This is a genomic window from Frankia alni ACN14a, from assembly GCF_000058485.1.
In the GTDB taxonomy this organism is placed as follows: domain Bacteria; phylum Actinomycetota; class Actinomycetes; order Frankiales; family Frankiaceae; genus Frankia; species Frankia alni.
Map to the genome: position 1 here is coordinate 459,708 of NC_008278.1, position 230,686 is coordinate 690,393.

A 230,686-nucleotide genomic window follows, 5' to 3' on the forward strand; every position below is an offset into this window, starting at 1 on the left:
GGGGGCGACTGGGTGACCTCCACGGCCGGCGCCGGATGTTCCTGGTGGGGCTCGCGCTGTTCACCCTCACATCGGCGGCCTGCGGCCTCGCCCCGAACGCCGAGGTGCTCGTGGTCGCCCGGTTCCTGCAGGGCGCGTCCGGCGCGCTGCTCACCCCGCAGGTGCTGGCCATCCTCGGCATCCTCTACGTCGGGCGGCGCCGGGGGCCGGCGTTCGCGGCCTACGGGTTCGCGATGGGGATCGCCGGGGTCCTCGGCCAGCTCATCGGCGGCGCGCTCATCGAGGCGGACCTCGCCGGCTCGGGCTGGCGGGCCGTGTTCCTCATCAACGTGCCGGTCGGTCTGCTCGCCATGCCCGCGGCCCGGCGCGTCCTGCCGGAGTCGCGCGGACCGCGGGCGCGGCTGGACCTGGCCGGCGCCGCGCTCGTGACCGCGGCCGCGACCCTGCTCATCCTGCCGCTGGTGGAGGGGCGGGAACGCGGCTGGCCGGGGTGGGTGTGGTGCTGCCTGGCCGCCGCGCCGGCCGTGGCCGCCGGGTTCGTCGTCCGCCAGCGCCGGCTCGCCGCCCGCGGCGGGGCGCCGCTGATCGACCTCGGCCTGTTCCGGCATCGCGCCTTCGCGGTCGGCACGTGCGTCGCGCTGGGGTTCGCCCTGATCCCGAGCTCGTTCTTCTTCGTCCTCGCGCTCGACCTCCAGCAGGGACGCGGCTACGGCGCACTGTTCTCCGGGATCGTCTTCGCCGCAGTCGGCGCCGGCTACATGCTGGCGATGTTCCTGGCCGGCCCGCTCGGCGACCGGCTTGGTCACCGGGTCCTCGCGGTGGGCGCCCTCGGTGTCGCCGCGGGCGGCGCGCTGCTCGTGGCCACCGCGTCGGCGGCGAGCGCCCTCGCCCTGGTCCCCGGGCTCGCGGTGACCGGGCTCGGCATCGGCCTGGTGCTCGTCCCGCTGTCCTCGACGGTGCTGGCGGGGGTCGACCCGCGCCACGCGGGCGCCGCGGCGGGGGTGCTGGCCATGGCGCAGCAGATCGGCGGCGCGCTGGGGGTCGCCGTGATCGGCGTGGTGTTCTTCGGTGCCGGGACGGCCGAGGGTGCGTTCACGGCGAGCCTGTGGGTGCTGGTCGTCGTGGCCGTCGCCGTGGCCGGTCTGACCCGGCTGCTGCGTCCACGCGCAACAGCCGGGTGGAGTGGCCGAGTGAGGGCGGCGGGGGCCGAGCCAGGCCCTGGCTCGGCCCCGACGCCGACCGGACGGGTGACAGGTGCGGGATCAGCCGCCGAACAGGCTGGCCGAGTCCACGGTCCGGTAGTCGGTCGCCCTGGTGCCCTTGACCGTGGCGACGACCGAGCCCGTTGAGCACAGCGCCTTCAGGTTCGGGATGGCGGTGCCGTCGCAGGTGAACGTCAGCCCGTCGCCGGCCGGCAGCACGACGTCCTTGGCGGCCTTCAGCGTGCTGGCCACGGAGGCGGGGGTGACGTCTCCGGTGAGGCCCTTGAGCGCGCGGACGAGACCCAGCAGGTTCTGGTAGCCGGTCACTGCGTAGCCGTCGAGGGCCGTCTTCGGCGCGTACTTGCCCATCACCGTCCGGTAGAGCCGAGACTCGGCGTTGTCGCCTTCGGTGTCGCCCGGGGTGAACAGCGTCGCGCCGTCCAGCGCGCCGGGGGCGGCGTCCTCGACGGTCTTCGACAGGCACGGCTGGATGACGAACTTCGGCTGGGTGGCGTTGACCGCGACCAGGCTCTTGAGCACCGTGCTGCAGAAGGTCCCCTCACCGACGAGGATCACCGCGCCGGGCTTCTTGCCGATCGCCGCGGTGACCTGGGAGGTGGCATCCGGCGTGCCGACCGGGATCGGGACGATGTCGAGGCCGACGCCGGCCTTGGCGAAGACCGGCTTGCCCAGGGCGTTCGCGCCGGCGGTCACCGCGGGAGCGTCCGTGACGAACAGGGAGACGCTCTTGTAGCCCTTGTCCTTGGCGGTCTGCGCCATGACGCCGAGGGTCGCCGGGAAGCCGCCGGTCCAGGAGAAGGCGCCGTCGGTGACGAACTCGGCGCCGCTGGCGGCCACGCCCGTCGTGTAGGGGATCCTGGCGCCGGTGATGACCGGGACCATCGAGTCGGCGAAGGCCGTGGTGCCGATGTTCACGGCGGTGACCTTCTGCTCGACCATCTCGTTGGCGCAGGTGCGGGCGGAGGCCGCGTCCTCCTGCGACTTGCAGACGACGAGCTGGACGGGTCGCCCGCCGATGCCGCCGAGGTAGTCGTTGGCGTAGGCGGCGGCGGCCTGGGCGCCCTCGCGGACCTCGGGCAGGGAGATCGCGCTGCCGCCCTCCGCGGTGATGAAGCCGACCTTCACCGGCGCGCCGGCCGCCTTCGTGCCCGGCGGCAGCGTCGCGGTCGAGCCGGCCGGCGAGGCTGTGCCCGCGCTGCCCCCGCCCGCGCCTGCACTGCCTCCGTCACTGCCGCACGCGGCCGGTAACAGGCCCAGGCCGACGGCCAGGAGCGCCGCTCCCACCCGCGCTCGGCGCGGACTCCTCCCCCACACACCCGTGCTGCCCACAGCCCCTCCATCTCGTCCCACGCGGCCCGTCGGAAGGGCTCGGCGGCGAGAACCGGGTATGTTACCCAGCTCACATGGTGAGCTATGTTATCCAGGTAATAAATCCGGTCAAGGGGAAGCGGGGGCAGGCACCGAAGGCTCACCCGGCGGGGTCGCCGTCCTCCAGGTAGACGGGCAGGTGCGGGGCGGCCAGGCAGGCGGCGATCCGGCGGGCCAGCCGAGCCGCGGCCCGCTCGGCGACCTCGGCGGCTGTGCAGTACCGGGCCGAGCGGATCTCCTCGGCCTGTAGCGCGAGCGCGTCCACCGGGATCGGCGGACCGTCCACAGCGAACAGGAACCGCAGCGCGTCCGCCCGGCGCGGGGTGGCGGCGAGATGATCGACGCAGATCAGCCGCCCGACCGGCAGGTCGAGCCCGAGCTCCTCGCCCAGCTCGCGCTGCGCGGTCTGGCGCGGGGACTCGCCGGGCTCGGCGATCCCGCCGGGGACCTCCCAGTTCGGCTTGTACGTCGGCTCCACCAGCAGCACGCGCCCGGCGGCGTCGCGCAGCAGGCAGCCGGCCGCCACCGCCTTCCTCGACCGGGCCACGACGTCGTCGAGCAGCGCTGTCATGGCCGCACGTTACCGGTGATGGTCAGGCCATCCGGCCCGAACAGGGACTCGCTGGCCGGCCGGGCCAGCCGGCCGCGGTCGAGGACGACGAGGTGGTCGGCGCGGGCCGCCAGCCGCAGGTCGTGGGTGATCACCAGGACGGTCCGGTCGGCGGCGAGCCGGCGCAGGGTGCGCAGCAGCGGCTCGGCCGCGGTGTCGTCGAGCCCCGCCGTCGGCTCGTCGAGGACCAGGACGGGGGAGTCGCGCAGCAGCCCCCGCGCGAGCGTGACCCGCCGTCGCTGGCCGCCGGACAGCCGCCGGCCGCTCTGCCCGAGCGGCGTGTCGTAACCGTCGGGCAGCCGGGCGGCGAACCCGTCCACCCCGGCGGCCCGCGCGGCGGCGGCCACACGCGCGGGGTCGGCGTCCGGCTCGCCCCAGGCGATGTTCTCCCACAGCGTCCCGTCGACGAGCGGGCTGTCCTGGGCCACCACGGTCACGGCGCGGCGCAGCGAGGCCAGGGTCACGCGGCGCAGGTCGTGCCCGTCAAGCAGGATCCGTCCGGCCGACGGGTCGTGCAGGCGAGTCAGCAGCCTGGTCACCGTCGACTTCCCGGCGCCGCTGCCGCCGGTAAGCACCGTCAGCTCGCTGGGGCGCAGGGCGAACGAGACGCCGTCCAGCGCCGGCCCGAGCGCGTCCGGATAGGTCAGGTGCACGTGCTCGAACCGGAGATGGCCACGGACGCGCCCCAGCGGTCGGGCGTCCGGAGCGTCGGCCACCTCGGCGGGGTGGTCGAGCACCTCGGCGATCCGCTCCCCGGCGGCCACCGCCGAGCCGACCGCCACGACGAGCTCACCGAGCTCCTGCAGCGGGCCGTACAGGTAGCCGAGAAAGCCGGCGAAGGACAGCAGGCCGCCGACGGTCAGCCGCCCAGTGGCGATCTCCCAGCTGCCCACGCCGAGGACGGCCAGCACGAAGACGGTCTCCAGCAGGCTGGCCAGCACGGCGTTCGCCGCAGCGAGCCGGTGGGCGGCGAACCGGGCGTCGCGCCAGGCGGCACCGTGGTGGCGCAGCCGGCGCAGCTCGTGGGCCGCCATCCCGTGGGTCTGAACCAGGGCGCTGGCCGCGATGTTCTCCTCGGCGACGGCGGCGATGCGGCCCTCGGCGGCCCGCTCGGCGTGCGACACCGCCCGCACCCGGCCCGCTAGCCGGCGGGTGAGCAGCCAGTGCAGCGGCGCCGCCGCGCAGGCCAGCAGCGCGAGCTCCCAGCACAGGACGAAGGCGGCCGTGGTGAAGCACACCACGCCGCAGCCGGTGGTGACGGCCTGGACCAGACCGGTGCCGACGAGCTCGTCGACGGCGTCCACGTCCGAGCCGAACCGGGTCAGCAGGTCGCCGGCCGGCCGCTGGGCGAAGAAGGTCGGCGAGAGCACGTGCAGGCGGGCGAGCATCGCCTCGCGCAGCCGTCCCAGCAACCGTCCTGACGCCCTCGCCTCCAGGAGATGGCCCGCGTAGCCGCACATGCCGCCGGCGATGGCGACGGCCAGCCACACCGCCGCCGGGGCACAGAACTCCCGGGGGGAACCCTGGACGAGCGCCCGGTCGGTGAGCCGGCCGAAGAGCCACACCGTGACCGTCTCCGCGGCCGTGCCGGCGAGCAGCAGCGCCGCCGCGCCGAGCAGCACACCGCGCTCGGGACGGACCAGGGGACGCAGCCGGCGCACCACCCGGCGGGTCGCGGCGGACCCGCCGCCTGCCACGGTCGACCCGCCGCCTGCCACGGTCGACCCGTCGCGTGCGGCGTGTCGCGCCGGCATTCCCACCGCCTTTCCCGGGTCGGCCCGGGGTGCGGTGTCATCACCGCACCCCGGGCAGGAATTCGAATCGCTGTTACCTGTGTGATGGCTTCCTGGGGAGCGGATGGGGCTGCTGCCGGCGCGGCCTCTTCGGCTTGGGAGGCAGCGGAAGAATCTTCTTGATCGGCATTGTTGAAATCCTTTCCTCCGGGCCGGCGGTATCGCCGACGAATGGACACGCTAGTGGGCTCGCGGGAGATCTGGCTGTGGATTTCCTGGGCATTCCTGTGTGTTGCTGTGATGCGGGCATCACATTGGGTGCCCCCGGCTGTCGCCGCCCGGACCGCCCGACGACCCCGACCGCCCGACGACCCCGACCGCCCGACGATCCTGACCGCCCGACGACCCGGGCGGTCGGCGGCCCGGGCGGTCGGCGACCGGCGTTCCGGCGGGTGCTTCAGCGTCGCGGGCGGCGGCGGTCGAATGCTGGTAGGCCTGTCTGAGTGCATCCCGCACCGGCGGGACCACGTGGATCCGAGGCGTCTGACCGCGGTACGGATGACCGTCGGACGTCTGGCCGCGACGCTCTGTGAACGGAGACGCTGATGAGCCCGGAGTTCCGGACCCTGAAGTTCGAGCGTGACGGCGGGGTGGCCCGGATCACCCTGAACCGCCCCGACGCCGCGAACGGCCTCAACCAGGAGATGTCCGCGGAACTGGCCCGGGCGGCAGCCGCCTGCGACGGCGACCCGTCGGTCCGGGCCGTGCTGCTGACGGCGACCGGGCGTTTCTTCACCGCCGGCGGTGACGTGAAGGAGATGGCGGACCACGGCGACCGCATCGGTGTGGAAATCAAAAAGCTCGCCGACGACCTGCACCGGGCCGTGTCGATCTTCGCGCGGATGAACGCACCGCTGATCATCGCCGTCAACGGGGTCGCCGCGGGTGCGGGGGTCAGCATCGTCGCCGCCGGCGACCTGGTTCTCGCGGCGGATTCCGCCACCTTCACCATGGCCTACACCAATGTGGGGCTCAGCCCGGACGGCAGTTCCTCCTACACGCTGCCCCGTTTGATGGGGCTGCGCCGCACGCAGGAGTTCATGTTCCTCAACCGTCGGCTCTCCGCTGCCGAGGCGCTCGAATGGGGGCTGGTCACCAGGGTGGTGCCGGCCGAGGAGCTCGCCGGTGAGGCGACGGCGCTGGCGCAGCGGATCGCGGCGGGGCCGGCCGACTCGCACGGGGCCATCAAGCGCCTGCTGGTGCAGACGTTCGCCAACGGCCTGGAGACGCAGATGGAGCTGGAGGCGCGCGAGATCGCGCGTAGCGCGGTCGGCGACGGCCGGGAGGGCATCACGGCCTTCGTCGAGAAGCGCGCCCCGAAGTTCACCTGACCGCCGCACCGCCGCGCCGCACCGCCGCACCGCCCACCGCCGCGCCGCGCCCCACCGCCGCACCGCCCACCGCCGCGCCGCGCCGCACCGCCCACCGCCGCGCCGCCGCGGCCGTCCGGTTCGTCCATGTCTCCGTCTGTCCTGATATGACTTCTCCCATCCGAAATCACCGCCGGTGGGCGGGCGGACGCGAGGAGCGCACGTTGACGAACCTGCCGCGGTCCGCCGATGAGCAGGTCGAAGCGCGTGGTCGCACCCGTGGGCAGCGACGGTGCCGGTGGCGGCGGGTCGCGGCCGCTGCCGGGATGGCCGGGCTCGCCCTCGGCGCCTGCTCCGACGGAGCCGGCGCCGGCGCCGGCGAGGCTCCCGACGCGACCGGAGCCGCTGCCGGTACCGGTACCGGCAGCGGGGCGGCGGACGGGTCGTGGCGCGGTGCCGCGCACGTCGCCGGGCGGTGGCAGAGCGGCATGCGCGCGGTGGAGTCGCCCCTCGCCGCCGACGACTCCGTCGTCTTCCACGCGCTGACGGCGGCGGGTGTGTTCGAGATGGTGAGCCTCGATCCGGTCTCGGGTCGGCCGCGGTGGACGGCCCCGGCAAGCCCGTCGCGGGCGGCGCCGGGGGCGGGGCTGCAGACCATGACGCTGTCCGGCGGCAGGGTCGTCGTCTGGATGGAGCCCGGCCAGCCGGTCTCGCCCGGCGGGGTGACGGCGGGCGGGGTGTCCGTGGTCGCCGCGGACGCGAGGTCCGGCCGGCGGCTGTGGTCCTACGGCGACGGGCGCCTCGAGCTGCCGTCCGTCCCGGACATCTGCGGGGACGGCGACGTCTGCGTGCCAGCCGGCAACGGCTCGGGCCCGATCATCCTGGACGGCCGCACCGGTACGCCACGCAACTCCGCGGCGCAACCCGCGAGCCTCGCCGGCCCCGGCCAGATCCAGCGACCGCTGCACCATCCCGTTCCGGCGACGCCGACCACGCCCTCGATCGTCACGCCCCCAATCGTCACGCCCCCGATCGTCATGCCCTCGATCGTCACGGTGTCGACCGTCGAGGTGGACACCGCGCCGAGCCCGGGTTACTCCCGCTCCATCGGCGCCGGACTGTACGACGACGGGCGGGACCTGATCGCCTACACCGACGCCGGGGCCGAGCGCTGGCGGCGGCCCTACGCGACGCTGTTCCGAGGCCTGGACGTGAGCCCCGACTACGGCTGGAAGGTCGGCCTGAGCAACGACCTCTACGTCGTGTCGCTGGGCTACGTCCCGACGCCCGAGCAGCTCGCCGCGTCGCGCGCCGGCATCCCGCTGACCCGTGACGCCGCCAGGCTGTGGGCAACCGCCGCCTTCGACGCGCAGACCGGCGAGACGCTGTGGGTCTCGCCGGCGGCCACGACGTACTGCGGTGGCCTGGACACCGACATCCGCAATCCGGTCCGGTGCACGTACGCGGGCACCGTCCGGTACGGCGCACAGGACACCTCGGCGCAGGACGTGCAGGTCACGGTGGAGGGCTTCGGCGCCGAGAGCGGGCGGACGACCTGGCGGTGGGTGGCCGGGGCGGTTCCGGGCCTCGTCCTGTCCGCCGCGGCGGGCTCGCCGGACATCCTGCGCATCGACGACACCCGCTATGCCGTCCGCACGCCGCAGCGGACGATCCTGCTCGACGTCGCGAACGGCCCGCTGAACGAGCCGCCCCCAGCGTCCGGATGGTGTTTCACGGGCGCCGTCGCGAAGCCCGCCTTCACCGTCGACGGCAACGGCGGCGACGCCCGGTACAAGGACGATCGCTGGTACCCCTGCGCCGAGGGCAGACCTGTCGATGTTCCCAGCACAACCCCGCGGTTCGCCGGCGCACTCGTCGGCAACATGTACGCCTGGCGTGACGCCTACGGCCAGGTCCGTGGCGGCCACGTGGGCTGACTGCCTCCGGCGTCCCGCGGATCAGTTCGCCGGCACGGTTCCTCCCGGCGGTCGACCCGCCGGCCGAGCCGGCCGAGCCGGGCGAGGGCACGGCACCGGGGCGCGGCATACCGTGAACGTGCGTGCGGCTTGTACTGGAGGATGCTGCTGTGACTGACTTCGGGCTGGTTCGGCCGCCTGTGCTGGCGGGGGCCGCCCTACTGCGGGACGAGCCGCTGCGGCAGGACACCGGGCGGCAGAAGGAGGGCTGGGCGTCGGCTCGGGTCGTCCTCGTCGACGAGGAGGGCCGCAGCCCCGTGCGGTGGGGGCCGCGGGTCGAAGGACTCGGCATCGGTGCGGTCTCCGGCGTTGACGACGCGGACGCCGGCCCTCGGCTGTGGACGCGGGCGGCGACGGAGATCGCCGGTTCGCCGCCGCCGGACGCGCTGCTGCTCGGCGAGGCCGACGGGGTCGCGTACTGGGCGGTGCGCGGTGGCGCGGACCAGGTGGCGGCCGGCGACGACGGGGTCCGGTGGCTCACCCTGTTCTCGGTCGGCGCGGAGCTCGGCGCGCGCGACGCGGCGCTGCTGGCGGCGGCGGTCGCCCTGCTGAACTGGCACGGCCGAGCCCTGTTCTGCGCCCGCGACGGCTCGCCGACCCGGCTGGCCAACGCCGGCTGGGCACGCGTCTGCGAGGCGCAGCACCACGAGGAGTACCCGCGGACGGACCCGGCGGTGATCTGCCTGGTGCACGACGGCGCGGATCGGATGCTGCTCGGCCGGCACCGGGCCTGGCCGGCGGGGCGGTTCTCGGTGCTGGCCGGCTTCGTCGAGGCGGGCGAGTCGCTGGAGGCGTGCGTGGCGCGCGAGATCGGCGAGGAGGTCGGGCTCGACGTCACCGACATCCGCTACCTCGGCAGCCAGGCCTGGCCGTTCCCGCGGTCGCTGATGCTCGGCTTCCACGCGGTGGCCGATCCCGCCCAGCCGCTGCGCCTGGACGAGGCGGAGATCAGCGAGGCGGTGTGGGTGACCCGCGACGAGGTACGGCAGGCTCTGGCCCGCGGCGACGACTGGGCCGTCGCGGACGACGCGCCTGCGACCGACTCCCCGCCCCCGATCCGCCTGCCTGGCCGGATGTCCATCGCCCGCACCATGATCGACTCCTGGTCCGCCGCCGGCTGACCGAGCCGGCAGCCGCCGCCACCGCGGGGTGGGCCAGCGGACTGCCGCGGGCCCTCGCGGGACGGTCAGCGCATCAGGGCTTGCGGGCGATGGCGCCGTAGACGCTGACCTGCGCGTCGGTGAGGTCCTCGGTGGTGGTGTCGGGGCGCCAGCGGTGGACGACCTGTACGCCCGGGTCGCTGAGCTCCAGGCCGTCGAAGAAGCGCTCGACCTCGGCGCGGTTGCGCAGGCGCATCGTGACGCCGCGGCGCCGATAGGTCTCCGCGGCCGGCTCGAACGTCGGGTCGTGGTCGCCGGTCGCGTTCGTCAGCGCGAGGTAGCTGCCGGACGGCAGTGCGTCGACGAGCCGGCGGACGATGCCGTAGGGGTCGTCCACGTCGTCGATGAAGTGGAAGATCGCGATGAGGGAGAGCGCGACGGGCTTCGTCAGGTCGAGGGTGTCGCGCAGCTCGGCGGAGGCCAGGATGCGCTCGGGATCGCGGATGTCGGCGTCGAGGTAGGCGGTGCGGCCCTGTGCCGTGCTGGCCAGCAGCGCCCGGGCGTGGGCGAGGACGATCGGGTCGTTGTCCGCATACACGACGCGGGTGTCCGGCGCGATGCCCTGGGCGACCTCGTGCAGGTTCGGCGAGGTGGGGATGCCGGTGCCGATGTCGAGAAACTGGCGGATGCCGACCTCGCCGACGAGGTGGCGCACGACCCGGACGAGGAACGCGCGGTTCTGCCGAGCGGCGTTGCGGGTGTTCGGGAACGCGGCGATGGCCTGCTCGGCGGTCTCCCGGTCGGCGGGGAAGTTCTCCTTCCCGCCGAGGTAGTAGTCGTACATCCGGGCCGGGTGCGGCACGCCGGTGTTCAGATCCGCCGGCCGGACCTCCGCCGCCACCGGCGTGAACCAGCGCGTCCCGGTCGTACCCGCCTCGGCCTCGCTCATCGCCACGGACCCCTTACGCCTCGGACCATTGCGCACCACCCTAAAGGGTGAGCAATCCTGCCGCCGCCGCAGTGCATCCTTGGCCGGCCGGAGGGCGAAGCCGGAGTTGTGCGGCCCGGGATCACCGGTCTCCCTCCCCCGCCGTGGCGGTGTCCAGCACGTCCTGCTCGATGACTGTTACGAGTTGCGGACAGTGACCACGAATTCCGGATGACGATCGATGGAGCACGTCCGGTCGCGATCGGCCAGTGTGGTGCTCCGTCCCCGCAGACACCAGTCTTCGACACTACGGAGGAACCGTGCCGACCGAGCCCGCCGTCATCACCGGAGCCGACCTGGGCGCCGCCGAGCAGGCCGTCCGCTACGAGCTGGCCACGTTGCACTTCGGTCTGGCCGAGGGCGGGCAGGCTGCCGCGGGGGTGTTGCCCTGGGTGGAGGGCGAGGGCGCGCGGGGTCGCCTGCTCGGCTGCTGGCAGACGGAGCACGGTCCGCTCGGCCGGCTGTTCGTCCTGCGGTCGTTCGACGACGACGGCGAGCTCGCGGCCGAGCGGACCCGGGCCCGACTGTCCGCCGCCCCGTTCGGCGCCGGGCCCGGGAGCGTCGTCACCGACCTCTCCCTGGCGAGCTTCGCGCCGTTCCCGTACGTTCCCCCGGTCCGCCCCGGCGAGTTCGGCCGGGTCTACGAGATCCGCGACTACCACCTGCGCCCCAGCGGCCTGGCGCCGACCATCGAGGCCTGGCGCGGGGCGCTGCCCGCCCGCCACGTCATCGACCCGCTGACCGTCGTCATGTACGCGCTCGACGGCCCGGCGCGCATCATCCACATCTGGCCGTTCGCCGGCCTGGACGAGCGGGTCGAGATCCGCCGCGATCTCGCCGCCCGCGGCATCTGGCCCCCGGCCGGGGCGCCGGAGCAGATCCTCGACGCCCAGTCGATCATGGCCTGGCCGACCGACTTCTCCCCCTTGCACTGACGCTCGGGTGCGGGCTCCTGGCTAGGCCGGGCGGCCCCAGCCGTCGTGGTAGGTGATGTCCTCGACCGGGGGCCAGGCGGCGGGCTGGAAGGTGTTGGTCGTCGTGTAGGCGACGGCCAACATCGAGACCTGGGTGACGTCGGCGGGGATGCCAAGAATGTCGGCGACTTCCCGCTCGCGGCCGATCAGGTGGTAGCCGACCATGGTGCTGCCGAGGCCGCGGGCGCGCAGGGCGAGCTGGAAACTCCAGATCGCCGGGTAGACCGAGCCGTAGAAGGCGGACAGCTCCCCGTTCTCGCCGCCGGGGCGGCCCTGCATGCACGGCACGACCAGCACCGGGATGCGATGCAGCGTGTCGAGCAGGTACTTCCCCGAGGCGAGCGTCCGGGCGTCGACCAGGTGCCCGTACTTCGCCTGGGACTCCCGGCCCACCTCGCGGACCGGCGCCGCGATCTTCTCCCGCAGGGCCTGGTCGCGGACCACGATCCAGCGCAGGTTCGAGCGCAGCATGCCGGCGGCCGGGGCCTGCTGGGCGATGCGCAGGCAGTCCGTCAGGACCTCGGGTTCCACCGGCCGGTCCAGATCGAGTTTGCGGCGGACCGAACGGGTGGTGGTGAGCAGGGTCTCGGCGTCCACGAAGTCCTCCACTGCAGCCGGTACTTATCTCGTAAGCTTATAATGTAAGTAATATAATATCACGCCCGCCGACCCCTTGTTCTGCCACCCGCTTTCCGGAGGCCATCCGTGCCGCGTCAGACCCTGAGCCGGCAGACGGTTCTCGACGCCGCGCTGCGGCTTGCCGACGAAGGCGGCCTGCCCGGTCTGACGATGCGCCGGCTCGCGGCCGAGCTCGGGGTGGAGGCGATGTCGCTGTACAACCACGTCGCGAACAAGCGCGACCTCCTGGACGGCATCGCGGCGCGCGTCTACGAGTCCATTGCGTTGCCCGATCCCGCGCTCGCCTGGGACGAGCGGCTGCGACTGCTGGGCAACGGCACGTTCGCGGCGTTCGCGGCCCATCCGGTCGTCGCCCGGGCGGTGGTCGCGGGCCAGGCCGACCCGCGATCGGTCCGCGCGCTGCGCGTCTTCGACGCGTTCTTCGGCGCGCTTCTCGACGCCGGGCTCGACGAGCCGACCGCCGTGCGCCGCTACCGGTCGCTGGCCGGGCAGCTGTTCGGCGCGGTCCTGGTTCAGACGGCAAGCCCGGCCGGAGCGCAGGCCGACCAGGCCGACCTGCTCGACGACTGGTCGCGCACGGCGGCGCGCAGCGAGCAGCTACCGCACCTGCGGGTCATCCTGCCCGTCATGGCTGCCGACGAATGCCGTCCTGACTTCGGCCCCGAGCTCGATCTCTTCATCGACGGCCTCCGCCCGGCCCGCCGAGCACCCCCCACCCCCGCGCGCTGACCTCCCCGCGCTCTGCGCCCACGCGCTCGGCCGCGCCTGCGCTCCGCCGCCGCTCCGCCGCCGCCGTTCCGCTCCGCCGCTTCGCCGCCGCGCTGACGGCGCCTGCCGTCGATCGATTTCCCTGGACGACCCTTAGCGTAAGGCTTACGCTAAGCGCCTCCACTTCCCGGACGACGATGGGACGACGCCATGGACGGATCGATGACCACGGGGGCCCCGGGCCGCCGGCTGCCCCGCGATCAGGCCGCGGAATGACGGGCCTGGTGCAGGGCGTGCGGCGCGCCACGGTTGCGCGAACCGTCGCCGAGCTCGCCGCGCTGCTGGGCAGCGAGGGCGGCACGCTCGCGCTCAGCGCGGTCGACGAGAGCGCCGGCACGGTGGCCCTGTCGTTCAGCCTCAACGACGCGGACTGTGGGGACAACTGCGCCCTGCCGCCCGACCAGTTACGGCGGGTGGTCGAGACTCGGCTGCGCCGCGCCCTGCCCGGCCTCACGGCGGTGCGCATCGACGACTCCCGCCAGCCGGTCTCCGCCGGCGCCGGCGGCCTTGCCGGTGCTGGCGGTGTCGCGCCCGCCGGCCCGGCGCCGTCATCGATCACCGTGCTGGATCCCACCGGCGGCGTCGTGCCCGGTGACGCCGACCCGGGGCCGGATCTCGGCTCGCTGCGGGGCCGGCGCATCGGGGTGCGGGTCGACGTCCTGTGGCAGGCCTGGGATCAGACCGTCGACGAGTGGATCGCCGAGCTGGAGCGGGCCGGCGCGGTCGTCACGACGTGGCGGCGTGCCCAGGGGCTCAAGGGCGCCGAGGGTGAGCGCAGGCAGGCGGAGTACGACGCCTTCGTCGGCGGCGTCGACGCCGTCATCTCCGGCCTGGCGAACTGCGGCTCGTGCACCTCGTGGAGCGTCAAGGACGGCCTGAACGCCCTCAACCGCGGGCTGCCCACGGTCGTCGCGGTCACCGAGCACTTCGTCGGCCTCGCGCGCACCCTCGCCGCCGACAACGGCCGGCCGGGCCTGCGCCTGGTCGAGCTGCCCTCGTCGCTGAACACCCTGCCCGAGGAGCAGGTGCGCGCGCACGCCCGCTCCTCGTTCCCGGCGCTGCTCGACGCCATCGGGGCGGTCGTCCGATGACCGCGACGACGACGGCCGCGACGACGACCGCGCCCCCGGCGTTGGCGAGCGTGGTCCACGAGGTGCCCGCCGACCAGGAGGCCTTCGACGCCCTCGCACGCGAGCGGGGCTGGAGCGACGGGCTGCCGCTGGTGCCGCCCACGCCCGAGCGGGTGGCGCGCTACCTCGCCGAGTGGGGGACCGCGCCGGACGAGGTGATCGGCGCGCTGCCGCCGTCGCTGGCCCCCGTCACCGCGGAGAAGCTCGCCGTCAACGCGGTGATGGCCGGCGCGCCGGCCGCCGCCCTGCCGCTGCTGCGCGCCGCGGTCGAGGCGGTCGCCGACCCCGGTTACGAGCTGCACGCCCTGAACGCCACGACCGGCTCGGTGACGACCGCCCTGATCGTCAACGGCGCGCAGCGGCATGCGCTGGGCATCCCGTTCGGCGCCGGTTGCCTCGGCGGAGCGGACGGGCGGGCGGCGTCGATCGGGCGTGCGTTGCAGTTGGTCATGCGCAACGTCGCCGGTCAGCGGGTCGGCGTCACCTCGCAGAGCACGTTCGGTCAGCCCGGCCGGGTCAACGGCATCGTCTTCGGGGAGTGGGAGGAACGCTCGCCGTGGGCGCCGCTCGCCGAGCGCCGCGGCGTGCCCGGCGACGCGGTGACGGCGTTCGGCACGATGGGGACGGCCAACATCTGCGAGGTGGTAGCCACCGACGCCGACGTGCTGCTGAAGTTCGTCGGGCGCGCGCTGGCCCATCCCGGGGCCAACGGCTACCTCGTCCAGCTCTCGTTCGCCGAGGTCGTCATCGCGCTCAACCCGGTCTGGGCCGCGCTCGTCGGCAGGGCCTACCCGGACGTCGACGACGTGCGCCGCATCCTGTGGGAGAACGCCTCCATCCCGCTGTCGGAGTTCCCCCGCCAGCATCAGCGCCAGTATGAGGACATCGGGTGGGTGGACGCGCGCGGCCGGGTCCCACTCACCCGCCGGCCCGAGGACGTCCTCGTGATGGTCGCGGGCGGTCTCGGCGGCCTGCACGGAGCCGCGCTGCACAGTTGGGGCACGACGATCACCCAGACCCGGCCCGTCCGCCCGTGACACCCGGCCCCGCCCGAGCTGGCCGCCGGACGCGGCGCGGCCGTCGGGCGGGGCCGTGACAGCAGGCCCATCGGGCGAGGCCGTGGCCGGTCGGGCTTCGGGTGGAGCCCTGGACAATGTCGTGCGTGCGTGAATCTGCCGAGGGCACCCAGCCGCCGACCGTCGGGCGACGCCGGCGGGCGCGCGGCTCGCTGAGCAGCGGCGAGATCGTCGCGGCCGCGCGGGACCTCGCCGCGCAGGACGGCCTCGCCCGGCTGAGCATGCCGGCGCTGGCCCGGCGGCTCGGTTGCGGCGTGATGAGCGTCTACCGGTACTTCGACACCAAGGACGACCTGCTCGCGGCCCTGGCCGACCAGGTGATGTCCGACCTGCACCGCCAGCTGCCCCCCGCCGGGGACGGTCCCTGGCGCGACGAGCTCATCACCTACTTCACCGCCTACCGGGACCTGATGGAGAGCTTCCCGGCGTACCGCGAGGTCGTGCTCTACGCCCCCACGTTCGTGATCCGCGCGGCCCTCACCCCCGCCCAGCTCCGCCGGCTCGACACCGGCATCGGGCTACTGCTGCGCGCCGGCCTGCCGCTGGCCGACGCCGCCGCGGTCTACAACGTCTGCTTCAACTACACCCGCTCCTTCGTCGCCTTCGAACACGCGGCGCGGGCCGCCGCCACCACCGCCACCGCCGCCACTGCCACCACCACCACTGCCACCACCACCACTGCCACCACCACCACTGCCACTACCGTGGCCGGCGGGGCCATCGAGGCCGGCGGGGTCGGTGCGGTGGCCGCGGCGCCGGCCTCCGGCAGGCGGCTTCCGGCCGACGAGTACCCCCAGCTCAGCCGGCTGGCCGACATCGACGGCGTGCTGGGAGTCGACGAGCGGGGTTTCCGGCTGGGCCTGGAGCTGCTCGCCACCGGGATCGCCGGCCGCTATGGCGTGGCCGAGAGGTGATCCAGACTCGCGGGCCCGTCACGGCTCGCGGTGGCGGGGCCGATGGCGGTGCGTTGTGCGCGATCTGGACCCGCGGACCGTGCACATCGCACCGCAGTCCTTCTCGCGTACCGCGTACCGCGTACCGCGTCCTGCGCGCTCGCCGAGGCGTCGGCGGAGTGCGCCACGGTGGCTAGGATGCTAGCCTTCCTCCTGTGGGGGACGAGGACGTCAAGCAGTTCAACGTGTACCTGCCGATCGGGCTGATCAAGCGGGTGAAGCATCGCGCCATCGAGTCGGAGCTGTCCCTGTCGGCCCTGGTCGCCGACGCGCTGCGGACCTACCTCGACGTCCGCGACGGCCTCGATGCCCGCGACGACCACGACCACCTCCGCGACGAGCGCGGGCAGGCGTCCGGGAAGGGGATCTGAGATGGCGACCGAGGGTGTCGAGGGCATGGTCGTGGAGACCCACAACTGGGGCCGGGCGGCCAGGTTCTTCCAGGCCCTCGGGTTCACCCTGGAGTTCGAGACCGACCACGGCTCGGGGCTGCTGCGCGCCGGCGACGGTCCCTACGTCTTCCTGCGCGAGGTTCCCGCCGGCGAGGTGCCCCGGATCCAGCCCGTGCTGACGGTGGCCGACGCGGATGCCCTCCGCCTCGACCCCGCCGTCGAGGTGGTCACGCCGTTCGAGGAGACCCACTACGGCACCCGGGAGATGACCGTCCGCGATCCCGACGGACGCACCTGGAGCCTCCAGGCCCCGACCGAGCCCACGCTGATGAGACTCGTCGACGAAGGCGACGGCGTGGTCGCCGCAGCCGCAGCCGACCTTCCGGTCCTGACCGCCGACCAGGTCCGGGAGACGCAGGAGTGAACCCGGCGGTGAACGTGGTCGACCTCATCGTGGTGGTGGCCGCCCGACCCCGACGAGCCTGGATCAGCGGGTCGCGGTGACCTACGAGGTCGTCGGGGTCAGCGTGGAGCAGCTCGAGGGCTGACGCCGGTCCGCCGGCGGGTTCGCGCCGCGTCGGGTCCTGCTCGGGAGCGATGCTCCTTGCTCCCGGACGAGGCGCCGAACTACGGTGCTGGTGGGAGCAAGTTGCCGGACAACGCCGTTGTCGATCACGATCGGGGTGGGCGGTCTTCGGCGCGCGGACGGGGCGGTTGCTGCCGTGGTCTCCTGGTCCCAGGCCGAGCCGCCCCCGGCGCCCGAGCAAGGGCTGTCCCAGCCCGAGAGGACGAGGCCGGCATGACGCAGCAGGCGGACTTAGCGAGGCCCGCGCCCCCCGAGATGGTGATCGACGCGTTGAGCGCGCCGTTCTGGGCCGCGGCGCGGGAGCGCAGGCTGGAGCTCCAGCGCTGCCAGGACTGCGGCCTGTTCATCCACCTCCCACGACCGGTCTGCCGGCGCTGCGGCTCCTTCCGCTTCGCGTACGAGCCGGTGTCCGGGCGGGGTTCGGTCTACAGCTTCACCGAGACGCGCCGGGTGTTCCATCCGTTCTTCGCCGACCGGGTGCCGTACCTGCTCGCGTCGATCGAGCTCGCCGAGCAGGCGGGTCTGCGGATGCTGTCCAACCTGGTGGGGATCGCCGAGCCCGACGTCCGGTTCGGGATGCCGGTCGAGGTCACCTTCGAGGACCTCTCCCCGGACCTGACGATCCCGGTGTTCGCGCCCGCGGGGAGCCTCGCGTGATGGCCGGGCGCCGGGTCGCGATCGTCGGCGTCGGCTACTCCGACGCCGGGCGTCGCACGGGGTTGAGCGAACGCCACCACGCCGCCCAGGCGGCCCGTGCGGCCCTCGCGGACGCCGGGCTCGAGTCGGCCGACATCGACGGCCTGACCACCTGGGGCGGCAACCCGATCGACTTCGCGCACATGCTCGGCTTCTCGCCGCTGCGCTGGCACCTCGACGTCGGCATCTCGCCGGCCTTCATCAGCCCGGCCATCCACGCCGCGCACGCGGTCGCCAGCGGCCAGGCCGACACGGTCGTGGCGATGCGGGTGATCCTGCAGCAGCCGAGCCGGGCCAATCTGTGGGCCGGCGGGACCGGGATGGCCTTCGACGCGCAGTTCCAGCACCCGTTCGGCGACCTGATGCCGGCGCAGTGGGCCGGGCTGCTGACCAACCGTTACCTGCACGAGTCCGACGCGACCGAGGAGGACTTCGCGAACTTCGCCGTCACCCAGCGCGCCTACGCCGCGAAGAATCCCGAGGCGCTGATCCGGGAGCCGTTGACGGTCGAGGACTACCTCGCCGCGCCCTACATCAGCAAGCCGCTGCGGCTGCTCGACTGCGACTACCCCTGCGACTCGGGCGCGGCCGTCATCTTCACCACCGAGGAGCGCGCCCGCGACCTGCGGCAGAAGCCGGTGTTCGTCGAGGCGACCGCGCTCTCGGCCACCCACGACATGACCTTCGAGCTGCTGCCCGACATGGTCCGGACGTCCCCGGTGCACTGCCTGCGGGAGCTGTGGTCCCACACCGACCTGACCGCCGCCGACCTCGACTGCGCCCAGCTCTACGACGGCTTCAGCGTCATCACCCTGCAGTGGTTGGAGGCGCTCGGGGTCTGCGAGCCGGGGCAGGCCGGTCCGTTCGTCAGTAGCGGCGGGACCAGCCTCACCGGCGCGCTGCCCACGAACACCGACGGCGGCGCGTGCAACGTGGGCCGCCGCCACGGCGCGAACTTCTGCATCGAGGCGACCCGGCAACTGCGCGGCGGCCAGTCGGGTGAACGCCAGGTCGCCGACGCCGAGGTCGCGCTCTGGGCCAACGCGGTCGGCCCCTTCACCGGCGCGATGCTGCTCACCGGCGCGTAACCGGCTTCCCGGGGCGTAACCGGCTCCGGGGCGTAACCGGCTCCGGGGCGTAACCGGCTCCGTGGCATGAGCGGCTCCGTGGCGAACCGGCTCACCGGCGGGCAGGCGCGGCAGGGTCCGCCGGCCCGTGCGCACCCGGCCCGCGGGCACCCGTCACGGGCACCCGGCCCGCGGGCACCCGTCGCGGGCGCTAGCGACTGTCCTGGCGCTCGCGACGGATGGCGACCCGGCGACCCTTGATGGTGCTTCCGCGCAACGACGCGATCACCTCGTCGGCCGCGCCGTCGGGCACCTCGACGAGCGAGAACCGCTGCGCGATCTCGATGGCGCCGATGTCGCGGCCCGACAACCGGGTCTCCCCGGTGATCGCGCCGACGAGGTCCTGCGGCCGGACGCCGGCGCCGCGGCCCGCACCGACGAACAACCGGGCCATGCCCCCGCTCGCCGGTCGGGGTCGCCGCTCCCGGCGGCCGGCGCCGTCGCGTCCCGTCCGTTCGCCGCGCGCGTCGGTCGCCGGCGGCAGGTCGGGGATGTCGTCGGCGTCGTTCGGCACGAAGCTGGCGTCGTGGGCGAGCTTCACGGCCGCGAGCGCGATCTCCATGGGGTCGAACTCGTCGGTGAGCGTCTCAACGACGACGCGGAACCGCTCCAGATCGTCCTCGAGCAGGCTCTCCTGCAACGCGGCACGGGTCAGTTCCAGCCGCCGGGCGTGCAGATCGGCGACGGTGGGCACCTTCTCGACGGCGATCCGCTGCCGGGTGACCCGCTCGATCGTCTTGAGCATCCGGTGCTCGCGCGGCTCCGCCAGGGTGATGGCCACCCCCTCGCGGCCGGCCCGCCCGACCCGGCCGATCCGGTGGACGTAGGAGTCCGGCGCCGACGGGACGCTGTAGTTCACCACGTGGGTGAGCTGCTCGAAGTCCAGGCCGCGGGCGGCGACGTCGGTCGCGACGAGCAGGTCGGCCGTCGCTGTGCGCAGCCGCTCCATCACCCGTTCCCGCTGCTCCTGGCTCATCCCGCCGTGCAGGGACTCCGCCCGGTAGCCACGCCCGTTGAGCGAGTCGGCGAGCTGGTCGACCTCCTCTCGGGTGCGACAGAACACGATCGCCGACCGGGGCGACTCGACGTCGAGGATGCGGCCGAGCGCCGCCGTCTTGTAGGCCCGCGGGACCACGTAGGAGACCTGCCGGACCAGCGGCGCCGCGCCCGGCTCCGGCGCCGCGCGGCCGATCTGGATGCGGACCGGATCGCGCAGGTGGCGCCGGGCGATCTGGTCCATCCGCGGCGGTAACGTCGCCGAGAACAGCACGGTCTGGCGCTTCTGCGGTGCCTGCTCGAGGATCGCGTCGATGTCCTCGGCGAAGCCCATGTCGAGCATCTCGTCGGCCTCGTCGAGGACGACGGTGTGCAGGCCGTCGAGCCGCAGCGTCCCGCGACCCATGTGATCGAGCGCGCGGCCGGGCGTGGCGACCACGACGTCGACGCCCTGCACCAGCGCGCGCACCTGCCGGCCGATCGGAGCCCCGCCGTACACCGGCAGGACCCGGGCGCCGAGGTCGCGACCGTACCGGTGGATCGCCTCGGACACCTGGACGGCGAGTTCCCGGGTCGGGACGAGCACCAGGGCCTGCGGGCCATGGTCGCCGGTGCGGTCATCGGTCAGGCGGTGCAGCAGGGGGAGGGCGAACGCCGCGGTCTTTCCGGTGCCGGTCGCCGCCTGTCCGAGCAGGTCGCGGCCCGCGACCAGGGGCGGAACGGCCTCCCGCTGGATCGGCGTCGGCTCCTCGTACCCGAGGGCGGCGAGGCTGCGCAGCAGTTCGGGCCGCAGCGCCAGCTCGGCGAAGCCGGCCACGTCCTCGGCCGGGTCGATGTCTCCGGCCGGGGCCATGTCTCCGGCCGGCTCGACGTCTCCGGCCGGCTCGACGTCTCCTGCCGGGTTGCCCCGTGCCGGGCCGACCTCCCTGGCCTGGGCCTCGTCCCCCGCCGGGTCCGGTTCCGGATCGGTGGTCGAGCTCATACGCATCCCCCAGTCGCGACTTCTGTGATCCGGGCATCCGCGCTGGTGCCGGCAGGTCTGCTCCGAAGGTAGTCGCTTGCCCCGCGCGGATGCGGCGGGCCGTGCGGGGGGACTCCCGGCAGCGACCTCGCCGCCCGGCGTCCGCCGCCTCCGGCCCGCCGCCGGAGCGGGCCACACTACGGCAAGAATCCGGACGGAAACGGTCTGCTGTGGACCTGACGGTCAGGTCGGAGTGGGTGAACGGTGGACGATCGTGGCCTGGGAACTGCTCGACCCGGGGTCGTGCTCGCCCATCACCGGCACCCCGACCCGGCGCAGCCCGCTCCCGACGACACGCACGTCCACACCTACGGCGGACTCGCCCGCAAGCGTCAGCCCGGGGCCGGGACGCGCGGCGGGGTTCCGCGGTGCTCTTCTGCGGCAGACACCGCGCTGGTGTATGACTCAGTTAGCTATCACCGTCGCGGATGAAGATTGTCTTTGGTTCCCCGTGGCGTCGGCGCGGGCCCGCGGCGGGCGGCACCCGGAACGGCTGGGAGGTCGGACGTGGAACGAACCCTCTACGAGGATGATCACGAGCTGTTCCGGGAGTCGGTGCGGACGTTCGTCGAGCGGTTCGTCAGTCCCGGCTACAGTCAGTTCATCGCGGATCGGGTCATCGCCCGGGAGGTGTGGCACGAGGCGGGCCGTGCGGGCTTCCTCGGCCTCGGTGTCGACGAGGAGCACGGCGGCAGCGGCATCCACGACTACCGCTTCAACGCCGTCTGGGTCGAGGAGCTGTCGAAGGTCAGCGCCGGGGTCGCGTCGTCCTTCAGCGTCCACACCGACATCGTCGCGCCGTATGTGGCGGGCCTGACCACGCAGGATCAGCAGAAGCGCTGGCTGCCCGCCTTCTGCTCCGGCGAGATGGTCGCCGCGATCGGGATGACGGAGCCGGCGGCCGGTTCCGATCTGGCCGCGTTGCGGACGACCGCGGTCCCGGACGGCTCGGACTGGATCATCAACGGGTCCAAGACCTTCATCACCAACGGCTACTCGGCCGATTTCGTGGTGCTGGCGGCGCGGACCGATCCCGGGGCGAAGGCCGCCCGCGGCATCACCCTGTTCGGGGTCACGGCGGACACCCCGGGATTCTCCCGGGGTCGTAAGCTGCACAAGGTCGGCCAGCCGGAATCCGACACGGCGGAGCTCTTCTTCACCGATATGCGGGTGCCGGCGGACGCGGTGATCGGTGAGGTCGACCGGGGATTCCCGCGCATGATGGAGCGGCTGCCGCAGGAACGCATCAGCGTCGCCGTCTCCAGCATCGCCCACGCCACTCAGATCCTCGGCGAAACACTTGCCTACGTCGCCGAGCGCAAGGCGTTCGGCGCCGCCATCGGCAGCTTTCAGCACAACAAGTTCCTGCTGGCGGAGCTCGTCACGAAGATCGATGTCACCCAGGCGTTCGTAGATTCGTGCGTAGCGGCCCACAGTCGCGGAAATCTTTCCGCCGTCGACGCGGCGAAGGCGAAATGGTGGTCCTCCGAAGTCCAGAATGCCGTCCTGGATGCCTGCGTGCAGCTCCACGGCGGCTACGGTTACATGACCGAGTACCGAGCCGCGCAGGCCTGGATGGACGGTCGGGTCACGAAGATCTGGGCGGGCACCAACGAGATCATGAAAGAGATCATCGGACGCAGCCTCGGCTTCTGAGCCCCGCGGCGACCCCTCCCGCTCGTCTCCCCCGAGCTGGGAGGAGCGTCGCAGGCACGTACGCGGCCAACCGTGCCCGGATCGTCAGGCGTTCCGGTACACCAGGTAGACGTACTTGCCGCCGGCGCCCTTGTTCAGGTCGACGTCGATGCGTCGCCAGGGCGCCTGCGGCTGGATCCCGCTGTTGTCGCCGAGAATGACGTCCAGATCGTCGATCGGGCTACCCAGGTGGGCTTCGCGCGTGAAGGCGGCGTAGATGTAGGCGCCGCCCGCGCCCTTGTTCAGGTCGACATCGATCCGGTGGTAGCTCGGCGGCGCCGACTCGTCCTTGCTCAGCAAAAAGATGATGTTTGTGATGGGCGCGCCGGAACCTTTTTCGTAGGCGAAATACAGATAGGCGCCCCCCGCGCCGGCGTTGAGATCCTTACCGATCTTGATCCAGCCGTCCGGTGTCGGCTCGTCGTCGACGAGTACGGTCAGGTTCGTGACTCCACTCATGTGAACATCCCCCATGCTGGTCGGCACACCCGATATCGGCATCCTGGCACGGAGAATCCGGCCTCGTCCACGGAAAAGGGAGATTATCGGGGCTTGTTGGCAGCAGTCCGGCCTCGGTATTTCGCGGCCGGGCAACAAAGCCGTCACACGGGGCCGTGGAGGTGGCCCGGCTTGGGCCCGCTCGGCTAGAAGAGGGTCGCGGGCTCGGTCGGTCTCGGCCGCGGCAGGGCCGCCAGCGCGGGCACGCGTGCCCGTACCTCGTCGTGGAAGCGGCGGGCGAGTTCCGGGGCGTCGGCGTTGTCGGGGGTGTGGAGGAAGACGGTGGGGGAGCGGCCCTCGCGCAGCCAGTCGACGACGACGTCGATCCAGCCTTGCCACCCCTCGATCGTCCGCGCGGAATCGTCGCGGCCGAGGTAGCGGACGATCGGCCGGTCGGTCAGCGCGACCGACCGCAGCGGCACGCGTGGCTTCTTCGCCCAGGCGTCCCGTTCGGCGTCGCTGGTCGGCGCGCTGCGGAAGAGGGCCGTGGTGTCGAAGGGAATCCATTCGGCGGCCGCGACGGCCAGGGCCGCCTCCAGCGTGCGCGCCGCCCGGTGGTCGTCGAAGAACGCCCGGTGGCGCACCTCGACGGCGTACCGGTGGGACCGGGGAAGCCGGCCGAGGAAGCGGGCGAGCGCGGGGACGTCGGTGGGCGCGAACGAACCCGGCAGCTGGATCCAGACCGCGTGGGCCCGCGGGCCGAGCGGCTCGATCGCCGCCAGGAAGGCGCCCAGGGCCTCGTCGACGTCGGTGAGCCGGCGTTCGTGGGTGATGACCTTCGGCAGCTTGAGCACGAAGCGGAAGTCCGCATCGGTCTGCTGCGCCCACGAGGCCACGGTGTCCCGGGTCGGCGTCGCGTAGAAGGTGGTGTTCCCCTCGACCGCGTTGCACCAGCCGGCATAGTGCCGCAGGCGTTCGTGCGGCGGCAGCGGATGCGCGAGGAAACGCCCCTGCCAGGACTTGTGCGTCCACATCGCGCATCCCACGTGCAACCGCACGACTCCGCTCCCTCTGTGCATCGACCTGTCAATCAACCTGTGCGTCAACACCCGACGTCGACGTTAGCCGGGCGGGTGGTCGAACCCGAAACTCGTCGCCGACCGGTCGACACGCGGATGTTCGACGAGCGCCACCGACCCGTAACAGCGGTGGCGGACAGTCGGAGGGCCCCACGGACGGAAGGAGAGTGCCGGATGGTGCAGGACCGCCAGGTCGACGTGCGCCGCGACGTCCACCGGCACGCCTGGACCCGTGGGCGGGTCGCGCACGACGCCTGACGACGACGACGTCCACACCCGGGCCTCCGGCGCCCCGCCCCACCCCGGCCGGCGCCGGCACGTGCGACGCCCGACTCCCGACGCCCGACGTCAGCCCACCGATTCCTCGCCCGCGCGCCCGCAGACGCGCGGTCCCATCCTGCCGAGGCTTCCCATGGTCGACACCCGTGCCGCGCGCGCGACGGTTCCGCCCGACTGCTCCTTCGACCCGGACGACTGGGCGATCCTGGCCCGCCACTGGTATCCGGTCGCGCTGTCGCGTGAGGTCCGCGACCAACCGGTCGCTGCCCGGCTGCTCGACGAGCGGCTCGTCGTCTACCGCGCCGGCGGCGAGGTGGTCGTCGCCCGCGACCTCTGCCCCCACCGCGGGGTCCCGCTGACCATGGGCACGGGGGACGGCGAGACCGTCGCCTGCGCCTACCACGGACTGCGGTTCGGCGCGGCGGGAGCCTGCGTGGCGATACCCGCGCATCCGACGGTGAAGATCCCCGCCCGGATGGCCCTGACCGCCTATCCTGTCACGGAACGCTACGGGCTGGTCTGGACCTGTCTACGCCCCGACCTCGACGCCGGCTTCGCCGCCGGTTCCAGCTCCGGCTCCGGCTCCCCTGGCCCCAGCTCCGGCTCCGACCGGCCGCCCGTGCCGCCGATCCCACGGATGCCGCACTGGGACGACCCCGGCTTCCAACGAGTGACCTGCCCCGGGTTCGACGTCGCCGCGTTCGCCGGCCGCCAGGTGGAGGGCTTCCTCGACGTCGCGCACTTCGCCTTCGTCCACACCGCCACCTTCGCCGACCCGGACAACGCCGAGGTCCCCGACTACACGCCCGCCCCGACCCCCCACGGCTTCTCGGCCGACTACTGGAGCACCGTCGGCAACTACCCCCACGGCGCCCGACGCGGCGAGCCCGACTTCCGCTGGCTGCGGCGCTTCGACGCCCACCTGCCGTTCACCGCCACCCTCGTCGTGCACTTCCCCGACGGCGGCCGTCTGGCGATCATGAATGCGGCGTCGCCGGTCTCGGCCCGCCAGACCCGGATGTTCGCGCCCATCGCGAAGAACTTCGACACCGCCCAGCCGGACCAGGAAATCTACGAGTTCAACCTGCGGATCTTCGAGGAGGACCGGGTCATCGTCGAGGCCCAGCGCCCCGAGAACCTCCCGCTCGACCCCCGCCTCGAGGTCAACATCCCCGCCGATCGCAGCTCGGTCGCCTACCGGCGCGGCCTGCGGGCGATGGGCCTGAGCCACTTCTTCACCGCCTGACTCCGATGCACCGCCTGACTCCGAGAAGGGCCCACCCGCCATGGACCTCAGCCCCACCGACCCGTCGCCGGCCGTCGCCGTCCGCCCCGTCGCCGCCCTCGGCGTCAGCCTGCCCGCCTGGGTGGACGACGAGGTCCACACCGCCGGCACCGTGCTCCCCGACGTCGAGCAGCGGATGGACCTCGTGCATCGGCTCGCGGCACGCAACCATCGGGAGGGCTGCGGCGGCCCGTTCGCCGCCGTCGTCGCCAACCCCGACACCGGTCAGATCCACGCCGCCGGCGTCAACCTCGTCCTGGCCACCGGGCTGAGCGCGATGCACGCCGAGGTCGTCGCCCTCTCCTTCGCCCAGGCCCGGCTCGGCCGCTGGGACCTCAGCGCCGTCGGCTCCCCGGTCGAGCTCGTCGTCAACTGGCGTCCCTGCGTCATGTGCTATGGCGCCGTCATGTGGTCCGGCGTCCAGTTTCTGACCATCGCCGGCGAGGGCGACGAGGTCGAACAGCTCACCGGCTTCGACGAGGGACCGATGCGCGACGACTGGCAGGAGCAGTTCGCCCGGCGCGGCATCACGGTGCGCACCGACGTCCTGCGCGAACAGGCCCTGACGGTGTTCGCCGACTACGGCAGCCGGGACGACGTCGTCGTCTACAACGCCCGCCGCGGCGCCCCCACGACGACCTGACTCCTCAGGCCCCCGACCACACCGTCTCCCACCGGCGGGCCTGCTCCCCGGCTCAGCCCGACGCGTCGACCTGGTCGAGCCACGCGTGGAACACCAGGCGGGCACGCGAGGCCAGCCGCGCACCGTGGCGGGCGGCGTCGGCCCGGATCGCACCCGGGTCACCCGGGTCGCCCGGGTCACCCAGGTCTCCCGCGTCTCCGGGGTCACCGACGTCGAGGTACCGCACGCGGTAGCCGCGTTCGGACAGCAGGGGTCCGAGGAGGCCGAGATCCTCGAACGGGACGTGCCGAACGGCGACCGCGGTGCGAGGCATGACCACAGCTACCGCATACCACCCTGGCCGGCACCAGACCAGCGCAGCCTCGGCCGGCGGCCCCAGCACCGAGCAGCCCACCGGCCAGGGCGTCGGGCACCGGAGGGGGAGAAACCGCTGCGGCTGTTCGGACCGCCGGGTCGGTCATGACGCCGGGCTTGCAGGTAGATCTGCGCTCTCTAGGCGCGGTCGTCGTCGGCGTCGGGGAAGTACAGGTAGAGGTCCATGGCCCGCATCATCGTGCGCAGGACGCTGCGAAGCTGGCGCTGCTGCTCGGGGTCGAGGAAGGCCAGGGTGCGGTCCTCGGCCCTGCCGACCGCGGCCTGGGCACGAGCGAGCAGGTCGGTGCCCTCCGGCGTGATCCGGACCTGGAGGATCCGCCCGTGGGTGGGGTGCGGCTCGCGGTCGACGAGGCCTCGCACGAGCAGCCCGGCGATCGCCGTCGACATCGACTGCGCGGTGACCCCGTTGCGCTGACCCAGGGTGGCTCCGGACAGTGCCCCGGGGTCCACGAGGCCGAGCTGAGCGAGTGCGCCGAGCTGGGTGTGGGTCAGCGAGAACTCCCGCAGCGCACGGTCGACCTGCTGGGCGAGCGCTGTGCTGACGCGCCGCATCAGGTACGGCAACCGCTCCTCGAAGTTCTCCGCCACCGTGCTCCTGCTCCGCTGCCTCCGCCGTGCCCACGCCCGCCCGCGTGCGTTCCCCGGCCACGCTAGCGGCGTGAACTAATATCAGTAACATGATAAGTTGACTGATATTGGCACGATCCGGCTCGAGAGGAGTGGTCATGAGCGCAGCACGCACCGTCGTGGTCACCGGCGCCTCCGGCGGCATCGGTTCCGAGATAGTCAACCGTTTTCTGGCCCACGGCGACACTGTCGTCGCCGCCGACGTCTCGCAGGAGGCACTCGACACCTGGCGCGCCCGGTGGGACTCCGGCGCGCCCGGCGGGCGGCACCCGTCGCTGCACGCCGTCGCCACGGACATCGCCAGCGAGGAGAGCGTCGCCGCGCTGGTCCAGGTCGTGCAGCAGAGCCTCGGCACGGTCGACGTTCTGATCAACAATGCCGGCCGGTTTCCGCAGACCGCCTTCGAGGAGATGAGCACAGACGAGTGGCGTCAGGTCATCGACGTCAACCTCACCGGCACCTTTCTCATGATCCGGGCCTTCGTCCCGCTCCTGAAAGCGAGCGGCCGCGGTCGCGTCGTGAACATCGGGTCCGGCTCGGTCTTCAGCGGCACCCCCATGCAGTCCCACTACGTGGCCTCCAAGGGTGGCGTCCTGGGTCTGACCCGTGTCCTGGCCCGCGAACTCGGCGGATACGGCATCACGGTCAATGTGATCACCCCGGGGCTTACCGTCACCCCAGCGGCTGCCGCGGTGCTTCCCGAGGCCCTGCTGGCGGAGCAACGCGATGCGCGTGCGCTCCACCGCGACGAAACTCCCGAGGACCTGGTCGGACCGATCTTCTTCCTTGCCTCGGACGACGCCGCCTTCGTCACCGGCCAGACGCTCAACGTCGACGGCGGCCGCCACCTGCTGTGACCGCCGCCGGAATCAGTCCCCCACGTTGAGGCTCGACATGTGCGCGGACGGATACCGATCGCCGCGCCCCGCCCGCAGGCAAGGAGCACCGGGCTCGTCAGCTTGTCGCCGACCTGCGCGCGGTCGTGGGCCGACGGTCCGGCCCACGGTCGCGGGACTCGTCGAGCGGACCAGGGGCAGCGGCTGCTGGTGCTCACCCCGGCGAACACCGAGGCCCGCGAGCGGTTGGAGCTGCTGCGAGTGCTCGGCCTCGAGGCTTTTCCAAGGACCTACCGACACGCCCCAGACGTGAAGCGGTCCGACGTGGCTCACCGGGGCCGTGCGACCGTCGGCTGCGGGCCGTGTTCGACGGTGGCAGGGCGTTCGACGGTGGCAGGGCGTTCGACGGTGGCAGGGCGTTCGAGGGTGGCGAGGAAGCAATCGGCCGCGTCCTGAACCCGGTTCCGATCACCGGTGGCGAGCAGGTCGAGTAGCAGCCCGCGGATGGTGGCGATCACGAGGGTGGCCGTGCGCGTGGCGGTCGCCGGGTCGGTGTCCGGGCCCTGCGCTGCGACCAGGGCGCGCATCCAGTAGGCGACGACGTGCTCGAGGAACGCCGCGAACTGCTGCGGAGCCTGCAGCGCGCGCCCGTAGACCGCGAAGAACAGCCGGAACTCCGCCTCGTGCTGCGGGTCGAAGGCCCGCGTCCAGGACGCCCGGGCCTCCGCGGCCAGGTCGGGCTGCTCGCCGGCCAGGTCGCGGGTGGCCGCGAAGATGCGCTCCCGCAGGCGTCCGAGGATCGCCTCGAGCATCTGCTCCTTGGTGCCGAAGTGATGCACCAACGTCGTGGGCGACACCCCGAGGGCGGCGGCGACGGGCCGCCACGTCAGCTCGGAGAACCCGTACTCGGCGGCGTACTCGACCGCCGCGTCGAGCAGCTCGGCCCGCCGCTGGTGGTTGACCGGTCGTCCCGCCATGACCGCCGCCTCCTCGGTCAACGTCGTTTGACGTTTCTAGCACGGCCGTCTACCGTCTTTTCTAGTACGATCGTACCAATAATGACGTCTGGCGCCACGGGCCGCCCGCAGCGGATCCGTCCGGCGCACGCCCCTGTCGTGGAGGTCTCCCATGCGTGTGTTCGTCACCGGAGCGTCGGGCTGGGTCGGTCGTGGGCTCGTCCCCGACCTGATCACCGCCGGTCACACGGTCACCGGCCTCGCCCGCTCCGATGCCGCGACGGTCGCCCTGCGGGCGGCGGGCGCCGAGGTCCGCGAGGGATCACTCGACGATCTCGACATCCTGCGGGAGGCCGCCGTGGCCGCCGACGGCGTCATCCACCTCGCCTTCAAGCACGACATCGCCTTCGCCGGCGACTTCGCCGGTGCCACCGACGCCGACCGCGCGGCGATCGAGGCCTTCGGCGAGGCCCTCGCCGGCACCGACAAGCCGTTCGTGATCGCCTCCGGGATCCTCGGTGTGCTCGGCCTCCCGCCGGGTGTCGTCGCCACCGAGCACGACGGGCGGGCCGCGCAGGACGCCGATCGCGAGGTTCCGATCAGCGGGGCGAACGGGCGGATCGACAACGCCAACTACACGCTCGCGCTCGCCGCCCGCGGGGTCCGCTCCTCGGTCGTGCGGCTGCCACCGGCCACCCACGGCAACGGCGACAACGGGTTCATCCCGGCCGCGATCGGCTTCGCGCGCGAGAAGGGCGCCGCGGCCTACGTCGGCGACGGAACCAACCGCTGGCCGGCCGTCCATCGCGACGACGCCGCGCGCCTGTTCCGCCTCGCCCTCGAAGCGGCGCCGCCCGGTTCGGCGCTGCACGCGGTCGGCGACGAGGGCGTCCCCATCCGCGAGGTCGCCGAGGTCCTCGCCGCCCACCTCGATGTCCCCGCGGTCTCCGTCACCCCCGACCAGATCGGGGACTACGTCGGCTTCCTCGGCGGCTTCTGGGGATTCGACGGCCCCGCCTCCGCGCAGATCACCCGCGACCTGCTCGGCTGGCAGCCGACCCGCCCGGGACTGACAGCCGACCTCAAGGAAGGCCACTACTTCGCCTGAGCGAGCGGTGAGCCGGGGTCGTCGAGGTGGGCGGACCCGGCTCAGGAACGGTGGGCCAGTTCCCGTTCGTCTTCCGGCCGGTCGTCGTCGAAGGAACCGATGCCCGTGCCGGTGGCGTGGGTGACGGCCTCGTCGGCCGGTTCGACCGAGACGTGGGGGGTGATGCGGTCCAGCCACCTCGGGAGATACCAGTTGGACCTGCCGACGATGTGCATCACCGACGGTACGAGCATCGTTCTGAGGACGAACGCGTCGAGGAACACGGCGGCGGCGAGACCGGTGCCGAAGATCTTGATCGGCCGGCCTGGGCTGACCACGAAGCCGAGGAAGACGGCAATCATGATGATGGCGGCGGCGGTGATGATGCCGCCGGTCTCGCCCTGCCCGATGGTCACCGACCGCGTGTTGTCGCGGGTGTGCACCCATTCCTCATGCATGCGGCTGACCAGGAACACCTGGTAGTCCATCGACAGGCCGAACAGGATGGCGAACAGCATGACCGGGATCCAGGCGTCGATCGGTCCGCCGGGACCGGCGCCCATGGCGTCGGAGAGCCAGCCGTACTGGAAGATTGCCACGACCAGACCGAACGAACCGCCCGCTGCCAGCAGGTTCATGACCGCGGCGGTCAACGGGATGACCAGGCTCCGGAACGCGATGAGCAGCAGGATGAACGACAGGCCGACCACGACCGCGATGAACAGCGGCATCTTCCGGGCGAGCACCGAGGCGAAGTCGACGTTGATCGCCGTGTCACCGAAGGTGTAGATGTGGTTGGGCGTGCCGTCGTACAGCGGTGGCAGGGTGGTCGAGCGCAGGTGCCGGACCAGCGTGTAGGTCTTCTCCGACTGCGGTGACGTGGTCGTCTTGAACGTCACGAAGGCGATGTCTTTGGCCAGCGGCGCCGTGCCCAGGCTGGCCGGGTCGACGCCCGGGACGGCGGCCAGCGACTTCGTCACGCGCTGCAGGTAGGCCTGGTCCGAGGCGCCCGGGCCGCTCACGACGGCTTCCAGGGTGGAGTTGTAGCCGACGCCGAAGTCGGCGGCGATCAGGTCGTAGCCGGCGCGGGTCGTGAAGCTCTTCGCGTCGCTGCCCTGGTCGCTGGCGCCCAGTTCCAGCGAGAAGAACGGCAGGGCGATCACGACCATCACCGCGCCCGAGGCGATCGCGACGACGACGCGGCGCCGGGCGACGAACTGCGACCAGCGGGCCCAGTACCCCACCGGGCGGTCGTCGATGAACTCGCCTGCTCGCACCGCGGCCCGCTGCCGGCGGGGCAGCACCTTCAGACCGAACAGGCTGAGCAGCGCGGGCAGCAGGGTAAGCGAGGCGATCATGGTGAAGCCGACCGCGAGCGCGGTCGCCACCGCCATGCCGTTGAAGAAGCTCACCCCGAGCGCGATGAGGCCGAGGATGGCGATGCACACGGTCGTACCGGCGAACAACACCGCCCGGCCCGAGGTGTTGATCGCGTTGACGATCGACTCCGCGACGGGCATGCCGCGCCGCAGATTGCGGCGATGCCGCGTGACGATGAACAGCGCGTAGTCGACGCCGACCCCGATCACCATCAGCTCGGCCAGGTACGGGGTGATGTTGGAAACGTTGATGGCGTGGCTGAGGATGTAGATCACGCCGAGGCCGCTGACGAGCGCGACCACCGCGCTGGCCAACGGCAGCACCGTGGCGGCCACGGTGCGGAACACCAGGGCCAGGATGATGAGCGCGGCCGCGAATCCGATGAACACCGACGAGCCCGAACCGCTGCTCTGCCCGATGCCGGCGAAGGCGTTACCGGTGAACTCGACCTGCAGCGCGTCGCTGCGCAGGGTCTTCAGCTGGTCGTAGACGTTCTTGAACAACTCGGCGTCGTAGTGGTCGTTCTCCCAGGTGAGGGTGACCAACGCCGTGGTGGAGCCATGCGCCCTGTTGAGCAGCCCCGGGTTCCCCGGCGCGGCAGCATCGCTCTTCGAGCAGTCGATCGATTCCCACGGCGACACGATCAGCGCCACATGGTTACCCGAGGTGCACACCTTGCTGAGGGCCGGCTTCAACTGCGCAGGTGGCGTGGTGAACGCCCCCGCCCTGTTCTTGAGCACGACCGTGCCCAGGGCGCCGTTCTGATTGTTCAGGCCGGCGTCCTCGAGCAGGTTCGCCACGGAGGCCGTCTCGGTGTGCGGGAGGCTGAACGTGTCCTTGTACGAGGCCCCGCCCATCGCCCCGGCGATCCCCTGCGCCGCGATGACGAAGACGACCCAGCCGACGACGACAAGCCATCGGCGACGGACAGCGAGTTCAGCGATCCGCTTCATCAGTTCTCCTGCTCGACGTCTGGCAACTGGCGAACGCCCCGGCATCGGCCACCGCATCCGCGTCGACCTCGGTCTCGGCATGCTTCCGAGCCGACAGGGGCGAGCCCGGTGACGACAGGGCGGCAACATCCTCTACCGGATCGAACGAGTGTTCCACCGGCGCGGCGTCACCTGAGACAACCGTCACACTCGTGACCGCCGCCGGGACGGCTCCGCCGCGCAGGTTGCGGCGGTCGGGACCTGGCGGATTCGGAACCTGTAGGGGTGAGCGGGCGTCTCACGCTGGTCAGGCGAGTGACACCGTCCAGGCGCCGTACTCGCGGGCCACGTCGGTGACCGTCAGGGTGCCCGACCGTGTCGGAACGCCAGCCAGCCGGCGCCGTCCTCGCTGCTCACGACGTCGAGGCCGAGGATCTCCCGGTGCCCGTCACGACGGTGTACTGCTGCTCCCTGGGCCGAAAAGAACCGCTGCGAACGGCGTTCCGCTGGGGTTCCCCCACACCGTCGCCGGCGCCGTTTCCGCGGCGGTGTGCTGGATTCCCCTCATGGCCCCCGGCGACGATAACCGACAGCTTGACGCCCTTCGCGCGAGAGGGACGGCACATTGATTTTCTCGCGGATCTACGACTGCGGACCGATGCCTCCGAAGCACTCCGACACCGGAGCCGAAGGGAGGACACGACGTCGACGCATCACCCGATTATGACCGATCGACGGCAGCCGCGATGGCAGACTTCGCCGATGTAACAAGTGCCCTGGCGGACTACGGGCGATTGGCGAGAAGGTGGCTGGTGCCCTGCGGGTCGACCTTCAGTACTCGGGGAGAATCACCGATGTAGACGTTGCCGGCGCCGTCCACCGCCACCTGCTCGGGATTCCAGAGAACGACGGACGTAGCCGGCCCGTTGGTCTCATCGCTTTTCGGTGATCCCCAGACGAACGCCGCGCCGGACCCGGCGAACGCCGTGATGATGCCGTCCGGTGTGACGCGGCGGATCCGGTGGTTCGCACTGTCCGCGATGTAGAGGTTTCCGGCCCGGTCCACCGCCACGCCGGTCGGGTTGTTCAGCATCGCGCGGGTGGCCGGGCCACCGTCACCGGAGAATCCCTTGGCCCCGGTACCAGCGACCGTCGTGACGATGCCCCGGGAGTCGATGCGGCGGATCCGGTTGGCTTCCGAGTCGGCGATGTAGAGATCGCCGGAACGGTCCGCGACGGCTGCGGTGGTGGCCTGCAGCCGGCCGGCGCTCGCCGGACCGCCGTCGCCGGGCGGGCTCGGGGAGAGCCCGGTGCCACGTTTGATCAGCGTGGTGATGATCCCGGCCCGATCGACCCGGCGGAGTCCGTCCAGCACACAGATGTACAGGTTGCCGGCGACGTCGACGCTGATCTTCTCGGTGGTCGCGAAGTCCAGCGCGGCCTGGATGGCCGGACCACCGTCGCCGGTGTCGGCGTCATCGCCGGTGCCGACGATCGTGGTGACGGTCCCGTGGGTGTCCACCCGGCGGACGCGGTTGCTCTCGTCCGAGATGTAGATGTTTCCGGCGGCATCGACCGCCACGCTGCCGAGCCGTTGGAAGGCGGCCTGCAGCGCCGGACCGCCGTCGCCGGAGGTACCGGTCTCGCCGCTGCCCGCGACAGTGCTCACGTAACCCCGCCGGTCGATCCGGCGGATCCGCGGATCGGCCTGATCGGCCAGGTACACGTTGCCGGCCGCGTCCACCGTCAGGTCCTTGAACTCGTTGATGGCCGCCACGCCGTCCGGGCCCGGGGGTGTGACACCGGCGTCGCCGACCGCCGCGGTTGTCGTCGCCCCCGAGCGCGGTGACGACGCGGAGCCACCCGGGATGACGAGACATGCAATCAGGCCCAGGACCATGGTGGCGGCCGTGGCCGCAACGGTGACCGCCAGCCGGCGCCGCCGCTGCCGCCTGACGGGCCGCACTGCGGGCGGCGGCGTTACCGGGGCGGCGGCATCGGCCCCACCGGGCCGGAACCCACCCGGCCGGAAGGCCCCGGGCCTGACCACGCCGAGCGGCACGGAGCCGGGCGACGGCCCGGCCAGGGTGGACCGATCCGAGGCCGACGTCGGAACCGCGGCCGGGATCGAGGCCGTGGTCGAGTCCGACCGCGGGGTCGAAGCCGGGGTCGGCAGCGGGAGCGGGGTCGGAAGAGATGTCGGGCCGGCCAGGTCCCGGCCGGCCCGATCCCGGCCGGCCGGGGGCGACGGCTGCTCCACGAGATCGTCGACGACCCGCACGGTGACGCCGCAGCCGTGCAGCCACCGCGGGCCGAATGCGGCGCCGGCCGCCACAGCCAGCTCGCGGGCGAGGTCCAGGCCGGTCGGGTGGCGCGCGGCGGGATCCTTGGCCAGCGCCCGCGCCACCACCTCACCGAGGGCCGGCGGGACGGCGGGCAGCGGTGGCGGCTCGACCTCCAGATGCCAGCGGAACAGCTCGGACACCGGCAGGCCGCGGGGGAACATCGACTCGCCGCGCAGTAGCTCGTGGAGCACCACGCCGAGCCCGTAGACGTCGGTGGCGGGGCTGAGCCTGCCGCGGCGGATCTGTTCGGGGGCCATGTAGCGGGGGGTGCCGGCGAGCCGGCTGGCCTCGCCGGCCGTCCCCTCGAGGATCTTCGCGATGCCGAAGTCGGTGAGCTTCGGCAGGCCGGAGCCGGTGAACAGGATGTTGGCCGGTTTCACGTCACGGTGCGCAATGCCGAACCGGTGGGCCTGTGACAGCGCGTGGGCCACCGCGAGCCCCACCGCGCACGCCGCCGGCGGGCTGAGCCGGCGGCGGTCCACCGGTCCACCGGGCAGCAGCTCCATCACCAGCAGGCACAGGTCGTCTCGGACGACGAAGTCGTGGATGCGGACGATGTGTGGATGGTCCAGCCGGCCCAACATCTGGGCTTCGGCGCGGGAGGCGTCCACCGCCGCCGGGTCGGTGGCGGCCGTGGACAGCACCTTGATCGCGACCGGCCGGTCGAGGTCCCGGTGGTGCCCGGCCAGCACCAGCCCGGAACTGCCGGTGCCGAGCTGGCCGCTGATGGTGTAACCGGGCAGCGCGGCCCGCACCCGGTCGCGGTCGACGGCTACCACCGGCGCCCCTTCCCCGCCGCCCGGCGCCCGGCGCTCATCGGCGGTGGGCCCCCTGGGATGCCGGCCCCAGCGCGATGGCCAGGATCCGCGAGCCGTTCACCTCGGACACCAACAGATATCCCCGGTAGAACAGGAGGCTCGACGGATAACTGATTGCGGCGTCGAGGGCCCGCTGGCCGTTCCCCGCGTTGCCAGCCACCCCGGTACCGGCGATGGTCGTGATGATGCCGTGGGTGTCGATCCGCCGGATCCGGTTGACCTGGGGGTCCGCCAGGTAGATGTTGCCGGCGTCGTCGACCGTCACCCCCGCGCCGACCGTGTGGATCGCCGCCCTGGTGGCCGGTCCGCCGTCGCCGGAGAACCCCATGGTGCCGGTGCCGGCAGCGGTGGTGATGATCCCGTGGGTGTCGATCCGACGCACCCGGTTGTTACCCTGGTCGGTCACGTACATGGTGCCCGCGACATCCACCGCGAGGCTCTCGGGCCACTGCAGCCGGGCGGCGGTCGCAGGCCCGCCGTCGCCGCCGAACCCGTCTCCGCCGGAACCGACGACCGTCGAGATGACCCCGGCGGTGTCGACCTTCCGGATCCGGTCGTTCGAGCCGTCGCAGATGTACACGTTGCCGGCCCGGTCGACCCACAACGCGCTCGGCTCGTCGAGCATGGCCTGCCGGGCGAGCACACCGTCGCCGGAGAATCCGCCGATCTTCGGGCCGTTCTCCCCGGAGAACCCGAACACCCCGGTGCCGGCGAAGGTGGTGATCACTCCGGCCGGGTTCACCCGCCGGACCCGCTGGTTGCCCTGGTCGGAGATGTAGATGTCGCCGGCGGCGTCGACGGCGATGCCCGCGGGATCGGCGAGCTCCGCCCGGATGGCCGGACCGCCGTCGCCGGTGAACCCCCTGATGCCGTTGCCGGCCACGGTCGTGACGACGCCGTCGCGGTCGACCCGGCGGACCCGCTGGTTGCTCTTGTCGACGATGTAGAGGTTGCCGGCGGTGTCGACGGCCATCGCGTCCGGCTTGTTCAACCCGGCGCCGGCGGCCCGGCCGCCGTCGCCGGAGAACCCGTCGTTTCCCGTGCCGACGGCCCCCCCGATCTGCCCGACCGCCAGCGTCCTCGGTACCCAGGCCGGCAGCGGTTCGGGTCCGGAGCCGCGGGTGGCCGCGAACGTGATCCCGCCGGCGGCAGCCAGCACGACGACGATGGCGGCCGGGAGCCAGACCCGCCGGCGCGGCCGGCGACGGTGTTCCCCCGTCCCGTCCGAACCCCACCCGTCGACCCCGGTCCCGTCGGCGGCGGCGGGGATCCGGGACCGGCGTGGGCGATGCCGGGTCGGCTCGCGCAGCTCGTCGGGCAGGTGCAGGACGATCCCGGTGCCGGCGGTCCAGTCCCGGCCATACGCCTGGCGCGCGGCCAGCGCGAGCGCGTGGCCGAAGACCCGGGCGTTCGGCTGGCGCTGTTGCGGCTGTTTGGCCAGCGCCCGCATCACCACCCGGGCAACCGGTTCGGGCACTCCCGGCGGCGGTGCCGGCATGACCTCCTGGTGGTGGCGGAACAGGTCGGTGATGGACAGCCCCGGGCCGTACATCGGCCCCCCGGTGAGCTGCTCGTAGAGCAGCACCCCGAGCGAGTACAGGTCGGTCGCGGGGCTCAGCCGCCCGCCGAGGATCTGCTCGGGGGCCATGTACCGGCCGGTGCCCACCACCCGGCTGGCGGTGGACGCGGTGCCGTCGAAGATCTTCGCGATGCCGAAGTCGGTGAGCTTCGGCTGACCGGCCACGGTGAACAGGACGTTGTCCGGTTTCACGTCCCGGTGCAGCACCCCGGCCTCGTGGGCGGCGGCGAGCCCGTCGGCGACGGCCAGGGCGACGGCGCAGGCGGACTGCTGGCCGAGCTGCTGCCGGGTGAGGGTACCGCCGGAGAGCACCTCCATCACCAGCAGGCAGAGGTCGCCGTGATCGACGTAGTCGTAGATCTGCACGATGTGCGGATGTTCGAGCCGGCCCAGCAGCCGGGCCTCGGTGCGAAACCCGGCGGCCACGTCGGGCCGGCCGGCGGCGGCGGTCGACAGCACCTTGATGGCGACGTCGCGGCCGAGGTCCAGATGCCGGCCGGCGAGGACCAGCCCGTAGCCGCCGGAACCCAGCTCCTCTCCCACCGTGTAGCCGGGCAGGGCGGCGACCACCCGGTCACGGTCGATCACTGGCACGGGCTGCTCACCCTCTCGTGGACGCGGGCGTCGAGGGGAGGGGATGCGACGGCACCACCACCCGGATCCGCCCGCTGGCCCGGTCGGAGAAGAACACGTTGCCCTCGTGGTCGACGCCGACAGCGCCGTCCGGCCGGCCCAGCTCGGCGTTGCCCGCCAGGCCGCCGTCCCCGGCGGAGCCGGGGCGGCCGGAGCCGGCGAGGGTGGTGATGATGCCGTGGGTGTCGACTTTGCGGATGCGGCTGTTCCCCCGGTCGGTGATGTAGAGGTTGCCGACGGCGTCCACCGCGATGCCGCGGGGATCCTGCAGGGACGCCTTCACCGCCGGGCCGCCGTCGCCGGCGAAACCGCGCAACCTGTTGCCGGCGACGGTGGTGATGACGCCGTGGGTGTCGACCTTGCGGATGCGGGAGTTGTCGGTGTCGGCGATGTAGACATCGCCCGCGGCGTCCGCGGCGACGCCGAACGGGACGTCGAGGAGGGCATCCGTCGCCGGGCCGCCGTCGCCGAACGAACCCCGGCCGCTGGATCCGGCGAAGGTGCTGATGATGCCGCGGGCGTCGACCTTGCGGATCCGGTTCTCGCCCTGGTCGGCGATGAACAGGTCACCGGCGTCGTCCGTGGCGACCGCGGTCGGGAAGGACAACGGGGCCGCGAGCGCCGGGCCGCCGTCGCCGGCGCCGGCGCCGGAGTAGCCGACGGGGTCGCCGACGATGAAGTGGTCATTGATCCCGGCGACGGTGGTGATGATCCCCCTCGGGTCGACCCGGCGGATGCGGTGGTTGAGCCTGTCGGCGATGTAGAGGTCGCCGCGGTTGTCCAGCGCGATCCCCGCCGGCTGGTCGAGTTGGGCGGCCACGGCCGGGCCGCCGTCGCCGGAGAACCCCGCGACGCCGGTGCCCGCGATGGTCGTGATAACCCCGGCGGCGTTGATCCGCATCACCCGGTTGCTGCCGAAGTCGGCGAAGTACAGGTTGCCGAACGCGTCGGCGGTGAGGCCGAACGGATCAGCGAGACTGGTCCGCAGCGCGAGCGCGCCATCGACGGGGCTGCCCCTGGCTCCGGTGCCGGCAACCGGCAGGATCCGGGCCCCCGGATCGCTGGTGACCTGCGGTGATCTCGGCGTCGGGAGTGTTCCGGAGACGGCCGGCCGCGACACCGGTGACGAGGAGCCGCCCCAGGTCAGATAGAGGCTCGTCGCCGCGACCAGGGCCAGCACGCCGGTGGCGGCCGCCGCCGGTCGGCGCCATCGGCGGCGCACACGCGTCGGCGGGTCGGCGCGGGACACCTCGCCCGCCGACCCGTCGGACGCCGGACCACCGGATTCCGACCCGTCGACTCCCGACCCGTCGGACGCCGGGCCACCGGATTCTGGACCGTCGACGCCCGAACCGTCGACGCCCGAACCGTCGACGCCCGAACCGTCGGCCCCCGAACCGCCCGAGCCCGGGTCCGCACCGCCCGGCTGGGGTGGAGATGCCAGGACGCCTGCCGGGCCGAGGCCGCCGCCGTCCCCCGACTCGGCCCCGTACCAGGGCACCGCCGCCGATCCATCCGGGCCGTACGCCGGCATCGGCATCGGCGGCGGTGTCCCCACCCGGCGGGTCAGGTCGGCATCCGCCGTGACCCCGGCCGCGACGGTGGTCGCGGGCCCCGCGGCGGTCGCGGTCGCCGTCGGGGGATCCCCGGCGTCCTCGATGATCCGAACGACGACGCCGGCGCGGTGCAGCCAGTTGGGCCCGTACACGACCCGGGCGGCGGCGGCGAGGTCGGCGGCGAAGGCGCGGGCGGACGGGGGCCGGGCCGCCGGATCCTTCGCCAGGGCGCGCAGCACCACCCGGCCGATCGGCTCGGGCACGGTGACGGGAACCGGCGCCGGCACCTCGCAGTGGTGGCGCAGCAGCTCCGGGACCGACAGCTCCGGCGGGAACAGCGGGCCGCCGGTCATCAGCTCGTACAGGGTCACACCGAGGGCGTACAGGTCGGTCGCCGGGCCGAGCGCGGCCTCGCGGATCTGCTCGGGGGCCATGTACCGGGGAGTGCCGATGACACCGCGGGCGACGGTCGCCGGGTCGTCGAACATCCTGGCGATGCCGAAGTCGGTCAGCTTGGGCTGGCCGGCGGTGGTGAACAGGATGTTGTCCGGCTTGATGTCCCGGTGCAGCACGCCGAGCCCGTGCGCCTGCACGAGCGCGTCCGCGACAGCGAGGCCGACCGCGCAGGCGTCGGGCCCGGACAGGTGCTGGCGGGTCAGGCTGCCGCCGGAGAGCAGCTCCATCACCAGCAGGCGGACGTCGCCGCGCGAGACGAAGTCATAGACCTGGGCGATGTGCGGATGGTCAAGCCGGCTCAGCAGGCGGCCCTCGGTGCGGAAGTCCTCCGTCGCGCTCTCCCCGTGGACCGCCCGCAGCGAGAGGATCTTGATGGCGACGTCGCGGTTGAGCGGATGGTGATGCCCGGCGAGCACCCGGCCGTACCCGCCCATCCCAAGTTCCCGACCGACGGTGTAGTCGGGCAGCGCGGCGATGACGCTGTCACGGTCGACTGCCGGCATGTCCTCTCCTCGGCCGCGTCCCCAGCACCACGTCGTCCATGTCCGGCGCACGCTGGCCCGCGCGAAGTTGCGCCTACTTTCCGTCCGCTACCCCAAGAGGGGACCACACCATGACACAACGGATCTCCGCGCGCACGGGACGCTTGTCGCCTGTTTGCCACTCCCACGCGTGCCTGCGGCCGGCTGCCGGGGGGACGGGCGGCGATGGCGCCGGGATGCCGCCAGACCGGCACGGCGGTCAGACGGCGGTCAGGATGACGCCTGGGCCGCCACGCCTTGGCCCAAGATCGAGCATCGCCAACCGGGTGAGCGAGCGTTTCGCGCTGGTCAGGCGAGTGACACCGTCCAGGCGCCGTACTCGCGGGCCACGTCGGTCACCGTCAGGGTGGTCAAGGTGCCCGACCGTGTTGGGCTGTGCGTGCTCAGAGCCTGATCGAGCGGGGTGATCAGCATGTCCTCGAGGGCGGAGCCGATGCTGTGGTCGTCGAGGTGTAGGTCGGCGAGGCGGATGAACAGCTCCAGGAGTTCCGGGGTCGGGGGTTCGGGCTGCGTGTCGGCGTAGCCGTCGAACCAGGCGCCGGGGTGGTGCAGCTTCGCGGGGGTGGCGTCGGCGCTGGGCGTCGTCGTGGCGGGGGTCGTCATGGCGGGGGTCGTCATGGCGGCGGCCATGAGCCGTGCCGCCGCGGCCGGGCCGTTGGTCCGCGCGGCCGTCCGGACCGCTCCGCGAAGGCGCTGAGGGCGGTGCGGCCGGATCGTCCGGCAATGGCTGCGCCGAGCGTGTCGGCCCATTCGCCGAGCGCGAGCATCGCCACGCGCTCCTGCAGGTCGGCAAGCCCCCGGATGTGGGTGTAAAGGCTGGCGTCGCGGACGCCAAAGCGCTCGGGGGGATCGTCGTCCCCGCCCGCGCGGGGATCTTTCCACCCCCCGAGGGGCGTCGCCGCAGCCGGTCCAACCCCGACGGCGACGCCGGCCTCGCCATCTGCCCGCTCGCCGTCCCGACCAGCAGCTCCCCGCCGGTCAGCCCCGGCGCCGGCTGTTTGACCGGGCCGACCCGCTCGTCGAGCGTCTCGACGACACCGAGCCGGTCGACCAGCTCGGCCACCGCGGCCAGTCCCGTCACCCGACCCGCAGCCGGCGAACTCGGGCTTGCCGCGGCGGGAGACCCGCCGCCGGGGGGTCATGTCCACGGCGGCAGGTCGGCTGCGGTGCCCGGCTGTCTGGCAGATGCCTACCGGTTGCGGTGTGGGCTCCGATGGCCAGCGGCTTGACGGCCAGGCTCCGGGGTCAGCGGTCCTGAGGGTCAGCGGTCCTGAGGGTCAGTGGTCCTGAGGGTCAGTGGCGAGGCGTCGGAGCCGCGCTGGCCCCGAGACCGAGGCCGTTCGGTCCGGCACTGGCGCCGACACCGGCTCCTGGCACGGTGGCGCCGAGACCCACGCCGCTTTGCCCCGTCTGCGCGCCCACCCCGGTGCCCGGCGCGCTGGCACCGAGACCGAGGCCGCCCGGTCCGGCACTGGCGCCGACACCCGCGCCCGGCGCGGTGGCGCCAACACCCGTGCCGCTTTGCCCCGCCTGGGCGCCCACCCCGGTGCCCGCTCCGACGCGAGCGCCGGCCCCGGCGCTACCCGGCCCCGCGGTCGCGCCCACCGCCGCGTTCGGCCCCACTGCGGCGCCGGCCCCGACACCGCCCGGGTCGAGACGGGTATCGGCCTGCGCGCCCGGTGCGACCGTGGCGTCGACCTGAGCCTGTAGTGCCCGCACGCAGAAGGGGCCTACCTTGTCGCGACCGCCGGCTGCGGTGACCAGGGCAGTCATACCCGGGGAGTCAAGAGCCGTGCTGGCGCCGCTCGCCGCGGTCGCCGTGTAGGTGTGGCACAGCGCGAGCAGCGACGCCGAGACGGCGGCGCCGGGGCTCGCCACGGCGACCACCGGGGTGGTCACCGTGGCGGACGGCGTACCCGTGGCCGACACGGTGCGGCCGCCTCCACCGGTGAGCGGGAGTACTCCGGTGCTGGCGGCCACGGCAGCGCCGCTGAGGACGGTGGCTCCGACCGCTGCGGCGGCGATCTTCGCGGTCAGGGCGTTCGCGAGCATCAACTTCAACATCGATTTTCTCCGCGGCTGGGGGACGTGAACGAGACGCGCCTCCCGGAAGGCGGCCACCGCCGCCTCCTCACCGTCGAGCTCCCCGTCGCGGGCCGGAGCGGACGCGGCGGCAAGCAGATCGGCAAGGGGATCCGTACCGATCCCGGCGTTGACCGGGTCGCCGCGAAGCAGCCGCTCCGCATCGACCCGACCGTCCGGACGAGGTCGGTATGTGCTCATCTCACGTCCTTCAGCGTCGAAGTCCTCGCCGGTGTTACACCCGACCGAAACCCGTGGTCATCGCTGCACGCCGATATCCCGATCATGTTCGTCTGCTCCTGGCCGACCGGTCCTGCTGATCCCCTCGCGCACCGAGGTGTTCGACCGCACCGAGCTGTTCGGCGAGCCTGCGCAACCCCCGATGCGCCGCGGTACGCACCGCACCGGCCCGCTTGCCCAGGACCCGTCCCGCGGTCTTCGCGTCCAACCCCATCACCACCCGCAGCAGCACCGCCTCGGCCTGGTCCAACGGCAGGCCCGCGATCAGACGCAGGGCCGCCTCAGTGGACATCGCCTCCAACGCTTCGCCTGCGGTGTCGTCAGGGCCGGCCAGCTGCGCCGTCACCAGCTCGACCGGGACGTCCTCCCGCTGGCGGCGACCCCGTCTGCGCAGGTGGTCGAGCGCCCGGTGACGCGCGATCGTGGCCGCCCAGCCGCGGAAACCATCGGCGTCCCCGCGGAACGTCGGCAGGTCACGAGCAATCTGCAGCCACGCCTCGGAGGCGACATCCTCCGCGTCGTCGCCCACCAGTACCCGCAGGTATCGCAGCAGACCCGGCTGGACCGTCCGGTAGATCAGCCGGAAGGACGCCTCGTCTCCCCGCTGCGCTCCGCTGACCGCCGAGGAGAGATCCGGCTCCGTGGTGGGAGGAGGATCGGTGTCGGGGCCGTCTCGGAACGGGGTACTGGCGCCGCCGAAGGTACGCCTGATCGGTGTCGGCGGAGCCGGTATCACCGGTACGCCGGCGGCGGTGGGCACCGACTCCGCGGTGGCCGGCAACTGTCGCGGAATCCCACGGGTTGCGGCCTCACCACCTGCGCTCATCTCCGCGCTCTCGCTCACCGCGCAGATGATGGAGCCCCATCTGAACGGCCATCGCAGGAGGGCACTGTTGACAGCGCAGTGGCACCCAGCCGACACGTTCGGCTTCCATCATGGCGAGGACCCGCCCGAGACGTTCTGGAAGGGCTGCAGGACGGCGGAGCGGGTGAGGTCGCTGGCCTTCACCTCGTCGATTGCCAGCTCGCGCAGCGTGTCGCTGTGGCCCACCGGAACGGTGACCAGCCCCGACCGGCCGGTGGCCCGGGAGGCCGCCGTCCCGCCCCGGTCGTCCCATGCCATGGTCCCGAGATGCTCGGCGGCAAGTGCCATCGCAACGTTGTTGATGCCCACTCCGCGTCGGACAGATCGGCGGGATACGGGTCAGAACGAGGCATGACCCGACCGTCGCGACCCCAGCCCCACCGATCACCCCAACACGCCAGCCCCCCAGCCCGACGACCACAATCAACACAGAAGAATCAAGATCCAATACAGTCACTCAGTGAGCGAAAGCCTCGGTACCGAGCACTCGGAGCAGGTCGAGGCGGCTGGCGTCCTGACTGCCCGGCTCGGCGGAGTAGACGATGATTCGGAGAGCGCTTCCGGGGGTTTGTAGAACATCGCTGTCAAGCGTGAGGTGACCGACGTGAGGCTGCTCGATGCGTTTGCGGGCGGTTTGATGCCGGACGGGGCGACCGGCGATCCACCTACTCACGAAGTCGGTGCTGCGGGTGCGAAGTTCGTTTACCAGTTGCCGCACACCAGGGTCGTGAGGATATTCGATGGAGGCTACTCGAAGATCGGCTACCAGGGCATCGCGAAAGGCGTCACGTTCGGGCGGGGCCAACGCGACCCGAGACGGAGTGTCGGTGAACTCGTGCCAGATCAGGTTGCGGCTTCGGCCGAGCAAAGCGCCCGGGTCGCCGAGAAGCGCGGCCCACAGGCGGTTCCAGCGCAGCAGCCACCAGTCGACGGAGTAGACGGCGACTGGCCAGTCGTCGAGGCGCTGGAGTAGACGCTCGATTCCGGACGGAATTTCGGTGCTGACCGCGCCTTTCGGTATAGCGAGACCGGCGGCTTGGTGCAGCAAGGCGGCGTCGTCCTCGGCCAGGCGCAGCGCTCGGCACAGCGCCGCGACCACTTGCGGTGAGGGCCGAGCCGCCCTGCCCTGCTCCAGCTGCACCAGATAGTCCACCGAGAGACCGGCTAGCGCGGCGAGTTCCTCGCGGCGCAGTCCCGGCGAGCGCCGGTTCGTTTCGATCGCGCCGACGAACGCTGGACTGGTGCGGTCCCGCCATCCGCGCAGCAGCAACCCGAACTCACTCGACACGGAACCAGTATGGCGCTACGGCGGACCGGCTGACTGGTGCTGTCAGTCCCACCCACGAGCCGTACCTTCCTCGGGTGCGGTCGATCCCGACAGACTCACCGGCATGGACACGATCACCTTGATCACGGGGGCCAACAAGGGCCTCGGCTACGAGAGTGCCCGCCGACTGCGCGAGGCGGGACACACGGTGCTGCTCGCCGCACGCGATCCTGAACGCGGCCAGGCTGCCGCAGGAGAGCTGGCCGTCCCGTTCGTACATCTCGACGTCACCGACGAGGACAGCGTGGCGCTGGCCGCCTCCTGGGTCCGCGATCAATACGGACGACTCGACGTACTGGTGAACAACGCGGGCATCAACGGGCCGTCGATTCCGATCGACCAGGCCACCGCGGCCGACGTCGCGGGTGTCTTCAACACGAACCTGCTGGGCGTCGTGCGGGTGACAACCGCCTTTTTGCCGCTGCTGCGCGCCAGCGACAACCCGCGCATCGTCAACGTCTCCAGCGGAACGGGCTCTTTCGCGCTGACCGAGAAGAACAGCTGGTGGGATCCGGAGTATGTGCCCCCGATCTATGCGGCGACCAAGACCGCATTGACCAAACTGACGGTCTTCTACGCGCACGCGTTGCCCGATATGAGGGTCAATGCCGCCGATCCTGGCTGGACGGCGACCGACCTCAACAACTTCCGGGGCATCCAGACCGTGCAAGAGGGCACTGACGCCATCGTCGAACTGGCGACGCTTCCCGCGGACGGCCCGACCGGAGCCTACGTCAACCGAGACGGCGTCGTCCCCTGGTGACCACCAGCCCGTGCACCCGGCATGCGTCCACAGTGGACCAGGAGTTTCGTGACGCCGAATTCGAATCGTTCCTCGAAGGATTCCTCGGCGAGATGGGCAAACACCCGCCGCAGCGCGGGATGTTGTCCGACGGTGAGATCGTGCATTGAGCGGCTCGGGTAGGCTCTGCGTCGGGGGACGCACCGTGGTTCCCGAGGTCGGCGGGAGCGATGATGTGCGCCATGTTGGTGATGCGGAAGGCAACCGCCGCTGACCGGCGAGGTACCTTGTACCTGAACACGACGGTGACCGATCCGGCGTACCGGGACCGGAAGTTCGGCGCGTTGATCGCATTGTGGGCGGTGGACCAGGCTGCGCGGCGTGGCGCCGGCTGGGTCCGCCGAGACTGTCTGTGGCCCGGTCTGGCCGCCTACTACCAGCAGCAGGGCTTCACGCTGGTGCGCGAGGTGGAGCACGGGAAGTACCGGCACCACATGCTGGCCCGTCGTGCCGAGCGGATCGACCTGTCAACGTGGTTCAGCACAGGTACGCCTTCGCTACCAGGTGGAGGTCGATGACTTAAGTCTTCGGCGCTGTCCGTCAGGTCGGCGGGTGGTCGATCCTCCTCGGAGGAGGTCGAAGGCTGTGGACGCTGCTTCCGGCAGCTTATCGGGCGGCCAGCGTGCGATTACGACATTCGGGTCACCGTCCGGCCCGACTCGTTCGACGGGACTCTGGACGCTGGGGCGCCCGACGCCCTAGCTTGAACGCGCACGCCACTCCTGTCATCACGTGGCGGTTTCTTTGAATGCAGGGGATTCCCGACGACCCGGGCTGCGTGTGTCTGTTTACGGGGGGTTTGTGGCGCAGCCAGGAAGATGTGCCAGAAGAACAATTTCCACCTACTCCGAAAAATCGGAGGCCTAGAAACAGGAGTAGTCGTGAGACGCTTGCTGTCTCCCCGGCGCGCGCTCGCCGGTGCCTTCACCGTCGCCGCTGTCGCGGCCGACCTGTGGTTCGCGCCCGTCGCTGCCTCGGCCGCCCTCGCTCGTGTCACCTGCACGGGGCAGGAAGCGGTCAGCTACAGCCCCGGGCTGACCCTCACCCCGCATGACACCACGGTCACGATCAACAGCCTCCTCGGCTCGGCCGGGAACCCGGGCCTGTGCGTGGCGCCCGGCAAGGGCATCACGTCCGCGACTTATACGGAGGTCTTCGACCGGCCGGGTGCCTCGTGTGTGCAGGCCCTGTTCAACGGCCCGGGCAGCCGAGTGATCGTCTGGAGCGACGGACGGAGTAGCACCTTCACCTTCACCGCGCAGATCCAGACGCTCCCGGGCGCGTCCCTGGTCACCCTGACGGGGACGATCACCTCCGGCGAGTTCGCGGGCAGGAGGGCCGTCGAGACGATCCAGATCCCGCAGCTCGACCTGGTCCAGTGCTTGACGACAGGCATCGACAACAGCATCGCACTGGCGACACTGGTCATCCTGTAGCCACTGAGCCTCGTCCATTCCCTCAGGCCGTCGCCGCCGGCCTTCGTCGCCCCACCCCGTGCGACGGCTGGGACCTCGCCGCCCTGCTCGCACACGTGATCGGCCAGGGCGGCCGCTACGCCGGCCCGGGCGGCTTCCTGCAGGGGCGCGGTGCGCCGAAGCTCGTCGGCCGGTCGAGAGCCGCCCGGGACGGCGCGCTCGCCCGTCGCCTGTGGACGGTCTCCGAGGAGCTGACCGGCGTCACATTCCCGCTGGCCGCGACGAAGGCCACGAAGAACGAACGTCAATCGCTGCCGGTGAGTCCGGCACCGGCGCCCCAGGATTGGTGATCCTCGGGCGGCGGACCGCTGGAGTCGGCTCGACAACGGGCCTACGCTACTGCGCCGTGAGGTGAGATCATCGTCAGGTGACGGCCGGGCTGCCGCGCGGCGGTCACCGCCGACTCAAGCCCCTGAGGAGTCCCTTCGCATGGGTACACCTGTCCGAGAGGTCCGCACCTACTGCCGCATCTGCATCGCCCAGTGCGGCACCCTGGTCACGGTCGATGGCGATCCGGCCTCGCCTGTCGTACGCCAGGTCCGCGGTGATGCCGAGCATCCTGTGTCCAAGGGTTACACCTGTGCCAAGGGTCGCGCCTTACCGGCGCTGCACCACCACCCGCTGCGCCTGGAGCAGCCGCTGCTGCGCGACGCGGATGGCACGCAGCGGCCGGTGGACTGGGACACCCTGCTCACAGACCTCGGTGGGCGTCTCGCCGGGATCGTGGCGGAGCACGGGCCCGACGCCGTGGCCGTCTTCTACGCCACCGGCGCCGCGTTCGACGCCGCGGGCAGGCGGACCGCTGAACGGTTCTTCGACCGGCTGGGCACGCGGCAGAAGTACTCCTCGCTCACGATCGACAGCCCGGCCAAACCGCTGACAGCCGAGATGGTGGGAGGCTGGCCGTGGCTCAACCTGGTCGACGACGACCAGGAGTGCCGTCTGTCGCTGCTGGTCGGTATCAATCCGATCGTCTCCCATGGTCACACCACGTCGATGTCCAACCCCCGGGCGCGGCTACGGGCGCAACGCGAGCGCGGCGAGCTGTGGGTCCTCGACCCACGACGTACCGAGACGGCCCGGATGGCTACCCGCCACTTGCAGACCCGCCCCGGTAGCGATCCGTTCGTCCTCGGCTTTCTGGTCCGTGAGCTGCTCGCCGACGGCGCCGACGAGGCGTACCTGCGCGCGCACGCCTCGGGCGTCGACGACCTCGCCCGGGCGGTGTCGCCGCTGGACGCGCAGCGTGCCGCCGCCGTGTCCGGGGTGTCGGTGGACCAGCTACACGAGTTGCTCGCCGCGATACGCCGCGCGGGACGGATCTCCGTTGTCACCGGCACCGGCGCGACGATGGCCGCTTCCGCCAACGTCACCGAGTGGTTGCGGCTGGCGCTGCTCACCGTCACCGGGTCCCTCGACCGGCCGGGCGGCATGTGGTTCCATCCCGGATTCCTGCGCCCTGTCGACGGGTTGGATCTGCCCGTGTCACCGCCTGAGGGCAGGGTCGAGCCCGGACCTCGTTCCAGGCCGGAGCTGACTCGTCGGTTCGGTGAGTATCCGTGCGCCGCGCTCGTCCCGGAGATCGAGGCGGGCAACGTCCGGGCGCTGGTCGTCGTCGGCGGAAACGTCGCCTCCTCCTTCCCCGCCAGCGGCGGGATCCGTGCCGCGCTGCGCTCGCTGGAGGTGTGCGCGGTAGCCGATGTCGTCGAGACGGAGACGACCCGGTTGGCCACGCATGTGCTGCCGAGTGTGGGACAGCTGGAGCGGGCCGACGTACCCGTCCTGCTCGACGCCTTCACCGACCGGGTGATGTCACAGCGCACCGCCGCGGTGGTGCCACCGGTGGCCGAGCGCAGGCCGGTCTGGTGGTCGTTCGCTCGGCTCGCCGAACAGCTGGGCCTCGACGTGCTGCCCCGCGGGCTCACCTGGGAGACCGCCGACGACGACGCGATCATCGACCCGATCGTCGCCCGGTCCCGCGATCCGGAGGCCCTCGCGCAGGCACCCGCCGTCGTGCTCTCGTCGGTGGAGCGGTTCGGCTGGGTGACCGGGCATGTGCTGCCAGGCGGGCGTTGGCGGCTGGCACCGCCGCCGCTGCTCGCTCAGCTTGCCGAGCTGCTCACGTCGGAACCGGGCGTGGACGTGGCGCCGGACGGCCTGCTCCTGGTCCCGCGCCGGCTGCCGCGGGCGATGAACAGCCAGCTGCACGACGTCCGCCAGGCTGGCGCAACACCGCAGGCCGAACTCCTGGTCCACCCGGCCGACGCGGCGACCGCCGGGATCACCGACGGGGTGATGGTACGGGTCCTCGGCGCCCATGGCGCGACCCGCGCACAGGCCAGGGTCACCGATGAGATCCGGGCGGGCACGGTGTCGCTTCCGCACGGCTGGACCGAGCCGGACGTCAACCGACTCACCTCGATCGTTGACGAGACGGACGCGCTGACCGGGATGGTCCGCATGTCCGGGATCCCAGTGCGGCTCGAGCCCGAGGTCTGAGGGCGCTCGCCCACGTTCGGGTAGTCCCCAGGAGTGAGGTCGATGCCGATGGGATTGTCCGCCACGGACTCGGGCAGCTCGCCAGGCAAACTGGCGGCGTAGGCGATCTCGGTAGCCGCAAATCCGCAGGTCAGATGGGGTGTGTCTGGAGCCGGCATGGGGACTTGAACCGCTAACCGCCTCTCTCTCCATGACCACGACACCCACCCGCCGGGGCCCGAACTGCTGGTGATGTCCAAGCCGGCGACCCCGGCAGAGTGGTCACATCATCACTCGACCGAGGCCAGCCGAAATGCTCCCAACCCCCTCCTTGTGTCGTAGCTAAGCCTTACCTAAGCTCAACCGCATTCGGCTGACTTGACGGGGAGGCAACGTGAGCGAGACACGGACGCTGATACTGGGGTTCATCGCGGGAGCAACGATCCTGATCGGGCTCCCCGTCGGGCGGCTACGTCGCCCGATGCCAGGAGTGCGGCAGTTCCTGAACGCGACCGCCATCGGCATCCTGATCTTCCTCGTGTGGGATGTGCTCGCGCATGCCTGGGAACCTCTCGACGCTGCGTTGAGCAAGGTCCACGACCACAGCGGCGGCCTCGGCCCCGTCTTCGGCTACGGCACGCTTTTCCTCGGCGGACTGTCCATCGGACTGCTCAGCCTCCTCGGCTACGAACGCGTCCTCATTCGCCGGCCCACCCCGCCGCAGCCGGAGCCGGGCGCCGGGGCGCGCTTCGGGCCCGGGGCAATGGCCGCCGACGAACTTGCCACACTTCAGCCACCCGCTACCACGGGCCTGTCAGCCGCCCGGCGGCTCGCGCTGACCATCGCGGTCGGGATCGGCCTGCACAACTTCGGCGAAGGACTGGCCATCGGAGGCAGTGCCGGCCGCGGCGAGATCACGTTGGCGACCCTCCTCGTGATCGGCTTTGCGTTGCACAACGCCACCGAAGGATTCGGGATCGTCGCCCCGCTCGCCGCCGACGCCGACCGGCCCAGTTGGGGATTCCTCCTGCTCACCGGACTCATCGGCGGCGGACCCACCCTCATCGGCACCGCGATCGGCCGGCAGTTCACCAGCGACCCGCTCAGCGTGATCTTCCTGTCCCTCGCCGCCGGTTCCATCCTCTACGTCGTCATCCAACTCATCGGCATCGCGTCGCGCGCTGGCCGCCGTGAGCTGCTCTACCTCGGAGTCCTGGCCGGCCTCGCCGCCGGATTCATCACCGACGCCATCGTCACCGCCGGCGGCGCCTAACCCACTGGCCCCTGTCCATCGCGTCGATCACCATGGCCGCGGCCGTGGCGTTCTTGCCCGCAACGTCAGGGAGCGGTGAGGCCGGTGGCTGTTGTGAAATGCCCGGCGTACTACAGTACGCGCGGCGGTAAGCAGCACCGACATCTCGCTCAGGCGTCGGCGCGGACCAGCCGCACCGCCGCCAGCGCCACGGCCACCGGCGGCCGAACTCCTCGGCGGGGCCGAGCGTCGGTGGCACGGGACGTTCGCGCAGGACGGGCGCCGGCTCGTCGTGACGGTCGAACCCGGCGGCGAGGCGCTGCGGGTCCCGGGCCGGGCCACCGATCAGATCGTCGGCGTCCTGCTCGGCAATGCCCGCGAACACGGTGATCCAAGGCCCACCGATGCCACTCCGCGTCGAGCGCGAACGGCATTCCCCCTCCGCGAGGGCGTTTAACTTGTCCTGATTGTGTAACGTCGGTGCGATCAGCGCTCAGCGGGCCGTCCGACAGGTCCCTGGGGTACGGCTTGCGTGGGTGCTTGGCAGACGCTCTTACCTGACCCACGTCGTCGGCGAAACCCTGGTCCCATCCTCACGCTGAGCCCTGCGCTGACCCGCCCGGCCGAACCTCGCCGCGACACGAACCGCACTGCGGTTCCCCTCACCTGCCACACTCGGCCGGGCGCCAGAAAGCGTCACGATGTCCAAAGCGTGAGATCTTTGAGGAATTGACAGTGATCGGCCGCTCCGGACAGCAGTGCCACAGCCAGACCGATGATCATCGCTATGCCAAGAAATCTCCACCACGACTTGTCGATCTTGTCGACTCTCCATTGCACGGTTCCACGGTAGGGACACCTGATGTGATGAGGATGTATTAGTTCAGCAGTGCACGCGGCCCCCGGCCGCGCGTCACCGGCGACCGATCGGAGGCTGAAAAGGGTCCCGAGTGCGGTGCGGGCGCAGGGAACGGGGCCGGTTGGTAGGAGGCCCGGACACCGCGCTTGTCCCGGCTGATCAGGCCGGCGTCGACGAGGACCTGCAGGTGGCGACTCACGGTCCGGCGCGGAGGCCGAGGGGTTCGGTGAGTTCGCAGGCGTAGGCCGCGCCGCCGCGGAAGTAGATCATCGACAGGAGTCGGAGTCGGGTCGGTACGGCGACGGCCGCGGCGCAGATGTCGAAACTCCCCTCGACCCGGCCCAGACCGTCGTCCTGGCTCCCGATGATGCAACCAGCACGCCATTTCATACGTCGGTCCGCGAGCGTGACGCCGAGCGGGACGCGGTCGGACCGGCGTGGAACAACGGCGCCCTGCTCGCCGGCATACGTCACGAGCCACATGCAGGTGATTGCCCGACGGGTGGGGCTGTGCTGCCAACTCGTGCGCTCGGCCGAGCGGGGCGCAAAGACGCCGACGGTCGGCAAGCGGTACCGGGCGCCAGAAGGCATATGGACGGTTTACCGGGATCGGGTGCCGTGCGGACAGGTGGAGGTGATCGGCTGCACCCGGCGTCGCGGCTCCAGCGCGGTGCTGCACCTCGCCGAGGCGCTGCCTTTCGACTTGGAGGCCGGCGTCGAGCTCGGCGAGGATCTGCTGTCCCTCAAGCGGCTGCACGACCTCCGGCACAGCTCGGCGAGCATCCATCTCTCCGAGGGCGGAGATCTCACGCTGCTGAGTAAGAGGCTTGGTCACAGCTCCCCGGCGATCACCGCTCGGCTGTACGCGCACCTGTTGCGGTCGACGGGTCAGGCGGCGGCGGAGACGGTCGCGAACGCGGTTCCGCGGCGGGTGAGACGGCCATCTCACCCACAATCCACCCACAGCGATCAGCGCACGCGAAACGAGTAAGTAGGAAATGCAAACCATGCAGCTAACACGCCTGCCGCGGGGTGGGCCGTCAGGGACTCGAACCCTGAACTCGCCGGTTAAAAGCCGGCCCGACCATGTGCCAACCGATGTCCGATGATGTCGAATGGGGTTTCTAGCCAGCATGTTTCACGCTGTGTGATGTCGGAGCGTGTCGGGGAAGTACGCGCCTGACCGCGCTGTTCGCGCCCACATCTCGGCCACAACGATCATGTTTTGATACGGCCCGGTTCCCGTCTGGGGGGGCCGGGCCGCAGCCCGTTTCGGGCGGTCGCCGGGGACGCCGAGGCGCCTGCAGCTCAGGATCTCCCGCAGCACGACGATCCCCGGCCGGACGCCCACCGGCCACGTGCGCCGCGACTTCAACGCCACCCAACCCTCGTCGGCTGGCTGGGCCCCGACGATGGACAGGCCGGGCTGGCCCAGCGGTATTGCGCCCAGGCCGTGCGGTCCACCGATGTGGCTGATGGTCCCCTACATGGGCCATCGTGCGGCATTCCGTGGCCGACCAAGCCCGTCGAGATCGGCCGCGCCGCGTCCGCGCGGGAGTCGCGTTGGTGGATGGCCGCGACCAAACGCCCTGTCCGACGCATACCTTGTGCTCGCGTGCCGCAACCGGCAGGCGAGAGGCCGTGACCGATGGTTGATCATTACTGGCTGCCTACCAAGATGCCTGCGCGTCCCGCCTGCACTGATAAATTTGGGTGGCAGACCGGTGAGAAAGTGCAGGTCAGCAAGTGTCGTCCCCGCCCGCGCGGGGATCTTCCCGGGGGGCGATCATCTGCGGCACCTGCGAGGTGGTCGTCCCCGCCCGCGCGGGGATCTTCCGCAGGTCGTCCTGTCGGCGCCGGCGTCGACTTCGTCGTCCCCGCCCGCGCGGGGATCTTCCCCGTCGAAGCGGGCGATGTCGGCTACTGGGCCCGTCGTCCCCGCCCGCGCGGGGATCTTCCCTCCCCGACGGGACGCTGACGACGATTCCGTCCGTCGTCCCCGCCCGCGCGGGGATCTTCCCCCGGCTGACCCGATCTCACCCCGCGGGTCGACGTCGTCCCCGCCCGCGCGGGGATCTTCCCTCGTTCGGGTCAGCCACGGCGCCGCCACCTCTGTCGTCCCCGCCCGCGCGGGGATCTTCCCGGGACGCCGCCGCCGAACGGGCAAGGCAGTGGGTCGTCCCCGCCCGCGCGGGGATCTTCCGACCGTCAGTGTTGTAGCCGAGCGCTTCTGCTTGTCGTCCCCGCCCGCGCGGGGATCTTCCCTCGGCGGCGAGTTTCGACGCGGCGGACACACCGTCGTCCCCGCCCGCGCGGGGATCTTCCCCCGGACACGTCACGCCACATGTCCGAGAAGAAGTCGTCCCCGCCCGCGCGGGGATCTTCCCTCTCCACCGGCGGAGACCACGCCGGCGTACCGGTCGTCCCCGCCCGCGCGGGGATCTTCCGCACGGAGCCGCGCGGCACGGCCAGACCTCGTGGGTCGTCCCCGCCCGCGCGGGGATCTTCCGGCGCCGAGCAGCGCGGCCAGCAGCGCCGCCTGGTCGTCCCCGCCCGCGCGGGGATCTTCCGCTTCCCTGCGTCGCCTCGGAGGCCGCCGAGCGGTCGTCCCCGCCCGCGCGGGGATCTTCCCGCGCCGATCAGGGCGCCGGCGCCGGGGGTGGGGTCGTCCCCGCCCGCGCGGGGATCTTCCGGGGCGCAGGTCGAGCGCGACGTGGTGCGGGGGGTCGTCCCCGCCCGCGCGGGGATCTTCCTCCAGCGTCGAGGTACCGTGCCACGCTCCTTTCGTCGTCCCCGCCCGCGCGGGGATCTTCCGGCGCGGCCCGGTCTCCGCGCTTGGTTCGCCCTGTCGTCCCCGCCCGCGCGGGGATCTTCCCCAGCCCCACGGCGAGTTGTCACCGGCCTGCACGTCGTCCCCGCCCGCGCGGGGATCTTCCCGGCACCCTCGTCTGCGTGAACGGGTCAACCAGGTCGTCCCCGCCCGCGCGGGGATCTTCCCCCGTCCCGGCCGAGCGGGTACACCTTGCCGATGTCGTCCCCGCCCGCGCGGGGATCTTCCCCGGCCGACACTGTCATTCCAGCCGCGCGCCACGTCGTCCCCGCCCGCGCGGGGATCTTCCGTAGTCGCGGAGCACCAGGCCGTGGGTGGCGACGTCGTCCCCGCCCGCGCGGGGATCTTCCGTAGGCACTGTCCCGGTAGATCATAAACGGCGCGTCGTCCCCGCCCGCGCGGGGATCTTCCGGAGATGCACGCTCGCGCCGAGGTCACCATCCGGTCGTCCCCGCCCGCGCGGGGATCTTCCGGGCGAGTACGTGGGAGTGACCCTCGGCGACGAGTCGTCCCCGCCCGCGCGGGGATCTTCCTGATCGCTGCGCCCATTGTGGTGACTCTGGACCGTCGTCCCCGCCCGCGCGGGGATCTTCCCCGCACCATCAGCGACGCGATCGGCGCCGTCCTGTCGTCCCCGCCCGCGCGGGGATCTTCCCCGGCGTTGGGTGCGGCCCCGGACGCGGTGCCAGTCGTCCCCGCCCGCGCGGGGATCTTCCCCTCATGCCCATCGCCGCCGACCCGGCGATCCGGTCGTCCCCGCCCGCGCGGGGATCTTCCTCAAGCTGCCCGAAAAAAAACCCGGCGGCGGCAGTCGTCCCCGCCCGCGCGGGGATCTTCCTCGCGCGGCGGCGGCCCAGCCAACGATTTCCGGGTCGTCCCCGCCCGCGCGGGGATCTTCCTGCCTGAGTTGCGCACCGGCGGCGGCGTACGGGGTCGTCCCCGCCCGCGCGGGGATCTTCCGGCGCGGCCCGGTCTCCGCGGCTGGTTCGCCCTGTCGTCCCCGCCCGCGCGGGGATCTTCCCCGACCTTGGGCCGTCCTGACGGCCTCGAGCTGGTCGTCCCCGCCCGCGCGGGGATCTTCCCTGATTCGGTCTATCATTGATCATGGTGGTCCTGTCGTCCCCGCCCGCGCGGGGATCTTCCGCTGGCCGGCCCCGGTCGCGCCGGCGAGCACGGGTCGTCCCCGCCCGCGCGGGGATCTTCCCGCGGTCGGCGCGGTCGCCTCGATCGAGCCCGGGTCGTCCCCGCCCGCGCGGGGATCTTCCCACGGCCTCCGGATCAAGACCGGTTCGAGTTTCGTCGTCCCCGCCCGCGCGGGGATCTTCCTGACGAAGATGCGCCGATGTGCCGATCATGCAAGTCGTCCCCGCCCGCGCGGGGATCTTCCCCTGCTCGGATGCGTCTTGGAATGGTCGGTGGCGTCGTCCCCGCCCGCGCGGGGATCTTCCCTTGGTGTGGGCGGCCGGGCAGGTCGTCGGCTCGTCGTCCCCGCCCGCGCGGGGATCTTCCGGCGGCGGTCGAGGCGCTCACCCACGTCGCGGCGTCGTCCCCGCCCGCGCGGGGATCTTCCCTGGACAGCCTCCTCACCGACGGCGACGACGGTGTCGTCCCCGCCCGCGCGGGGATCTTCCCCAGGAGACCAGCCGATGAGCGCCATCGAAGTCGTCGTCCCCGCCCGCGCGGGGATCTTCCCGCTGGCTCGTTGGCCGCTACGGCCCGAACTGGGTCGTCCCCGCCCGCGCGGGGATCTTCCCCTCCAGCTCGGAAGGACCCCCTGTGCCCGGCTGTCGTCCCCGCCCGCGCGGGGATCTTCCCGCTGGCTCGTTGGCCGCTACGGCCCGAACTGGGTCGTCCCCGCCCGCGCGGGGATCTTCCCCTCCAGCTCGGAAGGACCCCCTGTGCCCGGCTGTCGTCCCCGCCCGCGCGGGGATCTTCCCGCTGGCTCGTTGGCCGCTACGGCCCGAACTGGGTCGTCCCCGCCCGCGCGGGGATCTTCCCCTCCAGCTCGGAAGGACCCCCTGTGCCCGGCTGTCGTCCCCGCCCGCGCGGGGATCTTCCGCCGCCTACCGGCTTCTACACCTGTCCGGGCTGGTCGTCCCCGCCCGCGCGGGGATCTTCCGATTTGAAACAGCGTGAATATTCGGGGCCGCGGGTCGTCCCCGCCCGCGCGGGGATCTTCCTTCGGGCCTGTGGCATGGGATCTGTTCGGGCACGTCGTCCCCGCCCGCGCGGGGATCTTCCTCCGCATCCCCGCCTCCGACATCCGCGACGGCGGTCGTCCCCGCCCGCGCGGGGATCTTCCCCCTCTGACGATCGGCGCCGGCAGCTACTTCTCGTCGTCCCCGCCCGCGCGGGGATCTTCCTTCGATCGCCTGGGAGATGAACGGCACCTACTTGTCGTCCCCGCCCGCGCGGGGATCTTCCGGCAGACGACATGAGCTGGGGAGATGAGCGCCGGTCGTCCCCGCCCGCGCGGGGATCTTCCCCGCGGCCTGTAGGCACAGGAACGCGCCGGTCAGTCGTCCCCGCCCGCGCGGGGATCTTCCGCCGCTTACACGGCGTACCTGCGGGAGATCCCGGTCGTCCCCGCCCGCGCGGGGATCTTCCCCTACAGGCCGCTGTCGGTGGCCTCGTCGACGTGTCGTCCCCGCCCGCGCGGGGATCTTCCCTCCAACTCCAGTAGAGAGGGGGTCGCGCTGTGGTCGTCCCCGCCCGCGCGGGGATCTTCCGTCACCGAGGTCGACCGTCTGCGCGCACTGGTGGTCGTCCCCGCCCGCGCGGGGATCTTCCTTCGCAGGTCCCGGTGTCCCAGCGGGATCGCGGGTCGTCCCCGCCCGCGCGGGGATCTTCCGCGGACATCAGCCAGCTCGAGCACCTCCGCCGGGTCGTCCCCGCCCGCGCGGGGATCTTCCGGGTCGACGTCGTAGCGCGCGTCCCCTCGCCAGGTCGTCCCCGCCCGCGCGGGGATCTTCCGCCGCTGTCCGCCGCCCGAATCGGCGAGCTGGCGTCGTCCCCGCCCGCGCGGGGATCTTCCCCGGGACCGCTGCGGCTCCGGGATGCTCCCGACGTCGTCCCCGCCCGCGCGGGGATCTTCCCCGCTGTGCGTGACCCAGGAGACCGACAGGGACGTCGTCCCCGCCCGCGCGGGGATCTTCTGGTCGGACGGACGGGCGGACACGTCCCGCAACGGTCGTCCCCGCCCGCGCGGGGATCTTCCGAAGAAGGCCGCGACCCCCGCCACACCGACGGCGTCGTCCCCGCCCGCGCGGGGATCTTCCTCTGCCGGCAAAGGGCGGCGGTCGGGCGCTGCGGTCGTCCCCGCCCGCGCGGGGATCTTCCCCCGCGGCATTTGATCGGCCAGGGCGGTGAACGGGTCGTCCCCGCCCGCGCGGGGATCTTCCCCCCGGGTAGCCCTCGGTGTCCGAGACGTCCATGTCGTCCCCGCCCGCGCGGGGATCTTCCTGGGTCCACGGCGTCGCCGCCGACCCGTTCCAGGTCGTCCCCGCCCGCGCGGGGATCTTCCCCCCGAGTTGTAGACGCGGACGCCGGCGGACTCGTCGTCCCCGCCCGCGCGGGGATCTTCCGCGCCGTCCCGGACTCGGCGTAGCGGGTGACGAGTCGCCCCCGCCCGCGCGGGGATCTTCCTGAGTTAGCGATCATGTCGTTTTCGCGCATAGCGTCGTCCCCGCCCGCGCGGGGATCTTCCGCCGAGCGTGAGGTGATGAAAGCCGACCTGCTCGTCGTCCCCGCCCGCGCGGGGATCTTCCCGCGAGGAGGGGGGCGTTGAGCCGGACCCATCGGTCGTCCCCGCCCGCGCGGGGATCTTCCGCACTCGGATCGGCACTCCCATCTGGCGCGGCGGTCGTCCCCGCCCGCGCGGGGATCTTCCCTCACCCGGTCAACCTCCACCCTCCGGCCGAGGTCGTCCCCGCCCGCGCGGGGATCTTCCTAGGAATTGACCTCACCGGGCCCGAGCGGGACGGTCGTCCCCGCCCGCGCGGGGATCTTCCTCCCCGCGGCGCCGACGCGTTCGCTCGCGCATGGTCGTCCCCGCCCGCGCGGGGATCTTCCTCGGTCGAGTCTCCTTAGCGGCGCTTCCTCTTGGTCGTCCCCGCCCGCGCGGGGATCTTCCGCTGTTCATCAAGAACGGCTGGGCCCCGACGGGGTCGTCCCCGTCCGCGCGGGGATCTTCCTCCGCCGGTACCCGACGCGCCGATGGCCATTGCGTCGTCCCCGCCCGCGCGGGGATCTTCCCCCCACCACCGGCACCTGGACCCCGACCGACAGGTCGTCCCCGCCCGCGCGGGGATCTTCCCGCGGGATCACCCGAGTTGGCGCTCGGGCCCCGGTCGTCCCCGCCCGCGCGGGGATCTTCCTCTCTATTTCGCCGAGAACCACACGCCGACGAAGTCGTCCCCGCCCGCGCGGGGATCTTCCGATGGTGGCGGTGGGCGGCGCGTCGTAGGTGACGTCGTCCCCGTCCGCGCAGGGATCTTCCGCCCCGCCAGGATGATCATGGGGTGCGGACGGTCGTCTCCGCCCGCGCGGGAATCTTCCTCTCCCGTTCGGCGGCCAGCACAGCTTGGGCGGGTCGTCCCCGCTCGCGCAGGGATCTTCCGGCGGGCTCGGTCGGCCGTGGTGGGTGAGCGGGGGATGGCCCGACCGTCGGTGCGGGCCTTGGTGCAGGCGAGCCGCGTCAGGGATGACCGCGGTTCTGGTGTGGGGTCGGTCGGCACCCAGAAGTGCGGGTTGGCCTCGGGTAGGCATGGCACCTGGTTGGTCGCGGGGTGCTGATGGTGGGCTGCGAAGCGCATGGTTGGATGGTGTGTTCGATGGTCCTGCTCGGGGGATGTGGTCCATGGATGACGCGTTGGCAGTGGTGTGGGGGAAGTCGAAGGCGCCGGAGTCGATGCACCTATTGCTCGGGCATCTGCTTGATACCGCGGCTGTTGCGGAGCTTGTCTGGGATAACTTTCTTTCGCCCGCCGTACAGCGTTTTCTTGATGACTGTAGCCGGGGTCGAGGGCGGTCGCTGTTCGCTCTTCTGTGTGGACTGCATGATGTGGGTAAGGCGACTCCGGCATTTCAGATGAAGGACGCGGCGCTGGCCGACCGGGTCCGGGCAGCCGGTTTGGACTGGGGGGATCTCACCGTCGATCAGGGTCGGCGATGGCATCACGCGCGAGCAGGTGCGGTCATCGTCAAACGTCGGCTGCGTGAAGCGGGATGGAGGCCGTCGGCATGTGCCTGGGCCTGGCCTTTGATCGCTGGTCATCACGGGCTGGTACCGGGTGCTGATCGGCTGAAGCCAAGTACTCCCAATGCGCAGGGACGAGGCGTGTGGGCGCAGGCTCAGACCGTGTTCGTCGACCGGGTTGCCGCCGAGCTCGGTATTGATGTCGTTTCGCTTGCCGAGGTGAGGACTCCTCGCCGTGGCAGCCAGCTTACCTTGTCGGGCCTGATCATTATGGCGGACTGGATCGCCAGCGATGAGAAGCATTTCCAGGGTCAGGCGGAACTCTCCGAGGTGTCGCTGGAGTGTTCGCGTGAGCGGGCCGGTAAGGCTTGGGATCGGCTCGGATTGCGAGGAGGGTGGCGCGTCGAGCGGCTGGCGTCCGGCGTCGACGGTGAGCCGGATCTGATCAGGCGCCGGTTTGGTCAGTCGGCGCGGGCGGTGCAGGGCAGTGCCGTGCGGCTGGCTGAGGAGATGCCGACCCCTGGCCTTATGATCATCGAGGCGCCGATGGGTGAGGGCAAGACCGAGGCGGCGTTCGGCGCAGCCGAAGTCCTGGCGCGCCGGTTCGGAGCCGATGGGGTGTTCGTGGGGATGCCGACCCAGGCGACCAGCGACCCGATGTTCGGCAGGGTGCGGACCTGGTCGCTTTCCATCGATCCGGAGGTTCCCCTCGGTCTGTTGCACGGGCGAGCGCGGTTCAACAAGGAATGGGCGGCGCTTCGATCGCAGGTCACCTTCACCGGGATCGATGACGAGCTCGACGAATATGGTCTGCCTGATGAGTTCGGCGTCGGCGCGGCGACCACGACGGGTCCACGCCATACGATCGATGGGGTGGCGGCGGCTGAATGGTTTCTCGGCCCGAAGCGGGGCCTGTTGGCGCCGGTGACGGTGGGCACCATAGACCAGCTTCTGCATGCGGCCACGCGGACCAAGCACGTGATGCTACGCCATGCCGGCCTGGCCGGGCGGGTGGTGATCCTCGACGAGGTGCATGCCTATGACGTGTACATGGCTCAGTTTCTCTTCGAGGCGCTGCGGTGGCTGGCGGACACCGGAGTTCCGGTGATTCTTCTGTCTGCCACGCTCCCACCTGCTCAGCGTGCTGAGCTTGTCCGGGCCTACCTCCAGGGGGCGCTACAGAAACGAGATATCGATGTCTCGGCGTTGCCAGCTCCCCGGGGATACCCCCGGGTGACCACCGCATGGGCGTACGAGGGCGCACCTGATTTCGGCAGGGCAACCGACCCGGCCTGGATGACTCTGCCGCCGATCGAGGTGGAGGTTCTCGCGGAGAACGCGGACTTCTCCGTCGACGCCGTCGCCGACCGGGTGATCCGCGAGGTGGGTGGTGGCGGGTGCGCGCTGGTCGTGTGTAACACGGTCGCCCGCGCCCAGGACGTCTATGCTGCGATACGCCCGGAGTTCGGCCAGGACGTCGTGCTGCTCCACGCTCGCCTCGTCGCAGGGGAACGCGCGGCCCGCACCGAAACTGTGGTGGACCTGCTTGGACCACCGGGCCGGGGCACGGCTCGCCCTGGCCGGCTCGTCGTGGTGGCGACCCAGGTAGCCGAACAATCGTTCGATGTCGACGTGGATCTCCTGGTCAGTGATCTGGCGCCGATCGACCTGCTGCTCCAGCGTGCCGGCCGACTCTTCCGGCACCGTCGCCCGGATCGAGGACGCGAGCCCAAGGTGATCGTCTGTGGGCTTCGTGTCGACGCTGAGGGCCTGCCGCGATGGCCGGGTGGAAGCCGCGCCGTCTATGGCGATCATCTGCTGTTGCGGTCGGCGGCTCTCGTCCTGGAGGCTGCGGCGGGAGCGGGCTGGTCCGTCCCGGCGCAGGTTCCCGAGCTGGTCACCGCGGGCTACGGTGACGAGCCACTCGGGCCGGACGCCTGGTCGCAGAGCGCCACCCGGTATAGGCAGGAATGGGCCGACCGCGAGGCGGACCGTACGGTCCGCGCCGCGGACTTCCTCCTGTCCGGTCCGGACAAGCTGGGCGTGAAGACCTTGGAGGGCCTGCACGAGCGGGCGACAGCCGTGCTTACCACGGAGGAGCGGGTCGCGGCCGTGGTCCGGGACGGCGACGAGTCCGTCGAAGTCGTCCTGGTCCGAGGCGATCCGGCCGGCGGCTACCGCTCGCTCGCCGGCCGCAGCCTCGGCAGGCACGGCGAGGCTGCCATCTCCGACGACACGCTATTGGAACAGGTGTTTGCAGACACGGTCCGTCTGCCTGCGAACAAGGCACTGACCGCCGTCGCGATCAAAGAGCTGGCCCCGCTACCCGGCTGGCAGGGCGACCCCTGGCTACGACGAGCCCGCGCCCTCGTTCTCGACGACGATCTGTCGACAACGCTGGGCGGCCACCGCCTGAGCTACAGCCACGAGACCGGCCTGTCACACGAGCGGCTCGGGCATCCATGGACCCATGGGCACAGGTAACTCTAGGTGCACATGCCTCGGGGTCACCCGAACTCGGGATCTCTTCGGGTGGGTGGAACCCCGCGATGGCGGGGACAACGGCAGCGCTACAGGTGCCCGCGGACGACCCCAGCGTGGCTGGGCTACCCCAAGCTACCAACTTCCGTGGCTCCTGCATCGGGTCCGGCTGCCAGCTGGCCGGTTCGGCGCGCCACGGGTGCCCGGTTGGGCAGCGCTGACAGGGGCCCGATTCAACAGTCATCTGGAGTGTGGGCTATCGTCCTGAACCGTGTGGATCAGCAGTCTCCTCCCGCGCGCCCGATCCGGTACTCAGCCTTACCGCGGAACTGGGCTCCGGAGGAGTTGGGTGCGCCCTGCTGGCCCGGGGATGATCGTGTGGGGACCGCCGGCCCTCGCAGCAGTCCCGACCGCACCTGCGTGGGCGGTCGTCCTGACCATGATGATCTGGGGGATCCTCGGTGCACTCCGAGCTGTGTTCCCACAGGACTCAAAGCATCGGCGCGATCTGCTGCGCGATTGGCTACGTCATCGTGAAAGATCGTCGCGTCGTCGCAATCGTCGGCGAGGTGGGCGCTCCGCGGGCCGTCGCGACAACTGATCCCGGTGAGGCGACGCGCCGGGTTCCAGAACTGTCGGTGGGGCTTGATAGACCTGTGTGCGCAGGTAGATCGATTTCTGATGGGGGAGGGCGGATGGGCCGGTTCGATCTGGTGGAGCAGCCGTGGATACCGGTGATGGCTGAGGGAGAGCGCGTCGAGGTCGGGATTCGCCGGGCGCTCGTCGAGGCGCACCTGTTCGATGGTTTCGCGGTGGACGATCCCCTTGAGGTTGTGGCCGTACTGCGTCAGGTGCTCCTGCCAGTGCTGATCGATGCCTGTGGAGCGCCGAGGGACCGGGAGGAGTGGTCGTCGTGGTGGGAAGACGGCGAGTTCTGCGATGAGCGGCTTAAGCAGCTTGGTAAGTACTTCAAGCACCACGCTGTAGATTGTTTCGACTTGTTCCATCCCGAGCGGCCGTTTGCGCAGGTGGCGGGGCTGCGGACCGCGAAGGGTGAGACGAAGCCGGTATCGCTGCTGATTCCTCGGCTCGCGGCTGGGAACAACGTGCCACTGTTCAGCGCCCGGGCGGAGAGCGATCCGCCTGCTCTGACCCCGGCGCGGGCGGCGCGGGCCCTGCTGTCGGTGCACTGCTGGGACACTGCGGCCATCAAGTCGGGTGCGGTCGACGACCCGGCGGTGAAAGCGGGTAAGACCACCGGGAACCCCACCGGGCCGGTCGGCCAGCTGGGCGTGATCGTTCCGTTCGGCGCTACCCTCTTTCACACGCTGTTGCTGAACCTGCCGATCCTGCCGCAGGGCGTGAACCCAGGTGATCGGCCGCAGTGGCGGGCGGAGGCGGCTGCTGGGCCTGGCTGGAGTTCCCGTGGCGCGCGCGGCCTGCTCGATCTGCTGACCTGGCAGGCGCGGCGGGTGCGGCTGGTTGCCGAGCTGGAGGATGCGGCTCCCGGTGGGGTGGTGGTGCGGCAGGTGGTGCTGGCCGCGGGTGATCGGCTGAGGGGGTCGGCGCATGAGGTGGAGCCGCACACGGCTTGGCGGCAGGTCGACAAGCCGAAGTCGGACGAACCTCCGCAGCGGCCGGTGCGCCACCAGCCGGGCCGGTCCGCCTGGCGGGGTCTGGAGGCGCTGCTGGCCACGTCGTCGCCGACGAGCGACCGCGTCTCCTCGTCGGCGCTGCTGACGCAACTCGCTGCGCTGCGGCTGGACGAGTACGTAGCCGAGGATCTGCCGCTGCGCGTGCTCACTGTCGGGGTTCGTTACGGCAACCAGTCCGCGGTCATCGAGGACGTGATGAGCGACGAGATCCCGCTGCCGGTCACGGCGTTGACGGAGAATACCGAGGTCCGTGACGTCGTGTTGACGGTGGCCCGGCAGGCGGAGGATCTGCGGATCGCGGCGAACCGGCTGGGCGACGATCTACGGGCCGCGGTGGGCGCGGACAAGCTGCCCTGGGACCGGGGCCAGCGGCTCGGGGATGTACTTGTCCACCTGCTCACCCCGACGGTCCGCCGGCTGCTGGCCGGGTTGGCGCTGCATCCCGGAGACGCCGACGGTGCCGAGCAGGCATGGCGGATCGTTGCCCGCAGGCTGGCCTGGGAGGTCGCCGATCCAGTCCTGTCCGCGGCCGAGCCCGCCACCTTCCTCGGCCGGGAACCCGAGCAGCGCTTCGGCCCTCGCCTGGCGAATGCCGAGGCATCGTTCCGCCGCTCCCTGAACAACATCCTCGGCCGGCCGGTGACCACTCAGGGCCGGCCGAACGGCGAAGCGGCGGCCTGACAGCCCTTTCACGGACGGGGAACATCTCCATGACCACGGAAACGGACACCACAACTACAGCGGCGCGATCCGCCGACACGAATCGGGAAAAGCGGCCCTTCTTTTGGGAGCGTGAACATCGGGCGGACCTGCCCGATGGCGCGGATCTGGCCGCGTTGCGGCGCGGTGTCGGCCGCGAGCCGGGCAGCGTTCCGCAGATGTGGCGGTACTACACCACCCTGCAGGCCGACGGCCATCTCACCACGCGGCTGCGTGCGGAGCATGCCGCCCTCACGTTGTTCGCCATCCATCAGCAGTCGCTGCCACGTTCCGCCCATGAGCTGGGAAGCGGTCTGGGGACGGCGGTGAAGGAGCTTCGTGCGAGCGGGAAGTTCAGCCCGGATGCTGTCGACCGCCGGTTCGGGACCGCCGCGACCGCAACCTCGTTGAGTGAGGCGAGCTATCACCTGCGCGGGCTTGTCCGTCAGCTTCGGCAGATCCAGCGGCCACTCGACTACACCGCCCTGTTCTGGGACCTCGTCACCTGGCAGAACCCGGCCCGCCTCGGCCAGGTCCGCCGGCGTTGGGCGGCTCAGTACTTCCTGAACCGCGACAGTGAGGGCGCGGCCTCCGCGTCCGCATCTCGACGGTGACCACCCGCGTTTCGGCCAGGTGGGTCCTGCCAGTCATCTCCCTGCCCCAGTAGAAAGAGACCTGTTGCAATGCGCTGCTATATTGACGTTCATATCCTCCAGACCGTCCCCCCGTCGAATATCAATCGGGATGACGCGGGCACGCCGAAACAGGCCGTCTACGGTGGGGTGAAGCGGGCCCGGGTGTCGTCGCAGGCGTGGAAGCGGGCCACCCGCACCGCCTTCGCCGACCAGATCGACCAGGCGCAACTGGGATCCCGCACGAAGAAGATTTCGGCGTTGCTGGCCGAGCGGCTCACCGCCCGCGGGAAGCTCGACCCCGAGGCCAGCACTCGGGTCGCGACGAGCCTGCTCGCGGACCTGGGAATCAAGCCGGGGAAGAAGGCGGCGGAAACCGCCTACCTGCTGTTCTTTGGTCGACCGCAGCTCGAGCGGCTCATCGACCGGATCGAGCCGGACCTGCCGCGTCTGATCGGCCTGGACGACACGGAACTCACCGCGGCCCTCAAGAACGTGTCCGTGAAGGAGGTGTTGGGCGCGGGTCATCCGATCGACGTCGCGCTGTTCGGGCGGATGGTGGCCGACTTGCCGGCGCTGAACGTCGACGCGGCCACTCAGGTCGCGCACGCTCTGTCGACCCATGCGGCGGAGGTCGAGTTCGACTACTACACCGCGGTGGATGACGAGAACCCGAAGGAGGACACCGGCGCGGGAATGATCGGAACGGTCGAGTTCCAGTCGGCGACCCTGTACCGGTTCGCGACCGTCGGTCTGCACCAGCTTGTCGAGAACCTCGGCGGGGACACGGAGGCTGCGGTCGAGGCGCTGCGAGTCTTCCTCACCGCGTTCACCACCTCGATGCCGACCGGGCACGAGAACTCCTTCGCGCACCGGACCACCCCGAACCTGCTGACCGTCGCCGTGCGCGGTGATCAGCCGGTGAATCTGGTCTCGGCGTTCGAGCAGCCCGTCCGCGCCCAGCAGAAGGGCGTGCTTGATGGATCGATCGACCAGTTCGCCAAGGAGCTGACCACCGCGGCAGATCTGTGGGGCCTGCGCCCCGAGCTGATCGCTTCCACGTACCGCACGCCGGGCGATGCCGAACGGGGCAAGGTCCTCACCTCGGCGCTGGGCCCGTCGGCGCCCCTGACCAAGGTCATTGAGACGGTTGCGGACGCGGCCCGGGCCCGGCTGGCGAGCGCGGCCCGATGACCGGCGCCGACTCTCGCTGCCTGGTGCTCCGGCTGGCGGGGCCGGTGCAGTCATGGGGCGGCGGCAGCATGTTCAACCGCCGGGAGACGCTGACCGAGCCGACCAAGAGCGGCCTGATCGGCCTGCTCGCTGCAGCCGAGGGCCGCCGCCGTGCCGATCCGATCGAGGACCTGCTCGCCCTCACCTTCGGGGTGCGCACTGACCAGCCCGGCACCCTGCTACGCGACTACCACACCGTGAGTGACTATCGGGGCCGTCCACTACCGTCTGCGGCGGTCACCGCCAAGGGGCTGCAGAAGCTCACATCCCCGGCGAAGTACACCCACGTCACGGAACGCTTCTACCTCCAGGACGCCGTGTTCGTGGTCGCGGTCGCCGCACCCGAGCCGGTGCTGACCACGCTTGTCGACGCGATCCGCGCCCCGGCGTTCCCCCTCGCGCTCGGCCGCCGTTCCTGCCCGCCCACCCAACCACTGCTGCTCACCCCAGACGACGAATCCGGCCGGCCGCTGTGGCCGGGAGACGTGGTGGACGTTCTGACCGCGGTGCCTTGGGCCGCGGGCGCCGCCCAGATCGACCGCCTCGCCGCGCTGCGCCGCCAGCCGCGCACCGTCGACCTGCCGGTCACCGTCGACGACCCGCACGGGGAGGACGTCCGGATGGATCTGCCCACCACCTTCGATCCCCGCACCCGCGCGTTCAGCAGCCGCCGCGTCCATCAGACCTGGGTGCACCTGCCGCCCCCGTACGATCTTGTTGACCTCGACGACGACGCCGGCGGCACCGGATCTTCCCATGATCCGTTCGCTTTGCTGGGATGGTGAGCCGCCGATGACCTACCTGTCCCGCGTCTGGCTCAACCCGCTGCGCACCGGCGCACAGTCCCTGCTGCGCAACCCCGAGCGGATGCACGCCGCTGTCCTCGGTGGCCTGACCCGCCAACCTGTCACGGAACGGGTGCTGTGGCGGCTGGAAACAGGCCGGCCGCATCGTGCGGAGGTCCTGATCCTCACCGAGTCGCGTCCGTCCTGGGAGCATCTGATCGAACAGGCCGGCTGGCCGAACGCCGAGGATCCCCAGGCCCTCGTCCGCGACTACCAGCCGTTGCTGGACCGCATCCAGGCTGGCCGCGAGTTCGCCTTCCGGCTTCGCGCCAACCCCGTCGCCGCGACCCGCCAGCCCACCAGCCCCTCCGTCGCCCAGAAGGAACGGCTCGCCGGGCCCCGCCCCCGCGGCGTCCGCGTCGCGCACCGCACCGCCGGCCAGCAACTCGCCTGGTTCACCGACCGCGTCGACCGCTGGGGCTTCACCCCTCTCACCACCGAAACGGGCCCCGCCGTCCAGCTCAACGCCCGCGAACGGCTCACCTTCCGCAAAAGACCCCCCGACGGCGGGAACGGCGGGAAGAACAAAGGCCACCAGGTCGTCCTCAGCACCGCGACCTTCGACGGTGCGCTGCGCGTCGTCGACCCCGACCTGGCCCGTCGCGCCCTCCTGAGCGGTGTCGGCGCGGCCAAGGCCTACGGCTGCGGCCTGCTCACCCTCGCCCCGCTCGCGCCTGTCACCACGCCGCCCTCGGAGGGTGGCTGACATGTGGTGGTCATCGGATCCCCTCGACCTCCACCGCATCGAGGACCGGGTCTCCAGCCTGTACGTCGAGAAATGCCACATCGACCGGGACGACAACGCCGTCGTTCTGATCAACCGTGAACGCACCGTACGCGTCCCCGCAGCCTTCGTCGCCACCCTGCTCATCGGCCCTGGTACCCGGGTCACCCACGCCGCCGTCCGCCTGCTCGCCGACTCCGGCACGGCCGTGTGCTGGGTCGGCGACCGCGGCGTGCGGATGTACGCGGGAGGCCTCGGCCCCAGCCGCGGCTCCGGACTGCTCATGCGGCAGGCCTACCTCGTCACCCGCACCCAGCACCGACTAGCCGTCGCTCGCCGCATGTACGGCATGCGCTTCCCCGACGACGACGTCAGCACCGCCACCATGCAGCAGCTCCGCGGCCGGGAGGGCGCCCGAATCAAGAAGGTCTACCGGGCTCACGCAGAACGGACCGGCGTCTCCTGGAACCGCCGGGTCTACACCCACGGCGACCCCTTCGCCGACGGCGACGACATCAACCGCCTGCTCTCCGCGGGGCACAGCTGCCTCTACGGCATCTGCCACGCAGCCATCATCGGCATCGGCGCCAGCCCGGCACTCGGTTTCGTTCACACCGGGTCCGCGATCTCCTTTGTTCTGGACATCGCGGACCTCTACAAGGCGGAATACACCATTCCGCTCGCCTTCGATCTGGCCGCGGCCGGAACCGTCGAGGAACGCGACATCCGCACCGCCTTCCGCGACAAGGTCGCCGACGGTCATCTCATGGGACGGATCGTCCGCGACCTCAAGGACCTGCTTCTCGACGGCGAACAGGCCGAGACCGGTGATCAGGACGCCCTGCACCTGTGGGACGAACTCGACGGCCAGGTCCCCGGAGGCGTCAACTGGGCCGCCGACTACGCCAACGGATGGGACGACGCCATCAGCCTCGGCATCGTCGGACCCGACGTCGACGGCCAGACCGACCCCTGATGACCGTCGTCGTGCTTATTGCGGCCTCCGAAGGGCTCCGCGGCCATCTCACCCGCTGGATGATCGAGATCGCCGCCGGGGTGTTCGTCGGCAACCCCAGCGCCCGCGTCCGAGACCGCGTGTGGACCCTCCTGGCCCAACGCATCGGCGAGGGCCAAGCCGTCATGATCGAACCGGCCGACAACGAACAGGGTTGGGCCGTCCGCACCGCCGGCCGCGACCGCGGCTACCCCATCGACTACGACGGACTAATCCTTTTCGCCCGCCCTCACCGATAAACCCCCAGATCAGCAAGGGTCGTCCCCGCCCGCGCGGGGATCGTCCCGTGCCTCCGTGAGGTAGACGTGGATGGTGAGCGTCGTCCCCGCCCGCGCGGGGATCGTCCACCATCCCACGCACCCTTGATCCAGCCGGTGGCGTCGTCCCCGCCCGCGCGGGGATCGTCCGCGCATCCCGGCGGCGCGCAGCCGGTCCAGGTAGTCGTCCCCGCCCGCGCGGGGATCGTCCCCACAGGTCGTCGACCCCGCGGTCCTGGAGCTCGTCGTCCCCGCCCGCGCGGGGATCGTCCGCTAACGACGTGCACGATCTCCGCCGCGGTGAGGTCGTCCCCGCCCGCGCGGGGATCGTCCGCCCATCGCCAGCTTGATTTCCGTGTCGGGGTGGTCGTCCCCGCCCGCGCGGGGATCGTCCCCTGGCCGCGGCGCTGGCCGAGCTGGGGGAGCGGTCGTCCCCGCCCGCGCGGGGATCGTCCCGTCTCGTAGGCGATCTTCACGTCGCCGTTGTGGTCGTCCCCGCCCGCGCGGGGATCGTCCCCCGCCGACCAGGCGCGACGCGTGAGGCGACCAGTCGTCCCCGCCCGCGCGGGGATCGTCCGCCCTCCAAACCGGCGCCATGCTCGTCTCGGCGGTCGTCCCCGCCCGCGCGGGGATCGTCCGACGGTCACTTCACCCGGCACCGGCGGCGGCCAGTCGTCCCCGCCCGCGCGGGGATCGTCCCTCGACCAACATGCCCATGGCGCGGCCCATCCGGTCGTCCCCGCCCGCGCGGGGATCGTCCGATTTTGAACGCCGAGACGAAGCTGACGGAGGCGTCGTCCCCGCCCGCGCGGGGATCGTCCTGAACGCGCGAGTCCGCGGTGGGGTGTTCGTTGGTCGTCCCCGCCCGCGCGGGGATCGTCCTCACGGCCGGAAGCGGGAGATCGCGGTAGAACCGTCGTCCCCGCCCGCGCGGGGATCGTCCTGCGACTGAGATATCGGAGGATGTTCAGTGACTGTCGTCCCCGCCCGCGCGGGGATCGTCCGTGCTGCTCAATACGACGGGGGCCGCCGAAATAGTCGTCCCCGCCCGCGCGGGGATCGTCCCTCCTTAGCCGATGTGATCGAAAATTTTGCCCGGTCGTCCCCGCCCGCGCGGGGATCGTCCCGACGTCCGACGACGAGCCCGCCCTGAGGGACTGTCGTCCCCGCCCGCGCGGGGATCGTCCGGCCCACGCGGGCAGGAGTCCGCTGGGGCGCCCGTCGTCCCCGCCCGCGCGGGGATCGTCCTCCGCCGGCTCACCCGGATTGTTCACACCACGCGTCGTCCCCGCCCGCGCGGGGATCGTCCGCCGCAGGTCAGGCCGAGGACGGATTTTCCGGCGTCGTCCCCGCCCGCGCGGGGATCGTCCCGCCAACTCGCCGGAGTGCGGGTGCACGCCGGGGTCGTCCCCGCCCGCGCGGGGATCGTCCCGTGTGTTCGATACGGTGGTGGGGTGCTGGTGGGTCGTCCCCGCCCGCGCGGGGATCGTCCCCTGCCGACCGGTCACGAACCCGTCGTCCCCGAGTCGTCCCCGCCCGCGCGGGGATCGTCCGGACTCTGGGGTGCGATCCAGGAGCTGTCGGCGACTCCTGAAAACTGGATCTGGATCTGTCCCTGATCTTGTGATCGAAGTGGACCCGGGCGCTGTCAGGTCGCGAGGAGCACTCGTTTGCGGAGCAGGTCGAAGTTCGCCCTGCCGTACATCTGCCGTTCGATCATTTTGATGCGGTTCACGGCTCCCTCGACCTGTCCGGAGCTGTGCGGCAGGGTCAGCCCGTTGAGGACCGCGTCGTGGTCACGCAGGAGGCCGCGGGTGAAGCGGTGCAGTTCGGGCAGGTCGTCGGCGTCGACGGCGGCGATCCAGTCGTTGAGCCGGTCGCCGTGACGACCGGTGAGCATCTGCGCGAACGCGGTGACATGACCGGCGGTTTTCTGGAGGTCCTGGCAGCGGGTGAGGATCGTCTTCAGCGCCAGGGTCTCCTGCTCATTGAGGTGCTCGGGGTGGGTGAGGATCCACCGGGTGACGGTGCGGACCTTCGGTGCCGGTCGTGCCGCGGGCGCGGCGTTGGCGCCGCTGGCACGCAGCGGGCGCAGGTAGGCCAGGACCACGGCCTTGCTCCCCGAATAGCCCTGGCCGCGGATCTCCCTGAACAGCTGGCTGCCGTTGGTGATCCCGGCGTTGACCCGCTCGGTGAGGTAGAGCTCCCAAGGCCGCAGGATCGAACCACGGCCGTCGCGGGTCTTGGCCAGGACGTCCTCGACGCTGGTCGCGCGGTAGTACTTGCGGACCGTTCCGCGGGCCAGGCCGAGTCGGGCGGCGATCGGTTTGATGCCCACGCCCGCGGCTTTCAGTTCCTGGATGGCCGTGTACCGCTCGCGGGCGTGCCGCACGAACGCCCGCTGCTCGAACTGCGCGTCCCGTGCCGCGGCCACCGCGCTGTCCAGGTCCGCCTGCGGTTCGTCCGCGATCTCACCTTCGGTGGCCGGTGGTTGTGCCAGGCAGGAACGGTGCCGGGCGACCGTCGTCTCGACGTATCCGGCGAGGTTGCTCCACAGGTGGAAGCGGTCCGCTACCTGCACCGCGTCCGGGGCGCCGGTGCGAGCGCCGTCGGCGTAGGCACCGGCGCGGTCCCGGCAGATCACCTGTGTGCCGGGATGCTCGCCCAGCCAGCCGGCGAACGTTCCGGCTTCCCGGTCGGGGAGCAGGTCCACCGGCCGGTGGCGGTCGAGATCGATCAGGACCGTTCCGTAGACCCGACCCCGGCGCAGCGCGAAGTCATCCACCCCGAGGACCGTCACCACCCCGATCTGCGGGTCGGACAGGGCCCGGACTCGGCGTAGCAGCGTGTTGCGACCAGCGGGAAGCCCCATCCTGTCGGCGAGGCGCGCTCCGGCTCTGCCCGCCAACGCCAACCCGATCGCCTCGATCATCCGGTCGGCGAGCGGGGTGAACCGGGCACGCGGACTCGTCAGACCCACGACCTGCTCCGTGAACGTCACCCGCCCACAGTCCGCTGTCAGGCAGCGGAACCGTCGAACCAGCAGATCGATCTCCACCTGAGCACCCGCGATCGCTGCATCGACCAGCCGGCGGCGATACCGCCCGTGGACCCGCTCCGAGACCACCCCACACCCAGGGCACCCACCAGCAGCTCCTCGAACACGAGCCCGCAACCGCAGCCGATCACCAGACCGGTCCACCCGATCGACAACGAGACCCGCCAGATGCGGAAGGAGAACCCCAAGGTCAGAGAGGCACCCGACACATGATCACAGAAGGTCGATCGTGGCCAGCGCGCTGCCCCGGGGTCAGTCCGATCACAAGATCAGGGACAGATCCCAGTCATGACTGAACTGGACAGGCAGAGTTGCCCGGACTGCAGACGAATCGTCTACGAACGGGGGCCGGCGCGCATGATCGAAGCGGCACAGGTACCCGATCAGGTCCCACCTGTCGAGGAGTTTTTCCGCGCGCTCGAGAAGAAGCCCGCCGGCCGTCTCCAACTCGCCGACATCGCGGTGCGCCTCGAGGAGTACGCAAGACGCGGCAGCCTCCCGGTCCCCCGAGAACTCAACGATCTTGCTGACGGTCTGCGCGAAATCAAGGTGGGCAAGTTCGCGACTCGTGAAGACTTTTTATGAGCGGGTGGAGGAACTACCGGACGGGCCCCGCGACTTGGCCGATGCTCGCATAAGACATGAGATACTGCGTTGCCTTCATGCTGCTTTGCGAGCCTCCGGAATTAACCAGGCGGACCTCGCTCGACGTCTCGGGGTCCGCCGGTCCGCCGTCAACCAGGTCTTCAAAGGCGACGGCAACGTGCGGATATCGACCGTAGCCCAGTATCTTCACGCTCTGGGCTTCGAGCTCGGCGTCCAGTTGTACGAAGACGGAGAGCATCGACGCGCCACAGTCGAGAACAGGGAATCTCGGCCAGCTGGCACCGGCGATACGGGCCCCGCGGATAACACCCACCGCCGCGGCCAGTCCCAGCCTCGCATCGACAATGTGGCCGCAGCCCTCACACCGGTCCCGCTGGCCGGCACGGGAAACTGGTCGATCCGGGAAGACATCAGACCCATAAGGGCGGCGTTCACGTCGGTATTAGGCCTCGAAAGCAGCCAGAGCGCCTTGGATCCCGGTCAACAGCGCGGGTGAACGCCGACACCATCGTGGACACCACCCCCCACCGAGCGCAAATTCTTCAGTCGGCAGAGCTCTACGACATCAGTACCCAGAGCTGCCACGCCACCCGGCACACCGAGGCACCACCAGCCTTGATCGACATTGAACTCAACACCAACGCCTCCTTGGAAGCCGCCGGCCTCGACGTCACCGTCACCTGCCAATGCGCCATCCGCGGTGACGACCAGTCCTCGGTAGCCGACATCGGGCTCACGATACTCGTACGATACGCATTCCCGGCCGACTTCAATCGGGCTGCTTTCAGCATCGACCAGGAAGGGGAGCTGCACGTCCTCCGCGCATCCTTCCCTTACCTGCGAGAAGGAATCCAATCCCTTGCCGCGCGCCTCGGAATCCCTGGTATAGCACTCGGACCCATAGCCGTGGATATTCCAAGCCAAAGCGGAGATATAGATTTGGATGTCGATGTCCCGGAAGAATAGTGAACTCCGCGGACGGCCTGCAGCGAGGTGACCGCCCGTTGACTTGGCCCGCCCGTCACCGCCAAGACAACTACGCCAGCGGCAGCGGCGAGCAACGCGGGGGCGAGAGGCTACGCCGGTCCTCCTCCACCGGTTCATCAAGGACGCGCTACCCGGCGCGGACCGATGTCTGGCGCCCGCTGGTCGGTTACAAACCGGCGTCAGCTGGCCGGGCCGGTCGGCCGCGCGGCGGCGGCGTGACGTTTTATGACCGTGGTGGCAGGCTGTTCATCTATGGGCACGGGGGACCCGGTAGCGGGCGACACGGCCGGTTCGCCGGCAGCGGTCGACTTTTTCGTCTCGTACACGGGGGTGGATCAGGGGTGGGCGGAGTGGGTGGCCTGGCAGTTGGAGGCCGCCGGCTACACGGTCCGGATCCAGGCGTGGGACTTCGGCGCCGGGGCGCATTTCGTCACCGAGATGCACCAGGCCGCCCAGACCGCGGCGCGGACGGTGGCGGTGCTCTCGGCGGCGTATGTGTCCTCGGCGTTCGCGGAAGCGGAGTGGCAGGCCGCCTGGGCCACGGACCCCTCCGGTCGGGATCGGAAGCTGCTGGTGTTCCGGGTGGAGGACTGTGACCGGCCGGGGCTGCTCGCTCAGACGGTCAGCGTCGACCTGTTCGGCGTCGACCGCACGGCCGCAGCCAGCCGGCTGGTCGCCGCGGTCCGCGGCGAGCGCGGGAAGCCGACAGCCGAGCCGCTGTTCCCTGGCGGACCTGTCCGGCCGGCCAGGTCGGCGTCGGGGGTGGAGCCGGTGTTCCCGGGGCGGCTACCCGCGGCGTGGAATGTGCCGGGTCGCAATCGGCTTTTTACCGGCCGGGCTGCGCAGCTCGAGCAGGTCCGTACCGGGCTGGGTGGCGGTCCGGTGGCGGTGAGCGCCCTGTACGGGATGGGTGGGGTCGGTAAGACCCAGCTGGCCGTCGAGTACGCCTGGCGGCATGCCGCGGACTACAGCCTGGTGTGGTGGGTCGACGCCGAACAGACCACCCTGCTCGCCGAGAAAATCGCCGCCCTCGCCCGGCCACTGGGCCTGCCGACAGGCGGGCCGGTCCCGGAGGTCGCCGCGGCGGTGCTGGCCGCGCTGGGACGGCGGGCGGGCTGGCTGCTGGTGTTCGACAACGCCGACAATCCCGCCGCCCTGCGCCGTTGGCTGCCCGCTGGACCCGGCCACATTCTGATCACGTCGCGTCATCCCGGCTGGGACCCGCTCGCCGCCACCGTCGACGTCGACCTGTTCCCCCGCGGCGAGTCGGTCGCCCTGCTGACCCGCCGCCTGCCCGACCTCAACCCGACCATCGCCGACCAGCTGGCAGAGGAGCTGGGGGATCTACCGCTGGCCCTGGCCCAGGCCGCCGCCTACCTCACCCACACCCGCCTCGACCCGGCCGTCTACCTGCACCGTTTCCGCGCCCGCCGCCAGACGTTCCTCGGTAAGGGCGATGACCTGCTGTATGCCGGGCGGGTCGACACCTGCTGGTCGATCTCCCTGGACCGGCTGCGCGACGAAACACCGGCCGCGGTGGCACTACTCGAACTGTGCGCCCTGCTCGCCCCCGAACCGATCCCCCTGACCCTGCTCACCGACCACGCCCACCTACTCGACCCACCCCTGGCCGCCGTCACCGCCGGCGCCGATCCCACCGTCGACCTCGACGACACCCTCGCCGCCGCCGGGGACTACTCCCTGGCCCGCCGCCTCGGTGACACCCTCGTCGTGCACCGCCTCGTCCAGACGGTCATCGCCGGACAGCTGACCGCCGACCGCCACCAGACCCTCACCGACACCACCGGCCGCCTCCTGGACGCCACCCTCGACCCCTTGAGCGCGGAGGATCCGGGGTCCTGGCCGGTGTGGGCGGCCCTCGGCCCGCACCTCCTCCACGCCCACGCCCGCCTCACCGGCCCCACCGACCCCCACCAGCTCCGCCACCACGCCGACGGATTCTGCTTCCACCTGTACGCCCACGGTGACTACCCCGCCGCCCACACCCTGGCCACCCGCCTGCACCAGGACACCCGCGACCAGTGCGGCCCCGACCACCCCGCCACCCTCACCACCGCCTACACCCTCGCCATCACCCTCGGCGCCCTCGGTGACCATGAGGGGGCGCGGGTGTTGGACGAGGACACTCTGGCCCGCCGGCGTCGGATTCTCGGCGACGACCACCCCAACACCCTGATCTCCGCGGGCAACCTCGCCATCCGGCTGGCCGATCTTGGCGATGTGCGGGGGGCGCGGGTGTTGGACGAGGACCCCCTGACCCGCCGGCGTCGGGTTCTCGGTGACGACCACCCCGACACCCTGACCTCCGCGGGCAACCTCGCCGCCACGCTGGCCGCGCTCGGGGACGTGCGGGGGGCGCGGGTGTTGGACGAGGACCCCCTGACCCGCCGCCGGCGGGTCCTCGGCGACGACCACCCCCACACCCTGACCTCCGCGCACAGCCTGGCGGTGCGGTTGGCGGATACGGGGGAGCTGCCCGCCGCCTGTGATCTTGGCCGTGTGGTGGTGGAGGGCCGGCGCCGGATGCTGGGGGTGGATCATCCGGACACGTTGGATTCGGCGCACAACCTGGCGGTGTATCTGGCCGACGCGGGTCGGGTGGGGCAGGCGCGGGTGCTGCTGGTGGACACGGCGGCCCGGCTCGGCCGGGTGCTGGGTGAGGGGCATCCCTCCACGCAGCTGACGGCCCGGGTACTGGCCGAGCTGCCCGCTGATCCTCCGGTTGAGGGCTGAGTCGCTGGTGGCCCTCGCGGGCTGTTCGCCTGTCGGCTGGCGTCCGAGTTCGGGGATGTGGGTGGACAGCGTGCTCGGGCCGGCTTCCCCGCCGCCGTGCGAGCGAGGACACCGAGTTCTGCGGTTCCCGCGGCAACGCCCGCGCCGGCCGCACCCTCTCGTCTCAGCACGCGACCGGCCCGCTGGCCTACGTCGTGCCCGAGCCCCGGGCCGCCGCCTACGAGCAGCGGTCAGCGGCGGGGGTCAGGCAGGTGGGGTGGGCTGGTAGATGGGGAGATGGTCGGCGGCCGCCTCGGTGAGCTGGTAGCTGCCGTCGTCGAGCAGGCTGATCCATGTCGGGGTGAGGGTGGTGAGGGTCTGCTCGTCCAGGTCGGGGAGCTGGCCGGTGCCGGTGGTGGGGTGGGCGTGGAGGATCAGGGTGAGGGCGGCGAGCCGGCTGGTGGCGTCGGCTTTTTCAAGGGTTTCGCGGCGAGGGTGCGGGTGATCCACCCGGAGACGCGGCTGCGCATCAGGGTGCCCATCGGCGGGTCGACCAGCCCGGCGAACCCGGCGGCTTGGAGGCGAAAGGCCTCGGCCGGGTCGGCGTCGACGATCCGCCCCAGGTCGTCGCCGACGATCCAGCCGCCGGTGGCCAACTCGCCGAGTACACCGTGGGGGTCGGGGTAGCGGCGTAGGTCCATGCTGGTCAGGTTTGCCTGCCCGTCGCGGACGGCCCGGACGGCGAGGGTCAACGCGAGCAGGCGGGCGTCGGGGCTGACGGGCAGGGCGGTGGCGAAGTCGACGAGCTGGCGGGCGGCGGCGGCCTGGGGGGCGGTGAGCCGTGGCCGGCCCGGGGCCTTCGCGGCCGGTTCGGGTGCGGTGGTGGTGGTCACGGGCACGCTCCCTGCGTTTCGACATCCCGTCCGTGGAGGTCCGGGACGGCCGGAGTCCAGCTAACCAGCCTGGCAGCGGCTGTCTCACGTCCGTTACTGCAGGGGGGATTGCCGGTGGATGGTCGGCCGCGGTGGGGTCGGGGGGATGTCCGGGCTGTGCTGGTCCATGCCCCCCGGGGTGGAAGATGATGCGCAGCGTGCCTGTGCTGGTGCGCATGGCGCCGGGCTCGGAGGGGCGTGGATGACGGGGATTGAGATCGCGGTCGGGGTGCTGGCCGCGTGGGCGCTGCGTAAGGCCCGCCGGGTCGGCGACCGGGTCGACGGTGGGATCGACACTGAAACCGACCGGCTGGTCGATGCCGGCATGGACCGGGTTCATGATCTGGTCAGTGGGGTGTTGGGGGAGAACGATCCGGTCCTGGCCCGTGTCGAGGAGGAAACCCAGGACACGGGAGAGGTGTCGGTGCGGACCCGGCAGCGTCTGGCGCTGGCGTTGGAAGACGCCACCGACCATGATCCTGCTTTCGCCGCGGCGCTCGCCCAGGCCGTCGAGCAGGTACGCGCCGCCACCACCAGTGGTGGTGGGCACAGCCTGGTCGGGAATCTGTTCACCGGGCCGACTGCGATCCAGCAGGGTGATCACAACCGGCAGACCAACACCTTCACCGGCTGACCCCCGTGACCGGCCTGCCAGCCCCCGACCCCGATCCCGATCCCGATCCCGACCAGTTCGGGCAGTCCGGATCGCTGCCTGACTGGCCGGAGAAGAACAATGTTGTTGTCGGGCCTGCCGCGATCCAGCAGGGCGACCGCAACGTTCAGCACAACTACTTTCCGGGCCGGCGGGTGGTGGCGTGGCCGGCGCTGGTGGGGCAGCCTCCGACGTTGGCGTCGGCGTTCCAGCCCCGCCAGGGCCTACAGGATCAGATTGTGGCGGCGCATCGCCGGGGTGAGGACGTGGTCCTGGCCCAGGGCGGCCGCGGCAGGGGTGCGGGTACGCGGGTCCTGGCGGGTGGCGGCGGGGTGGGGAAGTCCCAGCTGGCGGCGTGGTTCGCCCATCAGGCAGTCGAGCGGGGTACGGAGCTGGTGGTGTGGGTGGCTGCCGGTAGCGCGGAGCAGGTGATCACCACCTATGCCCGGGCCGCGGTGCGCGTCGGTGTCCCCGGCGCTGTTGGCGCTGACCCGACCGCGGACGCGCAGGCGCTGTTGGAGTGGTTGCACACCACCGACCGCAGCTGGCTGGTGGTCCTCGATGACATCACCGATCCGGCTGGTCTCACCGGCTGGTGGCCGCCGCACCGGCCGTCGGGATGGACGGTGGCGACCACCCGGCTGCGTGATGTCACTCTGGCGAGTGCGGGGCGGCGGACCGTCGAGGTCGACGTGTACACCCCGGCCGAGTCGGCGGCGTATCTGACCGGCCGGCTCACCGGCGAAGGCAAGGCCCATCTGCTCGATGCGGGTGTGGCCGGGCTGGGTGTGGCGGTGGGGCATTTGCCGTTGGCGTTGTCCCACGCCGCCGCCTACATGATCGCGCAGGAGGAGGGGTGCGCGGCCTACCTGGCCCGGTACACCGCCGGCGAGGAGCGGCTGGACGAGGTGATGCCCGCCAGCGCCGACCCGGACGGCTACGGCCGGCCGGTGGCCGTCACCCTCCTGCTTGCCCTCGACGCCGCCGATGCTGCCGATCCACCCGGGCTGGCCCGGCCCGCGTTGGCGGTGGCCTCGGTCTGTGACCCGGATGGTCATCCCGACACGTTGTGGGCCACCCCCGCCGTCCTCGGCTACCTGACCGCGCACCGCACCGCCACCGCCGGCCGGTCGGTCACCGCCGACCGGCCGGTCACCGCCGACCAGGCACGCAAGACCCTGCGGCTGCTGCACCGCTACGGCCTGCTTACCCACACCTCCACCGACGATGTGCGCGCCGTGCGGGTCCACGCGCTGACCGCCCGCGCCGCCCGGGAGACCACCATCGCCCCGGCGGCGCCGGTCCGCGCCGCGGCTGACGGGCTGCTGGCGCTGTGGCCGGACGGCGACCACACCACCCCCGACCTTGCCGCCGCGCTGCGTGCCAACACCACCACCCTGGCCGCCGTCGCCGGGGACCTGCTCTGGCAGCCCGACGGGCATCGGCTGCTGTTCCGGGCCGGCGACAGTCTGGTGAACGCCGGCCTGTACGCCCCTGCCGTCGCCTACCGGCAGCAGATCGCCGACCAGGCCGCCCGGCTGCTCGGCGACGAGCACCCGACCACGCTGACCGCCCGCGTCAACCTCGCCTTCTCCTACGGGCAGGGGGGGCGGACCGTCGAGGCGATCAGCCTCGGGGAGCGGGTGGTCGCCGACTGTGTGCGGCTGCTCGGCGGGGAGCATCCGGACACGCTGGCCGCCCGCGGCAACCTCGCCTTCTTCTGCGGGCAGGGGGGACGGATCGTCGAGGCGATCAGCCTCGGGGAGCGGGTGGTCGCCGACTATGTGCGGCTGCTCGGCGATGAGCATCCGGCCACGCTGGCCGCCCGTGGCAACCTCGCCTTGTCCTACCGGCAGGCGGGGCGGATCGTCGAGGCGATCAGCATCGAGGAGCGGCTGGTCGCCGATCGGGAGCGGCTGCTCAGCGGGGAGCATCCGGACACGCTGCGCGCCCGTGGCAACCTCGCCTTCTCCTACGGGCAGGTGGGGCGGATCGTCGAGGCGATCAGCCTCGGGGAGCGGGTGGTCGCCGACGCCGAGCGGCTGCTCGGCGACGAGCACCCGAACACGCTGACCGCCCGCGCCAACCTCGCCGTCTCCTACCTGCAGGCGGGGCGGACCGCCGAGGCGATCAGCATCTTCGAGCGGGTGGTCGCCGACTGTGTGCGGCTGCTCGGCGACGAGCACCCGGACACGCTGACCGCCCGCGTCAACCTCGCCTTCTCCTACGGGCAGGGGGGGCGGACCGACGAGGCGATCAGCATCGAGGAGCGGGTGGTCGCCGACTGTGTGCGGCTGCTCGGCGACGAGCACCCGTCCACGCTGACCGCCCGCGTCACCCTCGCCGGCTCCTACCGGCAGGGGGGGTGGACCGCCGAGGGGATCAACATCTTCGAGCGGCTGGTCGCCGACTGTGTGCGGCTGCTCGGCGGGGAGCATCCGACCACGCTGACCGCCCGCGCCACCCTCGCCTTCTCCTACGGGCAGGTGGGGTGGATCGTCGAGGCGATCAGCCTCGGGGAGCGGGTGGTCGCCGACGCCGAGCGGCTGCTCGGCGACGAGCACCCGAACACGCTGACCGCCCGCGCCAACCTCGCCGCCTCCTACCGGCAGGCGGGGCGGACCGACGAGGCGATCAACATCAAGGAGCGGGTGGTCGCCGACTCCGAGCGGCTGCTCGGCGACGAGCACCCGGACACGCTGACCGCCCGCGTCACCCTTGCCGTCTCCTACGGGCAGGCGGGGCGGACCGCCGAGGCGATCAACATCTTCGAGCGGCTGGTCGCCGACTGTGCGCGGCTGCTCGGCGCGGAGCATCCGGACACGCTGAGAGCCCGCGCCACCCTTGCCGTCTCCTACGGGCAGGTGGGGCGGACCGTCGAGGCGATCAGCATCGAGGAGCGGGTAATCGCCGACTCCGCGCGGCTGTTCGGCGACGAGCACCCGGCCACGCTGACCGCCCGCGCCACCCTCGCCGCCTCCTACCGGCAGGCGGGGCGGACCGTCGAGGCGATCAGCCTCGGGGAGCGGGTGGTCGCCGACTGTGCGCGGCTGTTCGGCGCGGAGCATCCGACCACGCTGCGCGCCCGCGCCGACCTTGCCGCCTCCTACCGGCTGGCGGGGCGGACCGTCGAGGCGATCAGCATCGAGGAGCGGGTAATCGCCGATCGGGAGCGGCTGCTCGGCGACGAGCACCCGGCCACGCTGACCGCCCGCGCCAACCTCGCCGCCTCCTACGGGCAGGCGGGGCGGACCGCCGAGGCGATCAGCCTCGGGGAGCGGGTGGCCGCCGACGCCGCGCGGCTGCTCGGCGCGGAGCATCCGACCACGCTGACCGCCCGCAACAACCTCGCCGCCTCCTACCGGCTGGCGGGGCGGATCGCCGAGGCGATCAGCATCTTCGAGCGGGTGGTCGCCGACTGTGCGCGGCTGCTCGGCGACGAGCACCCGGACACGCTGACCGCCCGCGCCAACCTCGCCGCCTCCTACGGGCAGGCGGGGCGGACCGCCGAGGCGATCAGCATCCTGGAGCGGGTGGTCGCCGATCGGGAGCAGCTGCTCGGCGACGAGCACCCGGACACCGTGGCGGCGGCAGACGCGTTGCGGGCGTGGCAGGCCGACGCCTGATCCGATGGTGCGACTGTCACCGGATCATGTCGGTTTGGGGTACGACGCTTCGGACAAAAGACGAAGCGGCAGCGAAGAGGATCACCGAGGCTTTCGCGCCGGAGGCGATCGACACGTTGTTGAAGGACGCGAAAGCGACCGGAACACCGATCGACGGTGTCGATGGCCTGTTGAACCAGATGACGAAAGCTGTCCTCGAGCGGGCCTTGCAGGTCGAGATGACGGACCATCTCGGCTACGAGGTGGGTGATCCGGCCGGTCAGGGCACGGGAAACTCCCGGAACGGGAGGTCCACGAAGACGGTGTCGACGCGGAACGGTCCGGTCGAGATCGAGGTACCCCGTGACCGGAACGGGTCGTTCGAACCGACGATCGTGCCGAAACGGGCGCGGCGGATCGGGAATCTCGACGACACGATCCTGTCGTTGTACTCGCGGGGCATGACGACCCGCGATATCGAGGCGCACCTGCGGGAGGTCTACGGGGTCTTGTGGGGTGCCAGAACTCGGCCACCGGTGGTGGCCTGGGGTTTTAGGCGGCTCGTTCGTATTCGTTGATCAGGCCGCCGAGGACGGGCCGACGTTTGATCCGTTCCTGGGTCAGGTCGGCGATGGGGTGGTCGGGCCGGGGTGGTTGAAGGTCGCGGCCGCGGTGGGGTCGCCGTCCGTTGTAGTGGGCCGCGTACTCGGCCAGGACGGTACGCAGATGCCGTTCACCGAAGATCAGTATCCGGTCGGTGGCCTCGTTCCGGACCGTGCGGACGAACCGTTCCGCGTAGGCGTTCGCCCGGGGAGTCCGGGGCGGGATCTTCACAGCGGTGATGCCGGCGTCGGTGAGGACCGCGTCGAACGATGCGGTGAACTGCCCTGCGCGGTCGCGGACCAGGAACTGGAAGTCTGCCGCGCGGTCACCGAGGTCCATGAGAAGGTTCCGGATCTGTTGGGTGGTCCACGGTCCGTCGGGGTGGACGGTGACCCCAACGATGTGGACGGTGCGGGTGCCGACCTCCAGGACGATGAAGCAGTACAGACGCCGCAACGTCACCGCGCAATCCACGTGGAAGAAGTCGACGGCCAGCATGGTCGAGGCCTGGGTACGTAGGAACTGCCGCCACGTTGTGTCGGTCTGCCGCCTGGGCGCGGGTGGAAGACCCAGGGACTTCAGGACCCGGCGGATCGTGGAGGCGCTCACCCGGTGGCCGAGCTTGAGGAGCTCGTCCTGGATCCGCTGGTAGCCTCACGTCGCGTTCTCGGTCGCGAACTGCTCGATCAGTGCGGCGATCTCCGCGCTGACCGGAGGTCGTCCCATCCGCTGCGGATGGGTCCATTTCCGTGTGATCAGACGGCGGTGCCACCGCAGAATGGTCCCAGGGGTGATCAGCCGGTGGGCTCGCAGCGTTGTGGGGAGAAGCCGAACGAGTGCGGCGAGGACCGCCCGGTCTGCCCAGTCCCACCGCGGCTTGGGCTGGGTACGGCGCAGCACCGCGACCTCGTGCCGCAACACGAGCAGCTCGATGTCCTTCGACGCCGACGAACGACCGAGGAGAACCAGCCAGCCGCACACCCGAACGAAGATCAGATAGAGCAGGCGGATGGACATAGCTGACCATCATGCCGCCGGCCCCGCACGGCCGCATCCCCGCAGGTCACAGGCCCAGGCCGACTTCTGGCACCCCACAGGGTCGGGAGCGGCATAGGACGCTCCCGACCCGTCCTTTGTCGACTATTCGTACAGACTTGCGGTGGCTGGCCCGGTCATCGCGACAGGTGATTGGCCCACGTGGTGTGCGTGATCGTGTAGATCGCGTCGTCGCGGAACTGTGTGCCTGCGTCGTGGAATCCAAGTTTGGTCGCGACTCGGATCGATGCCGCGTTCTGCGGATTGATCAGGGAGATGATCTGATCGGCCTTAACGTGCGTGAATGCAAAAATCAGAACGGCCCGTCCGGCTTCTGTGGCGAGGCCCTGGCCCCATCGGTCGTGGCGAATTGTCCAAGCGGCTTCGATGCCGGGCCAGCCGGGCTCCTCGTACAGTCCGGCACGGCCGATGAACTCTCCGGTGGTCCGGTCTTCGAGGGCCCACATGCCGAAACCGCGCAGGTGCCAGTGTCCGGTCAGCGCGGCTTCCATGTCCCACACGGCCGCTTCGCTGCGAGGACTGCCGGTGTACCGGCCCATTTCGGGATCGGCAGCGACCGCCGCGTACGGTTCGACGTCGCGGGCCTGCCAGCAGCGTAAGAGCAGCCGTTCGGTGATCACGGTGGGTACGACGATGGCGGTGGGCTCGCCGAAGTGGAGCTGGCTCATCGGGCGGCGGGCAGGGCCAGGAGCGGACGGACGTGGTGCAGGCGTTCCCGGACGTCGGCGACGACGGGCAGGGTGGCGTAGGGATCAAGCTGGGCGGCGACTTCGTGGGCTCGGTGCAACACCGTCCGGGTCGGGTAGCTCGCCAGGAGGTCCAGAGTGCGGCCCATGATCCGCGCCGCCTCCTCGGGGTCTGGCTTCGGTCGGTTCAGCAGCGCGGTGGCCAGGGCCGCGAGGCTTCCGCCGTAGTCCTCGGGGCGGCGAATGCCCTGCTCCTCGAGGATCGTGATCGATCGGCGGGCATGGGGCTCCGCCTCCGTGCCTTCCCCGAGGCGGCTGAGCGCGACCGCCGTGAAGCCCGCGACGGCCTCGTCGTCAAAGGGGGGCTCCCCGAACTGCGGCACGGTGAACAGATCATCGGCCATCGCGTCGAGGGCGTGACGCGTGCGGGTCTCGTCCCCGAGGGCCGCCCAGGCGCGGGCCTCGAACGCGGCGAGCCGGGCGCGGGCGTAGGGATCGGCGGTGGGCCGTGCCGCAGCAGCGATCTCGGCGGCGGTCTGGAACGTGCCGGCGAAGTACGCCAGCGACGATCGTAGGCCGGCGACGGTGCCGGTGAGCAGCGCGTCATCGGCGTCGTCGCCGTGCTGGAACGCGAGCATCCCGAACCGACGCGCGGTCTCGTCATCACCGGTATTCAACGCAAGCCGGGCCAGGTAGAACCCATACCTCCCGGCAAAAGAGGTCACCTGGCGCCGAACCTTCAGACCTCCCCGGCCCTCCAGGAACTCCTCCGCCTGCCTCCAGCCCGCGAGGATGCGGGGGAACATCACGCTGTGCGGGGTGGCCATGTAGGTCGCGGCGATACCGTCGAGGTCCGCTTCCATCTCTTCCACGGTGAGCTGATCAGGGTGCGCCACCGCCAGCCTGCGGTAAAGGACTGCGGCGCTGGTCCCGGCCGCTGCCATGGCTTCCATGAACTGCCGTCTGTCCGTCAGATCCTCCCCTCCGTCGTCTTCTACTGTTACCCCCAGAGCGGCAAGTCGTCGACTTCCCGGAAGCTGCACTGCGGCGGCGGTCGCCTCGACCATGCGGCCGCACCCAAAGCTACCGGCTCGCGAAAACCGGGAAATTCCCCGTGAAGATTTTCCAGATCGGTAGCCGATACAAAGTTCCCACCTCCCTCATCCGTCGGCACCTCTCCATCGACGAGATCTCTGGTGAAGGCGCTTGACACGGGGTGTCCATGGAGCCTGAATTGTTTTGATGGTCGTTTCCTCGTTACGTCGACCATTGCATGTGTGCGGGGCGGCCGCGCATTCCGCTCTCACCTAGTCCTTTTTCATGCTCTCGACCGAGAGATTTCATGGACTTTCCGGATATTTGGGTGAAGTTTTATTTGCGGTGTGATGCCAGGGGTTCCGGGTCCTTTCCGTAGAGGCGAGATCGATCGTCAGACTCAAGAATTGAAAACGAAGGGCTTTTCTGAGAAAATGAAAATTAAAACGGAGAGGCGGTGCGGCTGCCGTGATGCGGACGGCAAGCAGCTTGGGAAACGCTGCCCGAAGCTCAAGAGAAAAGATCATGGTAGGTGGACGTATCGAATCCAGGTTCCCGAAGATCTGCGGCCGCTGGTCGGCAGAGGGGAGATTCGGGGCTCCGGATACCCGGCCGAAGAGGACGCACGGGCGGACGCCGAGAAGGAAGTTGTCAAGATCCGTTCTGGGCGGCAACACGTCGGCCAGTTGACCGTCGGTCAGTACTTGAACACGTGGCTCGCGGGAAAGCGGCGACTACGCCCCACGAGTCGCGGTGGCTATGAGAGCAACATCCGCCTCTATCTATGCCCCATGCTCGGGGAACTGCCCCTCAAGGGGCTCCGGAAAAGTCATATTCATCAGATGATCGCACGGCTTGAGGTCGAGGGATCCGCTCCCGTGAAAGGGGGCAACGGTGCGATAAGGAAGTCTCGGCCGCTCGCTCCGAAAACGATTCTCGAGATCTTCGCAACGCTGCGAGCCGCGCTCAACGACGCGGTGGTAGAACGGTTGATTGACGGAATCCGGCTTTGGGTGTGGAGATGCCTGAACAAGACGAGGAGGAGGTTGAACCGTGGGAGCCCGAGGAGGTCGGCCGATTCCTGGACGAGGCCGCTGACGACCGCCTGGCCGCCCTGTACGAGCTGATCGCCATTCACGGGGTACGTCGAGGGGAAGCCTGCGGGCTGGCCGACACGGACGTTGACGCGGAGGCGTCGAGGCTGACGATCTGCCGCCAGATCGTCGAGTCGCAGGGCCGCCTAGGCGTGTGGCCACCCAAGACGAAGTCGGGAAAGCGGCCACTCGATATAGATCCGATGATGCTCGAATCAATCACGGCACGCCAGCTCGAGCGGGACGCCGAGCGCGACGCGGTCGGACCGGCATGGAACAACGGCACCCTGCCTAACCAGCGCGGGGAATTGGTACAGCTCACCGGGCTGATCTTCACCCGCCTCGACGGGAGGCACCTCTCGCCGGCATACGTCACGAGCCACATGCAGGTGATTGCCCGACGGGTGGGGCTGTGCTGCCAACTCGTGCGCTCGGCCGAGCGGGGCGCAAAGACGCCGACGGTCGGCAAGCGGTACCGGGCGCCAGAAGGCATATGGACGGTTTACCGGGATCGGGTGCCGTGCGGACAGGTGGAGGTGATCGGCTGCACCCGGCGTCGCGGCTCCAGCGCGGTGCTGCACCTCGCCGAGGCGCTGCCTTTCGACTTGGAGGCCGGCGTCGAGCTCGGCGAGGATCTGCTGTCCCTCAAGCGGCTGCACGACCTCCGGCACAGCTCGGCGAGCATCCATCTCTCCGAGGGCGGAGATCTCACGCTGCTGAGTAAGAGGCTTGGTCACAGCTCCCCGGCGATCACCGCTCGGCTGTACGCGCACCTGTTGCGGTCGACGGGTCAGGCGGCGGCGGAGACGGTCGCGAACGCGGTTCCGCGGCGGGTGAGACGGCCATCTCACCCACAATCCACCCACAGCGATCAGCGCACGCGAAACGAGTAAGTAGGAAATGCAAACCATGCAGCTAACACGCCTGCCGCGGGGTGGGCCGTCAGGGACTCGAACCCTGAACTCGCCGGTTAAAAGCCGGCTGCTCTGCCAATTGAGCTAACGGCCCCGCGGGGCGATCCTACCCGGATGGGGCGTGGTCGTCGGAGCCTCCGGGCGTGGGGGGCGCGAGTCGACGGACGGTCGTCCTGTGGCACGGGTCACAGTGCGCCGGACTGTCGCTTCCGTCGATGATGGCGATCTCCGACCTCTCCTCCCGGTTTCCGGACGCGTCACGCTACCGGGGCGGGCCGGGGGCCGAGCATCCGCGAGTGTCGAGGAGCCCACGTGAGCGAGATCAGCCCGGCCGCCGAGTCGGAACCGAGCGCCGTGAGTGCGGGGCACACGATCGTCTTCATCCACGGTCTGTGGCTGTCGTCGGCGAGCTGGCAGCCGTGGATCGACCGGTTCGCCGCCCTGGGGCACACCGGTCTCGCGCCGGAGTGGCCGGGGATGGACCGTGACCTCGAGGCGTTGCGGGGCGAGCCGACCGCCGACAACCACATCGGCGTGACCGAGGTGACGGACAGCTACGCGAAGATCGTCGCGGCGCTGCCGGAGGCGCCGATCCTCGTCGGGCACTCGTTCGGTGGGCTGATCGTCCAGCTCCTGCTCGACCGCGGCCTCGGGGCGGCCGGGGTGGCGATCTCGCCGGCGCCGGTGAAGGGCGTGCTGCGGCTGCCGCTGGCCACGCTGCGCTCGTCGGCCCCGGTGCTGACGAAGCCGGCGACCCGCGGCCGGCTGGTCGGGCTGACCGCGGACCAGTGGTTCTACGCGTTCGCGAACACGGTCAGCCGGGCCGAGTCGGATGAGCTGTACGCGCGGCTGCAGGTGCCCACTCCGGGCCGGCCGCTGTGGCAGGCCGCGTTCGCGAACGTCAACCCGAAGGCGGTGAGCAAGGTCGACTTCACCAAGGCCGACCGGGCGCCGCTGCTGGTCCTCGGCAACGGCGCCGACCACACCGTCCCGGCGTCGGTCAGCCGGGAGACGTACACCCGCCAGCGCAGGTCGGGAGCGATCACGGCGTACCACGAGTTCCCGGGTCGTCCGCACCTGACGGCCAGCGTGCCCGGCTGGGAAGAGGTGGCCGACCTCGCCCTCGCCTGGGCGCTGGCCCCCCGCTCCGGCGAGGTCTGAGCTCGGCAGCTCACCGTCTCGGCAGGCGGCCGTCTCGGCAGGCCAGCGGCCGGGCGGCTCGGCTGCTCAGGACGGCGAGAAGTGCACCGGCAGGGCGGACAGGCCGCGCATCCACGGTGACGGACGCCAGACCAGCGCGTCGGGGGAGACGGCGAGCACGGCGTCGGGCAGCCGGTCGAGCAGCACCTCGACGGCGCCCCGCACGATCGTCTCGGCGATCTCCTGCGCGGGATACGGGCAGCGGTGCTCGCCGTGGCCGAACGACATGTGGGCGTGGTTGCCGCCGGGGCCCTCGAAGGAGTCCGGCCGCACCTGCGGGTCGCCGTTCGCCGCCGCGCAGCTCAGCACGAGCATGTCACCGGCCTGGATGTGCTGGCCGGCGAGCTGGGTGCTGCGGACCGCCCAGCGGCCGGACATGTTCTGCAGCGGCGTGTCCTCCCACAGCACCTCGTTGAGCGCCTGCCCGACGCTGCGCCGGCCCCCGGAAAGGGTCACGGCGAACCGGCTGTCGGTGAGCATCAGCCGCAGCGTGTTGCCGATCCAGTCGGTGATCGGCTGCTGGCCGATCCCGACGATCAGCAACAGGTCCCACGACGCCTCCTCGTCGGTCAGCTTCCCGGGGTGGCCGAGCATCGCGGACGGGAGGTCCGGCCGCGGGCGGGCCCGCCGGTCGGCCAGCAGCGCGTTGATGATGGCGACGAACCGGGAGTGGCCGGCGACCGCCTCCGGGCCGGAGCCGTCGGTGGCCGCGTTCATCGACGCGAGCAGCTCCGGCAGGCCGGCCTCGGGAATGCCGATCATGCGTCCGATCAGCAGCATCGGCATCGACTGGGCGTACTCGGTGATGAGGTCCGCCTCGCCGCGTCCGGCGAAACCGTCGATCAGCTCGTCGCAGGTCCGCTCGCACAGCGCCCGCAGCTCGAACAGGTCCACGTCACCGAGCACGTCGTTCATGATCGCGGAGCGGCGCTCGAACTCGGCGCCCTCCAGGTGCATCGTGTACGGCTGGTAGCCGACGACGGGCAGCAGCGGCCAGTCCGGCGGGACGCGGTCCCAGGCGTTCCAGCGGCGCGGGTCGCGACCGTACAGCTCCGGGTTGCTCGTCACGTAGTGCAACTCCCGATAGCCGAGGACCAGCCAGGCGGGGATGTCGCCGTCGAGCAGGATCGGCGCGACGGGGCCGTGGACGCGGCGCATCTCCCGGTACATCTGCGCCGGGTTGTGCTGGAAGCGCGGGCCGTACAACCGGACCGCGCCCGGGTGGTCGGGGAAGCCCGGCGCCGGAGCCGCGAGCTCGGGGGCGGCCGGCGCCGGCGCCCAGGTGTCGACGCGGTCGTGGGACGGAGGTGTCACGGCGAGATCTCCTGGGCGGTGGACAGGGCGTACAGGTGGTTGACCAGTGCGATCAGGACCGACTTGCTCGACGCGCGGTGCCGGGCGTCGCAGTCGACGAGCGGGACGTCGTCGGACAGCGACAGCGCCTCGCGCAGCTGCGGCAGCGTGTGCGCCGGCTCGCCGAAGTTGTTCCGCGCGACGATGAACGGCATCCCGTGGTGCTCCAGCCGGTCGATCGCGTACCAGGAGTCCGCCACCCGACGGGTGTCGACCAGGACGACTGCGCCGAGCGTCCCTGCGAACAGCCGGTCCCACAGGAACCAGAACCGCTCCTGCCCAGGGGCGCCGAACAGGTAGAGCACCATCCGCTCGTTGAGGCTGATCCGGCCGAAGTCGAAGGCCACGGTGGTCGTGGTCTTCTCCCGCACGCCGCCCGTGTCGTCGATGCCGATGCCGGCACCGGTCATCGTCTCCTCGGTGCTCAGCGGGCGGATCTCGCTGACCGCGCGGACCATCGTGGTCTTGCCGACACCGAACCCGCCGACGATCACGATCTTCAGCGCGTCGTCGACCGTGCTCGCCAGCGGGGCGCGGGAACGGGGTAACGCCCGGACGGCGGGCTCAGAGCTTCTTGAGTCCAACGAGCACCTGCTTCAGGATCTCGGGATGGGGCAACGGCGTCCTGACGACGGAGGCCGAGGGATGGCGCGCCGCGATCCGGCCGGTGTCCAGCAGGTCGCAGAGCAGGATCTTCACCACGCTCACCGGCAGCTTCAGCTCGGCGGCGAGCTCCACGACGGCGACCGGCGACCGGCACATCCGCAGGATCGCGGCGTGCTCGGACTGCATGCCCGGCGCCGGGTCGCTCTCGCTGACGATCAGCGTGACGAGGTCGAAGGCGTTCTCGTCGGCGCGGCTGCGCCCGCCGGTGACGGTGTAGAGCCGGTCGGGGTTCTCCCCGTCGATGGCCTCGCGGATCACGAGGCCGCGAACCCGGGGGCGGCCTCGCGCGGCGGGGCACTGAGGTAGTCGCCGATCTGCTCGACCAGCTCGTTCATGTTGTGCCCGATGACGCCGGCGTCGGCGTCATCGGTCGCCACGACGGCGAGATGGGCGCCCTGGCCGGCCTCGATGATGAACAGCAGGCCGCCGTGGAACTCGGTCATCGACTGCCGCACGCCCCCGCTGCCGTCCCCGAACTCGATCGACGCGCCATGCGAGAGGCTCTGGATACCGGAGGCGATGGCGGCGAGCTGGTCCGCGGAATCCACGCTGAGACCGGAACTGCGGCAGAGCTTGAGCCCGTCCTTGGAGAGCACCAGGGCGTGTCGGGTTCCCGGAGTCCGCTCCAACAGGTTTTCCAGCAGCCAGTCGAGGTCACGGGTTCTCGTGTTCATGCTTGTCTCCGGCCGTGCGTAGGAGCGATCAGGAGTTGCCGTTGCGCCAGGTGGGGAGGCCGCCGGGGGTGGGTCCGTCGAACCTGGTCCCGTCCGGGGTGAGCCCGTCGAACGTGGACCCGCCTGGAGTGGGCCCGTCGGCGTCGGTCCCGCCCCGCGTCTGGAACCAGGTGCTCTCGTCCGGGCCGCCGGCGCTGCCCCCGGAGGCGGGGTGCGGTTCCACCGGTCTCGGTGGCACGGTCGGTCCCGGTGGCACGGTCGGTCTCGGTGGCACGGTCGGTCTCGGTGGCACGGTCGGTCCCGGTGGCACGGTCGGTCCCGGCAACGCGGTCGGTCCGGTACGTGACGGAGGCAGCGGAGGCGGCGGCGATGGCGGGCGACCCACGCCGGGCCGGTCGGGCGCGCTGGAGGTGTTCGAGGCGACCGCGTCGGTCCGCTCGCCGCGGGTCGCGCGGCGGAAGGCGCCGAAGCGGGCGCCGGCGTCGGCGGGCGGGGAGGCGCGCGTCGGCGCCGGCGGAACCGGCACCCGGCCCACCGCGTTCGCCATGGTCTCCCCGCGACGCCGTTTCGGCAGCACCTCGCGGGGCGCCGGTGGCACGGGCGCGGCCGGCTCGCCGGGAACATCGGCGCGCGCGACCGGCCCCGTCGGGCTGCCCAGAACGGGTGTGCCGGGTGCGGCGGGTCGCCCCGCCGCGGCGCCGTCCGCCAGGCCGCTTCCCGCCAGGCCGCTTCCCGCCAACCCGGTTCCCGCCAACCCGGTTCCCGTCGACCCGGTTCCCGTCGACCTGGTGCCGTTGAAGCTCGTGCCGTCGAAGCTGGCGCCGTCGAAGCTGGCGCCGTCGAGGCTGGGTTCGACCGAGGTGGGGCGCTCCAGCCTGCTGCTCGTGCCCCGAGGCGCCGCGCCGGCCGCGTCCGCGCGCGCCGCCGCGCCCGGGGCGGCCGCGGCCGCGCCGACGATCTCGCCCACCGGCAGCCCGGCCGCGGTGGGGTTCGGCCGCGGCTGGGTGATGAGCCGGCGGGGGATCATCACCACGACGCCGGTACCGCCGCGCGAGGACGGCCGGAACGACACCATCAGACCGTGCTTGCGGGCAAGCACGCCGACGACGGCCAGGCCCAGGCGGGTGCCGGACAGCGTGGTCAGATCCAGCGGCTCCGCCGAGACGGCGGCCTCGGCACGGCGCAGCGCGGCGGGTCCCATGACGAGGCCACCGTCCTCGATCGTCACGACGATGCCGGCCTGGACCTCCTCCACGTAGACGTGCACCTCCTCGGACGGAGGCGAGAAGCTGGTCGCGTTGTCCATCAGCTCGGCGAGAGCGTGCATGACGCCCTCCGCGGCGTAGCCGGCGACCGCGACCGTGCTCGTCGAGTGCAGACGGACCCGCTGGTAGGCACTGATCCGGCCGACCGCGCCGCGCAGGATGCTCTCCATCACGATCGGCTTGGTCCATCGCCGCCCGGTACGGGCGCCGGTCAGTACCGCGATGCTGTCCGCCAGCCGGCCCGCCTGCGCGGTCGCGTGGTCCAGGCGGAGCAGGTCGCCGAAGACCTCCTCGTCGTGGCGCTCCTCCATCTCGCGCAGGTCCGCGAGCATGCTCGTCGCCAGGGCCTGCACCCGGCCGGCGGCGTTGGCGCAGGCGGACATCGCCGCGGCGCGCATCCGCTCGCCGCGGCCGATCTCCGTCGCCAGCGTCCGCAGGATGCGTCGGTGGGTCTCGCGTGCCTCGCGGTCCCCGTCGCCGATCTCCGGGCTTGCGGCGGCGTCCCCGCGGCCGATGACGCCCGCCTCCTGGCCGATGACCGTCCCGACGGCAGGGTCGGTTCCGCGGGCGAGGCCCGGGTAGGCGGTGCCGGCGGCGCCGATCTCGCCGATCTCCACGATCTCGGCCAGCGCGGCCTCGGGCGAGGCACCGTCACGCAGCCGTTTCACGACCGCGGGCAGGATCTGGTCGGCGAGCTGGGCGGCGCGGACGTTCTGCGTCTGGACCTGGGACTGCGCGCCGGCGAGCCGGTTCTCCAGGTCGGTGACCTGGCTGCGTAACCGACGGACCGCCCGACCGCGGCCGAGCGCGAGCGCGACGGTGAGCAGCACGACCGCGGTGGCCACCACCGCCGACACGATCACCGGCGGTCGGTCCGGGCCGGCGGTGGCGGCGTTCGCCCACGCGGCCGCGCCGACGACGGCCAGCACGGCGATCAGCAGGACGACGGGCGTCTGGTCGGTCGGGGTGCGGGGGCCACGGCGGGTGGGCGAGGCATGTGTCGGCATGAGGCGGTCCTCGTCAGCGGCTGGTGGCGAGCACGCGGGGACGGTCCGGGTGGCCGCCGAGGGCGCGCCGTCGGCCGTGGGCGCGTTCGGCCTGGTGGGACGTGCGTAAGCCCAGATTCGTGACTGCCACGGTTTCGACCCCCCGGTCTCGCCTGTGTCGCCGGTCCCGCCGGTCCCGCGATCCGGCCGGTAGGACGTTGCCGATCCGGCCGGTCAACCATGTGCCCAGGCCACCGGCGGCGGCCGGCCCGGGTCGGCGGCGATGTCGGACAGCCTAGGCACGCATTCACGGCTCGCAGACGGCCAGCAACCAGCATTGAGCGGGACGATCGACCCCTAGTGGCAGAGATGGGGCACTGTTGTCCCCGAATGGTCCCCGAGGCTGCCCGGAACCATCCGGGGACAAGGGAACGGTTCCGCAAGAGGCGGCGGTCCCGCCTATGCGCGAACGGCCTAGATTCCCGAGCGCCGTCCTGAATGCCCCGTTTGCCCGTCCGCCTTAGTGGTGGTTTGCACACATCTGGACGATGTGGCTGTGCCGGGGAACCGTCTCGCGGATTCCCCGCATGACGGCGGCATGGTGATGCGGAAGCCGGCATGGACGAGGCGACGAGCGAACTGTTGGCACTTTTGGGCCATCGGAAGAACCCGGGGCTCGCTGTCGGCGGCGGGCTCGGCGCGGTGCGCTCAGCGGCCCCGGGCCGCGGCGGGTCCGGGGTAGGGCAGCAGCGCCATCTCCCGGGCGTTCTTGATCGCCCGGGTCACCTCCCGATGCTGACGAGGTGTCAGCCCGGTGATCCGCCGGGCCCGGATCTTGCCCCGGTCGGAGATGAACTGGCGCAGCAGGGCGACATCCTTGTAGTCGACGTAGGTGATCCCGCGTTCGCGGAGAATGTTCGGCTTTTTGCGCTGTCCCGGCTTCGGGGTGCGACGCGTGGGCATGGGATGACCTCCTGTCGACCGTCGGTGTCCACTCGGTTATCTCACGGAGCGCGCAGTGATGGTCGGGTGACGACAATCCGTGCTCGGTCGCCATGCTGGCGGCGCCCACCCCGGTTTGGCGGTAAACCGCCGGTCCTGCACATCGTTGAATTCAGGTAACGCTAAGCATCTACTGCGCCCGGGTGGCAGTCACGTGGGGTGACGGGGATCGCGGCCCTCCGCCTCACATCGGCCCTTCCGAAGGAGACTTTCGTGACCAGAAGGCATTCCCCGGCACGCGCGGCAACACTGACCACCGCGCTGGCCGCCGGAATCGTCGCCGCCCTCCCCGGCCTGGCCGGGGCGGCGAGCGCTTCTTCCGCGGTCCCGGGCGCCGTGGCCGTCTCGAAGCGCCCGGCGCTGTTCGAGCGCCCGGCGCGGTTCGACGACCTGCGGGCGGTCGGCCTCGGCCTGACGACGACGGGCGTCCTGGTCCGCTTCGACGTCGACTCGCCCTCCCGGCTGGTGCGGATCGGCCAGGTCAGCGGCCTCGTCGGCGGTGACACGAGCCTCATCGGGATCGACTATCGGGTGCAGAACGGTCGCCTCTACGGCGTCGGCAACCTCGGCGGCATCTATGTGATCAACACGTCCACCGCGGTCGCGACCCGGGTGTCGCACCTCACGGTGGCGCTCAGCGGCACCGCCTTCGACGTCGACTTCGACCCGGCGGCCAACCGGCTGCGCATCATCAGCAACACCGGCCAGAGCCTGCGGCACAACATCGACGACCGGGCCGGCGTCCCGCCGATCGGCACCACGGTCGTCGACACACCGCTGAACTACCCGCCGACGGCCATCGTGGCGACCGGCCTGACCGGCGCTGCCTACACCAACAACGACCTGGACCCGGCGACGTCGACCACCCTGTTCGGCGTCGACACCACCCTCGGCCAGGTGGTCGTCGGCTCGCCGTCCCACTCCGGTCAGCTCGTCGCGACGGGGCAGTTCGGCCTGCCCCTGGGTGGCGACGCCGGCTTCGACATCTTCACCCGGCGGTCGGGCGGTCGGGCGGTGGGCAACCGGGCCTTCGCGACCCTGCTGGTCGGGTCCACCTACCGGCTGGCCGAGATCGACCCGCTGACCGGGCGAATCCGCGTCCACGGCTCGTTCCCGAGCAACGCCCAGGTCGCCGACATCGCGATCCCGCCGAACCAGTAACGAGCTGATTCAGGAGCGGAACGAACCTGGAGTAGGCCGAATCTGGAGTAGGCCGAATCTGGAGTTAGGCCAAGTCTGGAGCAGGCCGAGTCTGGAGCAGGCCGAGTCTGGAGCAGGCCGAACCAGGCGGGACTGTCACCGGGCCCGCAGCGGGTCGGGGCGGTGATCACACCGTCCCGACCCGCCGCGGGCCCTGCCTGCCGACTACCGCGCCCGCGACGTGCCCCAGGCGGGGTCAGCTCCGCTTGCGGTCGGAGCCGTCGAGGGTGATCCGGTCGCCGGTGACGATCCCGGCCCGCCGCAGCGCGTCGGCGATGGCGCCGTCCGGCGCACCGCCGCGTCCGCCCCGCCCGCCACCGCCGCCCCGGTTGGCACCCGCGCCGCCGCCGCCCCGGTTGGCACCCGCGCCGCCGCCGGACCCCACGCCGCCGGGACCCCCTGCCCCGCCGCGACCACCGCCGCGCGTACCGGGAGCCCGACCGGCCGATCCGTCGCGGCCGCCGCCCCGGCCCCGGCCACCGGCGCCGTCGCGACGCTCACCGCCGGCCTCGCCGCGCCGCGCGCCCTCCCGACCCGTGCCGGCGCCGCCGCCGGGAGCCCGTCGCTCGCCGCCGCCGCTGCTGCTGCTGCCGGCGTTGCCACCGCTGCTGCCGGTACCGCCGCCGTCGCCGCCGCGGCGCCCCGAACCGCGCCCCGCGCCGCCCGCCGGCGCCCCGACCTCGTCGTCCAGGCGCAGCGTCAGCGAGATCCGCTTGCGCGGGATGTCGACGTCGAGAACCTTCACCGTGACGATGTCGCCGGGCTTGGCGACCTCCCGCGGGTCGCTGACGAAGTTCTTCGACATCGCCGAGACGTGCACCAGGCCGTCCTGGTGCACCCCGACGTCGACGAAGGCGCCGAAGGCGGCCACGTTGGTGACGGTGCCCTCCAGCGTCATCCCGGGCACCAGGTCCGCGAGGGTCTCGATCCCCTCGGTGAACGCCGCCGTGCGGAACGCCGGCCGCGGGTCGCGCCCCGGCTTCTCCAGCTCGGCGAGGATGTCGGTGACCGTCGGCAGCCCGACGGTGTCGTCGACGAACTCGGTCGGCTTCAGCGACCGCAGCACCGCGCCGTTACCGATGAGCGTGCTCAGCTCGCCGCCGGTGGCCGCGAGGATCCGCCGGACCACCGGATAGGACTCGGGGTGGACGCTGGAGCCGTCCAACGGGTCGTCCCCGCCGCGGATGCGCAGGAAGCCGGCGCACTGCTCGAACGCCTTCGGGCCGAGCCGGGGCACGTCCCGCAGCGCCTCGCGGGTGCGGAACGGCCCGTTGGCGTCGCGGTGGCGGACCAGGTTCTCGGCGAGGCCCGCCCCGATTCCGGACACCCGGGTCAGCAGCGGCGCCGACGCGGTGTTGACGTCCACGCCGACGGCGTTCACGCAGTCCTCCACGACGGCGTCGAGGGACGACGACAGCCGCGCCTCGGCCAGGTCGTGCTGGTACTGGCCCACCCCGATCGACTTCGGATCGATCTTGACGAGCTCGGCGAGCGGGTCCTGCAGACGGCGGGCGATCGAGACCGCGCCCCGCAACGAGACGTCCATCCCGGGCAGCTCGGCCGCGGCGTAGGCGGACGCCGAGTACACCGACGCGCCCGCCTCGGAGACGGTCACCTTCGTCAGGGACAGCTCCGGATGCCGGCGGATGAGGTCGTCGGCCAGCTTGTCGGTCTCCCGCGAGGCCGTCCCGTTGCCGATCGAGATCAGGTCGACGTGGTGCTCGGCGGCGAGGCGGGCCAGGGTGGCGATCGACTCGTCCCAGCGCCGGGCCGGAACGTGCGGATGGATGGTGTCCGTGGCGACCACCTTGCCGGTCGCGTCGACCACGGCGACCTTCACGCCCGTGCGGTACCCCGGGTCCAGGCCCATCGTCGCCCGGCTGCCGGCCGGCGCCGCGAGCAGCAGGTCGCGCAGGTTGGCCGCGAACACCCGCACGGCGGTGTCCTCCGCCGCCGTCCACAGCCGCATCCGCAGGTCCACGCCGAGGTGCACGAGGATGCGGGTGCGCCAGGCCCAGCGGACGGTGTCGAGGAGCCAGCGGTCGGCCGCCCGGCCGGCGTCGGAGATCCCGAAGGTCTCGGCGATCCGCACCTCGTAGCTCGTCGGCCCGGGCGCGGGCGGGGTGCCCGGCTCGGTCGGGGTGTCCGGCTCCAGGGTCAGATCGAGGATCTCCTCCTTCTCGCCCCGGAACGCGGCCAGGATGCGGTGGGAGGGCAGCGAGGTGAACGGCTCGGAGAAGTCGAAGTAGTCGGCGAACTTCGCGCCGGCCTCCTCCTTGCCCTCCCGCACCCGGGAGACGAGCACGCCGCGGGACCACATCTGCTCCCGCAGCGCGCCGATGAGGTCGGCGTCCTCGCCGAACCGCTCGACGAGGATCGCCCGCGCGCCCTCCAGCGCCGCACCGGCGTCCGCCACCCCCTTGTCCGGATCGACGTAGCCGCTCGCCGTGCCGTGCGGGTCGCGGGTGGGATCGCCCAGCAGGGCGTCCGCCAGCGGCTCCAGGCCCGCCTCCCGGGCGATCTGCGCCTTCGTCCGCCGTTTCGGCTTGTAGGGCAGGTAGATGTCCTCCAGGCGGGCCTTGGAGTCGGCTGCCAGGATCTGCGCCTCGAGGGCGTCGTCGAGCTTGCCCTGGGCGCGGATGGACTCCAGCACCGCGGTGCGCCGCTCCTCCAGCTCCCGCAGGTAGCGCAGGCGCTCCTCCAGGGTGCGTAGCTGGGTGTCGTCGAGGGTGCCCGTCGCCTCCTTGCGGTAGCGGGCGATGAAGGGCACGGTGGCGCCCCCGTCGAGCAGGTCGACCGCCGCCGTCACCTGCCCCTGGCGCACGCCGAGCTCCTCGGCGATCCGCTGATGGATGGACCGCTGTGGGACAGATGTCGTCGTCACAATGCCTGATCCGCCTTCTCGTCCTCGTCGCTGCTGTGCGCGTCAGCGCGGTGCCGGGCCGTCCGGCCGATCCGCGCTGACTGCGAGACTACGGGCGATCACCCGCCGCTTTCCGCCCGGGCGGCCATCCGGGCTGAGGCGCCGGCCGCCGCCCGTGGGCCGCGGTGCGGCGATCGGCCGGGCCGCCGTCCGCCGAGGGCAGCCTTGGAGGCGGTGGCCGGTCCGGTGTGATCCGGTGTGATCCGCCCCGTTCGATTCCGTTGCAGGGCATATCCCATTGGTGCGACATGACCTATGATGTGCGCGTGCGCATGGGGGGTGGGGACGCGGGTGCGGGACGCTGTTATTTCTCGCATTCGAGACGTGGTCCGGCTGGATACGGCTCGTCCATGCCGGGGTCGTCCGCTGCCGGATTGCAACGCAGGGCGGCGGAGTGACTCGGGAGAGTACTCTCGGTCCAGTCCGCGGTCCGGCCCTGAGCCCGACCAACGTCGGCGGCATTCGCCACGAGGCTTTCCTGTTCCGGGGTGACGTCGGTTTCCTCAGCGCGACCAGGGATTTCATCCTCGCCGGCCTCGCGGCCGACGAGGACGTTCTCGTCGCGGTGACGCCCGCGCGGATGGCGCTTCTTCGGGCCGCGCTCGACCGGGCCGCCAGGCGAGTCACATTTCTCGATCTGACGGAGGTCGGCCGGAATCCGGCGCGCATCATCCCCGCCTGGCAGGAATTCCTCGACCTCGGGATCGAACGGGGCCGGACGGTTCGCGGGATCGGCGAGCCGCTGTGGTCCGGGCGCCCCGTTCCCGAGCAGCGGGAGTGCATGCTTCACGAGGCCCTGCTCAACGAGGCGTTCACGGCCCCGCCGGCCTGGCGGCTGCGCTGCCCCTACGAGGTGACCGCGCTCGACGCGGTGACCGCCGACGAGGTGTGGCAGACCCATCCGGTGGTGGTGGACGGCGGGCTCGGCCGCGTCAGCGCGCGCTACCGCCCGCCGGCCCCCGCCGTCTCCGCGGTCCCCGCCGTCTCCGCGGTCCCCGCTGCCTCCGCGGTCCCCGCTGCCTCCGCGGTCCCCGCTGTCTCCGCGGTCCCCGCTGTCTCCGCCGCGGCGGTGGCCGACGCCGCCGCGGCCACCCGGCCGGATCCACTCGCCGAGCCGCTGCCGGACCTCGGCCGGCCGCGGGCCGAGGTGGCGTTCGGACCGGACGACCTCGGTCTGGTTCGCGCGGCGGCCACCCGCGCCGCCCTCGCCGACGGGCTCGGCGAGGACCGGGCCGGCGACCTCGAACTCGCCGTGCACGAGGTCGCGACGAACAGCGTCCGCCACGGCGGTGGGCGGGGCATCGTGCGTTTCTGGACCGCCGACGGCTGCCTGGTCTGCGAGGTCACCGACTCCGGTCGGCTCGCCGACCGGCTTGCCGGGCGACGGCGTCCGGACCTCGACCTCAGCGGCGGGCGGGGGCTGTGGCTCGTCAACCAGCTCTGCGATCTCGTGCAGCTCCGGTCGGGGAGCGTCGGCACGACCGTGCGGATGTTCATGTACGTCTGACCGGTCGCGGCGCCGATGCGCACGTCCGGCGGGGGAGGAGACTGCGGTGACGTCGACGGAGCGGACCCGGGTCGGGCGCGGCGCCTGGCCCACGGACGGTCGGGGCGGCACCGTTGCCCCGGCGGGTGGCACAACCGCCGCCGGGCCGGGCCGGTGCTACGGCGTCGGCGCGGGCGAGGCCCCGCCCGCCGGCAGCACCGACGCGGACATCCTCGCCGTCCGGGCCGGCATCACCGCGATCAGCCGGGCGCTGAACTGGCACGGCGGCCCGGGCACCCCGGTGCCGACCGACGGTCGCTTCACCGCCGCCACCAAGGCGGCCGTCATCGCGTTCCAGGACAAGCTGCAGCCCGTGATCAACCGCGACATGTACCTGCCGGCGGTCGAGCACAGCCCGGCGGGATTCGTCAACAAGGAGACGTCCTACGCGTTGTTCATGCCGATTGCGGACCGTTACGCGTTGAAGTACACGGTCCCCCGCGGACTCCTGCGCGGTATCGCCACCATCGAGAGCAACTGGGATCCCGGCGCGGTCGGCTACTGGACGAACTCGGATTTCGGGCTCTGCCAGTGGAACACCACGCTGCCCGACATCACCACGGCGCGGGCGCTGGATCCCTTCTGGGCGCTCGACTCCACGGCCAAGGCGATGCGGGAACGCTTTGATTCCGACCGCTGGGGCCACAACTGGCTGTACGTCATTGCCGCGCACAATGTCCCGACCTGGGCCGCGCAGTGGGCCCAGGGCGAACTGTCCGCCACCGATCCGGCCGACAAACCGAAACTCGACCGGATGAACGGCTACGTCAGCAACGTCCTGGCCCGCGTCTGGTGACGGCGGTGGCCGCCCCGGTGCCGAGGGACGCGGGGGGACGCGGCGGGGTCAGTCCGCAGGCGCCGTGACCTTCTCCAGGACCGCGGTGTTCAGCCGGCGGATGCCGATCGGGGCGAAGGTGCGCTCGAAGAAGCCGCCGACCCCGCCGGCGCCGTCCCACGTGGTGGTCGCCGTGACCGTGCTCTGCTGTTCGCCGGCGCCGGGGGCCACCTGCCACCGGGTCTGCAGGGAGGAGTTCTGGTCCGCCTCGACGAGCGTGGTCGCATCCGGCGCGGACACCGTCGCGTCGACCTGGCGGACCCGCTTGCGGGTGGCCTGCAGCCGGTAGGCGATCCGGCTGCCCGCCCCGGTGCCGCCGGCCAGCACCCGGTACTCCGAGACGTTCTCCGGCCAGGACCGCGCGCGGGCGCCCTGGTAGTCGGCGAGCTTCGCGACGACCTGCTCGGGCGTGCCGGGTACGGCCCGCTGGACCACCACCTTGATCTGTCCCACCGCTGTTCCTCCCTCGCTGCCGGGCGTCCGCACGGGTCAGATTCGCACGCCGGCCGCGGACGCCGCACCGGGGCCGCCCGAGCACCGGTCGAGGATGGCCGGATCGATTACTCAGAGTTACATTGCGGGGACGCTGGCGGCGGCCCTGGAACCGGCCGCCGCCACCGGGGCGCCGGACGAGGGGGTAGGCCGATTTCTCGCGCATGGGCAGGTTATCCGCGTGCCTTCGGGGACCTCCTCGTCTTCTGCGCGGGCGCGGACAGCCGCGCGGTGGCTCCGCAGGACCGCCCCCGTTTCGTCACCGCCGGTGCACTGATGTTGCTGACCGCCGGGCTCGCCACCTACGCGGGAGCCACGGTCGCCGCGATGGGTCTGCACCGCTCGACTCTCGGCGCGGTCCCGTTCGGCCTGTTCTATGCGACGGTGATCTTCTTCATCGACCGGTCGGTGCTGCTGTCCACCCGCCCGTACCGCTACGGGCCCGGCGGGACCGTTCGAGTGGGCCGCGCCGGTCCTTCCACCGCCATGCGGATCTTCATCGCCGTCTGCGCCGCGCTGCTCGTCGGGGAGACGCTGCTACTGAGGATCTTCGCGCCGTCGATCGCGCCGCGGGTCACCCAGATCCGCCAGGAGGACCTCGGCCGGGTGCTGCGCGGCTGGGATGCCAACCAGCTCGGCGAGCAGCGGGTCCTGCGCGACGACCTCGCCGCCCGCCAGCGTGCGCTGGACAGCGCCCACGCCCTCGTCACCGGCAAGACCGCCGAGGTGAACTGCCAGCTCACCGGGGGCGACGGCTGCCTGAGCGGCGAGGGAGCGGTGTACCGGATCAAACTGGGCGAGCTCGGCGCCGCGACCGCGGCGGTGACCACCGCGACCGGCCAGCGCGACGCCGCCCAGGCCCGCCTGGACGTCTTCGACCAGTCCCGCGACGCCCGCCGCGCGCACTTCCGCGACCAGCAGACCGCCACCGTCGACGCCGCCGACGACCTGCTGATCCGGGAGAAGGCGTTCTGGCGGCTGACGGCCGCCGACCACTCCGTGCTGCTCTGGCGGACGGTGCTGACCCTGCTGCTGCTCGGCATCGACCTCGGCCCGCTGATGTTCAAACGGACGCTGGAGCAGACGGAGCTGCGGCGCCGGGAGCGGCTCGTCCAGTGGCAGGGGGAGACCACCGACGAGGTCGACGCCCAGCAGATCGGCCAGACTGCGCGTCGCCGCGGTGAGCTCGCCGAGGCCCTCGCCGAGGGCGCCGCCGCCCGTTACGGCCAGTATGTGCGGCGCCGGGACGAGATCGGCACCTCCCTGCGCGTCGCGGCCGACCTCGCCGACGCCGACGTCGGCCGCGAGCAGATCCGCATCGATCGGGACAGCCGGATCCGCGACCTGCGCGTCCGGTACCGCGTGCCGGACCCGGCGCCGGCGCCGGACCCCGCCGACCGCGCCCACCGCGCCACGCCGTCCTGAACCGTCCGCCGTCCTGAAGCGTCCATGGGGCCGAAGCGTCCATGGGGCTGAACCGTGCGCCGGGCTGGAAGACCTGGACGTCGCAACGCCCGGGCACGTGGGGTCAGTCCCACACGTGCCCGGGCGTCCGGTGGCCGGATCTCCCGGCGAGGGTCGTCAGTCGAGCGTGTCCGTGTCCTGGCGCCGGTGGCGCAGCACGACCAGCAGCAGCGCGAGCAGCGCCGCGGCGGCCGCGGCGGCGGTACCGGTGGCCCGGGGGTTCGCGGCGGCCTTCTGCCGGCCGGCGCTGACCGCCCCGCCCGCGGTGTCGCGCACCTGGCTCACCTTCGCCGCGACCTGTGGGTGGGAGTCGAGCTGGCGGTGGACCGTCTGGCTGGCGGAGCCGGCGGCGCTGCCGGCGGTGTCCCTGGCGCGCTGCGCGGTCGCCGCGACCTGCGGGTGCGCGTCGAGCTGACGGCGCACCGTGGCCTTGGCCTGGTCCGCGGTGTGGCGGGCCTTCTCGGTGGCGGTACCCGTCGTCGCGGCCACCTTCGGCCGCACCGACTCGGTCGCCGAGCTCACCCGGCGCCGGAGGTCCTGCGCCGTGCGCCCGGCCACCTTCTGCGGGCTGACGCGGTCGGAAAGCTCGTCGAGATCGTCGCCGAGCCGGGCCCGGGTCGCCTCGATGTCGGACCGGATCTCGTCCGGACTCGTGCTGGTCACTGCCCACCTGGCCTTTCAGTCGGTATCTGCGGTGTTGCGGTCCGAGCCGTGTACGGGGAGCGGCGCGAGACGCGGCGGCCTACCTGCGTCGGCTCTGCGCCCACTGGACGTCCTCGCGCAGCGTCTCCACGGTCTGCGTCGGGGCGGGGTGGACCTTGCGCACGGTGGAGCGGCCCTTCAGCGCCAGGACGGCGGCGACGGCGCCGAGCACGACGGTGATGATGAGAGCCGCCCAGCCCAGTGCCATCACCTCCCCAAGCCCGAACATGACGGCCAGCAGGGCGAACAGCAGCGCGAAGTACCCGGCGCCGCCGGCGCCGGCGAACATGCCGGCCCCCTTGCCGGCCTTCTTCGCCTCCTCGCGGACCTCCGCCTTCGCGAGGGCGACCTCCTGGCGGAACAGGGTGGAGATGTCCGTGACGACCTCGGAGACGAGCTGCCCGGTCGATCCGCGGCCCGCCGAATGCCCCTCTCCGTCGTGACGGGCGCTCGAAGGCGGGGCGGTCGAGGTCGCGGCGGTCGGTGCGCGCAGCACCTGGGTCGACTCGTCCGGCGCGTCCACGTCGACACCGCCCCGGTACGCGGTAACATCGTTCGGGTACGGATCGGCGGCGACGTCCGGCTGCTGACGGTATGTGCTCGTCATGGGGTCTCCTCGCGGGTTCTGCTGGCGGGGCGTCCGCGTGGCGGCACCCGTGGAACATCGTGTGGTCTGCGGAATTCCCCACCTTGGGCCGCTTAACCACGCCTCTCACGGCGTCGGAAACGAATTCCCGTCCTGATCCGTTCGGCCGCGCCCGCTGGGCGGTCGGTGGCGGTCTCCCCGTCCCGATCGGTCTCGGCTTCGGTCTCGGCTTCGTCGTCGGCCTCCGGCCGGTCCCAGGGGCGGCGGACGCCGACGGGGGAGGCTTCCGGATAGGTCTCGGGCGCGGTGGCGCCGGTCGCCTCGCGGGCCGCCTCGGCGTTGAGCAGCGCGCCGATGAGCACGACCGTGACGGCGTAGTACAGCCACAGCATGAGGATCACGACGCCGCCGAGCGCGCCGTAGGTCTTGTTGTAGTGGCCGAAGGCGCGCACGTAGAACGAGAACGCCACCGAGGCGACGATCAGCGCCACGGTCGCGACCACGGCCCCGACCGACGCCCACCGCCAGTTCGCCGGGGTGTGGGCCGGCCCGAAGCGGTAGAGCGTGGCGACCGCGGCCATCACGATCATCGCCAGCACGAGCCACTGCACCACCGTGAGCACCACCCGGACCGTCCCGTCGGCCACGTGGTGGGACAGCAGGGAGCCGCCGGCGGTGATGCCGCCGACGATCAGCACCGCGACGACCACGCCCCCGAGGCTCATCGCGACCGCGAGGCCCCGCAGCCGGACCGGCCCGCGCGTCTCCTCCTGCTCGAAGGCCACGGTCACGGCCTTGATCAGGTTCTGCGTGCCGGAGGAGACCGCCCAGAGCACCCCCGCGAGGCTCAGCAGCAGGCCGAGGCCGAGCCCGGAGTGGTTCGTCGAGACGATGCCGTTCAGCCAGTCCCGCAGCACCGCGCTCGTCGACGGGGACAGGGAGTCGGACAGGTCGGCGATCTGGTTGCTCACCGTCTGCGGGCTGGCGACCAGCCCGTAGACGGTGAGGACCGCGATGGCGGCTGGGAAGATCGACAGGATCGCCCAGAACGCCACGCCGCTGGCGATCAGCGGGATCGACAGGATGGCGAGCTGTGACTTCACCCGCTTCGCCACGGCGAGCCAGCCTCGCGCCGGGACGGATGTCGGGCCGTGTTCGGGCGGGTCGACCTCCCGCACCGGCCGGCTGGTGCGGTGCCCGCGGTCGTCGTGGCGGTGCCCGAGAAGGACGGACGGATTCATGGCGATCTCCACTGCCGTCGTGACATGGCGGCAGATGTACCCGTCCGGCCCTGCTCAACCCCCCTTCCGGGCCCTGTCCGCGGCGCCCGCCGCGGCGGGGGGCCTCCGTCGGTGCGTCAGTCGGTGCGTTCCTGAGGGGAGGAGTGCTCCCAGTCGGCCAGGATGGTGCGGATGCCCGTGACCAGCAGCAGCGGCCGGTCGAGCATCACGTGATGACCGGCGAGCGGAATCTCGATCACCGGCGCCACCCGGCCGAGCAGGTTGTACATCTGCACCCCGATGTCCGGCGTCAGCAGGCCGTACTCGGCCCGGAACAGCGCGACCCGACAGTGCACCTTGCGCAGCACCTCCGGGGAGGGCGTGCGGTTGCCGAACACCTTCGGGTCGAACTTCCACGTCCAGCCGCCCTGCACCGAGCCGATCGACCCGCGGGCAATGTGGTCGATGATGAACGGCAGCGAGCTCGGCTGGTCCGGAACCGTGCGGAACCGGGCGAGGGCGTCGGTCGCGGTCGGGTAGACCCGCAGCGGCCCGAAGGCGGTCCGGTCGCGGGCGGCCCGCTCCTCCGGGGTGAACTCCTGGACGGGGGAGTCGACGACGACGATGCCGGCGACCCGGTCCGGGTACTCGGCGGCCGTCGTGATCGTGACCCAGCCGCCCATGCTGTGACCGATGATGATCGGCGGCGAGGTGATCCCGGCATGGTCGATGACGGCGATGACCTCCGCCGCCCATGTGCTCAGCGTGTAGTCCTCGCGCCGGTCGCTGTCGCCGTGCCCGGACAGGTCCAGGGCGACGACCCGGTACTCGCTGGGGATGAGGGGGGCGATGTGGTCCCACCACCCCGCGTGGGCGGCGCCGCCGTGAACCAGGACGATCGCCGGCCGCCCGGCCGTACCCCAGCAGCGGTAGCTGATGGTGGCGCCGGCGACCTCGGTCTCGTGCCGCTGCGGTCGGCTGTCAAGGGCGGCCTCGAACCAGGCCGGTGCTTCGTCTTCCATCCCAGGTCTCTGCCGTTCGGGTCGTGGGGCGGGTGGTTCCGGTCGCCGGCCGGGCGGCCTGCGACGTGTCCCACCCTGATACAACACCGCTTGCCCGGAGTTCCGGGCCTTCCGGGGCAGGTTGTCGGATTGACGATGTGTCACCTGGCCCGCTGCGACGGGGCCGTGACGCGCGTGTGACCTCCCGGGGCGCGGTGTGGACCGGTGGTGATCGGCCGGCGGCTGGTCAGGCGTGGCCGAGCGCCGGTCAGGCGTGGCCGAGCGCCGGTCAGGCGTGGCCGAGGCCGGTGATGTGGCCGGCCAGCACGGGGGTGCGCACACCGTCGGGCCAGCGCAGCGTCACGCCCGCGCCGGGTAGCAGGATGCCGCACCGGGCCGAGGCTGCGGGTCCGGTCGGGGGCACCGGCCGGTCCGCACGGTCGGCTGTGATCATTCCGTAGCCGGGGAAGCAGGTCAGCCAGTCACCCATGGTCACCCCCGCTGGGCGTGGCACCGCCGCCACGTCCACCTCGGCGGCGCAGCCGCTGGCCTCGGCGAGCATCCCGAGGGTGCCGGCGATGCCGGCCATGCTGACATCCTTGGCCGCGCTGGGCCGGTGGCGGCCGGGCATCCGCACCATCGCCTGGAGTTCGGCGGTGCGCCGGCTGGCGGCCGAATCCCACTGCCGACCGGTGTATCCAGGGCGCCAGCCGCCGCCGAGGTCGACCGTGAGGGAGACGGCGTGGCCTGGCAGCCCGCCGCCGGCCGGCACCGGGTGCGCCGCGCGCCCGAGTGCCGTGACGGCCAGCGCCGCCCGGACGCCGAACTGGCTGTGCCCGCCGAGGATCTGCACGCCGTAGGCGTCCGCCGCCGCGCGCAGTCCCCCCAGCACCCGGGCGACGTGGGACGCGGTCGTCCCCGCCACCGCGTCGAGCAGGCCGATCGGGGTGGCACCCATGGCGGCGAGATCGTTGATGCTCACCAGCGCGCCGCACCAGCCGGCCCAGTGCGGGTCCCGCTCCACCATCGTCGGCATGATCGCGTCGCAGGCCGCGACGATGTCGCTGCCCGGCAGCGGGGCGCCGTCGTCGCCGACGAAGCCGGGCCCGCCCGGACGCAGCCCGGCGAGCACCGCTCCCAGCGGGGCCTTGCAGGACGCGACCAGCGCCGCGATCCGGTCGATGGGCCATCGCATCAGCACCCCCGGCCCGCGGGCGAGCGCCGCTGGGCCCGCCGTGGACCAGCCCAGCCGGCCGAAGAAGCGCTCCAGCTCCGGGCGCACCACCGCCTCGAGTCGGAGCACCCCGCAGTCCTCCGCCCGGGCGGCCGCGGCGCGCACGAGCGCGGCGGCGACGCCGGGGAACTCGTGGCGTGCCCGGGCGGACACGGCGAGCCGGTCGCAGTACCAGGCGCCCAGGTCCGGCCCCGGCCACAGCGGTCCGAGCCGGATCCCACCGAGGACGGCGCCGTCGCCCCCCGCACCGACGGCCCGCGCGATCAGGACGACCGTCCGTGGATCGCCTTCCCGTGATTCGTCTGTCCACGGATCATCAGCTGGCGGTTCGTCGGCCCGCGAATCGTCGGTCCACGGACCGTCGGCCCGCGAATCGTCGGTTCGGGCATCGTCGCCGCCGGAGCCCTCGTAGCCGGTGTGGATGGCCGGGCTCGCGAGCTCGCGGTGGGCCGCAAGCGTCGCGGCGTCGCCGGCCTGCTCGATGCGGTACGGGGGCAGCCGCTCCAGGGTCCGTCGGTCGCCCCAGATCGCGAGGGTGTCGACCGGCTCGGCCGTCACGGGCGGCGCGGCACCCGCGGACAACAGTGCGTCGAGGACCGGCCGGGCCACCCGTGCGCGCCGGGGTGGGGCGGCCGGCGCGCCGTCGACGGTCACGTCGGGTTGTTCGTCGGCATCGAGTGCTTCCAGTCGGTCGGGGCGTGGCCTGGCCGGTGGGGGCGTGGCCTGGTCGGTCCGCGCGTGGCCCGGTTGGTCAGGGCGTGGCCTGGTTGGTCAGCGCGTGGCCCGATTGGTCGGGGCGTGGCCGGTTGGTCAGAACATGAAGGTGGAATTGATGATCGCGCCACGCCGGGTGTACTCGATGACGCAGTCCTGGATGTCCAGCGGATGCGCGGGTATCACCCCGTCGATGACGTCCTCCTCGCGCAGGCCGTGCAGCGACAGTCCGAACCGGCAGACGTAGACCTTCCCGCCCTCCTTGATGAACGTCTCGATCTGGTGATTGATGTTGTGCTCGCCCGGAAACGCGGAATCGCCGGTGTGCGGAAATCCTCGGGTCGCCATCGTGTTCATCGCGCCGGGCCCGTAGAAATAGAGGACGGACTCGAAGCCCTTGCGTAGGGCGCGGGTGGCCTGCAATATCGCGACGAAGCTGACCGACGACTCGTGTGCGATGCCGTGGACGAGGGTCAGGTAGCACTCGCCGTCACGGGCCTGGTAGTCCGGGAAGATCTTGGTCGATCCGTACAGGTTGCTACCCGGGGGGAGTGCCGGATGGGGAACCTCGTTGAGGCTCTGCCGGTCGTTCTCCGTCAGCTCCATGAACGCTCCTCGATCGGGCCCGGGACGTGACTGCACGGATCGCCTGTCGCCGGTCTCACCGGGGCGCCGCCGGTCGTCGTCGACGACAAAGCGCGGACGGTACCGGCGGTCGGCACGTGCCGCGGAGATCCCCTTGTTGCACGCGTTGCAGTCAAGCACCTCGCCGATTCCCGTGTGCGACGAACACGACGATCCGCGACGAAGCCCGGGCTTTCTGGTCCCGGTATGGCCGCGGCGGACCAGACGGCATTGTCCGCAGCCCGATCGAGGTCTTTCTTTGCAACGATTGACCGGCCTGGGGTGATTTGCGCACTGTCGCCGGCACCCCCAGAACCAGCGGAGGCTTTGCCGAATCACGGATGGTTTGTGCCTTCGGGTCGACCAGGGCCGCCGGCCGGCGCCGTGCGCACCGGACCGGGAATCGCCCGGCGGCGCAACGGTGGACCGGGGATGCTGGGGGGGTGCGATATGCCGTGCTTGCCGACCTCCACGGCCGACCGGGGGCGCTGCGGCGGATCCTCGCCGCCGCGGCGGCGGCGGGCGCCGACGAGATCGTCTGCCTCGGCGACTACCTGGAGGCGAAGGTCCCACGTCGCCTGCACGATCCCTCGCGGTTCTGGCCGCTGGAGCGCGTCGTCGACCCCGACCCGGCGCTGTGGGCGCGTCTCGCCGGCATCCGCCGGGTGCTGGGGAACCAGGAGCTGCGCATCCGCGAGCTGCTGCGGCCCGAGCAGGTACCCGCCGACCTCGCCGTCCTGCTGGACGCGCCCGAGCGGGATCGCCTGCACGGTCTCGTGGGCCTGCACGGCCACCAGATCCGTTGGTCGACCGGTCGCGCCGAGCCCGTCGGCGGCCCGGGTGAGCCGGGTGAGCCGGGTGAGCCGGTCGGGACGGCGGCCGACGGCTCCGCGGACGGGCGGGCTCTGCTCGTGCCGGTCGCCGCCGACGTCCCCCGGGTGCCGGTAGTGGTGGTGGGGCACACCCACCAGGAGGCCATGTTCGAGATCGTCTGGTCCGACACCGCCCTTGGCGGCGATGCGGCGGACGGCCCGGCGGTGGGGCTGGTGCGGCCTGCGGGGATGCCGGGGCCTGCGGGGATGCCGGACCCTGCGGGGGTCGTGCGGACGCTGCCTCCCGTCGAGCCCGGCCGGCCGGTCGCGGTGCGCCTCGACGCGGGTCCGTCCGGTGGGGGTCCGTCCGGTGGGGGTCCGTTCGACACGGGTCGCACCGACACCGGTCGGTTCGGTGCTGCCACGCTGGTGGTCAACGTCGGGCCCGCCCGGGGCAAGCCGTCGCACTGGTTGTTGTACGACACGGACCGTGGCGAGATCAGCTTCCAGCGAGCGGTCCGATAGCTAACCGTCCATTGTCAAGCACGTAAGGGCGTCATGTGGCAAGGGTCGGATGTAAGGGACTTTGGTCCTGTCGCGTCCGACAGATGGGGGTCGTACACTTTTACCAGTCCCGGTGAAGTTCTGCACCTGCGTTCCCCCCGTACGCCAGGTGAGGTGGCTTCACCGGGACTTCTTGCGTCCAAGCGTGTGTGCGGAGCGTTCCAGGGTCTTCCCGCGTCGCGCCGTGCCGCCGCTCACCCCCGCGGGGTGAATCCGGGCCGCTGCGCCTGTGCGCCCGCGCCCGCGCCCACATCCGCGACCACCGCCGGCGCGATCTCCCGGTGGTTGGCCAGCATGCTGCTCACCCCGCCGATCAGCCTCTGCCGGCGGGTGTCCCCGACCGGTCGATCCCCGCCTCGGGGTGTGGCACCTCGCCGCGCGGGTCTGGCCGGAGGGCTGTCGGCGGGCCGGCCTCGCCGACGTGCGGCTGGTGACGAGAGGGTGACTGAGTGCCACAGCGGGTATCGGAGGCGCGACGATGCCCCGTGCGCCCGGCGGCGCCCGGACCGCCGATGGGGAGGGAGAGGGGGCACCCACGATCGATCGCCGTCCGTCCCGGATCACGTGTCCACGGTGATGCGGATGAAAGATCCGACGGTCAGCGTCGCTTTGCCGACAGGTTCGGCTACGTTCGGATAGATGTGAGATGTTTCGTAGATAACCAGTGTGGGCCGTAGCTGCGCCGTCGACCGGGGTCGATAGCCTGTTTTGGGCATGTACTGACAAAGCTGGGCGTTACATCCGGACGAGTTGGAGGGGGCGCGGTCACGTCGGCGGGAGGCCGGCGTAATCCGGGGCCGTGGGGTCGTGAGGGTCACGGCCGCCAGGGAAGTTCCGCATCGCGGCGATGCCGTCCTGCGGATGCCCGCGGACCCGACATTGCGGCTGGGCCGCGGTGCCGGGCGACCGGGGTCCGCGCATCGGCGCGCCACCGCGATACGGGGCATCCGGAGCAGTGCCCGCTCACACGGATAACTCGGAAGGCAGGGGTGAACAGGTGCATGTCCCCGCGGCGCGCATCGTCTTCTCACCGGAGGATCGCGCGGAGATCGCGTCGGCCACGATCGAGATCCTTTCCACCGGCGCGATGACCTTGGGCGCTCATACCAACGAATTCGAGTCGGCATTCGCCGCCGCTCACCGGGCCCCGTTCGCGGTGGCCGTGAGCAGCGGCACGGCCGCACTGGAGATCATTCTCCGAAGTCTGGACGTTCAGGGTGCGGACGTCGTCGTTCCCACCAACACCTTCGCCGCGACCGCGTTCGCGGTAATCCGGGCCGGGGCCACCCCGGTCTTTGCGGATGTGAGTCCGGACACCTTCGCGCTGACCGCCCGTGACGTCGCGGCGGCCGTGACCCCCAACACCCGGGCCGTGGTCCTGGTGCACATCGGCGGCCTGATTGCGTCGGACGTCGCCGAGCTGGCTGCGTTCTGCGCCGACCGGGGCCTCGCGCTCGTCGAGGACGCGGCGCACGCCCACGGCTGCCGCCACGGCGAGGGCTATGCCGGCTCCTTCGGGGTGGCGGGCGCGTTCTCGTTCTACCCGACCAAGCTGATCACCAGCGGCGAGGGCGGGATGATCGTCACCGCCGACCCCGCCATCCACGAGGCCGCCCTGGTCTACCGCGACCAGGGCAAGGCGGGCTTCCTCGGCAACACCCACATCAAGCAGGGCTACGCCTGGCGCCTCAGCGAGATGCACGCCGTCACCGGCAAGGTGCACCTGCGCCACCTCGACGAGTTCCTGACGACCCGGGCCGCCGTGGCCGCCCGCTACGACGCCGCGCTCGACGCCCTCGACGGCGCCACCCGCCTGCGGGTGCCCGCGGGCGACGTCTGCAACTACTACAAGTACATCGTGCTTCCTCGTCCCGGGGTCGACCGGGCGCGGCTGAAGAAGGAGCTCAAGGAGCGCTACGGGGTCTCGCTCAGCGGTGAGGTCTACGAGGCCCCGCTGCACCAGCAGCCCGTGTTCAGCGACTACGCGGGCCGCTCGCTGCCGGTCGCGGAGGACCTGTGCGCCCGGCACGTGTGCCTGCCGATCCATTCCGACATGACCGACGCGGAGGCCGACCATGTGGTCACCTCCTTCGCCGCCGCCCTGGCGAGCCTGGACCTGGACGGGTGAGCGTGAGCATGAAGATTGCCGTTACCGGAGGCTCGGGCTTCATCGGCAGCCACGTCGTGGACCGTCTCCTCGACGCCGGGCACGACGTCCTCTCCCTCGACGTCGACTCCCGCCCGAGCGACCCGCGGGCCACCAGCCGGCAGGTCGACGTGCTCGACCTGCCGGGGCTGACCGCGGCGCTGGCCGGGGTCGAGGCGGTGTTCCACGTCGCGGGGATGTCCAACGTGGACTTCGCCTACGCCGATCCGGCGCGCACGGTGCGGCTCAACGTCGAGGGCACCGGCAACGTCTGCGAGGCGGCCCGCCAGGCCGGCGTCGCTCGTGTGCTGTTCGCCAGCACCGTCTGGGTCTACGGCGCCGTCGGGGAACGGGCGGATCCGGCGCCCCTCACCGAGGACGCCGAGATCACTCTCGGTCGCGCCGGTCACGTCTACACCTCGACGAAGCTCGCCGCCGAGCTGCTGCTGCACAGCTACCAGCAGACCTACGGGCTGCCCTTCACGATCCTGCGCTACGGCATCCCCTATGGTCCCGGCATGCGCGACGAGCTGGTGCTGGCCCGGTTCGTCCGCAAGGCGCTCGACGGCGAGTCGCTGACCGTCGCCGGCGACGGGCAGCAGTTCCGCAACTACGTGTTCGTCCGCGACCTCGCCGACGCCCACGTGCTGGCGCTGCGGCCCGAGGCGGAGAACGCCACCATCGCCCTGGAGGGCGCCGAGGCGGTCAGCGTGCTGGAGATGGCGCAGGCGGTGTGCAGCCACTTCCCCGGCACGGCGATCGAGCACGTCCCGGCCCGGCCGGGCGACTTCCGGGGCCGGGAGGTGTCGGCCCAGCGGGCGCTGGATCTGCTGGGCTGGCAGCCGACCACCCCGTTCACGGACGGGGTACGGCAGTACATCGAGTGGTACCTGGCAAACCGACGGCCTCCGGCGCAGGCCGTCCAGCCCGTCGACGACCTAGACGTCTCCGCGGCGTCCTCGGAGTAACCATGGCGCAGATCGGCGGTATCACGGTGAGCGGACCATCCGAAAACGGCGATGCGGCGGCGATGGCCGCCCCTGCGACCCGACCCTCCGCGGAGGGTCGGCCGGCGGGGGTGGTGTCGGCGGTCGAGCGGCTCGGCGACGGCGGGGCGCCCGACCGCGGCGGACCGGTGATCGACGGCGTCGCGGTGGAGGAGGCCGCGACCGCGGCCCTGCTCGCCGGGGCCGCGTCGCGGCAGCCGGCGACCCGTCGTGGATCGGCGCTGCTGCTGTCCGGCTCGCTGGGCATGGGGCACGACGTCATGGCCGAGGCGTGCGGGGCGTCGCTGACCCGGCGAGGGTTCACCGCCCGGACCGCCGACAGCCTGCGCATGCTCGGCGGGCGCAACGGCTCCCGCGGGGAGAAGGTCTTCCGCGGGATGATCGCCGTGCCGGGCCTGTACGACGCCGTGCACTTCTCCCAGATGCGCACCGGCGGCCGGCTGGCCCTGGCGATCGAGCGGGCGTCGAGCCGCTACGTCGTCCCCGCGCTGCGTCAGGAGCTCACCGAGCAACCGACCGATCTGGTCATCTCCATCTTCGCCACCGGCGCCGCAGCGACCAGCCGGGTCAAGCCGGAGTTTCCCGGCCTGGTCACCGCGGTGTTCTCCACCGACTGCTGCGTGCACCGGCTGTGGGTGCACGACAACACCGACCTGTACCTGGTCACCTCGCAGACCGCCGCCCGCTACGTGCGGCGGTTCGCGCCGAACGCGCTCGTCTCGGTCGTGCCCACCCCGGTGCGCGAGCCGTTCTACGACCCGCCCACCCAGGAGGAGGCGCGCGCGGCACTCGGCATCCCGGCCGACGCTCCGTGCGTGCTGCTGATGTCCGGCTCCTGGGGACTCGGGCCGCTGGTCGAGGGCGCCGCGGCGATGGCGGCGGCGGGGATCTACGTGCTCGCGGTGGCCGGGCGGAACAAGCCGCTGGCGGCGCGGCTGACCGCCCTGGCCGAGCGGCAGCACAAGGTCATCCCGTTCGGCTTCACCGACCGCATCCCGGCGCTGATGGCCGCCAGCGACCTGGTCGTCACCTCCTCCGGGGACACCTGCAGCGAGGCGCGGGTGATCGGCCGGGACCTGCTGCTCATCGACGTCGTGCCGGGGCACGGCCGCGACAACCTGCAGAAGGAGCTCGAACGCGGGCACGCCGAGGTCACCAACACCGACCCGGTGTCGCTGACCCGCTCCGCGCTGGCCTGCCTCGACCGGGTCAAGCCCCCCTCGGACCGGGTGGCGATCGGGCCGCAGGCGTGGGAGCAGGCGTTCGGTTCGGCCCTGGCGCAGATCGGCTTCGGTGCCCACTGGTGATGCGCTGCCCACGCGTCGGCGCTGGAACGGATCGGCGGCGGGCGGGTACTCGTCCAGCCCGGGACGTTCCACGCGGCCCGCGGTGTTGACCCCGTCAGACGTTGTCGTCCCGGGTGTGGGCACGGGGCGGCGGGGGACGAGTGAGGCGGCCAGCGCATGGGCAGGGCAGGGGGATCCCGCCATGATCGGCGGAATCCGGGCGCGACCGACGGCACGCCCGTGACCAGGATGGCGCGCGTATGAGCAAGGCGTTGGCGCTCGGCCTGCCCACCGCGATGGTGTCGGCCGCGCTGTACGGGGTCGCGCCGCTGGTGCAGGCGCGGGCCGCCCGGCGCGAGGAGGAGAGTTCCGGCCTGGGGCTGGGCCTGCTGGCGCGGCTGGTGCTGCGCCCGCTCTGGCTGCTCGGGCTCGCCGTCGAGGCGACGTCGTTCCTGCTGGAGGTCTACGCCCTGTCGGTCGCGCCGGTGGCGATGGTCGCCCCGGTGATGGCGCTCGACATGATCATATTCACGTTGCTGGCCCAGCGGGTGCTCGGTGAACGGATCAGTCTGACCGGCTGGCTGGGCGTCGGCTCGATGGTCGCCGGGGTCGGCCTGCTCGCCTACGCCTTCGCCAGCCGCGCCGAGGTCGGCAGCGCGGCCAGCACGGACGTCCTGCTGGCCTTCCTCGTCCTCGGCCTGGTCTTCGCGCTGGTGTGCGCGTTCCTCGCGAATGTCGCCGCCGCCCGGAGCATGATTGCCGGGGCGGCGTTCGGATTCGGCGCGGCCGCCGGCGTCTGCTATGCGATCGCCACCCTCGCCACCCGGCAGATCGGCCTGGCGGTCAACGATCGCCGCGAGGGCCAGTCCGCGCTGGCCGACCTGCTCACCACCCCGACGCCGTACGTCCTCGTGCTGTTCTCCGTGCTGGCGCTCGGTCTACAGCAGCGTGGGCTGCAGGGCCGGGCGGCGGTGATCGCATTCCCCGTGACCAGCGGGGTGTCCGCCTTCCTGCCGGTCACCCTGGGGCTGACCCTGTTCGGTGAGCCGGCCCCGGACGGCGCCCAGCGGGTGGCGTTCGTCGTCGCGATGGTGATGGTGGCCGCCGGCATCGCCGCACTGGGGCGCGACCGGATGGCGGCCAACCGTTCCGTGGACGAGCTGGAGGGCGCCGCGGCACGCCCCGCCGACGGGCCGGGTTCGGGTCGGCCGGATCCAGATCGGCCGGGTTCGGGTCGGCCGGACGTGGATCGGCCGGACGCGGGTCGGCCGGATGTGGGTCGGCCGGATTCACGGCGGGCCGATTCTGACGGGCTGGATCCGGCCGAGCGGCTGGACCCGGAGCGGCTGGACTCCGAGCCGCTGGACTCGGGACGCATGGATCTGGAACGGGTGGATCTCGGGCGCTCCGAGCGGGTGGACTCCGACCTCGGGCGGCGTACCCGCCACGGCGACGACCCGTGGAACCCGCCGGGGCGGGGAGACGGTGGGCCCGGCGCCGCGCTGCGGGAGTTCGGCTGAGCCGCTGGGGTGTGCGGCCCGGGCGACTAACCGTCATCAAGGGCGCGGACCGGCACGGTCGTTAACCCTGACGGCAAGAGCCCGAACTTATAGTGACGCGGCATGTGCTTTCGGTGAGATAGTCGAGGTGGCCGGCCGCCCGGGTTCACCCCCCGATCGCCCGGGCGCCCGGCCGTCTCCCGCCCGCGGCCACCACTGCCCGCTCAGGGTAGCCGCGGGACGGGCCGAAGCATCGCGGGATGCAGCACCGTGGCGTCGCCCCGGCGGTACAGCTCCGCGGGCCGGCCTCCGTCTCGGCTCGTGAAGCGCCCGGTCGGGACGAGAAAGCCCGCGGTCCCGGTCACCTTGCGGTGGAAGTTGCGGGGGTCCAGCCGTGAGTTCCAGACCAGCTCGTAGATCCGGCGCAGCTCCGCCACCGTGAACTCGTCCTCGCAGAAGGCCGCCGCCGCCGCACTGTACTCGATCTTCGCCCGGGCGCGTTCCAGCCCGTCCGCGAGGATCGCCGCATGGTCGAAGGCCAGCCGGGACCCGCAGCCCTGGGTCGAGACCGGCTCCCAGCGGCTCGCGGCGGCGTCCGTGCCGGCGATCGGCGTACGCGACTGCGGCGCGAGCGCCAGGAACGCCACCGTGACAACCCGGCCGCGGGGATCGCGATCCGGCGCGCCGTAGGTCGCGAGCTGTTCGAGATGTGCCGGGGGGTGGCGCAGCCCGGTCTCCTCGGCGAGTTCCCGCACGGCCGCCGCGGCGAGGTCCTCGCCCGGCCGGACGAAGCCGCCGGGCAGGGCCCATCGGTCCCGGTAGGGCTCGATCCCGCGGCGCACCAGCAGCACCTGGAGCTGCTCCTCGCGGACGGTCAGCAGGACCAGATCGACGCTGAGCGCCACCGGCACGACCTCCGCCGGCAGCCCGCCCGCCCCGCCGCCGGCGTGGGTGTCTGCGTCGGCGTGGGTGTCGGCGTGGGCGTCGGTGTCGGGGCCGGGGTCGGGGTGGTCGTGGGCGGTCGTGGCGGCGGACGACTCCGGTGGGGACGGCATGCGGGGAACCCTACTCGTCATGTTGACGAGAACCGCGATCCCGGATTATCGTCAAATCGACGATAAAGAGAGGACCTTCCCATGGCGGACATCAGCCGGGCGCCGTTCCTGTGCCACCTGCGGGGCACCCCCACCGCGTACATCCGCCACCAGCGCGGCACAGCCGTCGCCCACGAGGGCGTCGGCCTGGTCTTCTGGTATCGGCCGCGCACGGCGGTGATCAGCGAGGTGCCGGTCGACGACCGGGAGCTCGCGGTGCTCTTCCACGCGCGGACCGCCGACTTCCAGGACGTCGCGGTGCAGGCCACCGTCACCTACCGGATCGCCGACCCGGTGCTGGCCGCCACCCGCCTCGACTTCGGCATCGACCCCGAGCTCGGGACCTGGCGGGAGAAGCCCCTCGACCAGCTCGCCGGGATGATCAATGAGTCGGCCCAGGAGTACGCCTCGGACCTGCTCGCCCGCACGTCGCTCACCACCGCGCTCGCCGAGGGGGTGCCGGTCATCCGCGAACGGGTGACCACCGGTCTGCGCGGCGACGCCCGCCTGGTCCAGACGGGGGTGAGCGTGGTCGGCGTCCGCGTGGTCGCCGTCCGCCCGGCGCCGGAGGTGGAGAAGGCGCTGCGCACGCCCACCCGTGAGCAGATCCAGACCGAGGCCGACCGGGCCACCTATGGCCGCCGCGCGCTCGCCGTCGAGCAGGAGCGGCGCATCGCCGAGAACGAACTGCAGAGCAAGATCGAGCTGGCCGTGCGCGCGGAGCGGCTCGTGACCCAGGAGGGAGCCAACGAGCAGCGCCGGATGACCGAGCAGGCAGCCGCGGCGCGCATCGCCGCCGCGGCGGAGGCGGAGCGGGCGCAGACGGCCGCCCGCTCGCAGGCCGAGCGGGTTCGGGTGGAGGCGGCAGCGCAGGCCGAGGCCCTCCGCCTGGTCGGACAGGCCGAGGCCGACGCCGAGGCGGCCCGGGTCGCCGCGGTCACCGGTCTGGACAGCTCGGCGGTGGTCGCGCTGGCGGTGCGCGACCTGGCCGACCATCTGCCCGCGATCGGGGCGCTCACCATCACCCCCGATGTGGTCACCGAGGCGGTCGCCCGGTTCGTCCGCGCCGGCACCCCGCGGTGAGCCTCGCCCCGCGCGCGGTGCTTGTGCACCGGCGTACCGAGTACGCCGAGCTGATGGACCGGCACGGCACCCGCGGCCAGGCCGCGTTCTTCCTGGCCACCCGCGGACGAGAGCTGGCCGAGGTGCAGGCCGCCCACGACGGCGCCGAGGCGGCCAGGCGGGTGGTCGCCGCGGCGATCCCGCCGCACTGGCGTCGCGGCGAGGTGGAGCGGACCGACCTCGACCGGTTCCTGTTCGCTCCGGATGACGTGGTCGTCTGCGTCGGGCAGGACGGGCTCGTCGCGAACGTCGCGAAGTACCTCGACGGGCAGCTCGTCCTGGGGATCAACGCCGAACCCGCCCGCACGCCGGGTGTCCTGGTCCGGCACACCCCGGGTGAGGCCGCCGCCCTGCTGCGCACCGTCGAGGGATCTCCCACGGACCCCGCTCGGGGGCTTGGCCGCCTGCTGCGCGAACTGACCATGGTCGAGGCCCGCTCCGACGACGGCCAGCGCCTCGTCGCGCTGAACGAGATCTACGTCGGCCACCCCGGTCACCAGACCGCCCGGTACCGGCTGCGGGTCCCCGGCGAGGGCGTCCCGGTGACCGAGCGGCAGGCGTCGTCCGGACTGCTGGTCGGCACCGGCACCGGGGCGACGGGCTGGTGCCGCTCGGTCTGGGCGCAGCGGCGCAGCGAGCTTCCGCTACCGGCGCCGACCGCCGGCGCCCTGGCCTGGTTCGTCCGCGAGGCGTGGCCGTCACCGGCCACGGGCACCGCCTGCACCGAGGGCCGCCTCACCGGGCCGGCGCGACTGGAGGTCCTGGTGGAGGCTGATCGGATGGTCGTGTTCGGCGACGGCATCGAGGCGGACACGATCGAGCTGTCCTGGGGGCAGCAGCTCACCGTCGGCGTGGCCGACCGCCGCCTGCGCCTCGCCTAGCAAGCACCCTGCCTGCCGCGCCTCTCGGGCTACGCGCCCTGCCGGCTACGCGCCCTGCCGGCTACGCGCCTTACCGGCTACGCGCCTTGCCTGCCGCGCTTTATTCGGGCTGCGTCCCTCGCCGGCTGCGTCCCTCGGTGGTCAGCCGCGGCGGCGAGCCCGCCGGCCTGGCCGGGAGGTCCAGGGCCGGCCAGGCCGGCGCACCGCGCCGGTCGCGGAGGGGCCGGGCGGCGGACGGCGCCGCCCGCCCGGCCTGGGCCTGCCCATCACACTCCGAAGCGTTCGAGAGCCTTGCTTACCCGAAGATTTGCCTGCGCAAAGGTGATCTTCCCGTCCACGTACGCCGACAGCGCCGCGCGCCGAACACGTTCGACGCGCTGATCTTTCATCGGGGTGTTGAGCAGGTTGGTCGTGGCGGTGGCCACGGCAATCACCTCCCAGTGGCAGGGGAACAGGATGGTGCTACGCGGGTGGATCTCGGAGTCGTGCCCGTGGCCGGGGATCCGTCGGGGACGTCGATGCCCGGCGGATCCAGAGGCGGACCGACCGTGATCGAAGGTGCGGGGGTGCCCGGCGCGCGGGCGGGAGCGCCGTTCTCAGCTAGGACGGCGACGGGATGGCGGCACCGCCGGCCACCGAGCCTGCCCGAGGCCCGCCTGCCGGCGGGCGACAACACGCGGTTATGCGGACCGAGGCCGTAGGCGCGGCCTGGTGGCCGCCGGGGTCGAGCGCCGCCGGCAGCACGGTCACCCGGACCGTGGCGTTGCGGCGCCGTACGCGGGTAGCCGCACCGTCAAAAATGATCACAACGACTGCCCTCCTCCGCGTTGGGCGGGCATTCGCAGCCCGCGTGGCCCGTCCAGTGGGCGAAGGTGGCCGAGCGCCGTCCCATGCCGCCACGGCGCCGGGAGCGTCCGGTCCGCCTGCCCACCCTGCGAGATGGACGCTGCGGACGTCGTGCCCCGGAAATGCCACGACCACAACGGGACGAACACTTGAACAACGAGGACCGACTGAACATCTACAAGAGTGCGCGACCGGGGGGCGTTGCGCAAGAGCCAACCGGCATGTCGAGCGGTCGCCACCGCACCGTCATGACAGGCACCTCGACCCGGTCGGGGCGGGAACGTCGACGTTGATCGGATCGTTCTGCCCCCTCGACCCGGTGGCCGTTCCCGGCCCGGCGGTCCCCGACCGGCCCGGGCGACTCCGGTGGAGGCGTCCGGGCCGGAGCCGGCGCTGTCGGGCGCAGGGAAGCACAGGCACGGGCCAGGCCGGTCTCGCCGGCCGCTTCGCCGTCAGGGCTCTGGCCGGTCCGGGTCCGCGTGAGTCCCGAGTCGGACCGGGCTGGGTCGGCCGGGTGAGCCGGGCCGGGTGGTTCAGGCCTGGCCCACCCGGGTGCGGTCGAACTCGCCGTCCCGCGCGCCGGCCAGGAAGGCGTCCCACTCGGCCGCGGAGAAGGCGAGCACGGGACCGCTGGGGTTCTTCGAGTCACGCACCACGATGCCCTCGCCCAGGGGAGCGACCTCCACGCACATGCCACCCGCTCCGTTGCTGTAGCTGCTCTTGCGCCAGGCCAGCTCGGCGGGACCGCCCAGATCGGGCTTCGCAAATCTGGTCATCTTAGTTCCTTTACGACGGAAAGTATCATCTGTGTGGATTCTTCCGGCCGCAGGGCGGCGGCCAGAAGGTGATTCATCTTCAACTTATAGCGCCGGACTTCGGCGGCACGCTCGATGTAAAGGCTGCCTGCCGCCTCTTCTATATAGACCACTTCGTGGTCTTCCGAATCGGGGAATCCGAGTATGGAGAATGCGCTGCCCAGGCCGGCGTGTGCGCCCACGGCGAACGGCAGGACCTGGATCGTCACATTCGGGAGTTCGGACCGTTTGGCGAGGAAATCGAGCTGATCGCGCATGACCGCCCGACCGCCGATCTCCCGACGCAGGACCGCCTCGTCCAGAACCACCCAGAGCCGGGGATGGTCGGGGGCGGTGAGCCGGCGCTGCCGGTCCATCCGCAGGGCGATCTTGCGTTCGACCTCCTCGTCGTCGGCCTCCGGGTCATCGGCCCGGATGACCTGCCGGGCGTAGTCTCCGGTCTGGAGCAGCCCGTGGACGAGCTGGGGCTCGTACACCTGGATCGATGCCGCGTCACCCTCCAGGCCGATGTAGATCTCGAACCAGGCCGGGACGACGTCGTGGTAGGAGTGCCACCAGCCGTGACGGCGGGACTCCCGAGCCAGCGCCATCAGCGCGTCGCGCCGCTCACCCTCCGTGACGCCATACAGGTTGAGCAGGTCCGACACGTCGCGAGTGCGTACCGGCACCCGCCCGTTCTCCATGCGGCTGACCTTGGAGACCGAGCAGCGCAGCAGTTGGCACACCTCGTCGACCGAGACGTCCGCCGCCTCTCGCAGTCGCCGTAACTCGGCACCCAGCCGCCGCCGCCGCACAGTCGGACCGCCGCTCGTGGCCATCGCTAGTCCTTCGGTCTGCTGGGAGTGATGAGTGCATCCTGCCACTGGATCGCCACTCCTCATACACAGTGCACAGCTCTGGGTAGCAAAACTGTTACAGAAGCTCTTGCAGGCGGTCGAGGCGGGGGCCATGCTTCGAGTCTTGGTTTACTTTGAGTGGCGAACTCAACCCTCTGGGTGAGAACTTGGTATGGTGAGGAATCACGGGGAGTAGTCAATGGCGATCGTGTGGGGTCCGAGGCGTCGGTCCGGCAACCGTGCCGGAACGACTGGCTGGGCGGCATCGGTCCTGCCGCACGCCCCCGACACTCTCGCCACCTCCGCACCTCTGTCCGCCCCTGCCGTCCTGTCCTTCCCGTCCGTTCCGGACGTTCGGATCGCCACCACAACGACCACGGCGTGGGCGGCCATCGTGAGGGCTGCGGCCACCTGGTCGGCGACGAGTCGGTCCACGACGGCGCGGCACGTCGGCGTGCTGGCCTGGGGCGACGGGGGCGGCCGTCGACCGCCGGCTCCGGGCGGGTGGACATCGAGCCCCGTCCGGAGCCGGCCAACCCACCGTCGCGGGCCGGACCGACGCCTCTGCGGGCGTGACCGCGCACCGGGGACAGCTCCACGGCTCTCATTATTCGGCAATTGGCTGAAAGGCGTGACAATGGCGACTCGCCGATTCCAGGTCTACGACGGAGATGGCGAACTGGTGGCCACCTTCCTGGAGTGGGAGGCGGCGCACTCCTGGGCACATCGCCGCGCCGGCGAGGCAGGAACCCGAAACCCGGTTCAGGTCGAGGACCGGGTCGAGCGGCGGACCTGGACGATCGATGCCGATCAATGCCGGCTCACAGTGTGGCGGCGCCGCGTGGAATACGGATACTGCGGTCGGCCGGAGGCGCGTCCCGTCGGCGCCGGCCGTAAGCACGTCTACGTCTCCTGAACGGGCCGGGCGGTCGCGATGCCGGGGTGTCCGGTGCTGGCGCCGGTGTCCTGGCCGTCGGCGGCATAGGCCGGCTGCCGGACGCCCGCGCGCAGGGCCTCGAAGATGGCCACACCCTGCCCGACAAGTCCACTGGCGATCTCACCGATGCCCTCGGCGCCGTTGAGCACCGTGACGTTCGCGCCCGCCAGCCCTGAGGCCGCCTGCCGGACGATCTCCGGGAGCTGGTCGATGAGCATCCGGTCGAGAGCAACCCGGTTGTGCGACGCGGCGGCCTCGGCCTGGATCCTCATCTTCTCGGCCTCGGCGAGGGCGAGGACGCGAACCCGCTCGGCCTCCGCCTCCGCGGGCTTGACGACCTCGGTGACGAGTTGCTGCTGGCGCAGCTGAGCCTCCCGTTCGGCCAGCTCGGTCCGGGCCGCGGTCACCGCGACCTCCGCCTGGGCCTGCGCAAGCGGTCCGGCCTGCGCGGCCTCGGCCTGGGCTCGGTCGATCTCCGCCCGGTACTGGGCCTGGACGATGGAGGTCTGCCGGGCGTACTCCGCCTGCGCCCGCTGCGAGCGCTGCTCGGCCTCGGCGGCGGCCTGGTTGGCCTCGGCCTGGGCGATCTGCGCCTGGCGCTGGATGGCGGCGTTGTGCGGCGCCGCGATCGCCGCGATGTAGCCGAGTCTGCCGTCGTCGATGGACTGGATCTGCAACGCGTCGACGGTCAGCCCGATCCGGGCCATCTCCGCCTTCGACCCGTCGAGTACCTCGGTGGCGAGTTTCTGCCGGTCACGGATGATCTCCTCGACCGTCATCGAGCCGATGATCGAACGCAGGTGGCCGGAGAAGATCCGCCCGGTCAGCACGGCCATCTGGCCCTGGTCGGACAGGAAGCGCTGGCCGGCGTTGACGATGCTCTCGCTGTCGTTGCCCACCTTGAAGGCGATCACGGCGCGGACGTTCAGGGAGATTCCCTGGTGAGTGACGCACGTCTCCGTGACCTCGGCCTCGCACATCGCCAGGGTCAGGAAGCGGACCTTGCGGAAGAACGGCAGAATGAATCCGCCGTGACCGGTGATCACCTTGAAAGGCATCCCACCGCGGTTCTTCCCGCCCGAGATCAGCATCGCCTGGTCGGGTGCGGGGACTCGGTAACCAAACACGCCGTGAACCTTTCGTCAGAGATCGCCGCCGAAGACGGCGGCGGGATCCAGCCACGGCACCACCTCGACGGTCCGAGGCCCGCGCGTTCCGATGACCAGCACGGAGGCGCCCTTGGGCAGCGGAGTGTCGGACAGGGCGAGGAAAGTCTCGATTCCGCCGCGTACCCGCACCACCACCTCGCCCGGCCCGGCGTCGCCCCGAGTGCCCACGATGAGCGCGCCGACGCGGCCGATGACGGACGGATCGCCCACCATCCTCGAACCTCCTCCTCGCACGCGGGGCGCGGAAGGCCATGGCTGAACGGTCGTTGCAGGCGAGAAGAGACTACAAGTCGCCATCCTTGGGATCAGGAGCTTGTCGCTGTCGCCTTCTGTATTGACCAGACGCTGGTCGTCTGGAGCAGTCCGGTCCACGCTGACCGCATCTCCGTCAGCCGCTGACGGCCGGACCGGCCGGTTCTGGCGCTCGTCGGCCCGGCTCGAACCGGCGCCGGTAGGCGGTCGGCGTGAGGCCGGTGCGTCGACGCAGAGCGACCCGTAGACCCGCGGCGGTCCCGAGACCACTGGCCCGGGCCACGAGATCGAGGCGTTGTTCCCCCCGTTCGAGCAGCCGGCAGGCCAAGGTGACCCGTTCGGCGGTCAGCCACGTGGAAGCGACAACAGGGCACGCCCCCATCTGAATCGGTCTCACGAGTGGTCCGATCCCGGCGCGAGCGGACCGGCGCCGGGGACTGCTACGCCGGACTCGTACGCGGCGACCACGAGCTGCGCCCGATCGCGCGCCCCAAGCTTGGTCAGTAGCCGGCTGACGTGCGTCTTGACGGTGGTGACGCCGACGAACAGCCGCCTGGCGATCTCGGAGTTCGACAGCCCCGCTGCGACCTGGACGAGCACCTCGCGCTCCCGCTCCGTCAACCGGGTCAGCTCCTCGCCCCGGACGGGCCGCTGTGGCCGCTGGGCGAACTCGGCGATGAGACGCCGGGTGACGCTCGGGGTCAGCAGCGCGTCGCCGGCGGCCACGATCCTGATCGCGGCCAGGAGGTCCTCCGGACGAGTGTCCTTCAGGACGAATCCGCTGGCGCCGCCACGCAGGGCCGCGAAGACGTGTTCATCCTGATCGAAGGTCGTCACCACGAGGACGCGTGTCGCGGCGGTGCCAGGGTCCGCAGCGATGATCCGCATCGCCTCCAAGCCGTCCATGATCGGCATACGGATGTCCATGAGAACGACATCCGGGCGCAGGTGCCTGGCCAACCGCACCGCCTGCGCGCCGGTCCCGGCCTCCGCGATCACGGCGAGATCGGGAGCGGAGTCGACCAGCACTCGGAAACCGGCGCGCACCAGAGCCTCGTCGTCGGCGATGAGGACCCGGACGCGACCGTCCGCCGCCGGCACGGGGCGGGACGGACGGTCGGAATCAGCGCGGCTACTGAGCCCTTCCTGGGTCTCCGCCGATGCAGAGCCATCGGCTGTCACCACCATCAGACTGCATCCTGTCCGGCAGGACACGGCTGGACCGATGTCGGCGGGCGCTCACAGGACCGATCTGCCATGACGATTGCGGGTGGGAGGGGGAACCGGGCCACGACCGCGAATCCCCCACCTTCATGGGGGCCGGCGCTGAGCGTGCCGGCGAAGAGCTCCGCTCGCTCGCGCATCCCGACGAGGCCCAGCCCGGGGCCTGATGCTGTGTCCGGCTCGGGTCGCCCCGAGGCTGAGCCGGTCGGTGCATCGGCCAGGCCGCAGCGCGCCTGGTCGATCCGGCGATCTGCCGGTGTCGCCTCGCTGTGATGATGCTCTGGGCTGCCTGGTGAGGTACGCCCGTCATCGACGATGCGCACGACCAGTTCCCGCGGCCCGTCGTGCACGCTGACCTGGGCCTCGGTGGCGTCGGCATGCCGAACCACGTTCGTCAGTGCTTCTTGGACGATGCGGTACACCGAGGTTTCCAGGACCGGGAGATAGCAGCGCTCGGTGCCGGTGCGCCGGTATGACGTGCGGAACCCATGTCGCTGCAGCCCGGCGACCAGATGGTCGAGGTCTGCGAGCTTCGGCTCGGTGATCCTGGCCGGTGCGTCAGCACTGAACCGTTCGTCAGCTTGCACTGATTCGGCGCGCTCGGGCTGCCCGCTCGACGGGACCGTCTGATCCGCCCGGCTCGAGACTCCGGTCGGCTCTCTTTCTGGTCGCGCTGTCAGCGTCGCATCCGATCGGCCGGATGGCTCCTCGATCTCCTGGCGGGTACTGCGCAGGACGCGGCGTACCTCGTCGAGAGCTGAGCGGCTCGTCGTCTCGATGACGCTCAGTGCCTCGCGTGCCTCGCGCGGGTCCTCGAGCAGACGCGCAACTCCGGACCGGACCGCGATCAGGCTCAGCGTGTGCGACACGACGTCGTGGACGTCCCGAGCGACTCGAAGCCGTTCTTCGGCGCGGATCCGGCGCTCCCGCTCCGCGGCCTCTCGGCGCGCCTCCAGCGCAAGCCGACACCGATAGCGGCGGCGGGTGCGGAAGGCATCGCCGACCAGCCAGGCCGCTGCGGCGATGAGTGCCTGGACCAGATCCTGTTCCTGATCGGGATACAGGCGCATGGCGACGGCGGTGGAGACCGCGATCGATGCGACTGCCGCCGTGCTCGCGGCCAGTGACGTTCGCCTGGGGTGGTGATCGGCGACGGTGAGGACGGCAACGCCGAGCGCTGGTCCGGCGTTGCTGACCAGCGGCGTGAAGCGGACCCCTGCGAACGCGGCCGCGCAGAGGACCGCGGTGACGCTGGCGAGCACGGGAAGCGGCCAGCGTCGGGCTGCTATCAGCGGGGCGGCGCAGAGCACCCCGAACAGCAGGATGTGCGAAGTTGAGCCGTAGGCGTCAGCCCCAGGCGAGACCGTCGGAGTCAGGGCGGCGGGCAGGCTGAACAGGGCGAAGGAAGCAAGGGCAACCGCGACGTCGACGGCGCCGGGTCCTGCACTGCGGCCGACCTTGGCGGACCCGGCGAATTCCTGCATGCGTGCGGGCCGATGGGTCGGGCCGGACGGGGCCGGCGTGATGAGCGCCATGGAATGTGACGGTAGACGCCGAGGTCGGCTTCCGGCGTCCCTCCACAGGATGACTCGGGCCATCCGCCTCCGGTCGGACGAGCCGCGCCGAGTCCACCCCTCGAAGGACCCGAGGATGGTTCCGGCGATGGACGACAGGCCGGCCCAAGAACGCGATGTTGATGGACATGAAGCCGCGTCCATCCGCTCCCTCCCGTCCAGCTGGCGCCTCGCCGCGCAGAGCCGTCACCGTCCGACCACGGCTCCGGGACTGGCCGTACAGGCATCCCCGAACCGTTCCCTCGCGTCGGGTAACCGCAGGGCTGTCGCCCGTTCTGGCCGGCTTCGCCGTGAGCGCTTTCAGTGCAGGCGTCGTCTCGGGCTACCTCACGTACCAGCACCGGTCCTCGGTGCGCGCGGAGCACAGCGCGGGCACTGCCGCCTGGGGGCCACACCTCGCCGTGCTGATTCTGGCCGGAGTTCTCGCCACCGGTTCATGGCTGCGTCGCCGGCGGCCTTCGACCGAGTGGCGTGCCCGGGGCGCGCTGCCTGCGCCGCTCGGCCGGCCCGCGGCACGGCGGATCACGTTGACGGCGCTCGCTGTCCGCCGCCGCCCGGCGGAGCTGTGGCGGCTCGCTGTTCTCGCCGCCTCGGCCGTGGTGCTGCTCTACCTGTGTTGGCGGGCCGGGTTGCAGGTGCTGGGGGGACTGGACCCGAACTTCACGGCGAATGCGTGGGGCGGCCCCAGCTATGCGGGGGCGATGGCCTGCCACTATCTCGATCTTGCGGTTATCGGTGCGGTCGTCGCGGGACTGCTCGATCGGGCCCTGCTACCGGTCCCAGCGGGCCGTGGCTAGCTCCTGGCAGGGCGGACTGGCTCTGGTAGTGTGAGCGCAGCCGTAAATGATCTTTTTGAGGAGGTGGGACCCATTTCCGCGGTATCAAGGTGGGTGTACTCCTCCCATGATCACATGTGGTTCGACCAGGCCTGGTGATCGGGAGGACGCCCTTCGGTGTCCCGAAAGGCTTCCCGTGTCGTCATTGCCTTCGTCCCTTCCGCCGTCTCTCTCGTTGCCCCACATCGTTCATCGGCTGCGTGCCGCAGGCTGCGTCTTCGCCGAGGACGAGGCCCGGCTGCTTGTGGGCGCTGCCCGGACAGCCGCCGAGCTGGCCGCGATGGTTGACCGCCGGGTCGCCGGCCAGCCCTTGGAACACCTTCTCGGCTGGGTCGAGTTCTGCGGCCTGAGGATCGCGGTAGAGGCCGGTGTGTTCGTGCCCCGGCGCCGTACCGAGTTCCTCGTCCGACAGGCCCTCGGCCAGGCCGTTGGCCGGCCCGGCGAGGTCGTGGTCGACCTGTGCTGTGGATCCGGTGCAGTGGCTGCCGCACTGCTCGCGGCTCTGCCCGCTGCTGAGGTGCACGCCGCCGACATCGAGCCTGCCGCGGTGCGCTGCGCTCGGCGCAACGTCGCCGGCGGGGGCCTGGTGCACGAGGGTGACCTGTTCGCCGCGCTCCCCAGGACGCTGCGGGGACGTGTGGATCTCCTGGTGGTCAACGCGCCGTATGTCCCGACCGACGCGATCGGCCTGATGCCGCCCGAGGCGCGGGAGCACGAGCCCCGACTGGCTCTCGATGGTGGAACGGACGGCCTCGACGTGCTGCGACGGGTCGTCGTCGACGCGCCGTCCTGGCTGGCCCCGGGCGGCAGCCTCCTGTTCGAGACCAGCGCGCAGCAGTCGCCCGCGCTCGCTGACGCGGTCACCCAAACCGGGCTGATCGTCCGGATCGTCCAGTCCGAGGAATCGGCAGCCACCGTGGTTGTCGCGGTCTCTCGGGCCGCAGACGCGGCAACGTCGGACCGACGGTGAGGGAACAGACCCTCGAAGATGAAGCACCCCTGGCGGAGGGCCGGCGGGGTAGTCGTCGTCCGACGTATGTTCGGGCCTTTTCCGCTCGCGCCGCGAAAAATGATCACGGTGTGGGAAGGGGTGTGGTCAGCCCGGTGAGGTGGCGCCGGCGGGGCGGGCGGGAGTGCGGCGAGGCGGTCTGGGGCCGCGACCGGCGGTGGTCAGGCGGCTGCCGAGCCAGCCCGCGGCGGCGGCGGCCGGCCACAGGCGGGTGGCTGCGTTGCGGGCGTGGATGCCGGTCCAGGTGGTGGGGATGAGCAGGTGGGCGGCCTGGTCGACGCCGCGCTGGCGTGGTTCGACAAGGTGGCGGTGACGCGCCTCGTAGCGGCGCAGGGCCGAGCGGTGATCATCGGGGGTTGCGGCCAGTTCCTCGGCGAGTGCGAACGCCCCGGCCATCGCCAGGGAGGAGCCGTCGCCGAACAGGGACACGCAGGAGGCCGCGTCGCCGACGAGCGTGATCCGACCAGTCGACCAGGCGGGTACGTCCACCCGGCTCACCGCGTCGAAGTAGAGGTCCTCGCTGGCCTGTGCCCGCGCCAGCAGTTCCGGCGTCCGCCACGATCCGGCTGCGTAGGCGCCGGCGAGCAGAGTGCGGTGCTGGTCGATGTCGCGATGGTTGAAGTCCGCCAGATCCGGGCGGCGGAAGGCGAAGAACGCGATCGGCCCCGAGGCGGAGGGGTGCAGGGCGACGGCCCGGCCCGGGGTGTTGTGCATGACCACCTCACGCCGGTGCTCGATCGGTCCGTTGAACGGCACTGTGGCGATGTAGAGACCCAGGTGGCGTACGAAGTTGGCATCTGGCCCGAAGGCGAGCCGGCGCACTGCCGAATGGAGACCGTCGGCGCCGATGACCAGGTCGAATCGGCGGGAACGACCGTGGTCGAAGGTCACGTCGACGCCGTGGTCGTCCTGCGCCAGACCGGCGATGGAGTCGCCGAACACGAACTCCGCGTGCTCCGCGCTCGCCGCCTGCAGGATCGTGGCGAGCGCGCCGCGAGGAAGCTCGACGTCGCCACCGCCGGTCGCGCGCGCGAGCGCGCGCAGGTTGACACGGCCGACGCTGCGGCCGGCCGCGTCCACGAAGCGCATTCCCGTCACGTTGGTGGCGGCGGCCCGCAGCCGGGCGAGCACCCCCATCCGCTCTGCCACCCGCAGGGCCGGGCCGCGCACGTCCACCGGGCTGCCGCTGGTCCGCTGCCACAGCCCGCGCTCGACCACCGTCGGCCGAAAGCCGTGCCACGACAGCCAGTACGCGAGCGTCGTCCCGGCGATGCCGGCGCCGGAGACGAGCACCGTCCGGTTGCCCATGCGTCCTCCGCAGGTGGGGTCGAGGCCGATCGGACCGTCAGCGTATGACCAGGTTTCAAATCTGGTCAAAAATTGAATGCGCGGTGTGATGAACGTTGACCAGCTCTCGAATGCGGTCATACGGTCGTTCCGTGAGCCCGACAGCCGGCCGGTCCCGGGACTCGTCGCGCGGGCGGGAGCGCGCCACGCGCATCCTCGATGCCGCCGAGGATCTGCTGGTGCGTCACGGCGCGCGGCGGGTGACCGTCGAGGATGTCGCGCTCGGCGCCAACATCGGCAAAGGCACGGTCTACCTGCACTGGGAGACGCGGGAGAAGCTGTTCGCCGCCGTCTTCGACCGTGCGGTGGCCCGAGCGATCTCCGAGCTGCTCGTCGCGATGCGCACCCAGCCGAGTACCTGCCTGCCGCACCAGTTCGCCCACGACTACTTCCTCGCCGTGATGCACCGTCCGCTGCTGCGCGGGCTGCTGCTGTCCGACCCGGAGCTGCTCGGCCGGCTGGCCCGCCAACACGACCCCGCCTGGGACGAACGCCACCACCTGGTGTCCGAACGGTACTTTCGGTTGCTCGCCGAATACGGTGTGCTCCGGGCCGAGCTCGGTGCCGACGAGGTCGCCTACGCCTTCCAGGCGACGTTCGAGGGTTTCGTGCGGGCCGAGGACGAACTGGCCGGCGGCGAGAACGCCGCGCCGCGGGCTGCCGCCCAGCCCGCCGTCGCCACCCTGGAACGGCGGGCGGACCTGCTCGCCCGGACCGTCGAGCTCGCGTTCGAGAACAGCCGCCCGGTCACGGCCGACGAGCTGCGTTCGCTCGCCGCCGACGTCGTGGACCTGTTCACCGACCTCGTCGACCGCCGCGGGTTCACCGACCTCGTCGACCTCGTCGACCATGCCGAGCTCGGTGCCCCCGCCGTGTCCTGATCGTCCAGGGCGGCCGCCCGGCCCCCCTCGCGCCGTCCGGTCCCCTCCGGACACCCGACGGCGCGAGGGTCAGGGCAGGACGTCGTAGGTGTAGATGGCCGAGACGTCGAGGACGCCGCCCGGGGTGTCCGGCTTGCTGGCCGGGGTGAACGGGGAGACGAGCGGGTCGTCGATCCGGTGGCCGAGCAGGGTCGGCGGGGCCGTCATGTCCGGCTGGTACCGGCGGCCGTTGCGGCTCATCCAGCCCTCCCAGAGCCGGTCGACGTTGCAGTGGTGGACGAAGAACACCGGGTCGTTGGGGGACGACGCCGGGGCCATGTCGCCGCCGACCCACAGGTGGACCTGGTTGTGCAGGCCGGGGCCGGTGAAGCCCTCCAGCCGGTTGCGGAAGCCGCGGGAGGAGACGTCGAACGGCGGCCGGTCGTAGTCGGCGAGGCTCGGGTCGGCACGCGTGTCGTAGGCCGCGCGGACGTCGCCGGTGCGAGGCAGCCGCGGCGAGCCGAACGGGGCGTTCTGGCCGAAACTGCGGGCGAGGCCGCGCTCGGTGACCTGGCGCAGCGCGCCGCTGGAACCGGTCGCGATCCGGACCCGGAAACTCGTCGGGTCGGCCCGGTCGAAGGCGAACGCCCCACCGCGCACGGGGCTGCCCTGACCGCCGAACCCGTCCGGGGTGTCCCGCCACAGCACCGAGGCGGCCGGGTTCGCCACGCCGCCCGGCGCGGGCGGGGTGCCGTCGAGCGCCCAGTCCCAGTAGGGCAGGCCGAAGTCCGGGTCACCGAGAACCCGTTGCAGGTGTGCCTCCAACCACCGGAGCATCACCCGGTGCCAGGGCAGGAACACCGGCCCGCGGTGCGCGGCGTTGCGGGTCCCGGCGTCACCGCCCGGAGGCACCGCGGTGTTCATGGCGAGGACATGCCAGATGACGAACAGGTCGTAGGTGTACACGGGGCGGGCACGATCGGGGATGCCGAACCGGTCCGTGGTCAGCGTGGTGGGCTCGTGCTTGAGCAGCTTGACGCCGCGGATGTAGTCCGCACGCGCCTTGTCGTCGCGGAGGATGTCCCGGCGGATCGCGGCCATCTCACCGACCTCCCGGGGTCTCGTCGCCGTGCATGTGGCCGCTGCCGCCGTGATCGTGGCCTTCGTGATCGTGGCCTTCGTGGCCCTCGGCGGGCGACGGCTGCGGGGAGAACTCTTCGGGGAAGGTGCGGATGAGCACCCGCACCAGGTCCACGAGGGAGGGGAGCTGGTAGGCGGGCAGGCCGTGGCAGTGCGCCGAGCCGTCGTTCGACAGCCCGATGTGCACGTCCAACGGCCGCCCGTCGACGGTGATCTCGTAGGTGGTCGTGACGACGACGTGATGGCCGTCGAAGTCGTCCTCGCGCACGCTGCGCGCCGGACCGGTGTGATCGTGCTCGGGCTGTGGGAGTCCGGCCAGGTAGGTCGCGAGGAAGGCCGGCTGGATGGGGTCGGCGGTGTCCGATGGCATGGAGGTCCCCCGAGGTCTGGTGGCTGCCACGATGCGATGATGTGGCCGCAGCATCTACCGTGGGTGAGGAATTCACAGCGAACTGTCGCCTAGACGTCGTCCTCCGCGATACCCGAGCTCGGGATGGCAGAGGCGGCTACGCGGGATGCCACCTCGTGAGGGCTGTGCGGGAGCAGGGTTGACGGCTCCCGCGATGCGGCGGAGCCTTTGTTCGCGCCGAGTTTCGCCCTTGCCGGTCGGGCCGCCCTCGTCGGCTGCTCGCCGCCGAGGTGTCCGCATCCGCGGGTCCGCCTGCGGGCCCAGCCGGTCTGGAGGAAGTCCGATGTCGCGAACGGTCCTGCTGCCGAACGCCGATCATCCGATCACCGTCGAGCCGACCGGTGGGCGGGTGGTCGTCCGGATCGACGGGCGTGTCGTCGCCGACTCGCATGACTCGCGGACGCTGCGCGAGGCCAGCTATCCGCCGGTGCAGTACATACCGATCGCCGACGTCGACCAGAGCGTGCTGCGCCGCAGCGACACCACCAGCTACTGCCCGTACAAGGGCGACGCGAGCTACTACAGCGTCGAGACCTCGGACGGCACGACGCTGCGCGACGTCATCTGGACCTACGAGACCCCCTACCCGGCCGTCGCGGACATCGCCGGCCGGATCGCCTTCTACGCCGACCGCGTGGAGATCACCCTCCCCGACGCCGCCGCGTGAACCCGGCGGCGCGGCATCCTTCGCGGCTTCGCTTCGGCCGGGGTCGCGAGCGCAGGTCCCGTCGGCAGTAGGGCTCGCGGTATGCGGCGGATCGTCATCCTCGGCCGTGGCGGGGCCGGGAAGTCCACCCTCGCCCGCCGGCTCGGGGAGATCACCGGCATTCCCGTGATCGAGCTGGACCAGCTCTTCTGGCGCCCCGGGCCGCGGCCCAGCCTGCCGCAGGAGTGGACGAGGACCGAGCGGGAGGCCGTCCGGGCGGATGCCTGGATCATGGATGGCGATCTCGGGCCCTACGAGGTGTCCCTGGACCGGTTCGCCGCCGCGGACACCATCGTCGTGCTCGACTTCTCCCTGCCCCGCTGCGCCTGGCGGGCGTTGCGGCGCTCAAGGGAGAACCTCGAGTTCTGGCGGTGGACGATCGGCTATCGGCGCCGCAGCCTCCCGCAGGTCATGGCCCGGATCTCGGCGCGCCGCGCCGCCGCGAAGCTCCACGTGGTGCGCAACCCGCGGGAACTGGAACGGTTCGTCGCCCTGGTGGCGGCCACGGCCGGTCGCGGGACGACCAGCGCCTCCTGAGCGCCCGCGCCTGGCCCGCCGGCACGGGTCAGGCGCGCTGGTCGGGTCAGGTGAGCCGGTCGGGTCAGGCGAGCCGGTCGAGCGCGTCGCGCAGGTACCGGCCCAGGGTTTCGCTCCCGGTGTGGCCGGAATCGGTGATCGGGACGAGGTCGGCGTCCGGCCAGGCACGGGCCAGCTCCCAGGCGACGCGGAACGGGCCGCCCAGATCATGGCGGCCGTGGATCAGCACCCCCGGGATGCCGGCGAGCCGGCCGGCGTCGCGTAGCAGCACGCCTTCGTCCAGCCAGGCCCCGTGCGCGAAGTAGTGCGAGCAGATCCGCGCCAGCGCGAGCCTCGCCCGCTGTGGGCGGCTGCCGTACGCGCCCGGCTGCCCGTTCGACTCCAGTGAGATGACCGCGTCCTCCCAGGCGCACCAGTCGTCGGCGGCCCGCTGACGCACCGCCGGGTCCGGATCCGCAAGCAGGCGCGCGTAGCCGGCGACGAGGTCGCCGTCGCGGTCCGCGGGCGGCAGTGCGTCGCGGAACCGCTCCCACTCCGCGGGGAAGTACCGGGCCACGCCGCGGTAGAGCCAGTCGACGTCGCGGCGGCGGGTCATCGTCACGGCCACAAGGACGATTTCCGACACCCGGGACGGGTGGCGCTCGGCGTAGGCCAGGGTGAGCGTCGAACCCCACGAGGCGCCGTACAGCAACCACCGGTCGATCCCGAGGTGCTCGCGGAGCAGCTCCATGTCCGCCAGCAGATGGCCGGTGGTGTTGTGCCGCAGGTCGGTGTCGTGGTCGCCGGCATGCGGGGTGCTGCGGCCGCAGCCGCGCTGGTCGAACAGGACAATCCGGTAGCGGTCCGGGTCGAACCACCGGCGCGCCTGCGGCGAGCAGCCCGAACCCGGCCCGCCATGGACGACCAGCGCCGGCCTGCCGGCCGGGTTGCCGCAGACCTCCCAGTAGACGAGGTTGCCGTCGCCGACGTCGAGCATCCCGGTGTCGTACGGCTCGATCGGCGGATACTGCGATCCCATCGGCCAATCCTGGCCTACTGGTCACGGTGGGTACCGGCAGTGGTCGGGATTCCGATCGTGTGGACCCACTCCTCGTAGCGACCGACCGGGAGGAAGCCGAGGGCGGCGTAGAGGCCACGGGCCATCGGCGTCGACTGCAGGGTCGCGGTCCGCGCCCCGTCCTGTTCGGCGACGGCGAGCACGTGGCGCAGCAGCGCCGTCGCCAGGCCGCGCCGTCGCCAGGCCGGGGCCGTCCCGACCGTGTAGATCCCGCAGTCGGCGCCGTGCCGGAAGCTCCAGGCGCCCGCCACCGCGGCTCCGTCGCGCAGCAGGGCCCAGGCGGCCAGGCCCGGCACCGCCTCCGGTAAACCGAGTTCGGCCGCGTCGAGCGGCCCGTCGGCGGCCCGGATGGCCGCGTCGATCGAGGTGCGGACGACGCCGTCGGTCCGGGTCGGCCCAGGTTGCAGCACGGCCCGCATGACGAGCGTCGTGGTGTCACGAGTGAGCCCGTCGACCGTGCACGGCCCGTCGACCGTGCACGGCCCGTCGACCGTGCGCGGCTCGTCGGGGGTGTCGAGGTCCGTCGCCCGGCTCGGGATCCACAGCGCCCACGTGTCGACGCCGGCCGCGGCGTACAGCCTGCCCAGCCGGCCCGCGACCGTCGACGCGGTGGCCACGTCGTCGAGCAGGATCGCGTTGTTCAGCGGCGCCCAGTCCGGGAAGACCGCCGCGACCGCACCGGGCGGGTGGACCAGCCCGGCGCCCGGTGATGTTCGGGCCAGGGCCGCCCAGCTGGCGAGCAGCGTCTCCTGCCCCGGCAGCGTCGTAGCTGTGCTCGTGCCCGCCGGTTGCCCGGTCCCATGCCCGGTCCCAGTCATGCGTCCGCCTCCCGCCTGTCTGGTACGGGACATCGATGCCGGCCCCGGTAGCTCCGTCGACTATGGCCCCTGGCCAGGCACCGCCCGGGTCGGATCGACGGCACGCTTCTCCAGACCGTCAGAAGATCCCGGCAATCGTATGCGATTCGCATGTAATATCTATGCGATGCGCACAGATATTGATGGCGCCGATGATGTGGCGCCGGGCGGACCCGCGCTGTTCCGGCTGGTCAGGTTCTGGTCACGGCGATGGACGGCCACCGCCGCGGCCGGCGAGGACGTCGACCGGACCGGTCACGTCCTTGTCCTGACGGCGATCGATGCCGCAAGCCGTGACGGCCGCGCCCAGATCGTCGACGTCGCCGCGGAGCTCGGGCTCGACCGGTCGAACGCCAGCCGGATGCTTGCCGCCGCCGTGTCCGCCGGACTGGTGACCAAGAGCGTTTCGCCCGCGGACGCGCGCCGCGCCGAACTCGCCGTCACCCCGGCCGGCGCGGAGCTGCTCGCCGCCGCCCGCGCCTGGCAGGAGCGCATGTTTGCCGGGCTCGTGGCGGACTGGCCGGCCGACGACGCCCGCCGCTTCGCCGCCTACCTCGCCCGCCTGGCCGCCGAGACCACGCCGGCCACCACGACCACACCGACTGCCACGACCACACCGACTGCCACAACCACACCGACCGCCGCCATGCCGGCCACTCGGACCGCATTGGAGGTACGCCCATGACTGTCGTGCTCAACCACACCATCGTCCCGGTGGCCGACAAGGAACGCTCGGCCCGGCTGCTCGCCGCCCTGCTTGGTGTCGAGGCGGGCGAACCGGCCGGTCCTTTTGTTCCGGTCCGCGTCAACGACGAGCTCACCCTCGACTTCGATGACCGGCTCGGCGCCCGTCCCGGCCACTACGCCTTCCTGGTCGACGACGTCACTTTCGACGTCGCCCTCGACCAGGCGAGGCGGTCCGGCCTGGCCTGGGGCTCGGCGCCGCGGACCGTCGACCGTCAGATCAACCACCTCGGTGGCGGCCGGGGCGTCTACATCCGTGACCCCGACGGCATCGCCTACGAGTTCTTCACCACCGTTCCGTGACGATGGTCACGGCGGAAGGGTGACAGTAGGTTGTCGCCGGCCGGGGCAACGATCGAATCATGACTGAGTTCGCGATCGCGCCGCCGTCCGCTGTCCGTAACGATTCCCTCGTCACGACCGGGCTCGACTGTCTCGCCGAGACCGAGGCGTTCAACGCCGCGTTCGAGGCCAAGGCGGGCTCCGTGCCGGACCGCAGCCGAGGGGTGGACGCCGCGACGCTGGCGACGTTGCGGCGTAACCGGGTGGGTGGCGAGGCGCCGCCGGTGCGCCTGGCCGAGGCGCACGACCGGCAGGTCGAGGTCGACGGGGTGCGGGTCGGGTTGCGGGTCTTCGTCCCGCCCGTCGTCGAGGGCGCCTACCTGCACATCCACGGCGGCGCGTGGATGTTCGGCTCGGCCGACGGGCAGGACGAGCAGCTGTGGGACCTCGCCCGCACCGCCCGGCTCGCCGTGCTCAGCGTCGACTACCGCCTCGCGCCCGAACACCCGTACCCGGCGGCGCTGGACGACTGCGAACGGGCCGCGCTGTGGCTGGTCCGCAACGCCGCGGTCGAGTTCGGCACCGACCGGCTGCTCATCGGCGGCGAGTCCGCCGGCGCGCACCTGTCGCTGACCAGCCTGCTGCGGCTGCGGGACCGACACGCGATCACGGGGGCGTTTCGGGCGGCCCACCTGACGTTCGGGCCGTACGACCTGTCGATGACGCCGAGCCAGCGCCTGTTCGGCTCCCGCCGGCTGGTGAGCAACACCGACTCGCTACGGGGGACCTACGACGCGTTCGTCCCCGGTCGGACGCCCGAGCAGCGGCGCGACCCGGACGTGTCCCCGCTGTACGCGGACCTCGCGGGCATGCCCGCGGCGCGCTTCGTGGTCGGCACCGACGATCCGCTGCGCGACGACTCACTGTTCATGGCCGCGCGCTGGCGGGCCGCCGGACTGCCGGTGGAACTGGAGGTGGTGGCCGGGGCGATGCACGGGTTCACCCTGTTCCCCCTCACCATCACCGAACGGGAGCTGCGCCGGCAGACCGAGTTCCTGTCGGGGGCGGGACGTAGCCTCCGGCCGTGACCCGAACGGACCGGCTCTATGCGCTGATGGAGGAGCTGCGGGCGGTGGCGCCGCGTCCCGTCACGGTGCCGGTGCTCGCGCGACGTCTGGAGGTCAGCGAGCGCACCGTGCAGCGGGATCTGAAGGCGCTGGCGGAGACAGGCGCCCCCGTCTACAGCGCCACCGGGCGCGGCGGCGGCTGGTCCGTGGACCCGGCGATGACCCTGCCGCCGATCGGGTTCACGCCAGGGGAGGCCCTGGCGGTGGCCGCGGCGCTGGCCGCCGCGGAGGGCTCCGCGCCGTTCGCCGACGGCATCCGCGGCGCGATGCGGAAGATTGCCGCGTCCCTGTCCGGCCAGGCCCTCGTCGAGGCGCACGAGTTGGCCGCCCAGATCGTCGCCCTGCCGTCCCGGCTCGACCCAACGGTCCGCGGCGCGGTGGAGTGGGCCCTGACCCGGCGGGAGGTGCTGTCGCTGAGCTACCTGGACGCCGGCGGGCGCACCTCGGAGCGGGAGGTGGAGCCGGCCGGCCTGCTCGCCGCCGAGGGCCGTTGGTACCTGGTGGCCTGGTGCCGCCTGCGGCGCGCCCCGCGCGGTTTCCGGCTCGACCGGATTCGCGCCGCCGCCCCGACCGGGCAGGCCGCCCCCCGCCGCGAGCTCGCCGACCTGCTCGGCTCGGCCGCCACGGGCGCGGTCACTCCGGCCGTGCTGGACAGCCTGGCCCCCTGACGCAGCCAGCCCGATCCGCGCCGACGCGGCCCGGGTAGGACCGGTCCGGCGGCGGGCGGGAGAGGCCGGCGGGGAGCTGGGTGGGGCGGCGCCGGGTGAGGTGGGACAGCGGTGGATCAGAGGTTCTGGCCGCCGGACAGCTCGATACGGGTGCCGTTGGCCCAGCCGAAGCCATCGGCGAGGATCAGCGGCACGGCCGCGCCGATGTCCTCGGCCTCGCCCACGCGGCCCAGCGGGATGGCGCTCGCGACCGCCTCGTTGAGCTGGGCGTTGTCCCGGAGCCGGCCGCCGCCGAAGTCGGTGGCGATCGCCCCCGGCACGAGTACGTTGACCCGGATACCTCGCTCGCCGAGCTCCTTGGCCTGATACCTGGTCAGGACCTCGATCGCCCCCTTCGCGGCGGCGTAGGCGGAGGTGCCAGGATGGGTGAAGCGGGCCAGGCCGGAGGAGACGTTGAGGATGCGTCCGCCGTCGGCCAGCAGTGGCAGCAGCGTCTGCGTCAGGAAGAACGGCGCCTTGACGTGAATCCGGAACAACTCGTCGAACTGGTCCTCGGTCGTCTCCGTGAACGGCGCGTAGAGGCCGACGCCGGCGTTGTTGACGAGGTAGTCGAGGCGCTCGGCGCCGAGGCCGGCGAGCGTCGTGCGGACGTCGGCCGCGAATCGGGCGAAGTCGCCGCTGTTGCCCACGTCGAGCTGCAACGCCGCCGCGGGCACCCCCTGCCCTTCGAGCTCCGCCACGAGCCGGTCGGCCTCGTCCTTGCGGCTGTTGTAGGTGCCGATGACGCCCACCCCGGCGCGGGCGAGGTGGGTGGCCATGCTGCGCCCGAGGCCGCGGCTCGCGCCGGTGATCAGGGCGATTCTGCTGTCGGACATGAGTTCCTCATTTCTCCCGTGACACGCCTGTGGTGCTCGTCAACCACCCTGGCACCTCCGCCGGCCGTCAGCGGAGTCTCGGTCATCCCCGGATCGCGAGTCCGGGGATAGTCCGGCCGGCCGCGGTCATGATGGGGAGGTCGGACGGGCCGTGGGCGCACGGCCGCGTGGAAGCCGTCGAGTGGAACACGCGGAGGTACCGCCGTGCAGCGCCAGGAGCTGGGTGCATTCCTTCGTCACCGGCGGGAGCTGCTGCGGCCGTCGGACGTCGGGCTGGTCGCCGGTGGTCGGCGGCGGGCGCCCGGTCTGCGCCGCGACGAGGTCGCCGTGCTCGCCGACATGTCGACGGACTACTACGAGCGGATTGAGCAGGGCCGTGGGCCGAGGCCGTCGCCGTCGATGCTCGGCGCGATCGCGCGGGCGCTGCGCCTCACGCTGGACGAGCGCGACCACGTCTACCTGCTGGCCGGCCACGAGGCCCCGCCGCGGCACTGCTCGCTCGGCTACGCCGACGCCGGCCTGATGTGCGTGCTGGACGCACTTGCGCCCACCGTGCCAGCGCTCATCTCCGACGACCTCGCCAACGTCGTGGCGCAGAACCCGCTGAACATCGCGCTGCTCGGCCCGATCGCCCGCGCGCCGGGTCGGGCGCACAACTTCCTGTGGCGCTGGTTCACCGACGGTGAGCTGCGCGCGCGATACCTCGCCGACCAGCACGACACGCTCGGCCGCGAGCACGTCGCGGACCTGCGCGTCACGCTTGGCCGGCGGCATGAGGACGAGGCGGTCCGATCCCTCGTCGCCGAGCTCTCGGCGGCCAGCGCCGAGTTCCGCGAGGTGTGGGCCCGCCAGGAGGTGGCGGTGCGGCGGACCACCCGCAAGGTGCTCCTCCATCCCGAGGTCGGCCGGCTCGACCTGGAGTGCGACGCGGTGGTCAGCCCGCCGTCCGGCCAGCGACTGGTCCTGTTCCGCCCGCAGCCCGGTTCGGGGGCGGGTGAACGCCTGGAGATGCTCGCCGTCCTCGGCACCCAGACCTTCCTGGCACCTGGCCGTTCGCGCTGACGCCGGCCGCCGGGTCAGGCCGGGACGAGGCCGTGCAGCGCTGCCCACCGGCCGACCTCCTCCCGGCGCAGCGCCGTGGCCAGCAGCTCGGGGAATCTGTCCGGGGTGCAGGCGAAGGCCGGCGCGCCGAGCTGCGCGCAGGTCGCCGCGAGTTGGTGATCGTAGGCGGGGGCGCCGTCGTCGGACAGCGCCAGCAGCACGATGACGGTGACCCCGGCGTCGACCAGCGCACGCAGCCGGGCGATCAACGACGACTGGTCGGCGCCCTCGATGAGATCGCTGATGAGGATGAGGACGGTGTCGGCGGGCCGGCGCACGAGACTCGCGCCGTAGCCGACCGCGCGGTCGATGTCGGTGCCGCCGCCGAGCTGGACCCCGAAGAGCACGTCGACGGGGTCGTCGAGGGAGTCGGTCAGGTCCACCACAGACGTGTCGAAGACGACCAGCCTGGTGCTCAGGGACCTGATACTCGCCAACGACGCGCCAAGCACCCCGGCGTAGACGACCGACGACGCCATCGAGCCGCTCTGGTCGATGAGCAGAATGACGTCGCGCAACGCGGCCACCCGCCGGGCCCGCTGGTATCCGACCAGTCGGTCGACGATGACGGTGCGCTGCTCGGGCTGGTAGTTGCGCAGGTTGGCGAGGATCGTCCGGTTCCAGTCGACGTCGGGCAGCCGTGGGGTGCGGGCACGCTCGCCGCGGTTCAGCGCGCCGAACACCGCCGAGCGCAGCGACTGCGCCAACCGCCGCTCGATGTCCTCGACGACCATGCGGACCACCCTCCGCGCGGTCTCCCGGGTGCGTTCGGGCAGCGCCGAACGCAACGACAGCAGCGTGCCCACCAGGTGGACGTCGGGCTCGGCCGCCGCCAGCAGCTCGGGCTCCATGAGCAGCTGCGCGAGCCCCAGCCGCTGGACGGCGTCGTGCTGGAGGACCTGCACCACCGACGACGGAAAGTAGTCGCGGATGTCGCCGAGCCAGCGGGTCACCGCCGGCGCCGATCCGCCGAGCCCCGCCGAGCGCTCCCGGCCGCGACCGCCACCGGATTCGCCGTCGGCGTCGTAGAGCGCGCCCAGCGCGGCGTCGATGTCGGCGTCCCGCTTCGACAGCGCCCGCGCCGGGCCGAACGCGGGCGCCGCCGGCGCCCCGAGGACCAGCCGCCACCGCCGCAGCCGCTCCTCCTCCGTCACCTCCGTCTTGTCCGTCTCGCCGTGGGCGGACCGTGCCGGTGGCGGACCGTCGACGTCGGTGATCGTGGGGTCAGGCATCGGTGTGTTCCTTCTCCGCGCGGGCAGGCGCTGCGCTGTCGGGGCCGAGCAGGGCGGCGAGGGTGGGCAACACGATCGCGACCCGAGCGGGGTCCCAGGCCGGGCCGTCGCCGGGCGGGATCGCCCCGGTCGGCGGTCTGGCCGTGGCCGGACTCCCTCCCGGGCTCGTGGTGTCTGCCGGGTCTGTCACGGCGCCGCCCGGGGGCTCGGCGGTCGGCCGGGGCAGGCCGGAGCGGACCCGTTCGCCGATCAGGCGGCGTTCCGGGCCGGCGAAGGCGGCGAACGTGCGGCGCAGGGGCGCGAGGACGACCGTGAAGGCGTCCCCGTCGAGGCCGGCCAGCCAGGTGTCGACGAGCGAGAGCATCGCGGGGTCACGGGCGAGCACCGCGCCGGACCGGCCGAGGAAGCCCGCGAGCCAGTGCGCGGCGTCCGCGGGGGCGCCGCCGGCCGCGGACAACGCCCGCGCCAGCCTGGTCGCCACCGCCGCGGGCGTGAGCCGGCCGGCATCGGACAGGATGCGGGTGCACCGCCCGGCAACCAGCGGGTTACCACCGGCCGTGGTGGCGGCGACGCCGACCGCCGCGTGCCACCGGGCGACGTGTTCGGGGTCGGCGACGAGCCCGAAGGCGGTGTCCGCGGTGTCGACGGCGGCGACCATGGCGTCCGCGGCGTCGTCGTCGAGGCTTGCGCAGGCCGCCGGCAGCCCCGCGCAGATGCGGGTCATCAGGCTCGTCGTCAGCCCGACGACCAGGCCGGTGTCGGTGCCGCGCACGTCGCCGTAGCGGTGGACCCGGGCCAGCGGGGCCAGTGCCAGCATGAGGTGGGCGACGTCGCCGGTCGTGGCCGCGCGCTGTTCGAGCCCCGCGCGCACCGCCTCCAGCGCGGCGGGCAGGTCCGCGAGGACCACCTGCTCGAACAGCCCGGTGATGGCGGCGAGGTCGGGCGCTGCCCGGGTGCGCTCGGCGACGACGTCGCCCGCGGCGTCCTCGACGGTCGCACCGTGCCGGGCGGCCACGACGAGTGCCAGCGCGAACGTCGGCTGCCAGGCGAGCGTCCAGCCCTCGGCGAACGTGCCGGTGCTGCTGGTCGCGGTGGGGATGCCCCAGTCGACGTCGAGCAGGCGCAGCCGGTGCAGCAGGGCGCTGCGTTCCCGGTCGAGCTCGCGGCGTAGGTCCAGGCGCAGTGGCTTCTCCACCGGGGTGGGTGCGAGCCGCAGCCTCTTCTGCGTGCGGGCGACGTCGGCGGCCAGCGGCACGGTGGGCACGTCGGGGCCGACGGCGCCGACGACGTCACCGATGACGAGCTGTTCGCGGACGACGGCCAGCGGCACCGGGTCACCGGCGCAGAGCCCGGCCAGCACCGCGTCGGTCAGCTCGGTGAGCCCTGGGACGGCTCGCTCGCGCACCGCGGCGAGGGCCTCGGCCAGCCGCACGGTCTCCACCACCGAGGCCGTCGAGGCGGGCAGGTCGGCGGCGCGCAGGAGCGCCGCGACGCGGGCCACCCACCGGGCGCCGACCTGGTCGGGGGCGGTCCACAGGTGGTGGTACCAGCCCGGTGACGTGACGCCGGCGCCGTAGCCGGAGTCGGCGCTCAGCAGCGCGTGCGTCCACGGCACCCACGTCGTGGTGGTGCGCACCGGCCGGATGCCGCGCAGCAGCTCACGGTCCGCCGCGACGGTGGTCCGGCCCGTCCGGCCGGTCAGCGCCGGGACGTGCCACGCACCGCAGAGCACGGCAACCCGCGCAGCGGCGTCGGCGCCGGTGCTGGCCGCACGGATCGCCAGGCGCATGTGCGCCTCCCGCAGGTCCTCCCGCCGAGCGTGCGCTCCCCGCGACGCAGCCGGACCGGGCTGGTGGTCGGGATCGCGCAGCGCCGCCATGGCCTCGGCCACGGCGGCGAACAGCTCCAGACCCGGGGAACGGCCGCCCGCGCCGGCCGTCGGGGTGCTCGCGGGCCGGCGGTGTTCGACGAGGTCCTCCCAGAATCGTTCCGGGTCGTCGTGGCCGGCGGCGAACGCCAGCCAGCCAAGCGGGTCGGCCACCAGCTCCGGGACCGTGTCCTCGTCGGCTTCCCCCGTGTCCTCGTCGGCTTCCGCCGTGTCCTCGTCGGCTTCCCCCGTGTCCTCGTCGGAGTCGGTCTCGGCGTCGCGCCGGCGCAACGCCAGGTCGTGCCCGAAGGGCAGGTCGATGAACCGGGTGGGCACGCCCGCCGCGCGGCCGTGCAGCAGGGCCTGCCACTCGGGGGAGAACTCGGCGAGGGGCCAGAAGGCGGCGTCGCGCGGCTCGTCGACGGCGTAGGCGGTCAGCGCGACGGGCGGGGTGAGCGCGCCGACGTGGACGAGCGCGCTGTCCCCCTCGGGCGGCCCCTCGACGAGGACGAGGTCCGGATCGAGCTCGGCGAGCGCCGCCCGCACCGCACGCGCCGAACCGGGGCCGTGGTGGCGCACCCCCAGAACGGTGACGGTCATCAGGCGTCGCCGGGGACGCGCGCGTCGTCGTCCAGGTCACGGCAGGCCCGGTACAGGTCCGACCAGCCCTTCCGGTCCCGGACCACGCCTTCGAGGTACTCGCGCCAGGCCACGGGATCCGTCGCGGGATCCTTGATCACCGCATCGACGAGCCCGGCGGCGACGTCCTCGGCTCGCAGTCGGCCGTCGCCGAAGTGGGTGGCCAGTGTGATGCCCCCGGTGATCACGCTGATCGCCTCGGCCGTGGACAGGGTGGCGGTCGGGGACTTCAGCGTGGTGCGCCCGTCGCGGGTGACGCCGGCGCGCAGCTCCCGGAAGATCTGCACGACGCGGCGCACCTCGCTCGCGGCCGGTGGCTCGTCCGGCAGCGCCAGCGTCCGGCCGAGGTCGGCGACCCGCCTGGTGACGATCTCCACCTCGGCGTCCTCGCTGGCGGGCAGCGGCAGCACGACGGTGTTGAACCGGCGGCGCAGCGCCGAGGACATCTCGTTGACGCCGCGGTCCCGGTCGTTGGCGGTGGCGATCACGGCGAATCCGGCGACGGCCTGCACCTCGCTGGCCAGCTCGGGCACGGGCAGGGTCTTCTCCGACAGCACGGTGATGAGCGCGTCCTGCACCTCGGCGCCCATCCGGGTGAGCTCCTCGACCCGGGCGATCGACCCGCGGGTCATCGCGCGCATCACCGGCGAGGGCACCAGCGCATCGGGGGAGGGCCCCTCGGCGATCAGGCGGGCGTAGTTCCAGCCGTAGCGGACGGCGTCCTCGGAGGTGCCGGCGGTGCCCTGCACGACGAGGGTCGAGTCGCCGCTGACCGCGGCGGCGAGGTGCTCGGACAGCCAGCTCTTCGCGGTGCCGGGGCTGCCGAGCAGCAGCAGCGCCCGGTCGGTGGCGAGGGTGGCGACCGCGACCTCGACGAGGCGCCGGGAACCGATGTACTTCGGGGAGATGACCGTCCCGTCGTCGAGCACGCCGCCGAGCAGGTAGGTGACGACCGCCCACGGCGACAGCCGCCACGACGGCGGGCGTGCCCTGGTGTCGGCGGCGGTGAGCGCGGCGAGTTCGCCGGCGTACGCCTGCTCGGCGTGCGGACGCAGCAGCGGCGCGCTGTCCGCGGTGGGACCGGCGTCGGGCGTGGCGGTGCTGGTGGACGGGGGCGCCAGGGTCATGAGGGGCCTTCCTGAGGCAGGTGCACCGGGCGGGTCGGCGCGGTGTCGGCGGGGGGTGGGTCGGTCAGTGCGGCGCGCAGCCGCCGTCGGGCGCCGAGGATCGTGGTCAGCCGGGTGCGCCCGTCGAGATCCAGGTACCTCGGCCGATCCGGATTGGGATCGCCGAGATCGGTGTCGGGATGCAACGCCCAGGCCATGGGTCCGATGAGCTCACGCAGGAGGTAGTCGTCGGAGTAGTGACGTGCGGACAGGGCGGTGAGCGCGGTCCACACCGCCCGGGAGAACGGTTCGGACCACGGGCCGGGCACCGCGGTCAACAGCGTCGTGATCCGCTCGACCGGCGTGTCCGGCCACCGCCCGTCCTGGTCTCGGGCGGCTGACCCGTCTGGGTGGTAGGAGTCGAGCCTCAGCCCGCGCAGCGTGTCCGTGAGAGCCTGCGTGCGGGCGGGCTCGGCCAGGCAGGCGAGCAGCCGCCCCTGGTACGTCCGCCCGACGTGGGGCAGCAGCGCCGCAACCCAGCCGGGATCGCCATGGCGCAGGACGGCGGGCAGCAGCCCGATGCTCAGCAGTTGGCTCACCGGATGGCGTGCCCCGGGCAGGTCGGCCCCGGCATCGAGGAACTCCTTCGGGGTCAGCCCGGTGCGGCGCGTCCACACGGTCGGATCGACGCGGGCGAGTTCGGCCACGAACATGACCTCGCCCGCCGTCGCCCTGCCGAGGATCAAGCTGGCCGGATCCGTGTCGCTGATGCCGTCGCGGCGCATCTCGTCACTGCACTCGGCCGGCAGGGTGATCTCGAGATGGTGGCGCCCGCCCAGCCTGCCGCGCCGTGACGTGATCATTCCTTCGGTGCGCGCCTCGGCGCGTGCCTGCAGCCCGGAGCCGGGCAGGAGCAGAGCGATCTCGACCGCGGCCCGGCGGATGTCCTCGCGCCGGTCGTCAAGGGCATGGTCGAGCAGGTCGACGTCCCAGGGACCGAGACCGACCCGCAGCGCCTCGCAGAAGGCGAGGCGTTCCGCGGCGCCGGCCGCGTCGAACGCGGCGAAGGGGGGATCGTCCGCCGGGCCGCGCAGGAGCGTCACCGCGGCGGCCGGGTCGCGCTGCCGCAGTTCCTGCACCAGCGTGCGCCGCTCGAGGGCGCTCGCGGTCGGCCAGTCGGCGAGGCGGGTGCGCGAGACCCACCGGCCGTCCGGGTGCAGGCCGGCGAGCCACCGCCCGCGCTCACCCAGAACCCTGGCGATCGGGGCGCGCATCGCCACATCCCGCAGGCCCCGCGACAGCAGCCCCGCCAGCAGGAGATCCGGAACGCGCCACCCTCCCTCGGCCATCAGCTCCAGGTACTGGCGGGTCCCCGCGGGCTCGGATCCGTCCAGCGCGCCCTCGACGATGCGCGCCGCGTGCGGCGCCAGCGTCGGAGCCCGCTCGGGCGGGGCGGGGGCGGGGGCCGGCAGCGCACGGGCGTCGGCGGCGAACAGGCCGGCGCGGCGCGCGCAGGACGCGAGGGCCGCCGTCCGCAGCAGAGCGGTGGCGCGCGAGGGCCCGTCCCCCGCCGCGCCGCCTCCGCCGCCGCTTCCACCGCCGCCTCCGCCGGAGCCGGCAGCGTCCCCGAGGTCGGGGAGGACGGGCACGGCGGCACGCGCCGAGCCGACGACAGCCGCGTCGACCAGGCTCGACCATCCCGGCGTCGGTCGCGGACAGGCGGGCTGCCCGGGGGGTACTGGGGGCTCGGCCCCAGGATCCGCGGCGCCCGTCCGCGCGGGCAGGCCGGTGCCGGGCTGCGGCCGGGACGCCATCGCCGCCAACGGCACCAGCTCGAACCCGTCCCACTCCACTCCGAGGTCGAGGGGGTGGCCGCCGCCGAGGGCCAGCAGGTGCCAACCCCACCGGGCGCCCGCGTCGGCTGTCAGCGCAAGGGCCTGACCGGCCCGGTCTCGCAGCAGCCAGCGAGCACCGACGCCCGACGGGCCCCCGCCCTGTCGGCCCTTCCGTGCCACCGCGCCCGTCGGCGCCTTGTCGTGGGCGTCGACGATGGGTGGCAGCACGGTGAGCTGCCGGACGATGAACGCGACGGGGTCGGCCCACGGGTCCGCCGCCAACGCCGGGGTGAGCGCCGCCAGTGCCTCCTGCCAGGTCCCGGCGGTGTCACCGGCGTCGGTGGCGGCCAGTTCGGCGAGTGGCTGCGGTGCCGTGGTGGTCTCGGCGAGGGCCACCCTGGTCGGACGACGCCCCGGATACGCGGCTACCTCACCCTGGAAGCGGGTGAGGACAGGCAGAGTCGGCGGCGGGACCTCCTTGGCGGAGCCGTAGGAGACCAGCAGGGCGAGCCGTTCGATCCCGGCCACCCGCAGCCACTGCCGCCGCCCCTGCAGCTTTCCGGTGGTGAACCGGCGCTCGCCGAGGACGTCGATCGGCCCGGCGAGCCGCTCGCCGGCGAGCACGTCCGAGGCGCTGCGGGAGAAGCCGATCCGGTCGCGCACGACGTCGACCAGCGCGGGCTCCACCTCCCCCCGCCTCGACCAGCCCTCGCAGAGCAGGTACAGGCGGCCGAGCCGGTCGGTGAGCCGCGCCGGCCAGTCGGGACCGCCCGCCGCGGCGATCCGCGCCATGTCGCGGACGACTTCGGCCAGGCCCGGAGCCTGCGCGTCGACCATCCGCGCCGCGGTCGCCTCCCACCAGGAGGCCGGCTGGACCTGGGCGGCGCCGAGCCCGCCGTGGGCGAGATCGACCAGCCAGCGGCTCAGCTCCGCGACCCCGGCGTCGACCCGGGCGTCGCGGCGGGCCTGCGTGCGCGCCGCCGACGTGGCGCGGGACGCCCCGGCCTTCCCACCGGTTCCGGCCTTGCCCGTTCCCGCGGCCTCACCCGGTGCCGCCTCCGGTGAGGCTGCCCGCGCGGCGCGGGCGGCCCGCCGGGCGAGCCAGTCCGCGGCCCAGTCCGGCGGATCGTCGCCGGTGGCCAGCGCGGCCGGGGTGGCACAGGCGAGGAACAGCAGGCCGAGGGCATGCTTGCAGGGGAACTTCCGGCTCGGGCAGGTGCAGGAGGACGCGAACTCGGCGCCGGCCAGCACCACCACCCGGTACGGCGTGGCTCCGCTTCCCCGGCACGCCCCCCACAGCGCCTGGTTGGACATGCCGAGGCCCGACCAGCTTCCGGTGCTACCGAGCCGTTCGCCCGCCCGGGCGGAAGCCGAATCGGGCGCCAACGTGAGGACGGCCTCGCGGCTCATGGCCGAGACAGGTGTCAGCGACATGCCAGGGAGTCTGGCCCCGACCTCCGACACTTTTGCCCGGCGCAAGCACCCGGACGAAGGCCCTCGATCCGACCGGCGGCGCTGGTGGCCGAGGTGCCATGCAGTGAATAGGCACTACGTAAAATGGTTCAACCATCCGCAGGTCTGAATTCTCACACCGCACCCGAGCCGCTCAACCCGGCCGAGGAAGGTGGGCCTCACCTACCTGGCGGGACCCGGCTCCCCGGCGAGACCACGCTTTGCCTGCGCTGCCGACCGGCACGGCAGATGGTTGGCGCCACCGGGCTGCGGGAGGGCCACGGTGGTTATCGCGCGCGCCGGCCGCCGACCACGCTCAGCCCGAGCGTCCCGACGATGACGGCCAGGAGCAACAGGATGGCCCAGAGGGGTCCGTCCTCGCCGATGAGGGCCTCCTCGCCGATGACGGCCGGGACCCAGACGAACGCGGCGGCCAGTTGGATCCGGTGTCCGACGACGCGGCGGCGGGTGATCCTCTCCTGATCGGCCGCATCCGTGATCACCTGCCGGTGCCGGTGCAGCCATCGGACCGGGTCCTCGAACCGGGTGGCTCCGGCGGCGAGCAGGAGTCGCTCCAGCCCCGATGGGTTCTCGGCACGCAGCTTCACGCCGTCGACGTAGGCCCCGCGCTCCGCCCGCGTCGAGAAGTAACCGAACGGAAGGTCGGAGTTCGGCGCCATCGCGGGCCCGAGCCGAAGCGGTGGCACCCGTTGCGGCTCGGTGAACATCAGCAGCAGGTTCGGCAGGGTCAAAGGCCCCGTGGTGAACAGGTAGGGAATCGTCACCTGACGGGCCAGAACCGGCTCGGGTTCTGGGATGTCCTCCGGTAGCGGCGCGCTGCTCAGGTCGCGCACGGCAACCCGATCTACCGGGATGGACCATGGACGGTCACCGAAGTACCCGGGGAGAACCAGCGACACCACCCCGGCCTCGTGGACCACCCGGGGCTTGCGGACCGCGTACCAGTACGCCTTCAACCGTGTCGCTTCGGCCGGCGTCACCTCGTCCGATTTTCTCGGCATACCGCGAAAGATTTTACCTGAGGGCGCCGGTTCCGTTCGGGCTTTCGTCCGGTTGCGCGAGGTGACGACGGCGGTTGGAACACCGGGAGATCAAGAAGATCGCGAAGTCGCGGCCGTCCGACCACCCCCGAGCCGGCACGTTCCCGACGGCGACCTGCGAAACGCCCCGGATCCGGGCGCAGCCAGCCGGCGAAGCGGACACGCACGGTGGTCGACACACGGCGGGCGGAGACCGGGGTGGGTTCTCCGGTTGACCCACAGGTGCTTTTCAGGTTCAACAGCGACCGAGGTCAGCCACTTTTCAGCCTTTTCGCCCAACGTTGCCACATGACGTGGATGCCTCCTCCGGCGCCCGAGCCGCACGCTCGCCTCGGGCTGAAACCCAGGCGGCCGCGCGTCACGGCGTGGTCGCGCGATCTGCTGTCCGAGGATCGGCTTCCCGATCTGGCGGTGCGCCTCGGGCTCACCGCGGTCGGCGTCGCCGTCATCGCCCTGTGGTGGGTGGACACGCCTTCGTCCCGGGTGCAGACGGCGGCGGCCACGATGACCGCGCTCGGCCGGGTGGCCGGCCTGCTGGCCGCCTATCTCGTGCTGGTGGAACTGATGTTGATGGCCAGGGTGCCGGCGCTCGAGCGGGCGATCGGCTTCGACCGGCTGGCGTCCTGGCATCGAGGGCTGGGCACGAACATCGTGCTCCTCATCGGTGGGCACGTCCTGCTGACGGTGTGGGGCTACGGGCTGAGCGCGCACGAGCAGCCGCTGTCCGAACTCGTCACGGTGATCACGCGGTACCCGGACGAGTGGGAGGCGACCATCGGCGCACTGCTGTTCGTCGCCGTGGGGATCAGCAGCGCCTGGTCGTTGCGCGCCCGGATCTCGTATGAGGCGTGGTACGCGGTCCATCTGACGGTCTACGCGGCAGTCGCGCTCACCTTCTTCCATCAGATCGCGAGCGGCGAGGACTTCGTCGACCATCCCCGGAACAGGCTGCTGTGGACGGCCCTGTACCTGGCCGTGGCCGCCTGCCTCGTGGTCTGGCGGATCGTCCTGCCGGCGCGGGCCGACCTGCGACACCGGATGACCGTCGACCGGGTGGTGGTGGAGGCAGCCGGGGTCGTGTCCGTCTGGATTCGGGGGCGGCGGCTGGACCAGCTCGGCGCACTTCCCGGGCAGTTCCTGCTGTGGCGGTTCCTCGCCCGCGGGCAGTGGGCGTCCGCGCACGCCTACTCGTTGTCGATGCCCCCGCATCCGGACCTGCTGCGGATCACCGTGAAGGATCTCGGCGACCAGTCCAGGGACCTCGCCCGGCTCCGGCCCGGAACCCGCGTGCTCGCGGAAGGGCCGTTCGGGCACTTCACCCACGCCCACGCCCACGCCCCCGCACGCAAGGCGCTGCTGATCGGCGGTGGCAGCGGCATCGGGCCCGTCCGGGCGGTGGCCGAGGACCTCGTCAACCGGGGCTGGGACGTCATCGTCCTGCAGCGGGCGAGCCGGCCGGACGATCTGCCGCTCGGCGGCGAGCTGTCGCTTCTCGCCGCTCACGGGCGCCTCGTGTTCCACCAGGTCGTCGGCAGCCGGCGGGAACTCGGCTACGACCCGCTCGCATCCGACATCATCGCCGTCTCCGTACCGGACGTCGCGCAGCGTGACGTCTTTGTCTGTGGACCCCCCGGGATGACGGCGGTTGTCGCACGCGGGTTGCGTGATCTCGGCGTCCCGACGGGTCAGATCCACACGGAGGAGTACAGCCTGCGATGAACGACATCGGCAGTCGCCGCTACCGGGGTCCACTCGGCTTCGCCGCCCTGGCGAGCGCGGTCGTCCTCGTCGTCGGCGTCAAGACGATTTCCGGCGACGGGTCCGCACCGAGCTCCGCGCTGGCGTCCGCGCCGCCTGACCGGGCCACGGCAGCCGACGCCGCCCCCTCGGCCTCACCCGATTCCGACCCGTCCGAGGCATCCGCCGCGCCCGACCCATCCGTCTCGTCCGGCTCCGGTAGTGCGGCCGGCTCCGGCGGCTCCAGCGCCCGACAGACCGTGCGAGGGGACGCGATCGACACCAGGTTCGGGCCGGTACAGGTCGACGTCGTCCTGGCCGGCAGCACGATCGTCGACGTGGTGCCGGTGGTAGTGCCGGATCAGGATCCACGCGACCGCCAGATCAACGAGTACGCCGTGCCGCTCCTGCGGCAGGAGGTCCTCGACGCGCAGAGCGCGAAGATCGATTCGGTCTCCGGCGCATCATTCACCAGCTACGGGTATGCATGGTCCGTCCAGTCGGTACTGGACAAGCTCGGTGCCTAGCCCGACGAACGCGCCGAGGCCAGCGGGCCGGACCGGCCGGGTTCACCCCGAGCCGGTGATGGGCACGGTCGTCAGCATCGACGTGCGCACCCCGTTGCCGCCGCCGGCCCTCGACGCGGCGATCGAGACGGCCGTCGCCGTCCTGCATCAGGCGGACGAGGACTTCAGTACGTTCCGGCCCGAGTCCTGGGTGTCTCGGCTGCGGCGGGGCGAGGTCGACCTCGCCGACTGCCCGGAGCACGTGCGCGAGGTGTATCGGCTGGCCGGGCGTTGCCGGGACGCCACCGGCGGCTGGTTCGACCCGGCCTGGCGGCGGGACGGCACCCTCGACCCCACCGGGCTGGTGAAAGGCTGGGCCGCCGATGCGGCCTCCGCCGCCCTGATCGAGGCCGGCGCCCCGGACCACTGCGTCAACGCGGCCGGCGACCTGCGGATCCGCGGCGCGGCCGGACCGTCAGCCGAGGGATCGTCAGCCGAGGGATCGGGGTCCGGCAAGCCCTGGCGGATCGGCATCGTCGACCCGTTCGACCGGGGCGGGCTGGTCGCGGTCGTCGAAGGCACCGATCTCGCCGTGGCCACGTCCGGTATCGCGGAGCGTGGCAGCCACGTCGTCGACCCGTCGACCGGCGTGCCCGCGAGCGGTCTGGCCTCCGTGACCGTCGTCGGGTCCGACCTGACCGTGGCGGACGCCTACGCGACCGCGGCGCTCGCCGCCGGGTCGGATACGGGCGACCTGCTCGCGGAGTTCACTCGGGCGGGTTGGGCGTGGCTTACCGTCACGACAACCGGCCGGATCCGCGCCGGCAAGGCCTTCCCCGGTCAACTGGCCGCCGGGAGACAGCAGCTGGGAATGCCGGCACTGTAGCGGGTGGATTCCCGTCGGACGGGCGTGTCCCGCTCGGTCCCGAGGCGTCCGAATGTGCGGCCTGGCCGCAGCGGACCCGGGCGGTGCAGCCGAGAGGAGTGCTCCGTCCTGGTCCACTCGGGCGGCATGGCCGTGGTCATCCGCCGAGGGCGGGTCGGGCCGGCGCCGGACTGGGCAGGGGATCGGTTTCGGATCGGCCGCCGTCAGCAGCGCCGTCCCGGCGGCGGAAAGACGATCGAGCTGGTCACAGAGGATCGCGGCAACCAGGTTCTCCTTGCTGGCGAAGTGGCGGAAGACCCCGATCAGTCGGCGATACCAGCTCGCGGACGGTGCCCAGGCCTGTGTCGATCTCCTGCGCGAGCGCACCCGTGGAAAACTGGTCGTCCGCTGCGGCGACGGGATCTAAGCCTCGGCGCCGGGCGACGCGGGTACCAGGCCGGACGCGCTCACGGCCTCGATGAGCAGCTTGTCGTAGCTGAGCACGATGTCCAGAGAGTCTCTGAGGTCGAGCGCTGTCGCCAGGTGGATCGCGTCGAGGGTCCGCAACCGGGCCGGAGGCACGCGGGAAGCGTCGGCGAGCAGCGGTGGAGTGATCTGCACGAGATCCACATCGCTGGAAAGGAAGGACTCCGCCAGGCCGAGTATGGCTGGGTTGATCAGTCCGAGCAGCCGGGTCAGTTCGACTGCGAGCAGGGCCGACGAGACGAGACGCAGCGGCTGCACCTGCTCGACGAGCCACTGACGAAGGTCATCTGACTCCTTCTCGGCGATGAACATCTTTGCCAGGGCGGACGTGTCGAGATAGATCCGCGTCGGCATCAGCCCTCGCCGCGCAGGTCGGCGAGCCACTCGTCGGTGGAACGGCCGGTCGGATTGGCCGCCGGCTCCGGTAGATGCGCAGGGTTGAACGGACCGGTGGCCTGGCGGATCAGGCCGGCGGCGACAAGCTGTTCGTAGCGGTCGTCCTCCGCCGGAACGATTCTCGCAACGATTCTGCCTCGGTCGGTCACCTCGACCGTCGCACCCGCGCGGACCAGCGCGAGAACCTTGGCGGTCCGCTGGGAGAGCTCGCGCATCCCCACCCGAGGCTGGCCGCCGTCTGGCAACGCTGTCATGCGCTCCACGTTATTACATGTACAGCGCTGTGCCTCCGCGGCCTCATGCCTGCCCGCCAGCCGTGTCAGCGTGTCGAGTGATGATCGTCTATGCGTTGCAGGAGGCGGATCAGCTCCGCGCGTTCGGTCGGGGTCAGCGGGGCGAGCAGCTCGTCCTGGGTCTGGTCGACGAGCCGGTCCAGGGTGCGCAGCCGGGAGCGCCCGGCCGGGGTCAGTGTGACGATGTTGCGGCGCTGGTCGGCGGGGTCGGGGGTGCGTTCCACGTACGCGGCCTCGGTCAGGCCGCCCAGCACGGCCACCATGTCGCTGCGGTGGATGCCGGTGCGCTCGCTGAGCGCGGCCTGACTCGCCGGGCCGGCGTCGCGGAGCGTCACAAGCGTCGCGTACTGCCACCGCGTCGCCCCCACCGCCGCGAGGCGGGCGTGCGAGATCCGGTCCGCGTGCACCGCGCCCCGGCCGAGGAGCCGGGTGGCCAGCGACCGTAGGCGCGCGGGGACGGCGGTGGGGTCGATCGACCCGTGACGGCCGCGCTCCGGCATGAACCACATCGTAGCGCCTTGCGTTCGTCCCACCAACGATTTACGTTGGTGCGACAAACGTTAGGAGGACTAACGGTGAGGATCCAATCCTTCCGTGTCGACGTGCCGCAGGCCGACCTCGACGACCTGCAGGCACGCCTCGACCGCACCCGCTGGCCCGACGAGCTGCCGGGCGTCGGCGACGAGTTCGGCGTGCCGCTGGCCAGAGTCAGGGACCTGGCCGACCACTGGCGCCGCCGTTACGACTGGCGTGCGGCGGAGGCCGAGCTGAACAGCCATCCGCAGTTCGTCACCGAGATCGACGGCCAGCGGATCCACTTCCTGCACGTGCGCTGCCCGCGGCCGGAGGCGCTCCCGCTGGTGTTGACCCACGGCTGGCCGGGCTCGATCGTGGAGTTCCTCGACGTGATCGGGCCGCTCTCGGCCGAGTTTCACCTGGTCGTCCCGTCGATTCCGGGCTGGGGCTTCTCCGGCCCGACGCGCGAGCGCGGCTGGGATGTCGACCGCGTGGCACGTGCCTGGGCGGAGCTGATGTGTGGTTTGGGCTATCGGCGGTACGGCGCCCACGGGGGAGACTGGGGGGCCTCGGTGTCCCGGGCGCTGTCCCAGCACGACGCCGACCACGTCGTCGGCATCCACCTCAACTACCTCCCGACCCCACCGCTGCCCGGCGACCCGGACCGCGCCCGGCTGACCCCGGGAGACCAGGAGCGGCTCGTCCAGACCGAGGCCTACCTGCGTAACCAGCCGGCGGTTCGGACGATCAACGGCACCCGGCCGCAGACCCCGGCGTACGCCCTCAACGACTCACCGGTCGGTCTGCTCGCCTGGCTGCTCGACCCGATGACGATGTGGGCGGCCGCGGACTTCTCGATCAGTCCCGACCGGCTGCTCACCAACGCGACGCTCTACTGGCTGACCGGGACCGCCGGTTCGGCCCCGCGCCTGCACCGGGAGACCGGCGGCCCGCCCTCGTGGCGGACCGTCCAACCGGTGGGCGTCCTCGTCCTGCCCGAGGACATCACCCGCCCGATCCGTCCGTACGCCGAGCGGCGGATGCCGATCGCCCGGTGGACGGAGGCCGACCGTGGCGGCCACTTCCCAGGACTTGAGGTGCCCGAACTGCTCGCCGCCGACATCCGCGCCTTCTTCCAGCGCCTGTGAGGCCAGCAGCCTCGCCAGTGCTGTCCCGGCTGGGGCAGGCACTGGCGGCGCTGGTGTGCCTCGATGCACCCGTCTCCTTCAACCCCTGGCACGCCCTGGTCGCCGTCCTGTGGTGGAGCCGTCGACAGGGCACGGTAAATGGATGGCGAGCGTTCCCGGTCCTGCGTGATGATTCCGCCGTCCGCGTCCGCGTCCGCGATCGCGATCGCGGACGAGTGCGCAGCGTCCGCGTTGGAGGAGCGATGACGACCGTCGGTGCTGTACCGGCGTCTGCCGGGTCCAGGCCCGGGGCCCGTGTGGCGGGCGGGGCGCTGTGCGGGAGCCGGGAGTCCGGCGTGGCGGTCTTCCGCGGCATTCCCTACGCCGCGCCGCCGGTCGGCGGGCTCCGCTTCGCCGCACCGCGGCCGGCCGCGAGCTGGGACGGTGTGCGGTCGGCGCTGTCCTACGGTCCTCCGCCGCCGCAGTCCGACGTGCTCGGCCGGGGCCCGTCGGCCGAGGGCACGCCGGGCGACGACTGGCTGACGGTCAACGTCTGGTCGCCTGAACCCGACCCGGCCGCGAAGCTTCCGGTGATGGTCTGGATCTACGGCGGTGCGTACGCGATCGGCGCGTCCAGCCGGCCCGAGTACGACGGCGCTCACCTGGCCCGGGACGGCGGTGTGGTCGTGGTGACCTTCGACTACCGCCTCGGGATGGAGGGCTTCGCGCAGATCACGGGAGCGCCCCCCAACCGCGGCCTGCTCGACCAGGTCGCCGCGCTGGAATGGGTACGCGACAACATCGCCGCCTTCGGTGGTGACCCGGACGAGGTCACGGTGTTCGGCGAGTCCGCCGGCGGCGGATCGGTCGCCGCCCTGCTGGCCATGCCTCGGGCGGCCGGGCTGTTCCGCAGGGCCATCGCGCAGAGCGTGCCGGGCACCTTCCTTTCGCCGCAGCTCGCCGCCGACATCGCCGCCGACTGCGCCGACGAACTGGGACTGCGTCCCACCGTCGCGGACCTGGCCACTGTGGACCCGGCCCTGCTGACCGTCGCCGCTGACACCGTCGCCACGGACACCGTCGCCGCCACGATGGCCACGCGGGCGCGGCGCTGGGGCCAGGCCGCACTCCGGTCGATCCTATTCGCCCCCGTCGTCGACGGCGAGGTCCTGCCGGCCACGCCGTGGCAGGCCCTGGCCGCCGGCGCCGGCCGGGACGTCGACCTGCTCGCCGGCCACACCCGCGACGAACAGCGGCTGTTCACCGCCCTCACCGGCCTGCTCGGCCAGGTGACACCCGACCAGGCGGCGACCGCGCTGCAGGACTTCGCCCCCGGCCGGGACGGCGCCCGCCGTTACCGTGACGCCTACCCGGACGCGGGCCCCGAGCAGTTGTACGAACTGGTGCACTCGGACTGGCTGTTTCGGATGCCCACCCTGCACCTCGCGCAGGCGCAGGTCGCGGGCGGCGGCCGGGTGCACCTCTACGAGCTGACCTGGCCGGCCCCGGGCATGGGCGGCGCACTCGGCGCCTGCCACGGCCTCGACGTCCCGCTCGTGTTCGGCAACCTCACCAGCGGCCAGCCCGCCCTGCTGATCGGCGACAGCCCCACCCCGGAGGCGACGGCGCTGTCGGCGCGGATGCGGAGCGCCTGGACCACGTTCGCCACCCGGAGCGACCCTGGCTGGCCGGCCTACGACTGCGACCACCGCCTCACCCAGATCTTCGACACCTCCCCGGTCGTCACCGCCTACCCGGAGGAGCGATCCCGCCTGATCTGGCAGGACCACTCCTTCCCGCCCCTCCTCCTCCACGCGCCGTGACGACTGCCCGGCAGGCTGGCGGCGTCTTCGAGTACGTCGGCGCGGCGACCTGAGACTTCACGTGAGCCAGAGCGACGAGCCGGACGAGCTGCTGACGAACGATCCGCTGGCCCTGCCGATCGGGATGGTGCTGGACAAGCACCTCGGACAGACAGGGAACAGAACCGGACCGCCCACCGATTCGTGCTCCGGGATCGCGGAATGGAGGCCGCGTCGCCGTGAGCACTCCGAGCCGCCGGAGGTTCCGCCGTTGACGTTTCCGGTCAGAGCGTGCCGAATCCCTTGTGCAGCCGGGCCAGGGCGTCGTCGATCGCAACAACCGGGTCCCGATGCGGTGAGGACGGCCCGGCCGCCTGGACGTGTCAAGCTGGCTGATCATCATGATGCCGATGATGGCGCCGCTGACCGCGATGACGTCGGGGTCCTCCGCCGTGCGTCCGGCCCGTTCCGCCACGGCCACGGTGAACTCGTGCGTGGCGGAGGTGAGGTGATCCAGATGCGCCGCGCGGACCTCGGCATCGGGCTACGGAGCAACGCCGTCGTCGTTGCCCAGGTCTGGCGGGATCACGCCGGGCGGCAGGCCGCACTGGCCCGCCTGCTACGCGCGGTGGAGGTGTGCACCGTTGATGAGCGGACCGGCCGCGATGCCGGTGTGCTACTTGGCCGGGCCGGTACGTCCGATGTGGTTGACGCGACGGTCGTCCTGCTCGCGCGTCCGGGCGACCGCATCCTGACCAGCGACCCCAAGGACATCACCCGGCTCGTTCAGGCGGGCGGCGTACCAGCCGTGGTGGTGCGGTGCTAGCAACGCCTTCCGCACCATCGCCGGTCGGGCCAACGCCGAGCCTGGCGTGGTCGGCTACGGTGATGCCGTGGGATTGCACTTGAGCCAGATCAACGAGGCCGACGAACTGCTGACGAACGACCCGTTGGCGCTGCTGATCGGGATGGTGCTGGACCAGCAGATCCCGTTGGAGCGGGCGTTTGCGGCGCCGTACGAGTTGGTGGCGCGGCTGGGGCGGCCGCTGGATCCGGCGGAGCTTGCGGCGTTCGACCCGGACGAGTTGGGTGCGATCTTTTCCCGGCAGCCGGCGTTGCATCGCTTCCCGGGTTCGATGGCGAAGCGGGTGCAGTCGCTGTGCCGGCTACTGCTCGACTCCTACGATGGTGATGCGGCGGCGGTGTGGACGACAGCGGCCGACGGCCGTCAGCTGCTCAAGCAGGTCGCGGCGCTGCCTGGTTTCGGCGAGCAGAAGGCCAGGATCTTCGTTGCCCTGCTCGGCAAGCAGCTCGGTGTGACCCCGCCCGGCTGGCGCGAGGCGTGTGCACCGTTCGGCGAGGACGGCAGCCACCGCTCCGTCGCCGACATCACCAGCCCCGAGTCCCGCAGCAAGGTCCGCGACTACAAGAAAGCTATGAAGGCCGCCGCCAAGGCGTAGCCGCCCTGACCGTAGTATCGGTCTGAAGCCGCATCTGGTCGAGAGGCGGAAGCTTGCGACCGATCCGCGGTTCGTGGAGAAGGTCCGTGACGTCGTGGGGGTGTCTCTCGACCCGCCGGGACCTCGCGGTGAAGTAGTGGCGCTGAGCCATCTGCGGTTCCACCTGCGCTTCACCCCGACCTCGTCGTCATGGATGAATCTGGTCGAACGCTGGTTCGTTGAACTCAGCCGCCGGAAACTCTGCCGTTCGACCCACCGGTCCGTCGTCGAACTCGAAGCCGGCATCCGAAAGTGGATCAGTGCGTGGAACAAGGGACCCGAGGCCGTTCGTCTGGACGAAGACCGCCGACCAGAGTCTCGGAACCCTCGCTGCCTACCGCGGACGAATCAACGACGCAGGATATTGGGCGGCGATTTGGATCATCGCCCGCCGAAGATAATCCGATACGTGGACATCGTTAAAACTTGGTACATACAATGCCGAAGGTGAGCGATGCTACCGGAGTCGGGACAGATGCCAATGTGCACCAAGAGGTTCCTCTCCGGCGCAACGAGGGCTTCCGTATGCTGTGGACCGGCCAGCTGCTCTCTGATACTGGCTCAGGGATCGGCCTGCTCGCCTATCCGCTGCTTATCCTGGCGCTGACCCATTCGGCGGTGCTCGCCGGGGTGGTGGGGACGTCGCGGGCAATGACCCTGCTGTGCCTGCAGCTGCCCGCCGGGGCGCTCGCTGACCGGTTCGACCGGCGGCTGACGATGATCATTTGTGACACGATGCGCGCGGCCCTGCTGGCCCTGCTCGGCATCCTGATCGCGACCGATCTCGCGTCCTGGCCGGTCGTGCTGGTCGTGTGCCTGATCGAGGGAGGCGCAGGCGCCATCTTCAACCCGGCGGCTGCCGCGGTACTGCCGGGGATCGTGCCGGACGGGCAACTGGAGCAGGCGTCGGCCGCCACCGAAACCAGGACCTACGCTGCCGCCCTGGCCGGCCCGGCGCTCGGCGGGGCTCTTTTCGGGCTGGGCCAGGCCGTCCCGTTCCTCGCCAATGCCGTCTCCTACGTTGTCTCGTTCGGCACGGTGAACAGGATCCGGGGGCGGTTCCGCCCGGAGAACGTGGCCGAGCGCAAGGCGTTGTGGCGCGAGGTGGCCGACGGCCTGCAGTTCGTCTGGCAGGTGCCGATCCTGCGCGCGGTAGCGATAACGGCACCCCTGATGAACTTCGCCTTCACCGGCGTGATCTTCACCGTTACGCTCGCGCTGCGTCATCACGGTACCTCCACTGCGGTGCTCGGCCTGGTGCAGGCGACCATCGCGGCCGGCGGGCTGCTCGGCGCCGTAGTGGCCCCCCGGCTGCAGGGGCGCATGCGCCTGGGAGCCCTGGCCACCACGATCACCCTGGCTGGGGCGCTGCTGTTCGGTGCTGCGGCGCCGCTCCTCCCGTCGCCGCTGGTGGCGGCGCCGATCGCTCTGGCGCTGCTGCTCGCGCCGGCCGTGAACGCCGCGCTGTTTGCCGTGACGCTCCGCAGTGCACCGGCAGAAATGCGCGGGCGGGTCATCAATACCGTGGTCATGGCGACTACCGCGCTGGCTGCGCTGGCGCCGCTGACCGCTGGGCTGCTTGTCCAGCACGTGTCCGGCGCCTGGACGGTGGGCGCCTTCGCCGCCACGGCCGCCACGGCGGCAGTGCTGTGCCTGATCCTGCCAGGTTTGCGGAATGCTGCATGAGCCGCACGGATGAAGATGTCGGCAAGGGCAACGTGAAATCCATCCCAATGACGCGTCAAAACAACCGCAGCAGTCATCCATGACGACGAGGTCGGGGTGAAGCGGAGGTGGAACCGCGGGTGGCTCAGCAGCGGACTTCTTCACCGCGGGGGTCCCGGCGGGTCGAGATACACCCCCACGACGCCTCGGCGTGCTGCACGGCGGCCGGTCGCGCGGCGCTTCGGAATCGATCTCGACGGTCCGGCCACGTACATGCGCGAGTACCTGTGCGTCCTGCGGCCGCTGCTGCACGACGGCTCGCGGCGATGCTGCGCGTCGCCGGTGAACTCGCTGACGGAACGGTGACCTGGATGGCCGGTCCCCGGACCATCGGCAGCCACATCGTGCCCGCCATGACCGCCGCCGCCGCCGGCGGCGCCGCGGTGCGGGCATCCTGCTCGTCCAGCTTCTTCGTAGCCGCGGAGCACGCGTCATCGGCGCGGCACGGTGAAGCTGGATGCCGTGACCGCCGCCGGCACCGGCTCGGGCCAGTCCGGTCTGCCGAGACGGCTTTGTTCGGCCTTCCGCGTCCGAGGATCATGTCCCTGCGGCTGTCTCACCATCATGGTGGTGCCGACCGATGAGTCTCCACGTGTCGCGGTTGCTGACCCAGACCAGGGCATCGAGGACTCGTCGCAGGGCGATGCTCTTCCACAGGCGTCCGGTCTCCGTCGCGCTCGGCGAGCGTCCTGGGCCGTCCCCTCCCTGTCATTCTCGGGTGAGACACCTGTGTCCTCCCAGGTCAGAAGCACTTTCCTGTGTCCCGGCACCGGCTACCCTCATAGTAGGATCAGGTAACGTTCGAGATGAACAGCCCAGGCTGGCCACCGTGACAGTCACCATGAATCGCCGAGGTTTACATGGCCGACAAGCAAGAACTGTTCGATGCTGTTGTCGAAATCCTCCGGCGTCGATATCAGATCTCTGGCCTGGACTCTACAGCTGGAACATTCGATCTTCGTGATGAGGATCGAGCGGTTCGCGTCACGCTTGAACCGAATCTTCTGAAGGAGTACTTCAGCCGGCTGGACGAGGAGAATTCCGTCCTCGGTCTTGCCGAAGCGCAGGGGGATGAGCGGGACCGAGTCCGGTTGCAGTACATCATCATGCTGATTCAGGAATACTTCGAGTCGGACACCTTCTTGTCGCTTGTCGAGATCCGGCTCGACCGGTCGGCTGATGGTCGCGTCTCTCTTGTCCGTCGACGAGGCACCGAACGTAGATCCTTTTCGTTGGCAGACATGGAAGGTGGCTTTTGGTGGTCCGACCGACCTGGCACCTGAGAGCACGTCGCACCTGAGAGCACGTCGCACCTGAGAGCACGTCGTACCCATCGAAGCGAGACTGGCGCGCCGCAAACGGCGTGTCCCTTCCCCTCGAGGGCATCGGCGGGCTCGACTGACGGGCGGCGATCGACGGCAACCTTTCCTGCGACGGGCGGCATGTTTACGTCTGCCGGACCTGAGGTGTTCTAGGCGCGGGCGATTCGATCGAGTCCGAGCAGGCTGAGGTCTCGGTACGGGTGCCGGCGTCGTCGGCGGATGCGCTCAAGGCGTGCGCGGCGGCTGAGCACCTCCCCACGTCAGCCCTGGTTCGGCGCATCCTGTCGCGCGCGGTGGAGAGCCGCGACGCGCCCGTGATGACCGAGGACCAGGTCGAGGAGATCGTGCTGGGTGCGATCTGCGAGTCGGTTCGCGCGGGCCTCGGGTGTCCTGGCAACGAGAACGCCGAACTGAAGCTCGGCGATGCTGATGACGCTGACCGCGAGTTCACCGGGGATCGGAAGGACGTCGGTGGCGACCAGCACGCTGGTGTGCAGGACGCCACGATTCATCGATCTTCCCAGGGGTCCGTTAGGGTGTTGTCGACGAGGTCGCGATCGCCGGGCCAGTCGGCGTCGGACGGCAGGGCGAAGACCTCCGCGAGATCGTCCCAAGGCCGCCATGCACGCGGGGTCACGGCGGTTGGGCGCATCGGAGGGCGTCGGAGATCGTTGAGGGTCAGGTCCGCCCGGGTCTTGGTCACCTTCCGAGACTGGGCGGGCACCGAGCGGGCCGCACTTCACGGCCATCATTCAGGCATGCTGCAGATGGTAGAGAACCTCTTTATTATCCTTGTTGTCCAGCAGGTAGAGTTGATCATTATCAAACCAGAATCTCAAGAATCTCTGCTCGCCGGGGGCGCTGATCTGCATGAGGTATTCTGCCTCGTTTCCTTGGCCGGCCGCCTTGTCTCTACCCAGAACCTGATATTCGCCTGAAGTCTCTGGATGATCATCGTCGTAGTGCAGGATGAAGGTCTCTTGGGCGGAGAAGTTGACCCTGGCCTGACATTCTCCTCCTGCTGTACCCTGAGGGTATTCCTGGTAAATGCAATTCCAGCTTCCGTGGAGTCGCTGGGTGATTCCTGGAATTTCGGAAGGGGTATTGGAAGGAGTGCTGGAGGGAGTGCCAGTAGCACCTCCAGCGCCTCCCGCGGGCCTGGGAGTCGCGGACTCTCTCGGTTTGTCGACCGATCCCTCGTCCCGACCGTCGGGTGGGATCGGCGTCGGCGTGCTGGCAGTCGTTGCCGGCGATCTGGTGGGAACGGGTGTGGTCGGCGGGTCGGGACGTGTCGTCGGTGGCCCTGATGGCGACCTGGGAAAATACATGACCAGCGTGACCGCGGTGACCGCAGTGATCATGGCGCCGATGATCAGGGGCATGCGGCGCGACCGACGAGGATCTCTGCCCGATCTCTTCTCGCCCCGGTGGGACGGTCCGTGTGCCGGGTGGTCGGCTGCGACATCGACGCGTCGACCAACACTGACGGCCGGTTCACGTGAGACGATCTGCAGGCCGGAGGGAGCGCTGGATCGCAACGGCGACGGGCCGGGGAGCTGGGGAGTCCGACCATGGTTCGGCGCCGCGCGGCCGCCCGTGTCCGCACTGGCCGGTGCCGCCGGAGTCCACGGAAATCCAGGTGGTTCCGTGGAGGGCTGCGTCATGGGCGGGATCGGGCCATCCGACGGCGCGATGGCACCGTCGGCGGCGCTTCCGGGAATACCTGGTTCGAGCGTTCCGTCGTTGGGGAAGGCAGGCTGGGTCAGTGGTTTGGCGCGACCGCCCACCACCGCCGTGATCTGCGTCCGCAGGCGATCGCCGGCTTCCTTCCGGGAGCAGCCGAACAAGTCGAACGACACGATCCCGCCCAGAACGTCGGGCCGGCGGCAGTTCTCGATGCGGACTGGCACCAGGCGACGCCGGAAACCCTGGGGATCGGCCCGGTAGACGGTCTGCCATTCCGCCGTCCCGTATACAGACGAAAGATACTGCTCGGAAAGTACGGCGAGCATCCGGGTGGATCGTTCGATTCCGGCGCGCAGCTGACTCGTCCAGTGTGAGCCGGGGACGAAGTCCCACTCCGGGAACAGTACGCTGTAGCCGGCGTTTTCCAACTCCCAGGCGATCCACGCGGCCCAGGCCCGGTCGACGGCCGCATACGAAACAAAGAAATCCCACTGCTGCTCGGCCACCTCGGGGACCCCTGTCAGGACGGTGATATCGCATTATTGCAGGCGGCGCCTTTCGACCGGCATGCGGGTCTCGGTCGGGGCAGGACGGATCAACGGTTCGAGTGGGACGTCGGAAGCGCCCTTCCGTCGTGCCGTGGATCGTCCATCCGGGTGGTCGAGTATAGTTCGGCGGTATCTTCGCCCCACGAGACCCGATCTTGCGCGGCGGCCGTGTGCTCGGTGCCGGCGCTGGATTCCACTCAAGTGGTTTCGATAGTTCGGGGTGACGTGGTTAGCGTGGGCGACATGATCCCGATTGGGCTCGCCCTCGTACCGCCCGGACCCGAGGCGTCGAACGCCATCGACGTGCTGGTAGGCCAGGCCAAAGCTGCCGCGGCGGCCGGCCTCGGCTCGGTCTGGCTGGGCCAGCAGTACGACCTCGACGCGCTCACCGCCCTCGCCGCGCTGGCCGTACACGTGCCCGGGGTCGGGCTCGGCACCGCCGTCACCGTCACCCACAGCCGGCATCCGATCACCATGTCCAGTCAGGCACAGACCGTGCAGGCGGCCAGCGGTGGTCGGCTCACCCTCGGCCTCGGCGTGCTACACCGGCGACCGGTCGCGCGGCGCTTCGGGATCGATCTCGACGGCCCCGCAACCTACATGCGCGAGTACCTATGCGCCCTGCAGCCGCTGCTGCGCGACGGCACGGTCGTCTTCGAGGGTGACATGATCACCGCAGACACCAGCGGATTCTCCGGCCACGTCGCCGGGAGCACCCCGCCCGTCGTCCTCGTCGCCGCGCTTGGCACGGCGATGCTGCGCGTCGCCGGCGAGCTTGCCGACGGAACGGTGACCTGGATGGCCGGCCCCCGGACGATCGGCAGCCATATCGTTCCCGCCATCACCGCCGCCGGCGGCGGGGCCGCGGCGCCGCAGGTCGCGGTGAGCCTGCCGGTGTGCGTCACCGACCATCCCGAGGAGGCCCGCCGCCGCGCCGCCGCCCATCTCGCGTGCTACGCCGACCTCCCCTCCTACCAGGCGATGTTCGACCAGGAGGGCGCCGCCAATCCTGCCGAGGTTGCGATCATCGGCGACGAGCGGCACCTCGAAACGCAGCTTCACCGCCTCACCGACGCCGGTGCCACCCGCTTCATCGCCAAACCCACCGGGATCACCACCGCCGCCGAGCGCGATCGCACCCTTCAGGCCCTCGGCGGTCTGGCGGGATGAGCCCGGCCGCCGTCCCGTGGGCCGATCCGCCGCGGCGACGCGGCCATACCGCAGCGGACAGAGCCTTGCCGCGATCTACTGCCGACGGCCAGATGGCGCCGCGAAGGTTCAGGGCGGCAGGTCCGGTCGAGGTTCGACGCCGCCGCGCAGGACGTGCATCAACCGGACGGCGTCCGCGGGGTCGGTGCTGGCCAGGGCGGTGGCGTTGGTGAGGGCCAGCAGGTCGGCGGCGGTCAGGTCCGGGCGCACCGCGCCGGCTTCCTGTGCTGGAGCCAGGAGTGCTGCCAGTGTCGAGCGCATCGACGCGTGCCAGCCTTCCGCCAACTTGCCGCGCCGCTCGTCGGGCCCCTGCGAGAGCGCGGCCAGGGCGAGCGCGCGCCTGGTCGCGGCGTGCACGACGAACAGGTCCAGCCAGGCGAACAGGGCGTCACCGGGAGGGGTCGTCTCGAGCAGCGCGGCGCCGTGCCCGCACAGGGCGTCGACCTCCTCGGAGTAGACGGCGACGAGCAGGTCGCCCCTGGTCGGGAAGTTGCGGTACAGGGTGGCGTTGCCGACGCCGGCGCGGCGGGCGATCTCGTCGAGGGGTACCTCGGTGCCGCGCTCGTCGAACAACGCCCGCGCCGCCGTCACCAGTGATTCGACGTTGCGCGCCGCGTCCGACCGCAGCCGTCGCCCGGCCGCGCGCGTTCCCGAGGTGCGCGGGGGCAGGTCTTGCGTCACGGCGGCTCCTTGCGGACCGGGGCTTGCGGACCCGGGGCTTGCGGACCGAGGGAGGCGCCCATTATCGTCGACAGGAAATGGGGATCTCCCCACTTATGTGTTGGATGCGACGATGCGGAGACCCAGCCGATGACGTTGACCGTCGACGACCGGATTGCTGTCAACGACCTCATCCACGAGTACGGCCATCTCGTCGATGCCGGGGAACTCGACCGTCTGGCGGAGCTGTTCACTGCTGACGTGACCCATGACCTGATCGACTTCGGGCAGGGGACGCTGACCGGGGTGGCGGCCATCCGATCCGCGGCCCTCGCCCTGGGCGAGGCGAACCCCGTCGGTCACCACGTCACCAACATCGTTCTCACCGAACAGGCCGACGGCCGGGTCCGGGCCCGGTCGAAGGGCATCGGGATCATGGCCGATGGCACCACCGGCAGCGTGCTCTACGACGACCTGATCGTCCGCCGCGACGGCACCTGGCGCATCAGCCACCGAAAGATCGTCGCCCGCCGCGCGCCGCTCGGCGGTGTGCCCCGCTGACAGCACGTCCACGGGTAGGCCATCTCGTCGGGATCCGACTCCTGCGCATCATGGCGTCGAAGCTGCTCGTTCACCCTGATGGGGGAGGCTTACGCCGGCGTCGCAACCGGATTCGCCGCCGCGGTGGTCTCCCCGAGTTCCCTGGAGGAAGCGTGGTCGCCTCGTCGGTCGTCATCACGGGAGCGGCGTCCGGCATCGGGCGAGCGTGCGTGGAGTTGTTCGCTGCCCGGGGGTTCGGGGTCGTCGCGGTCGACCTGGACGAGGCCGGGTTGTCCGCCCTGATCGGACGGTCGGCGTCGGAGCAGGTCGTGCCGCTCGTCGGGGACGTCTCCCGCGAGGAGACCGGCACGGCCATGGCGCGGCTCGCGCTTGATCGGTTCGGGCGGCTGGACGTCGCGGTCCTCAACGCCGGGATCGGCGGGACCCTGCCGTGGGAGGACGCCGATGCGATCGATCGGCTCGACCGGATCTTCGCCGTCAATGTGCGAGGCGTCGCGATCGGGATACGTTCGGTCGTTCCGGCCATGCGTGCCGCCGGCGGTGGCGCGATCGTCGTGACCGCGTCCAGTGCCGGGCTTCAGGGTGAGCCGGGGAACTGGGCGTACAACGCGTCCAAGGCAGCGGTGATCAACATGGTGCGCGCCGCGGCACTCGATCACGCGGCCCAGCGCATCCGGATCAACGCGGTGGCGCCGGGCCTCAGCGAGACCCCCTTGACGGCGCGGCACCGGGCCGAGCCGGAGTCCGCGGCGGCGGTAGGCCGGCGGATCCCGATGCAGCGCTGGGGACAGGCGCGTGAGCACGCGGCGGCCATCTGGTTCCTGGCCTCACCCGAGGCGTCCTACATCACCGGTACGACGCTGGTCGCCGACGGAGGGCTCACCGCCCACCACGGCGCGGCGCCGCTGCCGTCTCACTCACAGCCCTGAGCTGGCCTGGCGTGAGAGCTCGCGCATTTCAAGGGTCGTCGCATGAGTCGAATGCTGTACGGCTCGTAACCGAGTCGCCCGAAAAACCGCTGTGCGTCGGTGTTGAAAATTCCCGTGTTGAGTCGCAGCGTAACATCCGCCATCGTCGCGGACCGAATTGTGCGAGTCCCAGTCACTGGGCCAGTGTGGATCTCGCACCCCCCGAAGTACATCGATTTATCGGCGCTGGCCCTGTCCTGCGCTGTCCCCTACCTGTCAGCCGGGCGGGTCGGTGAAGGCGGCTCGGGTGAGGGTGGTGGCCGTACGTACCGCGCTGGCGATCGCTTCCTCCGGTGGCAGCCGGCACAGGTCGGTCAGGACGAACAGGGCTTCGGCGCTGACGGTGATCGCCAGGTCGAGCTTCAGGCGGTCCAGCGCGGCGGGGCCGAGGTAGGCCGGACCGGCCGGGTCCTGGAACGGCGCGAGGGCGTGGTCGATCAGGCCGAAACGAAGGCCGGGGCGGTCCCGCGCCCGGAGCGGTGCGGTGATCGTGTGGGAGATCGTCGCCCGCACCGCGCCCTGGTAGGCCAGTACCTGGCGCAGGAGATGCTCGCAGGCGAAGGCGACGCGCTCCCCGGGATCGGTCGACCCGGCGATCGGGGCGAGGGCCTGCGCCGGTTGCGGCCACAGCCCGACCAGGGCCTCCTGGATCAGTGAGACCAGGTCGGGGAAGTAGCGGTAGGCGGTGGCCTCGGACACCAGGGCGACCTGCGCGACCTGCGGCATCGTGACCTCGGCGCCCGAGCGGATCAGCTCTCGGCACGCCTGCACGATGGCCTTGCGGGTCCTGGCCTTCTGGTTCGTCCGGCCGGTGGCGCCCGATACGGCCATCCTCACGTCCCCCCTCGTCGTCGTGACGGCGAAATCTCTTCGTGAGAGTACGCTTGCATCACCGATGCGAGCTCGCTATCTTCATGCGTGTCAGCTCTCACGAAGAGGTCTGGAGGAGATCCCATGGGCACCAAGGCTTCGATCGTCGGACCCGAGGGTGGAGAGGCCGTGCACCTCGGCCCGGCGACGATGCGCATCCTGGAGGACGGCAGCACCACCGGCCACCGCATCGGGATCGGCGAGATCACCCTCGCCCCGCACACCGACGGACCGCCGCAACATCGGCACGGCCGGCACGACGAAGGCTTCTACGTCGTCTCCGGGACCGCCCGGTTCACCGTCGGCACCACCATTTACGACGCGCCGGCCGGCACCCTCGCGATGATCCCGCCCGGCGCGCCGCACACCTTCGCCAACCCCGGCGACGAACCGCTGGTGCTGCTCAACACCTTCACCCCGGACCTGTATGTGCAGTACTTCCGCGACCTGCGGGACATGATCGCCCAGACCGGCCCCGCGACGCCCGAGGCGACCGCGCAGGTCATGAGCCGGTACGCCACCGAGGTGGCCACCGACTACGCCGACTGAGCCACTGATCGGCTCCGCGCCCGTCGCCCCTGCACGTCGTTGCACGCCGGCAGCGCGCCGCCCCCTCGCGCCGCCCCCCTCGCGCCGCCCCTCTCATGCGGCGCACCCGTTCCGTCACGAGGAGATCGCATGTTCACCACCACTGGCCTCTCGACGGCCGTCCACCAGGTGCCCACGTCGTCCGGCCCCGTGCCCGTCACCGTCACCGAGCGCGGGCAGGGCCGGGTCGTCCTGCTGCTGCACGGCGGCGCCGGTCCCGACTCGGTCGCCGGCTTCGCCGACCTGCTCGCCGCCCACGGGCCGGCCCGGGTCCTGACCCCGAAGCACCCCGGGTTCGGCGGCACCCCCCGGCCTGACGGCATCGACTCCGTCCGCCGGCTCGCCGAGGTCTACCGCGGCCTGCTGGACCTGCTCGACGTCACCGACGTGACCGTCGTGGGGAACTCGATCGGCGGCTGGATCGCCGCGGAACTCGCGCTCGCCGCGCCCAGGCGGGTCGGACGCCTCGTCCTGCTCAACGCCATCGGCCCCACCAGCGCCGAGCACCCCGTCGCCGACTTCTTCGCCCTGACGCTGGACGCGGTCGTGAACCTCAGCTACGCCGACCCGGACAGGTTCCGGATCAACCTGGCCGCGCTGACCGACGCGCAGAAGTCCGTCACCGCGGGCAACCGGGCGGCCCTGCAGGCCTACGGCGGCCCGACGATGGCCGACCCGAGCCTGGCCGGACGCCTGGGCGGACTCGCCGTTCCCACGCTCGTGGTCTGGGGCGAGGCGGACCGGATGGCCGTGCCGGCCTACGGCCGGCAGTACGCCGCGGCCATCCCCGGCGCCGCCTTCCACCTGCTGCCCGCAGCCGGACACCTGCCGCATCTCGAGGCCCCCGATGCGCTGCTGACCCTGCTCGTGCAGTTCGTGCAGTTCGTCGACGGCACGCCGACGGACGGGGAGTAGCCGGCGAAGTTCTGATCATCCGACCGACCGGGAGGTCCGCGCCGTGTCCATGCCGATGTCCACGCAACCACCGGCGATCGCCCGCCCCGCCCCATCGGCGGCGACCTCCTCGACGACCTCCTCGAAGGCCGCGATCCTGACGCTCGCCTGCGTGGCCCAGTTCATGGTCATTCTCGACGTGTCCATCGTGAACGTGGCGCTGCCCGCAATGCGGCACGGCCTGGGCCTGAGCGCCGCGGGTCAGCAGTGGATCGTCACCGCTTACACCCTCGGGTTCGCCGGGCTGCTGCTGCTCGGCGGTCGGGTCGCGGACCTCGTCGGCGTCCGGCGTGCCTTCCTGGCAGGCCTGGCGGGGTTCACCCTGGCGTCGCTGGCCGGCGGTCTGGCGACCAGCGGCGCCGTGCTCATCGCCGCCCGGGCGGGCCAGGGAGTCTGCGCCGCGTTCCTCGCCCCGGCCACCCTCACTCTGATCACCACGACGTTCACCGAGCCCACAGCCCGCACCCGGGCCGTGGGCGCCTGGAGCACCGTGACGACCACCGGCGGTGCCGCCGGCGCGGTCCTGGGCGGGGTGCTCACCCAGTACCTCGGCTGGCGCTGGGTCCTGTTCGTCAACGTCCCGGCCGGCGCGGCCGTCCTCGCCGTGGCCGGCGGCCGCATCCCCGCCGCCGACGGGCGCGCGGCGGACGCCCTGCGCCGCCTGGACCTGCCGGGGGCCGCAGCCGTCTTCGCCGCGTTGACGGCGCTGGTCTACGGGGTGGTCAACACAGAGACTCACGGCCTGGCCGACCCCCGGGTCGCCGTTCCCCTCGCCGCCGCGGTGCTGCTGCTCGCCGGATTCGTCGCGATCGAGTTCACTGCCGCGCAACCCCTGGTCCCCTTGGCGATGCTGCGCCGTCGCACCCTCGCCGGCGGGAACCTCATCATGATCTTCATTGGCGGGGCGCTGTTCCCGATGTGGTTCCTGCTGTCGCTGTACCTGCAGCAGGTCCTGCATCTGCACGCCGTCCGCACCGGGTGGTGTCTCCTTCCCGGGGCCCTGTCCATCATCGTCGGAGCCCGGATCTCCGTCCGCCTGCTCGGGACGCTCGGCCCCCGTCGTCTCCTCGTGATCGGCATGGCGCTGAGCACGGCCGGCTTCGCGTGGCTGTCGCGGGTCGGCGTCGACGGGGACTACCACACCGATGTGCTGGCACCGTTCCTGCTGACCGCCCTCGGCCTGGGCCTGGCGATCACCCCGACCACCGTCACCGCCACCCAGGGGATCGACCGGGCGCACTCCGGCCTGGCCGCCGGCCTGGTCAACACCTCACGGCAGGTCGGCGGCGCGCTCGGCCTCGCCGCGCTGGCCACCCTCGCCGCCCACACCACCGCTGCTGCCCACGCCGTTGCCGTCCCCACCACCGCCGCGCGTCTGCAAACCCACTCCGTAGCCGCCGCCCTCGCCGACGGCTATGCTCACGCACTGCTCGGCGCAGCAGTCGTCACCGCCACCGCGGCCGTTGCCTCGCTCCTGCTTCCCGGCCGTCCGGCCGCATCGCGGCGGTCAGACCACCGAGCCGTCCGGGGACGGTGACTGGGTCGGGACGCGGGGGATGGCGGAGCTGGGGTCGAAGCCCGCGAAGGCCAGGCCGATGACCAAACCCGCGGCCTCCTCGAGCTGGCGGGCGCGGGCCAACGGGCCCAGCACGGCCGGCGTCCCGCCGACGTCGCGGATGAGCTCGCCGGTGATGCGCAGCGCGCCGGCGTCGTCGCCGCAGATCACCACCGTCGCCGGTGCCGTGCCGGCAGCGTCGCCGGGCGGCGGTGCCGTCCACTGCTCCGCGGGGAACAGATGGAACGCCTTCACCACGAGAGCGCCGGGAGCCCACGCGGCGATCTGGCCCGCGGCGGACGTCCCGGCCCCCGTGAGGAGCACTCCGACGCCGTGCTCCACGGCATTGGTCGGATCGATCAGGGTGGTGCCGGCCAGGGCGCCGGCGGCGGCGTCCACGTCGCGCAGCACGTCCGCGACGCCGCTCCACAGCACCGCGAGCAGCACTGCGTCCCGCCCGGCGACCACCTCTCGCGGGTCGGCCGCCCGCGCGCCGGCGCCCAGACGGCCGGCGAGTGCCTGCGCCTTCGCCCGCGACCGGCCGCCGACCACCAGTTCGTGCCCGGCCCGGGCCCAACCCGTGCCCAGTGCCTCGGCCAGGGCTCCGGTGCCCAGAATCCCGATCCGCATGGTCCCTCCCTCGTTCCGCCGACCGCTGCGCTGCCCACGGTAGAGATCTGCTTACGTACCGATCGGTGCGTGAGAAACCTACGACGATGGCGAGGATGAGCGAGCGCGATGACGCCTGCGTGGAGCTGGTCGCGGACTGCCGCCTGCGGGCGACGACCGACCTGTTCGCCCACACCTGGGATCCCGTCGTCCTGATGGCGCTGCGCCCTGGCCCCCGGCGGCGCCGCGAGCTGCGGGCCGCGATCGGCGGCATGAGCGACAAGGTCCTCACCGAAGCGCTGCGCCGGCTGTGCGCCCACGGCCTGGTGGACCGTCGCTCCTTCGCGCAGGCGCCGCCCCGGGTCGAGTACGGGCTGACCCCGCTGGGGCACAGCCTGGTCGAAGGCCCGATGAAGGCGCTCGGTGACTGGACGCGCGAGCATGGCGACGAGCTCCTCGACGCGGGAACACGCGGCCGGGACGCCGCCGTCAGCGCTGCGCCGCGGCTGAGGCAGGATGTGATCACGCCGAGCCTCCCGGGCCGGCCGCTCGTTCGCCGTGCCGCGTCGTCCGCGCTCTCAGGACCGACGTTCGGCCTCCTTCCTGGCCAGCTCGGCGCGCAGCAGCGCGGCACCCGCCAGGATCGTCAGCGCGCACCACAACCTCCTGGTACGACGCAGCCGACCGTCGACGTCCACGAGCGTCGCCTCGAACTCCTCCGCGTAGCGCTCCTGCTGGCCGTCGGACGCCGCGATTGCCGCCGCCAGCCCGACCAGGCCGTGCGCGAACATGCCCGGCCGCAGCAGGCGGACCACCCGCCTTGTCGGCAACGACGACGACCGGAACGGGGTACTCCCGGCTGACGGGGCGGACGACGCTCCCAGTCCGCCGGCGGCCACGACCGCTCCGACTGCCCCGCTGAGGACGAGCAGAACGGCCGGGGAGATCTCGAACACCAACGCCGACAGCGGTGCCCCCGAGAAGACCCCCGCGAGCGCGCCCAGGACGCGCCGCCGTCGGCGTGGCCAGCGCGTCGTGAGACCGGCCAGCAGGCCAAACACGGCACCGGCGACCATGGCGGTGCAGACGTAGACGGACAGGGCGTCCGGCGGGTGCCGGTTCTCCTCAAAAAGGCTGGAGGCGTAGGCGGAACCGGCCGCGGAACCCGCGAGGGCACCGAGAGCCAGCCCCAGCGAGGGGCCCGCGAGCCGGGGCCGGCGGTTGGCGATCGCGCCGAGCACCAGCCCTGCCGCGGCACCGGCCAGCAGACCCACGACCCCCGCCCAGCGGGTGTCCGACGGATGGTTGTAGGTGTAGTCGACGGCGAACAGGTACGCGTCCGCCGCCACGTCTGCCGCGGTCTGGCCGACGATCGCGCCGAACACCAGGCCCAGCGTCGGACGGACGAGGCGGGGACACCGACCGGCGATCACGCCGGCTCCCAGCCCGGCGACCAGGCAGGCCAGCGCAAGGACAGCGATCCTGACTCCCAGAGCGTCGTTGCTCGGCGGTGAGGGCGCGCTGGCGAGCAGGACGAAGTTGTCGTAGCCGACGCTGACCGCGGACACGGCCGAGACGGCCAGCACCAGACCCGCCAAGGGCGTGAGGAGCCGACGGCGACGGCCGGCGAGCGGGCCGGCGAGCGGGCCGGCGACGCCGCCCAGCACGGCGCCGATCAGCAGGGCGACGACCTGCCCGTTGCCGTGGCCGACCACGAGCGACTGGGCCGGGCCGGCGGGCTCGCTCCCCCCTGACCAGGTGAGCGAGTCGGGCCAGTCGAAGGACGTGCTGTCCACGAGCCGCAACCCGCCACCGGCGACATGACCGACCACACCACCGACCGCCGCTCCCAGCAGCGGTGTCGCAATCCGGTGCCAGCGCTCGGCGAGCAGGCCGAGCAGCAGGCCCAGCGCCGCACCACCCGCCACGAGGGCCAGCCCGTGGCCAGGGTCAAGGTCGCCGAGATAGCCGACGCCGGCGAACCTCCCGACGGGGTCGGATCCCAGGCCGTCGATGAGGGTCGGGCTGGTGAACGCGGCGTACATGCTCCGGCTCGCCGCGACGCCGAGGCCACCGAGGAGGGCGCCGAGCGCCAGGCCCAGCGTTGGGCGTGCGAGCCCACGGCGACGGTCGGCCACCAGGCCGACGAGCAACCCCAGCACCGCCCCACCGGCCACGAACACGGCCGAGGCGTAGCCGTGGGCATACCCGTACCCGGAGACGAGTGTGTCGGCGTGACCGGCACCGTCGAGGTGGTCGAGACGCGGCCCGGCGCTGTCGGCGACGAAGCGACCGGCGCCGGTCTTCGCGGCAAGACCGGCGAAGTGCCCGCCCAGAGCGCCCAGCGCCAGACCCGACACGGGCTTCGTGAACCGCGGACGGCGCTCGACGACCTGGCCGAGGGCAGCCCCGAGCGCCGCGAGGAACACCAGGGTCACGACCGGCTGGTAGCCGTAGTCGGCGGTCCCCGCATTGCGGTAGGTCCGGGCGATCGCGACGGGGGCGACGGGGTTGGCGACCAGGCCCGTGACCGCGCCCGCCGCCAGGCCCAGCGACGCCGACGCGAGCTCGCGGCGGTGCGCCGTCAGCAGGCCGAGGAGCAGCCCGAGCAGCGAGCCGGCGGCGACCACCGGATAGCCGGGGGTGCCGGGGAAGAACGCCGACAGGGCGTCGCCCAGATACGTCCCGATGACGACACCGAGGCCGACGCGGGCAGCGACCCGTCGCGGCGTGCCGGCGGCGCGGGCACCGCCGGCACCTGTCGCACCCGCCGCACCTGTCGTGACTGCCGCACCTGTCGTCGGGGCGTTCACCACGCTCCCTCGGGCGTGGTGAACGTGCCGTGGCGCCCGTGCCCGTGCCCGCGGCGCGGCCTGCGCTCGGCGAGCAGCGCGCGGGCGCCGGCCATCCCCTCGGGGGTGAACCGGTACAGCCGGCGGCGAGGGCCGGGACGGTCGGACTCCTCCCAGGAGGAGCTCGCCCATCCGAGGCGTTCCAGGCGGGCCAGGATCGGGAACACGCTGCCGGTCGCCAGCCCGGCCTTCCTGGCGATCGCCAGGCCATACGGCTCGACATCGTCGTCGAGGAGCACCTCGAGGACGTCGAGCGTCGCCGGCGTGACGCGGGACAAACCTGCCATACTTCTTAAGTTACATATGTAGATTTAGACTCGTCAACGTGGATCCTTCTGGCCGACGAACGAGCTGCGGTGCCGTCCCCGTGCCCTGATCATCGTGGCAACCGCCCGTGACCGGTGACCGGTGACCGATAACTGGTGACCGGTCGCGGCTACCGGTCGCGGATCAGGGTGCCGGTCGGGTTGCCGGTGCCGGGGGCGTCGGCGGCGAAGCGGACCGTGCCGTCGGCCTGCAGGAGCAGCGAGATCCGGCCGCCGTGCGAGCACGCGGAGATACCCAGGATCTTCGGGTCCGAGCCCGTGCCAGGGATGTCCTGCAGGCTCAGGCCGCCGGAGATGCTCACGAGCCGCAGATCGGCGGTGCAGCGGATGGGCTGCCCGTCGGCCTGGGTCAGCCCGTCGACGGTGATCTCGGAATGCGCCACGGCCTGACCGGTCAGCCCCGGGTGCACCGTGACGACGGCGTTCTGCGCCAGGCCCGACGGCGTGGTGATCTCGCCGCGCCAGGTGCCGACGTATCCGGCCGGCACCGCCGCGCCCGCGGTCACGGCCGGGCTCGTCGACGGGTTCGCCCCGGCGAGCCGTTCGCCGCCGACCGCCCCCGATCCCGACCCCGACGCCGCGCCCGCGGTTGCGCCGGACGTGGCGCCCGAGCGGGCACCGCCGGCAGTGGCGGTGCCGCCGTCGGAGCCGCCGCCGGAGCCACGATCGACGATCAGCACCACGGCCAGGGCGACCAGAGCCAGACCGACGGCGCCCGCGCCCGCGAGGACCGCGAGGACACGAGACCGTCGTCGCCGCGTCGCCGGCTGCCGGGGCGCGGCCGGCGGCCACAGCGGGTCCTGACCCGGCAGGGGCCCGGGCGCCGAGCCAGTGCCGGGTCGCGGGGTTGCGCCAGGTGGCGGGAGGGCGCCGGGTGGTGGAAAGGCGTCGGGCCGCGGGGTGGCGCCGGGCGGTCGGTATGCGTCGGGTGATGGGGTGGCGCCGGGCGGTCGGTATGCGTCGGGCGGCGGGGTGGTGCCGGGCGGTGGATACCCGCGTGGGTCGGACGGGACGTTCCGGGTGCGGCCGCGATCCGGCCGCGGTCCGTGGCTCGCGTCCGGGCCGGTGATGGCGGCCGGCGGCTCGGGGTGGTTCGGGATGCCAGTCGAGTGCGGGGGACTGGTTCCGGACAGGTCCCGCGGCGGGGGCGGGCGGGTCGGGGCGTCGAGGTCGAGCAGGGCGACGGCGCGGCGGCTCAGGGCGGTGACGAGCGTTGCGGGCAGCCAGCCGGCGGCGATCAGCGTGGCCGCGCCACCGGCCGGCGCCAGCGCGGCCAGCACCGCGGTGGGCGCGGGACGCTCGCCGGGGTCCTTGCGCAGGCAGGCGCCGATCAGGTCGCGCAGGTCGTCCGGCACGGCGGCCAGGTCCGGCTCCCGCGACAGGACGGCGTACATCATCGCCGGCACGGTGGCGGCCTGGAACGGACTCGTGCCGGTCGCGGCGTGCACGAGCACCGCGCCGAGGGCGAAGACGTCGCTGGCCGGCCCGACGTCCCCGGTCCCGATCTGCTCGGGCGCCATGAACGCCGGCGAACCGATCGCCGCCCCGGTATGCGTCAGCGTGGTTGCGTCGACCGCCTGGGAGATGCCGAAGTCGATGACCCGCGGACCGTCCAGGCTCAGCAGCACGTTGGACGGCTTGAGGTCCCGGTGCACGAGGCCCGCGCCGTGCACGGCGATCAGCGCCTCGGCCAGGCCCGCGCCGAGGGCCCGGACGGTGCGGGCGGGCAGCAGGCCGTGGGTGCGGACGGCCTCGTGCAGCGACGGACCGGGCACGAAGGCGGTGACCAGCCAGGGCTGCTCGGCGTCGGGGTCGGCGTCGAGCACCGGGGCTGTCCACGCCCCGCCCACCCGACGGGCCGCGTCGACCTCGCGCCGGAACCGCTGGCGGAACTGCGGGTCGTCGGCGAACTCGGATCGGATCACCTTGATCGCCACGGTGCGCCCGCCCGGGCTGCGACCGAGGTACACCCGGCCCATGCCGCCGGCACCGAGCCGTTGCAGCAGCCGGTAGTCGCCGATCAGCGCAGGATCGTCGGGACGCAGGGGTAACACCGCCGTTGCCCTCCCCGAACCTGGTTCGACCCGCACTGAGGATACGGGCGTGCCCCGTCTCGAATCCGGGCGGGCGGACGAGGCCGGCCGGTGCGGAAATTCCGTTGCCGACCCGGGCCGGACGGTTTAGCCTGGCCCGCAGTCCTGCCGGGCGTCGGTCCGGCGGCGAGCATGGAGGATGCCATGGCTGCCCCGGGCCCCGTCCCGGGTCACCGGTGACCGCCCGGCCATCCTGGCCCCGCGGCGGTCACGCGCAATGCCACGCCGGCCTCGTGCCGTTTCGCGGGAGATCGTCGTCCGCGGAGTCCGGTGGTCCCGCGGAGCCCCGTTGTTCCACGGAGTCCGGTGGTTCCGCGGAACCCGTTCGTTCCGCGGAGCCCAGTCGTCCGCCGGCCGGTTGATCTGCGCGGCTGTCCTTCTCCCGGTGTCCCGCGACAGCAACGTCCTGTCGAGGTACCTCATTCGGGAGCATCCTGCGTTGTCCAGCCACATCTCGTCCGACCACATCTCGTCCTCGTGGTATGCGGACTTCTTCACCGACCTTCCCAACGAGTTCTGGCGGCGCGCCGCCACCCCGGAATGGACCGAGGCCGACGTCGACTTCGTCGAGGCCCGGCTCGGCCTGCCACACGGTTCGCGGATCCTGGACGTCCCGTGCGGCAGCGGCCGGCACAGCCTCGCCCTTGCGGCGCGCGGCCACCGGGTGACCGGGGTCGACCTGTCCACGGAGGCCATCGCCCACGCCCGGCGTGCGGCGCGGGTCGCCGGGCAGGCCGTGGCGTTCGAGCACGGCGACATGCGTGACCTCGGCCGGTTCGGCGTCTTCGACGCCGCGGTCTGCCTGGGCAACAGCTTCGGCTACCTGGACCTGGCCGGCACGCGGGCCTTCACCGCGGCGCTCGGCCGGGCCGTCCGCCCGGGCGGCGGGCTGGTGGTCGACTTCGGCGCGACGGCCGAGTCGATCCTGCCCGGCTTCGCCGGAACGCCGCGCACCATGCGGACCGGCGACATCACCGTGGAGACGACCACCGAGTACGACGTCGCGGCGAGCTGCCTGATCAGCCGCTACCGCTTCAGCCAGGGGGCGCGGCGGCTCGCCGCCACCGCGCTGCACCACGTCTACACCAGCGCCCATCTGGGTGACCTGCTGACGGACGCCGGGTTCACCGACATTCGGCGCTACGCCGGCCCGGACGGCACGCCCTACACCCTGGGCGCCGGCCGCCTCCTGCTCACAGCCCGGCGCGAGACGGGGTGACGCCGATCGTCCCGGTGGTCGCCGCGGTCGGGGCCGTATAGCAGTCGGGGCCGTATAGCGATGGGGAAATGCTGGAGGTTGGTGACGCTCCGACGGGCTTGCCGTGGTCATCAGCCTCCGGTAACTCCCCGCGCTTCGGCGATCTCGTCGCAGCGGGCAGGACGGGCGGCGGCACAAGGCGCGCCGCGAGACCGTTGCAGTAGGTTAAAGATTGCTGAGATACAACTATCCGGGGGTGTGGTCGGGCCCAGGCGCCGCACAGTCGTCGGAGCCGGCCACTCCGCTCGCTGGGAGCTGCTGATGTCCGACCTGACCCGAGGACGGCGCCTACTCGTCCTGGCGATCTGCTGCATGAGCCTGTTCATCGTCGGGCTCGACAACACGATCGTGAACGTCGCCCTGCCGTCGTTGCGCCGTGACCTGCACGCCTCCGCCTCCGGCCTGCAGTGGACGATCGACGCCTACACCCTTGTGCTGGCCAGCCTGCTCATGCTCGGCGGGTCGACGGGCGACCGGCTCGGCCGTCGCCGGGTCTTCCAGACCGGGCTGGTGCTGTTCACCCTCGGGTCGCTGCTGTGCAGCCTCGCGCCGAGCCTGACCTGGCTGATCGTCTTCCGGATGGTGCAGGCGGTCGGCGGGTCGATGCTCAACCCGGTCGCCATGTCCATCATCAGCAACACCTTCACCGACTCGCGGGAACGAGCCCGGGCGATCGGGGTGTGGGGCGCGGTGATCGGCGTCAGCATGGCGCTGGGGCCGGTGCTCGGCGGGACGCTCGTCGAGTCGGTGAGCTGGCGAGCGATCTTCTGGGTGAACGTCCCCGTCGGCGTCGCGGCGCTGGTGCTCGCGGGTCTGTTCGTCCCGGAGTCGCGCGCGGCGCGGGCCCGCCGGTTCGACCCGGTGGGGCAGGCCCTGGTGATCGTCATCCTGGCCTCGCTCACCTACGGGATCATCGAGGCTCCGTCGGCGGGCTGGCTCGCCGCCCGGACGCTGGCGCTGTTCGCGGTGTCGGCGCTGGCGGCGGCCGTGCTCGTCCGCTACGAGGGCCGCCGTGCCCAGCCGTTGCTGGACGTCCGCTTCTTCCGGGCGGCGCCGTTCGCCGGGGCGACCGGCATCGCCGTGTTCGCCTTCGCCGCGCTGGCCGGCTTCCTGTTCCTCAACACGCTGTACCTGCAGGAGGTCCGCGGCTACTCGCCGTTGCTCGCCGGGATCACCACCCTGCCGATGGCCGGGATGACGGTGGTGTCCGCGCCGATCGCCGGGCGGCTCGTGGCCAGCCGCGGGGCCCGCACCCCGCTGCTCATCGCGGGCGTGACGATGACCGCGGGCAGCGTGATGCTGACCGCGCTGGGTGTGAGCACCTCGATACTCTGGCTCGTGTCGGCCTATGTGCTCGTCGGGCTAGGATTCGGCATGGTCAACGCGCCGATCACCAACACGGCCGTGACCGGCATGCCGCAGTCCCAGGCCGGGGTGGCCGCCGGCATCGCCTCGACGAGCCGTCAGGTCGGGCAGTCCCTCGGCGTCGCGGTCATCGGGTCGCTCGCCGCGGCGCACGTCGCCGGCCGCGGCGGGGTCGTCGACCCGACCAGCGCCGTCGGCTGGTGGACCATCGTGCTCTGCGGAGCGGGCGTGCTGCTGCTCGGAGCCGCGAGCACCGGCACCTGGGCGCGCGGCACCGCGCAGCGCACCGCCGCCCGGCTCGCCGCCGATGCCGCCCCCGGGGCCACCGCCGTCGCCTCTGGGATCGCCGCCACCGCCGCCACCGCCGGCAGGGCCACCGCCACGGCCGATGCCGATGCCGATCGGACGCCGGAGGCTCGGGACGCCGCGTCGGCGGGGCGTCTCGAGGACGGCCGGCCGGCCGCGGGCGGCGCGCGCCTCGGGGGCGGCGAGGGGGGCGGGCGGCATCGGCGACCGGTGCGGCCCGTGGCGGCGGGGATGGTCGCGGGTGACGACGACCGTGCCAGTCGCCCCGTCTGGCGACAGAGCGCTTTCCGGCGGCGGTCCAGGGCGGGGCGCGTCGGCGTCGCCGCCCGGTCTCGGTCCCACGGTTCCTCCGGGCAGGATGGTCACGATGAGTTCGCTCCCACGCGCTGACCGGCGCGATTCCACGCCGACCGCCACGGCGGTGGCCGACCCGCCGGAGCCCGTCGGCGTCCCCGGCGGGCAACCCGAGCCGGCTGTACCGGCCGACATGGCCGGGCCGTTTGATGCGCCCCAGCCGGCCCATGCACCCGGACCGGCCGATACGCCTGGGCCGGCCGATGCATCCGGACCGGCCGATACGCCTGGGCCGGCCGATGCATCCGGGCCGGCCGATGCGGCCGGACTCGCCGATGCGGCCGGACTCGCCGATGCAGCCGGACTCGCCGATGCAGCCGGACTCGCCGACGCGGGCGTGCGTTCCGCCGCGCCGGGGCTGTCCGGGCGGGCGGAGAGGTCGGCGCGAGCGGCTCGGGTGTGGCGGCGGATCCGGGCGGTCGTGGTCGATCGCAACGAGCGCCGGCGGGAGGTCTGCGAGGCGCTGGACCTCAGCTTCATCCGGGTCAAGGCGCTCCTGGCGCTACAGGCCGGGCCGCTGACGCTGGGCGAACTCGCCGCCGCCCTGTCGATCGACCGCCCGTACACCACCCTGACCGTGCACGAGCTGGAACGGCGCGGCCTGGCCGAACGCACCGTGCACCCGGACGACCGGCGCTCGAAGCTCGTCGAGCTGACCGCCTCGGGCCGGACGGCGGCCCGACTCGCCGACGACATGCTCAACCGGCCGCCCGCGGCACTCGTCGCGCTCGACGCGGCCGACCTCGCCACGCTCGACCGGATCACCGCCCACCTCGCCGGCGAGGACCCCGCCGCGACGGCCTAGCCCTGGACGAGCAGGTCTGAACCGCGGCGGGGCTGGTTGCAGTGCGCCTTGCACGGTCTGCGCCGACGGACCGTACCCCACGTGCCGCATCTGGCTTCCCGTGCACTGCGTCCGGCCGTTGCCGGCGACCTGCCCGCCAGGCGGGATCGGCTGCCGATCAGGTCAGCGCGCGGAGAAGGACATCGCGCTGATCGGTGGAGAGGCGGCGGGCGAAGCACCGCAGGACGCTGTCGGGATTCTCGCCGCGTCGCAGGAAGTCGAGCATCTGCCCCGCTGCGTGGTCCGCAGCCCGCCGCAGGGGACGGTAGGCGAAGCCCCTTCCGCGCGGCGCCCGCTGGACCATCCCCTTGTTCACCAGCCTCAGCAGGGTCGTCGCGATCGTGCTCTGCGCGAGTCCGGCGCCGAGGCGTTGCTGGACCTGGAAGGGCATCAACGGCTCGTCGGCCGACCACAGCAGGGTCAGGACGGCCCGCTCCAGATCCCCGGCGGCCCTCTTGGGCTGGGGCACGGTGGAGGCGGCGGTCGGGCCGACCGCCCCTGTCGTCGCCAGGTCGACTGCGGCTGCCGGGCCTGCGGTGATTTCCGGGCCTGCGGTCATTGCCTGGCCTGCGGTCAGTGCCTGGCCTGGTGTCGTTGCCGGGCTGGTTGTGGCTGCCGGACCGAGGGTGATCGCCGGGCCGATCGTGGTCGCCGGGCTGATCGTCGTTGCCCGACCGATGCGGCTCATCGAGGGGCGGGCCGCCGGCAGCGGCGGATTCGAGACGGGAAGTGCCGGAAATGATCGTGACATGGTTGCTCCGAGTCCTGGAGACCGGTGCTACGAAACGGATGCCTGTGCGCCGCGACGGGCCGCGGTTTGTCGGGCCGCAAGGCGTGGCGGTCCGCGCCGCACGACCACATGCCGGAGCCACAGCGAGCACGCCGCGTCAGGCGGCCTGGAGATGGCGAGAATTCGCTGGCTCGCGACCGTCGCGGGCACACCGCCGGCCGGCCGAGGGCGGTGCAGCCGGCCCACCGCGCGACGGGCCACCCGTACCGCGCCGCGCGCAGCCTGCCAGAGCAGGCGCTCGCCGAGGGCGAGCCACCCGGCGAGGAGCAGCGCCGCGGCCAGGTGCAGGCCGAGCATCGCCGCACCGCCGGGTACCAGGTCCGCCGGCGACGCGGCCGCGAGCCCCGCGTGGTCTGCCCCGCCGCCGATGCCGGCATGGCCGGCGTGACCAGCGGGGGCGGACAGCCCGAAGGCCACGTGCAGGCATCCCTGGACGGCGAGCACCAGTCCGACCAGCCGGGACATCGACACGCGGCGCTCCGACACGCCCCAGCAGACGCGCAGCACCAGGACGATCCCCACCAGCACGACCGCGACGGCTGGCGCCCGGCCGCAGGCGAGGACGTGCGCGGCCACCGCCAACCCGACGGTCAGCAGTGCTGCCACCGTGGCCCGGGCGATCCGCCCGGTGCGGGTTGCGGCCCATCCGGCCGTCCAGCGTCGCGCGCCGCCCGCGCCGGTGCCGGTGCCGGAGCCGGTCGTGGGGTCCTCGGGCGGTGGGATGGCCGGCGCGGCCCCACCCGTGCCCCGCGGACCGCCCTGACCCATCACGGCATCGAATTCTAGTGGGGGGACAGCGATGATCCGCCGCATTCGGAGCCGCCTCGCTCCCGCCTGATTACGCAGACGGCGTGACGGCCGTTCGTCCGGCCAGTCCGTCGGCCCGACGCTCCGCCCGATGGTGGCTTCCGCGCGGACAGCCGCGCGAACGCGGCGCCCCTGCGCGGCCGGGCGGGCATGGTGCGGGCCGGCCGCACGGAGGCTGTCAGTGGGTGGCCGCCGCCAGGTCGTCCACGCCCAGCTCGGCGAGCAGCGTGGCGCGCAGCCGGTCGAAGGCGGGGTCGGCCCGTCGGCGCGGTGACGCCACCGCCACCGGGACGTCCAGGGAGAACCGGCCCTCGGTGAGCACGACCACCCGGTCGGCGAGCAGGATCGCCTCGTCGACGTCGTGCGTCACGAACAGCACCGCCGGCTGGTGCCGCCGGCACAGGTGTTGGAGCAGGGCGTGCATCCGGATCCGGGTCAGGGCGTCGAGGGCGCCGAACGGTTCGTCGAGCATGAGCAGATCCGGTTCCCGCACGAGCGCCCGCGCCAGCGCCACCCGTTGAGCCTCGCCGCCGGACAGCGTCGCCGGCCAGGACCGCTCCCGACCGGCCAGACCGACCTCCGCGAGCGCCACGCGGCCGCGTTCGGCGACGTCCCGGCCGGCCAGGCCGAGCGTGACGTTCGGCAGGACCCGTTTCCACGGCAGCAGCCGCGCCTCCTGGAAGACGACCGAACGCCGCCGGGCGGCCAGCACCTCGCCCTCCACACCATCGTCGAAGCCGCCCAGGATCCGGATCAGCGTGCTCTTCCCCGACCCGCTGCGGCCGAGCAGGGCGACGAACTCGCCCGGCGTGATCGTCAGATCGAGCCCGTCGAGCACCACCTGTTCGCCGAAGACGCGCCGCAGCCCGCGGACGCGCACCGCGACCCCGCCGCCCGCCCCCGGCGTAGGATCCGCCGCCGCAGCGTGTGCCCGGTGCTGCGGGTCCAGCATGCTCACGTTCCGTCGAAGCCGCGGCGCCATGACAGCAGCATCCTTTCCAGGAGGCGGACCAGGCCGTCGCTGACCAGCCCGAGAATGCCGTAGACGACCAGGCAGAGCACGATGATGTCGGTGCGGTTCCAGGACTGCGCGCTGTTGAGCAGATAGCCGAGGCCGGAGTCGGTGTTGACCTGCTCGGCGAACACCAGCAGCAGCCAGGCGACGCCGAGCGCCCAGCGCAGCCCGACGAGGAAGCCCGGCGCGGCTGCCGGCACGATGACCGAGCGCACCAGCCCGAACCGGCCCAGCCCGAAGGTCTGCCCGGCCTCCACGAGCCGGGCGTCGACGCCGCGGATCGCCGCGTAGGTGTTCATGTAGATGGGGAACGCGACGCCGACGGTAATCAGAAAGATCTTGGCGCTCTCGCCGATCCCGATCCACACGATGATCAGCGGCAGCAGGGCGATGACCGGGATCGTGCGCAGGAAGTTCATCGCCGAGTCGACGACGTCCGAGGCCGTCCGGAAGAAGCCGGCGACGACGGCGAGCGCCAGCCCGATGCCGACGCCGAACAGCACGCCGGCCCCGACCCGGTACAGGGAGGCACCGAGACTGTCGACGAGGTCTCCGTTGCGCCACAGCTCGCGGGCCGCGTCGAGGACGGCCGCGGGCGAGGCCAGCGCGCGATCGCTGACGAGGTCGAGCCCCGTCACGGCCCACCACAGCGCGAACAGCAGCGCCGGGCCGAGGAAGCGGCGCACCTCCGTCGGCACCCGACGCCGCCTGGTGGTGCGGCGCCGCCCGGCGGCGAGGTCCACCAGGACTACCTGGGACCGTCCCGCCGGTGCGGCTGCGGTCGTCGCCGGCTCGGCCGCGAGCGGACCGGGGGACGCGGCACGCTGCCCGGCAACGTCGTGGTGCGAGATGAGTTCGGTCATCGGACTTGCGGCGTGGAGACTGCGCCGTTCACGGCGGGGAGGAGACGCCGTCCCTTGCTGGTCACGGTTTGACCCGCCTTTCAAGAGGATATGAACCCGTCCCGGTACCGGCTCTGTTCGACCGCCGCGCAGGCGGTCGCGCGCAGTCGCACTGCGGCCCACTCAGGTTGCGGGGAACGCCTTCGCGAAGGCCGCTGTCAGCTCGCCGTTGAACGCGGGATCGAGCTCGTCGTCGACGTCGAGGGACTTCGGCAGCTCACCGACGCTGCCCAGCAGCCGGGCCTGCACCCGCTGGCTCGCCACGAAGGCGGGGGAGACCGGCCGGTAGCGGGCCTCGGGCAGCGAGTCGAAGTACTTCCGCGAGGCGACCGGATCCTGCTTGAGCTGGTCGACGTAGTACTTCTGGACCCAGAGGGCGGCGTTGGCCTTGGGCCAGGACCAGGCCCGTGCCAGCCGCAGGACGAAGTCCCGGATCGCGGCGCGTTTCGCCGGGTTCTTCAGCGCCGACTTCGACGCGAGCAGCACCGAGTACTGCGGTAGCGGCCGGGTCTGGATCTCGTAGGAGCCGGGAGCCTGCCTGGCGACGGCGGACCTGTACTGGCGGGTGTAGACGATCGCGTCGACCTTGCCGGAGGCCAGCGTCGAGGTCAGGCTGGTGACGGGCACGTTGACCGGGCTGATGTCGTCCTGGTTCAGGCCGGCGCCGTCGAGCTGGTTGAGCAGGTAGCCGTGCAGCGACGTGCCGAGGGTGAACGCGACCCGCCGGCCGCGCAGATCAGCCGGCGTGCGGATCCCGGAGCCGGCTCTCGCGATGATCGTCTGACTGTTCACCGGGTTCTCTGCGACGGAGATCGCCACGACACCGGCGTTCGCGGCGTTCGCGAACAGCACCGGCGTGTCACCCATGTAGCCGACGTCGAGGCGCCCCGCGCTGAAGGCGGCATTCATGTGCGGCCCGTCGGCGAACGTGCTGTAGGCCAGACCGTACGGGGCGCCCCTGGCCGCGCCGGACAGCGTCAGCGGCAGCTCCAGGGTCTTGCTCTGGTCACCGATCCGCAGCGTCACCCGCTGGTCGCCGGCCGCCGCCCGTGCGCCGTCCCCGCCGCCGCTGCCGCAGGCGGCCAGGATCACCGTGATGAGCACGGCGAGTCCCGCGGTCAGGAGGGAAGGACGCCGCGCCCACGGTCGTCGATGATGCATGGAGATCTCCCTCTCGGTCAGTCAAACCCGGCCGGTCAGTCAAACCCGCTGGTCGGTCAAACCCGGCTGGTCGGTCAAACCCGGCCGGTCGGTCAAACCCGGCTGGTCGGTCAGACCCGGCCGGTGGTCGGCGGCCGTCCGGCGTGCGCCCGAAAGCCGCGAGGGAGATGGCCCTCGCGGCTTTCGGCGGCTTTCTCGGCTCTCGGGGCTGCGGACCGCCGCTCGGGCTCTGTTGGCCCGCCGGTGCGGTCTCGTCAGGTACCGAGGAAAGGCTCGCCGGCGACGAGTTCCGACTCTCGACCGTCCACGCCGACCGGGATGTCGCCCTCGATGGTCACCCGGTACAGCACCCGGTCGAAGTCGAGATGGCCGAGGTCGGACGGCCCCAGATGAGCGGTCGCCCGGTTGTCCCAGAACGCGACGTCGCCCTGGTTCCACTTGAACCGCACGGTGAACTCGGAGCGGGAGATCTGGTCGTAGAAAACGTCGAGGATCTGCCGGCTCTGCTTCGGCGAGAAGCCGATGATCTCGCCGTCCTTCGCGGTGAAGCTCGGGCTGACGAACAACGCCCGCTCGCCGGTCTCGGGGTGCACCCGCACCACCGGGTGGATTGCCACCAGCGGATTGGCGGCCACTCTGCGGCCGTACTCGCTGTCGCTGGGGAAGTTCCCGAAGCTGTGCCGGGCGCGCAGGCCGTCCGCCAGGTTCCGCAGCGGCTCGGGGAGCCCCTCGTAGGCCGCCACCAGGTTCGTCCACGCGGTGTCCCCGCCGTACGGGGGGATGACGTCGCCGCGCAGGATCGACGCGGTGGGTGGGTTCACCAGGGCGGTGACGTCGGTGTGCCAGCCGTTGTCGTAGGTGGCCTTCCGCTTGCCGAAAACCTTCGCGTATCGGCGGCTGTCGATCGGCAGGATCTCCGGGAAGCCGACCGGCGGCGCCTCCTCGTGCGGGTGCGCCGGCGTCAGTCGACCGAACCGACGCCCGAACGCGACCTGCTGGGCGTGGTCGATGTGCTGGTCCCGAAAGAAGACCACTTTCCACTGGTGCAGCGCCGAACGGATCTCCGCCACGGTCGCGTCGTCGAGCTCCTCGCGCAGGTCGATCCCGTGGATCTCGGCCCCCGTGTGGCCGGAGAGCGGGCGGACGTCGATGCCCAGGGCGGTGGGTGTGATGCTGGTCATCCTGCGGTTCCTCCAGGGCGGGAAAAGGAATGGATGAAGCTGGGAACGGGGCATCCGATGTTTTCGCGCGCTGCCGACCCAGGTCTCTGGATGCACGCCTTCAGGGCAGCCGAAATCGGCCGGAATCGCTGACGGTCGAGGGGGCTTCCTCGTTTCAGGGGTGGCCGGCGGAGCAGCCGGGAATGCGGGGGAGGATAGCAGTGGCGGCATCCTCGACGCGAGCCTGCCCGGATATCCGCTCGGTAGGGTGGAGGATATCCGGCGTCAACATCGGCGACAACGCGGGCCGGGAGGCGGAGAAATACCCCCGCCGCTCCGTCCGATGTTGTTCACGGACCAATCTTCGGTGATGAACGATGGGGCCGTCAATATTTTGCGTTCCGCTGAAATTAATTGCCGTGGCGGGTGAGCGGGGTGGCCGGACGGCGAGGAGAAGCCGCCCCCGCGGCCGGCCGCGGCGTCGTCAGGCCGGCCAGCAGACTGTGCGGGCTGCGGTGCACCGCGTCGAGCACCGCCGCGCCCGCGGCGACCGCGAGCACGTCGGGGCCGAAGCTGCTCGGCAGCACCATCCGTTCGGGTTCGGCGCACACCCGGGAGTACGCGGAGATCTCGGCGAACAGGTCGGCCCGCAGGGCTGGCAGGAACAGGGTGGCGGCCTCGGTGAGAACGACGATCTCCGGATCCATCATGTCGACGAGCAGAGCGATCAGCCGTCCTACCACGCGCAGCCGGTCGCGGAAGAGCGCCACGGCGCGACGGTCGCCGCCGAGGGCCGCGGCCAGCAGGTCCTGCAGGTCCGGCCGGGAGATGATCCCCTCGCCCACGGCGTGCCGTAGCAGCGTGCGTTCGGACAGGGTCGCCTGCACGCAGCCGGACCGGCCGCACCGGCAGTGCGCGTCGCTGTCGGCAAGCCGCAGGTGGGCGATGCCGCCGGCGGCCGAGTTGGGGCCGATGTGCACCGAGCCGTCCGTGGCGAACGCGGCGTCGGCGACGTTGCCCACGAACAGGTGCAGCAGGCTGCGCCGGGCACGCGGGTCGCCGAAGAGGATCTCCGCCTGCGCCAGTGCCCGGGCGTGCCCGTCGACGTGCACCGGCAACCCGGTGGCCGCCGCCAGCACGGCGCGCACCGGCACGTCCCGCCAGTCCAGTGGCTCGTGCTCGACCACCAGGCCGAGCTCGGGGTCGACCCGACCGCCGGTGACCACGCCCAGCCCCAGCACCCGGCTTCCGGTGGCGTGCCGAGCGAGGAAGCCGGGCAGGTGCCGGATGATCATCTGGAGGACGGTCATGGCGTCGCCCTCACGCGGCCGCTGCTCCCGGGCGACCACCTGGCCGCGCAGGTCGACCACGCTGAAGGTCACGAACGGGACCGCGATGTGCACGCCGCAGGCGAGATGGCGCCGGGTGTCAACGTCGAGCGGCACATGCGGGCGCCCCACCCGCGGGGACAGCGAGCTCGCCGGGAGCTCGCGCAGCAGGCCCAGCGAAATCAGCCCCGCGGTCTGCCGTGACACCGCCGCCGGGCTGAGCCCCGTGGCCCGCCCGATCGCCGTGCGGGCCACCGGCCCGTGGTCGAGCACCGTCCGCAGGATCGCCGCCGCGGCGCCGGAGCCGATGCCACCGCCGGTCGACCCACCGCCGGTCGACCCACCGCCGGTCGACCCACCGCCGGTCGACCCACCGCCGGTCGACCCACCGCGGGTCGGACCGGCCCCCGCCGGACCGCTGCTGGTCGAAGCGGCCTCTGCCGGGCCGGCTGACGGCGCCGTGCCTGCTCCGGGGGCGCCCCCGCGGCCGGAGGGACGGGCACGCGGGGCACGGGTGGTCGGCGGCTCGCCGCGCAGACCCACCTCGTTGCGGACGGACACGCTGCGCTGGACGGACACGGGGAACCTCCTCGCGTCACAGCCGGGCCACGTGCGGCTGTTCCGCGGCGCGGGCGTGAGGCGTGCCGAGGCGCGCACCGTGGCAGCGTCTCGGGTGGATGACCGGGGCGGGGTCCCACCGGCGACCCGCGGCTGCCACGCCCGGACGCGTTGTGACCGCGGCGCGTGACGGTGACCGTGGTCGCCGACCACGGCCGGCGGGTCGGCGGGGTGGGAGGGGAGTCGTAGCGGACCTTGGGCCCCGTGGCGGTAGCCGGACTGGTAGGAGCGCCGCGACAAGCGCGGCGATCGGCGACGCTTGCTCCGGCCAGGCTGCCTCAACGGCAGGAGCCGACCCGCCGTCCCGACTGTTCCGGCTCACGCGGCCGACCGCGGCGCGCGGCTGGGCCCTGAGACTCGGGAGGATCAGCGGCGAGGTCTACAGAGCGCGCTCGCGACGCGATGGAAGTCGATGTGGGCACGGCATACCAGGAGAAGGCGCCGGCTCATGCATCCGACGGTAGATAGTGCACAACATGTTGTCAACCAAGACAATTGAGAAGCTAGAGATTGAGAAGCTAGAAGAGGATGGTTTGGTCCGGTGGTCGGCCGGGTGGCGTCAGCCGGTGTTGCGAAGGCCGGCGGCGATGCCGTTGATCGTCAGCAGCAGCGCCCGGCGCAGCAGGGGATCGGCGCCCTCCCCGGCGGCGCGGGCGCGGGCGAGCAGGGAGACCTGCAGGGCGTGCAGCGGGGCGAGGTAGGCGTCGCGGACCTCGAGGGTGTGGCGCAGCGTCGGGGCGTTCTCCAGCAGCTCGGCCTGGCCGGTGACCGTGAGGACCTCGGCGACCGTGCGGGCGTGCTCGGCGCGGATGGTCTCGAAGATCGTGCCGCCGTCGTCGCCGACGAGGGTCGAGACGTACCGCTGGGCGATCGTGAGGTCGGACTTGGCGAGGGTCATCTGCACGTTGCCGAGGAAGGTCCGGAAGAAGTGCCACGACCGGTACATCTCGGCAAGGGTGTCGCCGGCCCCCGCGGCCCGGGCCGCGGCCAGGCCGGTGCCCACACCGAACCAGCCGGGCAGGATGATCCGTGACTGCGTCCAGCCGAACACCCAGGGGATCGCGCGCAGGTCGGCGAGCCCCCCGGTTCCGCCGGGCCGTCGCGACGGCCGGGAGCCGATGTTGAGGTTGCCGAGCTCCTCCACCGGGGTGGCGGCGAGGAAGAACGGCACGAGCGCCGGATCGCCCACGAACGCCTGGTAGGTGACCCGGGCCGAGTCCGCGACCGCCTGCATGGTCTCGTTCCACCCGGCGAGCACGGTCGGGCTCAACCGCGAGGATCGGTGCAGGATCGACGCCTCGACCACGGCCGCGAGGGTGATCTCCAGGTTGTGCCGGGCGAGCTGGGGCAGCGTGTACTTGTCCGAGATCACCTCGCCCTGCTCGGTGACCTTGATCGAGCCGTCCAGCGTGCCGAACGGCTGTGCCATGATCGCCTCGCCGCTCGGGCCGCCCCCGCGGCCGACGGAGCCGCCGCGGCCGTGGAACAGCCGCAGCACGACGCCGTGGCGGCGGGCGACGTCGCGCAGTTCCCGCTGTGCCTTGTGGATCTCCCACTGGGACGCGGTGATCCCCGCGTCCTTCGACGAGTCGGAGTAGCCGAGCATGACCTCCTGCACGTCGGCGCGGGCGCGCACCAGCGAGCGGTAGGAGGGGTCGGACAGCATGCCGTCGAGCAGCGAGCCGGCCGCCCGCAGCTCGGCCACCGTCTCGAACAGCGGGACGAACCCGATGCGGGCCCAGGCGGGGCGGTCGGCGAAGCCGAGACCGACCAGGCCGGCCTCCCGAGCGAGCACGACCACGGCCAGGATGTCGTCGACGTCGCGGGTCATCGAGACGATGTAGCTCTCGATGACGTCGCCGCCGAAGCGGTCCAGCGCCTCCCGCACGGTGCGCATCAGCTCCAACGTGCCCAGCACCGCCGGGGGCAGCGGCGGCGGCACGGCGCCGAGCAGCGGCCGGCGCCGGGCGAGCTCCGCGGACAGCAGCGTGCGCCGCGCGGGCCGGTCGAGCTGGGCGTAGGGCACGTCGAGCTCCCCGACCTGGTCGTACACCGCCGCCAGGGCCGCATGGTGCTTGTCGGCATGCTCGCGGATGTCGAGGGTGGCCAGCGACAGCCCCATCGCGCGCGCGGTGCGGATGACGCGCAGCAGCGGGCCGTCCGCGACGAGGGATCCGTCGCCGGCGTTGAGCGAGGCGCGCATCACCTCCAGGTCGTCGAGAATTTCGGCGACGCCGCCGTAGTCACGCCCGGGCACGTGCGGCGCACCGGCGGCCAGCCGTTCCCGGGTGCCGGCGAGCCTCGCCAGGATGTAGCTGCACTTGAGCCGGTAGGGCTCCTCCGCGTTGAGCCGGATGTAGCGGTCGTGGACCTCGGGCAGCGCCTCGCGGTCCGCGGCCAGCGAGGACAGCAGCTCGTCGCCGACCCCCACCACCCGGGTGGACGCCGTCAGCTCCTGGATGAGCCGTTCGACCGAGGCGGTCAGCAACCGGATGCCGAACTCGTGCTGGAGGGTGAGCACCTCCAGGGTGACCGCCGGAGTCACGTTCGGGTTGCCGTCGCGGTCGCCGCCCGCCCAGGAGCCGAACCGCACCGGGTGCGCCCCGGCCGGCAGCGTGAGCCCCACCCGGGCGAGCGCCAGGTCGAGCTCCTCCAGCAGGTCGGGCAGCACCTCGGTGGCGATCAGTTCCAGGTAGTAGGCCGCCGAGCGGGCCTCGTCGGCGGGCTTCGGCCGCTCCACCCGCAGCTCGTCGGTCTGCCACAGGACGTCGACCATCTCGGCGAGGCGCCGCTGCGTGCGGTCCCGGTCGGCGGCCGGGACCGCGCCGTCCGGGCTGTCGGCGTCGAGCAGGTCGGCGATGCGGCGCAGCGTGTCGAGCACCGAGCGGCGGCTGGCCTCGGTCGGGTGGGCGGTGAAGACCGGGCGCAGCTCCAGGCGCCGGGCGATCGACTCGGCCAGCGACCGGTCGAGGGTGCCGGCGTCGAGCGCGGCGGCCATCCGGTCGAAGGTCTCCGTCAGCGGGCCCTTCGCCCGATCGGACAGTTCCCGGGACCGGTGCAGCTGCTCGGTGATGTTGGCGAGCTGGAAGTAGGCGGTGAAGGCACGGGCGAGCACGATGGCCGTCCGGTCGTCCACGGTGGCGAGCAGCCGGCCGAGTTCGGCGCCGTTGTCGGGCCGGCGGGCCAGCGCGCGGACCTGTTCGACGAGCGCGAGCGTCGCCGCGCCCTCGTGCCGGGTCAGGGCCTGGCCGAGCAGATCCCCGAGCCGGCGGACCCCCGCCCGCACGGCCGCATGGCGGGCGTCGGAGGAGACTCCGCCGGCGAAGGCGCCGGGATCCGGGGCCAGCTCGTCCAGGGTCGTACTCGCGCTCCGCTCGGTCGTCACGCCGCCTCCGGTGGTTCGCCTGGGTTCGCCTGGGTCTGCCGTACGCCTGGGTCTGCCTGGTTCTGCCTTGGCCCGTATGGGTCTGCCTGGGTTCGCCGAGATGCCGGACACGGCGACCGCAATGTCGCCGGGGGCCGGCGAGGACCGTCCTGCGCCGACGCGGCCTAGTCTGCCGACTCGCCCGCGCCTTGCCTATGGGCGAGATGGCGGGAGAGAGATAAATCGTCTCTCGGGTGCTCCGCCGGCCCTTGCCGAGCCGGCGCCTGCGGTCATGGACCGCCGGTGACCTGCGCGATCAGCCGATGAGGACGATCATCGGGGGGGCTGCGAGGACGGCTGCGGCGGCCAGGTAGGCCCCGGCGGGCAGCCACCAACGGACCCCCGGCGGATCGAGCAGCCGGGCGATGCGGGAGATGACGGGATTGACCGTCCCGAGCCGCAGGCCGGGTGCGTCCGGCGCGACCGCTGCGGCGGAACCCGCTCCCGGCGCGCTTCTCGGGCCGCCGGCCGAGCCGGCTCCGAAGCGGGTCGCCGCCCGGGCCGCCGTGGCCGGCAGGGGATCCTCGGCACCGAGGGCGGGCAGCACGGCGGCCGGGTGCCCGGTAATGCTGAGCGCCCCCGCGGGGACCGGGGCCCGGGCCACGCCGAGTCGGGCCAGCGCCCGGGCGAGCGAGCGCCGGTTGGTCTCACGGGCGGCGGCGTCGTCGGCGAGCATCTCGACCAGTAAGGACACGGCCGCCGTCGCCTCCCGGGCCGGCCGGAGGAAGGGGAAGGTGCGCTCCCAGGCGACGAACGGCTGGATGACCAGATCGTGCCGTCCGGCGACGTGCGCCGCCTCGTGGGCGAGGACCGCGTCCAGCTCGGCGGCGTCGAGGGTGTTCAGCAGACCCCTGGAGACCACCACGCGGGCGTGGCGGACCCCCGGGACGCAGTAGGCGACCGCGATCGGATGGTCGAGGATCCGCAGCAGGATGCCGGCCCGGTCACGGTGTTCGCACAGGCAGCAGGTGGTGGAATCGGCGCCGCTCCCGCTCCCGTCGCCGCCTGCGCCCGGGCCGTCGCCGGGGTTGGTGGCGTCGCCGCGGTCGGCATCGCCGCCGCCGGCGCCGCCGGCAGTGGCAGTGGCAGTGGTGGGCGGATGAAGGTGCGTGTGGTCGGCCGACTCCCACGCGCCGTGCCCGCGGTGGCGGCGGCCGGCGAGGTCGACCAGGTGCCGATGCCGGTGCCGCTCACGCAGGGTCGCCGCGGTGGAGGCGCAGAGCACTCCGAACAACCGGCAGGCCAGGGCCGTCGCCGTGGCAAGCCCGACGAGGTTGACCCAGCGCAGGCCGGTGAGGGGGGATCCGGCCGCGATGTTGCCGAGATGATCCGTGATCGCGGTCGGCGTGCTCCCGGACAGCGGGGAGACGGTGAACGCGATCGCGGCCAGCAGCGCCGAGACCCCGCCGGCCAGCCCGATTGCCTGCCACAGCACGATCGCCGCCCGCGGGCAGCGGTGCGGCCAGCGCGCGGCGGCCAGCAGGCGTGGTACCGGCCAGGCCAGCACGCCCGCGAACAGGGCGAGGAGGGCCGCGGTCGTCATCTCACCGGCAACGCTACCGCCCGTCCGGTGGAATCTGCACCGTTCGATCCGAGTCGGTGGTCACCGCGGCCGGTCCGTCCGGCCCGCCGGGGGCCGCCCCGGGCGGGGGTGGGACTGCGGGATCCGGGACCTCGGCAGCCGGCTCGCCCCCGAGGGGCTCCAACGCCCGGCGGAGGATCTCCGCCTCCTCGGCGGAGACCGATCCGACGAAGCGGACCAGCGCCGATCCGCGGTCGTCCGCGGTGCCCAGCGCCTCCATCATCGCCTCGGCGACGACGGCCTCCCGGCTGTCGGACGCGGCGTAACGGTGGGCCCGCGCGGCCCGCTGCCGACGGACGAAACCCTTGCGTTCCAGTCGTTCAAGCACGGTCAGCACGGTGGTGTACGCGAGATCGCGCTCATGGTCGAGGCGGGCCGCGACCTCGCGGGCCGTGAGCCAGCCTTCGCTCGACCACAACACGTCCATGACCGACCGTTCGAGGTCACCCAGGCGCGCCATAGGTCTATCCTACGTCGCGTAGAAGTTCAGGGCGGCGGAACGGTCTCGTTCGCGTCACCTCCTACGTCACACAGTCGCGCGACCTGGGTGTTCGCCCCGCGAGGGCAGGCGCGGGCGGCCTCGCGCCGTCGGCGGCCCGCCCGGGCTGGCGCCGCGGACGTCACAACCCGCCCGTGGCCCGAAGGTCGAACCGCCGGCCTGGCCGCCGGGCCGGCCGCCCGGTCGGCTGCCGCCGGCGTCGCTCCCGCGGCGTCGGGACCTTCTCCCCGGCCCGATTCGGCGGGGCGCCGGCACATTCCGCCCACGCGGCTGCCGGGCCGGGTGCACCCCGGGGACCGTCCCGGCCCGTCGGCGTCCGGCCGGCCCGACCGCGGCGTCGGCAAATGCATTCGCCGCCGTTCCCGGGGGCCTTGTGGCGGGTTACCCGCTTGGCGGCGTCGATGTGTTATCCGAAAGTTATTTTTTCGGCCGAGCCGACCGGCCCGCTCCGGGGGTGAACTTGTTCCGGCCCGCCATGGCCGGTTGCGGGGAATGCGCGGGACGGGCCCTTTGGTGCCGCGGTGAACGCGGCAAATGCCAAGGTCCGCGGCTGCCGGGCACGTCACACGGTGTTTGCGGGGGGGGAAGCGGCCGGAAGACGGCGTATGCAGGTGAAGGGGACGCGCGATGCACCGCCCCGCCGGCCGGCGTCGCGCATGTCGTGGACCTCACGGAGGCCCGACCGCCGACCGGATCACCCCGCTACGTACCTTAGGACCTTCTACTTTGGGTAGAAGGTCGACTGAATCCCGGTCGATTTCTTCCCGCGGTCCTTCGAAGGAGCCGTGCGCATGGTTCTCGCCGCCGACGCCGTCGACCTCGCTCGTGCCCAGACGGCGTTCTCCCTCGCGTTCCACATCTGCTTCGCCGTGTTCGGTGTCGGTTTGCCATGGCTGCTGATCTACACCGAGCGACGTTGGCTCAAGACCGGCGATCCGGTCTGGCTGGCGCTGACGAAGAAGTGGTCGCGTGCCTTCGCCGTTCTCTTCGCGGTGGGGGCCGTCTCGGGAACAGTGTTGTCGTTCGAGTTCGGGCTGCTCTGGCCCGCGTTCATGTCCAAATACGGGGGCGCCCTCGGGCTGTCGTTCACCATGGAGGGCTTTGCGTTCTTCACCGAGGCGATCTTCGTCGGCATGTACCTGTACGGCTGGAAGCGCCTCTCGCCGCGGGCCCACTGGCTGACGCTGTGGCCGATCGCGATCTCCGGCACCCTGTCGACGCTGTTCATCATCACGGTCAACGCCTGGATGAACGTGCCGCGCGGGATCGTGGAGCAGAACGGCAAGCTCCTCGAGGCCAAGCCGTACGCCCCGTTCATCAGCCCCGGTACTCCGCCGCAGCTCGTCCACATGCTGCTCGCGGCGCTGATGTGTGCGGGCGGCGTGGTCGCCGCCATCTACGCGGTGGGCATGCTGCGCGGCCGGCGCGACACCTACCACCAGCGCGGCCTGAAGATCGGGCTCGCGGTCGTGCTGGCCTGCGCGCCCCTGCAGCTCATCGTCGGGGACTGGGCGGCCCGCGTCGCCGGCGCCAACCAGCCGTTCAAGCTCGCGGCGATGGAGGGTCTGTACCACACCGGGTCGCATGCCCCCTTCGCCCTCGGCGGGATCTACGACAACAAGACCGGCGAGATCCGCTACGGCCTGGAGATCCCCGGCGGCCTGTCCCTGCTCGAGGGCTTCAGCACCGGTCACGTGATCAAGGGCCTGGACGGTGCGCCGCCGGACGAGCGACCGAACGGCACGCTCGTGCACGGTGCGTTCACCACGATGGTCGGGGCGGGTTCCGCCCTGATCGGCCTGTCGTTGATCACGGGGTTCGTCGTCCTGCGGCGGCGCCGTCGCGGGGAGCGCCCGCTGCTACCCACCAGCAGGCCGTGGCTGATCGCCGCGGCGTGCACCGGGCCGGCGGCGATGCTGGCGATGCTCACCGGCTGGGAGGTCACCGAGGGCGGCCGCCAGCCGTGGATCGTCGGCGACCACATGCGGGTCGTCGAGGGCGTCACCGGCGGCGACGCGGTCGCGCCGATGTTCGCGGGCACCCTGGTGCTGTACCTCGGGCTCGCCGGCGCCCTGCTGCTCATCCTGCGGAAGATGGCCACCGGCGGCCCCAGCGGCGAGCAGCTTCGTCCCGGCCAGCCCGCCGGCCCCTCGGCCCCCACCGCCCCCCGGCCGCGCGACGGCGGGTCCGGGTCCGGCAGCGGCGGCTCGGGCCCGGCCGGCTCCGGACCGGAGCAGGGCAGCGGCGGCGACGAGTCCGGCTCGAAGGAGTCCGTCCCCGCCGCGCGGTACATCCCTGCGGCCAGGGGAGTGCCGGCTGCCACAGGGGCGCCGGCCGCTTCAGGAGTGCCGGCTGCCACAGGAGTACCGGCCGCCAGGTCCCTCCCTGCCGCCAGGTCCCTCCCTGCCGCCGAGTCCTTCCCTGCCGCCGAGTCCGTCCCCGCGGTCCGGTACGTCCCGGCCGCCAGGTCCTTCCCCGCGGCGGAGTCCGTGCCCGCGGTCCGGTACGTTCCGGCCGCCACGTTCGCCCCCGCCGCCCGGCATGTGCCGGCCGCCGCGTATGACCCGGCCGCCGAGCCGGTCGCCTGGTACACGACCCGGACGGATCTGCTCTCCGAGCGCGACCAGACGGGCCTGCCGGTGGCGGTGCTCCTCCCCGGCCGCCTCCCCGTGACCCCCGCCGGCGCACCCGCTCCCGCCGGCGGCAGCATGGTCACCGGGATCGGCAACCCGTCCGAGGGATCCGACCCCGCCAAGGGGCCGGATCCCTCCAGGGGGACCGAGCCGTCCACCGGGTCCGAACCGCCGACCGAAACCGAGCCGGCCACCGAGGCCGATCCGCTGGCAGGCGCCGACCCCGGCATGGACCCGAGCCGCAACCCGGCACCGACGATCAGCCCGCGGCCGGACGGCGCCGAGCCGTCCGCGACGCCCACGACGCCGGCTCCCACGTCGCCCACCATCCCGCGGCCCCGGCCCGAGCCGCACCCCACCGGATCCTTCGGGGGCGGACGGCCCGCGGCGTCGAACCGGCGTGGCGCGCCCGGCTGGCACGGCCTGCTGGGCCGGCGCTCCGCCGGGGGCCGACACGCCACCACCCGCCGTCCCGACACCGGCACGCGCACCGCCGGCCGCACCGACCGGGGAGAGACCCGATGACCTCCGCCGACCTGCTCCTCGTCGTCATGGTGATCGGCCTGACCGCCTACGCGCTGCTCGGCGGCGCGGACTTCGGCGGCGGCGTGTGGGACCTGCTCGCCCGAGGACGGGACGCGCGGGCCCAGCGCAAGCTGATCTCGAACGCGATCGGGCCGGTGTGGGAGGCCAACCACGTCTGGCTCGTGTTCATCGTCGTCGCCCTGTTCAGCGGGTTCCCGCCCGCCTACGGGGTGGTCGGCTCCTCGCTGGAGGTGCCGCTGTCGGCCGCGCTGATCGGCATCGTGCTGCGCGGCGCGGCCTACGTCTACCGCGCCTACGGCGCCGGCGCGGCGGGGCCCGACCACTGGTGGGGGCACGTCTTCGCGGTGTCGTCCACGATCACCCCGTTCGCGCTCGGGGTGGCCGGGGCGGCGCTGGCCACCGGGGACATGTCGGCCGACGACCCGTTCGCGCCGGTCCGCAGCTCGTTCGGCCTCGTCTGCGGGCTGTTCGCGGTCGCCGCGACGGCCTTCCTCGCCGCCGTGTACCTGTGCAAGGACGCGGCGGCCTCGCCGGCCACCGAGCACCTGGTGGCCGACTTCCGCCGCCGCGCCGTCGGCGGGGCCGTGGTCTGCGGCATCCTCGCGCTGGTCCTGCTGCCGCTGTTCTGGGACCAGGCCCCCGTGGTCGCGCACCGGTTCCGTGATCGTTCGATGCTGCTGGTGGTGCTCTCCGCGGTCGGTGGGATCGGCTCCCTGGTCGCGCTGGCGCGCAACCAGTTCGTCGCCGCCCGGCTGGCGGCGGGTCTCGCGGTCGCCGCGATGCTCTGGGGCTGGGCGGTCGCCCAGTACCCCGACCTGATCGTGGGGCAGGTGACGGTCGACGACGCCGCGGCGCCGGCGACCAACATCCACGCGATGCTCTACACCGTCGGCGGCGGCCTCCTGCTGATCACGCCGCCGCTGGTCGTGCTGTACCGGCTGTTCACCCGGCCCGAGCCGGTGGACTGACCGGCCGACCCGATCCGCGGCCCTGGATCGGCCCGGCGGTGCGTCGCCGCCGGGCCGATCCGTGGTCGGGCCGCCCATTGCGGTGGGCTACGGTCGACCGGTGACGGATGCCCCGCCGGCGGCGCCGGTCACGGCCGAACCGCTCACCCGGCGGGTTCTGGCCGCCGAGGTCTGGCTCGTGCTCGGGGTCTCCTTCGCCGCCTCCGCGCTCTACGCGCTCATCCGCTACGTGGGCGTGCTCACCCGGCCGGGACCGGTCCGTTCCCAGGTCGCCCGGTTGAACACCTCGGCCGCGCCGGGCCGCCCGTGGCTCGACCTCGCCCTGCAACTGGCCGACGTCGCCACCGGCGTGGTGCCCGTGCTGCTGGCCGTGCACCTGCTGGCCCGCCACGGCGGCGGGCGGCGCGTAATCGGCCTCGACGGCCGGCGACCCGGCCCGGACCTCGCCCAGGGCGCCCTGCTCGCCGCCGGGATCGGCGGCCTCGGCCTCGGCTTCTACCTGCTGGCCTGGCACAGCGGCGCCAACCTCACCGTCGCGCCGTCGAGCCTGCCCGACGTGTGGTGGCGGGTGCCGGTCCTCGTGCTGAGCGCCTGCCAGAACGGCCTCGCCGAGGAGGTCATCGTCACCGGCTACCTGCTGGTGCGGCTGCGTGAGCTCGGGGTCACGCCGGGGCGGGCGCTGGCCACCAGCGCGCTGCTGCGCGGTTCCTACCACCTGTACCAGGGCCTGGGCGGGTTCGCCGGCAACCTCGCGATGGGCCTGCTGTTCGCCCGGCTGTTCCAGCGCAACGGCCGGGTGCTGCCGCTGGTGATCGCCCACTCGCTCATCGACACGGTGGCGTTCGTCGGCTATGTGCTCCTGGTCGGGAAGGTCTCCTGGATTCCCGCTCCGCGCTAAGGTTAACGGCAGGGAAACACAAGTCGTCCATCAGGTGTCCGACGCTGTCCTTCCCGGCACTCCGACGGACCATCGGACAACGACGAGGGGCTGGGCAGGGGCTGCCTGGGTGCGCCATGCCCGCGATGTGGGGCGCGTGACGGTGTAAGGCGAAGAGTCGCCATGGGAGAACAACGAGGAGGGCGGGGCGGATGGCCACCGGGGCCCGTGAGATAGAACGCAAGTACGCCGTCGAGCCGACCTTCGTGCTGCCGAAGCTGGGCGGACTGCCCGGGGTCGCGACCGCGCGGACCCGCCGCGCCGTCAGCCTCGAGGCCGTGTACTTCGACACCGACGACCTGCGCCTCGCCCGTAACCGGATCACGTTGCGCCGGCGCACCGGCGGCTCCGACGCCGGCTGGCACCTGAAGCTGCCGGTCCGCGTCGGCGAGCGCGACGAGCTGCGGCTCCCGCTCGACGCCGCCGACGGCGTGGTCGACGTGGCCGCGGGCGCGCGGCACACCCCGCCGGCGGAGTTCGTCGACCTGGTGACGGTGCACCTGCGCGGCGGCGAGCTGCGTCCGGTCGCCCGGCTGCGCACCCTGCGCACCGCCCGGCGGCTGCGCGACGCCGCCGGCGTCGACCTGGCCGAGGTGGTCGACGACCAGGTCTCCGCCCAGACGCTCGGCGAGGCGACGGTCGTGAGCACCTGGCGGGAGATCGAGGTCGAACTCGTCGACGGCAAGCGCGGCCTGCTCGACGACGTCGGCGAGCTGCTGCTTTCGGCCGGCGCGGTCGCGGCGACGGACTCCTCGAAGCTGGGCCGGCTGCTCGGGCCCGCGCTCGCCGCCGGTCCGGGGCCGGACGTGCCCCCGCTGCCGCGCCGCCCGCGCCGGCGGGCCCCGGCGGGCGACGTCGTGCGCGCCTACCTCATCGAGCAGGTCCGCGCCCTGCTCGCCGCCGACCCGCGGGTGCGGCTCGACGAGCCCGAGGCCGTCCACCGGATGCGGGTGGCCTGCCGGCGGGCCCGCAGCACGCTGCGGACCTTCGCGCCGCTGTTCCCGGCCGACACGGTGACGCTGCTCGACGGGGAGCTGCGCGACCTGGCCGGCGCGCTGTCCGGCGCCCGCGACGCCGAGGTGCAGATCGCCTACTTCGACGGCCGGCTGGCCGAGCTGCCCGCGGACCTGGTCGCCGGGCCGGTGCACGAGACGGTCAGCGCCCACCTGTCCACCGGGATGGCCGCCGCCCGCGACGAGGCGCTGGCGATGCTGCGCAGCGACCGGTACTTCGCCCTCGTCGCGAGCCTGCTCACCCTGGTCCGCGCCCCGCTGACCGGCGCGGCACGGCGCCCGGCCGGCAAGGTCCTGCCCGACCTCGTCCGCCGCGCCGACCGGCGGCTGGCCAAGAAGGTGACCGCCGCCGCCGGGCTCCCCGTCGGCCACGACCGGGACGAGCTGCTGCACTCCGCGCGCAAGCAGGCCAAGCGGCTGCGTTACGCCGTCGAGGCGGTGACCCCGCTGTACGGCCAGGACGCGACGGCACTCGTCGGCCAGGCGGAGCGGGCGCAGGAGCTGCTCGGCACCCATCAGGACGCCACCGTCGCGCGAGACCTCCTGCGCGGGTGGGGCGCCGCCGCCCAGGCCCAGGGCGAGTCCACCGCGTTCACGCTGGGGGTCCTGCTCGGGCTGGAGGAGTGCCGCGGGCGGCTGGCCGAGCGGGACTTCTTCGACGCCTGGCCCCGGATCTCCGCCGCGAAGTACCGCCGCTGGCTCGCCTGAGCAGCCGCGGTGCCCGTGGCGCCCGGTAACTCTGGGCGTAGGCAGTGCCGGGGGCGTCGGCAGCATCAGGGCGTCGGACGGGCGGGGGCGGGTAGCCTCCGGTCGACCCCGCCTTCGTCCCGGTGCCGCAGGAGGCTCGCGATGACCACCTCGACCACGCTTCCGACGACGCCGCTGGGCCCGACGGGCATGGAGATCACCCGGGTGGGCTTCGGTGCCTGGGCGATCGGCGGAGCGGGCTGGGCCTTCGGCTGGGGCGCCCAGGACGACGCCGAGGCGGTCGCGGCGATCCGCCACGCGGTCGCGGCGGGGATCAACTGGATCGACACCGCCGCCGTCTACGGGCTCGGGCACTCCGAGGAGCTCGTCGCCCGGGCGCTCGCCGACCTCCCCGCGGCCGAGCGACCCTACGTGTTCACCAAGTGCGGTCTGGTCTGGGACGACGCCGACCGGAGCGTCCCGCCGGCCCGGGTGGGCGCCCCGGCCTCGATCCGGACCGAGGTCGACGCCTCGCTGCGCCGGCTCGGCGTCGACCGCATCGACCTGTATCAGCTGCACTGGCCGCCGCAGGACGGCACGCCGATCGCCGACGCCGTCGGGACGCTGCACGAGCTGCGGGCCGCCGGCAAGATCCGTTCGGTGGGCGTGTCCAACTTCTCCGTCGACCAGCTCGAGCAGGCCGCGGCGGCCGGCGGGGTGGACGTGCTGCAGCCGCCCTTCTCCCTGATCGACCGGGCCGTCGCCGGTGAGATCCTGCCGTATGCGGCCGCCCACGGCATCGGCACGATCGTCTACAGCCCGATGCAGTCCGGGTTGCTCTCCGGGCGTTGGAGCGCGACGCGGACCGCCGAGCTGCCGGCCGACGACTGGCGGCGCGGGGCCCCCGAGTTCAACCCGCCGGCCCTGGCGCGCAACCTCGCCCTCGTCGAGGTGCTCGCGGAGGTGGCCCGCCGGCACGCGACCACGGTCGCCGCCGTCGCGGTCGCCTGGACCCTGGCCTCCCCCGGGGTGAGCGGCGCCATCGTCGGAGCCCGCCGCCCGGACCAGCTCGACGGCTGGTTGCCGGCCGGCTCGCTGACCCTCACCGGCGCCGATCTCGCCGAGATCGCCGCGGCGGCCGAACGACTCTCCGCCGGCCGCGGTCCGTTGCACCCCGCCGGCGACGCGTAGCCGCGTGTGGGCCCGATTGTGGGCCGGGATGTGGTCCGGGTCGTGGTCGGATCGAAAGTCGCGGCGGTCACCCGTCCGAGTTGCCACGTCTGGGCCATCCATCGCGCGGTCGCCCCCGCACGCTGCCCACGCTGGGAAATCCCTGTCAGCTCGACGGATTGCGGGACCGCCCGGGTGTACTAGCCCGTGGCCGGGCCGGCGGCGTTGTTCTGTTACCGGGGCATGAAGTGGACTTCCTTGCTCGGAGGACTCCCGCGAAGCCCTCCGTCCGTGTAGCGTCGTCCCTGGCCGGAGTTCGCCGGTTCGCGTCTCAACCGAGGCGCGGCGGAACAGCGCCAGGAACTCTTGTGGCTTCCTGGCGTTCGGTCCGGGGCCCGCGCGGTGCGGGTCCTGACTGCACCAGCAGGGAGAACGGCACGTGGCTCAGGGCACGGTGAAGTGGTTCAACTCGGAGAAGGGCTTCGGCTTCATCTCCGTGGACGGCGGCGGCTCCGACGTCTTCGTTCACTACAGCGCGATTCAGATGGACGGCTACAAGGCACTTGAGGAGGGCCAGCGGGTCGAGTTCCAGGTGACCCAGGGTCAGAAGGGTCCGCAGGCCGACGCCGTCCGCGTCGTCTGAGCCACGAGAGACTTCACGGTCAGCCCGCCCATCGGGTGCTCCGCTGGGCGGGCTGACCGCTTCTCCGCGCCGTTCGTCACGTGGCGGAGTCGATTGCACGACTGCCCGATCGTGCCGGAGGGCTTCGTTTCCCCGGCCCGCTCGGGTGTGTCGCCTCGATCGGAGCCTCCTGCGGGACTGTACTCCAGAAGACGCCTTTCCCCCTGGCCAGGCGGGAATGGAACGGTCTTCGATGTCCCACTGTCGAGGCCGGTTGATCCGCCTTCCGGCGGGTCGCCGCGCTTTTGCCGATCGGCGTGATTTCGGTGACGGATCGCCGCCGGGGCGATGGCTGTTCGTGCAAAGCCGGGTAAGCGCATCCCGTTCTCCGACCGCTCGTTCTCGGTCTCCCTTGTGGCTCCTCTCGGCGACCAAAGCTTAAAGGTTGCTGAGAAACGCAGGGAAAGCGAATGTGCGCGCTGCCGCGACCAGACCAATCACGGCTCGGCGCGGACGGCGTGCGGGTGCGTGACAGGCCGGCCGCGCCTGGGCGCCGGCCGGGCCCGCCGCACGCGAGCGTACGAACCGCCTCAGCGGGCCGTCAGCCGGCTGCCGCCGCCTGCGCTGCCGGTGGCCCGGCGACGAGCAGTTCGGCGATCTGCAGCGTGTTCAGCGCCGCTCCCTTGCGCAGGTTGTCGCCGCAGAGAAACAGTGCGATCTCGTGCGGGTCGTCCGGCGACTGCCGGATCCGTCCGACCCAGGTGGGATCGGTGCCCACCACGTCCGAAGGGGTGGGGAACTCGCCGGCGGACGGGTCGTCCACCACCGCGACCCCGGGGGCGGCGAGCAGCACCGCGCGGGCCTCGTCGCCGGTGACGGGCCGCGCGAAACGGGCGTGCACCGCGACGGCATGGGTGGTGATCACCGGCACCCGGACGCAGGTCGCCGACACTCGTAGGTCCGGCAGGCCCAGGATCTTGCGGGACTCGTTGCGGACCTTGAACTCCTCGGACGACCAGCCGCCGTCGCGCAGCGACCCGGCCCACGGCACGACGTTGAGGGCCAGCGGCGCGGGGAACGGGCCGAGGCCGTCCTCGCCGATCGCCTTGCGCACGTCACCGGCGGTCTGGCCGAGTTCCCGCGTCCCACCGACCGTGGCGAGCTGGTTGTAGAGGGTGTCGATGCCGGCCTGTCCGGCGCCGCTGGCGGCCTGGTAGGAGGCGGCGAACATCGACTCCAGACCGAAGGCCCGGTGCAGCGCGCCGAGCGCGACGATCATCGACAGGGTCGTGCAGTTCGGGTTGGCGATGATGCCCCGCGGGCGGGCGGCGAGCTGGTCGGCGTTGACCTCGGGGACGACGAGGGGGACGTCGTCGTCCATCCGGAAGGCGCCCGAGTTGTCGACCGCGACCGCGCCGCGCGCCGCCGCCACCGGCGCCCACTGCGCCGACACCTCGTCGGGCACGTCGAACACGGCGACGTCCACCCCGTCGAAGACCTCCGGCGAGAGCACCTGCACGGCGACGTCCGCGCCGCGCACCCGCACGGTGCGCCCGGCCGAGCGGGCCGAGGCCACGGGCCGGATCTCCCCCCAGATGTCCGGACGCTCGGCGAGCATCGACAGCATCACCGTGCCGACCGCGCCCGTAGCGCCCACCACCGCGAGCGTCGGCCGCCGGCCGGCCTCGTTGCCCGTCATGCCCCATCCTCCCGATGACCCGTGATCAGTGCCGTGCCGTCCGCGATCGTCGCCACGGCGCGCGTGACCGGTGTTCTCATCGACCGGTGCCCGCGTAGACGACCGCCCCGCCGTCGGGGTCACCGAGCTCGAAGGCGCCGTGCACGGCGCGCACCGCGCCCGGCAGGTCGGTGTCGCGTACCACCACCGAGATCCGGATCTCCGACGTTGAGATGATCTCCACGTTGACGCCGGCGTCGGCGAGCGCGCCGAAGAACCGCGCCGACACCCCGGGGTGCGACTTCATCCCGGCGCCGATCAGCGACAGCTTGCCGATGTGGTCGTCGTAGAGGGTCCGCTCGAAGCCGATCTCGCCCTGCACCTTCGCCAGCGCCGTCAGCGCGGTCCGCCCGTCGGTCTTGGGCAGGGTGAAGGAGATGTCGGTGCGGCCGGAGCCCGCGACCGAGCCGACCTGGACGATCATGTCGAGATTGACGTCCGCGTCCGCGACGGCCCGGAACACCGCCGCCGCCACCCCCGGCTTGTCCGGGCAGCCGACGACCGTCACCTTCGCCTCGCTGACGTCGTGCGCGACGCCACGGATGATGGCCTGTTCCACGAGCTGTGCCTCCGGAATCTCGGTGACCCACGTGCCCGGCTTCGCGTTGAACGACGAGCGGACATGCACGGGGACGCTGTAGCGACGGGCGTACTCGACGCAGCGCAGCATGAGGACCTTCGCGCCGCAGGCCGCCATCTCCAGCATCTCCTCGTAGGAGATCGTGTCGATGCGGCGGGCGTCGGGGACGATGCGCGGATCGGCGCTGAACACGCCGTCGACGTCGGTGTAGATCTCGCACGCGTCGGCGTGCAGCGCCGCGGCGAGCGCGACCGCGGTCGTGTCCGAGCCGCCCCGGCCCAGCGTGGTGATGTCCTTGGTGTCCTGGCTGACGCCCTGGAAACCGGCGACGATCGCGATCGCGCCCTCGTCGAGCGCGGCCCGGATCCGGCCCGGTGTGACGTCGATGATGCGGGCCTTGCCGTGGACCGAGTCGGTGATGACGCCGGCCTGGGAGCCGGTGAACGACCGGGCCTCCGCGCCGAGCGTGGTGATCGCCATCGCCAGCAGGGCCATGGAGATCCGCTCGCCGGCGGTGAGGAGCATGTCGAGCTCGCGGGCGGGCGGCAACGGTGACACCTGCTCGGCGAGGTCGAGCAGCTCGTCGGTCGTGTCGCCCATGGCGCTCACCACGACCACCACGTCGTTGCCGTCGCGGCGCGCCTCGACGACCCGCTCGGCGACCCGTTTGATGCGGTCCGCGTCGGCAACGGAGGACCCACCGAACTTCGCGACCAGGAGCGCCATGGCAGCCAGGTTACCGAGCGCCGACACCTGCCCGCTCCGCTCGCCAGGGATTGCTCCGATGTGACCTGGGTGCATGTCTGCGCAGCGTGCCCGGGGTCCGACCCGCCGCGACCCTGTCGTCCCGACGACGGCACGCTGGGCGGATCCGATCCGTTGTGCCAGGGTGACGGCACCGACCGCGCCATATCGACCGCGTCCCGCGGTTGGATGCGATGGTCCCCGACGCATCAGTCCAGGAAGGACATCCGCAATGGCAGTCAGCCTCGCCAAGGGTGGCAACGTAAGCCTCACGAAGCAGGCCGCGGAGGCCGGCACCGCCCAGCTCACCGCGCTGAACGTCGGGCTCGGCTGGGACGCCCGCACCACCACCGGCACCGACTTCGACCTCGACGCCTCGGCCATCGGCCTGCGGGCGGACGGCAAGGCCTTCAACGACAGCTACTTCATCTTCTACAACAACCTCGCCTCGCCCGAGGGGGCGATCACGCTGACCGGCGACAACAAGACGGGGCAGGGCGAGGGCGACGACGAGTCCATCATCATCAACCTGCCCTCGGTGCCCGCCGAGATCGAACGGATCGTCGTCCCCGTCTCGATCTATGACGCGGTGAACCGCAGCCAGAACTTCGGCCAGGTGCGCAACGCCTACATCCGGGTCGTCGACCAGGGCGGCAACGAGCTGGTTCGGTACGACCTGTCCGAGGACTACTCCACCGAGACGGTCGTGATCTTCGGCGAGGTCTACCGCAACGGCGCGGACTGGAAGTTCCGGGCCGTGGGCCAGGGCCACAACGACCTCGGTGGCCTGGCCCGCGACCACGGCGTCAGCGTCTGAGCCGCGGGCCGGGGCCGGCGATGCGGGCCTGGCAGGTCGTCGCGCCGGGGCCGATGGGCACGCGCCCGCTGCGCGCGGCCGAGCTGCCCGTGCCCGAACCGGGGCCCGGGCAGGTCCGGCTGCGCGTCGACGCGTGCGGCGTGTGCCGCACCGACCTGCACCTCGCCGAGGGCGACCTCGTGCCGCACCGGCCGCGCACCGTGCCGGGGCACGAGGTCGTCGGCCGGGTCGACGCGCTCGGCCCCGGGGTGCCGGCGGCGGTGGACGCAGGTCCGCCGGGGGTGCGCCTGGGCGACCGGCTGGGCGTGGCGTGGCTCGCCTCGACCGACGGGACCTGCGCCTACTGTGCCCGCGGCGCGGAGAATCTCTGCCCCGCGTCGACCTACACCGGCTGGGACGTCGACGGCGGGTACGCCGAGTACGTCTGCGTCCGCGCCGACTACGCCTACCGGCTGCCCGCCGGCTACAGCGACGCCGAGCTCGCCCCGCTGTTGTGCGCCGGCATCGTCGGCTACCGGGCGCTGCGGCGGGCGGCACTGCCCCCCGGCGGCCGGCTGGGTATCTACGGCTTCGGCGCGTCCGCGCATCTCGCCGCCCAGGTGGCGATCGCCCAGGGGGCGCGGGTCCATGTGCTGACCCGCTCGGCCCGCGCGCAGGCCCTGGCCCTCGAACTCGGCGCGGCGTCCGCGGCCGGGGCGTACGACGCGCCGCCCGAGCCGCTGGACGCGGCGGTGCTGTTCGCGCCGGTGGGCGAGCTGGTGCCGGTGGCGCTCGCGGCGCTCGACCGCGGCGGCACCCTGTCGGTGGCGGGCATCCACCTCAGCGACATCCCGCCACTCGTCTATGCCGACCACCTGTTTCAGGAGCGCGACCTGCGCAGCACGACCGCGAACACCCGGGCCGACGGCGCGGAGTTCCTCGCGATCGCCGCCGAGCACCGGCTGGCGGTGACGGTGTCGCCCTACCCGCTCGACGCCGCCGACCAGGCCCTCGACGATCTCGCCGCCGACCGGGTCACCGGCGCGGCCGTCCTGCTGCCCTGACGGCGGCCGGGCGGGGCCAGCCCGGACCGGCCAGCCCGGACCGGCCAGCCCGGACCGGCCAGCCCGGACCGGGCGGTCCGGACCGGGCGGTCCGGGGCCAGGGCGGCCCCTACCGGCCGGTCAGGACGCGCGGGCGGCCCCTGGCGCCCCGGTCAGGACGCGCGGGCGGGCAGCCGACGCAGCAGCACCGTGCCCGCGAGGGTGAGGGCCGCGGCCGTCGCCACCTCACGGGGCAGCCGGTGGCGGGCCTCGTTCTGGATCTTCTCGTGGAAGCGGTCGAACCTGCTCGGCCAGGGACTGGAGCCGACGAAGTACCGGCCCACCTTGTCGGTGTCGGGCAGGCAGGCGCCGGTCATGCCGGCGAGGACGGCCAGGCGCCGCCCGGCCGGGGCCGACGCGGTCAGCAGGGCCATGGCGGCGAGCCCGGCGACCCCGTCCCGGCGCGCGATCGGCAGCCACTCCGACTCGGTGTTCGGGCCGGTGCCCCAGTGCGGCAGCGCGTCCATGGCGAGATGCGAGAGGAATCCGGCGGCCAGGGCGGGCACGGGATGCCGGATCGCCATACCCACGAAGGCGCCCGCGGGGACATGCGAGCTGATGATCATACGGTGGACCTCCTGATGGACGGTGTGGACCGGCCGCCCCTAACCATGCCGCCCGGCTCCGCGTCCGCGGACCGCGGGGGTCGGCATCGGTCCTGGTACCGGCCCGCACCGTGGTCGTCATGTGATCCGTAGGAATGGCCGGAGGGGCGAACGTATCGGGCATATGCACGTGCGAACGCTCCGCTGGATGAACGTTCCGAGGCGATCGCCGACGACCGTTCGGACGCCGGTGCCGACGCGCGTCCGAAAGCGTGGGCGGACGGGATGGCGAAAGCGCGCGCACATGCTCGCGCGAGTGCACATGATGGGCACATGGGCGCGCGGCGTAGCATCTGGGTGCACAGCGCAGCGAGGCGTTGCAGATCCACACATCGATGGTCGGTGGCAGTCGAGCTTGGTGGCGGAAAGTGACCACATGTGCGGACGGTGACCGGGGGCAGTGGGGAGGTGTCGAGTGATCTCCAGGGGGAAATCCGGTCCACCCGGAGGCGGGCCGGCCCCCGGGGAGGCGACCCAGGGGCGTGCGCGGGCACGACGGCACCTGAGCGGCCTGGATGGATAGGTGGATCCGAGGCGTGCGGACCTGCCCCCTACGTGATGCCTGTGATCTTGGCGCCGCCCTGCCCCCGGGCGTCGTCATCTCGGTGGCCTGGCGGTTGGACGGCGCCGGCCGGATCATCGGCGGAATGCTGCCCCGCGGGCATCCGCAGGGCGGTCCGCAGGGCAAGCGGGTCCTGCACGGGGAGGGTGTCTGGGCGGCCGAGATGTTCCCCCGGGACCGGGAGATCACCACGGAGCTCGACCTGGTCGAGCCCGGTTCCGCGGCCCGCCCCGCCCGGCTCGTGGTGCACGGCCCGGAGCGGGACATCGTCGGCTACGTGGACCAGCCGTGGCTGCCCGCGGACCGGCTGGCCCGGCTGACGACCGGCATGCGGCGCGACGCCCGCCAGATCCGGATCCGGGCGGCCGGCCGGATCTGGTGGATCAGGGCGACGAAGGTCTTCGGCGTGCGGGTCAGCCGCGACCACGGGGTGGATGTCTACCGCACCCGTGGCCTGCATGCCGTGTTCAGCGCCGAGGCCGACCACCTCGATGTCAGCGTCGTCCTGCTGACCCTCGCCTCGATCCCCAGCTCGACGTACGCGCCCATCCTCGGCTTCTGACCGGGGGTCGAGCCGAGGGTCCCGGGCCCCGGGGCCGGTGGGTCAGGCGTTGACGACCCGGCGTCCCTCGAAGGCGCGGCCGAGGGTCACCTCGTCGGCCCACTCCAGGTCGCCGCCCATCGGCAGGCCGCTGGCCAGTCGGGTGACCCGCAGCCCCATCGGCCCGATCTGGCGGGCGAGGTAGGACGCGGTGACCTCACCCTCGGTGTTCGGGTCGGTGGCGAGGATCAGCTCCGTCACCGTGCCGTCGGCCAGCCGTGCGACGAGTTCGCGGATGTGCAGGTCGTCGGGCCCGACCCCGCCGATCGGGTTGATCGCCCCGCCGAGCACGTGGTACCGCCCGCGGAACTCCCGGGTGCGCTCGATCGCGACGACGTCCTTGGGCTCCTCGACCACGCAGATCAGGGCCTGGTCGCGGCGGGGATCGGCGCAGATCCGGCACAGCTCCGACTGGGCGACGTTGAAGCAGCTCCGGCAGAACCGGACCTTGTCCTTGACCTCGGTCAGCGCGGTCGCCAGCCGGCGGACGTCCACCGGGTCGGCGGCCAGCAGGTGGAACGCGATCCGCTGGGCGCTCTTGGGGCCGATGCCGGGCAGCCGCCCGAGTTCGTCGATCAGATCCTGGACGATGCCCTCGTACATCGATGCTCCCGCCCGTCAGCCCAGTCCGGGACGACCGGGACCGCGCGGCCCCGCCGCGCCGCCGCCGGCCAACAGGCCGCCGAGATCACCCAGACCGCCGAGCGCCCCACCGGCCCCACCTGCAGCGGTGGCCCCACCGAGCCCGCCGCCGGCGAGCCCGCCTGCGCCCAGTCCGCCCGTGAGCGAGCCCATCCGTTCCGCGGCGAGCCGGTGCGCGTTGGTGGTCGCGTCGCGGACCGCCGCGAGGATCAGATCGGCGAGTGTCTCGGTATCCTCCGGATCGACCGCCTCCGGGCTGATCGTGAGGTCGACGAGCTCGCCGCCGCCGTTGACGGTGGCCCTGACCAGGCCACCGCCGGCCGTGCCGTCCACCCGGGCGGAGGCGAGCTCCTCCTGGGCCGACAGGAGCGCGGCCTGCATCTTCTGCGCCTGCTGGAGGATCTGCCCCAGATGGGCGCCACCCCCGGCGGGCAGTCCACCGCCGGCCGGAGTCCCATCGCCGGCGGAGGTCTGCGAGTTCGACATGTCGACGAGCCTACTTTCCCGTCAGCTTGTCGGGATCTGTTCGATGACCGTGGCGCCGAGCCCGGTCCGCAGCAGGGACATCGCCGCCTCCGCACCGCCGCGGGCCCCGCCCACCTGCCCCGGGGCATCATCGTCATCGAGGGACGGCTCGTCGTTGACCGGCGGCGCGGCGCGCGTGCCGCCACCCCCCGCCGAACCGTGCCCGCCGACCCCGATCGGGCCAGCGCCGCCCTCGCCACCTCCCGCCCAACCGGCGCCACCCCTCGCCGCGGCACCCCCGCCGCCGGCGCCCTGACCGGCGGCGCCCTGAGCAGCGGCGCCCTGATCCGCGGCACGGTGCACGCCGACATGGTGGCGCGCGCCGTTCCAGTCGGTGCTGTTCTGCGCGACGCCGTTCCGGCCCAAGCTGTTCGGTCCGGCGTTGTTCGGTCCGGCGCCGTTACGGCCCGTGCTGTTCTGGCCGGCTGCATGCGCACCGGCCCCGCGCTGTTCGACGATGCCGTGGGCGTCACCGGACCCCTGGCCGCGGTCGCCGTAGTAGGTACCGCTGCCGCCGTCCTCGAGGTGTTCGTGGGTCGGCGGGGTGGGCTCGGGGAATCGGGTGTTGTCGCTGCGCCGGCCCAGGTGATGATCCCCGCCCGACTCCCCACCACGGCCGCGCCAGCCGTCGTCGGCCACGCCTTGCCCGGGTCCGCCTTGCCCGGGTCCGCCTTCCCCGGGTCCGCCCACGGGGCCGTGTGCGCCGGTCGCCCGACCGGCGTCCCCGTCGTCGGCGCGCGGCACGCCACCGCCCGGACCGGGCGCCCAGCCCGTCGGGGCGGGCGGCCGGCCGCCGGCGTCCACGCCGCCAGGTCCCTCTCCGGGGCGCGCGTGACCCGAGTGATCCTGCTGGTCCGGGTGACTTCCGCCGCCCGGCCCCTGCCAGTGCCCCGACACGGGTTGCCCTGGCCCGGGTTGGCCTGGAGCGGGCCCACCGGCTCGGCCGCCCGCCGCCGGGGCTGGCCCACCGCCACCGAAGCGCTGGTCCGGGCCGGCCCAGGCGGGTCCTGATCCCGGCTGGCCACCGAAGCCCCCGCCGGGCGGCGGCCCCCCGACCGGTCGGCCGCCGCCGCGTCCGGGACCGGAGCCTCCCGCGGGCCCCACGCTGACTCGCCAGGTTCCGCCGATCTTCTCGGCCAGGGCGGTGCAGAACACCTCGGCGTTGTTGCCCTGCCCGAACATCCGTCCCATCGTGGGGCTGGCGAAGGCGAGCACCACCTCGTCACCGCGCACATCGGCGACGGTCGCGTGGTCCTTCAGGATCGCGTGCGTCTTGCGACTGCGACGGCTGGCGAGCTGGAGGACCTCGTCCCACAGCATCCGCAGGCCAGCGGCGTCGATCCGCCCGCCGCCCGGACCGACCCCGCCGCCCTGCCCAGCCGCAGCGCCCTGCCCGGCACCGGCACTCTGCCCGGCGCCAAGACCGTGCCTGGCCCCGGCACCCTGCCCAGTTCCTGGGCCCTGCCCGGCTCCGGCACCCTGCCCGGTCCCTGCGCCCTGCCTCGCCCCGGGGCCGCCGCCGGCTCCGGGCTGCGGGCCGAAACCGGCGCCTGCCGGCGGCGGTCCGCCGTAGCCGGCTCCGCCGGTCGGTGCACCCGGTCCCGCGCCACTCCCCACCGGAGCCGCGTCCCACGATCCGCTGGCCGGCCCCTGGGAAGCGGGAGCCGCGGCGGCGCGTGCCGAGTGGGCGGGTGCCGGCCGAGCGGGCGACGCCGTCCGTGCGGGGGCCGCTGCCTCGTCCGGGCCAGGCGGGCCGGGCATGCCACGCGGGCCATCCGGGCCGTTGACACCGCCGAACGGGGAACTGCCTGCCGCCGGGTCCGGGCCGAAGCCGGGCGCCGAGGCCGGGTGAGCGGCCGCCGAGTCGGGAGCGGCGAGCACGGAACGGCGTTCCAGCCGTTCCAGCCGGGTCAGCAGCGCCGCCGGGTCCGCGGAGGCCGCGGGCAGCAGCGCGCGGGCGAGGATCAGCTCGAGCATCAGCCGTGGGCTCGTCGTGCCCCGCATCTCGACCAGGCCGCCGTGCAGCACGTCCGCCGTGCGGGACAGCTCCGCGGGGCCGACCGCGGCGGCCTGCGCGCGCATCCGGTCGATCTGGTCCGGGGAGAAGGATTCCAGCAGCCCGCGGGCGTCGGCGTCCGGGACGGCCGCCATGATGATCAGGTCGCGGAGCCGGTCGAGCAGGTCGGTGGCGAAGCGCCGCGGGTCGTGGCCGGCGGAGACGACCTTGTCGACGACGGTGAACAGGGCGGCGCCGTCGTGCCGGGCGAGCGCGTCGACGGTCTCGTCGAGCAGGACCCCGTCGGTCATGCCGAGAAGGGCTACCGCGCGGTCGTAGTGCAGACCGTCGTCGTCCGCCCCGGCGAGGAGCTGGTCGAGGACGGACAGCGAGTCCCGAACCGATCCCGCTCCGGCCCGCACGACCAGTGGCAGCACCGTCGGGTCGACGGTGACGCCCTCCTGCTCGCAGATCGACGCCAGGTGCGTGCGCAGCACGCCTGGCGGAACGAGCCGGAAGGCGTAGTGGTGGGTGCGGGACCGGATCGTCGGGATGACCTTGTCCGGCTCGGTGGTGGCGAAGACGAACTTCAGGTACGGCGGCGGCTCCTCGACGACCTTCAGCAGGGCGTTGAACGCCGCGGCCGTCACCATGTGCGCCTCGTCGACCACGAACACCTTGAACCGGGCCGACGCGGGGGCGAAGAAGGCCCGTTCGCGCAGATCTCGGGCATCGTCGACGAGGCCGTGGGAGGCCGCGTCGATCTCGGTGACGTCCATCGAGGCGCCGGTGCGGATGCCGACGCACTCGTCGCATACGCCACAGGGCTCGGGGGTGGGGCCCTGCTCGCAGTTCAGCGAGGCGGCGAGGATCCGGGCCGAGGACGTCTTGCCGCAGCCCCGCGGGCCGCTGAACAGGTACGCGTGGTGCAGCCGGCCGGTTCGCAGAGCCTTGCGCAGCGCGTCGGTCACGTGTTCCTGGCCGACGACCTGGGCGAAGGTCGCGGGACGGTACCGGTTGTACAACGCTGTGCTCACTGGCCTGCTCCGCGTGCTCGACGAGACGATCGGCGAAACGAGAGGACCCCCCGCACACCCGTCAGAGCCCGCTTACCCTTGCTGCCTTCCGGCCCTGGGGGGGTTCACGAGGGTAACGCCGCACGAGGGGTCTGCTCCGCAGTCTAGCCCGCCCAGGACGATCATGAATCTGGAGGTCCTCCACCTCACCCGAACCGGCCGCCACTCCAGCCCGACCCCCTCCGTCCCGCGCTCGTTCCTTGCCTATCCAGAGGGATAAATCGGACACGAAACCCTCTGGATAGACGAGGAAGCGGCCGAGCGCCGGACGGGCGAGGGCAGGGCGTACGTCGGGCACGCGTGGGGAGTGGACGCCGGCGCGGGCGGCACGGCACCGACCGCAGCGGCGGCCCGATGGCGGGACCCGTGGGACGCTGGCGCCGTCGCGGGTCCGGCTCGGCCGACCCCGCGTCCACGGATCGGCGACGATCAGATAGTCTCATCGACGGAGGATTCGCCTAGTGGCCTAGGGCGCACGCTTGGAAAGCGTGTTGGGGGCAACCCCTCGAGAGTTCGAATCTCTCATCCTCCGCAGTGATCGCTTCGGGCGCTTTCCTCGGCTACCAGCGGGAATCTCGCCCTTGTCAGCCGAAACGACCCCCTCCGCGGGTTCGGTGCCCACCTGGTGCGCCCGCGCCGCGCGGAGCGGGGCACCGCCGCCGCCACCGCTTCGGCCGCCTCCTGGCCGGACGAGCGCAGCAGGTGGACGTACAGGTTCCCGGTGATTGACGTCGAGCTGTGCCGCATCCGCTTCGACACGAGAGCAAGATCCATGCCTTCGGCGAGCTGGATCGACGCCGACGAGTGCCGCAGATCGTGGAGCCGTCGGCGGGACAGCATCGACCAGCCGAGCTCCGCATCCACCCCGATGTCGACCGGCAGGGGAGCGGCGAGCGTCAGCCGCGCCCGGGTGCCGCTCATCGGTACGGCGGACACGACGGTGACCTCCCCGACCGGCTCGCGGTCGACGTACAGCGTCCAGGTCCCCACCGGCTCCCGGTAGCGCATCCCGACCACGATCTCGGTGGCACCGGCCGCCGCTGGCATCCGCGCCGTTGTGCACAACCCGTGTGGCGGGCGATCTGCAACAGTCATCAGCCGGTCGAGCAGCACCCTGCCCCGATTACCCCGCCGTCATGACACGGGGAGCATCGGCACACAAAAGAGAAGCCCGCATCTACCCGGCAGCGGCGGCAGGATGGGGGCGCACGGCGCGCAGGTAGCTGTACACGGTCTCCCGGCCGATCCCAACTGCCGGGCCAGGTCGGACTTCCGCTTACCGGCCGTCGAACGGCCCGCCGGGTCCAGCACAGCCGGCGCGAACCTGTCGCCGACATGACAGGTACCGGTGCCGAGTGGCTGGCCTTTCTTGGCAGACCATCAGGCCTGTAAAACGCAGGTGTAATACCCGTGAACCCTGACCAGGTTGACGGGAATGCGCAGATCCGGCTGCGGGCCCTCTCGCCTCGCACTCTTTCGACACCCGACACCCGATGCCCGATGCCCGATGCCCGAGCGCGAGCCGCGAACGCGGGACCGTGTTGCGCCGACTCTGGCTGTGCTGACATCGGTGTGCGCCGAAATCTACCTGCGCCACCATCCATGTGCGTCGCCAACAGGACGGCCACGTGCCGCAAAATTCACGCCCCGCCGGCCGATGTCGACCAGTGCGGGAGAACAGGAGAGCACGATCATGCGACTGTCAATCCGTCTTGCGACGGCATCGTTCATCTGCCTGGTGGCGACGATGCTCGCCGCCTCGGCGGCCTCGGCCGCGCCAAGAACCTGGGTCAACACGGCGACCTCGAAGTGCCTGGACAGCAACGGTAAAGGGGCCGTCTACGCCCTCGGCTGCAACGGTGGCCCCTACCAGTCCTGGGTGAGTAGCCAGCTGAACTTCGGCGACCAGATTCAGGACGTCAGGACCGGACGGTGCCTGGACAGCAACGGTGCCAAGCGTGTCTACACACTGCCCTGCAACGGCGGTAGTTATCAGCAGTGGCAGGTGACCGACCAGGGCCCGTTCGGTTACCAGATCCAGAATGTGGCAACCGGCTTCTGTCTCGACAGCAACGGCGGCGGTTCGGTGTACACCCACGTCTGCAACGGAGGAAATTACCAGCGATGGCACTGATTTCGGCCAGCCGGATCCGGGATTCTGGATGAAGAGAAAGACTCACGTCTGGAATCTGTAGGGGCCGGTGGGTGAGGTACCCGCCGGCCCCCCGGCACGGGATGGGCGGCGCCGGTTTACGTAGTCGTTCTGCTATCACGCCGTACACCGTTGGACACCTTCGCGGGCATCCCAGGGGATATCCGCCAGACACTCCCCGCAGGGAGTGCATCGGGCCAAGAGATCCACGGCACGATGGAGGATTCTTCCGGGCTTGCCGATGCATGTACCTGGAACAGGCGCATCGCGGGGTATACCCCCGAACGCCAATCGCCGTCCCACCCGGAATCCCCGGCGGGACGGCGGCACCCCGTGGGGTCAGTCGATCATCTGGACGTGGTAGAGCTCGCCGCCCGAAGGGCTGTATGCCGAGTCCGCTCTCGCCACCCGGCCGGCGGCGTCCCGCGCGGCGATCCCGCGCGCGCCGGCCAGGTGGTGAGGGCTACCACTCCCTGGCCGGGGGACGTGGGGACGTGGGGACGCGGACCGGGCGCGACCCCGATCCTGCGGGCTGGCTCGCCGGGCTTGTCTGCCCTCCGACGCCCAGCGCGACCATGCGCCGACGCACGTCGACGACGATCACGGCTTCCGGGCGACCCCGCCGTAGAGGCCCACCTGTGCGTCGAGCAGGCTCATCGAGTCGTCATCGTCGGGTCGCCAGCGGTGCGCGACGAGCAGGCCCGGGTCGACCAGCTCCAGCCCATCGAACAGGCGTTCCACCTCGGCGCGACTGCGGAGCTGGAACGGCACCCCCCGCTGTCGATAGGCGGCCGCGAACTCCTCGGCGCCCGGGTCGAAGTCGGCGGTCCCGTGGGTGAGGACCAGGTAGCTGCCCGAGGGCAGCGCGTCGACGAGGCGGCGCACGATCCCGTAAGGATCATCCTCGTCGGGGAGGAAATGAAAGATCGCGACAAGTGACAAGGCGAGCGGCCGGGACAGATCCAGGGTCTTCTGCAGTTCGGGCGAGTCCAGGATCGCGGCCGGGTCGCGCAGGTCCGCGTCGACATAGGCGGTCCGGCCCTGCGGGGTGCTGGTCAGCAGTGCCCGGGCGTGGGTGAGCACGATCGGGTCGTTGTCCGCGTAGACGACCCGAGTGTCAGGCGCGACGGCCTGGGCCACTTCATGCAGGTTCGGCGACGTCGGGATTCCCGTCCCGATGTCGAGGAACTGGCGAATCCCGGCGTCGGCGGCCAGATGGCGGGTCGCCCGCGTCATGAAGGCCCGGTTCACCCGGGCGGTCACCCGCGCGTTCGGGAAGGCGGCGATCGCCTGCTCGGCGGCCTCCCGGTCGGCGGGAAAGTTGTCCTTTCCGCCGAGGTAGTAGTCGTACATCCGAGCTGCGTGTGGCCTGTCCGTCCGCAGCGTCGCCCCCACCCGGTCCGTGTCCGCACCTGGGTCTGCCATCGCCCCTGCCCCCTTACACAAATGCCGTCAGGCGATCACCCTAACGACATGGAACGGGACGGGTCGCGCGGATACCCGCGTATCGCCCAGATCCGAGATCATGGTGGGAAGGGCAAGGGTGGCGCATGAAGAGCGACAACGACCTGATCAGGCCCTTCACCAGTAACTCGCAGATCTGGTGGTCACGAGGCGAGCCGCGCGACGAGGTCGACTATTGGCTGGGTAGCCAGCCGAGTTACTGCCCGCCCTGGGCGCTGATCCCGATGGCGACGGCCCAACAGGTCGTCCGGGCGAACTTCACGACCGGCGAACGACCCGACACCGTCGAGTGGGCGCAGCCGTAGTTCTCCTGCTACGTGGCCGCTCGCCCCGAGCGGTGCATGCGGATGCCGTCGATCTTGTTGGTGCTGGTCACCCGCGACATGAAGATCCGCCACCGGTTGGCTGAGAAGCGCCTGTTCCTCGCGCATGCTGTGGAAGGTGTTCTCCTCATGAAGGCCGGGAGCATGACCAGGTGGGACATGCTGCGCATGGTTGTCCAGCATTGGGAAGCTCAATCCGCTTACGGAGCTTCCTGGCCCCTGGGTTCGGTCCCTGACGCGCGCAGGCATCGGCGCTGCCCACGTTGCCCGCCACCGAGGGCTGACAGGTCGGGTTTGGTCGTCGACCTTCGGAGGGTCTCTCCCTGTTCTGCTTTCCCTGTCGTGGGCTGTCCCTCCGTCCCGGCCCGGAAACACGGCGCAGGACGGCCAGCCTGCGCGCCCCGCCAGACGTCGGGCAGCACCGACCCTCCGCGGCGCCGCGGAGTCGTCGTGGAGGGAGCCGTGTGCCATTCTGCGTCATCCGGCGGGACGAGTGCAGCCAGTCGCGGAGACTGGACAGGGTACCGTCCAACCGTCGGGGGGGGGGTACGTCCTGTTTCGACGGGTCAAGATTGCTACCCGTTTGTTACACGACCTGCTGACGTGGCGGAAGGGCGCACGGCCATCCGTCTCGTCGTGGTGGGAGTGTTGTCGATCACTCCTCGATTCCCACGGCGGCGAGCTGGGCGGTGTCGACCTTCTCCCCGCGACCTTCGTTACGGAAGAGCGTGAGGGCGGTGACGGCGGTGGCGACCATCAGTGCGGCGCTGATGAGGAAGCCCAGGCGGTAGCCGTCGCTCAACGCGTGCTCCAGGCGCGGCGGGTCGTGCCGGGCGAGCAGGCTGGCGGTGTGGCGCGTGGCGAAGGTGGAGATGAACGCCAGCCCGAGGGCGCCGCCCAGCGTGCGGCTGACGTTGAGCATCGCCGCGGCTATGCCGTTCTGGTGGCCGGGAACGCCCGACACCGCCGCGATCGTCATCGGGATCCACATCAGCGAGAAGCCGAAGCTGACCACCAGGGAGGGAAGGATGATGCCGGACACCAGGCCGCGCTCGGGGGTGATGCGGGAGAACAGGGCCAGCCCGACCGCGGACACGGTCGCTCCGGCGACGAGCACCCAGCGCACTCCCAGTTTTGGGATCAGCGGCGGCACAATGCCGGCGAAGATCACCAGTGTGGCGGTGAGTGGAAGGTAGGCCAGGCCGGTCTTGAGGGACGAGTAGTGCAGCACGTTCTGCATGTAGAGCGAGGTGAAGAAGAAGAGCGCGAACATGGCCGCGGAGGTGAGCGCCTGCACCGTGTTCGCGGCCGACAGGGACCGGATTCGGAAAAGTGAGAACGGAACCAGCGGTTCTTTGCTGATTTTCGTCTCATGCACGATGAAGTAGGCGATGACCACCACCGTGAGCGCGAAGAGCGAGATTGTTCGGGCCGAGCCCCAGCCATGCGCATCGGTCTGAATGACGGTGTAGGCGAGCAGGCTCGCGCCGATGGTGGAGGCCACCGCACCGACCGCGTCGAACCGCTGGTGTCGGTGCGTGGGCCGGTCCGGCGGCAGCACGCGCAGGGCGCTGACGAGCAGGACCGCCGCAACGGGCAGGTTGATGAAGAAGATCCAACGCCAGCCGGGCCCGTCGACGAGGACACCGCCAAGAATCAGGCCGAGCGACGCGCTCAGCGCGCTGGTCGTTCCCCAGACGCCGAGGGCTCGGTTGCGCGGCGGTCCCTGCGGGAAGATCGACGCGATCATGGCCAGGGTCATCGGGGACACGAAGCCCGCGGCGAGGCCCTGGACGGCGCGGGCGGAGATGAGCGACGTCTCCCCCTGCGACAGGCCCGCGCCAAGCGAGGCCACGGTGAAGGCCAGCATTCCGGTGAGGAACACCCGCCGCCGGCCGAGCAGGTCACCGGCCCGGCCGCCGAGCAGGAGGAAGCCGCCGAACAGCACCGTGTACGCGTTGACCACCCAGGCGAGGTTGCCGGCCGAGAAACCGAGATCATCGCGGACGGCGGGCAGTGCGACGTTCACCACGGTCATGTCCAGCGCCTCGAGCAGCTGCGCCAGGCACAGGACGAGCAGGGCGACCGTGTGCCGGTTCGTCCAGACGAAGGCGTCGTCGCGCCCGGCCGTCTCCTCGGCCCACTCGGCGACGGCTGGTGGAGGCAGGCGAAGAGCTGGCGCCGACTGGCTGTCCATGTCACTCCAAGCAGGTCTACGGAGGTCGAGCAGGTCTTCGGGCGTCGGGTAGGTCCACGAGCTGGGTGGGTCTGCGGGCGGGGCGAGTCTGCGGGCGGGATGGGTCTACGGGCGGGTTGGGTCTACGAGCGTTGACCGAATCATGGCACGCCAGGACTGATCGGTCAACGCTCGTAGGCCGAGATGTGGGTGCGGCGCCGTCGCGTTCCCGAGTAAGCCGGTCGGATTTGTCTGTCGTGACCGCTGCGCCCGGCGGCCGGGCGGGACCCATCCCGGGTTCAGGGCGGCCACAAGCCGCCGGTCGGAGGATGGCGGCCCGGACGACGGCTGTGGCCGTGCCATTCATCCGATGTGGAGGCTCCTCTGATGACGCTGAGCGTGGAGTCGCATCTGCCGAGTTGTCCAATGGAACGGAGCTCACCGTTCGAGCCGCCCCCCGGTTATGCCCGGGCGCGTTCCGAGGCGCCGATCACGAAGGTGCGCCTCGTCGACGGCAGCACTGGTTGGTTTGTCACCGGCCACGCGCTCGTGCGTCGTCTGTTGAACGACCCGAAGGTCAGCAAGAACGGTCTGCGGCCGGGCTACCCGCCGCTGGTGCCGGACCAGGAGGCCCTGGTGCGCGGGCAGAAGGGCTTCCTGGTCTGGATGGATCCGCCGGACCACACCATGTACCGGCGCATGCTCGCCGGCGAGTTCTCGGTGAACACGCTGGAGAGACTGCGACCGCACGTGGAGCACATCGTCAACGAGTGCATCGACCAGTTGCTTGACGCCGGTCCTCCGGCCGACCTCGTGCAGGTGCTGTCGCTGCCGGTCCCGACGATGACGATCTGCGAACTGCTCGGTGTGCCCTACACCGACCGCCAGCTGTTCCAGGAAAGCACCGCGGCGACGGTGAACCTCCGGACCACCCAGGAGGAGCGCAACCGGACGGTGGCCGAACTGCGTCAGTGCGCGACTCGAGCTGGGGATCGTCTACCCCACGCTCTTCCGGCGGCTCCCGGGCCTGCGCGCCGCGCTGCCGATGCGCTGGGCGCCGACCGTCTTCGAGCAGGACGAGGACGGACTGGTGAGGACGGGCTGGTGGTGCTGCTGACGGAGGACCCGCCCGAGGAGCGGCGCCAGGAGGTGATCGACGCCGCCGGCTCGTGCCCGGCGCAGGCGATCCTCGTCGACGGCGAGTAGTGAGGACACGGCGAGTAGTGAGGCCCACGGCGAGTAGTGAGGTCGACGGCGAGTAGGAGCCGAACGCGCGGCGAGGCCGGCGGCCGGGTGCTGTCCGGCCGGGGTGCTACCCGGTCGGGAGGTCGTTGACCAGGAGCCGGACGCAGGGGCGCAGCAACTGGCGGATCTGTGCCGGGTCGGCGGCGGTGAGCTCGTCGAGTTCGAGGAGCACCCGGCCGATGACCACGCCCAGCAGGATGGTGCTCACCAGGCCGCTGCGGACCGCCGCGTCGTCGGCGGAGATGACCTCCTGCACGCCCTTGAGTTGGCCACCCAGCGACGTCCGCACCGCGTCGGCCGCCTCGGGGTGCGTCAGCATCGATCGCAGCATCGCCAGCGCGGCGGTCGGCTCCTGGGTGAGGCGGTCGGTGAGGGTGTCCAGCAGGTACTCGGTCAGCTCCTCCGGGGAGTCCGGTGCGGCTGCCTCCTCCTGCAGGCAGGCGGCGTGCGAGAACAGCTCGGCCTTGGAGCCGAAGTAGCGCATGACGAGCCCGGGATCCGTGCTGGCCCGGGTCGCGACCGCTCGGATGGTGGTGCGGTCGTAGCCGTGCTCGGCGAACAGCTCGCGGGCGGCGTGCAGGATGCGCGACTCGGTCTGACGGCGGCGTTCGGCGCGGGTGGAGCTGGCTGGCGATGTGGAGCTGGCTGGCGATGTGGAGCTGGCTGGCGGGGTGGAGCTGGCCGGCGGAAGAGCCATGAACCGAGGTTACGTGCTCGCCGTCGGCGGGCCCACCGGTCTCGGGCGGGCCTGCGGGTGGTGAGTGGGCCTACGGGTGTTGACCGGCTCGTTAAGCTGTGTGATCGTCGGCGACCCGGTCTCGATCGTCGTGCTGTCCCGCGTCGACACCTATGAGATCAAGCGGCGGCTCAACGAGAAGATCACCGCCGAGTTCAGGGCCCGCGGGGGGGCGGGTGTCGAGCGTCGTCGGCGACTACAGCTTCGCCGGCGTCCCGTTGCTCCTGCTCCACCATCGGGGCCGCCGATCGGGAGCGGAGCGGGTCAACCCACTTCAGTACCGCGTCCGGCGGGACGGTCACATCGTCTTCGCCACCAACGGCGGCTCGCCGACCCACCCGCACTGGTACCTCAACGTGCACGCGCTGCGGCACGCGCTCGTGCCGCTGGTCAGCCTGTCGGCGTGGGTCTTCGGTGCGTTGCTCACCGGCGCGGTCGTGGTCGAGACGATGTTCAGCAGACCGGGCCTCGGTCGGGTGATGGCCACCCTTCCGACCTGGCCCCATCCGCCTCGGGTCCTTCTGTCGGACCGCGCTCCTAGCCTGAGCGCTGTCCCAGGGTGCAACGTCGGAGGGCGCGGAGACCACCGGGGGTTGGGTGTGGTGCGGCGGGCCGGCATCACCGCTGGTCAGGAAGGCGATCAGGCAGGCGGTGAGCCTGGGCGCGCTTGCCTGGTCGTCCGGCCCTGGGGGTGCGCAGCGTCAGTGTCGTCCGGTGCCGGGAGGTCCGCCGGGCCGGCCGGGCGCGGGCGACCAGCTCGCGGATGCGGGCGCTGACCTCGTGCGGTCGTTCCAGGATGACCGCGTGCCCCGCGCCCTTCTCGACCGAGAGCTCGGCCCTGGGCAGGGCCTCGGCCAGCGTCCGGCTGTGCTCCAGCGGGGTCATCACGTCGGCGTCGCCGACGAGCAGCAGGGTGGGGACGTCGCGCAGCACACCGGCGGCCGCCAGCCGATCGTGGTCGAGCAGGGTGGGCAGGAAGGCGCCGACCACGGGAATCGGGGTGTTCGCGATCATCTCCTCCAGCGAGTCGACGACCGGCTCCGGCACCCGGGTCACGCCGAACCCGAGCCGCCGGGTCAGCGCCCGCGACGCGCTGCTCCCCCGCCAGCGGAGCCGTTCCAGTAGGGACGGGGCGTGCTGCAACCCGACGGCCACCCCGGGCAGGACCCGCCGCGCCGCCGCGGTGACGGTCGCCGGCAGCCCGAACGCCAGGCGGGCCAGCTCGCCCGCGCTCGTGGACAGCAGGGCCACCGCGATGATCCGGTCGCCGAACAGCTCCGGGTGTGTCTCCGCCAGGCCGAGAACGGTCATCCCGCCCATCGAATGTCCGATGAGCACGACCGGGCCGGTCGGCACCCGGTCGTCGAGGACCCGGTGTAGGTCGTCGGCAAGCTGGGCGATGGTGCAGTGCTCGACGTCGGACGGGCCGGACCGGCCGTGCGCGCGCTGGTCGTAGCAGACCGTGCGGCCCAGGTCGGCGAGGTCTCGGCGTTGGAAGTGCCAGGCGTCCGCGGTCATGCAGAAGCCGTGGACGAAGACCAGGGTCAGCGCCGCGTCCGGTGGCCCGGCCTCGGTGACGTGCAGCCGCACCCCGTCGGACGCGGTCACGGTCGTCTCCCGGGTGGCGTGCGCCTCGGCCACCGCGGACTTCGTCGCCCGCCACGCTCGCCTTCGGCGCCGTTCCTGTTCCGGGCCCTGTTCCTGCTCCGGACGCCGTGCTCGGGGGCGTCGTGGGCGCCGTTTCCCGGGCGGTTCGGCCGCACCTCGCTCACTCTGAGCCACCAGAACCACCCTCGCCATCCCCTCGCGCCCTGCTCAGGCACGTCATGCCCGGAGAAGCATGGATTAAAAGGTTATCGGCGGTAAGCGAGGAGGGAGAAAGTGCCGGCAGGGCCGTCGGCCCGGGGTCCGTGCCGACGGGCTACGCCGTTCAACGCCGACCGGCGCTGCCGTGCGTCAGCCGATCGGCGCCGCCGCGCGCCGGCCGGCCGGCAGCGCCGCGGCAGCGCGGTCGAAACGGATGGCGCGGTCGTAGGCCTCGCGGGCGTCGAGGAGCTGCTCCCAGTGTTCCGCCACCCAGGCGCAGGCGATCGCCATGGGCTCCAGCATGCTGCGGCCCAGCGCGGTCAGCTCGTATTCGACGCGGACGGTGGTCGTGCCGTTCAGGACGGTTCGGGTGAGCAGGCCGTCCCGTTCGAGGGAGCGCAGCGAATGGGTGAGCACCTTGGGAGTTATCCGACCCAGCGGTACGCGCAGCTCGGAAAACCGGCGGGGCCCGTCTTCGAGGCAGCGGATGATGAGTGCCGCCCACTTGTCGCCGAAGCGGACCGGGTTGAGCGCGGACGGGCACAGCTCGTCGAACATGTCGGCGCGCAGGGGCTCCCTCATGGCGTCACGATAGCCGGACAGTCGGTATCCCCGTGGTAACTTCCGCCCCCGATACCGTCCGAACCGGCCGGCGCGAAGGCATCGGATCTGGGGAGAGGCGGTTGTCGTGAATATTGTGGTGTTCGGCGCGGGCGGGCGGGCGGGGCGACAGGCTCTCGCCGAGGCGCGTCGGCGCGGCCACGGGGTGACTGCCGTGGTGCGCGCCCCCGCACGTCACGGCGATGTGCTGGCTGGTAGCCGGGTGATGGTGGGTGACGTCACGGATGCGGTAGATGTCCAGCATGCGGCGGCCGGGCAGGACGCGGCGATCAGCGCCGCGGTGGATCTGGCCGTTCCGGCCCACGACTTCTTCACCTCATCATCTCGGGCCCTGGCCACCGGGCTGGCGAAGGCAGGTGTGCGCCGTCTGGTGGTCGTCGGCGTCTCCTCGATCCTGCCGGGGGCGTCCGGTGCTCCTTTGATGGATGAGCCCGGCTTTCCGGACGAGTACCGTTCCTTCTGCCTCGGGCATGCCGCGGGCCTCGACGTGCTTCGGGCCTGCGAGCTCGATTGGGTGTACGTCGCTCCCGCCGGGGATTTCGACCACGATGGAGCGCGCACCGGTCGGTACCGGATTGCCGAACACGGCGACTCGGCCAGTCGGATCGGGTACGCGGACTTCGCGATAGCACTGCTCGATGAGATCGAGGAACCGCGCCGACATCACTGCACCGTCAGTGTCGAGTAGGCAGGTTTTCCCGTCGGGGCCGCGCTCAGCTTTCGGTGCGCAGCCAGTGGGCCGCGTAGGCGTCGACGTCCAGGCGCAGGCTGCCGTCCTCGTCCACGGTTCGGACGGCGCCGGCCTGCTCGCCGAGCAGCTCGACGAACCGGGCGCCCGCGCCGACCTCCGGGAGCCTGAGCGTGACGCTCGCCGACGCGGCGGCGAAGTTGTGCAGGGTGAGGACGGCACGTCCGTCGTGCTCCGTCCAGTGCGCCAGCACGGACGCGGTGTCGTGGTCGACGGTCACGCCGGCACCCCAGGCCAGCTCGGGACACTGCCGGTAGCGGCGCACCAGCGCGGCCACCCAGGAGAACAGCGAGGTGGGATCGTGGCGCTGGGCCGCCACGTTCACCTTGGCCGGGCCGTACTCGCCCTGGACGACGGGGGCGGGCAGGCGGTCCGCCTCCGCGTCCGGGTCCACGGTCGAGAAGCCGCCGTTCGGGCCGTCGGACCACTGCATCGGCACCCGGACCGCCTCCCGGCCGGGGATGTCGAGGTTCTCGCCCATCCCGATCTCCTCGCCGTAGAAGAGCGTCGGCGTGCCGGGCAGGGCGAACAGCAGGCTGTAGACCATGCGGATGCGGGCGGGGTCGCCGTCGAGCATCGGGGGCAGGCGCCGGCGCAGACCTCGGCCGTAGAGCTGCATCTCCTCGCGCGGGCCGAAGGCGGCGAACACCTCCTGGCGCTCGCCGTCGTCGAGCTTGTCCAGGGTGAGCTCGTCGTGGTTGCGGACGAACGTCGCCCAGTGACAGTCCTTCGGCGCGGCCGGCCGGTCGCGCAGCGCCTCGAGCAGCGGTGTCGCGTCGCGGCGGGCCAGCGCCAGGTAGAGCCGCTGCATGCCGGGGAAGTCGAAGCACATCGTCAGCTCGTCGCCGTCCTCGTCACCGAAGAACCGGCGGGTGTCGTCGTAGGGCAGGTTCACCTCGCCGAGCAGGACGACCTCCCCGTCGCGGCGGGAGACGAACGCGCGCAGATCGCGCAGGTACTCGTGCGGGTCGGGCAGGTCCGCGGCGTCGGCGGCGCCGTCGGTCTCCAGCAGGAACGGCACCGCGTCCACCCGGAAACCGGACAGGCCGAGCGCGATCCAGAAGCCCATGATCCGGGCGATCTCGTCGCGCACCGCGGGGTTCGCCACGTCCAGGTCGGGCTGGTGCTTGTAGAAGCGGTGCAGGTAGTACTGGCCGGCGGCGTCGTCGTACTGCCAGACGCTGTCCTCCTGATCGGGAAAGACGACGTCGGACGGGCCGTCGGCCGGGGGCTCGTCCCGCCAGACGTAGTAGCCGCGGTACGGGGAGTCCCGGCTGCTGCGGGCGCTGACGAACCACGGGTGCTGGTCGGAGGTGTGGTTGACGACCAGGTCGGCGATCACCCGGATGCCCCGGTCGCGGGCCACCAGGAGGAACTCCACCAGGTCGCCGTGGGTGCCCAGCCGGGGGTCGACGCCGTAGAAGTCGGTGATGTCGTAGCCGTCGTCCCGGTCGGGCGTCGGGTAGAAGGGCATCAGCCAGATGCAGGTGACCCCGAGTTCGTGCAGGTAGTCGACCCGTTGGGTGAGACCGCGGAAGTCGCCGCAGCCGTCACCGTTGCCGTCGGCGAAGGTCTCCACGTCCAGGCAGTAGATGACGGCGTTCTTCCACCACAGGTCGGCGGTCCGGCTTAGTCGCATTTCGCGGTACTGCCCCGCGATCAGCGGTGTATCCCCTTCGAGAGAATCTTGTTTCCGCGCCGACCGGCGTGCTGGTCTCCCGGTTACTCGTGCCGGGCATACCGTCCCCTCGACGAGGACGCCACGTCTTTCCTGGTGGCGCGGGCAGGCGCTGAGCCGGTTTCGACCTGGAGGCGGTGTGCGAGCAGGCGGTGTGCGAACAAGGCCCTTGCGGGAGCAGGTGGTTGTCGTGGTCGGAGCGTCCAGCGGGATCGGGCGTGCGACCGCACTCGCCTTCGCGCAACGCGGCGCACGGGTGGTGTGCGCGGCGCGCGGCGAGGAGGCGCTGCACGCCCTGGTCGGCGAGATCAGCGGGGAGGTCGGGGCGGGCCGGGCCTTCGCCGTGCCCACGGACGTCGCGGACCCGGCCGCGGTTCGGGAGCTCGCTGCGAGCGCCGAGCGGCGCCTCGGCCGCATCGACACCTGGGTGAACGCCGCGGCCGTCAGCGTTCTGGGGCGGGTCGAGGACGTCACCGACGCGGAGTTCGACCGGGTCCTGCGGATCAACCTGCTCGGCCAGGTGCACGGGGCGAAGGCGGCACTACCGGCCCTGCGGCGGGCCGGTGGCGGCGTGCTCATCGGAGTCTCCTCCGTCGAGGGCATCCGCGCGATGCCCCTGCACAGCGCCTACGCGGCGAGCAAGTGGGGGTTGCGGGGCTTCTACGACAGCCTGCGGGTGGAACTCGCCCAGGAGGGTGTCCCGATCGCGGTGACCACCGTGCTGCCGCCGTCCGTCGACACCCCCTTCTTCGCCCATGCCCGCAGCCGCATCGGCGGGCGTCCCAAGCCCCCGCCGCCGGTCTACGCGGCCGACGTCGTCGCCGCTGCGATCGTGCGGGCGGCCGTGCGACCCAGCCGGGAGGTGCTCGTCGGCGGCACCGCCGTCGCCGCCGCCATCGCCGCCCGGGTGTCCCCGGCGCTGGTCGACGCGCTGCTCTCGCTGCGCCGGGCAGGGATCGAGACGCTGCGCGAGGACCGGCCGGGCGAGCCGGGCGACATCGTCGACGCGCCCGAGGCCGGTCCAGGCCGGGTCGATGGTGACTACCCCGGCCGGGTGCTGCGGCACAGTCCGCTCACCTCACTGCTCGGCGTGGGCCGGCGTCCGGTCGAGCTGCTGACCGCGGCCGTCGGCCGGCTGCACCGCTCGACGCCGCCCGGCACCGCTCACCTGGCGGCGCGCGGTGCCGCGGGAGGACCGCCGCCGCCGTCGCCGTCGGGGATGACCATGCCGGCCGACACACCGCTGCGCAGGTGGCGCGGCACCGGCTCGGTGATGCGCTCACCGGGCAGGACGACCGGGGTAGCGGGCGGGTAGGGGGTGAGCTGCTCGGCCGCTCGCGGCGTTACCCGAGTACACCGGTCGCGCCGTCGGTCAGTTCCCGGGCGACGTCGGCGTGGCCGGTGTGCCGGGCTGAGCCCGATCGCCGTGCCCTTTTCGCGCCCATCGTCGCCGGCCAGAAGTTGTCGGACCCTCGCCGTAGTCTCGCCGCGAGCGAGGGAGGGCGGATGACACGGAACGAGGGTGGCGCGGCGGCGGCGACGGCCGCCGGTGCGGGCTTCGAGCGGGTCTGGCGGGTGCCGGAGGGGCAGGTGGCGTCCGGACGGATCCCGGGGTATGTCGGCGCGCTGCGGATCGGTGGGCGGGTCGAGGTGCGCGCGGGTGGGCGGATGGCGCTCGGGCCGGCGAGCGCGCCGATGACGGCGGACACGCGGTTCCGGCTCGCCTCGCTCACCAAGCTGACGGCGGGGGTGCTCGTGCTCGGCCTCGAGCACGACGGGCTGCTCGGGCTCGACGATCCGGTGGCCCGCTGGCTGCCGGAGGCGGCGGCCCCGCGGGTGCTGGTCGCCCCGGACGCGCCGCTCGACCGCACCGTCGAGGCGCGCCGGCCGATCACCGTCCGGCACCTGCTGACCCTGACCTGCGGCTGGGGCGCGGTGCTGGAGCAGACCCCGCTACAGGCGGAGATGCTGCGGCGCGGGGTCTTCCCCGGCCCGTTGACGCCGCGGATGTCCGCCGACGAGTTCGTCGCCAGGGTCGCCGGGCTGCCGCTGGCATTCCAGCCGGGCGAGGGCTGGTTGTACGACACCGGCATCGACCTGCTCGGTGTGCTGCTCGCCCGCTGCGCCGGGCGCCCCCTGTCCGAGCTGGTCGCCGAGCGGATCACCGGCCCGCTCGCCATGGCGTCCACCGGGTTCTGGGAGCCGGATCCGAGCCGGCTCGCGACGGCCTACCAGCCCGGGCCGGACGGGCTGGCGGTGCTGGACGCGCCCGACGGCGCGTTCGCCCGTCCGCCCGCGTTCGAGGAGCTCAGCTCCGGGCTGGTGTCCACCGCGCCCGACGTCCTGCGGTTGCTGTGCGCGCTTGCGGACGGTGGCGACCCGGTGCTGCCGGTCGGCGCGGTGGCGCGGATGACCGCCGACGCGCTGACCGACGCCCAGCGCGACCAGGCCCGGCCGATCGTCGGCCCCGGCGGGTCGTGGGGCCTGGGCACCGGCGTGGACGTCGAACCCGCCGAGCCGTGGATGACCCCCGGGCGCTGGGGCTGGGACGGCGGGACGGGAACCACCGGCCACGTCGACCCGACCCGCGGCGCCGTCGGCGTCCTGCTCACCCAGCGGGCGATGACCGGCCCGCTGGACGGCTTCGGCGAGTTCTGGACGGCGGTCGCCGCCACCCGATGACGCCGCCGGGCGGGCCGCCTCGTGCAGCAGGACGGCGGCCTCCAACGCGGCCAGAACCAGCCTCACCGAGCCGGGAAGCGGGAGGAACGGCACCAGGAGAGTCAGCATCCGGATGAGGCGATGCACCCGTCCTGCCCGGGGCGGCCGGCCGCCCGTGTTCCGCATCCGCTCGACTCTTGTGAACGATGGCCTGGTCATGGCGCCTCCGGCGGGAATAGACGATTCCTTTGTTGACCCTTCGATTGGTAGCACCGGGAGAGATCGGCGGAATGCGCGTTGTGCGCCTGTGTGCGCGCAGGACGATGCGCGACCTATTTTTTGCGCGAGCGGCGCGCAATCTGCTGGCGGCCTGATTCCGGGCGGCCGCCGGCCGCTCTATGATCTGCCCAGTCCGTGCGCGATGTGAGGCGAGCGCGTCCGGCGGACATGCGGGGGGTGACCGTGGCCAGACAGCATCCGGCCAGGTGCGGGCGGGACATCCGGTCGCGGCTGGCGAAGGCGGGTATAGGCGTGCCGGAGACGGCGGACGCTGTGCATCGTCATTGCGGCGTGAGCCGGTTGCGGGCCTACCGGCTGGCATATGGCTGGACGCAGGAGGAACTCGTCCGACGGATCCGCCAGTACGAGACCGAGGCAGGGCGCGGCGATCCGCCGCTTGGGCATCAACGGAT

The 230,686-nt window shown here is 72.1% G+C and carries 193 protein-coding genes, 3 tRNA genes, 1 other RNA gene, 5 pseudogenes and 2 CRISPR repeat arrays (2 of these 204 only partly in view); of the genes and pseudogenes, 104 read left to right on the plus strand and 98 right to left on the minus strand.

Annotated features, from left to right (window positions below):
• Window positions 1–1,349, plus strand: partial view of an MFS transporter gene (locus FRAAL_RS01750; protein ID WP_011601646.1) — the 3' portion only. Its footprint begins 223 nt before the window's first position; 1,349 of the gene's 1,572 nt are visible here — the last part of the coding sequence; its start codon lies beyond the left edge, outside the window; it ends in the stop codon at window positions 1,347–1,349.
• On the opposite strand, the gene FRAAL_RS01755 is transcribed toward FRAAL_RS01750, so the two are convergent.
• The 3 genes from FRAAL_RS01755 to FRAAL_RS01765 form a co-directional block, all read right to left on the minus strand.
• Window positions 1,263–2,507, minus strand: coding sequence for an ABC transporter substrate-binding protein (locus tag FRAAL_RS01755; protein WP_063822588.1), 1,245 nt, complete (start codon window positions 2,505–2,507; stop codon window positions 1,263–1,265). The two genes, FRAAL_RS01750 and FRAAL_RS01755, sit on opposite strands and share 87 nt — an antisense overlap.
• A 184-nt stretch (window positions 2,508–2,691) precedes the next feature.
• Window positions 2,692–3,162: an NUDIX domain-containing protein gene (locus FRAAL_RS01760; RefSeq protein WP_041938676.1), complete on the minus strand. Its 471-nt coding sequence runs from the start codon at window positions 3,160–3,162 to the stop codon at window positions 2,692–2,694.
• On the minus strand, window positions 3,159–4,955 hold the full coding sequence (locus FRAAL_RS01765; RefSeq protein WP_050996977.1) for an ABC transporter ATP-binding protein: 1,797 nt from the start codon (window positions 4,953–4,955) through the stop codon (window positions 3,159–3,161). The genes FRAAL_RS01760 and FRAAL_RS01765 overlap by 4 nt, the downstream gene beginning before the upstream one ends.
• A 584-nt stretch (window positions 4,956–5,539) precedes the next feature.
• Here FRAAL_RS01765 and FRAAL_RS01770 point away from each other — a divergent pair.
• The 3 genes from FRAAL_RS01770 (at window position 5,540) to nudC (ending at window position 9,401) form a co-directional block, all read left to right on the plus strand.
• Complete coding sequence (locus FRAAL_RS01770; RefSeq protein ID WP_011601652.1) at window positions 5,540–6,325, plus strand: enoyl-CoA hydratase/isomerase family protein; 786 nt, start codon at window positions 5,540–5,542, stop codon at window positions 6,323–6,325.
• A gap of 203 nt (window positions 6,326–6,528) precedes the next feature.
• Window positions 6,529–8,241: a PQQ-binding-like beta-propeller repeat protein gene (locus tag FRAAL_RS01775; protein WP_041938677.1), complete on the plus strand. Its 1,713-nt coding sequence runs from the start codon at window positions 6,529–6,531 to the stop codon at window positions 8,239–8,241.
• A gap of 149 nt (window positions 8,242–8,390) precedes the next feature.
• Window positions 8,391–9,401, plus strand: coding sequence for an NAD(+) diphosphatase (gene nudC, locus FRAAL_RS01780; protein ID WP_041938678.1), 1,011 nt, complete (start codon window positions 8,391–8,393; stop codon window positions 9,399–9,401).
• A gap of 73 nt (window positions 9,402–9,474) precedes the next feature.
• Here nudC and FRAAL_RS01785 read toward each other — a convergent pair whose 3' ends face one another.
• Window positions 9,475–10,329, minus strand: a complete 855-nt coding sequence (locus tag FRAAL_RS01785; protein WP_041938679.1) for an SAM-dependent methyltransferase — start codon at window positions 10,327–10,329, stop codon at window positions 9,475–9,477.
• A 299-nt stretch (window positions 10,330–10,628) separates the two neighbouring features.
• Between FRAAL_RS01785 and FRAAL_RS01790 the strand changes: the two genes are divergently transcribed.
• Window positions 10,629–11,303, plus strand: coding sequence for an NIPSNAP family protein (locus tag FRAAL_RS01790; RefSeq protein WP_011601656.1), 675 nt, complete (start codon window positions 10,629–10,631; stop codon window positions 11,301–11,303).
• A gap of 21 nt (window positions 11,304–11,324) precedes the next feature.
• Here the strand turns inward: FRAAL_RS01790 and FRAAL_RS01795 are convergent, their stop codons facing one another.
• Complete coding sequence (locus FRAAL_RS01795; RefSeq protein ID WP_041940067.1) at window positions 11,325–11,939, minus strand: nitroreductase family protein; 615 nt, start codon at window positions 11,937–11,939, stop codon at window positions 11,325–11,327.
• A 108-nt stretch (window positions 11,940–12,047) separates the two neighbouring features.
• Between FRAAL_RS01795 and FRAAL_RS01800 the strand changes: the two genes are divergently transcribed.
• The 8 genes from FRAAL_RS01800 to FRAAL_RS01835 all read left to right on the plus strand — a co-directional run bounded on the left by FRAAL_RS01800 (window position 12,048) and on the right by FRAAL_RS01835 (window position 18,670).
• On the plus strand, window positions 12,048–12,710 hold the full coding sequence (locus FRAAL_RS01800; RefSeq protein WP_011601658.1) for a TetR family transcriptional regulator: 663 nt from the start codon (window positions 12,048–12,050) through the stop codon (window positions 12,708–12,710).
• Window positions 12,711–12,961: 251 nt separating this feature from the next.
• On the plus strand, window positions 12,962–13,840 hold the full coding sequence (locus tag FRAAL_RS31145; protein ID WP_050996978.1) for a UGSC family (seleno)protein: 879 nt from the start codon (window positions 12,962–12,964) through the stop codon (window positions 13,838–13,840).
• Window positions 13,837–14,916 (plus strand): hypothetical protein, encoded by a 1,080-nt coding sequence (locus tag FRAAL_RS01810; RefSeq protein WP_063822589.1) that lies wholly within the window; start codon window positions 13,837–13,839, stop codon window positions 14,914–14,916. The genes FRAAL_RS31145 and FRAAL_RS01810 overlap by 4 nt, the downstream gene beginning before the upstream one ends.
• A 116-nt stretch (window positions 14,917–15,032) precedes the next feature.
• A complete protein-coding gene (locus FRAAL_RS01815; RefSeq protein ID WP_041938680.1) occupies window positions 15,033–15,869 on the plus strand; it encodes a TetR/AcrR family transcriptional regulator in 837 nt (278 codons plus the stop codon).
• A gap of 194 nt (window positions 15,870–16,063) precedes the next feature.
• A complete protein-coding gene (locus FRAAL_RS01820) occupies window positions 16,064–16,279 on the plus strand; it encodes a ribbon-helix-helix domain-containing protein (protein ID WP_011601662.1) in 216 nt (71 codons plus the stop codon).
• Window position 16,280: 1 nt separating this feature from the next.
• Entirely contained in the window at window positions 16,281–16,724 is a 444-nt protein-coding gene (locus FRAAL_RS01825; protein WP_041938681.1) for a VOC family protein, read from the plus strand.
• Window positions 16,725–17,099: 375 nt separating this feature from the next.
• Window positions 17,100–17,543: a Zn-ribbon domain-containing OB-fold protein gene (locus tag FRAAL_RS01830; RefSeq protein WP_041938682.1), complete on the plus strand. Its 444-nt coding sequence runs from the start codon at window positions 17,100–17,102 to the stop codon at window positions 17,541–17,543.
• Window positions 17,543–18,670 (plus strand): thiolase family protein, encoded by a 1,128-nt coding sequence (locus FRAAL_RS01835; protein ID WP_011601665.1) that lies wholly within the window; start codon window positions 17,543–17,545, stop codon window positions 18,668–18,670. The genes FRAAL_RS01830 and FRAAL_RS01835 overlap by 1 nt, the downstream gene beginning before the upstream one ends.
• Window positions 18,671–18,860: 190 nt before the next feature.
• Here the strand turns inward: FRAAL_RS01835 and FRAAL_RS01840 are convergent, their stop codons facing one another.
• Window positions 18,861–20,687, minus strand: a complete 1,827-nt coding sequence (locus tag FRAAL_RS01840; protein ID WP_011601666.1) for a DEAD/DEAH box helicase — start codon at window positions 20,685–20,687, stop codon at window positions 18,861–18,863.
• Between the two features lie 546 nt (window positions 20,688–21,233).
• Between FRAAL_RS01840 and FRAAL_RS01845 the strand changes: the two genes are divergently transcribed.
• Entirely contained in the window at window positions 21,234–22,382 is a 1,149-nt protein-coding gene (locus tag FRAAL_RS01845; protein WP_041938683.1) for an acyl-CoA dehydrogenase family protein, read from the plus strand.
• An 84-nt stretch (window positions 22,383–22,466) separates the two neighbouring features.
• Here FRAAL_RS01845 and FRAAL_RS01850 read toward each other — a convergent pair whose 3' ends face one another.
• Together FRAAL_RS01850 and FRAAL_RS01855 are read right to left on the minus strand one after the other, a co-directional pair.
• A complete protein-coding gene (locus FRAAL_RS01850) occupies window positions 22,467–22,880 on the minus strand; it encodes a hypothetical protein (protein ID WP_011601669.1) in 414 nt (137 codons plus the stop codon).
• Between the two features lie 185 nt (window positions 22,881–23,065).
• Window positions 23,066–23,917 (minus strand): DUF72 domain-containing protein, encoded by an 852-nt coding sequence (locus tag FRAAL_RS01855; RefSeq protein WP_041938684.1) that lies wholly within the window; start codon window positions 23,915–23,917, stop codon window positions 23,066–23,068.
• Window positions 23,918–24,350: 433 nt separating this feature from the next.
• On the opposite strand from FRAAL_RS01855, the gene FRAAL_RS01865 reads away from it, so the two are divergent.
• Complete coding sequence (locus FRAAL_RS01865) at window positions 24,351–25,463, plus strand: Rieske 2Fe-2S domain-containing protein (protein WP_011601672.1); 1,113 nt, start codon at window positions 24,351–24,353, stop codon at window positions 25,461–25,463.
• Window positions 25,464–25,503: 40 nt separating this feature from the next.
• Window positions 25,504–26,145: a tRNA-specific adenosine deaminase gene (locus FRAAL_RS01870; RefSeq protein ID WP_011601673.1), complete on the plus strand. Its 642-nt coding sequence runs from the start codon at window positions 25,504–25,506 to the stop codon at window positions 26,143–26,145.
• A 52-nt stretch (window positions 26,146–26,197) separates the two neighbouring features.
• On the opposite strand, the gene FRAAL_RS34110 is transcribed toward FRAAL_RS01870, so the two are convergent.
• Together FRAAL_RS34110 and FRAAL_RS01880 are read right to left on the minus strand one after the other, a co-directional pair.
• Window positions 26,198–26,458, minus strand: a complete 261-nt coding sequence (locus tag FRAAL_RS34110) for a hypothetical protein (protein WP_197537237.1) — start codon at window positions 26,456–26,458, stop codon at window positions 26,198–26,200.
• Window positions 26,459–26,637: 179 nt separating this feature from the next.
• The gene (locus tag FRAAL_RS01880) at window positions 26,638–27,108 is read right to left on the minus strand and encodes a MarR family winged helix-turn-helix transcriptional regulator (protein ID WP_050996979.1); all 471 of its coding nucleotides are present in this window, start codon (window positions 27,106–27,108) and stop codon (window positions 26,638–26,640) included.
• Window positions 27,109–27,245: 137 nt separating this feature from the next.
• On the opposite strand from FRAAL_RS01880, the gene FRAAL_RS01885 reads away from it, so the two are divergent.
• Window positions 27,246–28,004, plus strand: coding sequence for an SDR family NAD(P)-dependent oxidoreductase (locus tag FRAAL_RS01885; RefSeq protein WP_041938687.1), 759 nt, complete (start codon window positions 27,246–27,248; stop codon window positions 28,002–28,004).
• A gap of 308 nt (window positions 28,005–28,312) precedes the next feature.
• Here FRAAL_RS01885 and FRAAL_RS01890 read toward each other — a convergent pair whose 3' ends face one another.
• Complete coding sequence (locus FRAAL_RS01890; protein ID WP_041940072.1) at window positions 28,313–28,960, minus strand: TetR/AcrR family transcriptional regulator; 648 nt, start codon at window positions 28,958–28,960, stop codon at window positions 28,313–28,315.
• Window positions 28,961–29,111: 151 nt separating this feature from the next.
• Here FRAAL_RS01890 and FRAAL_RS01895 point away from each other — a divergent pair, with 151 nt between their 5' ends.
• The gene (locus FRAAL_RS01895) at window positions 29,112–30,047 is read left to right on the plus strand and encodes an SDR family oxidoreductase (protein ID WP_011601678.1); all 936 of its coding nucleotides are present in this window, start codon (window positions 29,112–29,114) and stop codon (window positions 30,045–30,047) included.
• Window positions 30,048–30,088: 41 nt separating this feature from the next.
• On the opposite strand, the gene FRAAL_RS01900 is transcribed toward FRAAL_RS01895, so the two are convergent.
• The 9 genes from FRAAL_RS01900 to FRAAL_RS01940 form a co-directional block, all read right to left on the minus strand.
• On the minus strand, window positions 30,089–32,359 hold the full coding sequence (locus FRAAL_RS01900; protein ID WP_011601679.1) for an MMPL family transporter: 2,271 nt from the start codon (window positions 32,357–32,359) through the stop codon (window positions 30,089–30,091).
• 763 nt (window positions 32,360–33,122) lie between these two features.
• Window positions 33,123–35,462 carry a serine/threonine-protein kinase gene (locus tag FRAAL_RS01905; protein WP_011601682.1) on the minus strand — a complete coding sequence of 780 codons (2,340 nt, stop codon included), beginning with the start codon at window positions 35,460–35,462 and terminating at the stop codon, window positions 33,123–33,125.
• A 34-nt stretch (window positions 35,463–35,496) separates the two neighbouring features.
• Window positions 35,497–37,674: a serine/threonine-protein kinase gene (locus FRAAL_RS01910; protein ID WP_011601683.1), complete on the minus strand. Its 2,178-nt coding sequence runs from the start codon at window positions 37,672–37,674 to the stop codon at window positions 35,497–35,499.
• Between the two features lie 7 nt (window positions 37,675–37,681).
• Window positions 37,682–40,228 (minus strand): NHL domain-containing protein, encoded by a 2,547-nt coding sequence (locus FRAAL_RS01915; RefSeq protein ID WP_050996980.1) that lies wholly within the window; start codon window positions 40,226–40,228, stop codon window positions 37,682–37,684.
• Between the two features lie 327 nt (window positions 40,229–40,555).
• A complete protein-coding gene (locus tag FRAAL_RS01920) occupies window positions 40,556–40,885 on the minus strand; it encodes a hypothetical protein (protein WP_157734087.1) in 330 nt (109 codons plus the stop codon).
• A 675-nt stretch (window positions 40,886–41,560) separates the two neighbouring features.
• Entirely contained in the window at window positions 41,561–42,550 is a 990-nt protein-coding gene (locus tag FRAAL_RS01925) for a hypothetical protein (RefSeq protein ID WP_011601687.1), read from the minus strand.
• Between the two features lie 82 nt (window positions 42,551–42,632).
• Window positions 42,633–43,433, minus strand: a complete 801-nt coding sequence (locus FRAAL_RS01930) for an RNA polymerase sigma factor (protein ID WP_231861457.1) — start codon at window positions 43,431–43,433, stop codon at window positions 42,633–42,635.
• A 90-nt stretch (window positions 43,434–43,523) separates the two neighbouring features.
• A complete protein-coding gene (locus FRAAL_RS01935; RefSeq protein WP_011601689.1) occupies window positions 43,524–43,742 on the minus strand; it encodes a hypothetical protein in 219 nt (72 codons plus the stop codon).
• Between the two features lie 169 nt (window positions 43,743–43,911).
• Window positions 43,912–44,742, minus strand: a complete 831-nt coding sequence (locus FRAAL_RS01940; protein ID WP_011601690.1) for a helix-turn-helix transcriptional regulator — start codon at window positions 44,740–44,742, stop codon at window positions 43,912–43,914.
• A 103-nt stretch (window positions 44,743–44,845) separates the two neighbouring features.
• Between FRAAL_RS01940 and FRAAL_RS01945 the strand changes: the two genes are divergently transcribed.
• From FRAAL_RS01945 to FRAAL_RS01970, 7 genes are all read left to right on the plus strand, one after another.
• Window positions 44,846–45,544 (plus strand): SDR family oxidoreductase, encoded by a 699-nt coding sequence (locus FRAAL_RS01945; RefSeq protein WP_041938690.1) that lies wholly within the window; start codon window positions 44,846–44,848, stop codon window positions 45,542–45,544.
• Window positions 45,541–45,693, plus strand: a complete 153-nt coding sequence (locus FRAAL_RS33425; RefSeq protein WP_157734089.1) for a hypothetical protein — start codon at window positions 45,541–45,543, stop codon at window positions 45,691–45,693. Before FRAAL_RS01945 ends, FRAAL_RS33425 begins: the two co-directional genes overlap by 4 nt.
• Window positions 45,694–45,765: 72 nt before the next feature.
• Window positions 45,766–46,101 (plus strand): GNAT family N-acetyltransferase, encoded by a 336-nt coding sequence (locus tag FRAAL_RS01950; RefSeq protein ID WP_157891956.1) that lies wholly within the window; start codon window positions 45,766–45,768, stop codon window positions 46,099–46,101.
• A gap of 363 nt (window positions 46,102–46,464) precedes the next feature.
• Entirely contained in the window at window positions 46,465–47,019 is a 555-nt protein-coding gene (locus FRAAL_RS01955; protein WP_157891957.1) for a hypothetical protein, read from the plus strand.
• Window positions 47,020–47,114: 95 nt separating this feature from the next.
• Complete coding sequence (locus FRAAL_RS34115) at window positions 47,115–47,348, plus strand: hypothetical protein (protein ID WP_041938691.1); 234 nt, start codon at window positions 47,115–47,117, stop codon at window positions 47,346–47,348.
• A gap of 139 nt (window positions 47,349–47,487) precedes the next feature.
• Entirely contained in the window at window positions 47,488–49,557 is a 2,070-nt protein-coding gene (locus FRAAL_RS01965) for a molybdopterin-containing oxidoreductase family protein (RefSeq protein WP_041938692.1), read from the plus strand.
• A 373-nt stretch (window positions 49,558–49,930) separates the two neighbouring features.
• Window positions 49,931–50,809 (plus strand): ZIP family metal transporter, encoded by an 879-nt coding sequence (locus FRAAL_RS01970; RefSeq protein ID WP_011601697.1) that lies wholly within the window; start codon window positions 49,931–49,933, stop codon window positions 50,807–50,809.
• Window positions 50,810–51,842: 1,033 nt separating this feature from the next.
• On the opposite strand, the gene FRAAL_RS35690 is transcribed toward FRAAL_RS01970, so the two are convergent.
• Window positions 51,843–52,130, minus strand: a complete 288-nt coding sequence (locus tag FRAAL_RS35690; RefSeq protein WP_308205973.1) for a hypothetical protein — start codon at window positions 52,128–52,130, stop codon at window positions 51,843–51,845.
• Between FRAAL_RS35690 and FRAAL_RS01985 the strand changes: the two genes are divergently transcribed.
• Window positions 52,129–52,638 (plus strand): tyrosine-type recombinase/integrase, encoded by a 510-nt coding sequence (locus tag FRAAL_RS01985; protein WP_083866676.1) that lies wholly within the window; start codon window positions 52,129–52,131, stop codon window positions 52,636–52,638. The genes FRAAL_RS35690 and FRAAL_RS01985 overlap by 2 nt on opposite strands.
• Window positions 52,639–52,680: 42 nt before the next feature.
• Here the strand turns inward: FRAAL_RS01985 and FRAAL_RS32670 are convergent.
• Window positions 52,681–52,744 (minus strand) — tRNA-OTHER (locus FRAAL_RS32670).
• Window positions 52,745–53,395: 651 nt separating this feature from the next.
• Window positions 53,396–59,095: direct repeats of the CRISPR family, unit length 28 nt; unit sequence GTCGTCCCCGCCCGCGCGGGGATCTTCC.
• A gap of 240 nt (window positions 59,096–59,335) precedes the next feature.
• Here FRAAL_RS32670 and cas3 point away from each other — a divergent pair.
• From cas3 to cas2e, 8 genes are all read left to right on the plus strand, one after another.
• On the plus strand, window positions 59,336–62,158 hold the full coding sequence (gene cas3, locus FRAAL_RS01990) for a CRISPR-associated helicase Cas3' (protein WP_231861458.1): 2,823 nt from the start codon (window positions 59,336–59,338) through the stop codon (window positions 62,156–62,158).
• 458 nt (window positions 62,159–62,616) lie between these two features.
• Window positions 62,617–64,491 (plus strand): type I-E CRISPR-associated protein Cse1/CasA, encoded by a 1,875-nt coding sequence (gene casA / locus FRAAL_RS01995; protein WP_231861459.1) that lies wholly within the window; start codon window positions 62,617–62,619, stop codon window positions 64,489–64,491.
• A 29-nt stretch (window positions 64,492–64,520) separates the two neighbouring features.
• Entirely contained in the window at window positions 64,521–65,123 is a 603-nt protein-coding gene (gene casB, locus FRAAL_RS02000; protein ID WP_041938696.1) for a type I-E CRISPR-associated protein Cse2/CasB, read from the plus strand.
• Window positions 65,124–65,192: 69 nt separating this feature from the next.
• On the plus strand, window positions 65,193–66,335 hold the full coding sequence (gene cas7e / locus FRAAL_RS02005) for a type I-E CRISPR-associated protein Cas7/Cse4/CasC (RefSeq protein ID WP_011601711.1): 1,143 nt from the start codon (window positions 65,193–65,195) through the stop codon (window positions 66,333–66,335).
• Window positions 66,332–67,159 (plus strand): type I-E CRISPR-associated protein Cas5/CasD, encoded by an 828-nt coding sequence (gene cas5e, locus FRAAL_RS02010; protein ID WP_011601712.1) that lies wholly within the window; start codon window positions 66,332–66,334, stop codon window positions 67,157–67,159. Before cas7e ends, cas5e begins: the two co-directional genes overlap by 4 nt.
• 7 nt (window positions 67,160–67,166) lie before the next feature.
• Window positions 67,167–67,925, plus strand: coding sequence for a type I-E CRISPR-associated protein Cas6/Cse3/CasE (gene cas6e, locus FRAAL_RS02015; protein ID WP_041938697.1), 759 nt, complete (start codon window positions 67,167–67,169; stop codon window positions 67,923–67,925).
• 1 nt (window position 67,926) lies between these two features.
• Window positions 67,927–68,919: a type I-E CRISPR-associated endonuclease Cas1e gene (gene cas1e, locus FRAAL_RS02020; RefSeq protein WP_011601714.1), complete on the plus strand. Its 993-nt coding sequence runs from the start codon at window positions 67,927–67,929 to the stop codon at window positions 68,917–68,919.
• On the plus strand, window positions 68,919–69,197 hold the full coding sequence (cas2e, locus tag FRAAL_RS02025) for a type I-E CRISPR-associated endoribonuclease Cas2e (protein ID WP_041938699.1): 279 nt from the start codon (window positions 68,919–68,921) through the stop codon (window positions 69,195–69,197). Before cas1e ends, cas2e begins: the two co-directional genes overlap by 1 nt.
• Window positions 69,198–69,215: 18 nt before the next feature.
• Window positions 69,216–70,768: a CRISPR direct-repeat array (repeat unit 28 nt; unit sequence GTCGTCCCCGCCCGCGCGGGGATCGTCC).
• A gap of 95 nt (window positions 70,769–70,863) precedes the next feature.
• On the opposite strand, the gene FRAAL_RS02030 is transcribed toward cas2e, so the two are convergent.
• Window positions 70,864–72,417, minus strand: a complete 1,554-nt coding sequence (locus tag FRAAL_RS02030; RefSeq protein WP_231861460.1) for an ISL3 family transposase — start codon at window positions 72,415–72,417, stop codon at window positions 70,864–70,866.
• A 144-nt stretch (window positions 72,418–72,561) separates the two neighbouring features.
• Between FRAAL_RS02030 and FRAAL_RS32675 the strand changes: the two genes are divergently transcribed.
• The 4 genes from FRAAL_RS32675 (at window position 72,562) to fxsT (ending at window position 76,620) form a co-directional block, all read left to right on the plus strand.
• Complete coding sequence (locus FRAAL_RS32675) at window positions 72,562–72,858, plus strand: hypothetical protein (RefSeq protein WP_011601719.1); 297 nt, start codon at window positions 72,562–72,564, stop codon at window positions 72,856–72,858.
• Window positions 72,859–72,862: 4 nt separating this feature from the next.
• On the plus strand, window positions 72,863–73,375 hold the full coding sequence (locus FRAAL_RS35960; protein WP_157891958.1) for a helix-turn-helix domain-containing protein: 513 nt from the start codon (window positions 72,863–72,865) through the stop codon (window positions 73,373–73,375).
• Complete coding sequence (locus FRAAL_RS02045; protein WP_011601721.1) at window positions 73,372–73,845, plus strand: hypothetical protein; 474 nt, start codon at window positions 73,372–73,374, stop codon at window positions 73,843–73,845. The genes FRAAL_RS35960 and FRAAL_RS02045 overlap by 4 nt, the downstream gene beginning before the upstream one ends.
• A gap of 273 nt (window positions 73,846–74,118) precedes the next feature.
• Entirely contained in the window at window positions 74,119–76,620 is a 2,502-nt protein-coding gene (gene fxsT, locus FRAAL_RS02050) for an FxSxx-COOH system tetratricopeptide repeat protein (protein ID WP_157891959.1), read from the plus strand.
• A 243-nt stretch (window positions 76,621–76,863) separates the two neighbouring features.
• On the opposite strand, the gene FRAAL_RS30150 is transcribed toward fxsT, so the two are convergent.
• The gene (locus tag FRAAL_RS30150; protein ID WP_011601724.1) at window positions 76,864–77,109 is read right to left on the minus strand and encodes a hypothetical protein; all 246 of its coding nucleotides are present in this window, start codon (window positions 77,107–77,109) and stop codon (window positions 76,864–76,866) included.
• On the minus strand, window positions 77,034–77,492 hold the full coding sequence (locus FRAAL_RS02055; protein ID WP_157891960.1) for a hypothetical protein: 459 nt from the start codon (window positions 77,490–77,492) through the stop codon (window positions 77,034–77,036). Before FRAAL_RS02055 ends, FRAAL_RS30150 begins: the two co-directional genes overlap by 76 nt.
• Before the next feature lie 241 nt (window positions 77,493–77,733).
• Here FRAAL_RS02055 and FRAAL_RS02060 point away from each other — a divergent pair, with 241 nt between their 5' ends.
• The 3 genes and pseudogenes from FRAAL_RS02060 to FRAAL_RS31180 form a co-directional block, all read left to right on the plus strand.
• Window positions 77,734–78,165 carry a chromosome partitioning protein gene (locus FRAAL_RS02060; RefSeq protein WP_231861461.1) on the plus strand — a complete coding sequence of 144 codons (432 nt, stop codon included), beginning with the start codon at window positions 77,734–77,736 and terminating at the stop codon, window positions 78,163–78,165.
• Between the two features lie 5 nt (window positions 78,166–78,170).
• Window positions 78,171–81,809, plus strand: a complete 3,639-nt coding sequence (locus tag FRAAL_RS02065; RefSeq protein WP_011601727.1) for a tetratricopeptide repeat protein — start codon at window positions 78,171–78,173, stop codon at window positions 81,807–81,809.
• A 26-nt stretch (window positions 81,810–81,835) separates the two neighbouring features.
• Window positions 81,836–82,315 (plus strand): annotated as a pseudogene (locus FRAAL_RS31180) (transposase); the annotation flags it as partial.
• Between the two features lie 25 nt (window positions 82,316–82,340).
• On the opposite strand, the pseudogene FRAAL_RS35695 reads toward FRAAL_RS31180, so the two are convergent.
• From FRAAL_RS35695 to FRAAL_RS02085, 3 genes and pseudogenes are all read right to left on the minus strand, one after another.
• Window positions 82,341–83,408: pseudogene (locus tag FRAAL_RS35695) on the minus strand (integrase core domain-containing protein).
• 155 nt (window positions 83,409–83,563) lie between these two features.
• Complete coding sequence (locus FRAAL_RS02080) at window positions 83,564–84,115, minus strand: GNAT family N-acetyltransferase (protein ID WP_011601731.1); 552 nt, start codon at window positions 84,113–84,115, stop codon at window positions 83,564–83,566.
• Window positions 84,112–85,200 carry an NsdA family TPR-like regulatory protein gene (locus FRAAL_RS02085; protein WP_157891961.1) on the minus strand — a complete coding sequence of 363 codons (1,089 nt, stop codon included), beginning with the start codon at window positions 85,198–85,200 and terminating at the stop codon, window positions 84,112–84,114. Before FRAAL_RS02085 ends, FRAAL_RS02080 begins: the two co-directional genes overlap by 4 nt.
• 375 nt (window positions 85,201–85,575) lie before the next feature.
• Here FRAAL_RS02085 and FRAAL_RS31190 point away from each other — a divergent pair, with 375 nt between their 5' ends.
• Both FRAAL_RS31190 and FRAAL_RS34480 read left to right on the plus strand, forming a co-directional pair.
• Window positions 85,576–86,295: a tyrosine-type recombinase/integrase gene (locus tag FRAAL_RS31190; protein ID WP_157891962.1), complete on the plus strand. Its 720-nt coding sequence runs from the start codon at window positions 85,576–85,578 to the stop codon at window positions 86,293–86,295.
• Window positions 86,190–87,155, plus strand: coding sequence for a site-specific integrase (locus FRAAL_RS34480; protein WP_231861462.1), 966 nt, complete (start codon window positions 86,190–86,192; stop codon window positions 87,153–87,155). The genes FRAAL_RS31190 and FRAAL_RS34480 overlap by 106 nt, the downstream gene beginning before the upstream one ends.
• Window positions 87,156–87,197: 42 nt before the next feature.
• Here FRAAL_RS34480 and FRAAL_RS02095 read toward each other — a convergent pair.
• Window positions 87,198–87,270, minus strand: a tRNA-Lys gene (locus FRAAL_RS02095).
• A 218-nt stretch (window positions 87,271–87,488) separates the two neighbouring features.
• Between FRAAL_RS02095 and FRAAL_RS02100 the strand changes: the two genes are divergently transcribed.
• Entirely contained in the window at window positions 87,489–88,337 is an 849-nt protein-coding gene (locus FRAAL_RS02100; protein ID WP_011601735.1) for an alpha/beta hydrolase, read from the plus strand.
• A 66-nt stretch (window positions 88,338–88,403) separates the two neighbouring features.
• Here the strand turns inward: FRAAL_RS02100 and FRAAL_RS02105 are convergent, their stop codons facing one another.
• The 6 genes from FRAAL_RS02105 to rpsR all read right to left on the minus strand — a co-directional run bounded on the left by FRAAL_RS02105 (window position 88,404) and on the right by rpsR (window position 94,283).
• Window positions 88,404–89,690, minus strand: a complete 1,287-nt coding sequence (locus FRAAL_RS02105) for a cytochrome P450 (protein ID WP_011601736.1) — start codon at window positions 89,688–89,690, stop codon at window positions 88,404–88,406.
• Window positions 89,687–90,313 (minus strand): GTP-binding protein, encoded by a 627-nt coding sequence (locus FRAAL_RS02110; RefSeq protein ID WP_041938703.1) that lies wholly within the window; start codon window positions 90,311–90,313, stop codon window positions 89,687–89,689. Before FRAAL_RS02110 ends, FRAAL_RS02105 begins: the two co-directional genes overlap by 4 nt.
• On the minus strand, window positions 90,294–90,653 hold the full coding sequence (locus tag FRAAL_RS02115) for a DUF742 domain-containing protein (RefSeq protein WP_011601738.1): 360 nt from the start codon (window positions 90,651–90,653) through the stop codon (window positions 90,294–90,296). The genes FRAAL_RS02110 and FRAAL_RS02115 overlap by 20 nt, the downstream gene beginning before the upstream one ends.
• Complete coding sequence (locus FRAAL_RS02120; RefSeq protein ID WP_011601739.1) at window positions 90,650–91,069, minus strand: roadblock/LC7 domain-containing protein; 420 nt, start codon at window positions 91,067–91,069, stop codon at window positions 90,650–90,652. The genes FRAAL_RS02115 and FRAAL_RS02120 overlap by 4 nt, the downstream gene beginning before the upstream one ends.
• A 28-nt stretch (window positions 91,070–91,097) precedes the next feature.
• Entirely contained in the window at window positions 91,098–93,341 is a 2,244-nt protein-coding gene (locus tag FRAAL_RS30165) for an ATP-binding protein (RefSeq protein ID WP_011601740.1), read from the minus strand.
• 687 nt (window positions 93,342–94,028) lie between these two features.
• Entirely contained in the window at window positions 94,029–94,283 is a 255-nt protein-coding gene (rpsR, locus tag FRAAL_RS02130; RefSeq protein ID WP_011601743.1) for a 30S ribosomal protein S18, read from the minus strand.
• Window positions 94,284–94,535: 252 nt separating this feature from the next.
• Between rpsR and FRAAL_RS02135 the strand changes: the two genes are divergently transcribed.
• On the plus strand, window positions 94,536–95,483 hold the full coding sequence (locus FRAAL_RS02135) for a DUF4394 domain-containing protein (protein WP_157734092.1): 948 nt from the start codon (window positions 94,536–94,538) through the stop codon (window positions 95,481–95,483).
• Window positions 95,484–95,718: 235 nt separating this feature from the next.
• On the opposite strand, the gene FRAAL_RS02140 is transcribed toward FRAAL_RS02135, so the two are convergent.
• Entirely contained in the window at window positions 95,719–98,406 is a 2,688-nt protein-coding gene (locus FRAAL_RS02140) for a Tex family protein (RefSeq protein WP_011601745.1), read from the minus strand.
• A 433-nt stretch (window positions 98,407–98,839) separates the two neighbouring features.
• Between FRAAL_RS02140 and FRAAL_RS02145 the strand changes: the two genes are divergently transcribed.
• Together FRAAL_RS02145 and FRAAL_RS02150 are read left to right on the plus strand one after the other, a co-directional pair.
• Complete coding sequence (locus FRAAL_RS02145) at window positions 98,840–99,952, plus strand: anti-sigma factor RsbA family regulatory protein (protein WP_011601747.1); 1,113 nt, start codon at window positions 98,840–98,842, stop codon at window positions 99,950–99,952.
• Window positions 99,953–99,998: 46 nt separating this feature from the next.
• Window positions 99,999–100,787: a transglycosylase SLT domain-containing protein gene (locus tag FRAAL_RS02150; RefSeq protein WP_011601748.1), complete on the plus strand. Its 789-nt coding sequence runs from the start codon at window positions 99,999–100,001 to the stop codon at window positions 100,785–100,787.
• Window positions 100,788–100,835: 48 nt separating this feature from the next.
• Here FRAAL_RS02150 and FRAAL_RS02155 read toward each other — a convergent pair whose 3' ends face one another.
• The gene (locus FRAAL_RS02155) at window positions 100,836–101,279 is read right to left on the minus strand and encodes an SRPBCC family protein (protein ID WP_041938704.1); all 444 of its coding nucleotides are present in this window, start codon (window positions 101,277–101,279) and stop codon (window positions 100,836–100,838) included.
• A gap of 270 nt (window positions 101,280–101,549) precedes the next feature.
• Between FRAAL_RS02155 and FRAAL_RS02160 the strand changes: the two genes are divergently transcribed.
• Window positions 101,550–102,743 (plus strand): DUF4407 domain-containing protein, encoded by a 1,194-nt coding sequence (locus FRAAL_RS02160; protein WP_011601751.1) that lies wholly within the window; start codon window positions 101,550–101,552, stop codon window positions 102,741–102,743.
• 156 nt (window positions 102,744–102,899) lie between these two features.
• On the opposite strand, the gene FRAAL_RS02165 is transcribed toward FRAAL_RS02160, so the two are convergent.
• The 6 genes from FRAAL_RS02165 to FRAAL_RS02190 form a co-directional block, all read right to left on the minus strand.
• Entirely contained in the window at window positions 102,900–103,445 is a 546-nt protein-coding gene (locus FRAAL_RS02165; protein WP_011601752.1) for a DUF3618 domain-containing protein, read from the minus strand.
• Between the two features lie 79 nt (window positions 103,446–103,524).
• Window positions 103,525–104,091 (minus strand): phage holin family protein, encoded by a 567-nt coding sequence (locus FRAAL_RS02170; RefSeq protein WP_011601753.1) that lies wholly within the window; start codon window positions 104,089–104,091, stop codon window positions 103,525–103,527.
• A 92-nt stretch (window positions 104,092–104,183) separates the two neighbouring features.
• Window positions 104,184–105,311, minus strand: a complete 1,128-nt coding sequence (locus tag FRAAL_RS02175) for a YihY/virulence factor BrkB family protein (protein ID WP_041940081.1) — start codon at window positions 105,309–105,311, stop codon at window positions 104,184–104,186.
• 116 nt (window positions 105,312–105,427) lie between these two features.
• Complete coding sequence (locus FRAAL_RS02180) at window positions 105,428–106,312, minus strand: alpha/beta fold hydrolase (protein WP_011601755.1); 885 nt, start codon at window positions 106,310–106,312, stop codon at window positions 105,428–105,430.
• 268 nt (window positions 106,313–106,580) lie between these two features.
• The gene (locus tag FRAAL_RS02185) at window positions 106,581–108,179 is read right to left on the minus strand and encodes an MSMEG_0567/sll0787 family protein (protein ID WP_011601756.1); all 1,599 of its coding nucleotides are present in this window, start codon (window positions 108,177–108,179) and stop codon (window positions 106,581–106,583) included.
• A gap of 156 nt (window positions 108,180–108,335) precedes the next feature.
• The gene (locus tag FRAAL_RS02190) at window positions 108,336–108,845 is read right to left on the minus strand and encodes an MSMEG_0572/Sll0783 family nitrogen starvation response protein (protein WP_041940082.1); all 510 of its coding nucleotides are present in this window, start codon (window positions 108,843–108,845) and stop codon (window positions 108,336–108,338) included.
• A 461-nt stretch (window positions 108,846–109,306) separates the two neighbouring features.
• Between FRAAL_RS02190 and FRAAL_RS02195 the strand changes: the two genes are divergently transcribed.
• The 5 genes from FRAAL_RS02195 to FRAAL_RS35700 all read left to right on the plus strand — a co-directional run bounded on the left by FRAAL_RS02195 (window position 109,307) and on the right by FRAAL_RS35700 (window position 116,198).
• A complete protein-coding gene (locus FRAAL_RS02195; protein ID WP_011601758.1) occupies window positions 109,307–110,200 on the plus strand; it encodes a metallophosphoesterase in 894 nt (297 codons plus the stop codon).
• Between the two features lie 1,036 nt (window positions 110,201–111,236).
• Window positions 111,237–112,367, plus strand: a complete 1,131-nt coding sequence (locus FRAAL_RS02200; RefSeq protein ID WP_011601760.1) for a DegT/DnrJ/EryC1/StrS family aminotransferase — start codon at window positions 111,237–111,239, stop codon at window positions 112,365–112,367.
• A gap of 8 nt (window positions 112,368–112,375) precedes the next feature.
• Entirely contained in the window at window positions 112,376–113,353 is a 978-nt protein-coding gene (locus FRAAL_RS02205) for an NAD-dependent epimerase/dehydratase family protein (RefSeq protein WP_041940083.1), read from the plus strand.
• Window positions 113,354–113,355: 2 nt separating this feature from the next.
• Window positions 113,356–114,699, plus strand: a complete 1,344-nt coding sequence (locus FRAAL_RS02210) for an MGDG synthase family glycosyltransferase (protein ID WP_041938705.1) — start codon at window positions 113,356–113,358, stop codon at window positions 114,697–114,699.
• A 239-nt stretch (window positions 114,700–114,938) separates the two neighbouring features.
• Entirely contained in the window at window positions 114,939–116,198 is a 1,260-nt protein-coding gene (locus tag FRAAL_RS35700; RefSeq protein WP_011601763.1) for a DMT family transporter, read from the plus strand.
• A 203-nt stretch (window positions 116,199–116,401) separates the two neighbouring features.
• Here FRAAL_RS35700 and FRAAL_RS02220 read toward each other — a convergent pair whose 3' ends face one another.
• A complete protein-coding gene (locus FRAAL_RS02220) occupies window positions 116,402–117,232 on the minus strand; it encodes an NUDIX hydrolase (RefSeq protein WP_157734093.1) in 831 nt (276 codons plus the stop codon).
• An 81-nt stretch (window positions 117,233–117,313) separates the two neighbouring features.
• Here FRAAL_RS02220 and FRAAL_RS02225 point away from each other — a divergent pair, with 81 nt between their 5' ends.
• Window positions 117,314–118,354, plus strand: a complete 1,041-nt coding sequence (locus FRAAL_RS02225; protein WP_011601765.1) for an SPFH domain-containing protein — start codon at window positions 117,314–117,316, stop codon at window positions 118,352–118,354.
• Window positions 118,351–119,274 carry an NAD(+)/NADH kinase gene (locus FRAAL_RS02230; protein ID WP_011601766.1) on the plus strand — a complete coding sequence of 308 codons (924 nt, stop codon included), beginning with the start codon at window positions 118,351–118,353 and terminating at the stop codon, window positions 119,272–119,274. The genes FRAAL_RS02225 and FRAAL_RS02230 overlap by 4 nt, the downstream gene beginning before the upstream one ends.
• A gap of 266 nt (window positions 119,275–119,540) precedes the next feature.
• On the opposite strand, the gene FRAAL_RS33660 is transcribed toward FRAAL_RS02230, so the two are convergent.
• From FRAAL_RS33660 to FRAAL_RS02240, 3 genes are all read right to left on the minus strand, one after another.
• On the minus strand, window positions 119,541–119,699 hold the full coding sequence (locus FRAAL_RS33660; protein ID WP_173402671.1) for a hypothetical protein: 159 nt from the start codon (window positions 119,697–119,699) through the stop codon (window positions 119,541–119,543).
• A 954-nt stretch (window positions 119,700–120,653) separates the two neighbouring features.
• Window positions 120,654–120,896, minus strand: coding sequence for a DUF397 domain-containing protein (locus tag FRAAL_RS02235; RefSeq protein WP_011601770.1), 243 nt, complete (start codon window positions 120,894–120,896; stop codon window positions 120,654–120,656).
• The gene (locus FRAAL_RS02240) at window positions 120,893–121,753 is read right to left on the minus strand and encodes a helix-turn-helix domain-containing protein (RefSeq protein WP_041938706.1); all 861 of its coding nucleotides are present in this window, start codon (window positions 121,751–121,753) and stop codon (window positions 120,893–120,895) included. Before FRAAL_RS02240 ends, FRAAL_RS02235 begins: the two co-directional genes overlap by 4 nt.
• A 655-nt stretch (window positions 121,754–122,408) precedes the next feature.
• On the opposite strand from FRAAL_RS02240, the gene FRAAL_RS02250 reads away from it, so the two are divergent.
• Window positions 122,409–122,687 carry a hypothetical protein gene (locus FRAAL_RS02250; RefSeq protein WP_011601773.1) on the plus strand — a complete coding sequence of 93 codons (279 nt, stop codon included), beginning with the start codon at window positions 122,409–122,411 and terminating at the stop codon, window positions 122,685–122,687.
• On the opposite strand, the gene FRAAL_RS02255 is transcribed toward FRAAL_RS02250, so the two are convergent.
• The 4 genes from FRAAL_RS02255 to FRAAL_RS02275 form a co-directional block, all read right to left on the minus strand.
• The gene (locus tag FRAAL_RS02255; RefSeq protein WP_011601774.1) at window positions 122,675–123,835 is read right to left on the minus strand and encodes an SPFH domain-containing protein; all 1,161 of its coding nucleotides are present in this window, start codon (window positions 123,833–123,835) and stop codon (window positions 122,675–122,677) included. The two genes, FRAAL_RS02250 and FRAAL_RS02255, sit on opposite strands and share 13 nt — an antisense overlap.
• Window positions 123,836–123,850: 15 nt before the next feature.
• Entirely contained in the window at window positions 123,851–124,090 is a 240-nt protein-coding gene (locus tag FRAAL_RS02260; RefSeq protein WP_041938708.1) for an NfeD C-terminal domain-containing protein, read from the minus strand.
• Between the two features lie 432 nt (window positions 124,091–124,522).
• Window positions 124,523–125,230, minus strand: coding sequence for a response regulator (locus tag FRAAL_RS02270; RefSeq protein WP_041938710.1), 708 nt, complete (start codon window positions 125,228–125,230; stop codon window positions 124,523–124,525).
• Window positions 125,231–125,316: 86 nt separating this feature from the next.
• Window positions 125,317–126,888 (minus strand): sensor histidine kinase, encoded by a 1,572-nt coding sequence (locus FRAAL_RS02275; protein ID WP_041938711.1) that lies wholly within the window; start codon window positions 126,886–126,888, stop codon window positions 125,317–125,319.
• Window positions 126,889–127,217: 329 nt separating this feature from the next.
• Between FRAAL_RS02275 and FRAAL_RS02280 the strand changes: the two genes are divergently transcribed.
• Together FRAAL_RS02280 and FRAAL_RS02285 are read left to right on the plus strand one after the other, a co-directional pair.
• Entirely contained in the window at window positions 127,218–127,724 is a 507-nt protein-coding gene (locus tag FRAAL_RS02280; protein ID WP_157734094.1) for a hypothetical protein, read from the plus strand.
• Between the two features lie 214 nt (window positions 127,725–127,938).
• Window positions 127,939–128,733: a putative protein N(5)-glutamine methyltransferase gene (locus FRAAL_RS02285; RefSeq protein WP_231861463.1), complete on the plus strand. Its 795-nt coding sequence runs from the start codon at window positions 127,939–127,941 to the stop codon at window positions 128,731–128,733.
• A gap of 126 nt (window positions 128,734–128,859) precedes the next feature.
• Here the strand turns inward: FRAAL_RS02285 and FRAAL_RS02290 are convergent, their stop codons facing one another.
• Entirely contained in the window at window positions 128,860–130,080 is a 1,221-nt protein-coding gene (locus FRAAL_RS02290; RefSeq protein WP_041938713.1) for an FAD-dependent monooxygenase, read from the minus strand.
• A gap of 131 nt (window positions 130,081–130,211) precedes the next feature.
• Here FRAAL_RS02290 and FRAAL_RS02295 point away from each other — a divergent pair, with 131 nt between their 5' ends.
• A complete protein-coding gene (locus FRAAL_RS02295) occupies window positions 130,212–131,000 on the plus strand; it encodes a TetR/AcrR family transcriptional regulator (RefSeq protein ID WP_063822590.1) in 789 nt (262 codons plus the stop codon).
• 69 nt (window positions 131,001–131,069) lie between these two features.
• On the opposite strand, the gene FRAAL_RS02300 is transcribed toward FRAAL_RS02295, so the two are convergent.
• Both FRAAL_RS02300 and FRAAL_RS02305 read right to left on the minus strand, forming a co-directional pair.
• On the minus strand, window positions 131,070–132,080 hold the full coding sequence (locus FRAAL_RS02300; RefSeq protein WP_011601784.1) for a tyrosinase family protein: 1,011 nt from the start codon (window positions 132,078–132,080) through the stop codon (window positions 131,070–131,072).
• 1 nt (window position 132,081) lies between these two features.
• Complete coding sequence (locus tag FRAAL_RS02305; protein ID WP_011601785.1) at window positions 132,082–132,489, minus strand: hypothetical protein; 408 nt, start codon at window positions 132,487–132,489, stop codon at window positions 132,082–132,084.
• 322 nt (window positions 132,490–132,811) lie between these two features.
• Here FRAAL_RS02305 and FRAAL_RS02310 point away from each other — a divergent pair, with 322 nt between their 5' ends.
• Window positions 132,812–133,195, plus strand: a complete 384-nt coding sequence (locus FRAAL_RS02310; RefSeq protein ID WP_041938714.1) for a DUF427 domain-containing protein — start codon at window positions 132,812–132,814, stop codon at window positions 133,193–133,195.
• Window positions 133,196–133,276: 81 nt separating this feature from the next.
• Entirely contained in the window at window positions 133,277–133,771 is a 495-nt protein-coding gene (locus FRAAL_RS02315) for a P-loop NTPase family protein (protein WP_011601787.1), read from the plus strand.
• A 64-nt stretch (window positions 133,772–133,835) separates the two neighbouring features.
• Here FRAAL_RS02315 and pip read toward each other — a convergent pair whose 3' ends face one another.
• Window positions 133,836–134,789, minus strand: coding sequence for a prolyl aminopeptidase (gene pip / locus FRAAL_RS02320; protein ID WP_011601788.1), 954 nt, complete (start codon window positions 134,787–134,789; stop codon window positions 133,836–133,838).
• Window positions 134,790–134,803: 14 nt separating this feature from the next.
• Window positions 134,804–135,646, minus strand: a complete 843-nt coding sequence (locus tag FRAAL_RS02325) for a GNAT family N-acetyltransferase (protein WP_157734095.1) — start codon at window positions 135,644–135,646, stop codon at window positions 134,804–134,806.
• Window positions 135,647–135,812: 166 nt separating this feature from the next.
• Between FRAAL_RS02325 and FRAAL_RS02330 the strand changes: the two genes are divergently transcribed.
• The 4 genes from FRAAL_RS02330 to FRAAL_RS02345 are packed head-to-tail and all read left to right on the plus strand — an operon-like array spanning window position 135,813 to window position 138,506.
• On the plus strand, window positions 135,813–136,370 hold the full coding sequence (locus FRAAL_RS02330; protein WP_083866681.1) for a MarR family winged helix-turn-helix transcriptional regulator: 558 nt from the start codon (window positions 135,813–135,815) through the stop codon (window positions 136,368–136,370).
• Entirely contained in the window at window positions 136,367–136,732 is a 366-nt protein-coding gene (locus FRAAL_RS02335; protein ID WP_011601791.1) for a VOC family protein, read from the plus strand. Before FRAAL_RS02330 ends, FRAAL_RS02335 begins: the two co-directional genes overlap by 4 nt.
• A 59-nt stretch (window positions 136,733–136,791) precedes the next feature.
• A complete protein-coding gene (locus FRAAL_RS02340) occupies window positions 136,792–137,799 on the plus strand; it encodes an alpha/beta hydrolase (RefSeq protein ID WP_011601792.1) in 1,008 nt (335 codons plus the stop codon).
• Window positions 137,796–138,506, plus strand: a complete 711-nt coding sequence (locus tag FRAAL_RS02345; protein WP_011601793.1) for a helix-turn-helix transcriptional regulator — start codon at window positions 137,796–137,798, stop codon at window positions 138,504–138,506. The genes FRAAL_RS02340 and FRAAL_RS02345 overlap by 4 nt, the downstream gene beginning before the upstream one ends.
• A 116-nt stretch (window positions 138,507–138,622) precedes the next feature.
• Here FRAAL_RS02345 and FRAAL_RS02350 read toward each other — a convergent pair whose 3' ends face one another.
• Entirely contained in the window at window positions 138,623–139,381 is a 759-nt protein-coding gene (locus tag FRAAL_RS02350) for an SDR family NAD(P)-dependent oxidoreductase (RefSeq protein ID WP_041938715.1), read from the minus strand.
• Window positions 139,382–139,585: 204 nt separating this feature from the next.
• Here FRAAL_RS02350 and FRAAL_RS02355 point away from each other — a divergent pair, with 204 nt between their 5' ends.
• The gene (locus tag FRAAL_RS02355; protein WP_011601795.1) at window positions 139,586–140,443 is read left to right on the plus strand and encodes a helix-turn-helix transcriptional regulator; all 858 of its coding nucleotides are present in this window, start codon (window positions 139,586–139,588) and stop codon (window positions 140,441–140,443) included.
• A 14-nt stretch (window positions 140,444–140,457) separates the two neighbouring features.
• Here the strand turns inward: FRAAL_RS02355 and FRAAL_RS02360 are convergent, their stop codons facing one another.
• From FRAAL_RS02360 to FRAAL_RS02380, 5 genes are all read right to left on the minus strand, one after another.
• Complete coding sequence (locus tag FRAAL_RS02360; RefSeq protein WP_011601796.1) at window positions 140,458–141,714, minus strand: VWA domain-containing protein; 1,257 nt, start codon at window positions 141,712–141,714, stop codon at window positions 140,458–140,460.
• Window positions 141,707–144,181: a DUF5682 family protein gene (locus FRAAL_RS02365; RefSeq protein WP_011601797.1), complete on the minus strand. Its 2,475-nt coding sequence runs from the start codon at window positions 144,179–144,181 to the stop codon at window positions 141,707–141,709. The genes FRAAL_RS02360 and FRAAL_RS02365 overlap by 8 nt, the downstream gene beginning before the upstream one ends.
• On the minus strand, window positions 144,181–145,347 hold the full coding sequence (locus tag FRAAL_RS02370) for an ATP-binding protein (protein ID WP_011601798.1): 1,167 nt from the start codon (window positions 145,345–145,347) through the stop codon (window positions 144,181–144,183). Before FRAAL_RS02370 ends, FRAAL_RS02365 begins: the two co-directional genes overlap by 1 nt.
• Entirely contained in the window at window positions 145,344–148,595 is a 3,252-nt protein-coding gene (locus FRAAL_RS02375; RefSeq protein WP_041938716.1) for an SWIM zinc finger family protein, read from the minus strand. Before FRAAL_RS02375 ends, FRAAL_RS02370 begins: the two co-directional genes overlap by 4 nt.
• A 305-nt stretch (window positions 148,596–148,900) precedes the next feature.
• A complete protein-coding gene (locus FRAAL_RS02380; protein ID WP_011601800.1) occupies window positions 148,901–149,635 on the minus strand; it encodes a hypothetical protein in 735 nt (244 codons plus the stop codon).
• Window positions 149,636–149,962: 327 nt separating this feature from the next.
• On the opposite strand from FRAAL_RS02380, the gene FRAAL_RS02385 reads away from it, so the two are divergent.
• From FRAAL_RS02385 to FRAAL_RS02395, 3 genes are read left to right on the plus strand one after another with little or no spacing between them, the layout of a single operon-like run.
• Window positions 149,963–151,393 carry a ferredoxin reductase family protein gene (locus FRAAL_RS02385; RefSeq protein ID WP_231861464.1) on the plus strand — a complete coding sequence of 477 codons (1,431 nt, stop codon included), beginning with the start codon at window positions 149,963–149,965 and terminating at the stop codon, window positions 151,391–151,393.
• On the plus strand, window positions 151,390–151,938 hold the full coding sequence (locus FRAAL_RS30895; RefSeq protein WP_083866682.1) for a hypothetical protein: 549 nt from the start codon (window positions 151,390–151,392) through the stop codon (window positions 151,936–151,938). The genes FRAAL_RS02385 and FRAAL_RS30895 overlap by 4 nt, the downstream gene beginning before the upstream one ends.
• A 58-nt stretch (window positions 151,939–151,996) precedes the next feature.
• Window positions 151,997–152,803 (plus strand): FAD:protein FMN transferase, encoded by an 807-nt coding sequence (locus FRAAL_RS02395; RefSeq protein ID WP_011601804.1) that lies wholly within the window; start codon window positions 151,997–151,999, stop codon window positions 152,801–152,803.
• 402 nt (window positions 152,804–153,205) lie between these two features.
• On the opposite strand, the gene FRAAL_RS02400 is transcribed toward FRAAL_RS02395, so the two are convergent.
• From FRAAL_RS02400 to FRAAL_RS02410, 3 genes are all read right to left on the minus strand, one after another.
• A complete protein-coding gene (locus tag FRAAL_RS02400) occupies window positions 153,206–153,622 on the minus strand; it encodes a type II toxin-antitoxin system VapC family toxin (protein ID WP_011601805.1) in 417 nt (138 codons plus the stop codon).
• Entirely contained in the window at window positions 153,622–153,918 is a 297-nt protein-coding gene (locus tag FRAAL_RS02405; protein ID WP_050996985.1) for a type II toxin-antitoxin system Phd/YefM family antitoxin, read from the minus strand. The genes FRAAL_RS02400 and FRAAL_RS02405 overlap by 1 nt, the downstream gene beginning before the upstream one ends.
• Before the next feature lie 65 nt (window positions 153,919–153,983).
• Window positions 153,984–154,457 (minus strand): MarR family winged helix-turn-helix transcriptional regulator, encoded by a 474-nt coding sequence (locus FRAAL_RS02410; protein ID WP_011601807.1) that lies wholly within the window; start codon window positions 154,455–154,457, stop codon window positions 153,984–153,986.
• A 75-nt stretch (window positions 154,458–154,532) separates the two neighbouring features.
• On the opposite strand from FRAAL_RS02410, the gene FRAAL_RS02415 reads away from it, so the two are divergent.
• The 7 genes and pseudogenes from FRAAL_RS02415 to FRAAL_RS02445 all read left to right on the plus strand — a co-directional run bounded on the left by FRAAL_RS02415 (window position 154,533) and on the right by FRAAL_RS02445 (window position 161,909).
• A complete protein-coding gene (locus FRAAL_RS02415; protein ID WP_011601808.1) occupies window positions 154,533–155,621 on the plus strand; it encodes an epoxide hydrolase family protein in 1,089 nt (362 codons plus the stop codon).
• A 335-nt stretch (window positions 155,622–155,956) separates the two neighbouring features.
• Window positions 155,957–157,423, plus strand: a complete 1,467-nt coding sequence (locus tag FRAAL_RS02420) for a carboxylesterase family protein (RefSeq protein ID WP_231861465.1) — start codon at window positions 155,957–155,959, stop codon at window positions 157,421–157,423.
• A 61-nt stretch (window positions 157,424–157,484) separates the two neighbouring features.
• Window positions 157,485–158,228, plus strand: coding sequence for a hypothetical protein (locus FRAAL_RS35705; RefSeq protein WP_011601810.1), 744 nt, complete (start codon window positions 157,485–157,487; stop codon window positions 158,226–158,228).
• A 67-nt stretch (window positions 158,229–158,295) separates the two neighbouring features.
• Window positions 158,296–158,862, plus strand: coding sequence for an HhH-GPD-type base excision DNA repair protein (locus tag FRAAL_RS02430; protein ID WP_041940093.1), 567 nt, complete (start codon window positions 158,296–158,298; stop codon window positions 158,860–158,862).
• Window positions 158,863–159,010: 148 nt separating this feature from the next.
• Window positions 159,011–159,302, plus strand: a pseudogene (locus FRAAL_RS35970) (hypothetical protein); the annotation flags it as partial.
• A 37-nt stretch (window positions 159,303–159,339) separates the two neighbouring features.
• On the plus strand, window positions 159,340–160,587 hold the full coding sequence (locus FRAAL_RS02435) for an MFS transporter (protein ID WP_231861466.1): 1,248 nt from the start codon (window positions 159,340–159,342) through the stop codon (window positions 160,585–160,587).
• 899 nt (window positions 160,588–161,486) lie between these two features.
• Window positions 161,487–161,909 carry a hypothetical protein gene (locus tag FRAAL_RS02445; RefSeq protein ID WP_011601814.1) on the plus strand — a complete coding sequence of 141 codons (423 nt, stop codon included), beginning with the start codon at window positions 161,487–161,489 and terminating at the stop codon, window positions 161,907–161,909.
• Between the two features lie 299 nt (window positions 161,910–162,208).
• Here the strand turns inward: FRAAL_RS02445 and FRAAL_RS34485 are convergent, their stop codons facing one another.
• Both FRAAL_RS34485 and FRAAL_RS34120 read right to left on the minus strand, forming a co-directional pair.
• The gene (locus tag FRAAL_RS34485) at window positions 162,209–162,460 is read right to left on the minus strand and encodes a PIN domain-containing protein (RefSeq protein ID WP_231861467.1); all 252 of its coding nucleotides are present in this window, start codon (window positions 162,458–162,460) and stop codon (window positions 162,209–162,211) included.
• A 240-nt stretch (window positions 162,461–162,700) separates the two neighbouring features.
• Window positions 162,701–164,140 carry a toll/interleukin-1 receptor domain-containing protein gene (locus FRAAL_RS34120; protein ID WP_011601817.1) on the minus strand — a complete coding sequence of 480 codons (1,440 nt, stop codon included), beginning with the start codon at window positions 164,138–164,140 and terminating at the stop codon, window positions 162,701–162,703.
• Window positions 164,141–164,425: 285 nt separating this feature from the next.
• On the opposite strand from FRAAL_RS34120, the gene FRAAL_RS02455 reads away from it, so the two are divergent.
• Complete coding sequence (locus FRAAL_RS02455; protein WP_011601818.1) at window positions 164,426–165,352, plus strand: LLM class F420-dependent oxidoreductase; 927 nt, start codon at window positions 164,426–164,428, stop codon at window positions 165,350–165,352.
• A gap of 108 nt (window positions 165,353–165,460) precedes the next feature.
• Here the strand turns inward: FRAAL_RS02455 and FRAAL_RS02460 are convergent, their stop codons facing one another.
• Entirely contained in the window at window positions 165,461–166,072 is a 612-nt protein-coding gene (locus FRAAL_RS02460) for a TetR/AcrR family transcriptional regulator (RefSeq protein WP_011601819.1), read from the minus strand.
• A 129-nt stretch (window positions 166,073–166,201) separates the two neighbouring features.
• On the opposite strand from FRAAL_RS02460, the gene FRAAL_RS02465 reads away from it, so the two are divergent.
• Window positions 166,202–166,612: a nuclear transport factor 2 family protein gene (locus FRAAL_RS02465; protein ID WP_041938721.1), complete on the plus strand. Its 411-nt coding sequence runs from the start codon at window positions 166,202–166,204 to the stop codon at window positions 166,610–166,612.
• A 152-nt stretch (window positions 166,613–166,764) separates the two neighbouring features.
• Window positions 166,765–167,541: an SDR family NAD(P)-dependent oxidoreductase gene (locus FRAAL_RS02470; RefSeq protein ID WP_041938722.1), complete on the plus strand. Its 777-nt coding sequence runs from the start codon at window positions 166,765–166,767 to the stop codon at window positions 167,539–167,541.
• Between the two features lie 255 nt (window positions 167,542–167,796).
• Here the strand turns inward: FRAAL_RS02470 and FRAAL_RS02475 are convergent, their stop codons facing one another.
• On the minus strand, window positions 167,797–168,411 hold the full coding sequence (locus FRAAL_RS02475; protein ID WP_041938723.1) for a TetR/AcrR family transcriptional regulator: 615 nt from the start codon (window positions 168,409–168,411) through the stop codon (window positions 167,797–167,799).
• A 123-nt stretch (window positions 168,412–168,534) separates the two neighbouring features.
• Between FRAAL_RS02475 and FRAAL_RS02480 the strand changes: the two genes are divergently transcribed.
• Both FRAAL_RS02480 and FRAAL_RS02485 read left to right on the plus strand, forming a co-directional pair.
• Complete coding sequence (locus FRAAL_RS02480) at window positions 168,535–168,999, plus strand: cupin domain-containing protein (protein ID WP_011601823.1); 465 nt, start codon at window positions 168,535–168,537, stop codon at window positions 168,997–168,999.
• Between the two features lie 129 nt (window positions 169,000–169,128).
• Entirely contained in the window at window positions 169,129–169,953 is an 825-nt protein-coding gene (locus tag FRAAL_RS02485; RefSeq protein ID WP_050996987.1) for an alpha/beta fold hydrolase, read from the plus strand.
• A gap of 15 nt (window positions 169,954–169,968) precedes the next feature.
• On the opposite strand, the gene FRAAL_RS33445 is transcribed toward FRAAL_RS02485, so the two are convergent.
• Window positions 169,969–170,118, minus strand: coding sequence for a hypothetical protein (locus FRAAL_RS33445; RefSeq protein ID WP_162137450.1), 150 nt, complete (start codon window positions 170,116–170,118; stop codon window positions 169,969–169,971).
• On the opposite strand from FRAAL_RS33445, the gene FRAAL_RS02490 reads away from it, so the two are divergent.
• Entirely contained in the window at window positions 170,105–171,529 is a 1,425-nt protein-coding gene (locus tag FRAAL_RS02490) for an MFS transporter (RefSeq protein WP_162137451.1), read from the plus strand. The genes FRAAL_RS33445 and FRAAL_RS02490 overlap by 14 nt on opposite strands.
• On the opposite strand, the gene FRAAL_RS02495 is transcribed toward FRAAL_RS02490, so the two are convergent.
• Window positions 171,500–172,177 carry an NADPH-dependent F420 reductase gene (locus FRAAL_RS02495; protein WP_011601826.1) on the minus strand — a complete coding sequence of 226 codons (678 nt, stop codon included), beginning with the start codon at window positions 172,175–172,177 and terminating at the stop codon, window positions 171,500–171,502. The two genes, FRAAL_RS02490 and FRAAL_RS02495, sit on opposite strands and share 30 nt — an antisense overlap.
• Window positions 172,178–172,272: 95 nt before the next feature.
• Here FRAAL_RS02495 and FRAAL_RS35485 point away from each other — a divergent pair.
• Window positions 172,273–172,593, plus strand: a pseudogene (locus FRAAL_RS35485) (winged helix-turn-helix transcriptional regulator); the annotation flags it as partial.
• Between the two features lie 141 nt (window positions 172,594–172,734).
• Here FRAAL_RS35485 and FRAAL_RS02500 read toward each other — a convergent pair.
• The 3 genes from FRAAL_RS02500 to FRAAL_RS02510 form a co-directional block, all read right to left on the minus strand.
• Window positions 172,735–174,969, minus strand: a complete 2,235-nt coding sequence (locus FRAAL_RS02500; protein ID WP_011601827.1) for a hypothetical protein — start codon at window positions 174,967–174,969, stop codon at window positions 172,735–172,737.
• Window positions 174,966–175,295, minus strand: coding sequence for a PadR family transcriptional regulator (locus FRAAL_RS02505; protein ID WP_041938724.1), 330 nt, complete (start codon window positions 175,293–175,295; stop codon window positions 174,966–174,968). The genes FRAAL_RS02500 and FRAAL_RS02505 overlap by 4 nt, the downstream gene beginning before the upstream one ends.
• Window positions 175,296–175,444: 149 nt before the next feature.
• Window positions 175,445–177,388 carry a serine/threonine-protein kinase gene (locus tag FRAAL_RS02510; protein WP_041938725.1) on the minus strand — a complete coding sequence of 648 codons (1,944 nt, stop codon included), beginning with the start codon at window positions 177,386–177,388 and terminating at the stop codon, window positions 175,445–175,447.
• A gap of 424 nt (window positions 177,389–177,812) precedes the next feature.
• Between FRAAL_RS02510 and FRAAL_RS02515 the strand changes: the two genes are divergently transcribed.
• The 3 genes from FRAAL_RS02515 to FRAAL_RS02525 all read left to right on the plus strand — a co-directional run bounded on the left by FRAAL_RS02515 (window position 177,813) and on the right by FRAAL_RS02525 (window position 181,515).
• Window positions 177,813–178,646 carry an SAM-dependent methyltransferase gene (locus FRAAL_RS02515; protein ID WP_157891965.1) on the plus strand — a complete coding sequence of 278 codons (834 nt, stop codon included), beginning with the start codon at window positions 177,813–177,815 and terminating at the stop codon, window positions 178,644–178,646.
• 300 nt (window positions 178,647–178,946) lie between these two features.
• Entirely contained in the window at window positions 178,947–180,746 is a 1,800-nt protein-coding gene (locus tag FRAAL_RS02520; RefSeq protein ID WP_011601832.1) for an MFS transporter, read from the plus strand.
• Window positions 180,747–181,131: 385 nt separating this feature from the next.
• A complete protein-coding gene (locus FRAAL_RS02525; RefSeq protein ID WP_011601833.1) occupies window positions 181,132–181,515 on the plus strand; it encodes a MarR family transcriptional regulator in 384 nt (127 codons plus the stop codon).
• A 157-nt stretch (window positions 181,516–181,672) separates the two neighbouring features.
• Here the strand turns inward: FRAAL_RS02525 and FRAAL_RS02530 are convergent, their stop codons facing one another.
• From FRAAL_RS02530 to FRAAL_RS02575, 10 genes are all read right to left on the minus strand, one after another.
• Entirely contained in the window at window positions 181,673–182,305 is a 633-nt protein-coding gene (locus tag FRAAL_RS02530; RefSeq protein ID WP_231861468.1) for a BlaI/MecI/CopY family transcriptional regulator, read from the minus strand.
• Between the two features lie 27 nt (window positions 182,306–182,332).
• Window positions 182,333–183,115: a hypothetical protein gene (locus FRAAL_RS02535; RefSeq protein WP_231861469.1), complete on the minus strand. Its 783-nt coding sequence runs from the start codon at window positions 183,113–183,115 to the stop codon at window positions 182,333–182,335.
• Between the two features lie 214 nt (window positions 183,116–183,329).
• Window positions 183,330–184,133, minus strand: coding sequence for an ABC transporter ATP-binding protein (locus tag FRAAL_RS02540; protein ID WP_041938728.1), 804 nt, complete (start codon window positions 184,131–184,133; stop codon window positions 183,330–183,332).
• Window positions 184,106–185,029, minus strand: coding sequence for an ABC transporter permease (locus FRAAL_RS02545; protein WP_157891966.1), 924 nt, complete (start codon window positions 185,027–185,029; stop codon window positions 184,106–184,108). The genes FRAAL_RS02540 and FRAAL_RS02545 overlap by 28 nt, the downstream gene beginning before the upstream one ends.
• A 162-nt stretch (window positions 185,030–185,191) precedes the next feature.
• A complete protein-coding gene (locus FRAAL_RS02550; protein ID WP_041938729.1) occupies window positions 185,192–186,229 on the minus strand; it encodes a PhnD/SsuA/transferrin family substrate-binding protein in 1,038 nt (345 codons plus the stop codon).
• A 254-nt stretch (window positions 186,230–186,483) separates the two neighbouring features.
• Window positions 186,484–187,410 carry a TauD/TfdA dioxygenase family protein gene (locus FRAAL_RS02555; protein ID WP_011601840.1) on the minus strand — a complete coding sequence of 309 codons (927 nt, stop codon included), beginning with the start codon at window positions 187,408–187,410 and terminating at the stop codon, window positions 186,484–186,486.
• A 389-nt stretch (window positions 187,411–187,799) separates the two neighbouring features.
• A complete protein-coding gene (locus tag FRAAL_RS02560) occupies window positions 187,800–189,296 on the minus strand; it encodes an ROK family transcriptional regulator (protein ID WP_231861471.1) in 1,497 nt (498 codons plus the stop codon).
• 598 nt (window positions 189,297–189,894) lie between these two features.
• Window positions 189,895–192,720: a phosphoenolpyruvate carboxylase gene (gene ppc, locus FRAAL_RS02565; protein ID WP_197537238.1), complete on the minus strand. Its 2,826-nt coding sequence runs from the start codon at window positions 192,718–192,720 to the stop codon at window positions 189,895–189,897.
• A gap of 295 nt (window positions 192,721–193,015) precedes the next feature.
• The gene (locus FRAAL_RS02570) at window positions 193,016–194,302 is read right to left on the minus strand and encodes a M56 family metallopeptidase (RefSeq protein WP_011601845.1); all 1,287 of its coding nucleotides are present in this window, start codon (window positions 194,300–194,302) and stop codon (window positions 193,016–193,018) included.
• A 13-nt stretch (window positions 194,303–194,315) separates the two neighbouring features.
• Entirely contained in the window at window positions 194,316–194,801 is a 486-nt protein-coding gene (locus FRAAL_RS02575) for a BlaI/MecI/CopY family transcriptional regulator (RefSeq protein ID WP_041938730.1), read from the minus strand.
• Between the two features lie 830 nt (window positions 194,802–195,631).
• Here FRAAL_RS02575 and FRAAL_RS34495 point away from each other — a divergent pair.
• From FRAAL_RS34495 to FRAAL_RS02605, 6 genes are all read left to right on the plus strand, one after another.
• Window positions 195,632–197,998, plus strand: a complete 2,367-nt coding sequence (locus FRAAL_RS34495) for a cytochrome ubiquinol oxidase subunit I (protein ID WP_041938731.1) — start codon at window positions 195,632–195,634, stop codon at window positions 197,996–197,998.
• Window positions 197,995–198,987 carry a cytochrome d ubiquinol oxidase subunit II gene (locus tag FRAAL_RS02585; protein ID WP_011601849.1) on the plus strand — a complete coding sequence of 331 codons (993 nt, stop codon included), beginning with the start codon at window positions 197,995–197,997 and terminating at the stop codon, window positions 198,985–198,987. Before FRAAL_RS34495 ends, FRAAL_RS02585 begins: the two co-directional genes overlap by 4 nt.
• 100 nt (window positions 198,988–199,087) lie before the next feature.
• On the plus strand, window positions 199,088–199,885 hold the full coding sequence (locus FRAAL_RS02590) for a CPBP family intramembrane glutamic endopeptidase (RefSeq protein ID WP_231861472.1): 798 nt from the start codon (window positions 199,088–199,090) through the stop codon (window positions 199,883–199,885).
• Between the two features lie 191 nt (window positions 199,886–200,076).
• Window positions 200,077–201,645: a CYTH and CHAD domain-containing protein gene (locus tag FRAAL_RS02595; RefSeq protein ID WP_011601851.1), complete on the plus strand. Its 1,569-nt coding sequence runs from the start codon at window positions 200,077–200,079 to the stop codon at window positions 201,643–201,645.
• A gap of 141 nt (window positions 201,646–201,786) precedes the next feature.
• On the plus strand, window positions 201,787–202,815 hold the full coding sequence (locus FRAAL_RS02600; RefSeq protein ID WP_041938732.1) for an aldo/keto reductase: 1,029 nt from the start codon (window positions 201,787–201,789) through the stop codon (window positions 202,813–202,815).
• A gap of 418 nt (window positions 202,816–203,233) precedes the next feature.
• Window positions 203,234–203,437, plus strand: a complete 204-nt coding sequence (locus FRAAL_RS02605) for a cold-shock protein (RefSeq protein ID WP_009740954.1) — start codon at window positions 203,234–203,236, stop codon at window positions 203,435–203,437.
• A 580-nt stretch (window positions 203,438–204,017) separates the two neighbouring features.
• Here FRAAL_RS02605 and FRAAL_RS02610 read toward each other — a convergent pair.
• Window positions 204,018–205,115, minus strand: coding sequence for an aspartate-semialdehyde dehydrogenase (locus FRAAL_RS02610; protein ID WP_041938733.1), 1,098 nt, complete (start codon window positions 205,113–205,115; stop codon window positions 204,018–204,020).
• Between the two features lie 76 nt (window positions 205,116–205,191).
• Complete coding sequence (locus tag FRAAL_RS02615; RefSeq protein ID WP_011601854.1) at window positions 205,192–206,460, minus strand: aspartate kinase; 1,269 nt, start codon at window positions 206,458–206,460, stop codon at window positions 205,192–205,194.
• Between the two features lie 250 nt (window positions 206,461–206,710).
• On the opposite strand from FRAAL_RS02615, the gene FRAAL_RS02620 reads away from it, so the two are divergent.
• Together FRAAL_RS02620 and FRAAL_RS02625 are read left to right on the plus strand one after the other, a co-directional pair.
• Window positions 206,711–207,295 (plus strand): TerD family protein, encoded by a 585-nt coding sequence (locus FRAAL_RS02620; RefSeq protein WP_011601855.1) that lies wholly within the window; start codon window positions 206,711–206,713, stop codon window positions 207,293–207,295.
• A 20-nt stretch (window positions 207,296–207,315) separates the two neighbouring features.
• Window positions 207,316–208,338: a zinc-dependent alcohol dehydrogenase family protein gene (locus FRAAL_RS02625; protein WP_011601856.1), complete on the plus strand. Its 1,023-nt coding sequence runs from the start codon at window positions 207,316–207,318 to the stop codon at window positions 208,336–208,338.
• Window positions 208,339–208,490: 152 nt separating this feature from the next.
• Here FRAAL_RS02625 and FRAAL_RS02630 read toward each other — a convergent pair whose 3' ends face one another.
• Window positions 208,491–208,943, minus strand: a complete 453-nt coding sequence (locus FRAAL_RS02630; RefSeq protein WP_011601857.1) for a hypothetical protein — start codon at window positions 208,941–208,943, stop codon at window positions 208,491–208,493.
• 554 nt (window positions 208,944–209,497) lie between these two features.
• Here FRAAL_RS02630 and FRAAL_RS02635 point away from each other — a divergent pair.
• Window positions 209,498–210,106: a hypothetical protein gene (locus tag FRAAL_RS02635; RefSeq protein ID WP_011601858.1), complete on the plus strand. Its 609-nt coding sequence runs from the start codon at window positions 209,498–209,500 to the stop codon at window positions 210,104–210,106.
• Window positions 210,107–210,148: 42 nt separating this feature from the next.
• Here FRAAL_RS02635 and recR read toward each other — a convergent pair whose 3' ends face one another.
• From recR to ffs, 4 genes are all read right to left on the minus strand, one after another.
• A complete protein-coding gene (recR, locus tag FRAAL_RS02640; RefSeq protein WP_011601859.1) occupies window positions 210,149–210,748 on the minus strand; it encodes a recombination mediator RecR in 600 nt (199 codons plus the stop codon).
• A gap of 15 nt (window positions 210,749–210,763) precedes the next feature.
• Window positions 210,764–211,273 (minus strand): YbaB/EbfC family nucleoid-associated protein, encoded by a 510-nt coding sequence (locus tag FRAAL_RS02645; RefSeq protein WP_011601860.1) that lies wholly within the window; start codon window positions 211,271–211,273, stop codon window positions 210,764–210,766.
• Window positions 211,274–211,294: 21 nt separating this feature from the next.
• On the minus strand, window positions 211,295–214,345 hold the full coding sequence (locus FRAAL_RS02650) for a DNA polymerase III subunit gamma and tau (protein ID WP_011601861.1): 3,051 nt from the start codon (window positions 214,343–214,345) through the stop codon (window positions 211,295–211,297).
• A 38-nt stretch (window positions 214,346–214,383) separates the two neighbouring features.
• An RNA gene (ffs, locus tag FRAAL_RS30905) (signal recognition particle sRNA small type) lies at window positions 214,384–214,480 on the minus strand.
• Between the two features lie 351 nt (window positions 214,481–214,831).
• Here ffs and FRAAL_RS02655 point away from each other — a divergent pair.
• A tRNA-Ser gene (locus FRAAL_RS02655) sits at window positions 214,832–214,916 on the plus strand.
• Here FRAAL_RS02655 and FRAAL_RS30910 read toward each other — a convergent pair.
• The gene (locus tag FRAAL_RS30910; protein WP_011601863.1) at window positions 214,907–215,431 is read right to left on the minus strand and encodes a tyrosine-type recombinase/integrase; all 525 of its coding nucleotides are present in this window, start codon (window positions 215,429–215,431) and stop codon (window positions 214,907–214,909) included. The genes FRAAL_RS02655 and FRAAL_RS30910 overlap by 10 nt on opposite strands.
• A gap of 646 nt (window positions 215,432–216,077) precedes the next feature.
• Between FRAAL_RS30910 and FRAAL_RS02665 the strand changes: the two genes are divergently transcribed.
• Window positions 216,078–216,518, plus strand: a complete 441-nt coding sequence (locus FRAAL_RS02665) for an RICIN domain-containing protein (RefSeq protein WP_231861473.1) — start codon at window positions 216,078–216,080, stop codon at window positions 216,516–216,518.
• Window positions 216,519–217,136: 618 nt separating this feature from the next.
• On the opposite strand, the gene FRAAL_RS02670 is transcribed toward FRAAL_RS02665, so the two are convergent.
• Window positions 217,137–217,961: an SAM-dependent methyltransferase gene (locus FRAAL_RS02670; protein ID WP_050996989.1), complete on the minus strand. Its 825-nt coding sequence runs from the start codon at window positions 217,959–217,961 to the stop codon at window positions 217,137–217,139.
• A gap of 125 nt (window positions 217,962–218,086) precedes the next feature.
• Between FRAAL_RS02670 and FRAAL_RS02675 the strand changes: the two genes are divergently transcribed.
• Entirely contained in the window at window positions 218,087–218,305 is a 219-nt protein-coding gene (locus FRAAL_RS02675; protein WP_011601867.1) for an Imm1 family immunity protein, read from the plus strand.
• Window positions 218,306–218,978: 673 nt separating this feature from the next.
• On the opposite strand, the gene FRAAL_RS02685 is transcribed toward FRAAL_RS02675, so the two are convergent.
• Window positions 218,979–220,520: an MFS transporter gene (locus FRAAL_RS02685; protein ID WP_011601868.1), complete on the minus strand. Its 1,542-nt coding sequence runs from the start codon at window positions 220,518–220,520 to the stop codon at window positions 218,979–218,981.
• A gap of 405 nt (window positions 220,521–220,925) precedes the next feature.
• Between FRAAL_RS02685 and FRAAL_RS02690 the strand changes: the two genes are divergently transcribed.
• Complete coding sequence (locus FRAAL_RS02690) at window positions 220,926–221,705, plus strand: cytochrome P450 family protein (protein ID WP_050996990.1); 780 nt, start codon at window positions 220,926–220,928, stop codon at window positions 221,703–221,705.
• 106 nt (window positions 221,706–221,811) lie between these two features.
• Here the strand turns inward: FRAAL_RS02690 and FRAAL_RS02695 are convergent, their stop codons facing one another.
• Entirely contained in the window at window positions 221,812–222,441 is a 630-nt protein-coding gene (locus FRAAL_RS02695; RefSeq protein ID WP_011601870.1) for a TetR/AcrR family transcriptional regulator, read from the minus strand.
• Window positions 222,442–222,593: 152 nt separating this feature from the next.
• On the opposite strand from FRAAL_RS02695, the pseudogene FRAAL_RS34500 reads away from it, so the two are divergent.
• Window positions 222,594–222,905, plus strand: a pseudogene (locus FRAAL_RS34500) (nitroreductase/quinone reductase family protein); the annotation flags it as partial.
• A 193-nt stretch (window positions 222,906–223,098) separates the two neighbouring features.
• Here FRAAL_RS34500 and FRAAL_RS02705 read toward each other — a convergent pair.
• Both FRAAL_RS02705 and FRAAL_RS02710 read right to left on the minus strand, forming a co-directional pair.
• Complete coding sequence (locus FRAAL_RS02705; protein WP_011601871.1) at window positions 223,099–224,121, minus strand: alpha/beta fold hydrolase; 1,023 nt, start codon at window positions 224,119–224,121, stop codon at window positions 223,099–223,101.
• A 315-nt stretch (window positions 224,122–224,436) separates the two neighbouring features.
• Window positions 224,437–224,868 (minus strand): winged helix-turn-helix transcriptional regulator, encoded by a 432-nt coding sequence (locus FRAAL_RS02710; protein ID WP_011601872.1) that lies wholly within the window; start codon window positions 224,866–224,868, stop codon window positions 224,437–224,439.
• A gap of 118 nt (window positions 224,869–224,986) precedes the next feature.
• Between FRAAL_RS02710 and FRAAL_RS02715 the strand changes: the two genes are divergently transcribed.
• Entirely contained in the window at window positions 224,987–225,595 is a 609-nt protein-coding gene (locus FRAAL_RS02715; protein ID WP_231861661.1) for an NAD(P)-dependent oxidoreductase, read from the plus strand.
• Between the two features lie 25 nt (window positions 225,596–225,620).
• Here FRAAL_RS02715 and FRAAL_RS02720 read toward each other — a convergent pair whose 3' ends face one another.
• Window positions 225,621–227,294 carry an alpha-amylase family protein gene (locus FRAAL_RS02720; RefSeq protein WP_011601874.1) on the minus strand — a complete coding sequence of 558 codons (1,674 nt, stop codon included), beginning with the start codon at window positions 227,292–227,294 and terminating at the stop codon, window positions 225,621–225,623.
• Here FRAAL_RS02720 and FRAAL_RS02725 point away from each other — a divergent pair.
• The 3 genes from FRAAL_RS02725 to FRAAL_RS02735 all read left to right on the plus strand — a co-directional run.
• The gene (locus FRAAL_RS02725; RefSeq protein ID WP_256804491.1) at window positions 227,248–228,648 is read left to right on the plus strand and encodes an SDR family oxidoreductase; all 1,401 of its coding nucleotides are present in this window, start codon (window positions 227,248–227,250) and stop codon (window positions 228,646–228,648) included. The genes FRAAL_RS02720 and FRAAL_RS02725 overlap by 47 nt on opposite strands.
• Before the next feature lie 191 nt (window positions 228,649–228,839).
• Window positions 228,840–230,015 (plus strand): serine hydrolase domain-containing protein, encoded by a 1,176-nt coding sequence (locus tag FRAAL_RS02730; RefSeq protein ID WP_011601876.1) that lies wholly within the window; start codon window positions 228,840–228,842, stop codon window positions 230,013–230,015.
• Window positions 230,016–230,564: 549 nt separating this feature from the next.
• Window positions 230,565–230,686: the beginning of a helix-turn-helix domain-containing protein gene (locus FRAAL_RS02735; RefSeq protein WP_231861474.1), read on the plus strand. 1,213 nt of this gene lie beyond the right edge of the window; only the first 122 of its 1,335 coding nucleotides appear in the window; the start codon lies at window positions 230,565–230,567; its stop codon lies off the right edge, out of view.

Coding starts and splice junctions, on each gene's coding strand:
- FRAAL_RS02665 (WP_231861473.1), top strand. CDS start 216,078: ATGCGACTGTCAATCCGTCTTGCGACGGCATCGTTCATCTGCCTGGTG.
- FRAAL_RS01950 (WP_157891956.1), top strand. CDS start 45,766: ATGTTGGTGATGCGGAAGGCAACCGCCGCTGACCGGCGAGGTACCTTG.
- FRAAL_RS02180 (WP_011601755.1), bottom strand. CDS start 106,312: ATGGAAGACGAAGCACCGGCCTGGTTCGAGGCCGCCCTTGACAGCCGA.
- FRAAL_RS02235 (WP_011601770.1), bottom strand. CDS start 120,896: ATGACCAGATTTGCGAAGCCCGATCTGGGCGGTCCCGCCGAGCTGGCC.
- FRAAL_RS31145 (WP_050996978.1), top strand. CDS start 12,962: ATGACGGGCCTGGTGCAGGGCGTGCGGCGCGCCACGGTTGCGCGAACC.
- FRAAL_RS02610 (WP_041938733.1), bottom strand. CDS start 205,115: ATGACGGGCAACGAGGCCGGCCGGCGGCCGACGCTCGCGGTGGTGGGC.
- FRAAL_RS02465 (WP_041938721.1), top strand. CDS start 166,202: ATGACGTTGACCGTCGACGACCGGATTGCTGTCAACGACCTCATCCAC.
- FRAAL_RS02545 (WP_157891966.1), bottom strand. CDS start 185,029: ATGACCGAACTCATCTCGCACCACGACGTTGCCGGGCAGCGTGCCGCG.
- FRAAL_RS02495 (WP_011601826.1), bottom strand. CDS start 172,177: ATGCGGATCGGGATTCTGGGCACCGGAGCCCTGGCCGAGGCACTGGGC.
- FRAAL_RS02630 (WP_011601857.1), bottom strand. CDS start 208,943: ATGATCATCAGCTCGCATGTCCCCGCGGGCGCCTTCGTGGGTATGGCG.
- pip (WP_011601788.1), bottom strand. CDS start 134,789: ATGGGATCGCAGTATCCGCCGATCGAGCCGTACGACACCGGGATGCTC.
- FRAAL_RS01935 (WP_011601689.1), bottom strand. CDS start 43,742: ATGGCACTTGCCGCCGAGCATCTCGGGACCATGGCATGGGACGACCGG.
- FRAAL_RS01840 (WP_011601666.1), bottom strand. CDS start 20,687: ATGAGCTCGACCACCGATCCGGAACCGGACCCGGCGGGGGACGAGGCC.
- FRAAL_RS02540 (WP_041938728.1), bottom strand. CDS start 184,133: ATGGCGCCGCGGCTTCGACGGAACGTGAGCATGCTGGACCCGCAGCAC.
- FRAAL_RS02250 (WP_011601773.1), top strand. CDS start 122,409: ATGGCGACTCGCCGATTCCAGGTCTACGACGGAGATGGCGAACTGGTG.
- FRAAL_RS01810 (WP_063822589.1), top strand. CDS start 13,837: ATGACCGCGACGACGACGGCCGCGACGACGACCGCGCCCCCGGCGTTG.
- cas7e (WP_011601711.1), top strand. CDS start 65,193: ATGCGCTGCTATATTGACGTTCATATCCTCCAGACCGTCCCCCCGTCG.
- FRAAL_RS02275 (WP_041938711.1), bottom strand. CDS start 126,888: ATGGCGCTCATCACGCCGGCCCCGTCCGGCCCGACCCATCGGCCCGCA.
- FRAAL_RS02690 (WP_050996990.1), top strand. CDS start 220,926: ATGGAACGGAGCTCACCGTTCGAGCCGCCCCCCGGTTATGCCCGGGCG.
- FRAAL_RS02225 (WP_011601765.1), top strand. CDS start 117,314: ATGGCGGACATCAGCCGGGCGCCGTTCCTGTGCCACCTGCGGGGCACC.
- FRAAL_RS02550 (WP_041938729.1), bottom strand. CDS start 186,229: ATGCATCATCGACGACCGTGGGCGCGGCGTCCTTCCCTCCTGACCGCG.
- cas1e (WP_011601714.1), top strand. CDS start 67,927: ATGTGGTGGTCATCGGATCCCCTCGACCTCCACCGCATCGAGGACCGG.
- FRAAL_RS01900 (WP_011601679.1), bottom strand. CDS start 32,359: ATGAAGCGGATCGCTGAACTCGCTGTCCGTCGCCGATGGCTTGTCGTC.
- FRAAL_RS02395 (WP_011601804.1), top strand. CDS start 151,997: ATGGGCACGGTCGTCAGCATCGACGTGCGCACCCCGTTGCCGCCGCCG.
- cas2e (WP_041938699.1), top strand. CDS start 68,919: ATGACCGTCGTCGTGCTTATTGCGGCCTCCGAAGGGCTCCGCGGCCAT.
- FRAAL_RS02360 (WP_011601796.1), bottom strand. CDS start 141,714: ATGCCTGACCCCACGATCACCGACGTCGACGGTCCGCCACCGGCACGG.
- FRAAL_RS02615 (WP_011601854.1), bottom strand. CDS start 206,460: ATGGCGCTCCTGGTCGCGAAGTTCGGTGGGTCCTCCGTTGCCGACGCG.
- FRAAL_RS02060 (WP_231861461.1), top strand. CDS start 77,734: ATGACGGGGATTGAGATCGCGGTCGGGGTGCTGGCCGCGTGGGCGCTG.
- FRAAL_RS02635 (WP_011601858.1), top strand. CDS start 209,498: ATGGATAGGTGGATCCGAGGCGTGCGGACCTGCCCCCTACGTGATGCC.
- recR (WP_011601859.1), bottom strand. CDS start 210,748: ATGTACGAGGGCATCGTCCAGGATCTGATCGACGAACTCGGGCGGCTG.
- FRAAL_RS02085 (WP_157891961.1), bottom strand. CDS start 85,200: ATGGTCGAGGCGACCGCCGCCGCAGTGCAGCTTCCGGGAAGTCGACGA.
- FRAAL_RS02300 (WP_011601784.1), bottom strand. CDS start 132,080: ATGGCCGCGATCCGCCGGGACATCCTCCGCGACGACAAGGCGCGTGCG.
- rpsR (WP_011601743.1), bottom strand. CDS start 94,283: ATGCCCACGCGTCGCACCCCGAAGCCGGGACAGCGCAAAAAGCCGAAC.
- FRAAL_RS02685 (WP_011601868.1), bottom strand. CDS start 220,520: ATGGACAGCCAGTCGGCGCCAGCTCTTCGCCTGCCTCCACCAGCCGTC.
- FRAAL_RS02260 (WP_041938708.1), bottom strand. CDS start 124,090: ATGGTGGGCGATCCGTCCGTCATCGGCCGCGTCGGCGCGCTCATCGTG.
- FRAAL_RS01965 (WP_041938692.1), top strand. CDS start 47,488: ATGGGTACACCTGTCCGAGAGGTCCGCACCTACTGCCGCATCTGCATC.
- FRAAL_RS02620 (WP_011601855.1), top strand. CDS start 206,711: ATGGCAGTCAGCCTCGCCAAGGGTGGCAACGTAAGCCTCACGAAGCAG.
- FRAAL_RS01825 (WP_041938681.1), top strand. CDS start 16,281: ATGGCGACCGAGGGTGTCGAGGGCATGGTCGTGGAGACCCACAACTGG.
- cas5e (WP_011601712.1), top strand. CDS start 66,332: ATGACCGGCGCCGACTCTCGCTGCCTGGTGCTCCGGCTGGCGGGGCCG.
- FRAAL_RS02375 (WP_041938716.1), bottom strand. CDS start 148,595: ATGTCGCTGACACCTGTCTCGGCCATGAGCCGCGAGGCCGTCCTCACG.
- FRAAL_RS02365 (WP_011601797.1), bottom strand. CDS start 144,181: ATGACCGTCACCGTTCTGGGGGTGCGCCACCACGGCCCCGGTTCGGCG.
- FRAAL_RS02505 (WP_041938724.1), bottom strand. CDS start 175,295: ATGGCAGGTTTGTCCCGCGTCACGCCGGCGACGCTCGACGTCCTCGAG.
- FRAAL_RS01915 (WP_050996980.1), bottom strand. CDS start 40,228: ATGCCGGCAGTCGACCGTGACAGCGTCATCGCCGCGCTGCCCGACTAC.
- FRAAL_RS30165 (WP_011601740.1), bottom strand. CDS start 93,341: ATGCCGACACATGCCTCGCCCACCCGCCGTGGCCCCCGCACCCCGACC.
- FRAAL_RS02205 (WP_041940083.1), top strand. CDS start 112,376: ATGAAGATTGCCGTTACCGGAGGCTCGGGCTTCATCGGCAGCCACGTC.
- FRAAL_RS02405 (WP_050996985.1), bottom strand. CDS start 153,918: ATGACAGCGTTGCCAGACGGCGGCCAGCCTCGGGTGGGGATGCGCGAG.
- FRAAL_RS02445 (WP_011601814.1), top strand. CDS start 161,487: ATGGCCGACAAGCAAGAACTGTTCGATGCTGTTGTCGAAATCCTCCGG.
- FRAAL_RS01850 (WP_011601669.1), bottom strand. CDS start 22,880: ATGAGTGGAGTCACGAACCTGACCGTACTCGTCGACGACGAGCCGACA.
- FRAAL_RS02570 (WP_011601845.1), bottom strand. CDS start 194,302: ATGACGACCGCGGCCCTCCTCGCCCTGTTCGCGGGCGTGCTGGCCTGG.
- FRAAL_RS02645 (WP_011601860.1), bottom strand. CDS start 211,273: ATGTCGAACTCGCAGACCTCCGCCGGCGATGGGACTCCGGCCGGCGGT.
- FRAAL_RS02410 (WP_011601807.1), bottom strand. CDS start 154,457: ATGCCGGAGCGCGGCCGTCACGGGTCGATCGACCCCACCGCCGTCCCC.
- FRAAL_RS01830 (WP_041938682.1), top strand. CDS start 17,100: ATGACGCAGCAGGCGGACTTAGCGAGGCCCGCGCCCCCCGAGATGGTG.
- FRAAL_RS02600 (WP_041938732.1), top strand. CDS start 201,787: ATGACCACCTCGACCACGCTTCCGACGACGCCGCTGGGCCCGACGGGC.
- FRAAL_RS02290 (WP_041938713.1), bottom strand. CDS start 130,080: ATGGGCAACCGGACGGTGCTCGTCTCCGGCGCCGGCATCGCCGGGACG.
- FRAAL_RS02730 (WP_011601876.1), top strand. CDS start 228,840: ATGACACGGAACGAGGGTGGCGCGGCGGCGGCGACGGCCGCCGGTGCG.
- FRAAL_RS02585 (WP_011601849.1), top strand. CDS start 197,995: ATGACCTCCGCCGACCTGCTCCTCGTCGTCATGGTGATCGGCCTGACC.
- FRAAL_RS02400 (WP_011601805.1), bottom strand. CDS start 153,622: ATGCCGACGCGGATCTATCTCGACACGTCCGCCCTGGCAAAGATGTTC.
- fxsT (WP_157891959.1), top strand. CDS start 74,119: ATGGGCACGGGGGACCCGGTAGCGGGCGACACGGCCGGTTCGCCGGCA.
- FRAAL_RS01835 (WP_011601665.1), top strand. CDS start 17,543: ATGGCCGGGCGCCGGGTCGCGATCGTCGGCGTCGGCTACTCCGACGCC.
- FRAAL_RS01895 (WP_011601678.1), top strand. CDS start 29,112: ATGCGTGTGTTCGTCACCGGAGCGTCGGGCTGGGTCGGTCGTGGGCTC.
- FRAAL_RS34495 (WP_041938731.1), top strand. CDS start 195,632: ATGGTTCTCGCCGCCGACGCCGTCGACCTCGCTCGTGCCCAGACGGCG.
- FRAAL_RS01925 (WP_011601687.1), bottom strand. CDS start 42,550: ATGAGCACATACCGACCTCGTCCGGACGGTCGGGTCGATGCGGAGCGG.
- FRAAL_RS30895 (WP_083866682.1), top strand. CDS start 151,390: ATGAACGACATCGGCAGTCGCCGCTACCGGGGTCCACTCGGCTTCGCC.
- FRAAL_RS01920 (WP_157734087.1), bottom strand. CDS start 40,885: ATGACGACCCCCGCCATGACGACCCCCGCCACGACGACGCCCAGCGCC.
- FRAAL_RS02220 (WP_157734093.1), bottom strand. CDS start 117,232: ATGCCGTCCCCACCGGAGTCGTCCGCCGCCACGACCGCCCACGACCAC.
- FRAAL_RS34480 (WP_231861462.1), top strand. CDS start 86,190: ATGCCTGAACAAGACGAGGAGGAGGTTGAACCGTGGGAGCCCGAGGAG.
- FRAAL_RS01865 (WP_011601672.1), top strand. CDS start 24,351: ATGGTCGACACCCGTGCCGCGCGCGCGACGGTTCCGCCCGACTGCTCC.
- FRAAL_RS02530 (WP_231861468.1), bottom strand. CDS start 182,305: ATGTCACGATCATTTCCGGCACTTCCCGTCTCGAATCCGCCGCTGCCG.
- FRAAL_RS02335 (WP_011601791.1), top strand. CDS start 136,367: ATGACTGTCGTGCTCAACCACACCATCGTCCCGGTGGCCGACAAGGAA.
- FRAAL_RS02120 (WP_011601739.1), bottom strand. CDS start 91,069: ATGAACACGAGAACCCGTGACCTCGACTGGCTGCTGGAAAACCTGTTG.
- FRAAL_RS02170 (WP_011601753.1), bottom strand. CDS start 104,091: ATGACGAGCACATACCGTCAGCAGCCGGACGTCGCCGCCGATCCGTAC.
- FRAAL_RS02315 (WP_011601787.1), top strand. CDS start 133,277: ATGCGGCGGATCGTCATCCTCGGCCGTGGCGGGGCCGGGAAGTCCACC.
- FRAAL_RS01760 (WP_041938676.1), bottom strand. CDS start 3,162: ATGACAGCGCTGCTCGACGACGTCGTGGCCCGGTCGAGGAAGGCGGTG.
- cas6e (WP_041938697.1), top strand. CDS start 67,167: ATGACCTACCTGTCCCGCGTCTGGCTCAACCCGCTGCGCACCGGCGCA.
- FRAAL_RS02555 (WP_011601840.1), bottom strand. CDS start 187,410: ATGACCAGCATCACACCCACCGCCCTGGGCATCGACGTCCGCCCGCTC.
- FRAAL_RS02240 (WP_041938706.1), bottom strand. CDS start 121,753: ATGGCCACGAGCGGCGGTCCGACTGTGCGGCGGCGGCGGCTGGGTGCC.
- FRAAL_RS34485 (WP_231861467.1), bottom strand. CDS start 162,460: ATGAATCGTGGCGTCCTGCACACCAGCGTGCTGGTCGCCACCGACGTC.
- FRAAL_RS01985 (WP_083866676.1), top strand. CDS start 52,129: ATGCAGGTGATTGCCCGACGGGTGGGGCTGTGCTGCCAACTCGTGCGC.
- FRAAL_RS02350 (WP_041938715.1), bottom strand. CDS start 139,381: ATGTCCGACAGCAGAATCGCCCTGATCACCGGCGCGAGCCGCGGCCTC.
- cas3 (WP_231861458.1), top strand. CDS start 59,336: ATGGATGACGCGTTGGCAGTGGTGTGGGGGAAGTCGAAGGCGCCGGAG.
- FRAAL_RS35690 (WP_308205973.1), bottom strand. CDS start 52,130: ATGTGGCTCGTGACGTATGCCGGCGAGCAGGGCGCCGTTGTTCCACGC.
- FRAAL_RS02725 (WP_256804491.1), top strand. CDS start 227,248: ATGACGGCGTTCTTCCACCACAGGTCGGCGGTCCGGCTTAGTCGCATT.
- FRAAL_RS02385 (WP_231861464.1), top strand. CDS start 149,963: ATGACGTGGATGCCTCCTCCGGCGCCCGAGCCGCACGCTCGCCTCGGG.
- FRAAL_RS02340 (WP_011601792.1), top strand. CDS start 136,792: ATGACTGAGTTCGCGATCGCGCCGCCGTCCGCTGTCCGTAACGATTCC.
- FRAAL_RS01785 (WP_041938679.1), bottom strand. CDS start 10,329: ATGAGCGAGGCCGAGGCGGGTACGACCGGGACGCGCTGGTTCACGCCG.
- FRAAL_RS02625 (WP_011601856.1), top strand. CDS start 207,316: ATGCGGGCCTGGCAGGTCGTCGCGCCGGGGCCGATGGGCACGCGCCCG.
- FRAAL_RS01870 (WP_011601673.1), top strand. CDS start 25,504: ATGGACCTCAGCCCCACCGACCCGTCGCCGGCCGTCGCCGTCCGCCCC.
- FRAAL_RS02480 (WP_011601823.1), top strand. CDS start 168,535: ATGGGCACCAAGGCTTCGATCGTCGGACCCGAGGGTGGAGAGGCCGTG.
- FRAAL_RS01890 (WP_041940072.1), bottom strand. CDS start 28,960: ATGGCGGGACGACCGGTCAACCACCAGCGGCGGGCCGAGCTGCTCGAC.
- FRAAL_RS02175 (WP_041940081.1), bottom strand. CDS start 105,311: ATGAATCCGTCCGTCCTTCTCGGGCACCGCCACGACGACCGCGGGCAC.
- FRAAL_RS02190 (WP_041940082.1), bottom strand. CDS start 108,845: ATGGAGCTGACGGAGAACGACCGGCAGAGCCTCAACGAGGTTCCCCAT.
- FRAAL_RS02380 (WP_011601800.1), bottom strand. CDS start 149,635: ATGCCGAGAAAATCGGACGAGGTGACGCCGGCCGAAGCGACACGGTTG.
- FRAAL_RS32675 (WP_011601719.1), top strand. CDS start 72,562: ATGACTGAACTGGACAGGCAGAGTTGCCCGGACTGCAGACGAATCGTC.
- FRAAL_RS02485 (WP_050996987.1), top strand. CDS start 169,129: ATGTTCACCACCACTGGCCTCTCGACGGCCGTCCACCAGGTGCCCACG.
- FRAAL_RS01770 (WP_011601652.1), top strand. CDS start 5,540: ATGAGCCCGGAGTTCCGGACCCTGAAGTTCGAGCGTGACGGCGGGGTG.
- FRAAL_RS02305 (WP_011601785.1), bottom strand. CDS start 132,489: ATGCCATCGGACACCGCCGACCCCATCCAGCCGGCCTTCCTCGCGACC.
- FRAAL_RS02695 (WP_011601870.1), bottom strand. CDS start 222,441: ATGGCTCTTCCGCCGGCCAGCTCCACCCCGCCAGCCAGCTCCACATCG.
- FRAAL_RS02370 (WP_011601798.1), bottom strand. CDS start 145,347: ATGACCCTGGCGCCCCCGTCCACCAGCACCGCCACGCCCGACGCCGGT.
- FRAAL_RS02435 (WP_231861466.1), top strand. CDS start 159,340: ATGCCGAAGGTGAGCGATGCTACCGGAGTCGGGACAGATGCCAATGTG.
- FRAAL_RS30910 (WP_011601863.1), bottom strand. CDS start 215,431: ATGCCAGCGGCGGCCGGTGCCACCGAGATCGTGGTCGGGATGCGCTAC.
- FRAAL_RS02520 (WP_011601832.1), top strand. CDS start 178,947: ATGTCCGACCTGACCCGAGGACGGCGCCTACTCGTCCTGGCGATCTGC.
- casB (WP_041938696.1), top strand. CDS start 64,521: ATGACCACGGAAACGGACACCACAACTACAGCGGCGCGATCCGCCGAC.
- FRAAL_RS02675 (WP_011601867.1), top strand. CDS start 218,087: ATGAAGAGCGACAACGACCTGATCAGGCCCTTCACCAGTAACTCGCAG.
- FRAAL_RS02595 (WP_011601851.1), top strand. CDS start 200,077: ATGGCCACCGGGGCCCGTGAGATAGAACGCAAGTACGCCGTCGAGCCG.
- FRAAL_RS02575 (WP_041938730.1), bottom strand. CDS start 194,801: ATGGCGCGCCTGGGTGACCTCGAACGGTCGGTCATGGACGTGTTGTGG.
- FRAAL_RS02720 (WP_011601874.1), bottom strand. CDS start 227,294: ATGCGACTAAGCCGGACCGCCGACCTGTGGTGGAAGAACGCCGTCATC.
- FRAAL_RS02710 (WP_011601872.1), bottom strand. CDS start 224,868: ATGAGGGAGCCCCTGCGCGCCGACATGTTCGACGAGCTGTGCCCGTCC.
- FRAAL_RS02210 (WP_041938705.1), top strand. CDS start 113,356: ATGGCGCAGATCGGCGGTATCACGGTGAGCGGACCATCCGAAAACGGC.
- FRAAL_RS02455 (WP_011601818.1), top strand. CDS start 164,426: ATGATCCCGATTGGGCTCGCCCTCGTACCGCCCGGACCCGAGGCGTCG.
- FRAAL_RS35700 (WP_011601763.1), top strand. CDS start 114,939: ATGAGCAAGGCGTTGGCGCTCGGCCTGCCCACCGCGATGGTGTCGGCC.
- FRAAL_RS02080 (WP_011601731.1), bottom strand. CDS start 84,115: ATGAGCCAGCTCCACTTCGGCGAGCCCACCGCCATCGTCGTACCCACC.
- FRAAL_RS01945 (WP_041938690.1), top strand. CDS start 44,846: ATGGACACGATCACCTTGATCACGGGGGCCAACAAGGGCCTCGGCTAC.
- FRAAL_RS02475 (WP_041938723.1), bottom strand. CDS start 168,411: ATGGCCGTATCGGGCGCCACCGGCCGGACGAACCAGAAGGCCAGGACC.
- FRAAL_RS02325 (WP_157734095.1), bottom strand. CDS start 135,646: ATGACTGGGACCGGGCATGGGACCGGGCAACCGGCGGGCACGAGCACA.
- FRAAL_RS02330 (WP_083866681.1), top strand. CDS start 135,813: ATGCGCACAGATATTGATGGCGCCGATGATGTGGCGCCGGGCGGACCC.
- FRAAL_RS01765 (WP_050996977.1), bottom strand. CDS start 4,955: ATGCCGGCGCGACACGCCGCACGCGACGGGTCGACCGTGGCAGGCGGC.
- FRAAL_RS01815 (WP_041938680.1), top strand. CDS start 15,033: ATGTCGTGCGTGCGTGAATCTGCCGAGGGCACCCAGCCGCCGACCGTC.
- FRAAL_RS02310 (WP_041938714.1), top strand. CDS start 132,812: ATGTCGCGAACGGTCCTGCTGCCGAACGCCGATCATCCGATCACCGTC.
- FRAAL_RS02670 (WP_050996989.1), bottom strand. CDS start 217,961: ATGGCAGACCCAGGTGCGGACACGGACCGGGTGGGGGCGACGCTGCGG.
- FRAAL_RS33445 (WP_162137450.1), bottom strand. CDS start 170,118: ATGAACTGGGCCACGCAGGCGAGCGTCAGGATCGCGGCCTTCGAGGAG.
- FRAAL_RS01885 (WP_041938687.1), top strand. CDS start 27,246: ATGAGCGCAGCACGCACCGTCGTGGTCACCGGCGCCTCCGGCGGCATC.
- FRAAL_RS34110 (WP_197537237.1), bottom strand. CDS start 26,458: ATGCCTCGCACCGCGGTCGCCGTTCGGCACGTCCCGTTCGAGGATCTC.